This is a genomic window from Oceaniglobus sp. K40-3, from assembly GCF_055808395.1.
Map to the genome: position 1 here is coordinate 1 of NZ_JBVVRW010000003.1, position 192,651 is coordinate 192,651.

At 60.4% G+C, this 192,651-nt stretch carries 163 protein-coding genes, 1 tRNA gene and 22 pseudogenes; 88 read left to right on the forward strand and 98 right to left on the reverse strand.

Annotated features, from left to right (window positions below):
* The 3 genes from AC0L7P_RS18445 to AC0L7P_RS18455 form a co-directional block, all read right to left on the reverse strand.
* On the reverse strand, positions 1–1,994 hold a 1,994-nt coding region (locus tag AC0L7P_RS18445), incomplete at its 3' end, for an ABC transporter permease (RefSeq protein WP_473435629.1).
* Between the two features lie 63 nt (positions 1,995–2,057).
* Positions 2,058–3,080, reverse strand: coding sequence for an ABC transporter substrate-binding protein (locus AC0L7P_RS18450; protein WP_473435630.1), 1,023 nt, complete (start codon positions 3,078–3,080; stop codon positions 2,058–2,060).
* Positions 3,081–3,339: 259 nt separating this feature from the next.
* Positions 3,340–4,125, reverse strand: a complete 786-nt coding sequence (locus AC0L7P_RS18455) for a DeoR/GlpR family DNA-binding transcription regulator (protein WP_473435631.1) — start codon at positions 4,123–4,125, stop codon at positions 3,340–3,342.
* 139 nt (positions 4,126–4,264) lie between these two features.
* Here AC0L7P_RS18455 and phnD point away from each other — a divergent pair, with 139 nt between their 5' ends.
* The 6 genes and pseudogenes from phnD to AC0L7P_RS18485 form a co-directional block, all read left to right on the forward strand.
* Positions 4,265–5,248 (forward strand): phosphate/phosphite/phosphonate ABC transporter substrate-binding protein, encoded by a 984-nt coding sequence (phnD, locus tag AC0L7P_RS18460; RefSeq protein ID WP_473435632.1) that lies wholly within the window; start codon positions 4,265–4,267, stop codon positions 5,246–5,248.
* Between the two features lie 54 nt (positions 5,249–5,302).
* Positions 5,303–6,079 carry a phosphonate ABC transporter ATP-binding protein gene (gene phnC, locus AC0L7P_RS18465; RefSeq protein ID WP_473435633.1) on the forward strand — a complete coding sequence of 259 codons (777 nt, stop codon included), beginning with the start codon at positions 5,303–5,305 and terminating at the stop codon, positions 6,077–6,079.
* Positions 6,076–6,870 carry a phosphonate ABC transporter, permease protein PhnE gene (gene phnE / locus AC0L7P_RS18470; RefSeq protein WP_473435634.1) on the forward strand — a complete coding sequence of 265 codons (795 nt, stop codon included), beginning with the start codon at positions 6,076–6,078 and terminating at the stop codon, positions 6,868–6,870. Before phnC ends, phnE (AC0L7P_RS18470) begins: the two co-directional genes overlap by 4 nt.
* A complete protein-coding gene (gene phnE, locus AC0L7P_RS18475) occupies positions 6,867–7,676 on the forward strand; it encodes a phosphonate ABC transporter, permease protein PhnE (RefSeq protein ID WP_473435635.1) in 810 nt (269 codons plus the stop codon). The genes phnE (AC0L7P_RS18470) and phnE (AC0L7P_RS18475) overlap by 4 nt, the downstream gene beginning before the upstream one ends.
* A pseudogene (locus AC0L7P_RS18480) lies at positions 7,676–8,011 on the forward strand (TIGR01459 family HAD-type hydrolase); the annotation flags it as partial. The gene phnE (AC0L7P_RS18475) and the pseudogene AC0L7P_RS18480, both read left to right, overlap by 1 nt.
* A gap of 329 nt (positions 8,012–8,340) precedes the next feature.
* Positions 8,341–8,412 (forward strand): annotated as a pseudogene (locus tag AC0L7P_RS18485) (hypothetical protein); the annotation flags it as partial.
* A 183-nt stretch (positions 8,413–8,595) separates the two neighbouring features.
* Here AC0L7P_RS18485 and AC0L7P_RS18490 read toward each other — a convergent pair.
* Positions 8,596–9,493, reverse strand: a pseudogene (locus AC0L7P_RS18490) (polysaccharide deacetylase family protein).
* 70 nt (positions 9,494–9,563) lie between these two features.
* Positions 9,564–10,571, reverse strand: a complete 1,008-nt coding sequence (locus tag AC0L7P_RS18495) for a GntR family transcriptional regulator (protein ID WP_473435636.1) — start codon at positions 10,569–10,571, stop codon at positions 9,564–9,566.
* Positions 10,572–10,760: 189 nt separating this feature from the next.
* Here AC0L7P_RS18495 and AC0L7P_RS18500 point away from each other — a divergent pair, with 189 nt between their 5' ends.
* The 7 genes and pseudogenes from AC0L7P_RS18500 (at position 10,761) to AC0L7P_RS18530 (ending at position 21,151) form a co-directional block, all read left to right on the forward strand.
* A complete protein-coding gene (locus AC0L7P_RS18500) occupies positions 10,761–12,332 on the forward strand; it encodes an ABC transporter substrate-binding protein (RefSeq protein ID WP_473435637.1) in 1,572 nt (523 codons plus the stop codon).
* A gap of 99 nt (positions 12,333–12,431) precedes the next feature.
* On the forward strand, positions 12,432–13,406 hold the full coding sequence (locus AC0L7P_RS18505; protein WP_473435782.1) for an ABC transporter permease: 975 nt from the start codon (positions 12,432–12,434) through the stop codon (positions 13,404–13,406).
* A pseudogene (locus AC0L7P_RS18510) lies at positions 13,406–14,340 on the forward strand (ABC transporter permease). Before AC0L7P_RS18505 ends, AC0L7P_RS18510 begins: the two are co-directional and overlap by 1 nt.
* A pseudogene (locus AC0L7P_RS18515) lies at positions 14,337–15,301 on the forward strand (ABC transporter ATP-binding protein). Before AC0L7P_RS18510 ends, AC0L7P_RS18515 begins: the two co-directional pseudogenes overlap by 4 nt.
* Positions 15,298–16,320, forward strand: coding sequence for an ABC transporter ATP-binding protein (locus AC0L7P_RS18520; protein ID WP_473435638.1), 1,023 nt, complete (start codon positions 15,298–15,300; stop codon positions 16,318–16,320). The pseudogene AC0L7P_RS18515 and the gene AC0L7P_RS18520 overlap by 4 nt, the downstream one beginning before the upstream one ends.
* A gap of 458 nt (positions 16,321–16,778) precedes the next feature.
* A complete protein-coding gene (locus AC0L7P_RS18525) occupies positions 16,779–18,029 on the forward strand; it encodes an efflux RND transporter periplasmic adaptor subunit (protein ID WP_473435639.1) in 1,251 nt (416 codons plus the stop codon).
* The gene (locus AC0L7P_RS18530) at positions 18,026–21,151 is read left to right on the forward strand and encodes an efflux RND transporter permease subunit (protein WP_473435640.1); all 3,126 of its coding nucleotides are present in this window, start codon (positions 18,026–18,028) and stop codon (positions 21,149–21,151) included. The genes AC0L7P_RS18525 and AC0L7P_RS18530 overlap by 4 nt, the downstream gene beginning before the upstream one ends.
* A gap of 60 nt (positions 21,152–21,211) precedes the next feature.
* Here the strand turns inward: AC0L7P_RS18530 and AC0L7P_RS18535 are convergent.
* The 3 genes and pseudogenes from AC0L7P_RS18535 to AC0L7P_RS18545 form a co-directional block, all read right to left on the reverse strand.
* Positions 21,212–22,752 (reverse strand): annotated as a pseudogene (locus tag AC0L7P_RS18535) (tripartite tricarboxylate transporter permease).
* Positions 22,753–22,764: 12 nt separating this feature from the next.
* Positions 22,765–23,197, reverse strand: a pseudogene (locus tag AC0L7P_RS18540) (tripartite tricarboxylate transporter TctB family protein).
* Between the two features lie 86 nt (positions 23,198–23,283).
* Positions 23,284–24,273 carry a Bug family tripartite tricarboxylate transporter substrate binding protein gene (locus AC0L7P_RS18545; RefSeq protein ID WP_473435641.1) on the reverse strand — a complete coding sequence of 330 codons (990 nt, stop codon included), beginning with the start codon at positions 24,271–24,273 and terminating at the stop codon, positions 23,284–23,286.
* A gap of 165 nt (positions 24,274–24,438) precedes the next feature.
* Here AC0L7P_RS18545 and AC0L7P_RS18550 point away from each other — a divergent pair, with 165 nt between their 5' ends.
* Genes AC0L7P_RS18550 through AC0L7P_RS18560 form a run of 3 tightly spaced genes read left to right on the forward strand, consistent with a single transcriptional unit; the run spans position 24,439 to position 27,549 of the window.
* Positions 24,439–25,110 (forward strand): response regulator, encoded by a 672-nt coding sequence (locus tag AC0L7P_RS18550; protein WP_473435642.1) that lies wholly within the window; start codon positions 24,439–24,441, stop codon positions 25,108–25,110.
* On the forward strand, positions 25,103–26,500 hold the full coding sequence (locus AC0L7P_RS18555) for a sensor histidine kinase (protein ID WP_473435643.1): 1,398 nt from the start codon (positions 25,103–25,105) through the stop codon (positions 26,498–26,500). Before AC0L7P_RS18550 ends, AC0L7P_RS18555 begins: the two co-directional genes overlap by 8 nt.
* Positions 26,497–27,549: an ABC transporter substrate-binding protein gene (locus AC0L7P_RS18560; protein ID WP_473435644.1), complete on the forward strand. Its 1,053-nt coding sequence runs from the start codon at positions 26,497–26,499 to the stop codon at positions 27,547–27,549. The genes AC0L7P_RS18555 and AC0L7P_RS18560 overlap by 4 nt, the downstream gene beginning before the upstream one ends.
* A gap of 24 nt (positions 27,550–27,573) precedes the next feature.
* Here the strand turns inward: AC0L7P_RS18560 and AC0L7P_RS18565 are convergent.
* The 10 genes and pseudogenes from AC0L7P_RS18565 to AC0L7P_RS18610 all read right to left on the reverse strand — a co-directional run bounded on the left by AC0L7P_RS18565 (position 27,574) and on the right by AC0L7P_RS18610 (position 38,407).
* Positions 27,574–28,358 (reverse strand): annotated as a pseudogene (locus AC0L7P_RS18565) (FAD binding domain-containing protein).
* Positions 28,359–28,370: 12 nt separating this feature from the next.
* The gene (locus tag AC0L7P_RS18570; RefSeq protein ID WP_473435645.1) at positions 28,371–30,740 is read right to left on the reverse strand and encodes a xanthine dehydrogenase family protein molybdopterin-binding subunit; all 2,370 of its coding nucleotides are present in this window, start codon (positions 30,738–30,740) and stop codon (positions 28,371–28,373) included.
* Positions 30,741–30,760: 20 nt separating this feature from the next.
* The gene (locus tag AC0L7P_RS18575; protein ID WP_473435646.1) at positions 30,761–31,246 is read right to left on the reverse strand and encodes a (2Fe-2S)-binding protein; all 486 of its coding nucleotides are present in this window, start codon (positions 31,244–31,246) and stop codon (positions 30,761–30,763) included.
* A gap of 39 nt (positions 31,247–31,285) precedes the next feature.
* The gene (locus tag AC0L7P_RS18580; RefSeq protein ID WP_473435647.1) at positions 31,286–31,825 is read right to left on the reverse strand and encodes a CoxG family protein; all 540 of its coding nucleotides are present in this window, start codon (positions 31,823–31,825) and stop codon (positions 31,286–31,288) included.
* Positions 31,826–32,011: 186 nt separating this feature from the next.
* Complete coding sequence (locus AC0L7P_RS18585; protein ID WP_473435648.1) at positions 32,012–32,698, reverse strand: GntR family transcriptional regulator; 687 nt, start codon at positions 32,696–32,698, stop codon at positions 32,012–32,014.
* Between the two features lie 71 nt (positions 32,699–32,769).
* The gene (locus AC0L7P_RS18590) at positions 32,770–34,050 is read right to left on the reverse strand and encodes a TRAP transporter large permease (protein WP_473435649.1); all 1,281 of its coding nucleotides are present in this window, start codon (positions 34,048–34,050) and stop codon (positions 32,770–32,772) included.
* Between the two features lie 2 nt (positions 34,051–34,052).
* Positions 34,053–34,613 (reverse strand): TRAP transporter small permease, encoded by a 561-nt coding sequence (locus AC0L7P_RS18595; RefSeq protein ID WP_473435650.1) that lies wholly within the window; start codon positions 34,611–34,613, stop codon positions 34,053–34,055.
* 91 nt (positions 34,614–34,704) lie between these two features.
* A complete protein-coding gene (locus tag AC0L7P_RS18600) occupies positions 34,705–35,682 on the reverse strand; it encodes a TRAP transporter substrate-binding protein (protein ID WP_473435783.1) in 978 nt (325 codons plus the stop codon).
* Between the two features lie 273 nt (positions 35,683–35,955).
* Positions 35,956–37,053, reverse strand: a complete 1,098-nt coding sequence (locus tag AC0L7P_RS18605; protein ID WP_473435651.1) for a ParB/RepB/Spo0J family partition protein — start codon at positions 37,051–37,053, stop codon at positions 35,956–35,958.
* Positions 37,054–37,063: 10 nt separating this feature from the next.
* The gene (locus AC0L7P_RS18610) at positions 37,064–38,407 is read right to left on the reverse strand and encodes an AAA family ATPase (protein WP_473435652.1); all 1,344 of its coding nucleotides are present in this window, start codon (positions 38,405–38,407) and stop codon (positions 37,064–37,066) included.
* 464 nt (positions 38,408–38,871) lie between these two features.
* Between AC0L7P_RS18610 and AC0L7P_RS18615 the strand changes: the two genes are divergently transcribed.
* The 3 genes from AC0L7P_RS18615 to repB all read left to right on the forward strand — a co-directional run bounded on the left by AC0L7P_RS18615 (position 38,872) and on the right by repB (position 41,777).
* Complete coding sequence (locus tag AC0L7P_RS18615) at positions 38,872–39,561, forward strand: hypothetical protein (RefSeq protein WP_473435653.1); 690 nt, start codon at positions 38,872–38,874, stop codon at positions 39,559–39,561.
* Between the two features lie 70 nt (positions 39,562–39,631).
* Positions 39,632–40,828, forward strand: a complete 1,197-nt coding sequence (gene repA / locus AC0L7P_RS18620; protein ID WP_473435654.1) for a plasmid partitioning protein RepA — start codon at positions 39,632–39,634, stop codon at positions 40,826–40,828.
* Between the two features lie 202 nt (positions 40,829–41,030).
* The gene (gene repB, locus AC0L7P_RS18625; RefSeq protein WP_473435655.1) at positions 41,031–41,777 is read left to right on the forward strand and encodes a plasmid partitioning protein RepB; all 747 of its coding nucleotides are present in this window, start codon (positions 41,031–41,033) and stop codon (positions 41,775–41,777) included.
* Positions 41,778–41,843: 66 nt separating this feature from the next.
* Here repB and AC0L7P_RS18630 read toward each other — a convergent pair whose 3' ends face one another.
* From AC0L7P_RS18630 to AC0L7P_RS18650, 5 genes and pseudogenes are all read right to left on the reverse strand, one after another.
* Positions 41,844–43,187, reverse strand: a complete 1,344-nt coding sequence (locus tag AC0L7P_RS18630; RefSeq protein WP_473435656.1) for a sulfatase family protein — start codon at positions 43,185–43,187, stop codon at positions 41,844–41,846.
* Positions 43,184–44,244: pseudogene (locus tag AC0L7P_RS18635) on the reverse strand (ABC transporter ATP-binding protein). Before AC0L7P_RS18635 ends, AC0L7P_RS18630 begins: the two are co-directional and overlap by 4 nt.
* 9 nt (positions 44,245–44,253) lie before the next feature.
* Positions 44,254–45,123, reverse strand: coding sequence for a carbohydrate ABC transporter permease (locus tag AC0L7P_RS18640; RefSeq protein ID WP_473435657.1), 870 nt, complete (start codon positions 45,121–45,123; stop codon positions 44,254–44,256).
* A complete protein-coding gene (locus tag AC0L7P_RS18645) occupies positions 45,123–46,037 on the reverse strand; it encodes a carbohydrate ABC transporter permease (RefSeq protein WP_473435658.1) in 915 nt (304 codons plus the stop codon). The genes AC0L7P_RS18640 and AC0L7P_RS18645 overlap by 1 nt, the downstream gene beginning before the upstream one ends.
* A 74-nt stretch (positions 46,038–46,111) precedes the next feature.
* Entirely contained in the window at positions 46,112–47,383 is a 1,272-nt protein-coding gene (locus AC0L7P_RS18650) for an ABC transporter substrate-binding protein (protein WP_473435659.1), read from the reverse strand.
* Positions 47,384–47,525: 142 nt separating this feature from the next.
* Here AC0L7P_RS18650 and AC0L7P_RS18655 point away from each other — a divergent pair, with 142 nt between their 5' ends.
* The 28 genes and pseudogenes from AC0L7P_RS18655 (at position 47,526) to AC0L7P_RS18790 (ending at position 79,211) form a co-directional block, all read left to right on the forward strand.
* Positions 47,526–48,557 carry a LacI family DNA-binding transcriptional regulator gene (locus AC0L7P_RS18655; protein ID WP_473435660.1) on the forward strand — a complete coding sequence of 344 codons (1,032 nt, stop codon included), beginning with the start codon at positions 47,526–47,528 and terminating at the stop codon, positions 48,555–48,557.
* A 265-nt stretch (positions 48,558–48,822) separates the two neighbouring features.
* Positions 48,823–49,794 carry an ABC transporter substrate-binding protein gene (locus tag AC0L7P_RS18660; protein ID WP_473435661.1) on the forward strand — a complete coding sequence of 324 codons (972 nt, stop codon included), beginning with the start codon at positions 48,823–48,825 and terminating at the stop codon, positions 49,792–49,794.
* Positions 49,795–49,880: 86 nt separating this feature from the next.
* Positions 49,881–50,852 (forward strand): ABC transporter substrate-binding protein, encoded by a 972-nt coding sequence (locus tag AC0L7P_RS18665; protein WP_473435662.1) that lies wholly within the window; start codon positions 49,881–49,883, stop codon positions 50,850–50,852.
* A 121-nt stretch (positions 50,853–50,973) separates the two neighbouring features.
* Positions 50,974–52,008: an ABC transporter permease gene (locus tag AC0L7P_RS18670; RefSeq protein ID WP_473435663.1), complete on the forward strand. Its 1,035-nt coding sequence runs from the start codon at positions 50,974–50,976 to the stop codon at positions 52,006–52,008.
* 15 nt (positions 52,009–52,023) lie between these two features.
* Positions 52,024–53,091 (forward strand): quaternary amine ABC transporter ATP-binding protein, encoded by a 1,068-nt coding sequence (locus AC0L7P_RS18675; RefSeq protein ID WP_473435664.1) that lies wholly within the window; start codon positions 52,024–52,026, stop codon positions 53,089–53,091.
* A 92-nt stretch (positions 53,092–53,183) separates the two neighbouring features.
* A pseudogene (locus AC0L7P_RS18680) lies at positions 53,184–54,631 on the forward strand (MDR family MFS transporter).
* 269 nt (positions 54,632–54,900) lie between these two features.
* Positions 54,901–56,160: an ABC transporter substrate-binding protein gene (locus AC0L7P_RS18685; RefSeq protein WP_473435665.1), complete on the forward strand. Its 1,260-nt coding sequence runs from the start codon at positions 54,901–54,903 to the stop codon at positions 56,158–56,160.
* A gap of 510 nt (positions 56,161–56,670) precedes the next feature.
* Positions 56,671–57,135 (forward strand): annotated as a pseudogene (locus AC0L7P_RS18690) (dehydroquinate synthase/iron-containing alcohol dehydrogenase family protein); the annotation flags it as partial.
* A 94-nt stretch (positions 57,136–57,229) separates the two neighbouring features.
* Positions 57,230–58,686: pseudogene (locus AC0L7P_RS18695) on the forward strand (aldehyde dehydrogenase family protein).
* A gap of 140 nt (positions 58,687–58,826) precedes the next feature.
* Entirely contained in the window at positions 58,827–59,459 is a 633-nt protein-coding gene (locus AC0L7P_RS18700; protein WP_473435666.1) for a hypothetical protein, read from the forward strand.
* Positions 59,456–59,716, forward strand: a complete 261-nt coding sequence (locus tag AC0L7P_RS18705; protein ID WP_473435667.1) for a helix-turn-helix transcriptional regulator — start codon at positions 59,456–59,458, stop codon at positions 59,714–59,716. The genes AC0L7P_RS18700 and AC0L7P_RS18705 overlap by 4 nt, the downstream gene beginning before the upstream one ends.
* A gap of 93 nt (positions 59,717–59,809) precedes the next feature.
* Positions 59,810–60,820, forward strand: a complete 1,011-nt coding sequence (locus AC0L7P_RS18710; RefSeq protein ID WP_473435668.1) for a branched-chain amino acid ABC transporter permease — start codon at positions 59,810–59,812, stop codon at positions 60,818–60,820.
* A gap of 3 nt (positions 60,821–60,823) precedes the next feature.
* Positions 60,824–61,873 carry a branched-chain amino acid ABC transporter permease gene (locus tag AC0L7P_RS18715; RefSeq protein WP_473435669.1) on the forward strand — a complete coding sequence of 350 codons (1,050 nt, stop codon included), beginning with the start codon at positions 60,824–60,826 and terminating at the stop codon, positions 61,871–61,873.
* Positions 61,873–62,661: an ABC transporter ATP-binding protein gene (locus AC0L7P_RS18720; protein ID WP_473435784.1), complete on the forward strand. Its 789-nt coding sequence runs from the start codon at positions 61,873–61,875 to the stop codon at positions 62,659–62,661. Before AC0L7P_RS18715 ends, AC0L7P_RS18720 begins: the two co-directional genes overlap by 1 nt.
* Complete coding sequence (locus tag AC0L7P_RS18725; RefSeq protein WP_473435670.1) at positions 62,654–64,804, forward strand: Tm-1-like ATP-binding domain-containing protein; 2,151 nt, start codon at positions 62,654–62,656, stop codon at positions 64,802–64,804. Before AC0L7P_RS18720 ends, AC0L7P_RS18725 begins: the two co-directional genes overlap by 8 nt.
* A 1-nt stretch (position 64,805) precedes the next feature.
* Positions 64,806–65,630, forward strand: coding sequence for a phosphoenolpyruvate hydrolase family protein (locus tag AC0L7P_RS18730; protein ID WP_473435671.1), 825 nt, complete (start codon positions 64,806–64,808; stop codon positions 65,628–65,630).
* Between the two features lie 33 nt (positions 65,631–65,663).
* Positions 65,664–68,870, forward strand: a complete 3,207-nt coding sequence (locus AC0L7P_RS18735; RefSeq protein WP_473435672.1) for a flotillin family protein — start codon at positions 65,664–65,666, stop codon at positions 68,868–68,870.
* A complete protein-coding gene (locus tag AC0L7P_RS18740) occupies positions 68,871–69,308 on the forward strand; it encodes an SRPBCC family protein (RefSeq protein ID WP_473435673.1) in 438 nt (145 codons plus the stop codon).
* 3 nt (positions 69,309–69,311) lie between these two features.
* The gene (locus tag AC0L7P_RS18745; protein ID WP_473435674.1) at positions 69,312–69,758 is read left to right on the forward strand and encodes an SRPBCC family protein; all 447 of its coding nucleotides are present in this window, start codon (positions 69,312–69,314) and stop codon (positions 69,756–69,758) included.
* A pseudogene (locus AC0L7P_RS18750) lies at positions 69,755–70,543 on the forward strand (FAD binding domain-containing protein); the annotation flags it as partial. The gene AC0L7P_RS18745 and the pseudogene AC0L7P_RS18750, both read left to right, overlap by 4 nt.
* 10 nt (positions 70,544–70,553) lie before the next feature.
* Positions 70,554–71,036: a (2Fe-2S)-binding protein gene (locus AC0L7P_RS18755; RefSeq protein ID WP_473435675.1), complete on the forward strand. Its 483-nt coding sequence runs from the start codon at positions 70,554–70,556 to the stop codon at positions 71,034–71,036.
* A complete protein-coding gene (locus AC0L7P_RS18760; RefSeq protein WP_473435676.1) occupies positions 71,033–72,874 on the forward strand; it encodes a xanthine dehydrogenase family protein molybdopterin-binding subunit in 1,842 nt (613 codons plus the stop codon). The genes AC0L7P_RS18755 and AC0L7P_RS18760 overlap by 4 nt, the downstream gene beginning before the upstream one ends.
* 2 nt (positions 72,875–72,876) lie before the next feature.
* The gene (locus AC0L7P_RS18765) at positions 72,877–73,899 is read left to right on the forward strand and encodes a xanthine dehydrogenase family protein molybdopterin-binding subunit (protein WP_473435677.1); all 1,023 of its coding nucleotides are present in this window, start codon (positions 72,877–72,879) and stop codon (positions 73,897–73,899) included.
* Positions 73,900–74,781 (forward strand): AAA family ATPase, encoded by an 882-nt coding sequence (locus tag AC0L7P_RS18770; protein WP_473435678.1) that lies wholly within the window; start codon positions 73,900–73,902, stop codon positions 74,779–74,781.
* On the forward strand, positions 74,778–75,875 hold the full coding sequence (locus AC0L7P_RS18775; RefSeq protein WP_473435679.1) for a vWA domain-containing protein: 1,098 nt from the start codon (positions 74,778–74,780) through the stop codon (positions 75,873–75,875). The genes AC0L7P_RS18770 and AC0L7P_RS18775 overlap by 4 nt, the downstream gene beginning before the upstream one ends.
* Complete coding sequence (locus AC0L7P_RS18780; RefSeq protein WP_473435680.1) at positions 75,872–76,747, forward strand: amidohydrolase family protein; 876 nt, start codon at positions 75,872–75,874, stop codon at positions 76,745–76,747. Before AC0L7P_RS18775 ends, AC0L7P_RS18780 begins: the two co-directional genes overlap by 4 nt.
* 12 nt (positions 76,748–76,759) lie before the next feature.
* Positions 76,760–77,608 carry an N-acyl homoserine lactonase family protein gene (locus tag AC0L7P_RS18785; RefSeq protein ID WP_473435681.1) on the forward strand — a complete coding sequence of 283 codons (849 nt, stop codon included), beginning with the start codon at positions 76,760–76,762 and terminating at the stop codon, positions 77,606–77,608.
* Between the two features lie 3 nt (positions 77,609–77,611).
* Positions 77,612–79,211, forward strand: a pseudogene (locus AC0L7P_RS18790) (isochorismatase family protein).
* A gap of 80 nt (positions 79,212–79,291) precedes the next feature.
* On the opposite strand, the gene AC0L7P_RS18795 reads toward AC0L7P_RS18790, so the two are convergent.
* Genes AC0L7P_RS18795 through AC0L7P_RS18820 form a run of 6 tightly spaced genes read right to left on the reverse strand, consistent with a single transcriptional unit; the run spans position 79,292 to position 87,119 of the window.
* On the reverse strand, positions 79,292–80,740 hold the full coding sequence (locus AC0L7P_RS18795; protein WP_473435682.1) for a hypothetical protein: 1,449 nt from the start codon (positions 80,738–80,740) through the stop codon (positions 79,292–79,294).
* An 8-nt stretch (positions 80,741–80,748) separates the two neighbouring features.
* Entirely contained in the window at positions 80,749–81,822 is a 1,074-nt protein-coding gene (locus AC0L7P_RS18800; protein ID WP_473435683.1) for a family 8 glycosyl hydrolase, read from the reverse strand.
* Positions 81,822–84,005 carry a cellulose biosynthesis cyclic di-GMP-binding regulatory protein BcsB gene (locus AC0L7P_RS18805; protein ID WP_473435684.1) on the reverse strand — a complete coding sequence of 728 codons (2,184 nt, stop codon included), beginning with the start codon at positions 84,003–84,005 and terminating at the stop codon, positions 81,822–81,824. Before AC0L7P_RS18805 ends, AC0L7P_RS18800 begins: the two co-directional genes overlap by 1 nt.
* 45 nt (positions 84,006–84,050) lie before the next feature.
* Positions 84,051–85,490 carry a glycosyltransferase family 2 protein gene (locus AC0L7P_RS18810; protein WP_473435685.1) on the reverse strand — a complete coding sequence of 480 codons (1,440 nt, stop codon included), beginning with the start codon at positions 85,488–85,490 and terminating at the stop codon, positions 84,051–84,053.
* On the reverse strand, positions 85,426–86,409 hold the full coding sequence (locus AC0L7P_RS18815; RefSeq protein ID WP_473435686.1) for a glycosyltransferase: 984 nt from the start codon (positions 86,407–86,409) through the stop codon (positions 85,426–85,428). The genes AC0L7P_RS18810 and AC0L7P_RS18815 overlap by 65 nt, the downstream gene beginning before the upstream one ends.
* Positions 86,406–87,119, reverse strand: coding sequence for a hypothetical protein (locus tag AC0L7P_RS18820; RefSeq protein WP_473435687.1), 714 nt, complete (start codon positions 87,117–87,119; stop codon positions 86,406–86,408). Before AC0L7P_RS18820 ends, AC0L7P_RS18815 begins: the two co-directional genes overlap by 4 nt.
* Positions 87,120–87,612: 493 nt before the next feature.
* Between AC0L7P_RS18820 and AC0L7P_RS18825 the strand changes: the two genes are divergently transcribed.
* Together AC0L7P_RS18825 and AC0L7P_RS18830 are read left to right on the forward strand one after the other, a co-directional pair.
* Positions 87,613–88,437, forward strand: coding sequence for a viral aspartic protease (locus tag AC0L7P_RS18825; RefSeq protein WP_473435688.1), 825 nt, complete (start codon positions 87,613–87,615; stop codon positions 88,435–88,437).
* The gene (locus tag AC0L7P_RS18830; protein ID WP_473435689.1) at positions 88,424–89,503 is read left to right on the forward strand and encodes a hypothetical protein; all 1,080 of its coding nucleotides are present in this window, start codon (positions 88,424–88,426) and stop codon (positions 89,501–89,503) included. The genes AC0L7P_RS18825 and AC0L7P_RS18830 overlap by 14 nt, the downstream gene beginning before the upstream one ends.
* A gap of 63 nt (positions 89,504–89,566) precedes the next feature.
* Here the strand turns inward: AC0L7P_RS18830 and AC0L7P_RS18835 are convergent, their stop codons facing one another.
* The 7 genes from AC0L7P_RS18835 to ectA form a co-directional block, all read right to left on the reverse strand.
* A complete protein-coding gene (locus AC0L7P_RS18835; RefSeq protein ID WP_473435690.1) occupies positions 89,567–89,815 on the reverse strand; it encodes a hypothetical protein in 249 nt (82 codons plus the stop codon).
* Between the two features lie 83 nt (positions 89,816–89,898).
* Entirely contained in the window at positions 89,899–90,141 is a 243-nt protein-coding gene (locus tag AC0L7P_RS18840; RefSeq protein ID WP_473435691.1) for a Hint domain-containing protein, read from the reverse strand.
* Positions 90,142–90,221: 80 nt separating this feature from the next.
* Complete coding sequence (locus AC0L7P_RS18845; RefSeq protein ID WP_473435692.1) at positions 90,222–91,190, reverse strand: Hint domain-containing protein; 969 nt, start codon at positions 91,188–91,190, stop codon at positions 90,222–90,224.
* 395 nt (positions 91,191–91,585) lie between these two features.
* Complete coding sequence (locus AC0L7P_RS18850) at positions 91,586–93,019, reverse strand: aspartate kinase (protein ID WP_473435693.1); 1,434 nt, start codon at positions 93,017–93,019, stop codon at positions 91,586–91,588.
* Positions 93,016–93,417, reverse strand: coding sequence for an ectoine synthase (locus AC0L7P_RS18855; RefSeq protein ID WP_473435694.1), 402 nt, complete (start codon positions 93,415–93,417; stop codon positions 93,016–93,018). Before AC0L7P_RS18855 ends, AC0L7P_RS18850 begins: the two co-directional genes overlap by 4 nt.
* A gap of 7 nt (positions 93,418–93,424) precedes the next feature.
* Positions 93,425–94,717: a diaminobutyrate--2-oxoglutarate transaminase gene (ectB, locus tag AC0L7P_RS18860; protein ID WP_473435695.1), complete on the reverse strand. Its 1,293-nt coding sequence runs from the start codon at positions 94,715–94,717 to the stop codon at positions 93,425–93,427.
* Positions 94,718–94,767: 50 nt separating this feature from the next.
* Positions 94,768–95,301 (reverse strand): diaminobutyrate acetyltransferase, encoded by a 534-nt coding sequence (ectA, locus tag AC0L7P_RS18865; protein ID WP_473435696.1) that lies wholly within the window; start codon positions 95,299–95,301, stop codon positions 94,768–94,770.
* Between the two features lie 230 nt (positions 95,302–95,531).
* Here ectA and AC0L7P_RS18870 point away from each other — a divergent pair, with 230 nt between their 5' ends.
* Entirely contained in the window at positions 95,532–96,023 is a 492-nt protein-coding gene (locus AC0L7P_RS18870) for a MarR family winged helix-turn-helix transcriptional regulator (RefSeq protein ID WP_473435697.1), read from the forward strand.
* Between the two features lie 92 nt (positions 96,024–96,115).
* Here AC0L7P_RS18870 and AC0L7P_RS18875 read toward each other — a convergent pair whose 3' ends face one another.
* Both AC0L7P_RS18875 and AC0L7P_RS18880 read right to left on the reverse strand, forming a co-directional pair.
* On the reverse strand, positions 96,116–97,864 hold the full coding sequence (locus AC0L7P_RS18875) for a VWA domain-containing protein (RefSeq protein WP_473435698.1): 1,749 nt from the start codon (positions 97,862–97,864) through the stop codon (positions 96,116–96,118).
* 48 nt (positions 97,865–97,912) lie between these two features.
* On the reverse strand, positions 97,913–98,896 hold the full coding sequence (locus AC0L7P_RS18880) for a hypothetical protein (RefSeq protein ID WP_473435699.1): 984 nt from the start codon (positions 98,894–98,896) through the stop codon (positions 97,913–97,915).
* Between the two features lie 340 nt (positions 98,897–99,236).
* Here AC0L7P_RS18880 and AC0L7P_RS18885 point away from each other — a divergent pair, with 340 nt between their 5' ends.
* Genes AC0L7P_RS18885 through AC0L7P_RS18895 form a run of 3 tightly spaced genes read left to right on the forward strand, consistent with a single transcriptional unit; the run spans position 99,237 to position 102,497 of the window.
* A complete protein-coding gene (locus AC0L7P_RS18885) occupies positions 99,237–99,677 on the forward strand; it encodes a putative pterin-binding protein (RefSeq protein WP_473435785.1) in 441 nt (146 codons plus the stop codon).
* Positions 99,674–102,247: a response regulator gene (locus tag AC0L7P_RS18890; protein ID WP_473435700.1), complete on the forward strand. Its 2,574-nt coding sequence runs from the start codon at positions 99,674–99,676 to the stop codon at positions 102,245–102,247. Before AC0L7P_RS18885 ends, AC0L7P_RS18890 begins: the two co-directional genes overlap by 4 nt.
* Before the next feature lie 37 nt (positions 102,248–102,284).
* The gene (locus AC0L7P_RS18895; protein ID WP_473435786.1) at positions 102,285–102,497 is read left to right on the forward strand and encodes a helix-turn-helix transcriptional regulator; all 213 of its coding nucleotides are present in this window, start codon (positions 102,285–102,287) and stop codon (positions 102,495–102,497) included.
* A gap of 44 nt (positions 102,498–102,541) precedes the next feature.
* Here the strand turns inward: AC0L7P_RS18895 and AC0L7P_RS18900 are convergent, their stop codons facing one another.
* From AC0L7P_RS18900 to AC0L7P_RS18955, 12 genes are all read right to left on the reverse strand, one after another.
* Positions 102,542–104,038 carry an MATE family efflux transporter gene (locus AC0L7P_RS18900; RefSeq protein ID WP_473435701.1) on the reverse strand — a complete coding sequence of 499 codons (1,497 nt, stop codon included), beginning with the start codon at positions 104,036–104,038 and terminating at the stop codon, positions 102,542–102,544.
* Between the two features lie 267 nt (positions 104,039–104,305).
* Positions 104,306–105,229 carry an NAD-binding protein gene (locus AC0L7P_RS18905; protein ID WP_473435702.1) on the reverse strand — a complete coding sequence of 308 codons (924 nt, stop codon included), beginning with the start codon at positions 105,227–105,229 and terminating at the stop codon, positions 104,306–104,308.
* A complete protein-coding gene (locus AC0L7P_RS18910; protein WP_473435703.1) occupies positions 105,211–105,537 on the reverse strand; it encodes a hypothetical protein in 327 nt (108 codons plus the stop codon). The genes AC0L7P_RS18905 and AC0L7P_RS18910 overlap by 19 nt, the downstream gene beginning before the upstream one ends.
* Positions 105,538–105,602: 65 nt before the next feature.
* Complete coding sequence (gene cyoD, locus AC0L7P_RS18915) at positions 105,603–105,908, reverse strand: cytochrome o ubiquinol oxidase subunit IV (RefSeq protein WP_473435704.1); 306 nt, start codon at positions 105,906–105,908, stop codon at positions 105,603–105,605.
* Complete coding sequence (locus tag AC0L7P_RS18920) at positions 105,905–106,534, reverse strand: cytochrome c oxidase subunit 3 (protein WP_473435705.1); 630 nt, start codon at positions 106,532–106,534, stop codon at positions 105,905–105,907. Before AC0L7P_RS18920 ends, cyoD begins: the two co-directional genes overlap by 4 nt.
* Complete coding sequence (locus AC0L7P_RS18925) at positions 106,531–108,639, reverse strand: cbb3-type cytochrome c oxidase subunit I (protein WP_473435706.1); 2,109 nt, start codon at positions 108,637–108,639, stop codon at positions 106,531–106,533. The genes AC0L7P_RS18920 and AC0L7P_RS18925 overlap by 4 nt, the downstream gene beginning before the upstream one ends.
* Positions 108,636–109,619, reverse strand: a complete 984-nt coding sequence (locus AC0L7P_RS18930; protein ID WP_473435707.1) for a cytochrome ubiquinol oxidase subunit II — start codon at positions 109,617–109,619, stop codon at positions 108,636–108,638. The genes AC0L7P_RS18925 and AC0L7P_RS18930 overlap by 4 nt, the downstream gene beginning before the upstream one ends.
* Positions 109,619–110,371 (reverse strand): mechanosensitive ion channel family protein, encoded by a 753-nt coding sequence (locus tag AC0L7P_RS18935; protein ID WP_473435708.1) that lies wholly within the window; start codon positions 110,369–110,371, stop codon positions 109,619–109,621. Before AC0L7P_RS18935 ends, AC0L7P_RS18930 begins: the two co-directional genes overlap by 1 nt.
* Positions 110,340–111,719, reverse strand: a complete 1,380-nt coding sequence (locus tag AC0L7P_RS18940; protein WP_473435709.1) for a patatin-like phospholipase family protein — start codon at positions 111,717–111,719, stop codon at positions 110,340–110,342. The genes AC0L7P_RS18935 and AC0L7P_RS18940 overlap by 32 nt, the downstream gene beginning before the upstream one ends.
* Positions 111,720–111,722: 3 nt before the next feature.
* The gene (locus tag AC0L7P_RS18945) at positions 111,723–111,857 is read right to left on the reverse strand and encodes a hypothetical protein (RefSeq protein ID WP_473435710.1); all 135 of its coding nucleotides are present in this window, start codon (positions 111,855–111,857) and stop codon (positions 111,723–111,725) included.
* A gap of 41 nt (positions 111,858–111,898) precedes the next feature.
* Positions 111,899–113,467 (reverse strand): phosphatidylglycerol lysyltransferase domain-containing protein, encoded by a 1,569-nt coding sequence (locus AC0L7P_RS18950; protein ID WP_473435711.1) that lies wholly within the window; start codon positions 113,465–113,467, stop codon positions 111,899–111,901.
* 41 nt (positions 113,468–113,508) lie between these two features.
* Complete coding sequence (locus AC0L7P_RS18955) at positions 113,509–115,041, reverse strand: HdeD family acid-resistance protein (protein WP_473435712.1); 1,533 nt, start codon at positions 115,039–115,041, stop codon at positions 113,509–113,511.
* A gap of 169 nt (positions 115,042–115,210) precedes the next feature.
* Between AC0L7P_RS18955 and AC0L7P_RS18960 the strand changes: the two are divergent.
* The 4 genes and pseudogenes from AC0L7P_RS18960 to corA all read left to right on the forward strand — a co-directional run bounded on the left by AC0L7P_RS18960 (position 115,211) and on the right by corA (position 120,004).
* Positions 115,211–115,887: pseudogene (locus AC0L7P_RS18960) on the forward strand (response regulator).
* Positions 115,874–117,262, forward strand: a complete 1,389-nt coding sequence (locus AC0L7P_RS18965; protein ID WP_473435713.1) for a sensor histidine kinase — start codon at positions 115,874–115,876, stop codon at positions 117,260–117,262. The pseudogene AC0L7P_RS18960 and the gene AC0L7P_RS18965 overlap by 14 nt, the downstream one beginning before the upstream one ends.
* Positions 117,263–117,330: 68 nt before the next feature.
* Positions 117,331–118,761, forward strand: coding sequence for a cardiolipin synthase (gene cls / locus AC0L7P_RS18970; RefSeq protein WP_473435714.1), 1,431 nt, complete (start codon positions 117,331–117,333; stop codon positions 118,759–118,761).
* Positions 118,762–118,870: 109 nt separating this feature from the next.
* Complete coding sequence (corA, locus tag AC0L7P_RS18975) at positions 118,871–120,004, forward strand: magnesium/cobalt transporter CorA (RefSeq protein WP_473435715.1); 1,134 nt, start codon at positions 118,871–118,873, stop codon at positions 120,002–120,004.
* Between the two features lie 52 nt (positions 120,005–120,056).
* On the opposite strand, the gene AC0L7P_RS18980 is transcribed toward corA, so the two are convergent.
* Both AC0L7P_RS18980 and AC0L7P_RS18985 read right to left on the reverse strand, forming a co-directional pair.
* Positions 120,057–120,284 (reverse strand): hypothetical protein, encoded by a 228-nt coding sequence (locus AC0L7P_RS18980; RefSeq protein WP_473435716.1) that lies wholly within the window; start codon positions 120,282–120,284, stop codon positions 120,057–120,059.
* 207 nt (positions 120,285–120,491) lie between these two features.
* A complete protein-coding gene (locus AC0L7P_RS18985; protein ID WP_473435403.1) occupies positions 120,492–121,193 on the reverse strand; it encodes a FadR/GntR family transcriptional regulator in 702 nt (233 codons plus the stop codon).
* A 204-nt stretch (positions 121,194–121,397) separates the two neighbouring features.
* On the opposite strand from AC0L7P_RS18985, the pseudogene AC0L7P_RS18990 reads away from it, so the two are divergent.
* Positions 121,398–121,867, forward strand: a pseudogene (locus AC0L7P_RS18990) (uroporphyrinogen decarboxylase); the annotation flags it as partial.
* A 70-nt stretch (positions 121,868–121,937) separates the two neighbouring features.
* Here the strand turns inward: AC0L7P_RS18990 and AC0L7P_RS18995 are convergent.
* The 4 genes from AC0L7P_RS18995 to AC0L7P_RS19010 all read right to left on the reverse strand — a co-directional run bounded on the left by AC0L7P_RS18995 (position 121,938) and on the right by AC0L7P_RS19010 (position 124,779).
* Positions 121,938–122,363, reverse strand: coding sequence for a hypothetical protein (locus AC0L7P_RS18995; RefSeq protein ID WP_473435717.1), 426 nt, complete (start codon positions 122,361–122,363; stop codon positions 121,938–121,940).
* On the reverse strand, positions 122,363–122,743 hold the full coding sequence (locus tag AC0L7P_RS19000) for a helix-turn-helix domain-containing protein (RefSeq protein WP_473435718.1): 381 nt from the start codon (positions 122,741–122,743) through the stop codon (positions 122,363–122,365). Before AC0L7P_RS19000 ends, AC0L7P_RS18995 begins: the two co-directional genes overlap by 1 nt.
* Positions 122,744–122,881: 138 nt before the next feature.
* Positions 122,882–123,877, reverse strand: coding sequence for a phage protease (locus AC0L7P_RS19005; protein ID WP_473435719.1), 996 nt, complete (start codon positions 123,875–123,877; stop codon positions 122,882–122,884).
* A gap of 5 nt (positions 123,878–123,882) precedes the next feature.
* Entirely contained in the window at positions 123,883–124,779 is an 897-nt protein-coding gene (locus AC0L7P_RS19010) for a Mu-like prophage major head subunit gpT family protein (protein ID WP_473435720.1), read from the reverse strand.
* 470 nt (positions 124,780–125,249) lie between these two features.
* On the opposite strand from AC0L7P_RS19010, the gene AC0L7P_RS19015 reads away from it, so the two are divergent.
* Positions 125,250–125,328: transfer RNA gene (locus AC0L7P_RS19015), tRNA-Arg, on the forward strand.
* Here AC0L7P_RS19015 and AC0L7P_RS19020 read toward each other — a convergent pair.
* The 5 genes from AC0L7P_RS19020 to AC0L7P_RS19040 form a co-directional block, all read right to left on the reverse strand.
* On the reverse strand, positions 125,326–125,745 hold the full coding sequence (locus tag AC0L7P_RS19020; protein WP_473435721.1) for a regulatory protein GemA: 420 nt from the start codon (positions 125,743–125,745) through the stop codon (positions 125,326–125,328). The genes AC0L7P_RS19015 and AC0L7P_RS19020 overlap by 3 nt on opposite strands.
* Complete coding sequence (locus tag AC0L7P_RS19025) at positions 125,742–126,152, reverse strand: hypothetical protein (RefSeq protein WP_473435073.1); 411 nt, start codon at positions 126,150–126,152, stop codon at positions 125,742–125,744. Before AC0L7P_RS19025 ends, AC0L7P_RS19020 begins: the two co-directional genes overlap by 4 nt.
* A complete protein-coding gene (locus tag AC0L7P_RS19030; protein WP_473435722.1) occupies positions 126,149–127,267 on the reverse strand; it encodes a TniB family NTP-binding protein in 1,119 nt (372 codons plus the stop codon). Before AC0L7P_RS19030 ends, AC0L7P_RS19025 begins: the two co-directional genes overlap by 4 nt.
* 75 nt (positions 127,268–127,342) lie before the next feature.
* Positions 127,343–129,307 carry a transposase domain-containing protein gene (locus tag AC0L7P_RS19035; protein WP_473435723.1) on the reverse strand — a complete coding sequence of 655 codons (1,965 nt, stop codon included), beginning with the start codon at positions 129,305–129,307 and terminating at the stop codon, positions 127,343–127,345.
* A complete protein-coding gene (locus AC0L7P_RS19040) occupies positions 129,307–129,522 on the reverse strand; it encodes a hypothetical protein (RefSeq protein WP_473435724.1) in 216 nt (71 codons plus the stop codon). The genes AC0L7P_RS19035 and AC0L7P_RS19040 overlap by 1 nt, the downstream gene beginning before the upstream one ends.
* A 71-nt stretch (positions 129,523–129,593) precedes the next feature.
* Between AC0L7P_RS19040 and AC0L7P_RS19045 the strand changes: the two genes are divergently transcribed.
* Both AC0L7P_RS19045 and AC0L7P_RS19050 read left to right on the forward strand, forming a co-directional pair.
* Positions 129,594–130,142: a helix-turn-helix domain-containing protein gene (locus AC0L7P_RS19045; protein WP_473435725.1), complete on the forward strand. Its 549-nt coding sequence runs from the start codon at positions 129,594–129,596 to the stop codon at positions 130,140–130,142.
* A gap of 228 nt (positions 130,143–130,370) precedes the next feature.
* Positions 130,371–130,847, forward strand: a pseudogene (locus AC0L7P_RS19050) (enolase C-terminal domain-like protein); the annotation flags it as partial.
* Between the two features lie 49 nt (positions 130,848–130,896).
* Here the strand turns inward: AC0L7P_RS19050 and AC0L7P_RS19055 are convergent.
* Both AC0L7P_RS19055 and AC0L7P_RS19060 read right to left on the reverse strand, forming a co-directional pair.
* Positions 130,897–132,729: a sensor histidine kinase gene (locus tag AC0L7P_RS19055; protein ID WP_473435726.1), complete on the reverse strand. Its 1,833-nt coding sequence runs from the start codon at positions 132,727–132,729 to the stop codon at positions 130,897–130,899.
* A gap of 70 nt (positions 132,730–132,799) precedes the next feature.
* Positions 132,800–133,216 (reverse strand): response regulator, encoded by a 417-nt coding sequence (locus AC0L7P_RS19060; protein ID WP_473435727.1) that lies wholly within the window; start codon positions 133,214–133,216, stop codon positions 132,800–132,802.
* Positions 133,217–133,656: 440 nt separating this feature from the next.
* On the opposite strand from AC0L7P_RS19060, the gene AC0L7P_RS19065 reads away from it, so the two are divergent.
* The 7 genes and pseudogenes from AC0L7P_RS19065 to AC0L7P_RS19095 all read left to right on the forward strand — a co-directional run bounded on the left by AC0L7P_RS19065 (position 133,657) and on the right by AC0L7P_RS19095 (position 141,764).
* Positions 133,657–134,829 (forward strand): response regulator, encoded by a 1,173-nt coding sequence (locus tag AC0L7P_RS19065; RefSeq protein WP_473435728.1) that lies wholly within the window; start codon positions 133,657–133,659, stop codon positions 134,827–134,829.
* 330 nt (positions 134,830–135,159) lie between these two features.
* Positions 135,160–135,777: a helix-turn-helix transcriptional regulator gene (locus AC0L7P_RS19070; RefSeq protein WP_473435729.1), complete on the forward strand. Its 618-nt coding sequence runs from the start codon at positions 135,160–135,162 to the stop codon at positions 135,775–135,777.
* 102 nt (positions 135,778–135,879) lie between these two features.
* Entirely contained in the window at positions 135,880–136,524 is a 645-nt protein-coding gene (locus AC0L7P_RS19075; RefSeq protein ID WP_473435730.1) for an acyl-homoserine-lactone synthase, read from the forward strand.
* A gap of 89 nt (positions 136,525–136,613) precedes the next feature.
* Positions 136,614–136,736, forward strand: coding sequence for a hypothetical protein (locus AC0L7P_RS19080; protein ID WP_473435731.1), 123 nt, complete (start codon positions 136,614–136,616; stop codon positions 136,734–136,736).
* A gap of 106 nt (positions 136,737–136,842) precedes the next feature.
* Positions 136,843–137,304: an autoinducer binding domain-containing protein gene (locus AC0L7P_RS19085; RefSeq protein ID WP_473435732.1), complete on the forward strand. Its 462-nt coding sequence runs from the start codon at positions 136,843–136,845 to the stop codon at positions 137,302–137,304.
* Positions 137,305–137,552: 248 nt separating this feature from the next.
* A complete protein-coding gene (locus AC0L7P_RS19090) occupies positions 137,553–138,647 on the forward strand; it encodes an efflux RND transporter periplasmic adaptor subunit (RefSeq protein ID WP_473435733.1) in 1,095 nt (364 codons plus the stop codon).
* Between the two features lie 10 nt (positions 138,648–138,657).
* Positions 138,658–141,764 (forward strand): annotated as a pseudogene (locus AC0L7P_RS19095) (efflux RND transporter permease subunit).
* Between the two features lie 77 nt (positions 141,765–141,841).
* Here the strand turns inward: AC0L7P_RS19095 and AC0L7P_RS19100 are convergent.
* From AC0L7P_RS19100 to AC0L7P_RS19110, 3 genes are all read right to left on the reverse strand, one after another.
* The gene (locus AC0L7P_RS19100) at positions 141,842–143,203 is read right to left on the reverse strand and encodes a HAMP domain-containing sensor histidine kinase (protein ID WP_473435734.1); all 1,362 of its coding nucleotides are present in this window, start codon (positions 143,201–143,203) and stop codon (positions 141,842–141,844) included.
* Positions 143,200–143,874, reverse strand: a complete 675-nt coding sequence (locus AC0L7P_RS19105) for a winged helix-turn-helix domain-containing protein (RefSeq protein ID WP_473435735.1) — start codon at positions 143,872–143,874, stop codon at positions 143,200–143,202. The genes AC0L7P_RS19100 and AC0L7P_RS19105 overlap by 4 nt, the downstream gene beginning before the upstream one ends.
* Positions 143,875–143,950: 76 nt before the next feature.
* Positions 143,951–144,364 carry a PepSY domain-containing protein gene (locus AC0L7P_RS19110; protein WP_473435736.1) on the reverse strand — a complete coding sequence of 138 codons (414 nt, stop codon included), beginning with the start codon at positions 144,362–144,364 and terminating at the stop codon, positions 143,951–143,953.
* A 172-nt stretch (positions 144,365–144,536) separates the two neighbouring features.
* Between AC0L7P_RS19110 and AC0L7P_RS19115 the strand changes: the two genes are divergently transcribed.
* The 5 genes from AC0L7P_RS19115 to AC0L7P_RS19135 all read left to right on the forward strand — a co-directional run bounded on the left by AC0L7P_RS19115 (position 144,537) and on the right by AC0L7P_RS19135 (position 148,424).
* Positions 144,537–144,692 carry a hypothetical protein gene (locus tag AC0L7P_RS19115; RefSeq protein WP_473435737.1) on the forward strand — a complete coding sequence of 52 codons (156 nt, stop codon included), beginning with the start codon at positions 144,537–144,539 and terminating at the stop codon, positions 144,690–144,692.
* Complete coding sequence (locus tag AC0L7P_RS19120; protein ID WP_473435738.1) at positions 144,689–145,225, forward strand: ArnT family glycosyltransferase; 537 nt, start codon at positions 144,689–144,691, stop codon at positions 145,223–145,225. The genes AC0L7P_RS19115 and AC0L7P_RS19120 overlap by 4 nt, the downstream gene beginning before the upstream one ends.
* Positions 145,171–145,779 carry a hypothetical protein gene (locus AC0L7P_RS19125; protein ID WP_473435739.1) on the forward strand — a complete coding sequence of 203 codons (609 nt, stop codon included), beginning with the start codon at positions 145,171–145,173 and terminating at the stop codon, positions 145,777–145,779. Before AC0L7P_RS19120 ends, AC0L7P_RS19125 begins: the two co-directional genes overlap by 55 nt.
* Before the next feature lie 72 nt (positions 145,780–145,851).
* Positions 145,852–146,259, forward strand: a complete 408-nt coding sequence (locus AC0L7P_RS19130) for a hypothetical protein (RefSeq protein WP_473435740.1) — start codon at positions 145,852–145,854, stop codon at positions 146,257–146,259.
* Positions 146,260–146,408: 149 nt separating this feature from the next.
* Positions 146,409–148,424 carry a bifunctional DedA family/phosphatase PAP2 family protein gene (locus AC0L7P_RS19135; RefSeq protein ID WP_473435741.1) on the forward strand — a complete coding sequence of 672 codons (2,016 nt, stop codon included), beginning with the start codon at positions 146,409–146,411 and terminating at the stop codon, positions 148,422–148,424.
* Positions 148,425–148,515: 91 nt separating this feature from the next.
* On the opposite strand, the pseudogene AC0L7P_RS19140 reads toward AC0L7P_RS19135, so the two are convergent.
* Positions 148,516–149,216: pseudogene (locus AC0L7P_RS19140) on the reverse strand (RES family NAD+ phosphorylase).
* Positions 149,213–149,600 (reverse strand): annotated as a pseudogene (locus AC0L7P_RS19145) (antitoxin Xre-like helix-turn-helix domain-containing protein). The pseudogenes AC0L7P_RS19140 and AC0L7P_RS19145 overlap by 4 nt, the downstream one beginning before the upstream one ends.
* 185 nt (positions 149,601–149,785) lie before the next feature.
* Here AC0L7P_RS19145 and AC0L7P_RS19150 point away from each other — a divergent pair.
* Positions 149,786–150,478, forward strand: a complete 693-nt coding sequence (locus tag AC0L7P_RS19150) for a GntR family transcriptional regulator (RefSeq protein WP_473435742.1) — start codon at positions 149,786–149,788, stop codon at positions 150,476–150,478.
* A 1-nt stretch (position 150,479) separates the two neighbouring features.
* Here the strand turns inward: AC0L7P_RS19150 and AC0L7P_RS19155 are convergent, their stop codons facing one another.
* The 7 genes from AC0L7P_RS19155 to AC0L7P_RS19185 are packed head-to-tail and all read right to left on the reverse strand — an operon-like array spanning position 150,480 to position 156,307.
* A complete protein-coding gene (locus tag AC0L7P_RS19155; RefSeq protein WP_473435743.1) occupies positions 150,480–151,346 on the reverse strand; it encodes a dioxygenase family protein in 867 nt (288 codons plus the stop codon).
* Positions 151,347–151,355: 9 nt separating this feature from the next.
* Positions 151,356–152,663 (reverse strand): TRAP transporter large permease, encoded by a 1,308-nt coding sequence (locus AC0L7P_RS19160; RefSeq protein ID WP_473435744.1) that lies wholly within the window; start codon positions 152,661–152,663, stop codon positions 151,356–151,358.
* Entirely contained in the window at positions 152,660–153,190 is a 531-nt protein-coding gene (locus AC0L7P_RS19165) for a TRAP transporter small permease subunit (RefSeq protein WP_473435745.1), read from the reverse strand. The genes AC0L7P_RS19160 and AC0L7P_RS19165 overlap by 4 nt, the downstream gene beginning before the upstream one ends.
* The gene (locus tag AC0L7P_RS19170) at positions 153,190–154,272 is read right to left on the reverse strand and encodes a C4-dicarboxylate TRAP transporter substrate-binding protein (RefSeq protein ID WP_473435746.1); all 1,083 of its coding nucleotides are present in this window, start codon (positions 154,270–154,272) and stop codon (positions 153,190–153,192) included. The genes AC0L7P_RS19165 and AC0L7P_RS19170 overlap by 1 nt, the downstream gene beginning before the upstream one ends.
* A gap of 32 nt (positions 154,273–154,304) precedes the next feature.
* On the reverse strand, positions 154,305–154,760 hold the full coding sequence (locus tag AC0L7P_RS19175) for an OsmC family protein (protein ID WP_473435747.1): 456 nt from the start codon (positions 154,758–154,760) through the stop codon (positions 154,305–154,307).
* 6 nt (positions 154,761–154,766) lie between these two features.
* Positions 154,767–155,426 carry a malonic semialdehyde reductase gene (locus AC0L7P_RS19180; protein WP_473435748.1) on the reverse strand — a complete coding sequence of 220 codons (660 nt, stop codon included), beginning with the start codon at positions 155,424–155,426 and terminating at the stop codon, positions 154,767–154,769.
* Positions 155,423–156,307 (reverse strand): fumarylacetoacetate hydrolase family protein, encoded by an 885-nt coding sequence (locus tag AC0L7P_RS19185; RefSeq protein ID WP_473435749.1) that lies wholly within the window; start codon positions 156,305–156,307, stop codon positions 155,423–155,425. The genes AC0L7P_RS19180 and AC0L7P_RS19185 overlap by 4 nt, the downstream gene beginning before the upstream one ends.
* Before the next feature lie 92 nt (positions 156,308–156,399).
* Between AC0L7P_RS19185 and AC0L7P_RS19190 the strand changes: the two genes are divergently transcribed.
* On the forward strand, positions 156,400–156,786 hold the full coding sequence (locus AC0L7P_RS19190) for a YciI family protein (RefSeq protein ID WP_473435750.1): 387 nt from the start codon (positions 156,400–156,402) through the stop codon (positions 156,784–156,786).
* A 19-nt stretch (positions 156,787–156,805) separates the two neighbouring features.
* Positions 156,806–158,083, forward strand: coding sequence for a malonyl-CoA decarboxylase (locus AC0L7P_RS19195; RefSeq protein WP_473435751.1), 1,278 nt, complete (start codon positions 156,806–156,808; stop codon positions 158,081–158,083).
* Positions 158,084–158,148: 65 nt separating this feature from the next.
* Here AC0L7P_RS19195 and AC0L7P_RS19200 read toward each other — a convergent pair whose 3' ends face one another.
* The 6 genes from AC0L7P_RS19200 to AC0L7P_RS19225 all read right to left on the reverse strand — a co-directional run bounded on the left by AC0L7P_RS19200 (position 158,149) and on the right by AC0L7P_RS19225 (position 164,932).
* Positions 158,149–158,850, reverse strand: coding sequence for a FadR/GntR family transcriptional regulator (locus AC0L7P_RS19200; RefSeq protein ID WP_473435752.1), 702 nt, complete (start codon positions 158,848–158,850; stop codon positions 158,149–158,151).
* Between the two features lie 137 nt (positions 158,851–158,987).
* Entirely contained in the window at positions 158,988–160,514 is a 1,527-nt protein-coding gene (locus AC0L7P_RS19205) for a tripartite tricarboxylate transporter permease (protein ID WP_473435753.1), read from the reverse strand.
* A gap of 3 nt (positions 160,515–160,517) precedes the next feature.
* Positions 160,518–160,967 carry a tripartite tricarboxylate transporter TctB family protein gene (locus AC0L7P_RS19210; protein WP_473435754.1) on the reverse strand — a complete coding sequence of 150 codons (450 nt, stop codon included), beginning with the start codon at positions 160,965–160,967 and terminating at the stop codon, positions 160,518–160,520.
* A gap of 126 nt (positions 160,968–161,093) precedes the next feature.
* A complete protein-coding gene (locus AC0L7P_RS19215) occupies positions 161,094–162,059 on the reverse strand; it encodes a Bug family tripartite tricarboxylate transporter substrate binding protein (protein ID WP_473435755.1) in 966 nt (321 codons plus the stop codon).
* A gap of 625 nt (positions 162,060–162,684) precedes the next feature.
* On the reverse strand, positions 162,685–164,205 hold the full coding sequence (locus AC0L7P_RS19220; protein WP_473435756.1) for an aldehyde dehydrogenase (NADP(+)): 1,521 nt from the start codon (positions 164,203–164,205) through the stop codon (positions 162,685–162,687).
* Between the two features lies 1 nt (position 164,206).
* Complete coding sequence (locus AC0L7P_RS19225; protein WP_473435757.1) at positions 164,207–164,932, reverse strand: ribonuclease activity regulator RraA; 726 nt, start codon at positions 164,930–164,932, stop codon at positions 164,207–164,209.
* Between the two features lie 592 nt (positions 164,933–165,524).
* Here AC0L7P_RS19225 and AC0L7P_RS19230 point away from each other — a divergent pair.
* From AC0L7P_RS19230 to AC0L7P_RS19250, 5 genes are all read left to right on the forward strand, one after another.
* Entirely contained in the window at positions 165,525–166,271 is a 747-nt protein-coding gene (locus AC0L7P_RS19230; protein WP_473435758.1) for an ABC transporter ATP-binding protein, read from the forward strand.
* Positions 166,268–166,987, forward strand: a complete 720-nt coding sequence (locus AC0L7P_RS19235) for an ABC transporter ATP-binding protein (RefSeq protein WP_473435759.1) — start codon at positions 166,268–166,270, stop codon at positions 166,985–166,987. Before AC0L7P_RS19230 ends, AC0L7P_RS19235 begins: the two co-directional genes overlap by 4 nt.
* 48 nt (positions 166,988–167,035) lie before the next feature.
* Complete coding sequence (locus tag AC0L7P_RS19240) at positions 167,036–168,232, forward strand: ABC transporter substrate-binding protein (protein ID WP_473435760.1); 1,197 nt, start codon at positions 167,036–167,038, stop codon at positions 168,230–168,232.
* A gap of 76 nt (positions 168,233–168,308) precedes the next feature.
* The gene (locus AC0L7P_RS19245; RefSeq protein WP_473435787.1) at positions 168,309–169,196 is read left to right on the forward strand and encodes a branched-chain amino acid ABC transporter permease; all 888 of its coding nucleotides are present in this window, start codon (positions 168,309–168,311) and stop codon (positions 169,194–169,196) included.
* A gap of 1 nt (position 169,197) precedes the next feature.
* Positions 169,198–170,193, forward strand: coding sequence for a branched-chain amino acid ABC transporter permease (locus AC0L7P_RS19250; protein WP_473435761.1), 996 nt, complete (start codon positions 169,198–169,200; stop codon positions 170,191–170,193).
* A gap of 128 nt (positions 170,194–170,321) precedes the next feature.
* Here AC0L7P_RS19250 and AC0L7P_RS19255 read toward each other — a convergent pair whose 3' ends face one another.
* The 4 genes from AC0L7P_RS19255 to AC0L7P_RS19270 all read right to left on the reverse strand — a co-directional run bounded on the left by AC0L7P_RS19255 (position 170,322) and on the right by AC0L7P_RS19270 (position 173,915).
* Entirely contained in the window at positions 170,322–171,254 is a 933-nt protein-coding gene (locus AC0L7P_RS19255; RefSeq protein ID WP_473435762.1) for a mechanosensitive ion channel family protein, read from the reverse strand.
* Positions 171,255–171,550: 296 nt separating this feature from the next.
* On the reverse strand, positions 171,551–171,994 hold the full coding sequence (rnk, locus tag AC0L7P_RS19260) for a nucleoside diphosphate kinase regulator (protein ID WP_473435763.1): 444 nt from the start codon (positions 171,992–171,994) through the stop codon (positions 171,551–171,553).
* A gap of 53 nt (positions 171,995–172,047) precedes the next feature.
* Positions 172,048–172,500, reverse strand: coding sequence for a GreA/GreB family elongation factor (locus tag AC0L7P_RS19265; RefSeq protein ID WP_473435764.1), 453 nt, complete (start codon positions 172,498–172,500; stop codon positions 172,048–172,050).
* A gap of 194 nt (positions 172,501–172,694) precedes the next feature.
* Positions 172,695–173,915 carry a M20/M25/M40 family metallo-hydrolase gene (locus AC0L7P_RS19270; RefSeq protein WP_473435765.1) on the reverse strand — a complete coding sequence of 407 codons (1,221 nt, stop codon included), beginning with the start codon at positions 173,913–173,915 and terminating at the stop codon, positions 172,695–172,697.
* 176 nt (positions 173,916–174,091) lie between these two features.
* Here AC0L7P_RS19270 and AC0L7P_RS19275 point away from each other — a divergent pair.
* A pseudogene (locus AC0L7P_RS19275) lies at positions 174,092–175,290 on the forward strand (MFS transporter).
* A gap of 43 nt (positions 175,291–175,333) precedes the next feature.
* On the opposite strand, the gene AC0L7P_RS19280 reads toward AC0L7P_RS19275, so the two are convergent.
* The 10 genes and pseudogenes from AC0L7P_RS19280 to AC0L7P_RS19325 form a co-directional block, all read right to left on the reverse strand.
* The gene (locus tag AC0L7P_RS19280) at positions 175,334–176,239 is read right to left on the reverse strand and encodes a LysR family transcriptional regulator (RefSeq protein WP_473435766.1); all 906 of its coding nucleotides are present in this window, start codon (positions 176,237–176,239) and stop codon (positions 175,334–175,336) included.
* Positions 176,236–177,278 (reverse strand): annotated as a pseudogene (locus tag AC0L7P_RS19285) (YeiH family protein). Before AC0L7P_RS19285 ends, AC0L7P_RS19280 begins: the two are co-directional and overlap by 4 nt.
* A 123-nt stretch (positions 177,279–177,401) precedes the next feature.
* Positions 177,402–178,274: a DUF1684 domain-containing protein gene (locus AC0L7P_RS19290; RefSeq protein ID WP_473435767.1), complete on the reverse strand. Its 873-nt coding sequence runs from the start codon at positions 178,272–178,274 to the stop codon at positions 177,402–177,404.
* 60 nt (positions 178,275–178,334) lie between these two features.
* The gene (locus tag AC0L7P_RS19295) at positions 178,335–179,474 is read right to left on the reverse strand and encodes an acyl-CoA thioester hydrolase/BAAT C-terminal domain-containing protein (protein ID WP_473435768.1); all 1,140 of its coding nucleotides are present in this window, start codon (positions 179,472–179,474) and stop codon (positions 178,335–178,337) included.
* Entirely contained in the window at positions 179,444–179,644 is a 201-nt protein-coding gene (locus AC0L7P_RS19300; RefSeq protein WP_473435769.1) for a hypothetical protein, read from the reverse strand. The genes AC0L7P_RS19295 and AC0L7P_RS19300 overlap by 31 nt, the downstream gene beginning before the upstream one ends.
* 40 nt (positions 179,645–179,684) lie before the next feature.
* Positions 179,685–180,596, reverse strand: a complete 912-nt coding sequence (locus AC0L7P_RS19305; protein WP_473435770.1) for an Ldh family oxidoreductase — start codon at positions 180,594–180,596, stop codon at positions 179,685–179,687.
* A complete protein-coding gene (locus tag AC0L7P_RS19310; RefSeq protein ID WP_473435771.1) occupies positions 180,593–181,312 on the reverse strand; it encodes a GntR family transcriptional regulator in 720 nt (239 codons plus the stop codon). The genes AC0L7P_RS19305 and AC0L7P_RS19310 overlap by 4 nt, the downstream gene beginning before the upstream one ends.
* A gap of 24 nt (positions 181,313–181,336) precedes the next feature.
* The gene (locus AC0L7P_RS19315; RefSeq protein ID WP_473435772.1) at positions 181,337–182,152 is read right to left on the reverse strand and encodes an ABC transporter permease; all 816 of its coding nucleotides are present in this window, start codon (positions 182,150–182,152) and stop codon (positions 181,337–181,339) included.
* Position 182,153: 1 nt separating this feature from the next.
* Positions 182,154–182,957 carry an ABC transporter ATP-binding protein gene (locus AC0L7P_RS19320; RefSeq protein WP_473435773.1) on the reverse strand — a complete coding sequence of 268 codons (804 nt, stop codon included), beginning with the start codon at positions 182,955–182,957 and terminating at the stop codon, positions 182,154–182,156.
* Positions 182,958–183,035: 78 nt separating this feature from the next.
* Positions 183,036–183,977, reverse strand: coding sequence for an ABC transporter substrate-binding protein (locus AC0L7P_RS19325; protein WP_473435774.1), 942 nt, complete (start codon positions 183,975–183,977; stop codon positions 183,036–183,038).
* 274 nt (positions 183,978–184,251) lie between these two features.
* Between AC0L7P_RS19325 and AC0L7P_RS19330 the strand changes: the two genes are divergently transcribed.
* The 6 genes from AC0L7P_RS19330 (at position 184,252) to AC0L7P_RS19355 (ending at position 190,551) form a co-directional block, all read left to right on the forward strand.
* Complete coding sequence (locus tag AC0L7P_RS19330; RefSeq protein ID WP_473435775.1) at positions 184,252–185,289, forward strand: DmpA family aminopeptidase; 1,038 nt, start codon at positions 184,252–184,254, stop codon at positions 185,287–185,289.
* Between the two features lie 36 nt (positions 185,290–185,325).
* Positions 185,326–186,258, forward strand: coding sequence for an isoaspartyl peptidase/L-asparaginase family protein (locus AC0L7P_RS19335; protein ID WP_473435776.1), 933 nt, complete (start codon positions 185,326–185,328; stop codon positions 186,256–186,258).
* Between the two features lie 125 nt (positions 186,259–186,383).
* Complete coding sequence (gene ugpB, locus AC0L7P_RS19340; protein WP_473435777.1) at positions 186,384–187,697, forward strand: sn-glycerol-3-phosphate ABC transporter substrate-binding protein UgpB; 1,314 nt, start codon at positions 186,384–186,386, stop codon at positions 187,695–187,697.
* Positions 187,698–187,763: 66 nt separating this feature from the next.
* On the forward strand, positions 187,764–188,645 hold the full coding sequence (gene ugpA, locus AC0L7P_RS19345; protein ID WP_473435778.1) for a sn-glycerol-3-phosphate ABC transporter permease UgpA: 882 nt from the start codon (positions 187,764–187,766) through the stop codon (positions 188,643–188,645).
* 17 nt (positions 188,646–188,662) lie between these two features.
* On the forward strand, positions 188,663–189,499 hold the full coding sequence (ugpE, locus tag AC0L7P_RS19350) for a sn-glycerol-3-phosphate ABC transporter permease UgpE (protein ID WP_473435788.1): 837 nt from the start codon (positions 188,663–188,665) through the stop codon (positions 189,497–189,499).
* A complete protein-coding gene (locus AC0L7P_RS19355) occupies positions 189,499–190,551 on the forward strand; it encodes an ABC transporter ATP-binding protein (RefSeq protein WP_473435779.1) in 1,053 nt (350 codons plus the stop codon). The genes ugpE and AC0L7P_RS19355 overlap by 1 nt, the downstream gene beginning before the upstream one ends.
* A gap of 22 nt (positions 190,552–190,573) precedes the next feature.
* Here AC0L7P_RS19355 and AC0L7P_RS19360 read toward each other — a convergent pair whose 3' ends face one another.
* The 3 genes from AC0L7P_RS19360 to AC0L7P_RS19370 form a co-directional block, all read right to left on the reverse strand.
* A complete protein-coding gene (locus tag AC0L7P_RS19360; RefSeq protein ID WP_473435789.1) occupies positions 190,574–191,362 on the reverse strand; it encodes an inositol monophosphatase family protein in 789 nt (262 codons plus the stop codon).
* Between the two features lie 14 nt (positions 191,363–191,376).
* Positions 191,377–192,438, reverse strand: a complete 1,062-nt coding sequence (locus AC0L7P_RS19365; RefSeq protein ID WP_473435780.1) for an ABC transporter ATP-binding protein — start codon at positions 192,436–192,438, stop codon at positions 191,377–191,379.
* Positions 192,435–192,651 (reverse strand): hypothetical protein (locus AC0L7P_RS19370; RefSeq protein ID WP_473435781.1); only part of this gene is annotated, 217 nt, incomplete at its 5' end. The genes AC0L7P_RS19365 and AC0L7P_RS19370, both read right to left, overlap by 4 nt.

Sequence of the window (192,651 nt, forward strand, 5' to 3'; positions counted from 1 at the left end):
ATCACCGCCGAAATGGACGTGATGGCCCGCACAAAGCTGTAAACCAGCGCGGCAAGGATCGCGGGGCGCATCAGGGGCAGGATCACCTTGCGCATGGTCCGCCCCGATCCGGCCCCCAGCGTCAGGGATGCCTCGTCCAGCGACCCGTCAAGCTGCGCCATCGCGGCCACACCGCCGCGCACGCCCACGGGCATGTTGCGAAACACGAAACAGGCAATCAAAATCACGGCGGTGCCGGTCATTTGCAGGGGCGGCAAGTTGAACGCCATGATGTAACTGATCCCGATCACGGTGCCGGGGATGGCAAAGCTCATCATCAGGGCAAATTCAAAGACGGGCCGCCCGGGGAATTGTTGTCTGACGATCAGCCAGGCCGTCAACAGGCCCACAGCAGCGGTCAGCGGTGCCGCGATCAGGGCAATTTCCATGGTGGTCCAGAAACTGTTCCAGGCCACGCCGGTCCAGCGAATGCCGTCTTCCCAGCTGACGCCGAACGCGCGCGTATAGTGTTCGAAGGTCAGCGAATGATCCAGACCCCAGACTTTCACGAAGCCGCCAAAGACGATCATCCCGTAAACGGTGATGGTAAACGCGGCCCATGCGATGGCCACAGTCGTCACCGGCCATGCTACGCGACGGGGCAGGCTGATGTGGCGCCCGCCGTCGCCCTTGCCCGTCACGGTGGCAAAGTTTTTGCCCGACAACCAAAGGCGCTGTGCCAGAAACGCCGACAGGGTGAACACCAACAACACGCTGGCCAGCACGGCGGCGCGGGCCGGGTCTGTCTGGGCGCCGACCACGGCAAAGAAAATCTCGGTCGACAGCACACCACCCGATCCGCCCAGAACCAGAGGGTTGCCGAAATCGGCCATGGATTCGATGAAGCCGATCAAAAACGCATTGGCCAGCCCCGGCGCCATCAGCGGCAGCGACACCTTGCGAAACGTCCGCCAGCGATCAGAACGCAAGGTCTGGCTGGCCTCTTCCATGCTGGGGGAAATGCCTTCGACCACACCGATCAGAACAAGGAAGGAAATCGGCGTAAAGCTGAGCATCTGGGCAATCCAGATGCCCGTCAGCCCATACAGCCAGCGGCCCAGTTCCCACCCGGTTGCGGCCTCGATCACATGGGTCAGGCTGCCCGAACGGCCCAAAAGCATGGTCAGTGCCAGCCCGACAACAAAAGGCGGCGTGATGATCGGCAAAACCGTCAGCAGCCGCAGCGATTTCTTGAACCGAAACCCGGTGCGCGTGGCCACCAGGGCAAAGACAAGGCCCAGAAAGGTTGTGCCCGTCGCCGTGCAGACCGCCAGAAAAAACGTCCGCCACGCAACGCCGCAATTGCCCCCGACAAGACAACTGAGCGACCAGATCTTAGGGTCAAGAATGTTGTTGCGCACGCCCTCGGTGGTGAACGACCCGTCATAGGTCTGAAACGCGCCGGTGAACATCGACACCAGCGGGTAAAACACAAAGACCGCAACAAGAACCACCAACAGCGTGATTGACCCAAGAACGAAAGCATCGCCTTTCAACGCGCCCCGTTCAGCGGCACCAAAGGCGACAAACAGCGCAAACATGACCCCGAGGATGATGGCGCCTGCGCCAAAGGCGGGCTGCCCCGCGACCTTGCCAAAGGTATGTTCCAAAAGGCCCCAGTTCCAGCCGCGCATCCCGACTGAAAGCCCCTCAACCAGCATCCAGGCGATGCCGATGGTGCCGATCCACACCAACATTCTGCCCCGCCGGTCACCCGCGGGCCGGGTCAGGCGCACCCCCGTTGCCAGCGCCAACAGCACCAGCACCGGCCAAAGCTGCCAGCGCCCGTCAAGGGCCTGCAACACCCCGGGCCGCACCTTTGACGACGAAAACAAATCCCCAAGCCACTCAAGGCCGAAGAAACCATGGTTATAGCGATACCAGGGCAGCACCAACAGCGCGATCAGCCCGGCCGCCAGGATCAGGTCAAGCCTGCGGTTGTCTCTGGATGTCATGGGGTATCCGGTGGTTCGCGCAAAAGGAGGGGCGCGCAGACAGTCCGCGCGCCCCGGTCAGGATCACTGCAACGGAAGGCTGCCGATCTCGTCATCCCAGCGCGACAGAAGTTCCTTGCGCCGCTCGGCACTGCCGTATTCGCCGAAATCATAGTCGATCAGCTTGATCGTCGAAAGATCGGGCGCTTCCTTGGGCGCCACGGCCGACGCGTTCGAGGGAATCTGGAACGATCCGGCCTCGGGCATCAGGCCCTGCACTTCGGGGGTCAGCACCCAATCGTAAAAGGTTTTGGCCTCGTCAGGGTTTTGCGCCCCTTCGATCATCGACATCGACCCGATTTCATACCCCGTGCCTTCGCAGGGCGCCACGACGGCAACCGGGAAACCGGCCACGGCCTGGGAAACGGCATCATGTTGGAAAACGATGCCAAGCCCGGTTTCGCCCCGCGCCGCTGCCTTGACAGGGGCCGAGCCGGATTTCGTGTATTGCGACACGTTGGCGTGCATTTTCTTGAGGAAATCAAACGCCTCGTCTTCGCCCATCAACTGTACCAGCGTGGCCAGCGCGGTATAGGCCGTGCCCGATGAATTGGGATCGGCGATCTGGATTTCACCTTTCAGGTCAGGGTTCAGAAGATCGGCCCAGCACAGGGGCGGCTCGATGCCCTTTTCCTTGAAGATTTCGGTGTTGTATCCCCAGCCAAGCGCCCCGGAATACACGCCAACGGTGCGATACCCCGATGTCTTTGCCTGGCCCTGCGCCCAATCGCGCAGTTCTTTCAGCATGGGGGATTTATATTCCGCGGTCAGCCCGTCCTGGGCGGCCTGAAGATGCGGATCGCCCGTGCCGCCCCACCACAGATCGGTCTGGGGGTTGCGCCCTTCGGCGCGGATCTTGGCATAGGCTTCGCCCGACGACAGGCGCACCATGTTCACGTCGATGTCGGTGTGGCTTTCCTCGAACGCGCTGACCAGCTTTTCACAGATCACCACATCCGCCGAACAAATCAGATTCAATTCCGCCGCCATTGCGCCGGTCGGCAACAGCATCACCCCGCCCAGAAGGGCGACTTTCAATGTCTTCATTCTATCCTCCCTGATGCCCGTCTCGTCGGGCTGACTGCTTTGCACAGCTTGTATGAGGCTGCACATTGCACCCCCCTTGTCAACAAATGTTCCTGCACAAACGATTAAATAAACAGCGTGGGAACCGCTTTGCACAGGATTGCGGTTTTTGTCCAAAACAGCGGCGGGATCAAAGCGCCGACAAGGATGCCGGGCCTGCGGAAACGTCGGATATCCCGGCTGCGCGGGGGTGAAAAATTCGCCCCGTGACCCGCAGCCTTCAATGGCACAGGATTCCCACCCCTTCGCGTGCAAGCGCCCGCGCCAGCCGCCCCTCGGGGATGGCATCGGTCACAAGCGTTCCGATTTCGCCGATGCAGGCAACCTTGGACAGGTTGGTTTTGCCGAACTTGCTGGCATCAATCAGAAAGTGACGCGCCACACTTTGATCCAGCATCGTACGTTTGACCGGCGCAAACCCTTCGACCACTTCTGTGACACCGTCCTCGCTCAGGGCCGAGGCGCCCAGAAAGCAGGCATCGACATGAAACCGGCGCAGAAATTCGCAGGTTTCGATGCCGGTCACGGCCGCCTCTTCGTTCAGATAGACCCCCGGCGCCATAATCACCCGGGCCGCCGGGGATGTTCCCAGGATCATCGCAACCTGCAAGCTGTTGGTGATCACTTTCACCCGCGTGCCATCCAGCGACAGGGCGCGCGCAAATTCCATGGTGGTGGCCCCCGCATCAACCATAAGCGTCTGCCCCGGCTTGACCAAAGACACGGCACGGCGCGCCAATTGCCCGCGTTCGCCCCGCCGTTCGCGGCGCCGTTCATCCAGCACCCGATGGGCGCCCGGCACCGGGGGCGACGCCCCGCCGTGGGATTTTTCCAACAATCCCTCGCGGTTCAGCGCCTCGATGTCGCGGCGGATCGTTTCCGTCGTCACGCCAAAGCGCACCGCCAGATCAGACACCCGCACATGGGCGGCAAGCCGCGTCTCAAGCAGGATTTGCGCGTGCCGCTCTTTCTTGCGCAGCCTGCGAAGTGAGCTGTCGTCGTGCATCTCGTCCCTCCAATGGGGGCAGGATATTTAATTTCACAGATTTATGTAACGGAAATGTTGCAAAACACAGATTTTAGTGGTGGTGTCTGTTGGAAGAGTTCCGCGACCCAACAGCGGATCATGCAAGGGAGGAGAAAATATGTTCAAGGATAAGATTTTCGGCGCGGGCGTACTGACGGCACTGGCCCTCAGCGCCACCACGGCCATGGCGCAAGAGGAATGCGCAAATCGCGGCGCGCTTGACGTGATGTATTGCGATGCCGACGGTGATCTGGTGGCAGACGCCCCGACCGACCCGGCCAAGCTGCAAGACCCCGACACGCTGGTCTTTGCCTATACCCCGGTCGAAGACCCGGCGATCTATGAAGACATCTGGAACCCGTTCATCGCCCATCTGGAAAAGGTGACAGGCAAGGATGTTCAGTTCTTCGCCGTTCAGTCGAACTCGGCCGAGGTTGAGGCCATGCGCTCGGGGCGTCTGCATATTGCGGGCTTTTCCACCGGCCCCACACCTTTTGCCGTGAACCTTGCCGGTGATGTGCCTTTTGCCATCATGGGCGCCGATGACGGGCAGTTCGGGTACAAGTTGCAGGTTTACACCCAGGCCGACAGCGACATCAAAACCATGGCCGATCTGGCGGGCAAGCGCGTGGCGCACACATCGCCCACGTCGAATTCGGGCAATCTGGCGCCGCGCGCCCTGTTCCCCGATCTGGGCGTTGTCCCTGACGTGGATTACGAAGTGACCTATTCCGGCAGCCACGACCAATCCATGCTGGGCGTTGTCGCGGGCGATTACGACGCCGCCCCCGTTGCATCCGAGGTGGTCGACCGCATGGCGGAACGCGGCCTTTACGATCCCGAAGATGTGCGCATCGTATGGGAAAGCGATTCGTTTCCAACCACATCCTATGGCTATGCCCATGATCTGACGCCCGAACTGAAGGCCAAGATCAAAGAAGCGTTCATGACCTTCGATTTTGCCGGCACCGCCTTGGGTGAGGAATTCACCGGGGTCAGCAAATTCATCCCCATCACCTATAAGGATCAGTGGGCCGTCATCCGCCAGATCCAAAAGGCCAATGGTGTTGAATACACGCCACAGGGTCTTGCCGCCGAGTGATGTCATACAGACGGGGCCGACGGCAATCGCCGGCCCCGCAATGAAAGTGTTTCCATGCTGAAGATCACTGATCTCGTCAAACGCTATGGTGCGGGCGATCCGGTTCTGAAAAATCTCAACCTTGCCATCGAAGGTGAAAGCGTCGTGTCGATCATCGGATCGTCGGGCGCGGGCAAAAGCACGCTTTTGCGCTGTATCAACCGGTTGGTGGAACCGACCTCGGGGTCGGTTGAACTGAACGGAACCGAACTGACCACCCTGCGCGGCAAGAATTTACGTGCTGCACGGCGCAAGATCGGCATGGTGTTTCAGGGGTTCAATCTGGTTGACCGCCTGACAGTCATGGAAAATGTGCAATCGGGGCGCTTGGGGTATATTTCGACATGGGCGGCGGTCATGCGCCGCTATCCCAAGGCCGACATCCGCCGCGCCTATGAATTGATGGAACGTGTCGGCATTGCCCAATATGCCAACACCCGGGCCGATCAGCTTTCGGGTGGGGAACGTCAGCGCGTCGGGGTTGTGCGGGCACTGATGCAAGACCCTGAAATCCTGCTGGCCGATGAACCGACTGCCTCGCTCGATCCGAAAACCTCGGAGCAGATCATGGGCCTGTTGCGCGATCTGGCCGGAGAGTTGAAGCTTCCGGTGCTTATCAACATTCACAACGTGAACGAGGCCAAGGAATATACCGACCGCATTGTCGGAATGCGCTATGGCCGGATCATTTTTGACGACGCCCCGGCAAAGCTCGATCAGGCCGCGATGGATGAAATCTATGCGGGCAGCCCCCATGCCGACCGCAGCCAGGACATGGCCGAAGCATCATGAGCACCCCGCGCGACACATGGTCCAAACCGCCCTTTATCGCCAACCCGGTGCTGCGATGGGCCGTTTATCTTGGGGCAATCGCCTATTTCGCATGGGTCGGGCTGACCATGCCCATCGACTGGAACCGGGTTGCCGCCGGGCTGGAACGCGCCGGGCGCATCTTTGGCGGGGCCTTCCCGCCCAGCTTTGCGCGCAGCGGGCTGTTGATCGACGGGTTTCTTGAAAGCCTGAAAATTGCGGTGCTGGCCACGGCGGGCGGGGTTATCCTGTCGATTCCCATCGCGTTCATGGCCGCGCGCAATATCGCGCCGCGGCCGATCTTTTACCTTGGCCGCGCCATCATCATCGTCGCGCGCAGCTTTCACCCGGTGATCGTCGCTATCCTGTTCGTCAAGGCGGTCGGGTTCGGGCCATTCGCCGGGGTGCTGACGCTTATCATCTATTCCATCGGGTTTGTTGCCAAAATGCTGGCCGAACGGATCGAGGAAATTGATTTTGGCCAGGTCGAAGCCATGCGCGCGGCGGGGGCGCCGTTCTTTTCCACCCTGATCTATGCGATCTTTCCACAGATCATGCCGCGCCAGATTGGCCTGACGATCTACCAGCTCGATTCAAATCTGCGCGCCTCTGCCGTGGTGGGCATTGTTGGCGCGGGCGGGATCGGCGCCACCCTTGCCAATGCCTTTGGGCGGTATGATTATGATTTCGCCCTCGCCATTACCATTGTCATCGTCGCCGTGATCCTCGTGTCCGAGGCGATCAGCGGCATTATCCGAAAGCGTATTCAATGACCTCGATTTCGGAACAGTTCGGGCGCGATGACTGGGCCCGGTTTACCCCGAAACAGAAACTGGCGCGGTGGGGCCTGCTGGCCCTTTGCGCCCTCGCGATCGCCTGGTCCCTGTCGTCAATCGAGGTGGTCTGGGCCTGGGTCTGGGGCGCGCCGGAACAAATCGGCGATCTGTTCGGGCGGATGTACCCGCCCGACGCGACCAACCTTGCAACCATCCTCAAGGTGTTGTGGGACACGGTGAACATCGCGACCTTTGCCACGGCCTTTGCCGTGATCCTGTCGCTGCCGGTGGCCTATATCGCGGCACAGAACACCACGCCGAACCGCGCCACCCTGTGGCTTGGGCGGCTGATCCTTGTGACATCGCGGTCGGTGAACACGATCATCTGGGCGCTGCTGTTCGTCGCCATCTTTGGCCCCGGCGCGGTGGCCGGGATCGTCGCGATCATGTTCCGCTCGATCGGGTTCATCGGCAAACTGCTGGGCGAAGCGATCGAGGAAATCGACAAGCGCCCGGTCGAGGCATTGGAGGCCACCGGCGCGTCGCGTTTCAAGGTGATCGTCTATGCCATCGTGCCACAGGTTTTGCCCACATTCTGGGCCGTCGCGATTTTGCGCTGGGATATTAACCTGCGCGAATCCACCGTTCTGGGTCTGGTGGGCGCCGGGGGGATCGGCATCATCCTGCAAGGCGCCATCGACACCTTCAACTGGCCCGAGGTTGCAACGATCCTGCTGGCCATTATCGCGCTGGTGATTCTGGGCGAAATCATCTCGGCGTTTCTGCGGCGCCGCATCCTGTGATGGATTTCGCAAAGGTCGATCCGGCGAAAGCCTTCGAGGCCTATCTGCGCCTGCGTCACCGCCTGCCTGCCGCGGCCTGTGACGGGCGCGGCATCAGCGCCGATTTCGCCGATATCACTGGGCCTTACGATCTGATCCTGTTCGATGCTTACGGCGTTCTGAACGTCGGTGAAACCGCCATTCCCGGCGCCGCCGAATCCATCCGCACCCTGCGTAAGGCCGGCAAGGATGTCGCCGTCGTGTCGAATTCCGCCGGGTATCCGAAACAGCAGATGATGCGCCGCTATGCCAGGCTCGGGTTTGATTTCACCCCGTCAGAGGTGGTGACAAGCCGCGAGGCGCTGTTGCGCCATCTTGAGGGCCTGCCAAAACGGCGTTGGGGGGTCATGTTGAACCCCGCCATTGACCCGGGCGAAATCGCGGATCTGAACACCATCACTCTGGGCGATGATCCAGAGGATTATGACCGCGCCGAAGGGTTCCTGCTGATCGGCGCCGACGATTGGAACGAAGCCCGTCAGGCGTTGCTGGAAAAGAGCCTGGCCCGCCACCCAAGGCCGGTTCTGGTCGGCAACCCCGATCTGGTCGCCCCGCGCGAAGGGGGTTATCGCAGGAACCGGGGTGGTTCGCGCACGGGCTGGCCGATGCAACGGGGGTTCAGCCGGTGTTTCTGGGCAAACCCTTTCCGGCGATCTTTGATCTGGCATTGGCGCGTTTCGAACACCCGCCCGAACCGGACCGGGTGCTGATGGTGGGTGATACCCTGCACACCGATATTCTGGGGGGCGGCAGGCCGGTTTCGCCACCGCCCTTGTCACCGCCCACGGATCATTGGCGGGGCTGGATATCGGTGATGCAATCCGGCGCGCGGCAATCACGCCGGATTACATCATCCCCCATATCTGACCCTGCGGCGATCTTACGAGGCGCCCAATCCTCCGGCCTGATCGGCGCAGTATCTTGCGATTTCCGCATGGGTGGCAACCCAGCAGTCGCCGGTTTCCCTGATCCGCTCAAGCAGTTGTTCAAGAATGAAAATCCGGCTGCGATATCCGGTGACATGGGGGTGCATGGTCAACAGAAACAGACCACCTTCGTCGCGCGCACCCTCAAATTCACGCAGAAAGATGTCAAGAACATCCGTGGGCGCCGTATAGGGCCGCTGCGCGCCGAACCGGTTCATCATGAAATAAACCGCATCGTCCCTGATCCATTCCACCGGCAGTTCGACAATGCCCGTCGCTTCGCCATCTTGCAGGATTTCATAGGGGTCATCATCGGCAAACAGCGAACTGTCATAAAGCAGGCCCATTTCCCGGGCGATGGACAGGGTGTTGGGGCTGTAATCCCACGACGGCGTGCGCATTCCCACGGGGCGGGTGCCGCTGATCGTTTCCAGCGTATCGGCGGCGCGCATCATCAGATCCCGTTCCGTGGCCGCGTCCAGCCCGGTGTTCAGCTCGTGAATCCAGCCGTGAATGCCGATTTCGTGGCCGTTTTCGGCAATGCCGCGCTGTTCGTCCGGGTGCAACAGGGCCGCGACGCCCGGCACGAAAAAGCTGGCCTTGGCGTCAAATTTGTCCAGGGTTTTCAGGATGCGGGAAATGCCACGGCGCGCCCCGTATTCCCCCAGCTCAGCCGCGCGACGGATTTGGCACCATCGCGCAATTCGTTGGTTTCATGATCGCTGTCAAAGGACAGCGCAACCGCACAGCGCGCGCCCCCGGCCACTTGGCCGGCAAAAGAGACCGCCCCGCGCGCACGGCGTTTACCTTGCCGCGCCATGTTGCTTCGTCCCATGTGTGTGGATCATTCATGCGTGTCCTCCATCAGGCTGTAAGGTTTGTCCGGTAATCACGTCGGCCTTCGACCCCGGACCAGTTGCTTTCACTTACTTTCATCCCGGGGTTCCTCTGCACGGCGGTGGGCACGTGCGGTTTCAATGGCCGGCAACAGTTCTGAGCGGATCGCCCGGCTGTCGGGGGTGTGACGGTATTCGATCGCCGTCTGATCCGACCGCAGCGCCTTGCGCAGATATTCGGCGCCGGTCGAAAAGATCAGCACGTCAACACGCGGCAGAACATCCGTCAGACCCTCATAATCGCGGGGCACGGCGGTGACCTGACTGACGTGCGCTGCATAGCGACCAATCCCGCTTTTGAGGGCGGACAGGAAATCATCATAATATGACACCGCCCAGACCCGTGCTTCGGGGGGGATGCTGGCCAGTGCAATGCGCGTTGCCTCGTTCGGAATCAGGGTCATTCCGATCACGGGCAGCCCCGGAAACAACCGGCTGGCCTCAGAGGTCAGGGTATAGGGGCAAAACACCAGATCAACATCAGGGCGGGCGCCCTGATCAATTTCGGCAACGCTGGCCGCGATCACGCTGTCGACCTCTTTGAGATGGGGGCGCAGATCGTTGGCATAGGCCTGGGTGGCATCGGGGAAATTCCCGAGAACCAGAACCCGCACCGGCGTCAAAGCGGCGGGCATGGCCATGGACAGGCGGAATGCAACATCCTGACGGGACAGACCCAACCGCCGTCCCGCCTCAAGCACCTCTGCAATCTGCACCTCGAACGCGGCAAGGCGCTGTGCCTGCGATGCCGGCAGGGGCATCCGGTCGGCCACGAACGTGCCGGACCCAAGGCGCCCTTCGATATGGCCGCGCTCTTGCAGGGCGGCATAGACGTTGCTGACCGTCACCGGAGACAGATTCAGGTGGGCCGCCAGCCGCCGGATGGAGGGCAGCCGGGTGTTCGCCGCAATGTCGCCAGTGCCGATCCCGTATTCCAACGCACCACGCAACTGAACCGACACCGCGACCGACGATTCCGGGTCGATCGCGGCAACAAGCCGGGCCAAACCGGCGTCGATATGATCTTTTCCCACACGCTCCATAGTGTACCATTGCAGCATAACGATTTCAGATACAAGATTATTTCATAACCAATACAGGTCTGATTACGCAAGAAATACAAGCAGTCCGGCAAGTATAATTGATAGATATACCATAAATACTTGACCAGTTTACACTTTGCCGGATAGCGTTACAGTAGACCATAGCAACTGGAGGGAAAGATGCTAAAAACAACAATAAGGTCGGGTCTCGCGGTTTTGGCCCTGCTGTCAGCGACATCGACCGTCGCGGCACAGGATCTGATCATCGGCGTGCGCGCCGGGCCAGATTCCATGGACCCACACTGGTCCACGCTGGGTGGCCAGGCCGAGGCGCTGCGCCATGTTTTCGATACCGTCGTGGATGTGGACGAAAACCTGCAACTCAAGCCGGGCCTTGCGCTCAGCTGGGAAGCGATCGATGACACCACCTGGGATTTCAAGCTGCGGGAAGGTGTGAAATTTCACGACGGCACCACCTTTGACGCCGAAGATGTGAAATTTTCGATCGAACGCATCCCCGAAGTCACCGGCCCGATGTCGATGACCCTTTACACCAAATACGTCGATACCGTCGAAGTGATGGACGACCATACCGTGCGGATTCACACCAAGGGCATGGCGCCATCCCTGCCCAACGATTTTACCCGCCTGTTCATCGTGCCCTCCGAAACCGGCATGGAAGCGGGCAACGAAGAATTCAACTCGGGCGAGAAAACCATCGGCACCGGCCCATATACCTTTGTGAGCTGGGAACCAAAAGGCGACATGGTACTCAAGCGCAATGATGATTACTGGGGCGACGCACCGGCCTGGGAAAATGTCACACGCCGCGAAATTCCCGATGATGCCGCACGTGTGGCCGCGTTGAAATCCGGTCAGGTCGATCTGATCAACTATGTTCCCGCCACCGATTATCTGTCCATGAAGAACGACTCCAGCGTCGATACCTTCATCTCGGATTCGGTTTACATCATGAACATCGCCCCCTCGGTAAAGGACGAAGAACCGCAGCCGATCAAGGTGAACGGTGTCGAGGTTGACGGTAACCCCCTTCAGGATCTTCGGGTGCGCAAGGCGCTGGATCTGGCGATCAACCGTGATGTTCTGGTCCGGGTGGTTCTGGAAGGTCTGGGAACACCGGCAAACCAGCTGATGCCAGAAGGATTCTTTGGGTATTCCGACAAGATTCCGGCACCGAAGTATGACATCGAACAGGCCAAGGCCCTGTTGGCCGAGGCCGGCTATCCCGATGGCTTCGAGATCGACTTTACCTGCACCAACAACCGCGTTCCCGGCGATGCCGTGGTCTGCGAGGCGCTGGCGCAAATGTGGTCGCGTCTGGGCCTGAAGGTCAACGCGTCGGCCCTGAACGGCACTGTCTATTTCCCCGCCGCCGCGCGCGAGGAATACACCATGACCATGTCCGCATGGGGCACCCTGACGGGTGAGGCCGCCTATACCTATGGCGCCCTTGTCCACACCAAAGACCCCGAAAAAGGGTTCGGAAACTTCAACCGTTCCGGCTATTCCAACCCCGAATTCGACAAGGTGTTCGGCGAGGGCGCACAGACGCTTGAACCCGAAGCCCGCAAGAAGCTGTACGAAGAAGCCTCGGAAATCGCCATGGAAGACCGTGCGTTGATCCCCACCGTGATCTTGCAAACGGTCTGGGTGGCCAAGGCCGGTACGCTTGATATGACCCCGCGTGTCGATCAGGAAACCCGCGCCTATGAAATCACGCCGCACCAATAAGCGGCGCTGACCGGCGCGCGCCAGTCCTTGGCGCGCGCCATTTATCATTTTCAAACAGCCAGGCCGCACGCAGATGTGGCCGCCCAAAGCGAGGCCGGGATGTTCGGATACCTTATCGGCAGATTGATGCAGGCGGCGGTTGTCGTCTTTGTCATGTCTGTCATTGTCTTTGTCGGCGTCTATGCCATCGGCAACCCGATCGACGTCATGATCGACCCCGGCGCAACCCAGGAAATCCGCGAAAAACTGATCCGTCAGTATGGGTTGGACCAACCCCTGTGGCAGCAATATTTCACCTTTGTCGCCAATGTGGCGCAGGGGGATCTGGGGCGCTCGATGGTCTATAACACCTCGGTGACGGGGCTGGTGTTTTCGCGCCTTCCGGCCACTTTGGAACTGGTGTCGGTTTCGGTGCTTATCGCCACCGTTATCGGCATTCCCGCCGGGCTTTATGCCGGGTATCGCCCCAAAAGCATCGGGGCCAAGCTGATCATGGCGCTGTCGGTTCTGGGGTTTTCGGTTCCCACCTTCTGGATCGGCATGTTGCTGATCATGGCTTTCGCGGTTGAGCTGGGCTGGCTCCCGTCGGGCGGACGCGGCGAGGTGGCGCAATTTCTGTGGTTCAAGACATCCCTTGCCACATCTGACGGCTGGGCCCATGTCATCATGCCCGCGCTGAACCTGTCACTGTTCAAGATGGGCCTGCTGATCCGTCTGACCCGCGCTGGCATGGTCGAGGCGATGGGCGCCGAATATGTCCGCTTTGCCCGCGCGCAGGGGTTGCCGGACCGTCAGATCGTGTTCAGCCACATCATGCGCAATATCTCCATTCCCGTGGTCACGGTTTTCGGGCTTGAGCTTGGCTCGACCCTTGCCTTTGCCGTTGTGACCGAAACGGTTTTCAACTGGCCCGGGGTTGGCAAGCTGATCATCGACAGCATCCTGCAACTCGACCGGCCGGTGATGGTTTCCTATCTGGTGATGGTGGTGATCCTGTTTGTGTTCATCAACCTCACCGTCGATCTGATCTATGCCCGGCTTGATCCCCGTGTGCGTCTGAAAGGTGGTTCCTGATGGCACCGACCCCCCGCAAACGTCGATCCGGTGGCAATGTCATCCACCCCCCGGCGGAAACCCGCATCACCCGGCTGCGCAATTTCTGGTCGGATTACACCCAGTCCTGGGGCGCGATATTCGCGCTGATCGTGATTGTCGCGCTGGTGATCGGGGCCTTTGGGGCGCCATGGTTCGTGCCCCAGGATCCCTATGATCTGTCGAAACTGGATTGGGCCGATGCCTTTCTGACCCCCGGCACGGTGGGAACAGGCGGTTACACCCATCTGTTGGGCACCGATAACGCCGGGCGGGACATGGTATCGGCCATCCTGTACGGGCTGCGCACCAGTTTCGTCATTGGCCTGTCTGCCGGGGTTCTGGCGCTGGCCATCGGCATCACTGTCGGGCTGACGGCGGCCTATTTCGGCGGGCGGATCGAAGCGCTGCTTATGCGGATCGTTGATTTGCAACTGTCGATGCCCGCGATCCTGCTGGCGCTGGTGCTGGTGGCCATGCTGGGCCAGGGGGTGATGCAGATCATTCTGGCGCTGGTTGTGGCGCAATACGCCTATTTTGCCCGCACCACCCATGGGGCCGCATCGGTGGAACGGCGCAAGGATTATATCGAGGCCGCCCGCTCCACCCCCTGCCCACCCGCCGGGTGATGTTCAGACATCTGTTGCCCAACGTCATGCCGCCGCTGATCGTTGTGGCCACCGTGCAGGTTGCCAGCGCGATTTCCCTTGAGGCAACGCTTTCGTTTCTGGGGGTCGGCCTGCCGCTGACCGAACCGTCGCTGGGGTCGCTGATTTCGAACGGATTCAAATATATCCATGCCGGGCGTTACTGGCTGTCGATCTATCCCGGCATTTTTCTGATGATTACGGTCGTCGCGATCAACCTTGTGGGTGATCAGGTGCGCACCGTTCTGGACCCGAGGAACAGCCGATGACAGCCGCACTTGATGTTAAGGGGCTGACCACACAGTTCGAAACCCGCGCCGGCACCGTCACCGCCGTGAACAACGTCAACTTTTCCGTCGAACCGGGGCGCATTCTGGGCCTTGTCGGGGAAAGCGGATCAGGCAAAAGCGTGACAGGGTTTTCCATTCTGGGCCTGATTGACGAGCCGGGCAAGGTAACGGCAGGCACGGTCGAGGTGGCGGGCACCGATCTGCGCGCCCTCGCCCCCGACGACATGCGCCGCATGCGTGGCAACAAGGTCTCGATGGTGTTTCAAGACCCGATGATGACCCTGAATCCGGTGCTGCGCATTGGCGATCAGATGGCGATGGCCGTGCGGGTGCATCGGCCGATGAGCAAGCCGAAGGCGCTCGAAGAGGCCCGCCGCGCGCTTGAGATCGTCGGCATTCCGTCACCCGCCGAGCGGCTGAAGGCCTATCCCCACCAGCTTTCGGGCGGGATGCGCCAGAGGGTCGCCATTGCCATCGCCCTGCTGCACAGCCCGGCCGTGATTATTGCCGATGAACCGACAACCGCGCTGGACGTATCGATTCAGGGTCAGATTCTGGCCGAAGTGCGCCGTTTGGCGGATCAGACAAAGGCGGCGATCATCTGGATCACCCATGATCTGGCCGTGGTGTCCAGCCTCGCCGATGATATCTGTGTCATGTATGCTGGCCGGATCGTCGAACGTGGCACCGCCGAACAGGTCATCAACCGCCCGCGCCATCATTACACCCGGGGGCTGCTGGATTCCATTCCCGCCCTGCATGAACCCGGCACCGCCCTGCCCCAGGTACGCGGATCGACACCGCAGCTTTCACGATTGCCATCGGGGTGCCCCTTTCGCCCAAGATGCCCGGCGGCAACCGAAATCTGCGCAACCGCCCCCCCGAGGACAACAGGAACGGGCAGATTGTTATGTGCCATCACCCGTTGGAGCAGCCATGACCGAGCCCCTTTTGAAAATCAACGGTGTGTCCAAACGCTTTACCCGGATGCCAGGCCTGGCCGAACGCCTTGTCGGGCGCATCACCGGCGGGGGAAAACCCGTGGTTGTCCAGGCCGTCTGCGATGTAACGCTTGAGGTGGCGCGCGGCGAAGTCTTGGGCATTGTCGGGGAATCCGGCTGCGGAAAATCCACCCTTGGCCGGGTGGTGGCGGGCATTCACGCCCCCAGCGACGGCAATGTCACGCTGGATGGCAAACCCGTTGCACGATCCCATGGCGCGAATGTGGACAAGCTGACCACCCAGGTGCAGATGATCCACCAAGACCCTTTCGCCAGCCTCAATCCGCGCATGAAGGTTGGCGAAACCATCGCCGAAGGCCCGCGGTATCACAAGATCATCCCCGCCCGTGATGTGCAGCACAGCGTGCGCGAGCTGCTTGAAAAGGTAGGGCTTGAGGGCGCCTATGCCGACCGCCTGCCCCATCAGTTTTCCGGCGGGCAGCGTCAGCGCATCGCCATTGCCCGCGCCTTGGCCATGTCACCCGAATTGCTGGTGCTGGACGAAGCGGTCGCCTCTCTTGACGTGTCGATTCAGGCGCAGGTGTTGAACCTGTTCATGGAATTGCGCCGCACCATGGGGCTGACCGCGCTGTTCATCAGCCATGATCTGTCGGTTGTGCGCCATGTCTGTGACCGGGTGGCGATCATGTATCTGGGGCGGCTGGTCGAACTGGCCCCGGCCGATGTTCTGTATAAAGACCCCAAACACCCCTATACCAGCGCGCTGTTTGCCTCGGTGCCCACTGTCGGTGCGGGCAAACAGGTGTTTGAGGCGATCAAGGGCGAAATTCCCTCGCCCATTGATCCGCCGTCGGGCTGTGCCTTTCATCCGCGCTGTCCGCTGGCCGGGCCGCGCTGCAAGGTCGAGGTGCCGCGCCTGACGGGGGCGGGCGCCGGGCGCACCGTCGCCTGCCACCTCAACGATGGCGGCGTCGGCAAAGAGGCAACCGCAGCATAACCCGAACCCTGGCCCCCCGCATCACACGATACCTGTGGGCCCGGGCAAGCTGCGCCACTGATCGGCGCATCCTGCCGGGATGCGGGCGAAACAGCGTGCCCCCGCCACCCGGCGGAATGTTGCGGAATGCGCGGATCATTGTCAAAAGTGCCGATCGCTGTCACAGGGCGCTCGACAAACAATCCCTTGATGGGGCATTCTTGCCAGCGGAACAAAAACCAAAGGGGCCATGGAATCTGGCCCGGTTCCGCCGTATCTGAACCGCAAAACCATCTGAATGGTGTCGTGCCCTGTCAGGCAGAGACCATCACAAAGCCAAAAGGCGCCGCGCAGGAGGTTGAGAATGTGGCAGCCCTTCCAACCTCTGTCTGCTTTATTTTGATTTCGGCCCACTTTTTTCCGACGGAAACAACAACCACCAACGTTCAAGAGCCGGTCGATAAAAGGCGAACCCATCTATGCGTACCATTCTGACGGTCATTCTCTCTGCCGCGATCCTTGCTGGCGCCTATGTTTTCACATTCGGCGTTCCCGCACAGGTCGCGTCTTTCATCGACCCGGCCCCCGAAAGCGGGGCCGAAACCGGCACGGCACAACCGGCCTCGGCCCGCGCCGGGGCGCCGGGGGGCAGACGCGGCGGATCACGGATGACCACCGTGGTAACGACACCGCTGGAAATGCAGCCCTATGTCAGCACCCTGAATGCGGTTGGCACGGCAACCGCCCTGCGCAGCGTCAACGTGGTGTCCCGGGCCGCGGGCGAAGCGATCGAGGTAAACCTGTCGGCCAACCGCCATGTCGAGGCGGGCGACGTGTTGCTGCGGTTTGATGCGCGCACCCAGAACCTCAACCTTCAGATCGCCGAGGCCAAGCTGGCACAGGCCAGCGATACGGTGTCGCGCTATGAACGGCTGCATACCACCGGAAATTCGACGGTGACCGACGTGACCATGGCCGATGCCCGCGTTGCCCAGCAATTGGCCGAGGCCGCCCTTGGCCTTGCGCAGGTCGCGCTTGACGACCGCACCATCCGCGCGCCCATTGCCGGGCGGTTGGGCCTGAGCGACATTTCGATCGGTGACACCATTACATCGGGCAGCATGATCGTGACCATAGACGATTCCGACGCCCTGCTGGTAGACTTCGAATTGCCCGAACGCGCGATCGGCCTGCTGTCCGAGGTGCGCGGCGTGCTGGCCAGCACCCCCACCTTTACGGGCCGTGTCTTTGACGGTGAAATCGTGTCCTTTGACAGCCGCATCGACAGCGTAACGCGCAGCGTTACCGTCAAGGCCCGCATCGAGAATTCCGACGCGCTTTTGTGGCCCGGCATGACCTTTGCGGTGCGCCTTGAACATGAAGGCGATCCGCTGCCTGCGGTGCCGTCAACGGCGATCACCTGGTCGCGCACCGGGTCGGCCATCTGGATCGACCACGACGGAAGCGCCGAACAGGTTCCGGTCACAATTCTTTACCGACGCAACAACACGGCCTGGATCAAGGGCGACGTTGCCGAAGGCACGCTTGTTGTGACCGAAGGCGCCCAGAAACTTCGGCCCGGATCACAGATCACAACCCCCGATGCACCGGGCCGGCGGCGACCGGGCGGCAGCCCCGAACGCGGATCAGGCGAACGGCCCCAACACCCCACCTCGGAGAACGTGTCACACGACAAACCGGCACGCGCCCCCGAGGAGGAACCCGCATGAGCACAAATGCATCGCGCGCCGGTAAATCCGGTCTGGCCAATCTGTTCGTCGCCCGCCCGATTTTCGGCATTGTCATCAACCTTTTGGTCCTGATTGCGGGTCTGGCGGCCCTGACCGCCGTGGATGTGCGCGAAATGCCCGACGTTGATCGCCCGGTTCTGTCGGTGCGCACCAGTTATGACGGGGCGGTGCCATCGACCGTCGATCAAGAGGTGACGCAGCCCCTCGAAGATGCCCTGAGCGCGCTGGAGGGCCTGGCCTATATCGAATCGACGTCCAGCACCGGCAGCAGCCGCATTACCATCGACCTGTCAGAGGGCACAGATGTTGATGTGGCCGCCAATGAGGCGCGCGAGATCGTATCCGGCACCCTGCGCCAGCTTCCCGATGACATCGACGGTGATCCGACCGTATCAAAAAGCGACAGCAACGCCGACGCGATCATCCGGCTGGCCCTTTTGGGCAGTGCCACCTTTGACGAACTGACCGATCTGGCCGAAGGCGACATCTATGATCGCCTGTCGCTGATCGACGGCATCGCCGAGGTGAACGTGCGGGGCAACCGCGCCAACGAATTCCGCGTCACCCTGAACATCCCGTCCCTGCTCAGCCGTGGGTTGACCGTGTTCGATGTATCAAACGCCCTGACCTCTCTGCGCGACGACACGCCGCTGGGATCGCTGGAAACTTCGGTTCAGACCATTGCATTGCGCGTCGGCAACCCGAATGTGACCGTCGAACGCGTCAGCAACGTGTTGATCAACCCCAACACCCGGGTTGGCGACGTGGCGTTTGTCCAGCTTGTGCCGGAAGAAAGCAACGTCACATCCCGCCTGAATGGCCAGCCCTCTGTCGGGCTTGACATCACCCGGCAATCGGTGGGCAACACGCTGGAAATATCCAAGGCGGTCCGCCTTGCGGTTGAGGAATTGCGCCCAACCCTGCCCGAGGGCGTCCAACTTGTCATTGCGTCTGATGACGGGGTGTTCATCGAGGGCTCGATTGACGAGGTGATCAAATCCATCGGTCTGGCCACGCTGATCGTCGTCGCGGTGATCTTTGCCTTTCTGCGCTCGCCCCGGGCAACGATCATTCCTGCCGTCACGATCCCCGTGGCGCTGGTCGGAACGATCGCGGCGATCTGGCTGACCGGTTTTTCCGTCAACACGATCAGCCTGCTGGCGCTGGTTCTGGCCACGGGCATGGTGGTGGATGACGCCATTGTCGTGATCGAAAACATCGTGCGCAAACGAAAAGACGGCATGGGCGCCTTTGCCGCCGCCGCCGCAGGCACGAACGAAGTGTTCTTTGCCGTCATCTCAACCACCGCCACCCTTGCGGCGGTGTTCATTCCCATCTCGTTCCTGCCCGGACAGGCCGGCGGTGTGTTCAGCGAATTCGGCTTTGTGCTGGCCTTTTCCGTCACCCTGTCGTCGATCACCGCACTGACCCTGACGCCGGTTATGGCCGCGTTTCTGGACCCCGGCAAACCAGGCCCCGGGGCCGAGGGTGTGGCGCAAAAGCCCGGCCTGATTGCCCGCACGTTTGACGCGGTGATGGATCGCGCCATCCGCGCGCCGCTGATCGTGCTGGCGATTGCCGGGGGGTTTGTCATCATCGCGGTGGGGGCGGCGGGAACCCTGTCATCCAGCATCACCCCCGACGAAGACCGGGGGTTTTTCCTGATTCAGGCGCGCGGCCCGGCGGATACGACGGTTGAATACCTTGAAACCCAGGTCACCCAGATCGAGGCGATCCTGACCCCCTACCGCGAAAGCGGCGAAATCGCCGCCGTGCAGAGCATCATCGGCATTGGCGGCGGCACCAGCGCCTTTATCGTCGTGCGCCTGTCCGACTGGGCCGCACGCGCCCGGTCGCAATCCGACATCATCGCCAGCCTCAGCGGCCAACTGGCCCGCGTGCCCGGGGTGCAGGTCAACGCCCGTTCCGGCAACAGCCTGAACATCCGGGGGGCCGGGCGCGGTCTGACGTTTGCCGTCACCGGGTCGGATGTCGATGCAATAACCGATGCCACCGCCGATCTGGTCGCGGCAATGGCGGGCGACAGCACCTTTGTGAACCCGCAACTGTCGGGCGACAGCGTGCAGGCGCAATACGAGGTGCGGGTTGACCCGGAAATGGCCGGTGTCTTTGGTTTGACCGAGGCCGAAATCAGCAAGACCCTCAGCGCGATGGTGCAGGGGCGTGTCGCCATTACCGTGTTCGAAAACGATACCGAAACCGACGTGAACGTGGTGCCCGGCGGGCCGCCCATCGACGACCCTTCAGATCTGGAATCGGTCTATCTGCGTCTGCCCGGCGGGTCTTATGTGCCGCTGTCTTCGGCGGCCACATTGGTGCCTGTCGTCAGTCAGGCGTCGATCAGCCGGCAGGGCGGTTCCCTGGCGGTGTCGGCCCAGACCAATCTGGGCGAAGGCGTGGATCTGGGAACCGCGATGACCCGGCTTGGCGATATCGCCGCCAACACCCTGCCCAAGGGCATGGGCATCATCTTTACCGGCGAGGCGGCGTCGCTGAGCGACAGTCAGACGGGCATGTATATGGTGTTTGGCGCGGCCTTCGTTATTGTCTTTCTGGTGCTTGCCGCCCAGTTCGAAAGCATCGCCAGCGCGGTTGTCATCATGCTGACCGTGCCCTTTGGGTTGGCCGCCGCCCTGTTCGCGATCTCGCTGACCGGCGGGTCGCTGAATTATTACAGCCAGATCGGGTTGGTCATGCTGATCGGGGTGATGGCCAAGAACGGCATCCTGATTGTCGAGTTCGCCAATCAGTTGCGCGAAGCGGGCCAGGACATCGACAGCGCCATCCGCGACGCCCTGCGCCTGCGCATCCGGCCTGTCATGATGACGATGGTGTCAACCGTGTTCGGCGGGCTGCCCCTGATCATCACCTCGGGCGCCGGGGCCGAGGCGCGCATCGCCGTGGGCTGGGTGATTGTCGGCGGGCTTGGCTTTGCCACCGTGTTCACCCTGTTTCTGACGCCCGTTTTCTATCGCTGGATCGCGGTCTGGGGCGCCGAACCGGGCATGGCATCAAAACGGTTGCGCGATGAAACCGCGGCCGCTGGACCATTGCCACCGGCGCAAACCAGCGCCGGCTGACGTTTCGCAGGGCGCGGGCGGGGCTGAAACCGGGATCAGCCAACCGCCCGCGCCTGTGGTTCAATCCGAAATCGCGCCTTCGTCGTCGCGCCGTTCGTGCATCCGGGCCTTGACCTTGCGCCCGACAATCAGCGGCAGGATGAACCCGACGATGGCGACCGTCCACAGGCCAATGGCCAGCGGGCTGTCGATCAGGGTGAACCAGTTGCCGTTGTCGATGGTGATCGCGCGACGCAGGTTGTTTTCCATCGAATTGCCCAGAAGCGTGCCAAGGATGATCGGCACCAAAGGCACGTCCAGCTTGCGCAGCACCCAGCCCAATATGCCAAAGCCCACCATCACCAGCAGATCAAACGACGACCCCGAAATGCCATAGATGCCAACAAACGACACCATGGCAACAACCGGCATCAGGATGCGCGGCGGCACCATCAGCACCCGGGTGAACAGACCGACCATGGGAATATTCATCGCCAGCAACATGAAGTTCGCGATGAACAGCGCCGCGATCAACCCCCAGACCACATCGGGGTTTTGCGAAAACAGCAGCGGCCCGGGCGTGATGTTCAGGGACAAAAGCACCGCCAGAAGAACCGCCGTCGTGCCCGACCCGGGCACCCCCAGCGCCAGCATCGGCACCAGCGCCCCCCTGCGGCGGCGTTGTTGCCCGCCTCGGGCGCGGCCAGACCGCGCGGATCGCCCTTGCCAAAGGTTTTGCTGTCCTTGTCCACCAGACGCTTTTCAAACGAATAGGAAATGAACGACCCAAGCGAGGCCCCTGCCCCGGGCAGCACCCCCGCGATAAACCCGAGAAGGGTGGATCGGATCATCGTCGGCGTTGTTTCCTTGATCATCGACATGGGCGGCGTCAGGCGGCCCACCTTGATCTTGGCCGCTGTACCATCGGCCTCGCCATGGCGGTTTTCAAGAAAGATGAACACCTCGGACAGGGCGAACAACCCGACAATCGCCACAAGGAAATCAAGACCGTCGTAAAGATGAACCTCGCCAAAGGTAAAGCGCGGCACGCCGGTCTGGGTATCGACACCGATCATGGCCAGCCCAAGCCCAAGCGCCGCCGCAAACGCGGATTTGGCCTGATTGGTCGACGACACGCCGCCCAGCGTCATGAAGGCCAGCGCAAACAGCGCGAAATATTCCGCCGGGCCGAACAGCAGCGCAATCTTGACCAGCTGCGGCGCCAGAAAGATCAGCCCCCAGGTGGCAAAGAACGCCCCGACGAAAGAGGCGATGCCGGACAGGGCCAGCGCCTCGCCTGCGCGGCCCTGTTGCGCCATGGGATAGCCGTCAAGGCAGGTCATCATCGCCGGTTCATCACCGGGAATATTCAGCAGGATCGACGAAATCCGCCCACCATACATCGCCCCGTAATACACCGAGGTCAGAAGGATCAGCGAGGCCGTCGGCCCAAGCCCCAGCGTGAACGCCAGCGGAATCAGGATCGCAACACCGTTCGAGGGGCCAAGACCGGGCAAGGCGCCCATGATCGTGCCCAGAAAACAGCCCAGAAGGGCCAAAAGAATATTTTGCCACGTCAACGCAATGGCAAAGCCGTCAGCAAGGGATGAAAGGGTATCCATGGGGAAGCGTCCTTAAAATCCGAGGGGTCCGCGCGCGAGCCGACAGGCCCAGCACGAGGTGAAAAACGACATAGATGCCCAGCGACGTGCCAACACCCGTCACGACCGACGCCAACAGCCCCGACCCCAACCGCCATGTCAGATAGCCGGCGGCAAAAAAGGTGGCGATGACGAATCCGACAACCGGCAACAATTCGGCATAAAGAACCATGACCACGACCGCGGCCAGAATTTCGGCCAACCGGCCAAGACTGGGCCATGTCGGGGCGGCGTCGGGTTTCAGCGCGATCACGATGGAACTGATGCCCAGAATACCGGCGATGATAAGCGGAAAGGCCTTTGGCCCTACGGCGTCTGACAGAAAGCTTTCTTCGATCGTCAATGCAGCCATGGCAAAGCCGATCGCAAGAAGAAGCCCGACGACACCAAAGATGCGATCAGACATTGGAAATTCCTTTGATGGGGGGCGCTGGAACGATGGGGGCGCCGCAATGTCATGCGACGCCCCTGTCATTGGCGGTAATCAAGGGCTTACTTGATGATGCCGATGTCTTTCGAGATGGCCTGAATGTCGGCCACGTTCTTGGCAACAAAGGCCTCGAACTCGGCGCCTTGCAGGTTCAGCGGGGCCAGACCGTTGTTGGCCATGACCTTTTTCCATTCGTCGCTGGCGTAAAGATCGGCGATCTTGCTGACCCATGCCTCATAGGCTTCGTCGCTCATGCCGCCGGGGGCGTAAAAGCCGCGCCAGTTGGCACCGATGGCATCCACGCCCTGTTCCATGGCGGTGGGGAACTTGGCGAAATCGCCCTCCAGACGCTCGGGTGCCAGAACGGCCAGCACGCGGATATCGCCGCTGTCCACAAAACCCTTGGCCTCGGATGCGTCACCGGTGAACGCCTGCACGGAACCGGCCAACAGTTGGGTTACCGCCTCGCCGCCACCGTCAAAGGCGATGTATTTCACCGAACGCACGTCCTTGATGCCATAGGCATTGGCCGCGATCAGCACCTTCAGGTGATCCCAGCCGCCAACGGCAGAACCGCCCGCGATGGAAACACTTTTCGGGTCGTTCTTGATCTGATCCAGCAGCGCGGGCAGATCGGCGATGTCGCTGTCAGCCGCCACGGCGATAACGCCGTAATCGGCCCCCACGGATGCCAGCCAGCGCACCTGATCCATGGTGTTGCCCGGAAAGGCGCCCTGTGCCAGACGGGTGGCCGTTGCCGACGACGCCGCGACGATCAGGTCGTTGTCGTCGTTGCGCTTGTTCACCACTTCGGCATAGGCCACGCCGCCGCCGCCGCCTGCAAGGTTCACAACCTGCATGGTCTTGTCCAGCAGGCCTTCGTCCTGAAGCATCTTGCCAACCTGACGGCAGGTGAAATCCCAGCCGCCGCCGGGGTTCGCGGGGGCGATGCATTCGGGGTTTTCGGGGGTGAACCCCTGGGCCGATGCGGCCAGGGCCGATGCGCCCAACAGGGCGGCGGCAATGGTCAGGCGGGTTGCCTTCATAATCATGTAATGTCCTCCACATTCTATTTCTGCCGGGCCGTAGGGCCGCCCGGGGTCCGTGCCAACGCACCGCTGGAATTGCGGTCTCCTCGCGAATGGCTGATACTGGGATATGCGACAAAGCTGTCGCGAACCTGTCATGCCACAGGAATTGGCCGCAAAGGGGGGATGATGCGGGTATTGATCGTGGAAGATGCCGCCGATGTGGCCGATGCCGTGGTCGCACGGTTGCGCAAATCCGGCATGGCCTGCGATGTGGCCGATTGCGCCGAAATGGCCGAGGATTTTCTGGCGGTGCAGAAATATCAGGCCATCGTCCTTGATATCAACCTGCCCGACCGCAACGGAACCGACCTGTTGCGCGACATGCGCCTGCGCGGGGATCGCACGCCGGTTTTGATGCTGACGGCCCTGTTTTCGGTGGATGACCGGGTGTCGGCCCTGAATCTGGGCGCCGATGATTATCTGGTGAAACCCTTTGACCACCGCGAACTTGACGCGCGCCTGCGCGCCCTGATGCGGCGCGAGGCCGATCAGAAATCCGACGCGGTGTCCCTTGGCCCTCTGACGTTTTCAGAGGCGACCCTGACCGCCAGCCTTGATCTGAAACCCCTCGAACTTACCCGGCGCGAGGCAACGCTTCTGGGGCTTTTGTTGCGGGGGCAAGGGCAGGTCATCAGCAAACAGCGCCTTTATGACGGGCTGTTTGCCTTTGACGATGCCGATGTGGGCGTCAATGCGATCGAGCTGTACATCGCCCGCCTGCGCAAGAAAATCGCCCCCTCGACGGTGCGGATCGAAACCCAGCGCGGGCTGGGCTACAGGATTTTCAACGATGATTAACCCGATCCGCCGCGCCCCGCGCACCTTGCTTGCGCGGGTGATGACCGGCGTGCTGTCCCTGCTTGTGCTGGGCGGGGTTGTCGTGGCCGTCGCCGCCTTTGGATACGGGCGCAGCGCGGCGCGGCAATCCTTTGACCGGCTGTTGGTTGGCGCCGCACAGGACATCGCGGAATCGGTCAGCATTTCCGACGGCGCCCCTGTGGTCGATCTGCCGGTTTCGGCGTTCGGGCTGTTGTCTCTGGCGGCGGATGACCGGATTTTTTACGCGGTTCACGGGCCGGATGGCGTGCTGCTGACCGGCTATGACTGGCTGGACCGGCGCGAGGTGGCACAGCAGGATCTGCCCGGTCCCAGCTTTTTCGATGGGCAGATGCAGGGCGAACCGGCCCGCTTTGTCACCGTGGCGCGGCGGTTTGCCGAACGGGCCTATTCGGGGCGCATTCATGTGACCGTGGGCCAAACCCTGCGCGCGCGCGGCGCGATGGCGCTGGATCTGACGACCCACGCCCTGATCCTGACCGGGATTGCCGGAATCGCGCTGATGATCGGTGCCTTTCTGGTGATCCGTTCGGCGATGCGCCCGTTGAAAGGCATGACCGCCGAACTGTCATCGCGCGACCCTTATGATCTGACACCGATGCCCGCCGACGGACCCGCCGAAATTGCGGTGATGATGCAGGCGATGAACCGGTTCATGCAGCGGCTTGACCGGCAGGTGGGGGCGATGAAAAACCTGATATCCGACACGGCGCACCAGTTGCGCACCCCGGTGGCCGCGATCCGGGCGCAGGCGGAACTGGCACTGGAGGACGATTCTGCGCAACGGGATCAGCGGCTGGAACGTCTGGTGCGGCGCACCCGGTCCCTTGGCGCGCTTCTGGATCAGATGTTGTCGCGCGCCCTTGTCATTCACCGCACCGAAAATGCCGCCCCGACCCCGGTTGATCTGCGCTACATCGCCCTGAGCGTGCTGGAAAGTCTGGATCAAGAAACAGCAACCCCCGAGGCCGCCGTGCAACTGCACATCGACGAGGCGGCGGTGATGGTTCTGGCCGATGAAATTTCATTGGGCGAGGCGGTCAAGAACATGCTGGCCAATGCCCTGCGCCATGGCACGGCGCCGGTGATTGTCGGGGTTTCCATGCCCGAAAGTGGCCCGGAAATCTGGGTGCAGGACGGCGGCTCTGGCCCCCCTGCCGATGTCTTGGCCACGATCGGCCAGCGGTTTGAACGCTCGGCGGCCTCAAAGGGAAACAGCGCCGGCCTTGGCCTGTCCATCGTGCGCGCTGTCGCGCTGGCCTTTGACGGGGAAATGGAAATGGGCCGTGTCGCGGATGGATTCCGGCTTACCATGAAATTCCCGCCCTATCCCGCGGGGGCCAGCCTGTGATCCGCCGTCTGATGGCCCCTTTTCTCTGCCTTATGCTTGGCACCGCCCCCCTTGCCGCCCAAGAGGCCGTGGCGCAATTCGCGGCACCGGGGGCAAACCCCACGTCGAATTTGACCGTGCGCTCCACCACCGACATCGCGATTCTGCGGCCCGCCTTGCAGGCCTTTGTTGCCCTCAACCCGGACATCCGGCTGATGTATGAACAATGGGGATCGAACGCGCTGTATGATGCCAGCCTTGCGGCCTGCGAAAACGCCAATCGGGAGGTGGACGTGATCATTTCGTCGGGCGTGCATCAACTGGTCGATCTGGTGAACCGGTCCTGCGCCAGCCCCTACAGCTCGGCCCAGACGGCCACCTTGCCGGTCGCGCGGCGCTGGCGCAACGAACTCTGGGGCATCACCCAGGAGGCGGCAGTTATCATCTATAACAAAGACGCCGTAACGCCCGAGGATGCCCCCCGCACCCGGTTCGATCTGTTGGATCTGATGCGGCGCAAACCCTTGGTCTATATGGGCAAGATCGCCACCTATGACATCGAGGAATCGGGCCTTGGCTATCTGTTTGCGTTCATGGACAGCCAACAGGCGACAACCTTTGGGGGCCTTCTGGAAGGGTTCGCAAGGGTCGATGCCGTGGCAACCTGTTGTTCTGCCGAAATCATCGCCGGGGTCGAAAACGGCGACTATCTGCTGGCCTATAATGTTCTGGGGTCATATCTGGATTTTGCATCCTACGAACATGTGGGCGTTATTTACCCCGAGGATTACACGCTTCTGCTATCGCGCGCGTTCATGATCCCGAAATCGGCAGGCGATCCGGGCAGTGCCGCCCTGTTGCTTGATTTTCTGTTGTCCAATGCCGGGCAGATCATATTGTCCGAAAGCAGCCTCGTGCAGAAACAGAGTTTCGATGAGGACGGGCTTCAGGAAAGCATTCACCGCTATATCGCCATCGACCCGACGCTTCTTGTGGCGATGGACCGGCAACGCCGCGCGATTTTCGTGGGAAACTGGCGCGCGACGTTTGATGACATCGCCCCAAGATAGGCCCCCTTGCGGGGGCCTTTTGGGTCACATTGCGGCTTTTACGGCGCGTCCGGTTATCACCTTGACAAGATGCGCACGATATTCGGGCGATCCGTGCAAATCCGCGATCAGGTCGTCAGACGGTACGCTCAGCCCGTCCAGGGCGGCGGCGTCGAAATTGGCCGAAAGGGCCTCTTCCGCCGCTGTCCAGCGATGCACCCCTTCGTTTGACGCGCCCGTGACGGCGACGCGCACACCGTCGGGGAACTGCGCCACAAACACCGCCACCAGCGCAAAGCGTGACGCAGGCTGGATGAACTTTTCATAGGCCGCCTTCACCGGCACCGGAAAGCGCAGGGCGGTGACGATTTCGCCCTCGTCCAGCGCCGTGTCGAACATGCCCTGAAAGAAATCATCCGCCGCTATTTCGCGCCGATCGGTCACGATGGTCGCCCCCGACGCCAGCGCCCCGGCGGGATAACAGGCCGAGGGGTCGTTGTTGGCGATGCTGCCGCCGATGGTGCCCCGGTTGCGCACCGCCGGATCACCGATCCGCGCGGCAAGCGAGGCAAGGGCGGGATAGGCGCCCTTTGCCTCTTTCGCCACGGTGGCGTGGGTGGTGGCGCCACCGATGGTGACAATGCCCCCCTCGGATGTGACACCTTTCATTTCCGCGATGCCCCTGAGCGACACCAGCGTGCCGGGGTCGGCCAGCCGCGCCTTGAGGGTCGGGATCAGGGTTTGCCCGCCGCTCAGGGGTTGCGCGCCCCCTTGAGGGCCGCAACCGCATCGGCCAATGTGCCGGGCCGTTCGATATCAAATGCATACATTGTCGTCCCTCCTCAGGCGTTGTTCATGGCCGACCAGACCCGGTGCGGCGTCAGGGGCATGTCGATATGGGCGATGTTGTGGCCGCCCGATTGCATCGCGTCGATCACCGCATTGACCACGGTTGGCGGCGATCCGATCGCCCCCGCCTCGCCACAGCCTTTCACGCCCAACGGGTTGTGGGTGCAGGGCGTGACGCAGGAATGATCGACCGTGTAAAACGGCAGATCATTGGCGCGCGGCATGGCATAATCCATATAGCTTGCCGACAGAAGCTGACCGTTTTCATCGTAACGGGTATTTTCCATCAGCGCCTGACCGATCCCCTGCCCAAGCCCGCCATGCACCTGCCCGGTGACGATCATCGGGTTCATCACATTGCCGAAATCATCAACGGCGGTGAACCGTTCCACCGTAACCTTGCCGGTTTCGGGGTCGATTTCCACCTCGCAGGCATAGGCGCCCGAGGGATAGGTAAAGTTGGCCGGATCATAGAACGCCGTTTCCTCCAACCCCGGTTCGATCTCGGTCAGCGGAAAGTTGTGGGGGATATAGGCCTTGAGAGCGACCTCGGCGAAGGTGACCGATTTGTTGGTGCCAACCGCGCTGAACACGCCGTCGTTCAGCTCAATATCGTCGGCATCGGAATCGAGCATATGCGCCGCGATCTTCTTGGCCTTGACGATGATCTTTTCCGTCGCCCGCACCATGGCCGACCCGCAAACCGCCAAAGAACGCGATCCATAGGTGCCCATGCCAAAGGGAATCTTCGAGGTGTCGCCATGGACGATTTCAACTGCGCTTGCGTCGATGCCCAGCATTTCGGACACGATCTGCGGAAACACCGTTTCGTGCCCCTGCCCGTGGCTGTGTGCCCCGACCATCACGCTCAGGTTGCCGGTGGCGTTCACCCGCACCGTGGCGGCATCGTAAAGCCCAACGCGCGACCCCAGAACCCCCACAAGGTTGGAAGGCGCGATCCCGCAGGCCTCGATATAGGCGTTGACGCCGAAACCGCGCAGCAGGCCCTTTGCCTCGGATTCGGCGCGCCGGGCGGCGAATCCGGCCATATCGGCCACCTGTTCCATCCGGTCCATCAGGGCGTCGTAATTGCCGCTGTCATATTCCAGACCGGCGGCGCTGGTGAAGGGATATTGATCGGGTTTGATGAAATTCATCCGCCGCAGGGCGATCGGGTCCATCCCGATTTCGCGGGCGCATTTGTCGATCACCCGCTCCAGCGAATAGCTCGCCTCGGGGCGGCCGGCGCCGCGATAGGCATCGACCGGCGCAGTGTTGGTGAACACCGCCTTTACGTTCACATAGACATTGGGAACGCTGTAATTGCCCGCCATCAGGGTGCCATGCAGAAAGGTCGGCGTCGCGGTGGCGAAATTCGACAGGTACGCGCCGACATTGGCCATGGTTTCGGTGCGGAAGGCCAGGAATTTGCCGTCCTTGTCGGTGGCCAGTTCGATCTTGGTCACATGGTCGCGGCCATGGGCATCGGTGAGAAAGGATTCCGACCTGTCGGCGGTCCATTTCACCGGACGCTTGAGCTTTTTCGCCGCCGCCAGCACCAGCGCCTCTTCGCCGTAGTGATAGATTTTCGAGCCGAACCCGCCACCCACATCGGGGGCGATAACGGTCAATTTGTTTTCGGGAATCCCCATGACAAAGGCCGAAATCAGCAGCCGCGTCAGATGTGGATTCTGCGAGGTGGTATAAAGCGTGTATTCGTCATCGGCCCGGTTATAGGTCGCCAGCGAACAGCGCGGCTCCATCGCGTTGGGCACCAGGCGGTTGTTGATCAGCTCCAGCGTGGTGACATGGTGCGCGCCCTTGATCGCCGCATCGGTGGCGGCGCGGTTGTCCTCGATCCAGCCCCAGTCGAAACACTGGTTGGTGCCGATTTCGTCATGGACGAAATTATCACCCGACAGGGCTGTGGCCATGTCGACCACGGCAGGCAGTTCCTCAATCTCGATCTCGATCGCCTCGGCGGCACTGCGGGCCTGTTGCAGGGTTTCGGCAATGACAGCGGCATAGGCATCGCCCACATGGCGCACCTTGCCATGGGCCAGAACCGGGCGTTTGGGTTCCTTCATCGGTTCGCCATCGCGGCTGTTGATCAGCCAGCCGGCGGGGTTGCCGCCGACCTCGGCGAAATCGGCGCCGGTGAACACGGCCAGAACGCCGGGCATCGCCTCGGCTGCGGTGGTGTCGATGGATTTGATGATTCCGTTGGCCACGGTCGAGCGGGCAAAGGCCGCCGCCGCCTGATTGAACAATCTGATGTCGTCGCTGTACCGACCTTCGCCAGTCAGAAAACGCACGTCTTCGCGGCGGAGTGTCGAGGCGCCGATTCCGGTATCCTTAGGCATGGAAATCTCCCTGAAAACTGTTATTCGGCAGCGATTGCGCTGACATCCTGACCCGAGGCGGCCATGATCGCCTTGACGATATTATGATACCCCGTGCAGCGGCAGATATTGCCATCAAGGTAGTCGCGGATCTCTTGCGCCGAGGGTTTCGGATTGTCCCGCAGCAAGGCCGTTGCCGACATCACCATCCCCGGCGTGCAAAATCCACATTGCAACCCGTGATGATCCTGAAACGCCTGTTGCACGACGCCGAGTGTGCCATCGGGGTTGGCCATGCCTTCAATCGTGGTCACGTCGGCGCCATCGGCCTCGACCGCGAACATGGTGCAGGCCTTTACCGCGTCACCATCAACATGCACGACGCAGGCGCCGCATTGTGATGTGTCACAGCCCACATGGGTGCCGGTCATTTGCAGATCTTCGCGCAGGAACGACACCAAAAGCGTCTCTCCTGCCACATCGCCGGAAACGGACCTGCCGTTTACCTTCATCGATACCTTTGTCATTGCATTCCTCCCGTTGATCTTTTGGTCTTGCCCGTCCGCTCAGTTCCCGACCATCCGTTTGAACCAGCCCTTGGGTTTTGCGTCACCGTCAGTTTCGGGCGCATCGACGCCATCCGTTTCCGCGTCGGGCGTGTCGCCGCCCCCCTCGACCGTGGCTTGAAAAGTCTCGAAAAACTGATCGGCCATCTTTTTGGCGAATCCGTCAATGATGCGGCTGCCCAGTTGCGCCAGCTTGCCGCCCACTTTCGCCTCGACATCATAATGCAGGATCGTGCCGTCGCCGTCCGGTTCAAGGCGCACATCGGCGCCGCCCTTGGCAAACCCCGCAGGCCCGCCCTTGCCCTCGCCCGTCATGGTCAGGCTTTCAGGTTCCACCATGTCGGACATCTGAACCGCGCCCTTGAACGTCGCCTTGACCGGCCCGACCTTTTGCACGACGACAGCCTCAAACCCCGCCTGCGCGTCGCCGGTCATTTCCTGACAGCCCGGAACACAGGCCTTCAACACCTCGGGGTCAAGCAAAGCCGCCCAAACCGTCCCGACATCCGCCGCGATCCTGCGACTGTCACTCAACTTCATAGCGAACCCCCCAATTCCAATTCCTGCAAGACTAGCACAGGCCGACGGTAGCGGCTAATGAATGGAGGATGCAAGTGTCACGGATTACACGTTTTTGAACGGGCCATGGGCCGCCTGCCCCGGCGCCCGGATGAAAACCACGGCACGCCCGGCGCCCTGCCCCGCCCGACCGGTTCGCGTGGGCGATCAGAGCGGCTCAAAATACTCGGAATGATCCTGCTGCACCTTTGTGACCGTAGCGGCAAGCCGGTTCAGATGCAGCCGGATCACCGTTTCCAATGAGGCCGGATCGTTCTGGTCAAGGGCGGCGATGATCGCCTTATGGTCGTCAACCAGAACCCTCATTTCGGTCGGTTCCTCCAGGGACAGCAGGCACAGACGATCCAGCTTCGATTTCATCTCGACGATGGTTTCAAACGCCAGTTCAACCCCCGAGGCGATGCAAAGACGCCGGTGGAAATCGTAATCCAGCTCGTGAAACCTGTCGGCATCCCTGGCGGCCACCGCAGCGCTTTGCTGGTCAATGTTGTCGCGCAGGTCCGATGTATCAAGATCGGGCCAGCGGGCGATCGTCTTGCGCAGGGCCTCCACCTCGACCGCGGTGCGGACAAACCGGGCATGGGCGATCTCGGGCACCGAAAACCCCCGCACCACCGTGGCCTTTTGCGGGCGGATCAGCAAAAGGCCCAGATTTCCCAGACGCGCAAAGGCATCGCGCACCGGCTGACGCGACACCGAGAATTGCGTGGCAATCTCGATCTCGGACATCTTCGTTCCCGGCATCAGCCGCAGGGTGATGATGTCATGGTGCAGCTTTTCGAACACCTCATCGACACTGGTGCGGCGCTCTGCTGTGGTCATAATCCGGGCCATCGGCCTGCCCCGTTTCCTGAAGGGGGCAGCGTTTTCCAGTGCCCCGGTAAAGTATCCGGCGTTGTCCCGCCTCAGTCGTACAGCGACGGCAACCAGAGCGAGAATGCAGGCACAAACGTCACCAGCATCAGCGCGCCAAAAATCGCCAGATAGAACGGCCAGATAGATTTCAGCGCCTGTTCGATCTTGATCTTGCCCACCGCACAACCAACGAACAGACAGGTGCCCACCGGCGGCGTACACAGGCCCAGCCCCAGATTGACCAACAGCATGATCCCGAATTGCATCGGGTCCATACCCAGCCCCTTGGCGATCGGCAGAAAGATCGGCGTGCAGATCAGGATCAGCGCCGCCATATCCATGATCATGCCCAAAATCAGCAGGATCAGGTTGATCATCAGCAGAATGATGATCGGATTGTCGGAAATCGACACCAACAGCATGCTCAGCTTTCCGGGCACCTGATACAGCGCCAGAAGATAGGCGAACGAACTGGCAAAGGCGATCAGGATCATCACCATCGCCGTGGTGCGCACAGCGCCGGTGACAGCCAGAATAAAGGATTTGAAACTGAGACTGCGGTAATAGAACGTGGTCAGCAACACCGCATAGATGGCCCCGAAAGCGCCGGATTCCGTGACCGTGAACACGCCCGACAGGGTGCCACCAACGATGATCACGGCGGTCATGAACCCCGGAATCGCATCTGCGGCGCTGCGGCCCACCTCACCCCAGCCGGGGAACGGCTCGGCCGGGTATTTGTGGCGCACCGACAGGATATAGGCGGCAATGGCCAGGCAGATGCACATCAGAATGCCCGGAATGACACCGGCCAGAAACAGCTTTGACACCGAAATCCCGCCCCCTGCCGCCACGGCAAAGATGATCATGTTGTGGCTGGGCGGAATCACGATGCCCGCAATCGACGATGTCACCGTCACGTTGACCGCGAAATCCGGGCGATACCCACGCTGTTTCATCACCGGGATCAACAGCGACCCAAGGGCCGAAATATCGGCAACCGCCGACCCGGAAATGCCACCGAACAACATGCTGGAAAAGATGTTGACCATGGCCAGCCCGCCCTTGATGTGGCCCACCACCGCCGAGGCGAGTTTGACCAGGCGTATGGCGATGCCACCGTGCAGCATGATTTCGCCGGCGAAGACAAAGAACGGGATCGCCAGAAGTGAAAACACCGACACCCCCGCGGTTGCCCGCTGAAAGGTGATCAGCATCGGAAAGCCTTCGTACCAAAAGGCCGAAGCCGCCGCGATACCCATCGCAAAGGCGACCGGGGCACCAATGACGACACCGGTGCCAAAGACGCAAAGCAAAATTGCCAGTCCCACGCTTAAATGTCCTTTTGTTCGGTCAGGGGAAGTTCGGCGATGGGGTGTTCTTCCACCGGCACCCAATCCCGGAAGGAAAGAATACGGAACAGCCCCCGCGCCCCGGCAAACAACAGGATAAGCCCGCCGCAAGAGGTGATGGCAAGTGTCCGGAAACTTTCGGGAATGTTCAGCATCGGCAACAGGGTGGCCCAGCCGAACTGCATCAGGGTGATCCCCGCGATCAGCATCACCGCACCGAAGGCCGCAAGGATCAGGTCAATGGCGATCATCACGACCTTCTGGCCGGTTTCCGGCAAAAGATCGCGAAACAGGGTAACGCCGATATGGGTGTCTTCCTTGATGCCGGCGGCGGCCCCCAGAAAGGTAATATAACAGATCAGCAACAACGCGAGCTGTTCAACCCAGGTTGGTGTCGTGTTCAGCACATACCGCCCGAACACCAGCCAGCCAAAGGTGACGATCAACAGCACCAGCGCGCCAGAGGCCGCGACGATGCACAGGCCACGCACCCGGTCCAGAAATGTTTCGACGGTTCGGACGATGGACGATTGTTCCGGCATCAATGCCTCCGCAGATGGGTTGACAGAACTGTGTGTGACGAAAGGCCCGCTGTCCAAGAAAAACGGCGGGCCTTTCGCCTGTCGTGTCAGATCAGTCTGCGTTGCGGATCATGTTCACAAGATCCGTCAGGTCAGGGTTGGCGGCAAGGAACTTGTCATAGACAGGCGCCATGGCTTCCTGGAACGGTGCCTTGTCGGCGATGGTGTTCACGATCGTGCCGCCCGCTTTCACGGTTTCCATGCTGGCCGCTTCACGCTTTTTCCACAGCTCGCGTTGCAGAACCGCGCTTTTGTGGCCCGCATCCTTGACGATGTCCTGCTGTTCCGGGGTCAGTTTTTCCCAGGTTTTCAGGCTCATGCACAGGCACTCGGGGATGATCAGATGCTCGGTCAGGGAATAATACTTGGCCACCTCATAGTGGTTGGTGGATTCATAGGATGGCGGGTTGTTTTCCGCACCGTCCACAACGCCGGTCTTGATCGACTGATACACTTCGGCAAAGGCCATGGGTGTGGCGTTACCGTCCATCGCTTCGACCATGCTGACGAACAGATCATTGCTCATCACGCGCATTTTCAGGCCTTCGATATCGGCGGGGGTGTTGATCGGGCGAACCGAGTTATAGAACGACCGCGCACCGGCATCGTACCAGCCAAGCGGCACCAGACCCTTGGCCATCATGCCCTTGCCAATCTCCGCGCCCACTTCACCGTCCATCAGACGGTACATCTGCGGGATGCTTTTAAAGATGAACGGCAGCGACACGACATTGGTTTCCGGCACCGACTGACCCATCGGCCCAAGGCTGAATTCACCGAAATCAATGATGCCAAGGCGGATCTGTTCGATGGCATCGGGCTGACTGCCCAAAACGCCATTGTGATAGATTTTGCCGGTGACGGCGCCGTCGGTTCTTTTTGTCACCTCGTCAATGAACGATTCCATCGCGATCGAGACGGGGTAATCCTCGACGTGGATGTTCCATCCGCGCATATCAAGGGCGTTTGCCGTGGTTGCCGACATGGCAAGGCAACCGCCCAGCACACCGGTGGCCACGACGGTTTTCATCTTGGAAACAAAAGTCATTCGATCCTCCCTGATCGTTCGTTTGTTGCGCGACTGGCCCTGCCCCACGGCCTTCCTCCCGGCCTGGAACGCGGACTTGGTTCAATCTGACCAGCCTCACTGTATTCTAGTATGCCAGTCTGCAAGATCATGTCAAACACAGTTTTCATTGCGCCTGCAAAAAATTTCACCCAAGTCCGCGCGCCGACAAGATGACTTGTTCAAGGTATTGACGGCCATGGAAAACTCCACGCATCCGACGTGCCGCATCCCGCCTCAGTCCAGCGCGGCCAAAAGGCGGGCGATGCCGGTTTCCAGCTTTTTGCGTTCTACCGCTGTCATGTCACGATCCAGCTTCAGAATCAGTTGCCCGACACCGGCGACACAGCGCACCCGGTTGCGCCCCTCGCCCAGCTCGAACGTGGTGCGCGGGCGGCGGCCTGCGCCCCCTGCCCCGCCACCGGCCTGTAGCGCGGCCCGCACCGGCGGCGCGGCGTCCGGGGCGTCGGCTGTGGACACCGCCCGCAACACGCCCAATTCATCGGCCACCGACCGGTTGTCCCAGCCCTCCAGCCGGGTCTTGAGATCGGCCAGGGCGCCCGGGTCTTCCTCGATCCGCTTGATCAGCGCCAGCCCGAGGTTGCGGGATATATCCTCGGGGAAATTCACAACCCCACCGATCAGATCCAGCAGCCGGGCAAAGGCCCGGATATAGCTGCGCTTTTGATACCCGGCGGATTTGAACACCTCGGCCACCGCATCATCGACATTCATCGGCGCCGTATCCGGGTCGGCGGCATAGGCCTGGGCGGTCAGGGCCATTTCCGCAAATGACAGATCCTTGCGAATCAGATTTTCATCGACCATCCGCCGATAAAGCCCGGTCTGACCTTCCCCGCGGGGAAGAAGCCCGGCGGGAATTTCGGCCCATGCCGCGCCGGATTCCGCCAGCAGAACGCGATAGGCCGCCAGCCGCCGGAACCCCTGCACCAGTTCATATTTGCCGTCGGCGCGTTCCTCGACCCGGATCGGATTGGACAGGCCGACATCGCGGATCGACGCGACCAGTTCGCCCAATTCTGTGTCTGGCCCCGGTTTGCGGTCGCGCACCAACGCCTCGGACACGACTGCATCCAGAGGGATCATCCTGACCACCAGCCCGGCCCGTTTGAGCGCGACAAATTCATGGGCCAGCGCATCGTTTTCCTGGCGGATCTGCGCCTCGGCGCTGGCGCGATCCGCCAGGGCGCCGGCGTTTTCGGAAATCGCGCTGGCCATGGGGCCGCGCCGTTTCGTGGGCCCGTCGAGGCTGCGAATCTGCGGCTCGTCACTGTCGGGCATGTCGATATCGAATATCCGTTTCTTGCGGCTCATTCTGGCCCCCTTACGCGCTCAGATCTTCCCCGCGGGGAAGGTTTTGGGTTTCATTCTCGGCGGCCATCGTTTCCCAGGCGGGCAACAGGGCGCCGCGAAATTCGCTCCACGCCTGATCAAAGGTCGTCCGGGCGCGGCGCCAGGTTTCGCGGGTCATGTTGCGGTAATCAATCTCATAGACCGAACTCAGAAACCTGTTGGATTGCTCGACCGCGCGGGTCGATTCAATCGGGTGTGTCGCCAGTCTTTCGCCAAAAACCTTGCCAAAAGCCTGAAACATCGCGCGGTGCAGATCGTTGCCGTGTTCATACCGGGTCAGCAGAAAACGAACGTCGCGAAACGCCTTGGGCAATTCGACCTTCCCCGCGGGGAAGGCGCCGCCAAACCCGTGGGCCAGATCCTCCAGCGCCTCGGCCAACTGGCCGATAAAGGACGTGGTGCTGTCATATTCCCAATACCCCGGCCCCGACGGGATGCACAGCATATCCGCCGCAAAGACCGCATTCATCGACTGATAGCCGATGGCGGGCGGGCAGTCGAAAAAGATCAGATCCCATTCATCATCGGGCAGGGCATCAAGATACCGCGACACGGCGGCAAAGAACGACCATTCAGGGTTCAGGTGCCGGTACTGGGCGCTCGCGAATTCGACAAAGGCCGCGTTGGCACATGAGGGAATGATGTCGATAGTGGGCCAGTTGGTGGGCCGGATGAAATCGCCGATCCGCAAATCCTGCAACCCCAGATCGCGGATCGAGGCCGGGATCGACCGGTGGGGCAGGGCGGTGCCACTTTCGGCGGCCACGGGGGCCGTGTTCATCCGGTCGGTTTCGTTCACCAGATCCCGGGCCATGATGCCCCAGACGGTTTGCTCCTCGCTTACATCGGTCAGCCCCATGGAGTGCGACAGCGTCGCCTGGGGGTCGAAATCCACCACAAGCACCCGGTAGCCATCGAGCGCGGCGGCGTGGGCGAAATGCAGCGCCACGGTGGATTTGCCCGCCCCGCCCTTGAAATTGGCGATGGCGGTCCGAAAGGCCCGGCCCTTGGGGCGCGGCGGCAACAGGGATTTGCCTTTGACCTTGAGCTTGCGGCGCAGGGTGTTCACCTCTTGCAGGCTGAACCACCGCTGCCGGCCATCGGGTTCGACCTTCCCCGCGGGGAAGGTGGGATCGGCGGCCAACCGGCCCCGGAAGGTTGACTGATTCATCCCCAGGATCAGCTCGGACACCTCCCACGACGAGAACCGGCGCAGCACCTTCTCATTCTCGGGAGAGTAGGTCTGTTCGCGAATCCAGCCCTGCATCTTGAGTGAACGGGCCTGGAGATCCCGGAGGTCTTCGTGGGTGAACATGCTTTTCCTCGGACGCTAATTCTTTTGCTTTCCGTAAATACGCCTAATTTGCCACTTCTGTCTATAACCTCTATTCTGATTTCATCAGGTTTTGCCGCGTCATATCCCCTTGGATCACTGGCATTTCCCCCGGGCATCACCGCGCGGATGATTCGGAGCGGCGCCAGTGCAAAACAGGCACTGTTGCGGCCTTTTTGGGGGGACATGCGAACGGCGGCCCCGGCCCTTGGGGGGACATTGGGCCTGAATGGGGGGACGTCAGGAATGTCCCCCAATACCAGACATATACCATTTTCTTTTTCCTGAAGCCGGGACAGGCGAACGGCGGGGACACGAATCCTTGACAATTTCCGGTTACTCAACGCTAATCAGGACGAGGTTAGGAAAAGCGTTGAGATTGCGGAATAAGGGCGGTCAGCCCAGCAGCAATCGCAACAGTCGACAGGCGGCCCGGGAGAGCAGGGATGCAAGCAAGCAAGGCGACCGGCCCCCGTGCGGCTGCGTTGAAGTATGACATTCTGACAGCCATTCTGTCACTAAGTCTGCATGATAGCGGTGCCGACGGCCGTTTGGCACAGCGGCTGGCGCTGTTGCTGACCGCACGATTCAACTGGCGCAGTGAAACATTCTGTGTCGGCACCCGTGAAATTGCCCGCATGTGGAACGTGACCGAGCGGACCGCAAAACGCGATCTGGCGCTTATGCGGGCGCGGGCGTGGATCAGCGTTCACCGGGCGCCGGCCCGGGGCAGGGTGACAGAACACCGGATCGAGCTGGAAACCCTGATTGAGGCCACGCGCCCCTTTTGGCCAGCGGTCGGCCCTGATTTCGTGGCGCGGATGGGACAAGGGGCGGATGAGACACTGTCCGATAACACGGTTGTGCCCTTTCGCGGCGTGGTGCAGGCACCGCCTGCCCAGGATGGCACGCTTTGGGCGGCGGCGTCGCGGGCCATTCATCAGGGCGATCCGGCGCTGCATGCGGCGTGGTTTGCGACGGTTACCGAAATTGCACGGGATGGCGGGCGCCTGACACTGGCGGCGCCGTCGCGGTTTGCCATGGGGTATATTCAGACCCATCTGGCGGGGCGGTTGCTGGCCGCTGTCACCCGGTGCGACCCGAGCGTAACCGAAGTGATCGTGACCGCAGGATAGGATCACGCAGATGTCGCCCAATCTTCGGAATGGCAAAGCGCCCGGACAAGGGCAGGGGAGGCCGCGGAACATGGATCAACGCAAGGGTGAAACACCCCGGGGTATCGGCGCGGCGGACATCGGGGCCTTTGCCGACAGCCTGGCGGGGTCGCTTGACCGGCAGATGAAAATCGCGTTTGAGCCGGACGCGCGCAAATCCTTGCGCCGCTTCAGTTCGGCCGAGGTGGCCAACGTATTGCGCATTCCCATGTCGGACCTGCGCGAAGGGCACAACGACGGGTCTTTTCCCGAGGTTCACACCGACAGCCGCGGCCACAGGTTTTACAGCGCCGAGGAGGTCGATACGCTGCGTGACATCCTCGGACGCGGGGGACTGCACCCCCACTGTCGTCCGGGGCGTGGCGCGGGGGATCGGCTTCAGGTGATGTCGGTTGTCAACTTCAAGGGCGGTAGTTCCAAGACGACGGCCGCGATTCATCTGGCGCAACGCTATGCCTTGCGCGGGTATCGGGTGCTTGTGCTTGATCTTGACCCGCAAGCCAGCCTGACCACCTTTTTTGGCTTTCGCCCGGAATTGGAATTCGCCGAGGGTGGCACCATCCATGATGCCTTGCGGTATGAAAACCAGGTGCCGCTTTCAGCGGTCATACAAAAGACCTATTTTCACAAGCTCGATATGGTTCCGGCCGGATTGATGCTGTCTGAATATGAAACCGAGACCGCAAATGCCCTTGCGCGTCGGGCACAGCCGATCTTTGCCGAACGGCTGGCGTTGGCACTGGAAGACGTTGACGATGACTATGATATCGTTCTGATCGATTGTCCCCCGCAATTGGGTTTTTTGACGCTGACGGCGCTGTCGGCATCGACCGGCCTTCTGGTGACTGTCGTTCCCGGCATGCTTGATATTGCTTCGATGAGTCAGTTTCTCAAGCTGGCATCAGAGACGATCAAGGCGGTTGAAGACGCGATAGGGCGGCGTGTTTCATGGGACTTTGTCAAGTTTCTGGTCACACGATTTGAACCATCCGATGGCCCCCAGACGCAGATGGCCGACTATCTTCGCGCAATTCTGGCAGGGCAGGTCATGACGGAACCGATGTTGAAATCGACGGCCATTTCCGACGCGGGCATGACACAACAGACGATTTACGAGGTTGATCCGACCCTGCTTATCCGAAAGACGCTTGATCGTGCGCTGACGAGCATCAACAGTGTCGCGGACGAACTGGAGCAAACGATTCAGATGGCATGGGGGCGTCGCTGATGGCACGTAAAATATTCAACCAGCCCGCGAAAGGCGGCGCCGATGCCCCCGTGCCCCCGGCGACATATTCCAGGCTGCCCGGTTCTGTCGGGGGCCTGCGAGAATCCTTGCGAGAGATCACCGCCAATTCGATCCGCGACATTGACCCGGAACAGATTGACATGGACGGGTTGCGCGACCGGCTTGGGGGGATGATGCCAGTTTGGACACGCTTGCAGCAAGCATTCGCAAACATGGCCAGCACGTGCCGATCATGGTGCGCCCCTCGGATCAGCCGGACCGGTATCGTGTTGTCTATGGTCGTCGTCGGCTTGCGGCGATCCGCAAGATAGGCGGACCGGTCAAGGCGATCGTGCGAACGCTGGACGACGACGCCTCGTTGATTGCACAGGGGCAGGAGAACAACCTGCGCCTTGATCCCTCGTTCATTGAAAAGGCTCTTTTTATCAAGGAAATGCAAGAGGCGGGGTATAAGCCGGGGGTCATTCAGGATGCTTTGGGTCTTACCCGGCAGGGGGTGTCAAATCATCGGGTGGTGATTGCGCAACTGCCCGAAACCCTCGTGCGGCTGGTCGGGCCTGCACATGGGGTGGGGCGGCGCCATTGGTCCGCGCTGGCGGCGCTGTCTGACAAGGTGTCATTGCTGGATTGTGCGAAAGAGGTTCTTTCGCAAACGAATGACGCCCTGCCAAGTCAGGACAGGTTTCAGGCGGTCCTTGATGCGGCCACCAGCAAGGCGCGGGGCATCGCCAAGAGAAATGCCGCCAGCCAACCCACGGTGATCACCGGTGAAAATGGCGCCCCGCTTGGCGCCGTTGCCACGGATAGCAGATCTGTCGCGCTCAGGATATCGCGCAGGGACCACCCGGAATTCGGGCAATGGATCGAAGACAATGCCGAGGCCGCGCTGCGCGGGATGTTCGCCCAATGGCAGCGCGAAAAAGACTAGGGTTTCGGCAGGCTTTGGCATGATGTCCACCGCGGTGGACATCGACCAACGCGACAAGAGAGCCGTCTAATCGCGAACGAGATCCTGCCAGTCGGCAAGGGCGGATCGCAACCGGTTCAAGGTTGCGGCGTGTTCGGGAACGAACGAAAGATTCACCAGCTCGTCGGGGTCGTTCCACAGATCGAAAAGCTGTTCGGTGGCGGTGCCGGGCGACGGGCTTTGGATGGGCTGGCCGGTGTTGGGCTGAACCGCATAGCGGATAAGTTTGTACCGCTCATCGCGGATCGCCCGCTGGGACGCACGATAGAGCGTGGCAAAATACCGTCGCCCCCCGGCGTCGCCCAGCAGATCAGCGCCCTGACACCCCGGATCGGCGGCGAGCCCGGCCAAGGCCGCGACCGTGGCGTGGGTATCCCCGTGCCAGACCAGGGCGTCAGATTTTCTGCCTGCCTCAACCCCAGGCCCCGCAAGAACCAGCGGAATATGGGTGCTTTCCTCGTAGAGGTTTTGTTTGCCCATCAGGCCGTGATTGCCCAGCGACAGACCGTGATCGGCGGTATAGACAAAAATCGTATCCTCGATCAGGCCGCGCGCGGCCACGGCATCGACGATCTTGCCGATCGCCGCATCCATATGGGCGATCATGCCGTAATAATCGGCGATATGCCCGCGCACCGCCGCTGGGCTGCGCGGAAAATCCTCAAGCAGTTCGTCGCGGATCGTCGCCTCGCCGGTGTCGAACGGGTGGGTCGGCATAAAGGCGGCGGGCAGGCTGACGTTGTTGGGATCGACGCGGAACGCATCGGGGGGCGTGCGCGGATCGTGGGGCGCCGTGAACGCGAGATAAAGGAAAAACGGATCAGCCGTCGGCACGTCGGCCAGAAATGCGGTGGCGGCATCGGCGAAAATGTCGGTCGAATGCCCCGGCACATGGGTGTTGCGGGTATCGTCATATGTGCCTGCGGGGTCGGTATCCTGCAACTGCATGGCAAGGTGATCGGACATGCCGTCAAACATCACCCGGTTGGCCGTTTCAAAGCCCCGGGCAAAGGATGCCTTGTCGTTGTGCCATTTGCCGACGGCATGGGTGCGATACCCGGCGGCGCGCAATTTCTGTGGCAGAATGGAAAGGTCCGGCGGAATCACGAAACCCGCGCCGAAATCCGGCACGTCGCGCCCCGATGGTGGCGTCAGGGCCACGGGGCTGCGTCCGGTCATCAGGCTGGCCCGCGAGGGCACGCAAACGGCGGGATTGTACCCGCCCTGACAATGGGCCTGACAGAAATCCGTGCCGCGTGCGATCAGGGCGTCGATGTTCGGCGTCGTGACTTCGGCGCAGCCATGGGCGCCGATGGACCGGGACCGGTGGTCGTCGGCGATGATGAAAACGATGTTTGGGCGCCGGGTCATGCAAGCTCCAGTCGTTCGCCCGAAGGGCGTGAGAAAAGGTGAACCTCGTCCGTGTTCAGCATGATCGGCACCTGGGTGCCGGGGGCCAGAGTCAGGTTTCGGCTTTCGATCATCATTACGGGTAGGTCGCCGGGCAGATGCCCGTGGACGACGCATTGATCGCCCAGATATTCCACCAGCGAAACGGTGCATTGTGCCACGCCCTGCCCATCGGGTGCGATGTGCAACGCTTCGGGGCGGACGCCCAATGTGGCATCACCCGACGCCGCCCCGCACGCCAGCGGCAGTTCGAACGCCTGACCGGTGAACCGACCATCGCGCAGGGTGCCATCAAAGAAATTCATCCGGGGCGAGCCGATAAAGCCCGCAACAAAGCGGTTGGCGGGGCGTTCGTACAGATCCTTGGGGGCGCCGATCTGTCGGATATGCCCGCCTTCGAGAATCACGATCTTGTCGGCCAGGGTCATCGCCTCGACCTGATCGTGGGTGACATAGATCATCGTGGCCGCAAGACGGGCATGCAGTTGTGCGATTTCGACCCGGGTTTCGGCCCGCAGGGCAGCATCAAGGTTGGACAGCGGTTCGTCGAAAAGGAAAATCTTGGGCTGGCGCACGATCGCACGCCCGATGGCCACCCGTTGCCGTTGCCCCCCGAAAGGTTCCGGGGCAGCCGGTCAAGGTAGGGTTCCAGTTGCAAGGCGCGCGCCGCTTCGGCCACGCGGGTTTCTATCTCGGATTTTGGGCGTTTGGCGATTTTCAGGGCGAATCCCATGTTTTCGCGTACCGTCTTGTGCGGATAAAGCGCATAGGACTGGAACACCATGGCCAATCCCCGTTCGCCGGCCGATGCCTCGGTCATGTCTTCGCCGTCAATCAGGATCGTGCCGCCGGTCGATGCCTCAAGCCCCGCGATGACGCGCAGCAATGTGGATTTGCCGCAGCCCGACGGCCCGACGATGGCAACGAACGACCCCGGTTCAACCGCAAGGTCGATCCCGTTCAGCGCGTTGAGACTGCCAAAGCTCTTTTCGACGCCAGAGAGCGTGAGGATGGACATGATCGGCTCCTAACCTTTGACCGAGCCAGACGACAGCCCGGCCACCAGCCGGGACTGAACCGGCAGAAACAGAATAAGTGCGGGCAGGGTGGTCAGGGCCGACGCGGCCATCACCGCGCCCCAATCCACCGTGTCTTCGCCAAAGAACAACGTCAGGCCCAACGGCAGCGTTTTGGCCGATGTCTTGGTCAAAAGCGCCAGTGCCAAAAGAAATTCTGTCCACATCAACAGAAAGGAATAGGTCGCCGTGGCGACGATGCCCGGCACCATCAGCGGCAAAATGATATGGCGCAGCACCTCAAGCCGTGACGACCCGTCCATCAGCGCCGCTTCGTCCAGATCGCGGGGCAGCGCCTCAAGATAACCGACCATGAGATAGATCGAAAAGGGCAGGGTGATGGCGACGTAACAGAACATGATCACCAGATGATTGTTGGTCAGCCCGGCCCGCGCGAACATGATGAACAGCGGCGTCATCATCACCACCCAGGGGAACAATTGGGTCAGGATAAGGATGCCGAACAGCCACTTTTTCGCGCGGATACGATAGCGCGACAGGACATAGGCCGCGCAGGCCGCGATGGCTGTGGAAATCAGGACGGCGGTGATGCAGATATAAAGGCTGTTGAACAGGAACCTGCCAAAATCGCTGGCCCAGACCGTGCGGTAATTATCGAGCGTAAAGCCAAGAGCCGACCCGCCCGTGCCCATCAGGGCCGCGGCAGGTTTGAACGAGGCCCAGAAAATCCACACGACCGGCGCGGCCAGAAAGAAAATGACCAACGTGGCCAGCGCAAGCGCGGCGGCCATCGCGACCGGGCCGTGTTTTTTGGTCAGGCCGCGTTTCTTGCGGCGAGAGGGAACTGCGATATCGCTCATTACATCAACCCCGCAAACCGTCTGGATACGACATAGTGGAAATAAAGCGCCCCGAAGATCATGGCGATGGCTGCCATGAACGTGCCGATGGCCGATGAAAGCCCCAGTTTGAAGTTCACGAAGGCCTGCAAATAAACCTCGGTCGCCAGAACATTGGTGAAATTGCCGGGGCCTGCCGCGGTGGAAATCCAGACATAAACGAAATTGTTGAACGTCCAGATTGTCGTCAACAGGCCCAGAACCGCCAGCGCCGGAAGGGTGTGGGGAAAGGTGACGTGCCAGAATTTGGTCCATGCCCCGGCGCCGTCCATCTCAGCGGCCTCGTAAAGATCGCTGGGCACGCTTTGCAGCGCGGCTGCCATGGTCAGCGTGATGATGGGCAGGCCGTTCCAGACGATAATCGTGATCACCGACGGCCAGACAAAATTGGGATCACCCAGAAAGACGATGGGCTGGTCGATCAGGCCAAGATCGCTTAGCCAACTGTTCAACACGCCGCTGCGCCCGTCAAAGATTTGTTTCCAAACGGTGACCGCCACAATATCGGGCGTCGCCCAGGGCAAAAGCGCGGCCATGCGAAGCGGCGTCGTCAGCCGCAGCTTGCGCACGATGTGGGATTCGATGAACACCGCCAATGCAAACCCAAGCACAAGCCGCAACCCGACCGACACCAGCGTCAGCCAGAATACCGTGTTATACAGCACCTTGCGAAAGTCCGAATCCCGGAACATTGCCCGGTAATTGTCCAGACCCACCCAATTGCCGCCCTTGCGCAGGCCCAGAAGGCTGAGGTCGGTAAAGCTGTTGGCGATGTTGTAAACCGTTGGCCACAGGAAAAACCCCGCCATGACCGCAAACGCGGGCAGCAGCATGAACAGGACGAACCTGCGCTGGTCCTTGGAATAACTGAGCATGGCGTTCCTGCGTGGGACAAGGTGGCGGGCAAAGGCAGCCCGGCGCGAAAATTGTGCGCGCCGGGCTGTGCAGCTTAGCTGTCGATCATGTCCTGGATCGTGGCCAAAAGGCCCTCGGCGGCCTGAAGCGCGGTTTTCTCACCGATCAGAAGCGCGCCGAACTCGCGGCCTGTTTCGCTCCACATTGTGCCGATGGGGGTCTTGCCACCGGCATAGGCACCCCAGGTGCGCGCGGCGGGCAGTTGTTCGCCATACCCCTCAAGCCCGGGTGCGAATTCAAGCGCGGCCAACGCGCTTTTGCTCGCCGGGAACTGCGCCGTGAGATAGTCGGAAAAGAACTTTTCCGTAATCAGGAACTGCATGAACTTGTACGCTTCTTCCGGGTGTTCGGAATTGGCGTTGATGCCCAGCATCCGACCGCCCAGGTGGCTGATTCCGCCCGCCGATCCCTTGGGGATGGTGGTAGAGGCAAAGAACACCTCGTCCGATCCGGTTTGCGCCGCGCGGGTGGCAATCATTTCCTTGGTGACGTTGGGCGGCATGATCGTGAACGCCTGATCGCCGGCGACCATGGGGGCCATGGTCGAAATATCGGCAAGGCCACCATAGGCGATATTCGTTTCCGGGTTTCCGCCATCGCCCATGAAATCGGCGAAGTATTGGAAACTTTTTGCCAAAGTCTCGGCGTCGACACCGGTTTTGAACCCGCCGTTGCCGTCTTCGACAACCAGAGCGTGACCGTTCGACCAAAGGTGATAGTTGATCAGGAACCAGGGCGTGCTTGTGGCGCCGCCGCCCGCCGGAAAGCCGAACCCGACCTTGCCGGTCTTTTCATGGACCGTGCGGCTGGCCGTCAACAGATCATCCCAGGTTTCGGGCACCGCGACGCCTGCTTCCTTCAGCACCGAAGGCGTGTAAACCAGCGTCCAGGTGTCTGCCGTCCAGGGCAGGGCGAAAATTTCGCCCTCTGGCCCCTGTGCCAGATCCGTCGCGATGAAATCGTCAAATCCCGCGCCGGCGCCGTTTTCCTCGATCAGATCGTTCAGCGGCAAAAGCGCCCCCGCGCTGCCCATTTCAAGGGGCCACACAAAGGCGATATGCACCACATCCGGGCCGGTACCCACGGCGGCCTCACGCAGGAACTGCGTACGTGAATCGCCCCAGGAAATCCGCTCAAGCTCAACCTCGATGTCGGGGTTGGCGGTCTCGAATGCCTCGATGGCGGCCTCGATGACCTCTGGGTCAGGATCGTTGTAGCGAAAGCTGATGGTGGTCTGGGCGATCGCGGTCGTTGCAAGCAGCGACGCTGCAACGCCGATGATGCCGGTCTTCAACAAGGTCTTCATCGAAATTCCTCCCTGGAATGCGGCGAAATGGTTCGATACTCCCTTATCGAACCGGTTCGATGGCAGGTTAAGTTGACAAAACGGCGTTTGTCAACAATGTAGTTGAGGCGCCGCATGGGCCGATCCAACGACGAGGTATGCGATGCCGACACCTTCCCCGAAACGCGCAACGGTCGCAGATGTCGCCCGGGCGGTGTCGGTGTCAAAGTCCACTGTTTCGCTGGCGTTCAGCGACCCCGACAGGGTGTCCGCCGACACCCGCGCGCGCATTCTGGCGACGGCATCGAAGGTGGGATACGCACCGAACCCCCTGGCCCAGAGCCTCAAGACCGGGCGCAACAATATGGTGGGGCTGATTCTTGCGGACCTGACGAATCCGCATAACGGCACCGTTCTGGAACACGTACAGGCCGCCGCGACGCAACGGGGCTATACCGTGATTACCGCCACGGCCCTGCACGACCCCGCCCGCGATCTGGCATTCGTTGCCAAGCTGGAACAGCTCAACGTCCGGTCGGCCATCATCATGCCGTCGGGGTCCGATACCGGGTATGTCAGCCGTCTTGCCCAAAGCCCGATCGAATTCGTCTATTACGGTCACCGGCTTGATGGTATTGAGGCCGTGCATGTGGGGCTGGACAACCGGATGGCCAGTACCCTGTTGGTCGACCACCTGATTGCACTGGGCCACCGCCGCATCGGCCACGTCGCGGGCAACCTTTCGCAATGGAGCGCGCAAGAGCGACTGACCGGTGTTCAGAACGCCCTGTCAAAAGCGGGGCTTTCGATTGCACCGGGTCATCTGGCGATCGGCCAGTACGACGAAACAATCGCGTTTCATGCGGCGCTGCAACTGCTTCGGCGGCCGGATCGTCCGTCGGCGGTGGTGACGGCAAACAACACAACCGGCATTGCAACCCTGCGTGCCGTTCGCGCCCTTGGCCTGCGCTGTCCACAGGACGTATCCATTGCCAACATAGATCAGATTCCCTGGGGCGATCTCATGAGTCCGACCCTGACCTGTGCCTGCCAACCCATTGTTGACATGGCAACTTACGCCGCGAACCGCCTGATCGAAGGCATTGAAGAAACGATCGAAGACCCCTTCGGAGGGTCGCGCCTGTTCGCGCCTGTCCTGGAAATCGGCGGTTCGACTGCCGCAGTGTCAGACTAAAAGCGCGGGCGAGTCTTCGTCTGTCCCTAACCATATAAATGCGACATTATCAATGTCGCAAACGGACATTTATTTGGTTGATCTTCAGCCCTGACAGGTTAGGTCAGTGCCCTGAAGGCGCCATACGCCTTGGAGCAGCGCTCGGGTATCTTGTGCCGATCAGGCAGAAAGATCGTGCAAGCGCGTCCAAAACGTTCCGGCGCTTTGGGGGGTGCGATGATCCAGAGCCGTTGGCCGCCCGATAGAATTAAAGGAGAAATACACGATGAAACGAGTTATTTATGGCGCTGCCTTCGCTGCGCTCGCAGCCCCAACTGCCGCTTTCGCACAAGAGCAATGTGGCGAAGTCACCATTGCCGAGATGAACTGGGCCTCGGCCGGGGTCGTTGTTGCGGTGTCGAACTTCCTGCTGGAACAGGGGTATGGCTGCGATGTCACGATTGTTCCGTCCGACACCACGCCTGCGGTCACCTCGCTGTCGGAAAACAATGAACCCGACATCGTGCCGGAACTTTGGCCCAATTCGGCCGGCGATGCCTATAAAAAGATCAAGGCCGACGGCAAGATCGTCGAACTGACCAGCGTTCTTGATCCCGGTGGCGTTGAAGGGTGGTGGATCCCGACCTATCTGGCCGAGGAACACCCCGAACTGAAAACCATCGAAGGCGTGATGGCCAACCCCGAACTCGTGGGCGGCACATTCAACAACTGCCCCGATGGTTGGGGCTGCCGGATCGTGAATGACAACCTGATCCGCGCGATGGATCTGGAAAGCTCGGGTATCGAGGTGTTCAACCACGGGTCCGGCGAAACACTCGCCACGTCGATGGCCTCGGCTGTCGAAAGCGGCGAACCCTGGTTCGGCTATTACTGGGGGCCGACCACGCCTCTGGGTAAATTCGACATGACCAAGGTGAGCCTGGGCGAAGAGAACGAAGCGGCGCAGTTGGCGAACCAGAATGCCGATTCCCCCGACGCGGCCGTGACCGAATTCGCAACGGCACCGATCCTGACCGTCGTGACCAAGGATTTCCAGGAATCGCATCCCGACGTTTCCGAAATGATGTCAAAGGTCCAGTTCAAGACCGACCAGATGAGCCAGCTTCTGGCCTGGATGGACGAGAACAATGCCAACAGCGAAGAGGCAGCTGTGTATTTCCTGCAAAACAATCCCGACGTTTGGAGCAGCTGGATCAACGATTCCGCCAAGGAAAAGCTGGCGGCGCTGATAAAGTAAGACACCTGTGAATTTGACCGGGGGCCTGGAGACCAAGGCCCCCGGTCCTTGTCTTAGCAAACAACAAGAAATAGGGAATATATGCTATGATCAAACAAATTATGACTGCCGCTGTCGGTGCCATCATGGCCCCGGGCATTGCCGCCGCAGATTGTGGCGACGTAAGCATTACCGAGATGACGTTTTCCTCGGCCATCATCACCACCGAGATCGCATCGTTTCTGATGGAACAGGGTTACGGCTGCACCGTCACCCGCGTGCCCTCCGACACGATCCCGGCCCTGACATCGCTTGCCGAAAACAACGAGCCGGACATCGTGACCGAACTTTGGGTCAATTCCGCTGGCAAGGCCTATGACAAACTCAAGGCGGACGGCGTTATCGAGGATCTGACCAAGGTTCTGAACCCCGGCGGTGTCGAGGCGTGGTGGATTCCCACCTATCTGGCCGAAGAACACCCCGAGTTGAAAACCATTCAGGGCATCATCGACAATCCCGAACTGGTCGGGAACCGGTTCAACAACTGCCCCGATGGCGGTTGGGTGTGCAACATCATCAACCACAACATCGCGCGGGCCTATGGGCTTGAGGATGCGGGGATCGAAGTGTTCGATCACGGTTCGGGCGAAACACTCGCGGCCTCGCTTGCCGCGGCCTATGAGAAACACGAACCCTGGTTCGGCTATTACTGGGAGCCGACCGCGCTCATGGGGCGTCTTGATATGACCATGGTTGATATCGGCCCCGCAGACCCCGAAAAGCACGAGAAGAACCTGGATGCGGACGTCAAGGATCCGCAAAAGAGCGCCTATCCGCCAAGCCCGGTGTTCACCGTTGCCACCACCGCCTTTGCCGAGCGCGAGCCGGAAATCGCCGAGCTGATGCGCAACCTGAGCTTTTCGACCGACGAGATGAGCGCGCTTTTGGCCTGGAAAGGCGCGAACAGCGCGACGACCGAAGAAGCGGCCGTTTATTTCCTGACCAACAACAAGGACAAATGGTCCACCTGGCTCAGCGATGACGCGCGCGCCAAACTCTCGGCCCTGCTCAAAAACTGATAGCCGCAGCGCGGACAGATACGATTTGACCGGTGCGCGGCGCGGCCCCTTTGACGGGCCGGTCGCGCATTTTCAGGTGATGACAGAAAGGGCCACAAGAACCGGCCCGGATGAGGGATGAATGGCGATTTACGATTTCGTTTTCGACGGGCTTGGCTTGCGTGGCTGGTGTGGGGCAAGCGGGGATGATGCTGGTGGCATGACCTCCATGGCGCAACTGCTGGCTGAAACATCGGGTAAGGAACTGAAGGTGTCGCCATGGGAAACGCCGTTTCCCTCCATGGATGCGCTGCACGAGGCCTGTTCGTCGTTTCCGCAATCCCGTGAACTGACCTCTGGGTTAGAGCAAGGATTCCTGTCGATCAAGGACACGCTCAAGGTTGTTGTCGATCCGGTGACGCAACCGCTCAGCTGGGCGCTCAACAATGCGCTTTGGGTGATGCAGGCGGTGCCGTGGTTCATCATGATCCCGCTTCTTATGCTGGTCGCCTATGTCGTTGCCCGGTCCCTGAAACTGGTCGGGCTGGTTGCGCTGTGTTTCGGGTTTCTGGCCTTTGTTGATTACTATGACTACACCATGCAAACGCTGGCGATTATTTTTGTCTGTGCGTTTATCTGTGTGTTGTTCGGGGTGCCCATCGGCATTGCCATGTCACGCAGCGACCGTGTGCAGCGGTCGATGATACCGGTTCTGGACATGCTCCAGACATTGCCGCCCTTCGTTTACCTGATCCCGCTGATCTTTCTGTTTTCGGTGACCGAGCCAAAACTTTACGGCATCGCCATCATTCTTTACGCCATCGTGCCGGTGGTGCGGCTGACCGATCTTGGCATTCGCCTGGTCGACAAGGACGTGATCGAAGCGGCAGATGCCTTTGGCATGACCAGGCGCCAAAAGCTGTTCAATGTTCAAATTCCGCTGGCCCTGCCCAACATCATGGCGGGCGTGAACCAGACCATCATGATGAGCCTTGCAATGGTGGTTATCGCATCGCTGGTATCGGCCCCGGGTCTGGGTGTGCTGGTGCTGCGCGGTATCCGTTCGCTTGAACTTGGTGTCGGGCTGTTGTCGGGGCTGGGTATTGTTCTGCTCGCGATTATTCTGGATCGCGTGACCAAGGCGGCACTGGCCCGCATCAACGCAAGCCAATCGTAAAAGGAGGTGACGGACATGAACGACGAAGGCATCAAAATTTCGATCCGCAATCTCTATAAGGTTTTTGGCGACGATCCCCTGCCGGCCCTGGAGCGGGTCAGGGAGGGCATGGGCAAGACCGAGCTGCTTGAGGCGCATGGTCATGTTCTGGGCCTGAATGATATCAACGTGGATATGCCCACCGGCAAAACCACGGTCATCATGGGGTTGTCCGGGTCCGGTAAATCGACCCTGATCCGCCACCTGAACCGCCTGATCGAACCCACGGCAGGCGAGGTCTGGGTGGATGGTGAAAATATCATGGAGTATAGCGACAAGCAGTTGCGCCAGTTGCGGCAACATAAAATGTCGATGGTGTTTCAGAAATTTGCGCTGTTTCCCCATCGGACCGTATTGCAAAATGCCGGGCTTGCCCCTTCGGTTGAGGGCAAGAGGGAACGCGCCTATCAGGACGAGGCGCGCAAGTGGCTTGATCGCGTTGGCCTGCAAGGTCAGGGCGATCAGTATCCGCATCAACTCTCTGGTGGAATGCAGCAGCGCGTCGGCATCGCCCGCGCCCTGACCAGCAATTCCGACATAATGCTGATGGACGAAGCATTTTCCGCGCTTGATCCGCTGATCCGCACCGATATGCAGGATCTGCTGATCGAATTGCAGAACGAGTTGCAGAAAACGGTGGTGTTCATCACCCATGATCTGGATGAGGCGCTTAAACTGGCGGACCATCTGGTGATCCTCAAGGACGGATTTGTCGTCCAGCAGGGCGAACCGCAACACATCCTGCTGAACCCGGCCGATCCCTACATCGAAGATTTCGTCAGCGATATCAACCGCGCCCGCGTTTTGCGGGTGCGTTCGGTCATGGAGCAGCCCAGGAACGACACGGCTGAACACACCGCAGAAATCGACCACGACGCCACGCTGGAATCGGTGATCGCGCTGTCCGAGGGTGACACGGACCGCAGCTATCGCGTGATGAAAGAGGGTGATCCTGTTGGGGTTCTGCAAATGAGCGACCTTGTGCGCGCATTGGTGCCATCGGAAAAATCCGACGACCCGGAAAGCACCCGGCGCAGCGGATAAACCCGCCGGGCCGCTTCATTTCAGGAATTGCCAGCATTGCCCGGGCGTGAAATAGCGCAGGCTAAAGACCAACAGAACATGGCGAGGCCGGAATGAGCAGTGACCCCCAAGTCGGCAACGCGAATGCCACAGCCGCCGACACCGCTGGCCGTGACCGTCTGGTCATTGCCCTGTTGCTGGTCTCGGCGTTTACCGTGATCCTGAACGAAACACTGATGAGCGTCGCCCTGCCACGGTTCATGGACGCCCTTGGCGTTTCGGCCAACGCCGTGCAATGGCTGACGACGGCCTTCTTGCTGACCATGGCCGTGGTGATTCCGATCACCGGCTTTCTGATTCAGAGATTTCACACCCGAACGGTGTTTCTGATGGCGATGAGTTTTTTCAGCCTGGGAACGGCGATCTGCGCCGTTGCGCCGGGCATCGGGGCGCTGATTCTGGGCCGCGTCGTTCAGGCCATCGGCACGGCGATGATGATGCCCTTGCTGATGACAACCGTGATGACACTGGTCGCCCCGGAAAACCGCGGCAAGACCATGGGCAACATTTCAATCGTCATTTCGGTCGCACCCGCCCTTGGCCCGACCATATCGGGGATCATCCTGCATTATCTCAGCTGGCACTGGTTGTTCATTCTGGTTCTGCCCATCGGGTTGGGCGCGCTGGGGCTGGGGTATCTGCGGCTGGTCAATGTCACCACGCCGCGCAAGGTGCCGCTTGATCTGATCTCGGTGCCACTGTCGGCGGTGGGGTTTGGCGGATTGGTCTATGGTCTTTCGGCCCTTGGCGAGGGGCGGGGCGAAGGTGGCGCGATATCACCCTGGGTGCCGGTGGCCATTGGCGGTGCGGTGCTGGCGGTGTTTATCTGGCGCCAGATTGTTCTTGGCCCCCAGGATCGGGCGCTTCTGGATCTGCGGACGTTCCGCATCCGGGTTTTTGCCGTGTCGGTGGCGATGCTGGCGCTGGCGATGATGTCGTTGTTCGGCATGATCATCCTGCTGCCGATCTATATGCAGAACGTGCTGGGGATGACGCCACTGGAATCGGGGCTTTTGCTGTTGCCGGGGGGTTGCTGATGGGGCTGCTGGCGCCGTTTGTCGGGCGCCTGTTCGACAGGGTCGGTGCGCGAAAGCTGGTGATCCCGGGGGCGGTTCTGGTCAGTGGTTCGTTGTGGTTCGCCACGACCTTTGGGGTGCACAGCCCGGTGGCGATGGTGCTGGCCGGGCATCTGGCGCTGAGCGCGGGCCTTGCGCTGTTGTTCACGCCGCTTTTCACCTCGGGCCTCGGGTCGCTGCCCAAGGAGCTGTATTCGCATGGAAGTGCTGTGATCGGCAGCGCCCAGCAGGTTGCGGGGGCTGCGGGTATCGCGCTTTTCGTGTCGCTTATGACCATCCGCATCGGCGCGCAAATGGCCGAGGGCGCCGCCCTTGTCGATGCAACGGCTGCCGGGTTGCACGATGCGTTCCTGTGGGGGGCGGCGCTTTCGCTTTTCCTGATCGTTGCCGGGTTTTTCGTGCGCCGGCCACCGGACCAGCAATAGGCGCGCCACAGCCCGCGTTTGTGCCAGAGCTTTGTCGGCGCCATCACTGCCCTTTCAAGAGGGGTCAACAGTGGTCGCGGTGGCAAAGACCGTATTCCTGATGCATGTGGCACGTGCGGCGTGACGGATTATCGCCCGCTGCGCATTAAAAAAAGACGCTTGGTTACGCAGTCGCACTGAAAGGGATCCGCCCCGGCGTCCCTTTCCTCCACGATAGAGCAGAGATGCGCGCAGGAAGACGTGGCATCGACCACATGGGAGGATTTGCGATGACGAAGAATTTCCTTGGCACCATTTCGGCCTTGGCAGTGATGACGGCAGGCGGCGCTGCGCTGGCTGACGCACATTCCGGGCCGCTCAAGGTTGGCGTGCTGGTTACGCTGGAAGGCACCTATGCCGTCCCGGGCGAAGATGGCGTGCGCGGTATCGACCTTGCGCTCAAGCAACACAAGAACATGGCCGGCGGTCGCGAGATCGAACTGACCACCGTATCGACCGACACCACCCCCGACAGCGCCGTGCGCGGCGCGCGCAAGCTGGTGGAACAGGACGGCGTGGATATTGTGATCGGGCCGCTTTCCGGGTCCGAAGGTATCGCGATCCGCGACTATTCGAAAACCCAGCCGGGCGTGACCTTTATCAACGGTATTTCTGGGGCGCAGGAAGCCACCTATGTTGATCCGTCGGAAAACTTCTTCCGGTTCAACATGGAGGGCGCCCAGTGGTCGGCCGGTCTTGGCGATTATGTCGTCAATGAAAAAGGTTATAAAACTGTCGCCACCATCGGCGAGGATTATTCGTTCATCTATACGCAGGTTCTGGGCTTTGCTCTTGGGTTCTGCGAGGCAGGCGGCGAAATCACCGAGCGTTTCTGGGTGCCGCTGGGCACCAAAGATTTCGGTTCGATCATCGCGTCGCTGCCGGATGAGGTCGATGCGATCTATCTTGGTCTTGGCGGTGGGGATGCCGTCAACTTCCTGAACCAGTACCAGCAGGCCGGCGGCGAAGCCAACCTGATCGGCGGCACCATCATGGTTGACGGTACGGTCCTGAACTCCAAGGGGTCTGCCAAGGATGCGCTGATCGGCGTGCCGTCGTCCGGCCCCCAGGCCGACACCTATGACGGCGAAAAGTGGCAAGCCTTCGTAAACGATTACAAGGCCGAATTCCCCGACGGCTTTCCCTCGCCATCGCTGTTTGCGACCGGGTATTACAACGCCACCGAAGCGATGCTTCAGTGTGTCGATCAGGTTGACGGCGCCCTGGGCGAAGGTCAGGCCGATTTCCGCGATTGCCTGAGCAATCTGGAACTGGACGCGCCGAACGGCAAGATCACCCTGGATGAAAACCGCCAGGCCATCGGCACCAACTATATCACCGAGGTGACCGAACAGGCAGACGGAACCCTGGCCAACAACGTGGTCAAGGTGGTGGACGGCGTGGATCAGCGCATGGGCCTGAGCAAAGAGGCATTCGATGCCATCGGCCTGCCGGGCCGTGATGTGCCAGAGTGCAAAACCTCTTACTGATCGGGGCCTGACGCGCACCGATGATCTCTGGGCGGCATTCATAGGGATGTCGCCCGGTCTTTCCTGAAATTTTGAATTCGGTGTGGCGCCATGACGCTGATCACCTATCCGACGCGCGTGCATTTTGCCGACGGCGTGCTGGAAGAAGCTTTGCGCTCGGAGCTGGAGCGGCAGGGCCATCGCCGCCCGCTGTTGCTGTGTGATTCCACCCTTGAAGGGAGCGTGTTTCAGGACCGGCTGTTGTCGGGGCTGCCGCGCCAATCGGAGCAGGTGACGATGCAGATGGGGCCACTGGCCGACCCGCACGGGGTGACGGCGGCGGTTCTGGAACAGAACGCCGAAACCCCGATCGACGTGATCGTTGCCTATGGATCGTCCCGCGCGATCGAAGTGGCGCGCAAATGCCGCCGCGCGCTTTCCGAGGGGCAGGACAACCGGCTTGATCTTTACGCCATACCCGGCGTTGACGGAATGCCCGACCCCTGCACCCGCAATCTGGAAAGTTGGCGCATGGGCCTGCCGTCGATCCTGATCTGCGATCCGACGCTGACTCTGGGGGCGGATCGTTCGATCAGTCAGGCGACCTCGGTGTTGTCGTTGGTGCGCTGCCTTGAAAGCTATCTTGCCGTTGCCTTCAACCCGCCGGCTGACGGCATGGCGCTGGACGGTTTTCTGCGCTGCATCCGCAATATTCACCGGCTGAACGATGCCGATGATGGTTTGCCGGTGCGCCGCGATCTGATGGCGGCCTGTCTGAATGCCATGCTGGCCCAGGAAAAGGGGCTGGGGCCGGTACAGGTTCTGGCCCGTGCCCTGGGCGTCGGGCATGACATCGGGGCGATTGTCCGGCTGATCCTGCCGGGCATTCTGGCCATTGTGGCGCCCGACGGCGAAAAGCCCGCGGCGCTGTGTTCGATCATGGGGGGCGCGGCGCGGCTGGATGACGGGTTGCGCGATTTCCTGTCCGATCTGCCGATGCAGGGGCGGTTGTCGGACATGGGCGTGGCGCACAGCGATATCGACCGTGCGGCCGGGGCCATGCAGGGGCGCAACGATCTGCCGCCCGCCGATGCCCGCAACATTCTGGAGGCTGTTTTTGAAACCACTGTTGATCGGCGGCGAATGGCTGCGCACCTCGCACGGGGTTGCGAACGTGAACCCATCGGACACCACCGATGTGATCGACACCTTCGCCCAGGGGGGCGTGGCCGAAACCCAGGCCGCCATCGCCGCCGCACGCGCCGCTGCGCCCGGCTGGGCCATGGCGCCCCCCAGACACGGCACGACATTTTGCGCCGGGTAGGCGATGAAATGCTGGCGCGCCGCAAAGAACTGGGCCGGTTGCTGGCCCGGGAAGAAGGCAAGATCGCGCGCGAAGGTATCGCCGAGGCGACCCGCGCCGCGCATATTTTTCACTTCTTCGCGGGCGAGGCGCTGCGCCTTTCCGGCGAAACCGGCGCGTCGCTGCGCCCCGGGGTCAGCGTTGAAATCACCCGCGAACCGGTCGGGGTGGTGGGTATCATCGCGCCCTGGAACTTTCCGCTGGCGATTCCGGCGTGGAAAATCGCGCCGGCCCTGTGTTTTGGCAATACGGTGGTGTTCAAACCTGCCGAATTGGTCCCGGCCTCGGCCTGGGCGCTGGCTGACATCCTGCACCGGGCCGGGGTGCCGCCGGGCGTGTTCAACATGGTGATCGGCCCCGGCGCGGTGGTGGGGCAGGCGATGATCGACGATCCGGCCATCGACGCGATCAGTTTTACCGGATCGCAGGCCACCGGCGCGCGGGTGGCGGCGGCCAGTCTGGCGATGCTGCGCAAGATCCAGCTTGAGATGGGGGGCAAGAACCCGCTTGTGGTGCTGGACGATGCCGATCTTGATCTGGCGGTGCAATGTGCGCTGGATGGCGCGTTCTTTTCCACCGGTCAGCGCTGTACCGCGTCGTCGCGCCTGATCGTGACCGAAGGGGTGCATGACCGGTTCGTCAGCCGCCTTGCCGATGCGGTTTCGGCCCTGCGCGTTGGCCACGCTTGGGACGATGCGTCCGATATCGGGCCGGTGGTGGATGACACCCAGTTGCAGCAGAATCTGGCCTTCATTTCCGGGGCGCGGGCGCAGGGCGGGCATCTGCGCACCGGGGGCGAGGTGCTGCGCCGTGAGACTCGGGGGTTTTTCCTGTCACCGGCGCTGATCACTGAAACCGACCCGAAGATGACGATCAACACCCACGAGGTGTTCGGCCCTGTCGCCAGCGTCATCCGCGTGCGCGACTATGATCACGCCCTTGCCGTGGCCAATGACACGCCCTTTGGGCTGTGCGCGGGGATCTGCACCAGCAGCCTTAAATATGCCAGCGATTTCAGAAGGAAAGCCCAGGCAGGCATGGTGATGGTCAACCTGCCCACGGCCGGAGTCGATTATCATGTGCCCTTTGGCGGTACAAAATCCAGCAGCCACGGCGCGCGCGAACAGGGTGGCCATGCGCGCGAATTTTTCACCACACTCAAGACGTCATATGTGCAACCCTGACGCGGAAAGTGGCCGACCCGACGTAACCCGGAGTATGATTCTTGGCGTTGTGGGCTTGCCGCGAGGGGGCCGCCTGTGCGGCACTGTACGTTCGGTGCAACCGCCGTCAGAGCGGTGCGCCGGGTAACGGGAGGAAACAGATGAGTCATGCGGTATCAGTATCGCACGGAGAGTTCGGCCGTGCGACGATCTATCGGCTGGACCGGCCGATCATCAACCACGCCCATCGCGAAGGGCATATCGTGTATAATATCAGCGGCCCCGCGGCGACAATGACGGTGTCGGACACGGACGTTCCCTGTACCGCCACCATGGCCACCGCGATCAGCCCGTGGGAACCGCACAGTTGGAACGGTTCGCCCGAGGGCGACGTGGTGTCGCTGACGCTGTATATCAAACCCATGTGGTTTCTGGAAAACTCGGCCTCGGCGGAATATGCCCTGAAATTCGGGCGCAGCGCGATCACGATGACACCGGTGATCGACGATCTGGTCAAACGGCTGACGGCGCATCTTCTTGAGGATGAGGAACACAACGGGTTTGACGATCTGTTGTTCGCCCTGACCAAGGAAAGCTTTGAACAGACCTGGAACGCCGCGCCCCTGGACAGCCTGAACGTGGCCTGCCAGCGGTTCAACGATTTCCGGGTGCGCCGGTCCCTGCGCCTGATGGAGGACCGGATGACCGAGGATGTCGATATGGAGAGTATCGCCCGATCCGTCGGGTTGTCGCGGCCGCATTTTTCAAGCTGTTCAAGCAACAGATGGGGGTGACGCCGAATATCTATCTCAACACCCTGCGGTCAGAACAGGCGATCGAGGATCTGCTGACCACCGACAAATCCGTCACCGACATTGCCCATGGTCTGGGGTTTTCATCACAGGCCAGCTTTACCCGGTTCTTTTCGTCCAACGTCGGCATAGCGCCCAGCGAATATCGCCGGGTCGCCCAATGTACCAGCGCCGCTTTTCCGATGATCGGACAGGCGGGCAGACTTTCGGGTATGCCGGTTTCCGGCGCCCGCAATTAACGTGATCGCAAGGCCCGGCAAACGGGCAGGGGAGGAATGGGTGATCTTCACGGCTGACCGCATCTGCGCCACCCCGACGGGATGGCCGGCAACATGAGACACTTTGCCACCCGTCATCCGGTCTGGACGGCAATCATCGCGGTGGTGGCCGCTGTTCTGCTGTGGATGATCTTTGCAGTCTGGCCTGACGGGTTCGAAGATGTGTTCGGGCGCAAGAAGGTGTTTTTGAACGCGCTGTTCAACGGCATCACCCTTGGCGGCCTTTATTTCCTGGTGGCCAGCGGGTTTACCCTGATCTTTGGGCTGATGCGCAACGTCAACCTTGCCCATGGGTCGCTGTATCTGCTGGGCGGATACGTCGGATATTTCGCTGCCGATATAACCGGTTTCTGGCTTCTGGCCTTTCCCATCGCCTTTGTCGTGGTCGGGTTCTTTGGCATTATGCTGCAAATTCTGGTGTTCCGCCGGATGGAGGGCGAAGATCTGCGCCAGACCTTGGTGGCGATCGGCATTTCCATCGTGGTTGCCGATCTCATGCTTTGGGGCTTTGGCGGTGATTTCTATAATATTTCGCCGCCTGAATGGCTGTCTGGCCCGATGACCACCTTTTTCGTTTCCGCCGTCAAATCCAGCGGCGAACCGGTGTATATCAAATACCCGATGGTGCGGATCGTGATCTTTGCCGCTTCGGTCGTGGTTGGCGTGGCCATGTGGCTGGCGCTGAACAAGACGCGGATCGGGATGATGATCCGTGCCGGTGTCGATGATCGTGACATGCTCAGCGCGACGGGCGCGCGTATCCAGATCGTGTTTGTCGGTGTCTTTGCCTTTGGCGCGGGCCTTGCGGGCATCGCGGGCGTGGTCGGGGGCACCTTTCAATCCATCGCTCCGGGCGAAGACATCCGGTTTCTGCTGGCCAGCCTTGTGGTGGTGATCGTGGGTGGCATGGGGTCGATTCCCGGCGCGGCCCTCGGCGCGCTTTTGATCGGCCTGGCCGAACAGTTCGGATCGGTCTATTTTCCGACCTATGCCGTTGTGCTGACCTTTCTGATCATGGTGATCGTGCTGGCGTTCCGCCCGCAGGGTCTGTTGGGAAAGGCATAGGGCATGGTCGCACTTCCCGAAACCGACGCCACCCGGGAACAGCCCAAGTGGCTCGAGACTGTTCCGCCCGCCTATTGGGTTGTTGGTATTTTGCTGTTGATCGTGCCGGCATTCGCCAGCGATTTTGTGATGTTCCAGATCATGGGCTGGACCTTTATCCTTGGCCTGATTGCCCTGTCGCTGATGTTTCTGGGCGGTTATGGCGGCATGGTTTCGCTGGCGCAAATGGCGTTTGCGGGGTTCTGCGGCTATATGGTTGCGATCTTTGGCAGCAGCGCGGTTGATACCATCTCGCAGGGGTGGCCATGGTGGCTGGTGATTCCGCTGGCGTTGTTGTTGACCATGGCGTTTGCCACGCTGGTCGGCTGGCTGGCGGTGCGCACCGAGGGGATCTATACGATCATGATCACCCTCGCGATTGCCGCCGCGTTCTTTTATTTCGCGCGCCAGAATTACGATGTGTTCAACGGGTTTCAGGGCTTTAACTCGGTCCTGCCGCCGGACTTGTTCGGGGTCGATTGGCGCGGCCCCGAGGCGTTCTATTATCTGACCCTGTTCTGGGCTGTTGCCGGATATTCCGCCGTTCTTTATGTCAGCCGCGCGCCCTTTGGCCTTGCCCTGCAAGGGGTGCGCGACAACCCGCGCCGCATGGCTGCGCTGGGGTATAACGTCACCGCGCACCGGGTGGCGGCCTATGCGTTTGCCGCCCTCATTGCCGGGATCGGTGGTATTCTTCTGACCTGGCAATCGGCGCAGATTTCGCCCGGCACGATCAGCATTCAGGCCGCCATCGACGTTCTGGTTGTCGCGGTGATTGGCGGGCTGCGTCACCCCATCGGCGCCTTTATCGGCGCGTTCATCTTTGTGCTGCTGAAAACCTTTGCTGTCGATGTTCTTATCGCGCTGGGGCTGGGCGGCGAGCGGTTCAACCTGCTGATCGGTGTCGGGTTCCTGATCATCGTTTTCTGGTCGCCCGACGGGTTGCTGGGCCTGTGGGAAAAATTGCGCGAAAGCCGCAAGCGCGATCCGCTGACCGGCAAGGGGGTCGAATGATGGCGCGCACCTCCATCACCGACCGTCTGGCCGCAACCGGCACCGACAACGCGCTGGAACTGCGCGGCGTGTCAAAGAAATTCGGCGCGCTTGAGGCGTTGGGCGGGATCGAAATGACCGTGAAACCGGGCGAACGCCGCGCGGTTCTGGGCAGCAACGGCGCGGGCAAGACCACGCTGTTCAACTGCATCACCGGCGATTTTCCCCCGACCACCGGCGCGATCCGGTTCTTTGGTGAAGATGTCACCTCTTTTCCCGCACAGGAACGCATTCGCCGGGGGCTGCGCCGCACCTATCAGATTTCGCTGTTGTTTTCCGGGCTGTCGGTGATCGACAACATCTATCTGGCCTGTCGCGGTGTGTCGCGCGGGCGGTTTTCCTTCATCCGTCCCGGGCGGTCCGAAGCCTTGATGCAATCGGCCGAGGATCTGTTGGGTGTCGTCCACCTTGAACCGGTGCGCGACACCATGGTCAGCGATCTGTCTTATGGGCAACAGCGCCAGTTGGAAATCGCCATGGCGCTGTCGGGCGCGCCACGGTTCATTCTGTTCGATGAACCCGCCGCAGGATTGTCGCCCACTGAACGTTCCGAGCTGGTGGAAATCCTGACCGGGCTGCCGTCACATGTTGGATATATCATCATCGAACACGATATGGATGTCGCCCTGCGCGTGTCGGACATGGTGACGATGATGCACAACGGGCGCATCTTCAAGGAAGGCAAACCCGCCGAGATCGAGGACGACGAAGAGGTGCAGGCGCTGTATCTGGGAGGCGGCCATGAGTGATCGCGGCGGCGCACCCATCCTTGAGGTGAAAGATCTCAACGTCTATTATGGCCAGTCCCACGCGCTTCAGGGGGTGAACCTGAGCCTTGGGGGCGGCGTGTTGTCGGTTGTCGGGCGCAATGGCATGGGCAAGACGACCCTGTGCAAGGCGATCATGGGGCTGGTGCCCACTGCATCGGGCGCGATTTCCCTTGGTGGTCAATCTCTTGCCGGGCGATCTTCGGCGGAAATCGCCCGTCTTGGCATCGGCTATGTGCCGCAGGGGCGGCGGTTGTGGAAATCGCTGACCGTGGATGAACACCTGAAACTGGTCGCCACCAAAGGCGGCGCCTGGACGCCCGAGCGGATCTATTCCACCTTCCCCCGTCTGGCCGAACGCAAAAGCAACGGCGGCGCGCAGCTTTCGGGTGGCGAACAGCAAATGCTGGCCATCGGGCGGGCGCTGTTGCTGAATCCGCGCCTGTTGGTGATGGATGAACCCACCGAGGGCCTGGCCCCCGTCATCGTCAATCAGGTGGCGCAGATGCTGATCCGGCTGGGGCAGGAGGGTGACATCGATGTTCTGGTGATTGAACAGAACATCGGCGTCGCCTGTTCCGTGGCCGACCGCGTGGCGATCATGGTGAACGGCAAGATCAACCGGGTGATGGATGCCGGGTTGCTGGCCTCGGACCGGGATCTGCAACAGGCGCTGTTGGGGGTTGGCCGCCATGCCCATGATGAAAACCCCGTTGAAACCGAGGCACGCCCCGACCGCAATGCACCACCGCGCGGCCCGGCGAAAATCTATTTGTCCAACCCCAGGACGCCCACCCGCTGGAGCGCCCCGGTGCCTGTTCATCTGTTGGAACAATCGGCACGCACGACCAGCGATGTATCGTCAGGCCCGGCCCAGGCGGCGCGCAGGATCGAACCGCGTGCCGGGGTGGTTTACGTTTGCGGAACCCTTGATACCAAGGGCGAAGAACTCCGCTTCATGCGCGATATAGTCAAGGCAGCGGGCCTGCGGGTGGCCATGGTTGACCTTTCGACCAGCGGCAAACCCTCGGGCGCCGAGGTGCCGCCAGCGGTGATTGCCGGGTTCCATCCGCGCGGATCGGCGGGGGTGTTCACCGGCGACCGGGGCAGCGCGGTGGCGGGCATGACCCTGGCGTTCGAACGCTGGATGAAAACCCGCAACGATGTTGCCGGTTTGCTGGCGGCGGGCGGATCGGGCGGCACGGCCCTTGTGGCGCCTGCCTTTCGCGTGCCGCCCGTGGGGGTGCCCAAGGTGATCGTGTCTACCGTGGCCAGCGGCAATACCGAACATTATGTCGGCCCGGCAGACATCACGATGATGCATTCGGTGGCCGATGTGCAGGGGCTGAATTCGATCACCCGGGCGGTGTTGGGAAATGCCGCCCATGGGGTGGCGGGCATGGCAAAGGCGCGCCAGAACAGTCAGCCAGAGGCGGGCAAACCGGCTATTGGCCTGACCATGTTCGGCGTCACCACGCCCTGTGTGCAACAGGTGGTGGCCGAACTTGACGACGATTACGATTGTCTGGTGTTCCATGCCACGGGAACCGGCGGGCGCAGCATGGAAAAACTGTTGTCGTCCGGCATGTTGCAGGGCGTTCTTGATCTGACGGCCACCGAAGTATGCGATATGGTCGCCGGGGGGGTCTTTGCCGCTGACGACACGCGGTTTGACGCTGCGATCAATTCGCGCCTGCCGTTTATCGGTGCCTGTGGCGCGCTGGACATGGTGAATTTCAATGCGCCTGAAACAGTGCCGGAAAAATACCGCGGCAGGCTGTTTTATGAACATAATCCGCAGATTACGCTGATGCGTACATCGGTTGATGAAAACATCGCGATGGCGCGTTTTATTGGCGGGAAACTGAACCGGATGAATGGTGTCGTGCGGTTCTTCCTCCCCGAGGGTGGGGTTTCGGCGCTGGATGCCAAGGGCAAACCGTTCTGGAACCCCGAGGCCGACAAGGCGCTGTTCGACACGCTGGAACAGGTGGTGACGCAAACCGCAAACCGCCAGTTGGTGCGCGTGCCCCATAACATCAACGACCCCGAATTTGCCGCGCTGGTGGTCAAGACCTTCCGGTCGTTCCACGCGCAGCCCGCAAGATCCGCCAAAGGAGCCTGAGATGATTGACCGCGATACCCTGATGCAGAAGTTTCGCGCCATGCGCGACGCGGGCGAACCCATCGTCGGCGGCGGTGCCGGAACCGGCCTTTCGGCCAAATGTGAAGAGGCCGGCGGGATCGATCTGATCGTGATCTATAATTCCGGGCGTTACCGCATGGCCGGGCGCGGATCGCTGGCCGGGCTGATGCCTTACGGCGATGCCAACGGTGTGGTGATGGAGATGGCGGGCGAGGTTCTGCCGGTGGTCAAACATACGCCCGTGCTGGCGGGCGTCTGCGCATCCGATCCGTTTCGGATGATGGACAGGTTTCTGGATCAGGTAAAGGCCGAGGGGTTTTCCGGGGTTCAGAACTTCCCCACCGTTGGCCTGATCGACGGCACCTTCCGTGCCAATCTGGAAGAAACCGGCATGTCCTATGCGCTTGAGGTCGACATGATCCGCATGGCCCATGAAAAGGGCCTGCTGACCACGCCCTATGTGTTCTGCGAAGACGACGCGCGGGCGATGGCCGGGGCGGGGGCCGATATTATCGTTGTGCATCTGGGCCTTACCACCGGCGGTTCCATCGGCGCCGAAACCGGCGTGACGCTGGAACAGGCACCCGCGCTGACCGATGCCTGGGCCAGGGCAGCGTTGGAGGTGAACCCCGATATCATCGTGTTGGTCCACGGTGGCCCTGTGGCGATGCCGGAAGATGCCGAATACGTCCTGAAGAACACCAAACATTGCCACGGGTTTTACGGCGCCTCGTCGATGGAGCGTCTGCCAACCGAGATCGCACTGACCGAACAGACCCGTAAATTCAAGAAAATCAGCCGCTAAGGCACCGAAGTTCACCCAAAGGGAGGGTATATCATGACCGGACAAGTGATAGGACAATTGATCCTGTGGCTGATCATGGCGGTGATCGTCATTTTCATCCTCTATTGGGTGATGAACTGGCTTTATCGCCGTTCCACCAAGGAAATCGCCTTTGTGCGCACGGGGTTCATGGGCGAAAAGGTGGTGATCGACGGCGGCGCCTTCGTGTGGCCGATCATCCACGACATCACGCCGGTCAACATGAATTCGCTTGATCTGAACGTGACGCGCGAGCGTGACAAGGCGCTGATCACGAAAGACAGGATGCGCGTCGATATTGAGGCATCGTTCTATATCCGGGTGAAACAGACGAAAGAGGCGGTGACGCTGGCCGCCTCGACCCTGGGCCGCCGCACGTTGGAACCTGAACGGATTCATCAGCTTTTGTCGGGCAAGTTCGTTTCGGCCATGCGTTCGGTTGCGTCGGAAATGACGATCGAGGAACTGCACGAACAGCGCGGCGAATATGTGCGCCGGGTGCTGGATTATGCGCAGGAGGGGCTGGACAAGAACGGTCTGGAACTGGAAAGCGTCGCCATTCTCGACATCGACCAGACGGACATCGAATATTTCAACCCGTCCAACCGGTTTGATGCCGAAGGCCTGACAAGCGTGATCGAAGCGATCGAGGGGCGGCGCAAGCTGCGCAATGACATCGAACAGGACACGATGATTCAGATCCGCGCCCGCAACCTTGAGGCCGAGCGTCAGAGCCTTGAGATTGAACGCGATTCCGAGTCGGCCCGTCTGGATCAGGAACGCGAGATCGAATTCCGCCGCGCCCGCCAGCGCGCCGAACTGGCCCGTGAACGGGGCGAACGTGACCGCGAAGGCGAAGAGGCGACCTTTCTGTCACGCGAGGCGATCGAGCGCGCCCGCATCGCCAACGAAGAACAGATCGCCGCCGCGCGGATGGCGAGCGAACGCACCATCCGCCAGCAGGAAATCGAGCGCCAGCGGGTGATCGACGAGGCCGAAATTTCAACCCGGGAGGTGGTTGAAAAGGCGCGGATCATGCAGGAACGCAGCCTGACCGAGGCGCGCATTTCGAACACCCGCGATACGGACGCCGCCGAGATTTCAGCGCATGAAGCCATTGAAAAGGCCCGCATCGCCCAGGAAAAATCGCTCACCGAAGCGCGGATCGACAAGGATCTGTCAACCCAGAGCCGCGAGATTGACCGCAAGCGCACGATCGACGAGGCCGACATTTCCGCCAAGGAAGTGATTGAAAAGGCCCGCATCGCGCAGGAACGTGAAATCACCGAGGCGCGGATTGCCTTTGAACGCAACACCCGCGAAAAGGAAATCGCCCGCAATCTGGCCATCGAAGAGGCCGAGATTGCCAGCCGCGAGGCCAGCGAAAAGCTGCGCATCGCCCAGGAACGCACGGTCAGCGCCGAGCGGATTTCCAGCGATCAGGAAACCCGGACGCTGGAAATTGCCCGCAAGAAGGCGCTGGAAGAAGCTGAAATCGCCAGCGAACAGGCCATCGAGGCCGCCCGTATCGCGCGCGAAAAGATGCTGGCCGCCGAGAGGATCGAGAGCCAACAGGCCACCCGCGCCAAGGAAATCGAACAGCGCAAGGTGCTGGATCAGGCCGAAATTGCCGCCAACGAATCCACCAGCAAAGAACGGATCGCCCAGGAGGAGCGCATCCGCAGCCTTGAGATTGCCCGCAACCGCGCCATCGACGAGGCCGAAATCGCCAGCCGCGAGGCAGTGGACAAGGCCCGCATCGCCACCGACGCCAGAACCCAGGTCGAGCGGATCGAAAACGAGGAACGCACCAAGGAACGCGATCTGGCCCGCGAACAGGCCATTGCCTTTGCCGACACGGCGAAACAAGAGGCCGTAGAGGCCAAGCGGATCGCCAAGGAAAAGAAACTGGCCGCCGAGCGTATTGCCTATGAGCAGGACATGCGCGAACGCGAAATCGCCCGCAACCGCGCCGTGGACGTGGCCGCAAGCAGCGCCGCCGAGGCGGTGAACGCCGCCAAGATCACCGAAGCCGCGCGCACCCGCGCCGCCGAGATTGCGCGGGATGCCGAAATTCGCAGCCGCGAGATCGAAAAGCAGGAGGCCATCGAAGCCGCCGAGATTTCATCCCGCCGTCTGATCGAAGGTCAGCGGATCGAGAAAGAAGCCGAAACCACGGTCGAAAAGATCGCCCGCGACCGTCGCATCCGCGATCTGGAAATCGAACGCAACAAGGCGCTGGACGCGGCACAAATTGCTGCCGATCAGGCCATCGAAGCCGCCCATGTGGCCAAGGCCAAGACGGTGGACGCCGAAAAGATCGTGGCCGAGCAAGAGCTGGATTCCAAACGGCTTGAACGCCGCCGTGTGCTGGAACAGCTTGAAATCGCCCGCGTTCAGGCCTTGAACGAGGCGGAAATCGCCAGCCAGGAAGAGATCGAGCGCGCAAGAATTGCGTCCGAGCGTGGGCTGGACGATGCCCGCATCGGCCATCAGACCGAACGCCGCCGTCTGGAAATCGGCCGCGAGCGGGCGGTGGAAGAGGCCGGCATGGAAAAGGCGATTGCGCTGTACCAGAAATCGCTGGATCAATCCGCCGCTGCCATCGAGGCCGAAAACGCCCGCGCCCGCGCAGTCGAGGCCGCCGAGAAGGTGAAAACCGTGGGCGAAACCGAAGAGGCATCGCGCCGCAAGGTCGTGGGCGTGTCCGCTGCCGAGCTTGAGGCCGAAAAGACCCGCATCAAGGCCGAAGCCGACAAGATCAGAACCGCCGTCGAGGCCGAGGCGCAAAAGCTGATCAACGAGGCCGAGAACGTGCTGACCGACGGCGCGCGCACCTCCCTGTTCAAACGCAAGATGCTGGAACACGTCGAGGGTATCGTTTCCGCGAGCGTCAAGCCGCTGGAGAAAATCAACGACATCCGCATCATGCAACTGGGCGGCAGCGGCACCCAGGGGCTGAACTGGGCCGATGGTGCGCCGAATGGCGGTGGCGGCGGCGGCGGTGGAAGTCCCACGGACGAGGTGATGAACAGCGCCCTGCGCTATCGCGTGCAGGCGCCCATGGTCGACAGCCTGCTGTCCGATATCGGGCTGGACGGGTCCAACATCGCCAAGTCCGATATCTTTCGCAACGCCAGCGACATGACCCGTGCCGCCGGAGAGGTCGCCCGCAGCAAGGCGGCCCAGAAACCCAGCGACAAACCGACGGAGAAATCGTAAATGGCCCGTGTGTTCATCAGCTCGGTCATTCCTGCCGAACCTGCGAAAGTCTGGGAAAGGGTGCGCGATTTCAACGCCATGCCCAAATGGCACCCGCGCATCCGCGACAGCCGGATCGAAGATGCGCTGCCGTCCGACAAGATCGGCTGTATCCGCAATTTTCACCTGCAAAACGGTGACATGATCCGCGAACAACTTGTCGGGCTAAGCGATTACGATCTGTTTTTCACCTACACCATGCTGGAAGGGCCGATGCCCCTGTGGGATTACATGGCCACCATGCGCCTGACCCCGATCACCGACGGGGGGCGCACCTTTGCCGAGTGGACCGCCGAGTTCGAGTGCGAGCCGAAGGATTCCACCGATCTGGTGAACGGCATTGGCACTGGCGTGTTTCAGGGCGGTTTCGACGCGCTGAAACGGCATTTCGGGGGCTAGGCCATGGTCAGCGTGATCCGCAGCACGGTGATTTCCGCGCCGATCGAGGCGGTCTGGGAGGTGTTGCGTGATTTCAACGGACACGATCAATGGCACCCCGCCGTCGCCACCAGCGCCATCGAACGGGGCCGCGACAGTGACAGGGTGGGCTGTGTCCGGCGGTTCAAGCTGGAGGATGGTTCAGAGCTGCGCGAACAGCTTCTCACCCTCAGCGATGCGGAAACGGCGTTCAGCTATTGCCTGTTGGATACGCCGATTCCGCTTTTGAATTATGTCGCCCATGTGCGGCTGATCCCGGTGACGGACGTGGATCACACGTTCTGGGATTGGCGCTGCCGGTTCGATACCCCGAAGGGGCGCGAAGACGAACTGGCCGCCGTTGTGGGCGATAACATCTATCAGGCCGGGATCAATGCGATCCGGGCGCATATGGGATTGGAGGGCGCATGACGCTGGCGGTTGAAACCTATCCGACCCTGCGCGAGGCGGCGCAGGCCCTGGGCGACCGGGCGCGGTATCTGGGCGGCGGCACCTTGGTGATGCGGGCCGTGAACTATGGCGATCAAAGCTTTGACCGGATTGTGCGAAGCCGCGAAATTGATCGTTCGGTCAGGTCCGAAGGGCAGGGCATTCGTATCGGCGCCGGGGCCACCATGGCCGATGTTCTTGCGGCGCGCGATCTTGCGGCGCTGCATCCCGTGGCGCGCATCGTTGGCGGCCCGGCGGTGCGCAACATGGCGACGGTGGGGGGCAATCTGTTTGCCGCGTCGCCCTATGGCGATTTCACCACGGCGCTTTTGGCGTTGGAGGCCAGTGTGCAGATGGCCGACGGACAGAACCAGCCGATCGAGAGCTTTCTGTCAGGGCGGGCGCGCATGCGCGGCATTGTTGCCTCGGTCACGGTGCCACGGATAAACGAGGCCGAGTTCCGCTTTGCCAAGGTCAGCCGGGTCAAACCCAAGGGCGTTTCGATGATGTCGCTGGCGGCGTTTCTGCCGGGGGCCGGGTCGGGGCGGCTGGGCGATGTGCGCATCGCCTTCGGCACCATGGGGCCGACACCGCTGCGCGCCAAGGCGGCGGAACAGGCACTGCGTGGGCGGGGATTGACCGAAACCGACATCGAACCGGCGCTGAAGGTGTGTTGCGATGGTCTGCAACCCGCCGACGATGAACTGGCCACCGAATGGTATCGCCGCGAGGTGGCGCCAGTGCATTTGAAACGATTGCTGCTGGGGGGCGCCGCTGATGGCCAGAACACCGCTGACATTCACCCTGAACGATGCCGAAACCGGGGTTTTCGTGGTTCCGGGGGCGAACCTTCTGGATGTGCTGCGCCGGGGGGCCGGGGATCTGACGCCGAAACAGGGCTGTGCCCAGGGCACCTGTGGCAGTTGCACGGTTCTGATTGACGGGGTGCCGCATCTGTCCTGCCTGACCTTGGCCGAAACCGTCGAGGGCAAGCGGATCGACACCACCGGCGGGCTGGTTGGCGGGCCGGACCTGCACCCGCTGCAAACCGCCTTTATGGAAGGGTTCGCGGCGCAATGCGGGTTTTGCACCGCAGGCATGATGATGGCGGCCAAGGCATTGCTGGACCGCACCCCGAACCCGACCCGCGACGAAGTGATCGAGGCGATCAGCGGCAATCTGTGCCGCTGCACCGGATACGAACCCATCGTGGATTCGATCCTGGTGGCCGCCGCCCGGATGCAAGGACGCACAGCATGACCACCACCGAATTCCGCAAGGATCTTTTCGCCAACGAGCGTGACGATACGTTGAAAGAGATCGGCAAACCCACGATCCGGCAAGATATTCTGGGCCATGTCACCGGGCGCACCGCCTATTACGACGATCACCTGTTCGACGGGTTGTTGCACATGCGCGCCGTGCGTTCGCCCCATCACCACGCCCGGATACGGCGCATCGACACCGACGCCGCCGCGCGAATGCCGGGGGTGCGCCGGGTGGTCACCGCGGCGGATGTGCCGGTGAACCTCAACACGCTGCTCAGCCTCATCAACTTCGGGCGCGACGACGAACCGCTTTGCGCCCATGACAAGGTGCGCTTTCTTGGTGAAACCGTCGCCTGGATCATTGCCGACACCGAACGCGAAGCGCGCGATGCGGTGGCGCAGGTGCGGGTGGATTATGACCCGCTTCCTCATGTTCTTGACCCGGAAGAGGCGCTGAAACCGAACGCCCCGGTGGTGAACGAGGTTTATCCCAACAACACCTTTGATTATCACGGCAAGTACGACCATCAAAAGCTGCGCTTTGGCGATGTGAACGCGGCGTTTGCCCGTGCCGATCACATCGTCGAGGCAGAATATCAGATGTCGCCGATCGAACAGGCGCCGATTGAAACCTGCGGCGCCATTGCCGCGCCCGAACAGAACGGGCGCTTTGTCTGTCACACCAACACGCAGGCGTTGTTCTTTTCGCTGGGCACCACCGCCAAGCTGCTGGATACGCCGTCATCAAAGCTGCACTTTATCGGTGGGACGGCGGGTGGCGGTTTTGGTGGCAAGGTCGATTCCATCGTCGAACCCACCGCCGTTCTGGGCGCCATGCTGACCGGGCGGCCGGTGAAATTCGCCTGGGACCGGTACGAGGAAATGCAGGTGGGCGCACCGCGCGGCGCCGAACGCTGGCGCATCAAGGACGGGGTCATGAACGACGGGCGGATCATCGCGCGTGAATTGACCGGGTTCTTTGATTCAGGCGCCTATATGCGGCTGTCGCCCTATGCGATCATCAAGGGCGTGGGTCATTTGCCGGGGCCGTATTTCATTCCGAACGTCGCCAGCAACGTCTATTGCGTGATCACCAACCGCACGCCCGCCACTGCCATGCGCGGGTTTGGCATCACCGCCGTTGATTTTTCCATCGAATGCCACATGGACCGGATCGCTGAACTGGTGGGCATGAACCCGATCGAGTTGCGCATCCTCAACGCCTATCGTGATGGCGACATGAAGGCGCACCGGCGAAAGGCCAAGAATACCGCCCTGATCGAATGTTGTCAGGTGGCGGCGGGCAAGGCCGGCTGGGCGATCTCTGCCGATGCAATGGCGCAGAATTCGCTGACCGGCGGCGGTATCGGTCAGCGTGGCGAAATCCCCGAAACGGCCACCGACGAGGAAGGCCGCATCGGTGAACGCCGCGCCGGGCGGACCACCGATACCGCCCCGGCACGTCAGACCACCGGGCGGGTTGCGGCGGGCCATGCGGGCGTGCCGGTTGTTGCCGCCCCGGTGCAGAACGCCGATATGGAAATCGAGGTCGAGCGGATCGGCCACCGCATTGCGGCCCAGCACGGCGCGGCCCCTGCGCCTGCCGCACCGCGCCCGGCAGCGGGGCAACCCACGCCACCCGTCGCCGCGCCGCAACCATCCTATGCGCCGCCACCGGCACCGTCATCCTATACACAACCACAACCGGCCCCAACGCCGCCCGTCGCATCGCCGCCGGCCAGCGAACCCTATAAACCCGAGCAACCGTTCAGCCGCGGCGTCAACCGCCCCGGCACGTCACGGTTCCTTTCCGGCACCCGGAGGCGCTGAGCATGGCGATTCACAAGGGGCGTGGTTTCGCCTGTATCAATTACCCCATCGGCATGAATCTGGGCGGCGATCCGGCACAGGCGCTGGTGCATTCCACGCCGGATGGTAAATTCATGGTCGCGCTGTCGGCCATCGACCTGGGGCAGGGGATGAAATCGGTCACGCGGCAAATTGCCAGCGAAACCCTGGGCGTGCCGGTCGAGGATGTCTATGTCGATACCGCCGACAGCGACACCGGCCCCCATGATATGGGGTCTTTCGCGTCGCGTGGCACGCACCGGGTGGGCAACGCGGTGATCCGCGCCAGCGCCGAAGCGCGCAAACAGATGATGGAGGCCGCCGCCGAGGAACTGGAGGTGAACGCCGCCGATCTGGACACCGACGGCAAGGGCAACATCCACGTCAAGGGCGCGCCGTCGCGTTCCATCACCGTGGCGGATACCGCCATGGCGGCGCAGTTCAAACAGGGCCGCACCCTGGCCGGGCGGGGGATTTTCCTGATCCCGCCCTCCGATGCCGACCCCGAAACCGGGGAAATGACGCCGGTGACATGTTTTGCCCATGCCGCCCTGGTGATCGACCTTGAGGTGGACGACGAAACCGGCGATGTCGAGGTGACGCAGATCAATTCCGCGTACGAGGTGGGTCGGGCGCTGAACCCGAAACTGGTGGAACAGCAGTTGATCGGGGGTGCGTGGATGGGGGTGTCCCACGCGCTTTATGAAACCACCGAACCGCAATACCCCAAGCGCGACCACGGGCCGCAGGATTTCAACACCTATCTGATGCCGGGGCCGGGGCAGATCGTGCCGCATCACATCGCGGTGCTGGAACGCCCGGCCGAGGATGCGCCATTCGGCGGCAAAGGCCCGGGCGAAATGTGCGCCAACCCGGTGCTGCCCGGCATTGCCAATGCGATTTACAACGCGGTGGGTGTGCGGTGCGACCGTCTGCCGATCACGCCGGAAAAGATTTTGCGCGGGTTGCGTGAAAACGGCGGTGCCCGCCCGCAACAGGTGCGCTAGGTGGCGGTACGCCCCAATATTGCCGGGCTGAACAGCCCCGATGCGTTGCAGCGCGCGCTGGTCGATGCCCAGTATCTGGCCGACGATGCGCTGGCCACCTCCAGTTATCTTGCGCTGGCTTTGGGCAAGCCGATGCTGCTGGAAGGCGCGCCCGGCGTGGGCAAGACCGAGGCGGCCAAGGCGCTTGGCGGGGTGTTGGGGCGGCAGGTGATCCGGTTGCAGTGCTTTGAAGGTATCGACGCCGCTGCGGCACTGTACGAATGGAACTATCCCCGGCAAATGCTGGCGATCCGGCAGGCCGGCGAAGGCGCTGTAAACCTTTACGGCGAAGAGTTCCTGTTGGAGCGCCCCCTGCTGACAGCCTTGAGAAACCCGGCCACGTCTTTGCTTTTGATCGACGAAATCGACCGCGCAGATCATGAATTCGAAGCGTTCCTGCTGGAATTCCTCAGCGATTTCACCATTTCGATCCCCGAAACCGGCACCGTGCGCGCGACGCAGCCGCCGGTGGTGGTTCTGACCTCCAACCGCACCCGCGACCTGCACGAGGCGCTGCGGCGCCGTTGTGTTTATCACTGGATCGACTATCCGCACCCGGCCCTTGAGGCCCAGATCGTCATGGCGCGCGCATCCCGTGTGGCGCAGGCCACGGCGGATGCGGTGGTGGCCAGCGTGAATGCCCTGCGCGGCGAACCATTGGCCAAACCGCCCGGGGTGGCCGAAACCATCGAATGGGCCGAGGCGGCGACGCTGTTGAACGGGCAGGGCGCCCATTGGCCCGATGCCTTTCGCCGGGCCATCGGCGTGGCGATCAAGGATCACGACGACATGGCCTATCTTGCCCCGCGCCTTGACGGATTGCTGCCCGGAGAGGCGGCATGACCCTGCCGCGCGCCCTGACGCCCTTCGTCGGCTTTGCCCAGGCCCTGCGCCGCGCCGGTTTTGCCGTGTCGCCCGACCAGACGGCCAGTTTCATCGAAGCGGTGGGCATTCTTGGCCCGCGCGATCTGACCGATATCTGGCGGGCCGGGCGGGCGCTGTTTTCGGTTCCGCCGGAACGGCTGGCCGAATACGATGCGCTGTTCCGCGCGATTTTTCTGGGTCAGACGGTGGCGGCCCCCGCCGAGGGCGAGGATGACAGCGTTGAGGCGTTCGAGCCCACCGGCGAGACGCAGGAAATCGAGATCGGTCAGGACGACAGCGAAGTCGGCGGCGAGGCAGTCACAGCTGAGCGGCTGGGCCGCCGTGAACTGGCGGTGCGCGACGATGACAGCGCGCTGTTGCACCTGCACCGCGATGGCCCCGGCGCGCTGCCCCGGCGCCTGTCCTATCGGCGGCAACGCGCCAACCGGGGCAACCGCATGGACATGCGCCGCATCCTGCGCGAGGCGGCGCGGCGCGAAGGCGACGTTCTGAAACTGTTTGAAACCCGGCGCAAGACCCGGCAGCGGCGGGTGCTGTTGCTGATCGACGTGTCCGGGTCGATGAAGGACCGCTCTGATGCCTCGATGCGGCTGGCCCATGCGGTGGTGCAGGTGGCCGACCGGGCCGAGGTGTTTACCCTTGGCACCCGCCTGACCCGGATCACCGCCGCGTTGCGCCCCAGTGACCGCGTGCAGGCGCTGGAGCGGGCAGGCGCGCTGATTGCCGATTTTGACGGCGGCACAAGGATTGGCGAGGCGCTGGCCGCCTATCTGGCGGTGCCGCGCTTTGCCGGATTTGCGCGTGGTGCGGCGGTGATCGTGCTGTCCGACGGGCTGGAACGGGGCGATCCCGGCGCGATGGTCGATGCCGTGACCCGGCTCAGCCGCAGCGCATGGCGGCTTGACTGGCTGACGCCGCTGGCGCGTGACCCGGACTATGCCCCTGAAACCGCAGGGTTAAAGGCCATTCTTCCCCTGATCGACACCCTTGGCGACGGCGCCGATACCGCCGCCATCACCGACCACATCCTGAACCTGAGGCGCGCCGCATGATAGATGCCCATCACCACATCTGGCTGCAAAAGGATCTGCCCTGGCTGCTTGGCCCGGAACAGCCGCGCATCTTTGGCCCCTACCGGGCGATCATGCGCGATTATACAACGCGGGAATACATGGCCGATATTGCTGGCACGGGCGTTGAAAAATCGGTCTATGTGCAGGCGAACTGGGCGCCGAACTGGTTCATGGACGAAGCGGCCTGGGTGCAGGAACAGGGTGACGAACACGGGATGCCCGACGCCATTGTCGCCTATGCCGATTTTACCAGCGGCGATGTGCGTGATCAGTTGGACAAGTTGAAGAAATACAGCCGGATGCGCGGTATCCGTCAACAGTTGCATTGGCACGAAAATCCGACCTATCGCTTTGCCGGAACGCCCGATCTTTGCGGTGATGAAACGGTGCAGAAAAACATCGCGCGGCTGGGCGATTACGGCTGGTCCTTTGATCTTCAGGTGTTCGCGCCGCAAATGCCGGGGGCGGTGGACCTGGCCAAGGCCTGTCCGCATGTCACCTTTATTTTGCAACACGCCGGAATGCTTGAGGATTTATCCGAAGACGGCCGCAAGCAATGGCGCGAGGGCATGGCCGCTCTGGCCGATTGCCCCAACGTTGTGACCAAACTGTCGGCCTTTGGCACCTTCATCCACCGCAACGATCCCGAATTCATCGCGGACATGATCGTGACGGTGGAAAAGATGTTCGGCGCTGACCGCTGCATGTTCGGGAGCAACTTTCCGGTTGAAAAGCTCTGGACCAGTTACACCGAGCTGTTCAACGCCTTCAAGACCGGCGCCAGCGCGCTGAGCAAAAAGAAACAATCCGCAATATTCAACGACACGGCCGCCCGTGTTTACAACATCTAGGGAGGAGCTGACATGGCCTTGCAAATTCACGTTCTCGACTATGGCGATATTGAACTGGAAACCTCGTTTCTTGTGCTGGGCCATGAATGTGGCCGAGTGCGCCGGGTGCCGGTTTATGGCTTTCTGATCACGGGGGGCGAATATCCGGTGGTGGTTGATACCGGGTATCGCGACAATGCGATCATGGAAAGCCTGGGCATGCGCGGGCTGCAATTTCACGACAACATGATCGAGAACCAGCTTGCGAAACACGGGCTGAAACTGGGCGATATCCGCTATGTTCTGCACACCCATCTGCATATCGACCACGCCGGGCAGGACGACAAGTTTCCGATGAACACCACCGTCGTCATCAACCGCCGCGAGATGGAGTTTTCCGTTTCCGGCATCATGTATCCGCAATACCCCAAGCCGGATATCAAGCATCTGGTCGACCGGATCTATGAACCCGAGGCGATGCGGTTTCTCGATCTCGACATCACCACCGCCGAAGAAATCATTCCCGGTGTCTGGTGTGAATATGCCGGTGGCCATACCGAGGGCAGCATGAACGTGGTGGTCGAAACCGCCGAAGGGCTGGCCTGTATCTGCGGTGATGTGATCTATGATTTCAACGACCAGATCGTGAACCACGTGCAGACGAACAACTGGATGGAGCCGCGGGTGACCGGCAACCATTCCCAGAGCAAGCGCGAGGAAAAAGGCGCGATCAAGAAGCTTTTGAACAACTATACCTTCCTGCTGCCGATCCATGACAAACCCGCCAAGATCGAACGGCAAAAGGTTGTCGGGCGCCTAGGGATGTCGGTTCCCGGCCCGCTGACCCAGACATTGCCCGACCGGCCCTGGTTCCCGGCATAAACCATGGGACATATCGCCATCGCAGACAGCTTTCACGCCATCCTCGACGAACATGAACCGGTGCGCCAACTGGCCACCGGGTTCATCTTTACCGAAGGGCCGCTGTGGCATCCGGTGGATCAATCGCTGATCTTTTCGGATATGCCGGGCGATGTGCGCCGCCAGTATGTGCCGGGGCAGGGCGTGCGCGAAATTGCACGGCCCAGCAACAAGGGCAACGGCATGACTTATGATGCCGATCTGAACCTGCTGATCTGTGAACATTCCACGTCGTCCGTGGTGCGGCTGCGCCCCGATGGCACGCGCGAGGTGTTGTGTTCGCATTTTCAGGGCCGCGAGCCTGAACAGCCCGAACGACATTGTTGTCGGCAACGACGGTGCAATCTGGTTCACCGATCCGACCTATGGCCGGTTGGAGCATTTCGGCATCCCGCGCCCGGTGCAACTGGGATTTCAGGGTGTGTACCGTCTGCCGCCGGGGCACCAACCCGGTGCAGAACCTGAACTTGTGGTGGACAAGTATCTGTTTTCACAACCGAATGGTTTGTGCTTTTCGCCCTGTGGGCGCTGGATGTGGGTGAATGATACGGATCAGGCCAATATCCGCATGTTTGACGTGATCGACGGGCGGCTTGAAAATGGCCGGGTCTTTGCCGGGGGCATCAAGGACGCGCTGAAACCGGGGCTGCCTGACGGCATGAAGGCCGACAGCCAGGGAAATATCTATGTCACCGCGCCGGGCGGGGTTTGGGTTTACGCTTTTCATGGTGAGTTGATCGGCAAGATTTCCTGCCCGGAAATGGTGGCGAACCTCCATTGGGGCGGTGCGGATTGGAGCACGCTGTACCTGTGTGCCACGACCTCGCTTTATTCGGTGCAGACCCGGGCGAAGGGCATGGATGAACCGTTCATGTACCCCGCGCCGCCACCCAAAACGGCGCATGCCGCACCCGTGGCCGCACCCCCGGCAACGCCCGCGTTGATCACGATGCCGATCGAGGATCGTATCGACGGGTCGCGTACCGCATTGATAATACAGGATTTACAGAATGACGTGATGATGGATGGCGGGGCTTTCGCCGACACTGGATCACCTGACCACGCGCGCCAGCAAAATGTTCTGGCCAATGTTGCGCGCCTGGCTGCCGCCGCACGGGCCAGGGGCGTGATGGTTTTGCATGTCTGGATGGTGTGTGAACCCAACCATCCGTTTCTGGCGCAGCATGCATCGCTGTTGCGGGGGTTGCGTGACGAAAACGCATTGGTGCGCGGCACCTGGGGCGTGAAACCGGCACCGGGTGTTGAACCGCAGGGGGGCGATCTGATCGTCGAGAAAATGTCGATGAGCGCTTGGGAAACCACACGCCTGGAAAGTTACCTGCACCATGGCCGGCGCGACACGATCATCTGTTGTGGGTCATGGACCAACATGAGCGTCGAACACACCGCCCGAACCGGCGCCGACAAGGGGTTTCGCGTTATCGTGCCCGAAGATGCCTGTTCAAGCATGAACGCCGAATGGCACGCCGCGTCGATCAATTTCGGTATGCAGAACGTGGCGACCGTCAGCATGACAGATGCCGTAATGGCCAAAATCTCCTGAGGGACCACACCCGAAGATCAATGGACCAGGCGCCAGCGGACCGTCAAATGATCTGGCTGCCCGGTGCCCATATCTCTCTGCTAGTTGAGCGCCTCGGACAATGCCCGCCGTGATGCGGGCGTTGCCATCTGTTCATGAATGCGACGAAACTCTGCCACCGCCGCCGCGCGCTTGCCGGAATTCAGATAGGCATAGCCGCGCAACAGGGAAAGATCGCGCCGCATGCGCCCTGACAGACGTTCAAGTTCGTTGAAATACGCGATCGCAAGTGGGAAATCCCCACGGTTATAGGCGAACACGCCACGTTTATCGAGAATCTGGCTTTCGATATCCAAACGTTGCTTGCGGTTGAAATGGGTATTGGCCGCGACACTGGCCGCTTGATCGACCATTTCAAGGCGCAACATCGCCAGTGCCATCCCATAGGCCGAATCCCGCCGCGACTGGGCCGTGGGTCCGGTGGTTGCGGCCTTTTTGAAATCGTTCAGGGCCTCTAATGGCCGGTCGGCATTCAACGCACACCACCCGCGTTGAGACAGGACTGTGCCACTTTGGCCGTTTGTCGTTGCCGCGAGACAGCCTTGCCAATTGCCGCTGTTTGCGGCCTGCGCCACCTTGGACGATGCGACGCCCCCAGCCGGCGCGCTGCCCGACCTGCGGGGTTTGGCCGCTTTTGCCGGCAGTTCAGCGGGCGCCGGTCGGGTGTCGAGCCCTGCGGGCCGCGGGGCCGGTCGGGGGCTGGACTGCATGGCAAGCAGCGGATCGAACGCCGGATCGTCGTTGTCCGACGGGGCCAGCGGTTGATCGGACGGCGCAACGACAGGCGTGGCGTTCAGCCCGGCCCGCAGCCGGTTTTCCGTGGCGGTCAGTTGTTCTGCCGTGGCGGGCGAATTTTCCCGCGCAATATCCGCCAGTGCCGAAAGCATTGCCGCATCGGCAATAGCGGCTGATTTTTCAAGCGTGGCGGTCAGGATTTCCGCGGAACCGCAACTGCGCAGAACGCTGCGATAGACCGCAAGCGCTGAATCGTCCTGCCCCACAGATTGATATTGTTCGGCAAGCAGCCACGCATTGTTGACCCGTTCACAGCGCAACAGGGCGGGGTTGCTGCGCGCGATGCGGATTGCGGCGTTTGCGTCATCCGTGTTGACAGCCCGCGTAAAACGATCCTGCGCCTCGGCGATTGCCAGCGTCTGAAGCAGTTCCTCGGTCGGGGACCAATCGGGAAAGGTCTGGCGTGTTTTTTCGATCAGGGCCCGGACACCATCGTAATCGCCTGTTTCGATCAGGCGGTAAAGGCTGTCGATGGTTTGTGCAGGAACATCGCGCGACACCTCGGTCAGATCGTCGGGTGGCGTCCAATCGGGATATTCCAGTTGCAGGCGCCGGATTTCCGATTGCACCGCCTGGTCATTCCCCTGGCTGATGTAAAAGCGAAGCGCCATGAGATCACTGTCCGTCGGCGTTTGCGCCAGTGCGGAAACGGCGGTCAGCCCCAGAAACAGGACGAAGGCGGCGATGAGTTTCATGGTATGTATCATAGGGGAAAACACATTGGTGCACTTTGCGCCTGGGCAATCATGGCCATCACCTGCAGGGTTGCCGGGTAATAGGGATCATCCCGCACAAAGGGCGGCAAGGCAGATCCGACAGTGTTTTGTGCGGTACATGTGGCAAGGGCGGCGACGGCCTTGTATCCTGCCTGTTCGCTGGTTTCGAGGATCTCGCCGCTTTTGCGGTCGATGACGGTGGCCGCGCTGCCTTTTGGTGCCCGCGCCTGCGCTTCGGCATAGCGCAACACCGCAGGGTGTTCTGTCAGGCCTGACCAGATCAGGAACAGCGGTATGCGCATCGCCTCGTATCCTGCGTTGAACGAAAAATCCGGGGCGGGGCGAAGGGTATCGCCGTCAACCTCTACCCAGTCGGGCACCACGCCATCGCGTGCCAGCCTGCTTTCAAGGTCGACCGCCCCGCGTGCGGCGCGCGCAAGGTCGGGCAGGTTGAACGCTGTCGCCAGTTCGGTCATGGCCAGCGGCATCGAATAACACGGATTGACGATGACACCGGTTTTTGTGTGGAACCCGTGCGCGGCTGGCAACATCAACGGCAGGGCGTCCACCCCCGGGATGTCAACAACACATGTTTCAACCAGGTCGATGGCAATGCGTTGGGCCAGATCGCGATATTCCGGCACCGAAAATTTGCGCGACGCCTTGAGCAGAGCCCATGCCCTGAACAGATCGCCATCGCTTGCATTGTTGGTGTCGGGCACCCGTTCCGGTGCGTTGGGCAACCAGCGCCAGGCAAGCAGGTTGTCAGGCCGCACGGCAAGATTGACTTTGGTCCAGGTTTCGATCCGATCGAACGTGCGCCGGTCCCCGACCGTTGCGGCGATGAACATGCCATAGGCCTGACCCTCTGAATGGCTTGCATCCTGTTGGATCCGGTCGATAACGCGGCCCGAGGCGTCAAGATGGGCGCTTTGCCACGCGGCCCAGACATCGCGCAGATTGATTTCCAGGTCGGCGTCCTGTCCCTGGGCCGGCATACCAGAAAGCGTGCTCAACCCGGCACACGCCCCGAGACTGGTCATGAAATTCCGTCGCTTCATTATCTTCTCCGCCGCGTCAGGATAGCAATTCCGATAGCGACAATCGCAGAACAAAGGATTAATAAGAACAGCGGAACAATGTAGCGCGACGGTGTTATCGTGACGTAATTTCCAAAAACAGCGCGCATGTTGCTAAACGTCAACGCCTCGTTAAGTGACAATGGCTTGTTCGGTGAATCCCAGCTGACCCAGCCAATTTCGGGCGAATACAGTGACACCTGCCCATGTGGGCCCTCGAATTCCTGGTGCGTGGCCGCCAGAGAGGCAACAATGCCCGCCGGTTCGGCACTGGAGCGCATGATCAGCCAGATTTTTTCCGGCGATGCCATGTCGGGCTGAATCAGCATCGCTTCGGCCGCGTGGCCCGACAACCAGGTTTGCAGGTCGGTCTCGGGGCCGCGCCACATGGTCATCAGACCATCAAGCAAACGCGAGGGCAGGGCCGCGGCCCGGTCCAGTTCATAAAGCCCACGCCACCACGGGCCTTCGTTGACACTTTTCCAGGGGTTCGGATCCGGAGCCGTTTCCTGCGCTGTTGCCAGAAGAACGGATTGCAACGCGGCGTTGTTGCCATCAACCACGTCCCCTTCCAGCGTTGACAGATCGACAGGCACGCCCACGTGCAGTTCGAATTCCGACAGATCCGTTTCTGACAGATCAGGTGGCGGATCGTTGGCGTAAACAGCGGCGAGTTGCGGCAGCATGCCCAGGGGAATCGTGCCGCGCGCCGCCGTGCTCAGCCGGATCGAGCCGGGCCCGATGATGCCAAGAACGGAATCAATGCCGGGCAACGACATGCTGGGAGAATCCGGCACGAACAGCGTGCTTGTTCCGGAGATCTGAAAAATCGGAGCATCCCTGAGGGAACAGGCCTGATCCGGCGGATCGCCGGGCACAAGCGCCTCGAACGTCAGGCGGTTCACGCCGGGTTGAAGCAAGTTCGCGGCAAACGGAACGTGAAGGGTTTTCAGGGCATGCCCGGCCTTTTCCGCATCATCCAGCGGCAGCAGGCGTATTGTGGTGTTGTTGATCTTGACCAGCAACAGCGATCCTTTCGGAAGCTGTTCGTCAAATTGATAATCGAGATTCAATTCTGCCTGCTGGGACGCCAACAGCAACCAATCCCGGGGCAGACGGAACGACACGGGCGCGCGGAAATACCGGCCATGCCCTTCGATGTCGGCGATACCAAGATCGGCAAGCGGGGTTTCGCGGCCCGGCGCCAACAACGCAGTGACATCGCTTGTGCCCGAATCCTTCAGGGCTCCGAACAGCAACTGTCCGACTTCGGCATACCGCCCGCTGTTTGTAAGCAGAACAATCGCCCCGTCGCCGCCACGATGAAATTCGGGACCACCCGGCAAAAGCATGTCGGGCGGCAGGGCCGCTACCCGCGCCAGTTGCGGCGGGTCTGGTGAAACGGCATAGTAATCCTCAAACTTGATCTCGGGTGGGGTGCCGCCAAAGATATCCTCGACACGGGCGATAATGGCAGCCGCATCGCTAAGCGAAAAATCCGCCCCCGATATCCGGATTGAAAACGGTTCACCCCGCGCGAGTTGGGCGCCGGTTGCCGCGAGAAAGCCCAAAGGATCGGGCGTCAGCTCATCTGTGGCGATCTCGACGCCGCTGTCGGCCAGTGCGATATCTGTCCACAGGCTGAACGACGCTTCCGGCCCGCAAAAAATGCGGTGTACCTGCACCGCCACCAATGCGACGCGGTTTCGCCCGGCGCGGAACAATCCGGCGGGCACATCCAATGTGTCGATGCCGTCCTTGTCAAAATTGTCCGGTCTGATCTTGCCGATCGGGGTTCCGTTTACGAACACCTCGATCGGCGATCGTTCCGGCAGGATATTGATCGCGCTTTTGGATTTCAGTTGAAACGTCGCCGCACCGGTATCGCGGGGCATGAACAATATGAATTCGGCGCGGTCGAACTGACCTTGCAGACGAAAGTGATCGGTTGCGCCAATCTGTGCCCGCAGTGTCCTGAGCGGCATGATCGTGGTTGCGGGCTGGTGTGCTTTTGCCGCATCGGCGGCGCCCTGTCCGTGCATCGCACGGGGCGTTTCGGGAACCACGGGAACGGCTGACCGGTCGCGGTCCGGTTCCTGGGGATCTTCCAATCCTTCAAGAATGATCTGCTGGGCCGATGCCGGGTGCATGGGGGCCGAAGCCACCAGACACGCAGCGATCAACGGGAGAAGCCAACGCAACATCGCCATCTAACCCCCGACCTCAAGAAACCCGTCCGTGTCCTGGGATGTGTCCTCTGGTTTGTCTTTTGGCCGCTCGGAAACTGCAACGGCCTTTGGAAATTCGCTGTCGGGCAGGTCGGTATCCAACCTGAGCTCTGCCCGCCGCCGGGCGGGCTCGCTCAGGAAATCAATGACACTTTTTGGCAGCGACAGGATGCTTTTCCGGAACACAAAGACAAGCCCCACGAAAAGACCGCGCCGTTTGGCACGAACCTTGCGGAAATATATCCAGCGGGCGCTGTCGCCATAGGTGACAAAAGCGGCAAGGCGGCTTGCCGCGATCATGTCCTTTGCCGCGATGTCGACGCTCAGGGTCACACCGTCGACGCCGCTTTTCACGGATGAAACCGTTGCCGGCAGCGGGTTTTCAAGGTCCGGCGCACTGGCGAGCGACGGGCGTATCTCGATCGCACTGCCGATGCTTGCCTCGCTCAGCATGACCTTGCCGTCGGGATCACGGGTGTTGCCATCCACGTTCAGGATCACGGATTTTGACCCTGCCGAAATGATCGTGGCGGCAAATGGCGTGCTGCGGGTCTCATCCGTAATCAGTTGCAGGTTTGCGGGCACGGAAACGGCCGTTCGCGCCTTTACCAAACGCCAGGGACGTTCGAACACCGCACGCAGCGCGAATGAGGTCAGCAGGAAATTATAGAGATTCCACGCGCCCACGATCATCACCACGGTCCGATCGCCCGGAAACGCAAACCAGCGGTATCCACCGGCGATCAGGCCCACCAGCATCAGCACCGCCAGCCCAAGCAGCGGCAGGAAAATCGGTGACAGAAACGCGTGATCCAGTTCTTCCTCCTTCACTGTCACCTTGAAGGATGCGGCACGCGGACGAAGCACCGTGCCGATGATTGCGCGCAGCAGATAAGGCGTCTGCGCGATCTCGTAGACCTCGGAAATCTGTGGCCATCGGACGTTGGCAAAAAGGGCGTTCTGGATCAGAAAGCCAATCAACAGATAGGGCAGGATATAAACCAGAACCTCGGTCGAGGAGACGACGAATATCTCAAAGCCGAAGAACATATAAAACAGCGGACTGATCAGAAAGGTCATGCGGATCAGTGGAAACAGCCAGAAACTCATTGAATTGAGATAGCAAAGCCGCTGGGTAATCGACAGGCCCGAGCGGAAGATCGGATTCTTGAGGATCAGCATCTGAATCATGCCCGTGGCCCAGCGGCCCCGTTGCTGAATGAACGATGCAAAGGTTTCGGGCTGCAACCCACCGATCATCGCGTGATCGAGATACAGGCTTTCCCAGCCGCGCGAATGGATATCCAGCGCGGTTTCTGCATCTTCGGTAATCGTTTCGCCCGAAATTCCGCCGACTTCATCCACCGCCCGACGGCGCAACAGCGCGGCCGAGCCGCAAAAGAACGCCCCCCAGCCGGTCAAGCCCCCGGTGGATCGTGGTATAGAACATCTCGTTCTCGGACGGGCAGGTTTCGGGCAGGGCAAGGTTGCGTTCGATGGGGTCGCGGTTGATGAAAAAATGCGGCGTCTGCACCAGGAACAGACGTGGGTTGTCGACAAAATAGCCGACCGTGCGCGCCAGAAAATCCCGGCTGGGCACATGGTCTGCATCAAGAACCAGAAACAGCTCGCCGCTCAGGTTTTTCAGGGCGGCATTCAGGTTACCGGCCTTCGCGCTTTCGTTGCGCGCCCGGGTGGCATAGACAACGCCAAGTTCGGCACAGAGCTTTTGCAGCCGGGCGCGGCGTTCCTTTGATTCTTTGGCGATATCAGGGTTGGAATGGTTGCACCGCTGATCTGTCCCGCCGTCATCACACAGCACGACGGTCATCTTGTCATGGGGATAGTTGATCCGCTTTGCGGCGGCCAGGGTGACGGCCAGCAGTTCGTCGGGTTCATTGTAGGACGGAACCAGAATGTCGACCCTGGGCGCATCCTTGAGCCGGACCGGCGCTGGCGGTTTGGGTTCGGTTGGGTCAGCCGTGACAAGGGCGGTCAGGAAAAACAGCGCAACAGTAAAGGTTTCGGCCCCGAACAGAACAAGCGCGGCGGCAAAGGAAAATGGTTCATCCAGCGATGGCAAAGTCTCGGTCAGGCGCCACAACCAGTACCGCAGGGTGAAAAAGCTTGCCACGGCCAGTGTTGCGAACCGGATGGGCAGGCTGATCTGGACAAAGGGTTTGAAGACCAGCAGCACGCCAAGCGTCCCCAGCGCCAACACCCCCTGAACGGCGATCGACGTCGGGACGGATGCAAGGAACATGATTGGCACCAGCAACAGCAGCCAGAGCAGGATCATGACCGTCAGCCCCAGGCGCGATATGGCCTTCGCGACCTTCACGGCAGCGGCCCGGCAAGAGGAGAGAGCATTTCCGGCGGGCGCCCCGGCCGCTTTGCTTTGGCGGCAAACCCGGCCTGGGTCGGGCGGGCCGGGATCAGTGCCTGTTGGGCGGTTCCAACAATACAGTTGCGCAGGACCATGTCCAATGCTGATCGTCCGGCGGGCACGACCCGGCTTGCACTGTCAAGCCGACGCAGGGCAAGAACACAGGTCAGTCCGGCATTGTTTGTCCATTCGGCCCAGTTCAGCGTGCCGAGTTCGTCCGTTTCGCTGAGGAAGGTAAGATCATCGATCGCGCCAAACGGAAAAACATCAATGTTCAGCGAGGCGAGGAATTTTACGGGTTGGAACCGTCCGTTGGTGGACAGGTCGGCGCCTTGCGCCCGCAGCATGATAACATTGTCGCCGCGCATGGCCGTCTTGTTCACCAGCAGGATACGTTGTTCCGCGAATGGCCCGACCAATCGCTCTTGCACCATCTCTGTGCCGGGAACAGAAACCCAGGCACTGTCCAGCCGTTGCGGGATGAACGGCTCTTGCGCGAGGGCGGTTTCCAATTCGCCGGGCAGCAGGATGTTTGTTCCGCACCCGGCCAGCACGATACAGATACAGGACGCGGCACAGGTGCGGCCCATTTTAACGATGGCCGACCGGGCGTTGATGTATTCATCGAACAAATGGCGCGTCGTCGCAGAGCTGAAGCCGCGCAAGCGGAAGACTCGTGATCGCCTCATCCTGTCGTTGGACACGCGACAATACCCCATTGATCCGTTCCGGCGTTGCGCCACATTGCACCCTCTGACCCGGTGATATCGAGTTTCATTTTTAAGATCCTCACTGGATTCGGGACAAACAGGAATGAGGATAACATGCGCGATCTGAGGTACCATAAGGGATTTGCGCACAACTTAAAGGCGAAATTATGGAAGCCAAGCGCCTTTGGTTGATTTCAGGTCATCGGGCAAGCACTGACAGAACGGGCCGGCGGACCGATGCGAAAATGGAACACGTCAACCGGTCCCTAGCCGCCGCGCCCATGCCCCGACACCGGTTCGTGACCGATCACCGGCACCCGTAGGCAAACCATAAAGTATAGTATTCGCATTTCAAATCGTGCTTAGGTTGTATATCTGGCCATTGAATTTTGGCAGAATCAAAGCGTATCGTGCCATTCAGAACGGAACTGCACCTCTTGGGATGCCTATGACACATTTTCCAACATCCGGGTTTTTCGCCTGCTGTCTTTTCGCCGCCGCCTGTTCGGGTGGTTCCGCTCTGGATCCCGGGGTCGATGTGCCGGAGTCTGCCGCGTTCGAAACCTATGTGACAATGCACAATGGCGCCAATCGCGTCCGGTCCGATTTGTCCGTGCCGCAAGATGCCGGTATCCTGGCACAGTTCGAAGACGCAAACCCGGATTCACCGGCGGGATACCGCAGCCTGATCACGCTGAACGATGCGATCTATGCCGGGAAGGTCAGCATCGAAGTCATCGCCAAGGTCGACGGCGCCGGGGCCGCTGAAAACGTGACGCGTCTGTTGCGGTTGACGGCGGATCAGGCGCCGCTTGCACAGGTGCCGGGCACCGCCGGGCGCTATTTCCTCAGGGGTGAGAATTTCGCGTGGGTGACAATAGATGATGGTCCGGTGTTATCGGGAAGCGACAGTCGCGGGCTTGTCGATCTCGTGCTTGATTTCGATACCGGGGTTGCGGATATCCAGTTGCGCACGGGCGTTGCGGGCGCGTCCCAGGTCCGAACCGAGGTAACGGGCACCGGTCTTCCGTTCAACATCCGCAGCGGTGCCTTTGGCGGTGATGTGACCGTGGCGATCCACGATCCCGACAGCCCATTGATTTTTGACATCAACGGCAGCCTGCGGGGCAATGTCGGGGGCAATCCGGCCTATACCGACAACCTGCACGGGCTGACGGGGTCGGGGCTTTATACTGCGACGGGGATGGATCAGGGATCAGAGGTACGTATCGACGGCGCATTCGCCGGGGTCGATCCGAATGCGCTTCCCTGAACTTGTCCGGGCTGCTTTTATTGCAGGCGCATTTTTCGCCGCCGTGCCTGGAAACGCCGACGCAGACCCCGCGCCCGGCCAGATTGCGGCGCGCGGAAAAATCGCCGGGCTTGCGGGCTCAGAACGGTTGCGGACCTTTTCCTGGGGCAAGTGGCTTGAGACCAAACGCGCGCCGCGCAGCGTTAACGAGGCAATGCGCGGCGCGCTTACCCGGCAGGGGTTCTATCACGACGGCGGCCCTTTGCGCCTGGTCTGGAGCGATAGTCGCGCGGCCCCGTTTTTGGGGTATGAAAGCAACGTAAACGGTGGAATTGCGCAGGAAAGTTTCACCTTCGGTGGGTATGTGTTTACAGCCGACCCTGATTTGCTTGCCATTTCCAGCCCGGTTTTCGGGGTGGAGGGCAGCGGCACGGCCCGTCTTGCGTGGGGCACCGGACGTTTTTTCGAAATCAGCGGCGAAGGGAAACTGGGCTGGGCGCCAAAGGGCGATCTTGGTTTTCACCGGGGGACGTTGCAGTTTTGCACGCGCAACAATCTGGTGCGATGGGTGTTTCTTGACGGTTGCCTGCTAAGCGCCGTGAACAAGCGCGATCTGGCGGCGACCCGCCTGAACCGTGGCAGCGTGACCCTGTCGACACTGTTCGAAACACCTTCCGGCTATCACGAACTGCGCGGTGAACTGGCGCAAACCCAGACCAACGCCCATAGCCAGACCACGGGGACAATCGCGCTCAGCTCGGTGTGGGGCCATGCGGTGACCGAGATGTCCTTCACCTTGGGGGCGCCCGTTGCCGGAACGAACGTGCTTGATCGCCGCGCGAGCCTTGATGTCCGCTGGCTGACTGCGGGCCATCCGACAGGGATCGGGCTGTGGCATTCCACCTCGTCCGGCGGCAGCTTTCTTGGCGTCGCGCGGCGGGACACGTCGATGGGGCTGACGTTGTCCTGGCAGGCCCGGCCCGGCATGACCTTAGAAGTTGGATATGCGCGCATCGCCTCGACCGCCGATCTTTACAATGACGAAAGCGCCACGTTTCAGATCCGCCTGGATGACTTTGCCTTTTGACCGGCGCTCAGTGGTTTGCATTTCCCCTTTGCGCCGTGCCGTCACGGGCTGTTTCAGGTGCAATCACACAGAGGCGCCGGCCGCTTGCAGGGGACGACCATAAGCAACAAGCCGATCCCCGGCATGTATGGCCTCTGGCAGTTTGGCGCGCTTTTCGACAGGTGCGGTTTTTTCCCCGTCGGCCTTGACCCAGGCCGACCCATACGAGCGAACCAACGCTTCGTTGGCGCAAATCGCACAGCCGGATTTGGTAAAGATCGCATAATACCGGATCGAGTTGCACTCCTCAAATTCGGCCTTGCCGTTTGCCATCTGGTCAGAACAGGTTTCGAGTTCCAGTGTCGCGACACCCTTTGCAGAGGGGCGCGCGACAAAAATCTGCTGCGCCGCTGATGTTATGAGATCTTCCAGTGGGCGCGCCCCCTGAGAGAACCGCGCCGCAACCGAACCGGACGCAGGCTTTCATCAAGCGTCTGGGCCTGCCCCGTTTTGAAATGTGCAACCCGCGACATGATGTTGACAATCCGGTGCAGGCTGCCCGTCAGGGGGCAGTAAACCTCATCGCCGGGGCGCAGATCCTGAACGGGTATCGTTGTACCGTTCGAATGGGTGGTGATCCTCGTTCCTTTGGCAAGCATATTTTCAGTCTCCTGATTGCGGTTCCGGTGATTTGCAGAACCCGTAAGATTCAATTGCGACCATCCCGGCAGAATGTCGGCTAGGCTGCACCCTGAAGCATTGCGACAACTTCAAAAGATTTGACCCGGGCGCGGGCGCGATGTTGAAACCGCTTTTTCATTGCATTGATACTGGGAAAGACATCCATCAGTTCCTCGCGCTTGTGGGCAAGCAGGGTGTCTGCGGCCAGATCCCCGAGAAACAGGCTTTCAACCGGGAGACCATGGGCCCACATCACGTGATGTTCCTCGAACAGAATGTGGCAATATTCGATCTCATCGCATTCCTCGAGCGCGATAACCGTTTTGCCGTTAACCAGTGACCGGGCAACGGCCAGCACTTCATCCTCGCCGGTGAAATAGCTGGCTTCCCAGCCATCGAACATCACCGCATGCTGGGGCGATAACGTCAGATCGCGGAATGGGCGGCCCTCTCCGAAGGCATCCTTCCTGATCAGAATGGGCGCGTGTTTCTGCATGTCCGGACAATGCACGAAATCAACCCGCTGCCGCCCGACCCAACACACCGTCTGAAGCCCGCCATCAAGGGTGTAGACCTGTTCGCCGGGAAGGATGCTTCCGATCGGGCGAAGCCCGTCCGCCGTGCGCAAAAGGGTGTTGGAGGCAAGGCAAAGCGGCACAGCGACATCTGACGGGAACAGCAACGGCACCGAGAGGCCGACGGTGATCGTGGCACCATCCGGCAAGCCCGGAAAGTAAATGTAAGAATGGTCGATCAGGCCATCTTCAACCGTAACGCGCACTGGCGTCAGGTTCAGGTTCACGCTTATGCCACCAACGTTTGCCACCACCAATTGCGGGCCAACAGCCTGTTCGATGGCGTTGATCGTCACGGGAGATCCATCCAGCGTCGCCGTCTGGTTGTTTCCGGTCTGATCTGGAATTTCGAAAAAATTGTCATCAGCGTCGGTCAACTTGAGCGACGCATCGCCGGTGCCAGAGACAAGTCCAAGGAATGGGTCATAAAGGGTGATTGTCTTGTCAGGCATTTGATATTCCTACACTGGCACTCCCGGTAATGGGGAGATTCGCTAATCAATTACTACCCTAGGTTGTAATTATGGCGTAACCAAGGCAAAGGAATTCGCCTGAAAACTGTGTTTCTAATTCTGAAACAATGCTATTTCGCGATGATGAAAATTGTGTTGCTGAAAGGTGTGGCCGCGTTTCAAATAACGCCCAGCCACACCGCTCACGTCGACGCGGGCACTGGCTGCAAATGGCAGGGGCCGGTCGCGGGAACAATGCTGTCAGGGGTATGTGCTGGCCGTGCGCCGTTGCCCCTTATCCTGCGAAGGTAAAGGAACAACGGCGCACGGCGCCGCCAAACGATAGGCGCGGCCATAAACCGGCGCGCTCTCAGGTCTGGTGGCAGGTCACCGGATCATGCGGCACGTGTCAGCTGCGGCCGGGCGCGTTCGATGAATTCGGCGTGCAGGGCCTTGATAACCGGTTGCAGGGCTTCGCGGTCCAGGATGAACTGCACCTCGACCTTTCGCGATCCCTGACTGGCGCCGATGGTCGAAAGCCCTGCATCGGCGATGGTTTGCAGCCCGCGTTGCAGCACGGAAAGGCCGCTCAGGTCGCGCCCGATGACGGATGCCATTGCCAGCGTGCGGGTGGTGATCTTGGCGGCCGGAAACGCCTTTGCGATGTCCTTTTCGATCCGCCGCGTCGCCTTGAGCGAGGTGTCGAGGTAATGGGTGATCGTATTGGCGTTCGACACCTTCGACACGATCCGGGCGTCGTGGCGTTTGAGGTTGTCGAGAATCACCGCGTCATAGCCTTTGACGCCGACCATATCCTGTTCGAACACCTCCAGCACCATGATGTTAAGGCCGGTGATGATTTCGACAGCCGGGGTTTCGGCCTGCCGGTCGTCGATCAGCGTGCCGGGGTCGTGGGGTTCGAAGGCGTTGGTCACCCGCAGCGGCACATCGGCCTGGCGCAGGGTTTTGGCCGCCTTGGGGTGAATGGCCTCCATGCCCATGTTGGCCAGTTGGTCGGCAACGTCGTAATTGGTGCGCCCCAGCTTGGCAACGGCGGCGGCCCCGACAAGTTTGGGGTCGGCGGACGACAGGTGGAATTCCTTGTGGATGATCGCCTCGCGGGCGTCTGTCAGGGCGGCGAGCTTTGAAAAGGTCACCTCGGAATAGCCGCGGTCGAATTCGCGCATCAGCCCCTCGGCGCATTGCGCATAGCCGGTGACGATCGGCATCTCGGTGTGCGGGTCGATTTTCTCCATCGCGCTGGCGATCCGCTCATCCAGGGTCACGTTGCCCTCATCGCGCCATCCTGACAGGTCGACAAAACGGGCGCTTATGCCGGCGCTGCGCAGCATCAGGGTGGTCACAAAGGCGGAATGCGCCTCGCCCAGTCCCGAAAGCAGCTCGCGGATTTGCAGCATATGTTCGGACAGGCGGAAATGCCCATAGGCGCAGAGCCGTTGCAGATCGATCAGGCAGTTGTGCGCCCCGAGCATCCGATCAGCAACAAAAGCATCCGCCTGTTCGATGTCGGCCGGGTGATCAAGCGCCTCGCGGTTCAGCTTGCGCATCTCGTCGGCGACCTGGGTAATCGCCTCTTGCCAGTGGTGTTTGGTATCGGCGTTGATGAAATGCCCATAGACACCGGGCGCGCCGGTTTTCTTGTCCTCCAGCAGCAGGTTCGTGATCCCGCCAAAGGCGGACACCACGAAAACGCGGCCATAGAGATCGGCCCCCGTGCGGTCACCGAAAAACAGTGTGTCTTTCAGTTCGCGCACCCGGGACATCGACGTTCCGCCGATTTTCTCGACTGTATGGGTTGCCTCGGTCATGATTGGGACACGAGTTCTTCTGCCGGGGCATAGGAGCCGTCTTCACGATGCACTTCCTTGCCCGTTACCGGCGGGTTGAAACAGCAGGCCATGTGCAGTTCTTCCTCGGCCCGCAGGATATGTTTGTCATGCAGGTTGAGGGCATACATCACCCCGGGATGAATCTGATGGGTTTCGCCCGTGGCCAGATCGGTGATCGAGCCTTTGCCCTTCATGCAATAGACACTTTCAAAGTGGTGCTTGTAATGGAACGTATGTTCCGAACCCGCCTGCAAAACGGTGATGTGAAAGGAAAACCCCATCTTGTCATCGGCCAGCAACATGCGTGTCGAGGTCCACTCTGCATCCGCGATGTGGCGGTCGGTTTTCGTAAGTTCGTTGAAATCCCGTACAATCATTTTACTGTCACTCCGCCGCTATTTTCATTGTGTTGGTTGCATCCCGAGTCGCCTCCATGAGGATGGCAAACCCTTCTGCCATGACCTTAGGCGCGGTCGTGAGCGGGGCAAGGAATTTGACGACTTCGCCCTCGGCGCCGGATGTTTCGATCACAAGGCCCCGCTCATACGCCCGCGCACAGATCGCCGAGGCCAGATCGCCGGACCCGACATCAACACCCTGCATCATGCCGCGCCCCTTGAGGGTGGCATCGTCGATCAGGGCGGCCACATCTTTCAGAGATTTGGTCAGTAGGGCGGATTTTTCACCGATTTCCTTTTCGAACCGATCATCCGACCAGAATTTTTCAAGCGCGACACGCGCCGTCACAAAGGCATGGGTGTTGCCCCGGAAGGTGCCGTTATGCTCGGCCGGTTTCCAGATGTCGTGCTCTGGCTTGATCAGCAGCGCGGCAAAGGGCAGCCCGAAACCGGACAGGGATTTTGCCTGCGTGATCATGTCAGGTTTGATCCCGGCACTCTCAAACGAAAAGAAGCTGCCGGACCGGCCACACCCGGCCTGAATGTCATCAATGATCAGCAGCGCGCCATGTTTGCGGGCGAGTTTTTCAATGCCGCGCATCCAGTCGTCGGAGGCCGCGTTCAGCCCGCCTTCGCCCTGGATCGGTTCAAACACAAAGGCCGCCGGTGCGTCGATGCCCGATGAGGCGTTCGACAGCATCGCGTCGATCAGTTCCAGCGTGTCGACGGTTTCGCCCATGGCGCCCTCAAACGGCATATGGGTGACATCGGACAATGATCCGCTGCCCGCACCGCCCCGTTTGGCGGCATTGCCGGTCAGGGCCAGCGCGCCCATGGTCATCCCGTGAAACCCGTTGGTAAAGGCGATCACATTGCGCCGTCCCGTCACCTTGCGGGCCAGTTTGATCGCTGCTTCCACGGCGTTGGTGCCGGTCGGGCCGGTCATCATGATCTTGTAATCCATGGCGCGCGGGGCAAGGATGTTGTCCTCATAGGCCTTCAGGAACGCGCTTTTCGCATCCGTGTGGAAATCAAGACCATGGGCAATTCCGTCGCCCGCGATATGGTCGATCAGCGCGGTTTTCATGTCGGGGTCGTTGTGGCCATAGTTCAGCGAAGAACACCCGGCGAGGAAATCAATATAGCGGTTGCCTTCGGCGTCGAACATTTCCGAGCCACTGGCGCGCGTGAACACGGCGTTCATGTCGCGGCAGTAAGAGCGGGCCTCGCTTTCGCGGCGGGTGAAGATAGAGGTATTCTGTGCCATGTCTTTGGGCATGGTGAATCCTTTCCGTTTTTGGATATCAGGTGTTTGTCAGAAGGCCGCGGTCAGGCCGAACGCTTGATCGCGGGCGCGGCGGGCAATTCGATCGACAACATATGTTCGGTATCGTGGGCGCCGCCGAAATGCGCATCCTTCGTAAAGTGGGGTTCATCGGTCAAACGCCCGCCAACCTTGCGGGCGAAGCTGCGGAACATCCCCCAAGAGGCATCGTTGTCTCTGGTGATCGTGGTCTTGAGCACGTCGGCGCCTTCGGTTTCGTCACGATTGATAAGGTCGAACAGCATGTCGTGACCCAACCCCAGGCCGCGCGCCTTGGGGCTGACAGCGACCTGCCAGACAAAAAATGCGTCCTCTCCCGGAATCATATGCCCGGAAATCCAGCCGACGATTTCGTCGTCAAGTTCGGCAACCACACAGGTGTCGCGAAAATGATCCACCTGAATCAGGTTCGCATACATCGAATTTTCATCAAGCGGTTTGCAATCGCGGACAAGTTCCCAAATGGCGGCCCCGTCGGTCGCATCCGGTTTGCGCAGCCGGGGCGCAGGTGTTCTCAGGGCAACTGTGTCTTTTGGCATTCGCTTTGGTCTCTTCCTTGGTTCGTGCATGGAAATAGGGGATGAACGATTATAGTTCAACATCCAAAGTAAAATATCTCGGAATTTGGCGCATTCACGGTAAAATATAAGATTTTTGGCGTATTATGGTTAGATTGCCGAATTATTGTGCAGGGCCTCTGTGCGGTGCCCCCCGGCCCGGTTCGCCTGAAAGATTGAGCCGTTTGCAACATCGTGCAATGATCTGTGCCATGACGAATCTTCTGCACAACCGGACGGACGAAAGCCTGATCGCGCTGCATCGCATCCTGCGCGCGACCGAGCATTACGCCCGCAATCTTGCCCAGGCGGCAGGCATGACACCGGCGCAACTGCGGGTGATGCAGATCGTCGATGAAAAGGACAGCGTGATCCCCAAGACCCTGGCCAGGCAGATGGGGGTCAGCCAGGCCACGGTGACAACGCTGGTCGATAAACTGGTGGCGCGGGGGCTGGTTGCACGTGAATCGTCACAGGTGGATCGCCGGCAGGTCAATGTCGTCATGACAACTGTGGGCCGGAGCGTGCTGGAAGGCGCGCCCGACGCGCTTCAGCAACGCTATGTCCGGGCCTTTTCGGAACTTGCCGATTGGGAACAGTCGCAACTCGTTTCATCCCTGGAACGGGTCGCGGCCATGCTGGATGCAGATGAAATGGAGGCGTCCCCCGTGCTCCCCACCGGAGAGTTCTGGGAGAGCAAGTAAACCGGCTGATGAGCAGATCAATCAGACGACGACATGAAACACCTGGGGCGCCCCTCTGACCCGCGATGCGGCCATGTCGAGGGGCGCCGGTTTCACTTCACCGTCACGACCGAACGACCAAGAAGCGCGCGCCCGGCAACATCCAGAAAGCGCACCTCGTACACTCCTGCCTTGTCGGGCATTGTCAGATCCATCGTCTTTTCCGCGCCAATCTTGTGAACCGAGATCCAGCTGAAATCGGGTTGATCCTTTCGGGCAAGTGCGATCCGCTGATCTTTGCTGTCGCTTTGCCCGGTCCAGGTGACCGTGATCGTCGCGCCCGGCGCCGCCGTTTCCGGCACCGACAGCCCCGCACCATCATCAAGCGGCGCGTCGGCGCCAACCACTTCCAAAGATGCGCTCGCCAATGTGCGGCGGCCCTGATTGAGCACATAACGCAGCTCGTAAAGGCCGGGTGTGTCAGGCGCGGTCAGCCGCCCCTCGGTGGCGTCACCGGCGCGGATATATTCCCCCGCGCTGCCTTCCTCCGCCCCCAGCGGGACGATCGTGATAAAGTCCCGCCCATTGATCGAGGCCGACCAACTGACAGCCACATCCGACTTGGCACGGACGACGCCGGGGCCGGCGATTCCAATCTCGGCCTCGACCACCTCGATGGGAACGCTGGCCAGAGTGCGGCGGTCCTGATTGAGGGCATAGCGCAGCTCGTAAAGGCCGGGGGCGCCGGGGGCGGTCAGGTGGCCTTCGGTGGCATCATCGGCGCGGATATATTCCCCGGCGCTGCCTTCGTCCGCTCCCAGTGGAACGATGGTGATGAAATCGCGCCCGTTGATGGTGCCCGTCCAACTGAAACCGAACACGGCCCCGGTGGTGACCTGTGCGGGGCCGGTCAGGGTGACTTTGGCGTCGACCACCTCGATCGGAACGCTGGCCAGAGTGCGGCGGTCCTGATTGAGGGCATAGCGCAACTCGTAAAGGCCGGGGGCGCCGGGGGCAGTCAAGTGGCCTTCGGTGGCGTCATCGGCGCGGATATATTCCCCGGCGCTGCCTTCGTCGGCTCCCAGTGGAACGATGGTGATGAAATCGCGCCCGTTGATGGTGCCGGTCCAACTGAAACCGAACACGGCGCCGGTGGTGACCTGTGCGGGGCCGGTCAGGGTGACTTTGGGCAGCTCCGGTTCCGGGGCTGGCGTGGCCGTCGGCGCCTTTTCTATCGTCTTTGTAACCTGCGTCAGGGCATCGTTCAGTTCGTCTGCATTGCCCGCGGCAACGAACATGCCGCCGGTATTTTCGGCGATGCAGGCCAGATTGGCGTTTTCGTCTTTCTTCAGATCAAACCCCACCACATGGGCGGTGAATTTGACACCCTGTTTGGCCAGTTGCGCCGAGAGCGCGCAGGGATCGGCGTTGCAGGTTTCAACCCCGTCGGAAATCAGCACGACGGTTGCCGGATTATCGCGATAGGACATCAGATCGGCGGCCTGCTGAACGGCGGCGGAAATCGGTGTCTTGCCCACCGGCTTGATCCCGTTGACGGTGTCGATGAAACTGGCCTTGTCCAGCGGGCCGGGGGCGATCAGCGTTTCGATGTCGCTGCAATCGCCCTGGCTGCGGTGGCCATAGGCGACAAGGCCCAGATTGGTGCTGTCGTCCCAGCCGTTGATCAGGTCTGCCAGCACGTCACGGGCGATTTCAATCTTGCTGGTGCCGTCAATCTGGCCCCACATGGACCCCGAGGCGTCATAGACGATCACGACATCGTCGGCGGCCCGGACGGGGGCCGCGCAGACCATGCTGCCGACCATTGCCATCATGGCCAGTCTCAGGGCTGTCAGCTTCATCTTCCGCTCCTTCATGGTCTGTTGTGTCGCGATACGCCGCTTTCCACCCTAAGCCGGGTTCGCATCCGTCCGGGGTGTGTCCGCCGCGCCCCCGGCGCCGAAAGCGCGTTCTTTGAGCTTGCGGAACTTGCCCGACATCTGTTCCAGCTTGGCCTCCCATTCGGCGTCGGGCTGCTGGCCTTCGATGGTGCTGAAATAGACCTGCATCATGCAGGTGATGGCGAAGGGTTCAAGAAGGGCCGCCTTCACGCTCCAGGCGAACAACAGGGCAAAGACGACACCGCCCGCCGCCCAGGCACCCGGCATCAGGTAAACGACCAAAGCCGCCGGTGCCAGCATGACAATGAACACCAGAAAGCTGAGACCATAAACGATGATCGCCAGCCATGCGGCATTCTTCAGCATTGGTTTGTAATTCTGCGCATAAAGCACCAGCGCCGATTTGGCAGACCCCCAGGCATCGGTTGACCGGGTGCGGATGGCATAGGCGAGGATCACCTCATCCACAAAGCCGACGGCGACGCGCAGAAAGGCGGCCAGGATGCTGGCCAATTGCTGTGCGCCGGGGATCGGCAGGATCGTCAGCAGACCGCGCACCAGCCCGGTGATCGCCTTGATGACCCCCTTGACAAGCTGGTCGACAGCGAACAGCACGCTGGCCTGCGGAAACCGTTCCTTGACCACCGCTGTTGCGTGGGCGATCTGGCCGCGCCCTTCGGGCATCGGTTTGCCGGCGATCAGTTCGATCAGCACCGCGATATGCCCGGCCTTGACGATATAAAGGATGTATTCCCGCGCCCAGTACATGATCGCGCCAAAGATACCGAAACCCGCAATGCCGCCCCACATGGTGGTGCTGGCGCGGAACCCGTCGTCGCCAAAGCCGCCGATGCCCCAGCCGACACCGGCACCCGCACCGGTAACCAGAATGTACCCCAGCGTAATGCCAAAATAAACGGCGATGCGCAAAAGGATGAACGGAAGCGTTCGCCCCATCATCCCCAGCGCACCGCCGATGCTAAAATCCCACATGAAAATATCCTTTGTAAAATTTCGATGCCGGCCGGAACCGGCCTGTGTCGCGCAGGCGGCACAGGATCTGATCTGCGGATTGTCTCTCCTTGATGCCGGCAGTCTCAACCTTGGTGTGGGAACCGATGCGGCTTTCATGACCTGCTGGCGTGGATTTTGCGATTCAGCGGCATGTTTGCACAACCCGCCCTGCCGCCGCCCCGTTCGTTCAGAGGGGGCGGGCAGATTTTTCCTGACATAGAGTGTTTGCACAAATGCGCGGGTGCTGGTGAACTGGCCGTGGGCTAACAGCAGGAGGATAAACATGCTGATGCAGGCGCATCTTGTGGCGGGCGGTCTGATGCTGATCGGGGCGGTGGCCATGGCGGGGCCAACAGATGTCATGCTGGACGTGACAGGCCAGATCGCGGACGGGCCTGTTACGCTGGATCGCGCCGCGCTGGAATCGCTGCCCGCTGTCACGATCGAAACCACAACTGTCGTCACCGATGGCGTTCATGCCTTCACCGGTTTTCTGATGCGTGACCTGCTGGAACGTGTGGGCGCGCAGGGGGATCAGGTTACGGCGGCGGCCCTGAATGATTATATGGTCGATATTCCCGTCACCGATTTTTACGATTATGATGTGATTGTGGCGTATGCCATGGATGGCAATGCCCTGCCACGCGACGACAAGGGGCCACTGTGGATCGTCTATCCCCGTGACGACCACGAAGAATTGCAGGACATCCGCTTTGATTATCGCTGGGTCTGGCAGCTTTATCGCCTCGATGTGCGATGACGCGCCTGCACGCCCCCCGCCTGTGGCTGATCCTGCCGCTGGTCACCGTCCTTGTCTTTGCGGCGCTGCTGTTGTTTTCGTTCTACCGGATGTTCGAAGTTCAGAACGCGATGCGCGTCGATGCGGAACACAACATGCTCTGGGTGCTGCACCAGAGCGAGGTCGCCGCCCTGCGCCTGTCCGAGACAGCGGTGCGCGCCGACCGCGGCGAGGTGGGGTTGGACGAGCTTGCCCTGCGGCGCGATATCCTGAGCAGCCGGATTGCCCTGCTCAACGATGGGCCGCAGCGCCGCTTTGTTGAAAAGGCCGGCTATGGCGATGAATTGGTCCAGTTGACCGAAATCCTGGCCACGCAGATCGTGCCGATGATCGACAATTTCACACCGGGCAAGGGGGCGCAGTTGCGCACGGCCCTGGCGCCCTTCCCGGCGTTTTTGGGGCGGGCGGCAAACACCGCGATGATCGCAGAGTGGGACGAGTTGGGCGGGCGGTTGGAAGCGTACCGCGATCAGTTGCGCCAGAACATCCTGTCGCTGATCGGGATCATGGTCGCGGGCGGTATCCTGACGATCACCCTTGTCATGTCCCTGCGGGAATCGCGTGGGCGTAATCACATGTTGCGGCGCGAACGGGATTTTTCCGGTCTGCTGATTTCATCCAGCGAAGAAGGCATTCTTGCGGTGGACAACGACGCGCGGTGTTCCTTGTGGAACGAAGCGATGACCGCGATGATCGGCCCGGCGGCGGAACATGCTGTGGGCCGGCCCTTGGCCGAGGTGGCCGGGTTCTTTGACGTGGCACCTGTGCGGGACGGCATCGTGCGCGCCCTTGCCGGAGAAACCTCGCGGTTGACCTTTCAACCCCTGTTTTCCAACGGGTGCGACAGGCCGCTCTATGTTGATCTGCGGTTCTTTCCCATGCGCAATGATGGTGCCATCCTTGGGGCGATCCTGTTCATCCACGACGCATCCGACCGGCACGCGGCCCTGCAAAAAGACGCGCAGGACCGCGACCGCCTGGAAGATCTGGTGGCCGAACGCACCCGCGATCTGGACAGCGCGCTGCGGCGCGAAAAATCGGCGGCGGATCTTTATCGCAACTTTGCCGCCATGGTGTCGCATCAGTTCAGAACGCCGCTGGCTGTGGCGGATTCGGCCCTGCAACGGCTGGTCCGGCGTGGCCCACGGGCCGAGGTGGCCGAGGTGGCCGAGCGGGCCGGGCGCGCCCGCAGTGCCATCGCGGGCCTGACCCGGCTGGTCGACAGCACGCTTGACGCGGCGCGGCTGGATGCAGGCCAGATCGGCGCGCGCCGGGAAAAATGCGACCTGAACGAATTGGTCGGGACAATGTGCAGCCGCTGGCGCGATGCGGCACCGTCCCGCCGGATCGAGGCCCGGCAAGCGGGCCCCGGACAAGCCACCGTGTTTTGCGACCCGGCCCATGTGGAACAGGCGCTGGCGAACCTGCTGTCCAATGCCGATAAATACGCCCCCCGACAGCACCGTTTCCGTGACCCTGCACGGGGAAGGCAAAAGCGTTTTTTGCGATGTCCACAATACCGGCGCCGCCATTCCCCCGGAAGACGGGGAACGGATATTCGAACGCAATCATCGCGGCGCGAACAGCGTGGGAATTGCGGGCACCGGTATCGGGTTATTCATGACGCGCGCCCTTGCCAGGATGCAGGGGGGCGATGTCATTCTGGTGCCGGATTGCGAAGGGGTGACGTTTCGCATGACGCTGCCACGGTTCAGGGAAACACAGACATGACCCAGCCTGTCATCCCGCCACTGATTTTGGTTGTCGAGGACGAAAACGCCCTGCGATGTGATATTGTTGAGGAATTGCAGGAGGCCGGCTATCGCACCATTGCGGCTAAGGACGGTCAGGCGGCGCTGGAGTGTCTGGCCGACAGCGCGCCTGACCTGTTGCTGTGCGATATCACCATGCCCGGGCTGGACGGCTATGAGGTTCTGCGGAAACTACGCAGGGATCACCCCGAACTGGGCGCCACCCCTTTCGTTTTTCTGACCGCGCTGTCCGACCCCCGCGAGATCGTCGAGGGAAAGCTTCAGGGTGCCGACGATTATCTGGTCAAACCCGTGGATTATGATCTGATGCTGGCAACCGTCGCGGCGCGTTTGCGCCAGGTGGATCGCATCCGGGGCCGCCACAACGCCGAAATGACAACATTGCGCCACGCATTGGGTGGATTGTCGGGCGGTGGGGCCAAAGCGGCGCTTGACCTTATTTCGCTGGGGATTGTCTTGCTGGATGGACGGGGCAGGCCGGTTCATATCAACCGCGCAGCCCGCGAAATGGGCGCCGACCCGGATTTCATTCACACCGGGCCGGACATGATCAGATCGCCCGACCCACTGTCAGACCGCGAGCCTGCAACACGCCCTGTCGGCAACGCTGGACACCGCAAAAGCCGGGGGCGACAAGGTGATCGGCGTGATGCTGCACCGCCAGCAGGGCGCCGGGTCGATCCCGGCGCTGGTTTGCTCGCTTGCGCCGGGCCGGGATGCCGGGCCGGATCAGTCGCATGTTGCGATATTTCTGTCTGACCCGGATCATCGGAAATACGTTTCGGAAACGCTGTTGATGGATCTGTTCGGCCTGACCCCGACCGAGGCGCGGGTGGCGGGCGCATTGGCGCGCAGCACCCGCGCGACCGATGTTGCGGCCGAGCTGGGCGTGTCGCAGACCACGATTGCATTCCACATGCGCAACCTGTTTCAGAAAACCGGCACAAACCGGCAGGCCGATCTGATTGCCCTGATCCTTGCAGGGCCGATGATGATACAGTCGGACTAGACCGAAAACCGGTGCATCATGTCAGGAATGCACCGGGGGTCAGATCACCGGCGGTTTGCCGGCGCCGCCCATGTGGCGGCAGGCGCAAGATCACTGCCCGACACACAGGTGCCCGCCTGGGCGCGATAGATTTCGGTTTTCTGTGCTGCCTCGCTCTCGGCCATCATCTTGCCCTTGCGCCAGGTTCCGCGCAGATAGAGCGCCAGCGCCATCAACGCCGTCGCGACCATCCCCGCCGGAAACGAAAGCCAGAGCGCGTCGGACCCCAGCACGGGATATAGCCCGAACGCAAAGCCAAGCCGGATCGGGTACATGGAAATAACCATCACGATCAGCGGCCCGATCACATAACCATTCGCGCGCATCGTGCCGAAAAGCACCTGAGCGATACCGAAAAAGACATAGCCCCAGGTTGCCAGCAATTGTATCTGGCGTCCGATCGGGATGGCGTCGCTGCCCGCCCCCAGAAACAGCCCAAGGGCCGCCTTGTCAAAGATCGTCAGCACGACAACAAGGGTGCCGGTCAACAGGATGTTAAAGATCAGCCCCCATTTGGTGATCCCTGACACCCGGTCCCATTGACCGGCGCCGATGTTCTGGGCGGCCATCGCGCTTGCCGCTGCGCTGAGCGCCATCGCCGGCATCTGAACATAGGTCCATAATTGCTGGGTCGCGCCATAGGCTGCGGTGGTCTGAACGCCTTCGCGGTTGATAAGCGACAGCATGGTCAGCGCCGCCGAAGATATGACGATCATCTGCAGCCCCATGGGCAGGCCCTTGGCGATCATCGCGCCAAGGATTGTCCGGTCCGCCACCAGATAACGCAGTTCCGGCCCGCGCAGCGCCAGAACCGAACGGCGCAGATACAGGGTGACGCCCATCCCGATCAGCGCCACGGAGTTGGCGATTGCCGTCGAAAGGGCCGATCCGAATATGCCCAACTGGGGCAGGGGGCCAATGCCAAGGATCAGCGCGGGGTTGAGGCACAGATCAATCAACGCCGACAGCCCCATGAACCACAGGGGCGTCAGGGAATCGCCTGTGCCGCGCAGGGCCATCATGGACAGGGTAAACGTCAACGTGGCGGGCATCGCGACGAAAATCACCCGCAGATAGGTCAGCGCGAGCGTTTCCGCAGCCGATGGTGTTCCCAGCAATGACAGCAATTCAGGCGCGAAAATCCAGCCCCCCGCCGCGATCAGAACGCTGAATGGTATGATGCTGCCCAATGCGGTGCCCATGACCCGCTTTGCCATGATCGTGTCGTGCCGCCCGGTTGCCTGGCCGATCAGGATCGTCGCCGCCATGCCGAACCCGAAGACAAACGAGATCAGCATGAACATCACGATGTTGCCGTTGGTCGTCGCCGCCAGGGCATCCTCGCCCAGAAAGCGCCCGACCCAAACGGCGTTGATCGACCCGTTCAGCGATTGCAGCACCGAAGAGCCAAGCGTCGGCAAGGCGAACAGCGCCATCGTCGCCGGAATGGCACCCACTGTCAGATCGCGCTGGCCGCCTTTTGCACTGTTGGGTTTACTCATTCATTTACCTTTCCGGCGCTGTCTGGCCGATGGTCGTCTATACCTCATTGGGCCCGGATTGCCCGATCAATCCTTGTTGCGGGGGTAACAGCCGCCTGGCGTCGAGCGGAACGGCACCGCAAACCTGTTCCAGCCGTTGATTGACGAAAGGCGGCGAACCCCCTTGGGTCTGCCTTGAAATGAACAAACCGTTGTTCCATTGCCTGCCGTCCTGGTTGATGCAGGTGGTAAAATCGGGGGCCACAGTGCAGCAATATCGCAAATGTTTTAGGCCCCTTCTTGCCCGCCGCTGTCGGGTTTGGGGCGGGGATTTTCACGTAAAACCCGTTTCATTATGAAATCCGACGTCACCGTTTCACCGGAAAGCACCATGGCAAGAAGTTCGCCCCCGATAACCTCGGGTGAAATGGTCATGTCGGGCTGCACAAGTTTTATCCGTTGTTCATGCGCGGAATCATTGATGGCGGCGACGCTTCGCGCCGTGCCGCCCAATTCCCGGAGCGCCAGGATGACAAAGGCGTTTTCCCCATCGGCATCGAGCAAGGCAAGGACGGCCTCTGCGCGTTCGGCGCCTGCCTCCTTGAGCACATCGACATTGCTTGGCTCTCCGATGACAACATCAACCGGGGGCGTTTCTGTGTCGGGCAGGGGTTGCCGGACGATTCTCGTAACCGGCTGGCCGCGCTCTGCCAGCTTGCGCCAGACACTGATTGCAAGAGGCGTGTCCCCAATCACGATGAAATGGTTTTCGCGCTTCATTTTTGCGGGTCTCCTGTAAAGAATGCGATGAACACTGCTGGCAAACAGCGGGCCGACAACCGCCGTAAGGGAGGTTGCGAACGTGACGATTCCCACGATGATCAGCGATGCAACAAAGAGTTTCGTTTCAGGCGTCTGAGGGGTGATATCGCCATATCCGACCGTGCTCATCGTGACGACCGAAAAATAGAACGCGGTGATCAGGTCTGCTATTGGCGGCTTGAAGTCGGATCCAAGGTAAAAACTGCCGAACGTGGCATAGGTCAGCGCCATCAATACCGATGCAAGGGCGAACAATGTTGCCGCGGCAAGGCTGGTGTGATTGAATCTCCGCCTGAAAATGATCAAAAACACGACCGGGAACAGCAGAAACCCTATCGAGATGTGATTCACGCTGCGGGCGAACGCGATATTCACCAGCCCCAACAGCAACAGCGCAACGGCGCCCCCCACGCGATCCGCGACCGAAACAAAAGGCCCGGGGAAATGATCATCAGGCCGCCCCCGATCAGCAAAGGCGGCAACAGCAACGGGTGGGCGGTTATATTGTCGAGCAGCTTTCCTGGCAGATAATTCTGCAACAGCGCGCCAAAATGCGTGTTCAGAACAAGGGCCCCGACGATAAAGATCGCGACGGCCATCGGCAGATGCGGAAACCATTTATCCAGAGCAACCGCATGGGCGATCCTGTTGGCTCTGGTTCTGATTTTCCTGACACGCTCAGGGTTGGATATTGTCATTTTCCCCAATCGCTTTGGTCGGGTTTGTCAGGTCATTGTGGGTCGCCGACAAACGCCGACAGCGCTTACATCCGTGTTGCAAGATTGCCCAGAATCCAGACCGTGCCGATTGCCATCATGACCAGCAACAGAGTCGAGAACAGGATCAGTTGCAAGTCTTCGCGTTTCTGCTTTGACAGGTCGATGTGCAGGAAAAACCGCAGGTGAACGAGGATCTGAACCAAGGCAAAGATGCCGATGATGATGAGGGTCGTTGAATACCCAAAGCCCCCCCAGACAATCATCGCAAAAGGGATAAGCGTCAGCACCAGCGCAAGGCAGAACCCCGTGAGATAGCCGCGCACCTCGTGGCGATAGTCGAGATCTTTCATGTGATCAGCCCCCCGAGATAGACAATGGTGAATATCCCGACCCAGATCAGATCAAGAAAGTGCCAGAACAGCCCCAGCCGCACCAGTCGGGTTTTCACGACGCCGACCATGCCGAAAATCTGCATCTGGATCAGCATGATAATGATCCAGATGCACCCTGCCGCCACATGGACGCCGTGCAGCGGCACAAGGCCGAAGAACGCCGACAGAAACCCGCTGCGCGACGGGACGGCGCCGATGTCGATCATGTGCAGGAAATCACGCATCTCCAGCGTCAGGAACCCCAAGCCCAGCACCAGCGTGACGCAAAGCCACCCCACGACGTGACGACGCGCCTGTTCATGGCGCATGGCAAGCGAGGCCATGCCAAAGGTCAGGCTGCTGACCAGCAGGATCATCGTCTGGGCAAAGACACTGCCCAGATCATATGCCTCTTTTGGTCCCGGCCCGCCTGCCATGCCCACCGGATTGGCCATTGTCGCATAGGTGGCGAACATCAGGCCAAAGATGATGAGATCGCTCATCAGGAATATCCAGAACCCAAAGGCAACGGCTTCGGCCTGATCGTGGGCCACACCGTGATGCGGCCCGAGGTTCAGACCGGGGTGGAGGATCGGATGGTTCATTGCGCGACCTCCACAAGATCGGGGCGTTCAAGCCGGGCGCGGCCCCGGTTTGTATCCTGCGTTTCCGCATCGCGTGTGATCGGCGCTGCGGCACGCACCTTTGCCAGCCATGCCTTGTGGTCCGCGGCCACCTTGGCGGCGGGGATGATATGGGTGGTGTTCATGTTGAATGTCCTTGCGATGAAGGCGACCAAAAGACCGGCGGCAGACAGGATGGCGAGCCACCAGATATAGAAAACCAACGCCATGCCAAGGAAGGTGGCGAGAACGCAGATCACCATTCCGATTGCGGTATTGTTCGGCATCTCGATGTCATCGTATTTTTCCGGCTCGGTATAGGCACGGCCTCTGGCCTTGGCATCGGCAAAATCGTCGCGTTCCTGCACCTGGGGGATCACTGCAAAGTTGTATTCCGGGGGCGGCGACGGGATCGACCATTCCAGTGTGCGCCCGTTCCACGGATCGCCAACCGGCACGGCCAGCGCCGCGCGGTTGCGGATGCTGACCCGAAGCTGGATCAGGATGGAAAACACCGCGCTTACCAGCAACGCCGCCCCGAACAGGGCCAGCCACATCATCGGTTGATAGGATGGATCGGTATAATTGGCGGTGCGGCGCGCCATCCCCATGAACCCGACGACATAAAGCGGCAGGAAGGCAAAGGAGAACCCGAATATCCAAAGCAGGGCAACAACGCGCCCCCAACCTTCGTGCAATCGGAACCCGAACGCCTTGGGAAACCAATAGTGATAGCCGGAAAGCAGCCCGAAAACGACGCCCGGGATGATGACATTGTGAAAATGCGCCACCAGAAACAGGGTGTTGTGAACCTGATAGGTGATCGTCGGATTGGCCAGGATCACCCCGGTCAACCCGCCGATGACGAACAGATAAAAGAACCCCAGCGCATATATCATCGGCACTGTCATGCGAATGCGCCCGCGAAACAATGTCGCCATCCAGTCATAAACCTTTACGCCGGTGGGCACCGCGATGCACATCGACGCGATGCCAAAGGCAATGTTCACATTCGCGCTTTGCCCCATGGTAAAGAAATGGTGCAGCCAGACGCAAAAACTGAGGATCGCGATCGCCATCGTCGCATAGACAAGCGACGTATAACCATACAGTCGCTTGCCTGAAAAAGTGGCGATGGTTTCGGAAAAGACGCCATAGGCCGGGATCACCAGCAGATAAACTTCGGGGTGGCCAAACAGCCAGAACAGGTTGACGAAATTCATCATGTTGCCACCAAGATCATTGGTGAAAAAGTGAAAATCCATATACCGGTCAGCGGCCAGCATCAGCGCCGCGACCGTCAAAGGCGGCAGCGCGAAAATCATGATGATCGACGTGCAGATCACCGTCCAGCAGAACAGCGGCATCTTGAACAGGGTCATCCCCGGCGCCCGTTCCTTATAGATGGTGACGGCAAAGTTGATGCCCGACAGGGTGGTGCCGATCCCGGAAAACACGATGGTCCAGATCCAGTAATCCGGCCCCGGCCCGGGCTGAAAATCAATTCCGGTATAGGGTGGATAGGCGGCCCATGTTCCGGTTGAAAACTGCCCGAACAGCAGGCTGAGCATCAACAAGACGGCGCCCGTCGTCGTCAGTCCCAGCGATATCTGGTTCATCACCGGAAAGGACATGTCGCGCGCGCCGATCTGCAACGGCATGACATAATTGATGATCCCCGCCACCAGCGGCATCGCCACGAAAAAGATCATGATCGTGCCGTGGGTGGTGAACAATTCGGCGAAATGTTCGGGTGTCAGAAAACCGCCACCCAGACCAAAGGCCTGTTGCGTGCGCATGACGCCCGCCTCAAGCACGCCGCGCGTCAGCATCACCAGGGCCAGCACGATATACATGATTCCGATGCGTTTGTGATCCGTGCTGGTCAGCCAGTTTTGCCACAGCGCCCGCCAGGCCCCCAGCCATGTGATGAACGCGACCGCGCCGATCGCCCCGAGAATAACGATGATGGCGGCACCGGCGGCGATGAATTCGCTGGTCGAGGGGTTCTGAAACGCTGGCAGGATCGCCAGAGATGATATGTCCAGACGGCCAAAAAGCCAGCCGGTTGTTTGATCGCCGGTCATTGGCTTGCTCCTGTCTGGGGGGATGGCGGGACATATCCCACGGCGCCGGGTTGTTGATCGGGTGTCACGGGGGTGCCTTGCATATAGCGGTGCATGACGCTCTCAAAGAGATCGGGCGCAGCTTGATTGAAATAGATCACGTCCTCTGGCATCCGGTCGGAACCGAACGTCTCATGCGCCTGTTGCCCGGTGGAGGCCGCCGCAAGGCGCCCATAGGTTTCGCTGTCCAATGCGATGCCGTCTGATTTCACTTTGGTTACCCAGGCCGCGAAATCCTCGGGTGACATCGCCAGGGTGTCGAATTTCTGCTCGGTAAACCCTGTGCCGGTGAACTGCACGTTCTCGCCTTCGAAACGGCCTGTCTCATCTGCCAGAACATGCAGTTTCGTCTGCATGCCGGCCATGACGTAAATCTGCCCCGCCAGCGCCGGAATGAGGAACGATTGCATCACCGTGTCGGACGTCAGATCAAGCGCCACCGACGTGTCCGTCGGGATCGCCAGCTCATTCATCGTGGCGATGCCAAGGTCGGGATAGATGAACAGCCATTTCCAATCCAGCCCGATCACCTGCACATTCAGGGGCGGCTGATCCGAGGCAATCGGTTTGTAGGGGTCCAGCGCGTGGGTGCTTTTGAAAAGCTGCACTGACAGCACGGCGATGATAATGAACGGCACACCCCACATCACCACGTCCAGAATGCCCGAGAATTCCCAGTCGGGGGTATAGCGCGCCTTGCGGTTCTTATAGCGGTATCGCCACAGCAGCACCGGCACCAACAGAAACACCGGCAGAATCGCGATCATGGTCCAGGCCACGACCTCGATCAGATGCGCGCGCTGCGCCGCCGCCACCGGCCCGCCGGGCACGAGAAAGCTGCTGCGTTCGTCGCTGCATGCGGACAGCAGGACAAGGGACAGGCCCCAAGCCGCCGCTTGCCAGTGACGGATCGCTGATGGTCTGATTTCGCAAAATGGCATTATTGGTCTTCCCCGTTTCGCAACTCGGTGGCGGCTGTTGTCGATTGATCTTTCAGAACGACATTCTGATAGGCATAGGGAATTTCGATCCCATGTGCATCGAAGGATTTCTTGATCGATTCAAGCAGATCGTATTTCGCCCCGACCGCCGTGCCTGCATCCTTGCACCAGCCGGTCAGCGAAAAATCAATGCTTGAACTGTTCAGATGGACCAAGGGACAGGCCACGACCTCTTCGATGTCGGGATGGTGCTGTGCCAGATCCATGACAATGCGACGGGCCGCGTCGATATCGGCCCCATAGCCGATCGAAAAGGGAACAACCGTCATGACCCGGGGGCTTGTTTTCGTATGATTGATCGTGATGGCGGTTGCGATCGTGGAATTCGACATCACGACCCGCCGGTTGTCGTAGGTGCGCAACACCGTATAGCCAAGGGAAACCGCTTCGACGGTTCCGGTTTCAACCCCGGCGGGAACGGCAACTTCGAGCCGGTCGCCAAGCCGGAAAGGTTTGTAAAGCACCAGGCTCAGCCCTGCGATAAGATTGGCCAATGTCGATTGTGCGGCAAGCCCGATTACGACCGATGCGATGGATACACTGGCCAGCAGCGCGGTACCAAGCCGGTCAAGGGCCGGAACAATGTGCGCATAAAGCATCGCAACAAACACCCAGATAAAGACCTGCCCGACCTGCGAAATGAACGTGGCGGCCAGACGATCAAGGCGGCCATCCTTGTCGTGCGCAATCATCAGCCGGATCGCGCGCCGCAGGATCGTGGACAGGATAAGGCCGACAATAACAAAGACAGCCGCAAGGAGCAGGGCGCCCGTCATGCTGTTGGCGTTGAACAGCGCCCAGTAATGCCCAAAGGTCTGTTTCAGGTCTGCCATCATTCGCCCTCAAGCAAATCGATGCCGACAGGCGGGCCCGCCTCCCATTGTCCGGCACGTCCCTTTGCCTGCCCAAGCGCAAACGCAGAGTGCATATAGGCCGGATCAAAGGAATCCGTCGATCCGCGGGAATTGTGCGGTCGATGAATGCCACGCGAAAGCTTGCGCGGTTCTGGCGGGCGAAGTCGGCCAATTGTGCAACACTGCGCGCGGCGCTGGATTTTTCCAGAGATTCCAGCGCCCGTTCGGCAATTCGGATGGATTGCTGGGGCACCACGTCAAAGCTGGGGGCGAGTTCGGCGTTGACGATGGCAAAGATGTCTGGCTTCAGGCCTTCGATGTCCGCACGGTCGTAAAACGCGTCGGGAAACAGATACATCTGCCGGATTGCGCCACCATCGGCATGCAATTCGTCGAACCTGATCCCGTTGCCGGTGACCGGAATACGGACCGGCGGAAATATTGCCGGGATGCTTGCCGACGCTTCCAGCACATCACCGATCACGCGGACCTTGTCAGGCTGGTCTGACGCGGCGATTTTGCCGATATCCCAGACCACGCTGCGCTGTGCATCAAGGTTGGTGGTGACGATCAACAGCCGCGCGCCCGAGCGGTGCCGCGCTGCGATCCGGTCGATCAAACCGGTGGTGATATGTGCGTCGATCAGCGCGCGCAGCGGTTTTGCCGAAATGGCCCCCTGACCCAGAACACCCGCCAAAAGCGACCGGCTCTGGTTAAGTTTGACGACTGACGCACCGGTGAACAAACCGGCAAGCTCTTTATCGGCCTGCGCCCCCACAAAGGCAAAGGGCGCAACCAATGCCCCGGCGCTGACGCCGGTGACAAGATCGAACTGCGGGCGGTCTCCGCGGATCGTCCAGCCGGTCAGAACACCCGCCCCGAAGGCGCCGCCCGCACCGCCCGAAGACAGGGCCAGCCAGCTTGACCGCCCGTCAGGCCCTTTGCCGGCTGGCATGAAATGTTCACGCTCTTTGTCAAGCTGTGCAGCGGGCATGTCAGCGTAAAACCTGATGGCGTGATATCCGGGGACCATCGCCGCCATTTGATCGGCAAGGGTGTAGGGCGTGCGCGAAGGGGTGGCGCAACTGGCCAAAAACGCCAGAAGAAACGGGAGCATCCCGTTGCGACCCGCCGCCGCGGCTGCGGTTGGAATGGCCTTTTCCGGTGGGGTGCCGTTATTGCGCATCGCTTAGTTCCTGTGGCCTGCCCGGGTCAGGGCGCGGGCGGGATATGCCAAAGTGAACCCGACGCCGGCCACGCCCGGGCGCATCCCGGAAAGGCCGGGCCGCGTGTGGAACGTGTGGGGTTTGAAACGGGCGCTCATTGCGGTCTCCTACTTCATTATTCCGCGCAATCCGCCAGAGATCAGAATATTGATCTCATAGAGGATTTGCGGGGCCGCCAGACCCCGGGGCAGGCCAGATAGTTCGGCGACCATTCAGACCCGAATTTTTCCTTGAAGGCGCGCAGACCTTCGAAATTGTAGAAATGTTCGCCATGCTCATAGACGAATCCGCCGATGCGGTTCCAGATCGGGGCAAGCTGCCTGTTCTCGATCCCCGAGAACGGCGCCGCCCCCAGCGAAAACCACTGGTATCCCTCGGCTGCGCCCCACATCATGAGATTTGCCAAAAGGGCATCCATGGCAAAGCCGGGCCCTCCGGGGCGATAACGCATGAGATCCAGGGCCAGTTCGTGCAGATTCGCGCCCTTGAAAAGATTGGCGAAGGCTGTGATCTGCCCCTCGGCGTTCCGCAAGACGGCAACGTCAAAATTTGCGACATAACTTTCACTGAAGGCCCCAAGCGCAAAGCCTTTCTCCTCTCCCTGTTTGCCGTCCAGCCAGGCATCCGAAATGGCGCGCAGGTCGGGCATTATCGGGGCCAGTGCTGCTGCCGGGATCACCTCGAAGGTGAATCCATCGCGTATTGCACGGTTGCGGGCCTGCCGCAGATCTTTTCGGGCCGACCCGTCCAGAGTGAAACCGCGCAGATCGACGCGCGCCACTTCGCCAATCTTGAGGATCGACAGGCCAAGATCCAGAAAGGTGGGCAGATACGCAGGCGACACCGCGTAAAAGGCACAGCGTTTGCCCTGTCTGTCGGCCATCTCGCGCAATTGCCAGATGAGGTTCTGGCCCGCGATGGGGTTGCCCACCGGGCCGCCCTTGGCGATCAGGGACCGGCCGGTATCGGCATAGGCGATAAAGGCGCTTTCGTCCTCTGAGATCAGAAACGCCTTGTCGCCCATCAGGGCGATGCCCGCCTCGGTATTCTCGCTGGCGGCGACCAACCTGCGCACCGTGTCCGGTACAGGCTCTGGTCGAATGCGGACTTTTCTGCCAGTCATCAGCGAATTGAACGCGATCACCGCCAGCACGATCGCGCCGGCAAGGCTTGCCCGCAGAAAACGTGATGCGTCGCCGTGCCAGGTGAAATCCCACCACAGCGCGTTGCGATAGGGCACGTGGGAATGGGCGAAAAGCCCGATCCAGAATATTGCGGCCACCAGGGTAAGAATGCTGACCAGCCACGCCGCGTTAAGGCGGAATACTGAAATATTTTCCGCACGATAGAACGCCGGACGGAACAGGCCGAGTATGGCCAGAGTTGCCAGCATCGACAGGGATTCGGCCCAGTCCAGCCCCTTGAGCAGCGAGGCAATCAACCCGATTGCGATCAGCGCCATCGCGATCAGCCATGCGCGATAAAGCTTGCGATAAAGCCCCCGCGCCACAACGACAAGCAGCAACCCGGCGAGGCTGCCTGCAAGATGCGAGGCTTCGATGAAGGGCAGGGGCAGTATTTCGCGCAGCACACCAAGGCGCGTTCCATCGGCGGGCAGGTTGCCCGATACCAGCAGGACCACCCCGGCCAGCAGCGCAACCCCCGCCGCAACAGGGGGCACCAGCGGCCCAAGCGCACGCAAAACCACGCGCGCGCCACCCGTCAATTCACGCCGCCGCGCCAGCCCGATTATGGCGCCCAGCCCCCCGCCGCGACAAGGAACGGCAAAATCGTATAGACCAGCCGATACAGCAACAGCGCCGCCAATACGTCAGGCCGCCCGGATGCGCCGAGCCCCGCAATGATCGTTGCCTCGAACACGCCGAGGCCGCCGGGCGCGTGGCTCAGGATTCCCAGACCGATCGCAGCGAAATACACCGTAAAGAAAAAGGGCAGGCTTGTGACCACATCGCCGGGCATCAGGACATAAAGCGTCAGGGCCGCGCCGGTAAGATCCAACAGGCCGGCACCTGCCAAAGCAGCGCCCGTTTTGGCATCCGGCAAGAAAATGCCAAACCCGCCGGCCTTCAAACGACGCTGACCTGTCGCCAACCAGATGAGATAGGCCGCCAATGCAATCAGCAGTGCAATACCGATTGCTGTCTCGGCGGTTGGCGAAATAGGCAAAACCGCGCTTAATCCATCGGGGTGCAGCGCCAGCAAACCACCAAACACCAGCACCAGACCAGCCAGAAAGCCGCTCCAGGAAACCGCGATAACCCCGGCGACCAGCGCCAGATCAAGGCCGAATGACGAATAGACGCGGTAACGAACCGCGGTGCCCGTCAGATAGGACACACCCAGCAGACCGGACACCGCATAGCCCGCTGCCCCGGCGAGGGCTGCAATGCGTAGTGGCACCTTGTTCGGCGCGACCGATCGGACCGCCAACGCATCATAGAGCGAAATCCCGACGAAACTCAGCGCAGTGAAACCAACCGCCTTCAGCAATGAAACCGGCGACGCGGACGCAAGATCGGATTTCACATCGCGCCATTTCACATGGCTTGCCAGCTTGTGCAGAACGATGATCGCGATCACTGCGATAACCAGTGGCACCGCGATCTTGATTGCCGGATGTTCGATAATCCGCAGCAGTCTGCTTTGGATGGGAGAGGTGTTGGTATTGTTCCCGGCGGCAGGGATTGCGGCGTTGACCATATCAGGCGGTTTCTTTCGCTTTTTTCCAAACATAAGCAGCGAAATCCCGGTCGAGAGGAAATTCACACCCAACAGCAGGCCCAGCGTCCAGATCGCCGTTTCAGGCCAGCCAAACAGGATGATAACACCGACGATCAGCGAACACATGCCACTGAATATCATCCAACCCCAGGTGCGATAGTGCCGGCTTATCCGCAAGCCGAGCAGGATCGACACGATACCTTCCAAAAGGAACACCACCATCATGACGATTGTCAAGGTTGCGATCCCGACGCCCGGAAACAACAGAAACACCACGCCCAACAGCAAGGCAGCGCCGAATGCAGCCGCCCCATAGCGCCATTCCTTGGCGGCGCGCATTTCCCAGGCGAACCAAAGGCCCACCGCGCCCCAAAGCGCAAGCATCCAGGCCATCAACAGTTCACCCGCCAGCGTGGCCCAGGCGGGCAGGACAATGGCAAGAACGCCGATTGCGATAAATACGATGCCGATGAGGGCAAGCCGATTGGAGAATTCAGGCTTGCGCTCCGCGCTTTTGGGCGCGTGTTCCTGCGTGTTCATCTAAGGTTCTCCGATAAGGGCCGGTTCGCACACCCGGCGTGTGACTTTGTTCTAGCCCGCGGATCAGCCGTGAAATTCACCGCAACCTTACATCCGTGCAAGGTTCGCGGTTATACTGGCTGAAACCTGCGTCATTGCGTATCCTCTGTGCGAACATACGGAGACGCCGATGAAAATCCTGCTGGCTGAAGATGATGAAAAGATGGCCGAATATCTGACCGCCGGGCTTACCGAAATTGGCCATAGTGTCGATCACGTAACCGACGGGCGCGATGCTCTGAGCTATTGCCTGTACAATACGTGCGACATGGCCATTCTGGATCGCATGATGCCGGGGATGGATGGCCTTTCGGTGGTCAAGGCGCTGCGCGCCGCGAAACAGGATCTGCCGGTGCTGTTTCTCACGGCGATGGGGCAGGTTGATGACCGGGTCGAAGGGCTGTCGGCGGGGGGGATGACTATCTGACCAAACCGTTTCATTTTTCCGAGCTGCTTGCCCGGATCGTGTCGATCACCCGGCGAAACCACGACACCCCCGAGTCCCACGCCCTTGATGTCCACGACCTGCATCTTGACCTGTTGTCCCGTAATGCAACCCGGCAGGGCAAGCTGATCGAGCTGCACGCCAAGGAGTTCGCGTTGCTGGAGGTGTTGATGCGCAATGCCGGGCGGGTGGTGACGCGCACGATGTTGCTGGAACGGGTCTGGAATTTCAACTTTGAACCCAACACCACCGTTGTCGAAACCCACATGAGCCGCCTGCGCGCCAAAATCGACAAGCCGTTCGATACCGCCCTGATCCACACGATCCGCAACACCGGGTATTCGATGCATGGACCGCGGTAACGTCCTTTCGGGCGCAGCATTTTCGGCGGTTCTGCTGTCGGCGATTGCATTCGTCATGGTTCTGATATCCGTCGGCATGGTGACCCACAGCTATGTGGAGCGCGGCATCCGGGCGGAATTGCGCGAGGGCATCCAGGCGCGATGGGGCCTGATCGCAAACGAGTACCGGGGCGAGGGCGGCGAACCCGTGATCGCGTTGATACGCAGTGCCACGATTTTTACGAAACTGGGAGAGCGCGCAATCGGGTTCTTTGGGGCGGACGGCGCTCCGATTGCCGGGAATATCGGTTCGCGGCCGGCCGCGAACAATTGGCACGAGGGGCCGCTGGACATCGCCAGTTCCGCAGCACACATTCAGACTGGGCGGCAGGCCGTCGATTATCTTTATTTCAGCGCCGCCCTGGGCGATTTTACGCTGGTCGTCGGACAGCGAATGGACCGTCTGATTGTGGTTGACCGGGCCATGTTTCGCACGTTGGCCCTGTCCGGTTTCGTCGTTGTTCTGCTGATGCTGGGAAGCGGCTATTTCCTCAGCCGCAAAAGCCTGCACAAACTGGAGCAAATGGATGCGACGTTGGTGCGGGTGGCCGAAGGTGACATGACGGCACGAATGGCGGTGTCGCCGGGCAACGATCAGATCGACCGGATCGCGCGGCGGATGAATACCCAGCTTGACACGTTGTCCCGGCTGATGGTTTCGACCCGCGCCACCGCCGCCGCCGTGGCCCATGATCTGAAATCGCCGCTTGGCCGTGCCTATCTTGGGCTTGGGCGCGCGCTTGACCGGATTGATGCCGGACAGAGCCCCCGTGCCGAGGTCGAAGACACGCAGGCCGAACTGGAAAGGATGACGGGGATTTTTGGTGGGTATCTGCGGCTCTCGCAGATCGAAAGCGGCGCGGCTGGCGCAGCCTTTGCAGAGGTCGACCTTGCCTCATTGCTGGACGATCTGGTCGACACCTATCAGATGGTGGCCGAAGACGCCGGACAGACCCTTGTTTGGGAATGGTCGCAGGAAAGCCGTTTCAACATCATCGGTGACGCCGAGATGTTGCAACAACTGATCGTCAATCTGCTTCAGAATGCCGTGTCCCATGGCGCCGCGGGCAACCGGATATGGGTATCGCTGGATCATCACAATGGCAGTGTCCGCCTGATTGTCGCGGATACCGGGCCCGGCATTCCCGAGTCGGCGCGCGACGCGGTGTTCGAACCGTTCCACCGGCTCGATGCCAGTCGAACCACCGCAGGCACCGGGCTGGGCCTTGCTCTTGTCCGGGCCATCGCTGAACGGCACGACGCGCGCATCACCCTGTCAGACAACGCCCCGGGCCTGCGCGTCGAGGTCGCATTCGGATCGCCCGGTGACGTGTGACATCAAAAATGGCATCTGCCAGGGTTGCATGGCGCGCGCCACGCCTGAATTTTCAATGAGGAGAACAGATGACCATCCTGTTAGCTGTCCATGTCCTTCTGGTGCTGGGGTTCACACTGCGAATTCTGGTGCGGGACGATCTCACGCCGCCGGCAAGGCTCGCGTGGTTCGTGGTGCTGACCGTGCTGCCATATGTCGGGATGGGAATTTACTATCTGTTTGGTGAAAACGATCTCGGCAAGGCGGCGGACAGACGACACGACCAGATATTTGATGAAATAGCTACAACAGCGCGGGGTTTCATGGGCGATCCATCCGCGACCCCGCACCTGATCGACGCAACCTATCGCCCCGCGTTCCGCTATGCCGCGTCAATCAACGGGTTTCACCCGGTGGACGGAAATGCAGCCGAACTGATGGCAGACAGCGACACGACACGCGCGCGGATGATCGCGGACATCGATGCGGCGAAAAACCATGTTCATGTGCTTTATTACATCTGGCTTGACGATACGATGGGCAGGGCCCTGGCCGAAGCGTTGATCCGCGCGGCGGGCAGGGGGGTGACGTGCCGGGCAATGGCGGACGGGCTGGGATCGCGCCCGCTGATCCATTCCGACCTGTGGAAGCGCATGAACGAGGCGGGTGTTCATCTTGCCGTTGCCCTGCCGTTTCGCCACATCCTGCGCACGATCCTGACCAGCCGTCTTGATTTGCGCAACCACCGCAAAATCACGGTGATCGATGCGCGCATCACCTATTGCGGCAGCCGCAATTCGGCCGACCCGGAATTCCTGCCCAAGAAAAAATATGGGCCCTGGGTCGATATCATGCTGCGCATCCGTGGGCCGGTCGTCGCGCAGAACCAGTTGCTGTTTGCCAGTGACTGGATGCAGGCAACCGGCGAACCCCTGGCGGGAATCGCGCTTGGGGCCGACCCTGTCGAGGGCGGCTTTCCGGCACAGGTCATGGGGGTTGGCCCCACCGAACGGCGCGGCGCAACGCCCCAATTGTTTGCGGCGCTGATCGGCAGTGCGCGCGATGATCTGACCATTTCCACACCCTATTTCGTGCCCGATGCGTCTGTCCTGGATGCGCTCTGTGCTGCCGCCTGGCGCGGGGTTACCGTGACGCTGATCCTGCCTGCGGTGAATGATAGCTGGATCGTCGCCGCCGCCAGCCGCAGTTACTATCGCCGTCTGCTTGATGCGGGGTGTATCATCCATGAATTCAACGGCGGCCTTTTACATGCCAAAACCCTGACAATCGACGAAACGGTCAGCCTGATCGGGTCGTCAAACCTGGACCTGCGCAGTTTTGATCTGAACTATGAAAACAATCTTCTGGTGCATGACGCGGCCACCACCAAGGCGATATATGCGCGTCAGCAAGACTATATCAGCCGGTCTGGCGCGGTTGTTCTGAAAGAGGTTCTGGCCTGGCCCTGGTACAGGCGGATCTGGAACAACGTTTTCGCCACGATCGGTCCCGTCCTGTAACCGTGGCGTTGCGCCGTGCGGGTTTGGCCCCTTGATGATTGGATGGTGTCCCAAGGCGCAAAATGCTAGCGTTTGGCACATACGGTGACATTTCTGAAAACGGTGGCTTGTGTCAAATCCTGCAAAGAACCGACAAGTAATCGCCCATCTGCGGGCATTGGGGCGAAAGCGGAAATTCGCGCGCCAACAGATCGGCGTGGCGCCCGGCACGATCCATGACACGCCTGGCGCCTGCGAAACGAAAATCCAGGGCTGGTCTCTTGGTGACGCGGGCGTGGGGCCGCGCGATATCGCGGATATCGGGCAGGTCGAATCCCTGAAAAATGGCGCCACTGACGGGGCCGGCATATGGATCGACATTCGCGGGCTTGCCGATACAGACTTGATCGCGGCGATAGGGCGTCTTTTCAACCTGCATCCGCTGGTGATCGAGGATGTCGTCAACGTCGCGCAGCGCCCCAAGGCCGAAATCCACGACGACGATTATATTGTCGTCGTGATGCGCGAACCCTGCGGCGGCCCGCCATTCGACTCGGAACAGATTGCCATCGTGATCGGCCCTCACTTTGTGCTGACCTTTCAGGAACGGCCCGGCGATATCTTCGCCCCGGTGCGCAAACGGATCGCCGAAGGGTCGAAACAACTGCGCGCCATGGGGCCTGTCTATCTTGGGTATGCGTTGATTGATGCGGTGGTTGACGGCTATTTTCCAATCCTCGAAGCTTATGGGGACTTGACCGAAACTCTGGAGGAAACAGTCATCGAACAGCCCGATCCGGGGCATATTACGGATATCCACCTGCTCAAGCGCGACCTGCTTGAGATGCGGCGCGCCGTCTGGTCACAGCGCGAGGCGATCGCGACATTGCAGCGCAGTGACACCGCACTGATCCCCGAGCCGCTGAAAATCTATCTGCGTGACTGCTCGGACCACAGTTTTCAGATTCTCGATATGGTCGAGGTTTACCGTGACATCGCGCAGGGGTTGGTTGATCTGCACCTCTCGTCGGTGTCGAACCGGATGAACGAGATCATGAAGCTTTTGACCATGATCGCCACCATCTTTATCCCGATGACGTTTATCGCGGGGCTGTACGGCATGAATTTTGTCACGACATCGCCCTACAACCTGCCCGAACTCAACTGGCGGTTCGGATATTTTTATGCGCTGGGTCTGATGCTTGTCTGTGCGGGGGTCATGCTGGTGTATTTCTGGCGCAAGGGCTGGATCGGCAAACGATAGCACGGGATTGAGGTGAAACGACAACGCCGCCTTCATGTGCCGTTCCCCGCAATTACCCCGTACGCTGTTCGTCGGCGATCCAGAACCACGCATCTTGCAGTTGCCCGACAGTGAACAGTTTCGACTTACCGGGGAAAAGCGGCATGAACATCCGCGCGGTGTTGCTGATCCAGACTTCGACGGCGGGGATCAGGACAGTGTTATAGTCGTCATCCGTGATCGTGCCGACGGCCTTTACCGCAAGGACATTGTCCGGTGTGCTTTGAATGCGCCCCAACATTTGATGGCGCCATTGTTTTGCCTGTGTGCGGGGCTGGCCGCTATGGTTGGGCCGGGCAATCGTCCATTTCTGAACTCTGGGATCGCGGGGAATGTTCAGGGGTATCACAATGGGCACAAGTTGAGCGGTGTGGGGGGTGAGGATGGGGTTTATGGTATTGAGGGGTATTTGCAGAAGCGCACCGTTTATCAGAGATACTGATGCGCCTCAGATGTCGCCGAAGGTTTCGCTGACGTGTTTCCACGCCTTGTCGAGATGGCGGCGCATGGCGGTTTCGGCGGCATCTGGATCGCGCATGAGGATGGCGTCGAAAATGTCCAGATGGGCCTGATAATTGTCGCGGTTGCGGTCCTGCAACCGCGGCATCTGCGACCATTGCGGCGCAAGCCAGGTGGTATAGGCCTTGTGGAGCGCCACAAGAACGGGGTTGCCGGTGATCTGATACAGCACCGAATGAAACGCCGTGTCGGTCTGATAAAACAGATCGCTGTCATCAATGGCCGCGCCGTTGATTTCCAGCGCCTGTTTCAGCGCGGCGATATCATCCTTTGTCCCATTGGCCGCCGCCTGCCGGGCCAGCGAGGTTTCCAGCAGAACGCGGGTGTCGAACAGGTTTTTCACCCCGCCCTGCTGGCCCAGAAGATGGGTGACGATGCTGCTTACCGCATCGACCGCCGTATCAAACCCCGGCGTGCGCACGACAGGGCGGTGGCGCGGCAGGGCCTCGACCAGCCCGCGCGACGACAAGAGGCGCACCGCCTCGCGCACCACGGTGCGGCTGATGCCGAATTCCTCCATCAGATCCCGTTCCGGCGGCAGGGGGGTGCCGTCTGCCAGAATGCCGGCGTGAATCCGGCTTTCGATGGTCGTGACCACGAGATCCGCCGCCCGGCCTTTGCGATCCTGCATGTCCACCTGCCCCTCCTTCATACCGCTGACGGGAATCATCCATCCTGCATACACTGAAACCCCCGGGGAATGCGATTTGAGAGCATCATCTTTACTTTGGTACGACTAAATACAGGAATATACGATTCAACTTTGGAATATACGCATATAAACCTTTCGGAGCGCCCATTATGGGCGTACAAAAGACGCAACAGGGGAACTTTCATGGCGCAAAACCACACCACAACCGACCGACACCGGATCGCGGATATCACGGTTCAACTGTTTCATGTCCCCCTGGCCGAAGTCCTGTCCGATGCCAAACACGGCGATCATACGCATTTCGAACTGATCACGGCAACCATCCGGCTTGCCGACGGAACCGAAGGCACCGGATACACCTATACCGGTGGCAAGGGCGGGCGGGCCATTGCCGCGATGATCGACCATGACCTTGCGCCGTTCCTGATCGGACAGGACGCAACCGCGGTCGAGGCCCTTTACGACGCAATGCAGTGGCATGTGCATTATGTGGCGCGCGGCGGGGTCGCATCCTTTGCGATTTCGGCGGTGGATATCGCCCTGTGGGATATTCGCGGCAAACAAACGGGAAAACCCTTGTGGGACATGGCGGGCGGCACGGCGGACCGCTGCCGCGCCTATGCGGGGGGATCGACCTGAACTTTCCGCTGCCTGTGTGTGTTCACATGCTCTGAACAGTAGTTTCACAAGGTTTGATACCGGACTAAGCCGGTAGTCCTGTGACTATCCGGGACCGCTCGGTGATCCTGATTTTTGCCACCACGCATGGATTGCGCTTTTGCCGACGCGGCGGTCGGGCGGGAAGTGGGCGCGCACGTCGTTGGCGATCTCGTGGAATGTCAGCCTGTCGAGCCGTGCGGTAACGAAGGCGCGCAATTCCGGGTCGGCGTCCAGCTTTGCCATTTTGCCGGGGCGATGATTGCGGCGGTGTTCGGTGGGCGGAACGGTGGGTTCGGGCAGGGTCTTTAAGCCTTCGTTAAACGCCCCTTCCATGGCCAGTTCAAGATCGGCAAGTGCACAGGCCTGTGCGGCGAGAACACCGGATGTCAATGCCTTCGCCTGCGCAAGCTCTGACCGCGCATCCCGAAGCGCCTTGTGCCAATCGCTGCGCGGCACGTTCCGGTCACATTCTCTGTCAATATCATCCATTATCTATTCTCGATCACATGGCGGGGCGGGCGTGGGGTGTTGGTGCCTTTGATCCACCGGCGGACGCTCACATCGCTGGTGCGCAGGCGGCGGGCAATACCGGCGGTGGTTTCGCCCTCGGCATAGAGGCAGAGCGCCAGCCAGCGCGATGCCAGCGGAACGCGATAGATTTTCAGGCCGCACCGGGCCTGCAACGCGGTTTCCCTTTCGGCCCCGATCACGCGGGATACCATGCCGTCACCGCGCGGCGTGGCGGACAGCGCCACTTCGGACCCGCCGAATTCCAGCAGGAACCGGATCGCAAGGGGATAGCCCAGAACGTCAACAAATGGGTCAACCTGGGCCGGGGGCAGGGGATAGTTCGGATCATCTTGCGGCATGTCGGGTTGGGCCTTGTCGGTCGGGGGGAACACCCCGGCTGGGCAGAGGAAACCGCCAGCCGGAGTGTTGTGCGTTCCGCAGAGGGGGATTGCGGAACGTGCAGCAAGCCGGGCCATGTCGCCCCCGGCCTGCCGATCTCAACTTGAAAGCGAACCGGGTTTCAGGCCCAGTTGTGCGCAGATCGCCGTTTCCTCAACGGACGATGCCCGCCCGTGATTTTGCGTGTGGGGCGGCTGTGCGCGCAAGCCTGATGGTTTTGTCAAATGGCCGAACATGGGAACAGACGTGGCAATGAAATTGTCAAAAGCGGCCTCATTGGACTGGCAAAGTGCGGTCGCCCATTCGCGCATGGGCGTGGTCAGATAGCCTTGCGCGAAGGCATCATTCACCTTTTGCGCAGCGCGCCCTTCGGACATGGTGGCGGCTTGCTGGCCCAAAAACACGGGGCTGGCCCGCATCAACTCGTGCATGACTTCCATGGGGACAAATTTGGCAGGATCGGGCGTGTCAGGGCTGGCCATCATCTTTTCAATGGCACCGATCAGGGTTTCGACATCGGTGTCCGCAGGCAGTTTCAGAGCGGCGATCAGCCGCTGCATGAATGCCGGGTCGCCCGGCGTGGCCGGGGCTTTGGGGTTGTCGCCCGAGGGCACGGGCGCTTTCAAAATGGTGTCGTTCAAGGTGTCCTCCTGCCGCGCCAAGGCGGTCAGCTCAAGGTTTGGATGGTGAACAAGGCCCGCGCCTTTCAGGCGGGTGATCACGTTGCCCGCTTTCAGATAGTTGAACGCGGGCGAGAGATAGCGGTAAGCCTTCGCGCCAATCAGTTCGCGGGCGGTTGCAGTCCATTCAACGCGCCCCCACAGGCCTCGTGCATCTACCCGCAGTTCCTTGATCCAGCCCGCCGCAGGAACCGGCCCCGATGCCGCAGACGGCGCGGTTTCACTCTGGTGTTCATAGTCCACCGGAAGGTCAACGCGGCGGGCCTCGAAATCGCCCTTGAGCGATTCGGCATCGGCCAGGTCAAAAACCCGCCCGTCACGCCCGGTCATCTTGCCCAGCGGAAACAGATGCACCCATTCCGGCGCACCCGTATCAAAGGCTTGTTCACACAGCGCTCTGGCGATCAGGCTCATGGGGATCAGGCCGACAGGAAAGGCGTGACGATCAGTTCGGCGGTGTCCTTCCATTCGTTCGTTTCACCACCAGCGCCCAGTTCGGAATTCAGCAGCTTGAGCGCAGCACTTTCCAGCGCGGGCGGAACAACCATCGTCATCGGGTTGATGCCCAGCAGACGCCCACCATCGCTGTGAAAACTCATCATCGCCGCCCGCGCGGCGGCATAATTCGTGGCGTTGAGCGTTGCCTTGCTGGCGAAGGCCAGTTGCCACAACCCGAACCCGGCATTCACCCGCGCGTCCACACCATAGAGATAGCGGTTGTCCATGAACACGTTGTCGTCGTTCTTGTTGGTTTTGGCGACGAAATTGTATTCCTCGCGCTCTTGCCAGATGATCGGGCGCACGCTGCGCGATGTGTCCAGCAGATACCAGGCCGGACCGGACCCGGCTTGCATGTTGCTGATACTGACCGACGCGCCGGTATAATCGGTCAGCGGGTGGTCGGTGTCGAAGAAGTTCTGCCCATCGAAACATTCCGTGTCGAACCCCGCCGCCAACAGGCCGAAAATCAATTCCTCGGGGTGTTGCCGTGCGACATGGCCCATTTCGGAAAAGGCCGGTTTGAACACGCCAAGGCGATCATCCATGAAATCGTTGCGATGCACCGCCACGGTGCTTTCAAACTGGCGGTTCTTGATGGTGAAGCCGTGCGCCAGCAAATTGTTGATATGGCGCGGGCCGATCCATTCCCGCAATTGCGGGAACTGGCCAAGCCAGCCATAGGTTTCGTCGCGGCTGACACTGGGAACGCGCATGGCGATCTTGTCCCAGTGGACCGGCGCTTTCAGATAAGCGTCGGTATAGACCGTCTGAAATCCGCGAAAGGCCAATTCAAGTGTCTGGTCGTTAACGATCATGGGGGCGTTGTCCTGTTTCCTCGCGCGCGATGCGTTCACGCGACATTTGAAACAGGCCTACCAACCCGCAATGGTGTGCGGCACCCGCAACGGTGTGCGGGGAACTCAAGGTCAAAATGTCCGGTGCAGAGTATGGGTGGTGGGGCCTCGCAACCCGGTTACCCGGAAACCCCACATAGCGCGCCGATCTACAGATCGTGCTACGGCCGCGAGAATTTCACCGTGTCACACCCACGGCAATTTATAGCGTTCTGGCTGGAATGTGACAAGTCTCGCGACTTTTCGACGGTGCGCGACATACCATGTCGTTCGTTAAACGGTAGTTAAACGGGTCAGGAGCGCCGCTAGGCCTTTGTAGGTGCAAGGGTGGCCGAATGATTTTTTACGACACTCACGGGGCAAAAATGTCGGGTATGAAAAAGGGCGCCGCACATTGAGATGCCCTTGTTCTCTGCTATCATCTGGGTGGTGGCGCGGTGTACCCCGATTGGGAAGGGGGTTTGGCCTTCGCGGTCGAATGTATGCCGGTTCGATTCCGGCCCCGCGTCACGCCGCTTTCGCCAGCTTTCGGGCCTTCATGGTTTTCAGCGCAGTGATTGCCTTGCCCGCCTGTGCCGATTTCAGAAAGCGCAGGCTGTCCACCTTGAACGTGTTCTTCAACCATCGGTTCAACCCGTCGTCGACCTTTGATCCGCTCCATTCGACGAACAACGCCCGGATCAGTTCAAGCTGGGCAAAGCTGGCCATGCCGGGGCGCGCGCCATAGTCTTTGCCGGTGCTGGTCAGCGGCGCGAAGCCCAGCCATTCAAAGAATCCCATGAGCGCCTCAAACCCGGCTTTGTCCAATTCGGTTGAACTGGTAACGCCCGCAATATGGACCAAGGCCGACCGGTATTCGGAATCGGTGAGGTTCAGCTTGCCTTTGGCAATATGCAGGATCGCTTTTTGCTTGTTGGTCAGGCTCATGTCTTCGGTCCTTTCGATGAAGGTTTTTCAATCGGCGTGGCGGCGCTCTGCAACCGCATGGCATATGTGACGGATTTTTCAGCGTCGCCGTTCGCTGCCGTTTTCATCGCAACCGCGACAAACTCCGAGACCGCCCGCATGAAGTAGTCGGGCAGGTCCAAGCGCGTGAACTCTTCGAAGACGATCTGTGCGTTATAGAGATGGCTTTGCACCTCGTTCAGCCGGTCGATTTGATTTTGCATCTCTGACTGGCTGACTGACAGGGTATGCGTCTGTTTCGCCCGCTCCGCCGCCCGCGCTTCGGCATCGGCAAACAGCTTTCTCGCTTCCTTGCCGGGCAGATAAACAGCGCGCCCTTCACGCGCGTTCACTTCCCGGTAATCTTCCCCGGTTTGATCATCTGTCATTGCAGCGTCTCCCCTTCGCCGGGGCCGGTGCGACCGACGCGGGCAGACCGGCCAAGGATGATCCTGACCAACTCGATCTGTTCACCGGCCAAGTCATTCGGTTCGATCAACATATTGAGCGTCTTGGCAATATCAGCCTCGTTTGCGCCCTTCGTTTCCAGAAGTTGTTGCAGGGTGGCCAGCGCTTTGCGGTTGGTGCGGATCGCGTTGGCAATCCCTTCCAGCGCCACCGCAAACTGCCCAACCTCAAGCTCATTCATCGGCGTGACGATCATGTCGCGCGAAAGGAAATAGGCGGCTTGCCCATCAGAAACCGGGACGTGAATGGTGAGGATCGACATTACCGGCCCCCCTTCGGTGTAAGTTTCAGGTCTAGAACTGCCGCTTTCAGGTGCATCGGTTCTCGCGGATCGAACCCCGCGAACGCCGCAGCTTCGTGCAGAACGCTTTCGACATTGCGCAGTCCGCCCGGCAAAGCCGCAACAGCATAAAGGATGTTCATCCCGGCGGGGGTCAAACCCGGTGTCGGCAGTGACGGCGCGAATATCCGCATCGGGCACAGAACGGAAAATTACCGGATACCGCACCCGGCTTTGCAACTGGGGAATATCGGCGATTAGTCCGACAAGAGACAGATCACCGCAGAAAGCGATTGCACAGTCCGCCGTTTCCGCCAGATCGCGCGCCCATTCAAAGGACTCACCACGGGCGTTCGTCTTGCGGTTTCGCTGGTTAAGGTATTGCGATTCGTCCAGAACGATCAGGCCTTCAGGCCCGATCAGATCAGCAAGCTGAAGCCCGGAGTCACTCAGGCTCATTCCCAGCGGCGAACGATCAAAGCGCGCCAGCAGCGCCTTGGCCAGCGCCCACGGTGTGCCTTCACCCCGCGCGACCTTGTGATAAAAGGCCCTCTCGCCCATGTCGATGCAATAGCCTTGGGCGGCAAGCGTCTTGCCGATACCCGGCGCGCCTGCAATCATGGTCGCGCAGAACCCTTCGCGCGCTCTCGCCCGATCCAGTGCCGCGACCACTTCAGTATGTGTGCTGGTTTCAGCCCAATCCTGCGGATTGCGCCAACTCCGTTCGGCATTGGCAAGTTTCAGTATCTGTGCCATTCTGGTCTCCGTCAAAGTGCGGGCTTGCCCGCTGTGATCGGCGTTGGGGGGCGTTGTTGCCGCCTCCCGCGCCACTTACCGGCCTTTCGACCGCAGTTTTTCCGCCACCAGCGCGTTGCGTCGCGCCTTGAATTCGAGCGGAATTTCGTCGTCGGTTGCCGCCGTTTGTGGCGCGACCTGGTGAACCGGTGCCGCCGCCGAAAACGGCCCGCGTGTGTCGAGCTGGTGAACGGCAGGGGCCAGCGGCGAAGGCGCGGGCAACGCGGCTTCCGTCACAAGCCGTTGCAGCGCTGCCACCTTCTGATCGGACTCCTGCACCTGATATTGCCGGGCCAGCTTAGTGATGCGCCGCTTCTCGGCCAAAGCGCGGCGACGGCTTGCCTCATTCTGGTGTTCGGTCGCCTGATAGGCGGACAGATAGTGTATTAGCTCCCGGCCTTTCCACTTTTCCTCTCCCCAGCCACGCACAATACCTGGTGCGCTGTAGTCGCTGGGGTCGATGCCAACGAGAACCCGCTTTCCCTCATGCTCCAACATCGCGGATTGAGTGCTGGCATCCCCGAACAGCCCGAAAGGTAGCTTCACCCGTCCGTCAGTTCTGACAACTCGTTCGAACCACTTCATCCGCACACTGCGCCGTTGCAGCGGCGAAACGTGCCGCACCACGCGACCCTCGGAAAGCCGCTTGAAGGCGTCGTCCCGGCACTCGCCCGCCAGCAAACCTTGCGCGCGGCTGTCACGGCGGGCGTTGAACCGCTGGATTTCCTGCGCCACCATCGCCTTGAACAGATCGAAGCTGACCGGCACCGGGTTCGGGTTTGGTGTATCTGTCGGGCCGGATCGTTGCGCGCGATGAAAAACCGGATCGTTGTCCATGTGCCGCAACACCGAAAAGATGCTCTCCGACAGCTTGCCCTGTGGATTGCCCGGCGCGGTGTTTTGCAAATCGATGCCAAAGATTTTTAACACCCCGGGCACGTCCCAATCGGCAGCGCGTTGGGGCGTGGTGCGATATCTGGGCTTCAAGCCGCCCGCGATCCGGCGGCTGTTGAAAGCCGATCCGTTATCAGTCACGACAAGATCGGGAATGCCGTTTGTTTCGCACATGTTGATGGTGGCGTCGGCAGTCGCTTCCTCATTCTCGGAAGTGGATACTGACCAGCCGACAACCCGCGATGACGCCCGATCAGTATAGACGATTACCCATGGGTAACCCGTTGAACCATCAGGGAAAGAGACCTTGACCCTGAACTCGCGCCCGTCCAGTTCGACCTGCTGCATTGCTTTCATGCCTGCGACGGTGCGCGGCTGATACTGGATCAGAGACTTGATCGCGGCGTCTTCACCCATCTGCAACGTGCGACGTTCGGCTACAGGCAGGTTCTGCCACCGGCGATTGATCGTCGGATAAGACGGCCATGCCCATCCTTCGGCATTTGCGCACTCTGCGACACGATTATACAGCCGCTTGAGGTTCGGCCCGGTGCCGTTCTTGCCCGACAGGCCGACCATATCCTTGAACGCTTGCCACGCCTCGGGCGAAACTTCGGCAAAAGCTGTCTTGCCTTGGAAATCCGGCGCAAGGGCCGGTGCCCAGTTCGCCGGATCGACGCCCTGCACCATCTCTTTCCACCGGGCGATTGTATGCCGCGACGGGCAGTCGGGCAGTCCTCTTTCGGCCTTCACCAGCTTCGCGATCTTGCTGTGGCTCAGGCCCGCCGCCTCATGCCGCAGGAAGAACACCAGCAGCGCAAACCGCTCCTGCGCCCTGTCCTGGACGCCCTTCGGCTTGCGCGCCAGGGCGGCATGGGCATCGTCATCCTGCTGACCGAACGACATGTGCAGATCGGCGGCAATCCTGACCCGGTATTCGTGCTGAACGTCCTCGGGAAGATCGGAAAGGCTTACCGCCTGCGGCTTGCGGCCATCGTCGCTCAACTGGCGGATTGGCACCCCAGCGGCGAGCAACCATCGGGTTGCAGATGTTCGATGGTCGGGTACACCGGCCATGCCCAGAATATGCGTCACCGGCACAATCATCAGTCTTCGATGCCCGCCGCCGCCTTCAACCGGGCGACCAGCGCCTGTGCCGTCTTACCTCGCCACTGCCCGATCAGGGCCTTGCGCGCGTTCCCCACGTCGATGCCGTTTGCGCAGCAATATGCATTCAACGATGTGCCACGCAACGTGAAACCGGCGCGAACGCGTGCGTTGGTCTGTTCATCGGGTTCGATCTCGGATAGTTTAAGAAGCATCGGAGTGTTACCTGTGATCCCCTAATTAGGGTCACATTGCCCCAAATTTGGGTATTTGCAAGGGGCGACAGATGGCGATTGAAGGTTTTTCGGATCGGTTGCGCTATTTGCGTGATCGCAACGACTATACGGTCCAGCAGATGGCAGAGCGCACCGGCATTCCGAAACGGACTCTCGATAAGTATCTGCTAAAGGAAGGTGGCAGCTTACCCGGCTTAGACGCCATATCTATGATTGCGTCTGGCTTAGATGTATCGCTCGATTGGCTGGTGTTCGGTGCCGAAACTGCGGCTGACGACGCAGGGCGCATCGTTCGCCTCTGTGCCAGAGCCGGGGCTGTAAAGGTGCTTGAGACGATCCTTGAGGACATTGCCGAAAGTGATGGCAGCTATAAGGGCCTGACCGCCGAGGAGTGGGCGGCAGAGATTGCCCACCTCGCCGGGGAAGCTGCGCAGGGCCTGGGCGGTAAAGCCGTGAATCGGCACACCCTTCGAGTTGCCGAAAGGGTCTTTCAAAAGCGTCTTGAAGAGCGCATTCAACAGCGCGCCGGATCAACTGAACCCGGCGCGCCCGACGCCGAACCGATGCCGGATGGTGGCAACAAGGTCACGTCCGAATAACACGATACTGCGGTTCCAGAACATCGTGGGTCATGGGCATTTTTGCCCACGACTTCAGAAAGCTCCCACTGATTTCATTCGATTATTTCAAGCATCAGATAACATAATACCTGCCCCAACCCCGATAATCCGGCGGATTGGTGCAAACCATGTGAAAACGCCTCCCGCTAACCCATTGATTTCGCACAATCCTAAATTGCCAGATGTTCAAACCAAGTGAACCCGCTCATCACCGCCGCCCATGCCTTTGCGCCCTATGACATCACATGGCTCGAGGAACCGACGATCCCCGACAATTACAAGGGCTATGGCCAGATCGCCAGGGCCACGGGCATGCCCCTTGCCATGGGGGAAAACCTGCACACGATCCACGAATTTGAATATGCGTTCGACGATGCGCAGCTCGGCTTTGTTCAGCCCGACGCGTCAAACTGTGGGGGGATCACCGGATGGTTGCAGGTGGCCCGGCTTGCCCGCAGGCACGATATCCCCGTCTGTTCGCACGGGATGCAGGAACTGCACGTCAGCCTCGTTTCCGCCCAACCGAACCCCGGCTGGATCGAGGTCCATTCCTTCCCCATCGACGAATACACCACCCGGCCCCTTGTCGTCGAAAACCACCTGGCCATCGCACCAGACACCCCAGGCATCGGCGTCACATTCAATTGGCAAAAACTACAAAACGCTCACACAAAACAACGCTGAAAAATTACCACCGCCCACAACCAAAACGCGACGTCGCTTGGGCAAACGCTCAGGTTGCGTCGTGAACCGATGCCGCCGGGACCGTAAACCAGAACGTCGTCTGGCCGTCGTTCCTGCTGTCGAGACCGATCTCGCCGCCGGTCTGCTCGACAATCTGTTTGGTGATGCTGAGGCCCAGGCCTGTTCCGCCGGTTTTGCGCGCCGACGCGGCCCCGGCTTGCGAGAATGGCTTGAAAAGCTGATCCCGGAATGAGGTGGGAATGCCATCACCTTCGTTCGTCACCGATATTCGAACGGCCTGTTGTTGCTGTGTTATATCGATGACGATCTGGCTGCCATTGGTGGCGAATTTCGCGGCGTTCGAGATCAGGTTCGTCATGACCTGTTGAAAACGTGCAGAATCGGTGACGCCCGTTATCTCTCGATCCAGACAGGTGACGGTGAATTTGACGTTGTGTTTGTCAGCCGAAGCGAGATTGGCCAGAACCGCCTCTTCGACCAGCCGCACAATGCGGAATTTGCCAAGGGTGTACTGCATCTGTTTTGCCGAGAATTTTTCGAAATCCAGAACGTCATTGATCAATGCGTGCAGTCGGTTGCCGTTCTGTTCGGCAATGAACAAGAGGCGCTGCGCCTCGTCCGAGAGAGGCTCGGTATCCATCGACGACAAAAGCGACAGCGAGCCGAGAACCGAAGTCAGAGGCGTGCGCAGTTCGTGACTTACCGTCGAGACAAATTCGCTTTTCAACTCTGCCAACTGGTGCTGTTCGGTCACATCGACGATCTGTGAAACAAAGTGGTGGGGTTGGCCTTCGTCATCCCGCACAAGCCCGACATTCAATGCCCCCCACATGACCGAACCGCCGGCGCGGATATACCGTTTTTCAAACCGAAAATGCGGAATTTCACCGGCCTTCAGACGATTGACCAAGGCCACATCCTGGGCCAGATCATCGGGATGGGTCACCGCCTGGAAATCCAGTTTCAGCAACTCTTCCTCGGAATATTCCAGAAGATCGCAAAGCGCGGGATTGACCCGGAGAAAGCGGCCATTCGGCGCCACAAGGCACATTCCGACGACAGCAGTATCAAAGGAGGATCTGAATTGCGCAACGCTTTGGCGCAGGGCCTCATCGATGGATTTTCTCTCGGTGATGTCGGTCATCGCGCCATTCACCCGCCGCACACTGCCGGTTTTATCACGCTCGGTGACAGCAAAATCCGCCCTGATCCACCGCCATGATGTGCCATCCCGTGATCGCAGCCGGTAATCGCAACTGGCCTTGTCGCGAATACCATCACGGCAAGACTGAAATGTCCTCAACGCGATATCGTGATCGCCCGGATTCAGCCTTGATCGCCATTCCTTTTGGATGTCCACCGATTCAGAGGGGGCGAGTTCCAGAAAGTCGCGCCAGATATCACAGATGCTGACCGTATCCGTGACGCAATTATATTCAAAAATCGCAATCCCAGCGCCCTTGATCGCACTTTGCGCGCGCTTCAGTTCATCCCGCGCCCGTTCCGCGGCTTCGACTTCCTGGGTGGCATCACGCAGAACCAGCGCATGTTGAAGCCCGAATTCCCCGTCCGTCCAGGCCGTCATATGGATACCCAGCGGGATCTGCGCACCATTCCGGCACCGGCCGGTCATGCCCTTGACGACCGCATCGATGGCCGGTGGTTTGATTATCATGTTGAGGTCTTCGACGGAAGTTACAGGCAGAATATCGGAAACCGGACGCCCCATCAGACCACCAGGGTCATAGCCGAACAGCCGGTCGGCCACTTCGTTGCAATGCATGATCTGGCCCGTGGACCCGACAATCATCAATGGCACCTGCATATGCCTGAAGGCGCCTGTAATTTGCGAATCGCTCATGTTTCACTCGGCCATAAGATTAAATTGCATAGAATCATCTTTGGGTTGTGTATTCTATGCTAAAATCAGTTTACTTGATGGTGCCGCCAACAAGAGGGGGCGACCTTGTGTGCCGCTCGGACTCGGCTGCATCGGTCAGGCGCGACACCAACGCATTCACATCAAACGGCTTGGTGACATAATCGGTGGCACCCGCATCATATGCCTGCTGCATATATTTCTTGTCGTCCATCGCCGTGATCATGATGATCGGGCAATATTGATAATCCGGCAGCCGCCGCACCAGATCACAGAGTTCGATACCATCCATGACCGGCATCTGAACATCAAGAAGGATGCATTGAAACGGTTCCTTGGCGCGGATGATCTGCTCCAGTGCGGCGCCCCCGTTCGCGACGGTGACAATTTCGGAAAACCCCGCACGCACCGCGATGATGCTGAGAATTTCCAGCACGGATGGATCGTCGTCTACTGCAAGGATTTTCATGGCAAAACCGCCCTTTCCACTGTATCAGGCTCAACTATTCAGCTTGAAGTATGTTCCACGCTGGTCGCATTCTTGATCGTCATGGCCGCCGGTTTGTCGTCATGAATCCTTCACCCAATTCGTTCCGGCAATGTGGCGGCGGCGTCGTGAGAATTCAACCTTAGGTTGTTAATATTCCTGACTAAACAACTCCGTTTGGCAATTTTTTGCTTAGGAGCTCGAATCGTTCGGGCCGTACCGGCAGAGAAAACAGGCCTCTGTGCTGTTCCACAGCGCGTAAAATCACGGTTCGGCACGGATTTCAGTGTGCGAACCGCAACGCAAGACCGGCGTTGGAATAAAACCACCAAACGCGCAAATGAGAGGCAGCAGTTCGGAGTGTATTGCGCTGACGAAATTCTACTTTAAGGTGAGTGGCGTGTCTGCGTAAAGGAATCGCCATGATCGTCGCGTATATCATCATCGGCTTTGTCATGGGCGTTCTGTCGCTGATCCTTGCATTGTTGCTTGGGGCGTCACTGTGGGTCGGCTTTGCCTATTACCTTCTGGTCGGGGTGGTGACGGTTTTTGGTCTCGCCGGGATCCGATTCGCGCTCGGGGCGTCTGATGATGTGGATGATGATCTTGCCGAACCGGCCGATACCGCGTCGTCGTCCGAAAGAAACGATGTGACCGGCCAGCCGTCGATGCGCATTCTTGCTGTTGATGATGATCCGTTCATCCGCGAATTGTTGCCCATGATCGCGGCACGGTGCGGTTTCACTCAGGTGACCTGTGCCGATTCGGGGGAGGGCGCATTGGACATTCTTACCAATGATCCGGGTTTTGATTGCTTGTTGGTGGATATCAACATGGCAGAAATGGACGGCATCACACTTTGCAGGCATGTCAGGGCGCTTGATGGGTATGGTGCCATCCCGATTATCATGCTGACCGCCATGCGCGACCTCAAGAATATGGGCGAAGCATTCCGCGCCGGCGCCACGGATTACGCAACAAAACCCTTTGATATCGGAGAGTTGGGAACGCGGCTTCGCCTGGCCCAGGACGAGGTGGCAGAAATCCGGCGCAATGGGCCATCTGGCGGGCCTTTCGATCTGCCCGACAACGTTGATTTGTCGAACGTGGTCAACCTTGTCGAACGCACCATGCTTTCCAACTATGTCACCGGAATTCCCACGCGGGAAATACACGGCATCGAGGTTTTCGCGGTAAAGGTTGATCCGTTGCGCAGCATCGGCAATCTGATACCAGCCCATGAGTTTGCCGCATTTCTGGCCGAGGTGGCCAAGGTCACCGGCACCCAGTTTGCCGAGGGCCATTCGCTGATGGCCTTTGTCGGAAATGGCGATCTTGTGGTGGTGACGGAAACCGGTCATCGCGGCGACGTCCCAACCGTGGAACGGGCGATCGAAGAGCAAATTGCCCATTGGGCTCCGGCGTTTGAGGAACAGGGCCTGCCACCGGCGACCATATCGATCGGCGGGCCGGTGCGCCCCAACGCCGAGCGCGCACAGCGCGCCGTGACGGCCTTTGGCAATGCGATTGCCCTTGCCGAAAACAGGGCGTCTGGAAGACACTTTGGCGAACAGTTGCGCCACATTTCATCGTGAACCGTGATTTCACCGGGTGCAAACGCATTTTACCGCAGGTTTTCCATACCCGGTTGGTGTTAAGGGAAACCACACCAACGCTTTCGCTCTGGTATGAACTGCTGTATCCATATGGGGCGATCAGGCGTGTTGCGTCTGCGACTTGGGGTTGCGGGGCAACGGGCCAGTCCTTATTTTGACAAAAAGAGATGTGTTGACTTTGGCTCGGTGAGCGCAAGAGTTTTAGAGTATGTTTTCTTTCTTGATAGCGGGCCTGCCACAGGTTTTTTCAGTATCGCCTATCAGAACAGACGCAGTGTTTTGTAACGGCGGGGCGCAGGTCAGCCACACATGAAAACGATTGACAGTGTCCTTGCCGACTATGATTTTGATGGCCTTGCCACGGCGGGCCATCATCTGGCCTTGCGCGTCGGGTTCGCCTTTCCCGAATATCAGCGCAATTCACTGCCAGAGGAATGGGTCAAGGTATACACCCGGGACGGGTTCATGATTTTTGACCCGATCATCCGCTGGATCTATGACAATTCCGGCTGTACCCGCTGGAGCGCGATCTCTGACAACGATGAACGTGGCGTGTTGAAAACGGCGGCGTCGTTTGGTTTATGCTTTGGCGCAGCAGTCAGCGTGATGCATGAAGACACGCCTGGGTTACGCTCTTTCGGTACGTTTGCCCGGTCCGACCGCGAATTCGAGGACGACGAACTGACGCTTCTGAGCAACGCCGTGAACGAACTGCACGAGGCCCTTTCGCCATCCCGGGCCCTGACAAAAGCAGAAATCGAAACCCTCGAAATGCTGTCGTTGGGCCTGATGTTAAAGGAAATCGCCTACCGGCTTGAGATCAGCGAAAGCGCGGTAAAGCTGCGCCTGACAAACGCGCGCACAAAGCTGGGCGCACGCACCAATACCCAAGCGGTTGGCCAAGCCAAAGAATATGGCTGGATTTAAGGGTCATTTCGCCACACTAATGCCATATACTCGCCCATAGCGGGAAATCGTCCACGTCACTACCACGTGGGATCAAAACCTCAGACAACATGAGTATGGCAAATGAGAAACAAAATCACCGGCGTAACCTTCGATCTGTCCGATATGCATCTGCATGGCTCAGCGTTTTATGAGTTCCTAACACTGCGAAAGCGCTTTTTCGTGGATACCCTGGCCTGGGATATCCCGCACAATGACGATGTCGAGATGGATCAATACGACAACCCAACGGCATCATATTCCGTTGCAATCAAGGACGGTCGCCTTGTTGGCGGCGCGCGGGTCATGCGGTTTGCCGACAAATGGGGCAGCCATGGCTGTATGCTTCAAGATGCCATTGACGGACGTATCGATGGTATCCCCGCTGATCTTGTTCCCGAAAACCATATGTTTTCCAACGCAATGGAATGTACGCGTCTGGTCTTGTCAGATCAGCTTACGTCGCCAGAGGAAAGGCAGGAATCCCTTACCCTTGTGGTGCAGGGCCTGGTGGAACTGGCGATTCGCAGTGGAACGACCAACCTGGTCACACTCACCGTGCCAGGGTTCCGACGGTCGCTGCGAAAGCTGGGTTACGATGTCGAACAGGTGGGTGAAAAATACCGCAACAAACATGACGGGCGTTCTTATGCGATTCTCTCGATGCCCGCGGTTCATGCTGTTGGCGCTGACGCCGGGGCACAACTGCGCCGGTTCGCAAATGATTGACAGGGTCATGTCGGAAAGATATCGCTTTCTTGCCTCACTAAACGCACGATTAAGAGCTATGTTTCTGTCGGCAAGAGGATTCGCAGACGATGCAGAACATTATCAACAAGACAGACCAGCGTTTTCTAGCGGTGGATGTAATGATGTTCATGATTCCGGCTGCCAATATCAACCGCCCGGTAAAAACCGTGACGGCGCCGCGCAAGGCCTGAAGCGGCGCCGCAAAGATGGTAATTGTGTGAACGCCATCACCTGTGCTAATTTGCCTCACAGGACTTGGGGCTTGGTATGAAACTCACAGATCAGCTGAGAACGCTGTTGACGCGACTGAAAGGGCAAAGCCCCGGCGGCTTTGCCGTGGCCTTTCAGGTTGACTTTGCGACCTCCAGATATCTGTTCCAGACCTATGACGACGACTGGATGACCTATTATTCCAGGATGGGCCTGGTGATGAAGGATCCTGCCGTCATCTGGGGATTTGCAAATGACGGGATCGCATCCTGGGCCGAGCTCCAGGAGATGGACAAGCACGGCGTTTTCACCAAAGCGGCAGAGTTTGATCTGAACTATTGGGCCGTGATGGCGACCTCGGACAGCGGGTCGAAAAGCATTGGCGCCTTTTCCCGCCAGGAAACGGATTTCACCGAGGCCGACCGCGAACAGATTTTCGAGGATTTCAAAAGCCTGCATCGCCTGACCCTTCAGGGGCCGGAATCCGAACCGGAGTTCGGCGAGATGCTGCTGGATCTGTCGATTCAGCACACCCATCCGAAAACCTAGCCGCCTGACGCTGGCGGGATAGACGGGCACCCGGATGGCCGGCACCATTTTCCGGCGCGACGATCAGATGATGGCCAGCTTGGCGCGGCACCGTTCCGACGGCAACAGTACGGTCTTTTGTGCCTGCAAAGTATAGGGTTTAAATTGACATTCGCGCCGCAGTGTAGAAATCAGCACGGCGCGCAACCGTGGTTTCGGCCAGGACCGCCGCATTGTGTGTTTGACTTGACCTGAAGCCGGAGTTTCCCATGAAAAAGCGCCTTGCAATAGCTGTCGTTCTGCTGGGGTTGATCGTGGGCGGTATCGTCTTTTTCAATCAGTTCCGCGACAAGATGATCGCGCAGTATTTTGCGGGCCGCAAAGCGCCCCCTGTTGCCGTGTCTGTCGTTACGGTCGAACCGATCGCGTGGAACTCGGGCATTGATGCCATCGGAACCGCCCTTTCGGCACAGGGCGTCGACCTTGCGATCGAAGCTGGCGGGCTGGTGCGTGAAGTTCTGTTCGAGGCCAATGACAAAGTGACCAAGGATCAGCGGCTGGTGCAGATCGACGAACGTATCGAGCGTGCAGATCTGGGGGCGGCGCAGGCCTCGCTTGATCTGGCCGTCACCCAGTTGGAGCGTAACAAGACCCTTCAGGAACGCGGCATCAGCGCCACCAACACCGTCGATACCGCCGAAGTGCAGGAAAAAAGCGCCCGCGCCCAGGTGGCCAAGCTGACGGCGGTACTGGACCAGAAAGAAATGCGCGCCCCGTTCAGCGGCGTTATCGGCATTTCCAATGTTGAACAGGGTCAATATGTGACCCCCGGCATGGTGTATGCGACGTTGCAGAACCTTGATAAGATGCAGGTTGATTTCACAGTCTCGGAACAGGAAATCGACAAGCTTGCCATCGGCAATTCGGTCACGGTATTTGCCGAGGTCAATGATCAGAGCTTTGACGGCAGCATCATTGCAATCGAACCGCGTGTCGATCCGGTATCGCGTCTGGTCAGTGCCCGTGCCCTGATCGGTGAAACAAACGGCAAGCTGCTTCCGGGTCAGTTTTTGCGCGTGCGCGTCAACCTCCCGGTCGAGCAGGGCATTCTGGCCCTGCCGCAAACGGCCGTCAGTTCCAGCCTTTACGGGGATTCGGTGTTCGTCGTGCGCAAGGGCGACGATGACACGCTGAGCGTGGCACAGGTATTTGTCGATGTCGGGCGTCGCTCTGGCGGCATGGTCGAAATCACCAAGGGCCTTTCCGAGGGTGATGAGGTCGTGAATGCCGGTCAGAACCGTTTGACCGGCGGTGCAACCGTGGTGATCGACAACACCGTCGCGCCGCAAGCGACGCTGGAATAGGAACCGCATCATGGGCTTTTCCGAAATATTCATCCGTCGCCCGGTGCTGTCGTCGGTGCTTGCGGCGCTTATCATCCTGTTGGGGCTGCAATCTATCGTCAACCTTCCGGTACGTCAGTACCCCGAGGTTGAGGAAACCGTTGTTACCATCACCACCGTTTACCCCGGCGCCGCCCCCGAGTTGATTCAGGGGTTTGTGACGGCGCCGATCGCCTCGGCTGTGTCGACAACGGAAAACATTGATTACGTCACCAGCCAGTCGCGCCCGTCGGCCTCGGTTGTGTCGGTGCAGATGAAGCTTGGCTCCAACTCAGATGCGGCCCTGACAGAAGTGTTGTCGAAGGTTCAGCAGGTGCGCGGCGAATTGCCGGGCGAAGCCCAGGATCCCGTGATCACCAAAGGCACGGGCCAGACCTTTGCCCTGATGTATCTGGCCGCGCAAAACCCCAACATGACCCAAGAGCAGTTGACCGAATATCTGGAACGGGTCGTGCGCCCCCGGGTGTCGACCATCGAAGGTGTGGCCCAGATGCAGATTATCGGGGCGGCCAATTATGCGATGCGGGTCTGGATTGACCCGCTGCGGCTGGCCGCGCGCGGTGTGACCGCCAGCGACGTTCTGGGCGCGATTCGGGCGTCGAACTTTCTGTCGGCCCCCGGCAAGACGACAAACGAATATGTCACCTATTCGATCACGCTGGAATCGACCCTGCAATCGGCCGAGGCCTTTGGAAATCTGCCAATTCTCAATACCGCCAATGGGGTGGTTCGCCTGCACGACGTGGCAAAGGTTGAACTGGCGTCAAAGGATCAGGACGAAATCGTGACCTTCGACGGCAAGAGCGGCACGTTCATCGGGGTGTCTGCAACCCCGGCGGCGAACCCTCTGACCACGGCGCAGGCCGTCATCGCCGAGCTGCCGTCGCTGAACGAAAGCCTGCCCGAAGGGATGACCCTGAATCTGGTTTACGATTCGACGGAAACCATCAGCGCCTCGATTTCGGAAGTGTTCAAAACCATCGCAGAAGCGGTGGCAATCGTGGTTCTGGTGATCCTTCTTTTCCTCGGGTCGTTCCGGTCGGTGGTGATGCCGGTCGCGACAATCCCGCTATCGCTGATCGGGGTTTGTACTGTCATTCTGGCGTTGGGCTATTCGATCAACCTGCTGACACTGCTGGCCATGGTTCTTGCCATCGGGCTTGTGGTGGATGACGCGATTGTGGTGGTGGAAAACATTCACCGCCACATCGAGGAGGGCCTGACGCCCGCGCGCGCCGCGATTGTGGGCATGAAGGAAATCACCGGTCCCGTTATCGCGATGACCATCACCCTTGCCGCCGTTCTGACGCCGCTGGCGTTTTCCGGCGGTCTGACCGGCGCGTTGTTTGCCGAATTTGCCCTGACCCTTGCGGGCACGGTTATCATTTCGGGGATCGTGGCGCTGACAATCACGCCGATGATGGCAGCACGGCTGCTGCCCCCCATGGCAGCGCGGGGCGGTTTCAGCGGGTCGTGGACCGCACGTCTGACGCCGTGTCAAACTGGTATGAACGGCGGGTGGCGTCGTCACTGGATTACCGTCCTGTGACCATCCTGATGGTTCTGGCGTTGCTTGGGGCCACCGGGTTCATGTTCATGAACACCACAAGCGAACTCGCCCCCGAGGAAGATCAGGGCGCGCTGTTCGCGTTTCTCAACGGCCCACGCTATGCGACGACGGATTACACATCGCTGTATATCGACAAGGTAAGCAAGGACACGTCGGATATCCCCGAGGTCGATCTGGGGTTTTCCATTGCGGGTTTTGGCGGCGCCAAGAACACCGGGATTTATATCTGGGCGCTCAAGGATTGGGCCAACCGCGACCGTAGCCAGAAAGAAGTGCAGGCCGATATTCAGGCGCGGCTGGCCAAGAACACCGGCGTTCAGGGCTTTGTCTTTGCACCTCCGTCCCTGCCCGGTGCGGGTGGGGGGCTGCCTGTGTCGCTGGTGATTCAGTCGATCTATGCCCCCGAACGGGTGGTCGAGATTGCGGATGAGATCAAGGACAAGGCGATGGCCTCTGGCCGGTTTATCGTCGTGCAGAACTCGCTCAGCTTTGATGCACCGCAAGTCACGGTGACAATCGACCGCGACCGCGCCGCCAGCCTGAGCGTACCTGTGTCGGAAATCGGCAACACCCTGGCGCTGTTGGTCGGGGGCAACGCCGTTGCGCAGTTCGACCTGGACAGCAACAGTTACGACATCATTACCCAGGTTCCCCAGGAATGGCGCAACAACCCCGAACGCCTGCGGGATTTTTTCGTTCGCTCCTCGGCTGGGGAAATGGTGCCGCTTTCGTCGGTTGTGTCGGTCAAGACCGGCGCAAGTGCCGCGTCGATCGAACAGTTCAATCAGTTGAACTCGGCCACATTGACGGCGCTGCCCTCGATCGGAACATCCACCGGCGACGGTCTGGCCCAGCTTGAGGAAATCGCCCGCGAGGTGCTGCCGGACGGGTTCTTTCTGGATTACTCCGGCCAGTCGCGGCTGGAGGTGGCACAGGGCAACACCATCATGTTTGCCTTTGCCGCTGCGGTTGTGGTGATCTATCTGGTTCTTGCGGCGCAGTTCGAAAGTTTCCGTGATCCGTTTGTGATCATGATGGCGGTGCCGCTGTCGATCTTCGGGGCGATCCTGCCCCTCAACCTTGGGCTTGGGACGTTGAACATCTATTCGCAGGTCGGGCTGATCACGTTGATCGGGTTGATTACCAAACATGGTATCCTGATCGTCGAATTCGCCAACCAGCAACGGGAAGAACATGATCTGACCCGCCGCGCGGCTGTCGTGGCGGCCGCCAAAACCCGCCTGCGGCCGGTTCTGATGACCACGGCCGCGATGGGGTTGGCGGTTGTGCCACTGATCATTGCCGAAGGCGCAGGCGCGGCGGCACGTCAGGCGATGGGCCTGGTGATTTTCACCGGACTGGTGATCGGTACGATGTTCACGCTGTTCGTCGTGCCGATGTTCTATACGCTCATTTCCAAATCGGACGTGGCATATCGCGCGGCGAAAACGAAACAGGAAAAAATGTTCAGTACCCGCACCGGCAATCCCACAGATTCCACGGCCTGAACCCCGGCCAAAAAGGCCGGGACGCGCTGTTGCCGCCAAATAGCCAGCAGGGCCAGCCATCAATTTGGCAGTATCGCTTAAACCGCAGCCGGAAACTCGATCCTCAGGACAAGGCCGGGGGCGTTGCTGCCAAGGGTCAGTTTCGCGCCGTGCAGATCGCAGATTGCCTTGACAAGGCTGAGGCCAAGCCCGTTTCCCGCAGTCGTCCGGCTGTGTTCAAGACGGTAAAGGCGCCGCAGGACGTTTTCGCGCTCGGTTTCGGGAATGCCGGGGCCATCGTCGGCCACGTTCAGAACGATCTTGTTATTCGTCCGTGACACAGAGATTGCAATCGTGCCCCGTCGCGGAACGTGGCGCAGGCCGTTTTCGATCAGGTTGGCCATCACCTGACCCAAAAGCTGACGGTCGCCCGACACGTCAAAGGGGCCGTCACCCGGCGCCGTAAAGGTCAGGCGGTGATCGCTGTCTTCGGCAGCCGGATGATAAATCTCGACGAAATCCCTTGCGACTGTGCGCAGATCGACCGGCGCGAACCGGCTCTGAACCGTGCCGCCTTCGATCTGTGCAATCTGAAGCAAGGCGTGAAAGGTTTTGACGATGCGATCTGTTTCGTCCAGAGCGGCATCAATGATGGCGGTCTGGTCCGGCGTTGTCACGGTTTTGGTGGCCAACCTGTCCAGATGCTGTGCAACCCGTTGGATTGGCGTCTTGAGATCATGGGCGATGTCCGTCGACACCTGCCGCAGCGATGACACCGATGCCTCTTGCGCCTGTGCCATCCGGTTTACCGCCCGACCGATGCGCGCCAGATCGTCGTTGCCAAGTGCGCCGTCCACCCGGGTGGCAAGCCGGCCCGCCGTCAGGGATTGCAAGGCTCTCTCGATGCTGTTCAGCCGCAGGCCCGCGCGACGGGCAACCAGCACACCGACCAATGCAGCAATCAGCAAGGTCGGCAGCAGGCCGATCAGGAACACGGCAAAGATGATTTCGCCCATCTCGATCACGGCGCCACGGGTTTGCGCCACGACCAACTGACCGGCCCCGACCCGCCCACCCAGCGCAAGATAGCTGTCTGACAGGTCGTCGCCTGAAATCGCGTTTTCGTGGATCACGCTGAACCCTGTAACCGGCGGAAACCTTTCGACATTCGACAGGCGGGTTCCGTCGTCCGATGTGTATTGAAGGATGGTGGTGTCTGAATCGATCGTTGCCGTATCTGACAGGATCCGCGCGCGCAGATCAGAGGGGTCGGCGATGGCGCGATAGCTTGCCATCGTTTGCTCTACCTGGTCACGCAGGGCCGAGTCATAGCTGGCCCGGATAACCCAATAGGCCGCCCCAAAGGTGACAAGGGACGAGGCGACAAAGACCAGAACCAACATGGCCGTCAGGCGCAGCGGCGTTGATCGCCAGGGAAGCGCGGCGGCGAGCCGTTTCATTCCGCCTCGATCCGGTATCCCGATCCGCGGATCGTTTCGATCAAATCATGGTCGAACGGCTTGTCAACCTTGGCACGCAGCCGGCTCATGTGGGTTTCGACAACATTGGTCTGGGGGTCAAAATGGATGTCCCAGACAGCTTCGAGAAGCATTGTGCGGGTCTGGATGCGGCCTTTGTGCTGTAAAAGCTGTTCCAGCAGGGCAAATTCGCGGGGCAGAAGATTGATAACCTGCCCCGCCCGCGTCACCTTGCGCGACAGCAGGTTCATTTCCAGATCCCGGGCGCGCAGGGCGGTGGGTTCGCCCGACAATTGCGGGCGGCGGCACAGGGCCTCGATCCGGGCGCTCAACTCTCCGAACGAGAAGGGTTTCACGAGATAATCGTCACCCCCCGCTTTCAGCCCGTCAATCCGGTCGTTGACCCCGCCCATGGATGTCAGAAACAACACCGGCGTGCGGTTCTTTGCACCCCTCAGGGTTTTGACCACGCTCATGCCGTCAAGGCCGGGCAGCATCCGGTCGATGATCAAGACGTCATAGCGCCCGACGCTGGCCTGAATAAGGCCGTCCGCCCCATCGGTGATCAGATCGATTGAATGCCCTTCTTCGCGCAATCCTTCGACGATATAGGCCCCTGTCGATCTGTCATCCTCAATCAGCAGTATTTTCATCTTGCGTCCTACGGAAATTGCCGACGACGCTGACGCGCCGCCGGCTGATTATCAACGTCGCACCGTCGACCGGCGATCAGTTGTTGTCGTCGTTTTCCTCGCCATCTCCATCACCATCGTTATCGCCTTTGTCGGCCTTGTCGTGTTCCGCTTCTGTCATCGCCATGACAGACCCATCCGTGGGGTCGACCACCGCGATCATCACGCTGCCGTCCGGCTTTGCGATTTCCACATGGTACATGCCCGTGGCGACGTCGTCAGTTTCAAACTCGGCACTCATTGCTTTGCCACCCACCTGGGCTTCGGCGGCCTTGACGGCATCGCCCAGCGACCCGGGCGCGGCCAGGAACGTTTGCACCTCGGCGCTGTCGTCACCTTTGGAATGCTGATCGGCCAAAGCGCCGGTTGCGGCGCCACCGGCGACAGCCATGGACAGGGCGGCGCCCAGAGCAAGCGGGCGGGCGAGGCGCGAAAGGGTGTTCTGTGTCATCGTGGTCTCCTTGGGTTTGCGGGGCGATCCTGTGCCGCCCTCTGACCCCGAGATATATGGCCACGCCCGATGGCGCCTTTCGCCAAGGTTACAGTTCTGCAATGCTGTCACATCCCCACTCTGGGCCCCGCGGCCGAAATCCTTGCCTGCGGCGCGTCAGTGATCCGTAAGGTTGCAATGGGAAGACCGGCCCACCGGCACCGTCGCCGGCGCAATCGAATTGAACCGCATGTCGGAACGCGCAATCTGGATCCGGGCCGGATTCATGGGTCAGGTCTTTTTCACCTCTCGGTTTCTGGTGCAGGCGGCATGGGGGGCCGAAACGTGACATCGCAATCTGCCACACGCCTGACCCTGATCGCCTTTTTCCTTGTGGCAGCCGCAGGTGTATTGTTGCGGCCGCCGGCCCCGGTGGATGAAGCCCGATATCTTGCCGTAGCGTGGGAAATGTGGCTGAGCCACGATTACCTTGTTCCCACACAGAACTTTGAAACCTACACCCGGACGCCGCCACTGTTGTTCTGGACGATCAACCTTTTCTGGGCCTTTACCGGCGTGTCGGAAATCGTGGGCCGTCTGGTGGGGCCACTTTATGCGGTTGTCGCCATCTGGCTGACCGGGCGGCTGGCAAACAGGCTCTGGCCCGAGGATTGCGGCATCGGCGGGCGGGCCGTGATGGTTTTGTCAGGCCTGACGGCATTCGCCATCTATGGCGGACTGACGATGTTCGATGCACTGCTGGCGGTGGCCACCCTGGCGGGGCTTCTGGCGCTGCTCAATGCACTTGAAACGGGCACGACGCGCTGGTGGGGGCGCTTGGCGCGGCGCTGGCCATGGGCGTGCTGGCCAAGGGGCCGGTGATGTTGGCGCATCTCGGCCCGGCCATCATTCTGGCGCCACTCTGGGCCAGAGGCCGGTGGGAAGTGTCATGGGGGCAAGCGCTTTGCGGTGGTGGTATCGCGCTATGTTCGGCCCTTGGGATTGTCGCGCTGTGGCTGATCCCGGCGATCATCAGCGGCGGCCCCGACTACCGCGACGCGATTCTGTGGACCCAAAGCGCCGGGCAGATCACCGCATCCTTTGCCCATGCCCGACCCTGGTGGTTCTTTGCGGCGCTGTTGCCGGTATTGCTTTATCCTTGGGTCTTCGGTCCGGCCTTTTGGCGGGCGGCATTCAAGGCACGCTGGAACGAACCGGGCCTGCGTCTGGCCATATTGTGGGGCCTTTCTGCCTTGGTTTTGTTCAGCATCATCAGCGGCAAACAGCCCGATGATCTGATCCCCGAACTGCCTCGCCGCGGCGCTTGTTTTTGCACGTTTGTCCCGGGATCATACGGCGTTTCGCCCTGTTCTTGCGGTCATCCCGGTGATCGGCGCGATCGGTCTTGCCTTGCTCGCGGCCGGTGGTGCGATTGACCTGGGCGCAGCGACGCGGCTGTTTCACCCGACAAGTGTTCTTCTGGCCTGGGCGCTGTTTGCGCTGGCGGTGTGCTGGCTGGCCGTGCAGACGGGGGGCTGCGGGGTGGTTTGACGCTCAGCCTTGGTCTGATCTTGTCGCTGAACCTTCTGGTAGGTCTGAGCGATACGCGGGTGATCTATGACACGCACCTTGTGGCCGACCTGATCGCGCCCTATCAGGGCAGGGGCATCGCCTTTGTCGGGGCCACCTATAACGCCGAATTCAACTTTGCCGGGCGGATAACCCAGCCGGTTGCCCATCCCGCAGAGGGTGACGCGCTTGCCAAATGGCAGATGGCCCACCCGGACGGCGTGATCGTCGGTCAGCCTGACGACGTGACCCTGCCATGGGTGGCCCGAAGCGAAATCCTGTATCGAAATTCCACCTATGCCATCTGGCACATCGCCGATGCCCGCCGCCCGCCGCCGTCCTCATGACCCCCGAGATCAGCGTCGTCATTTCCGACCTGCCGGGTGCGGCGGGGTGGGTCCGCCACCTGCGGTGTTCGTGACGTTTCCATCATCCGCCATCAGCAAAACACCAAAGATGCCTTGCCAATCTGCGCCCGTGAACGAAAGATCACTTTGTGCCACATTCACTCGATCAACTTCTGCCCTCGCTGCAATCTCTTGGTATCTGGATTTATTGGATACTGGCGTTGTTCGCCCTGTTCGAGGCAGTCATATTCACCGGCGTGATCGTGCCCGGCGCTGTTGCGGTGATTGCGGGGGGCATTCTGGTGCAACGGGGCGCCATTGATTTCTTTGACCTGGCGTGGTTCGTCGCCATCGGTTCGGTGATCGGCAGCGAGATCAGCTTTCGCCTCGGCTCGGTGGCCGCCAAGGGGTTGCACCGCCGCCGGCACTTTTCGGCCTCAACCCACACGCAGCAGGCGCAGCACCTGCTTTTGCGCTATGGCGGGTTTGCCATGGTTGTCGGGCGGTTCTTTGGCCCCCTTGCAGCTTTTGTGCCGTTTTCGGCAGCCATGAGCGGGATGGAGCGCCGGCGCTTTACGATCTGGAACTGCGTCAGCGCGGCGCCTTATTCACTTGCCTTGCCCGCGATCGGGTATTTCTGCGGAAGCGCCATCGGAACGATGGGCGCCGCCGCACCCCGTATCATCGCCGTTGGGGCCGCTGCGATTGTGATGCTGGCAATCCTGTGGGTTCTGTTTGGCCGGCTCAGGCGCGCCTTGCCCTTGCTGACCGAGATTCTGCATTCGGTCCTGACAGGCCTTGCGGCCACGCCGTTCATCCGCCGCCAGCAGCGCAACCATCCCCGCCTGGCAGGGTTCATCGGCGCGCGGTTCGACACGACCCGGTTTATGGGTCTGACCGCGACGGCGCTTGGGGTGCTGTTCGTCTATGTGTTGGTGGCCTATCTGGATTCCGTCTTTGATTTCGTTGGCGACGCCAGTGTCGTCGGCGGTGACCAGCGGCTTGCCAGTCTGCTGTTTGCCATTCGCGATGACCGGCTGATCAGGGGGTTTGGCTGGATCACGGCCTTTGGCGGATGGAAAGTGGTTATTGTCATGTTGGCCGGCACCTCGCTTGCGCTGTTGGTCATGGGGCGTCGGTGGCTGTTGGCGGGGCTGTGGATCTCGGTGATCGGGAACCAGCTTTCGGTCGCTCTGTTAAAAAGCTTCTTTGACCGGCCACGCTCGGTGCTTGGGTATTTCGCTGAAAGCACGGGCAGTTTTCCCAGTGGCCATGCGGCCTCTTCGGTGGCGATCTGGGGGATGATGTTTTATGTTCTGTGGCGGGCGCGCCTGCTGCCTGCCGGGGTGGCGGGGCTGGCCGGGATAACCGTTGCATTCGTGATTGGCCTTAGCCGGATCTATCTGATCGAACATTATCTGTCGGACGTTCTGAACGGCTATCTTATTGGCGGGCTGTGGTTGATTGTTGGCGTCGCATTCTGTGAACGGCACCGCAACCGGATGGCGCCGGCGCCCATGCCCACGCTGCGCGGGGTGGTGTTTGCGGGGTGCAGTCTGGCGGGTGCCATCGCGGTTTCGGTCGTTCTGGCATCCACCCTTGCTTCTCCGCTCAATGACCGTGCCCCCCAAACGCGGGACATGGCAATCGCCGATCTTTCGGACTTGCCCTTTGTTGATCAATTCCCCCGTACGACGCAGACCCTGACCGGCGATCCGCGCCAGCCGATCGACCTTGCTGTGATCACCGCCGATCCGGCGCAACTGACTGATGTTATGCGGGCCGCAGGCTGGACAATCGCGCCAACGCCGACCCCGGGCGCCCTTTCGGGTGCCGTCTGGGCCGACTGGACAGGTGGCGCGCTGCCTGATCCGCTGATCCTTCCGACGTTCTGGCGTGACCGTCCCAACGATCTGGGGTTTGCGCAATCCGGTCCGACGCCGCCGGGCACGCCTCGCATTCACGTCCGGTTCTGGCAAAGCATGTTCCGCACATCCGACGGCAGGATTATATTCGCCGGAAACGTCAGCCTGGAAGATCCCCTTGATTGGCAGGACGATGATCTGACACAATCGGATCACGCGCGGCGCAACGCTGTTCTGGCCCGGTTGCAGGCCGACCTGTCTGTCGCCGGTCTGAAGACTGTCGGCTTGTCAAAGATCTGAACCGCTTGTGCGGGCCTGTTGCCGATACAACATACCAAGGCTGCCGCTGCCCATCCGCTGTGCCTGATTGAGGTGACATCGCAATGCGCGGTCAGGCCAATGCGGTGACGGAATACTCCGGCGTTCCCTCCCAGACCATTTCCCAGGATGCGCCCGGGCGGACATTCTGGATTGCGCGCGGCTCAAAGCAAACCAGACAATTTCCACCGGGGGCGGGGGCGCGCGTGGACGGATAGATAAGCCCGCGCGAGCCTTCGCGCCGCAAATGTTGGGCAAGGCTCTGGCCCTCTGGGTATCCGATGCCGGGATCGGGATGCAGCGCGGGATGGTCCGGTTCATCGGTGATGTCATCAAAGACGCCAATGAAATCGGCCAACAATTCGACATAGCGGGCGCTGTCCGTGAATGACCCGGTAAAGCCAAGCTCGCGGGTGCGGTGCCACGCGACTTCGCTGACCGAAACCAGGACGTTCCAGGCGCAATACCATGCGCCGCGTTCGTCGGCATTAAAGCGGTTTCCGCCCGCCCGCGTATAGGTAAAGGCCGCATTGACGTGGGTATCGCCATAAATGCGCAGATCGCGGCTTCGTCGTCGCCAGGCCAGTTCCCTTGGGTCCAGATGCGGGTTTTGCCCCGCTCGGCGGACAGGCGGGCGTTGGTCAGCCCCTCGATCTGAGCAAGGATTTCGAGTTCGTCGTCAGTGTCGACAAGGCCGCGCAGGGACGGGGGCTTGTGATAGGTGGCGGGCAAAAGGCGAACAAGACCGCGATCGGAAATCTCGGTTTGTTTCATGCGCCGCCCCGCAGGGCATCAAGATATGTGCGCACAGCGAGAATTTGCGGCAGCCCCCTCGATCGCGCTGTCCAGTGGCCGGGCGCCACTGAACAGGGGGCCGGTGTTTGGCCGCGTGAACCACTCCCGGGCAAGTGGTTCGGAAAAATAGAGTTCGAGGGACTTGTAGATACCGATAACCGCGCTGAGGCGCAAAAGCTGATCCTTGGTCAATTCGCCCGCAAAATCCGGCTTTTTGGCGCGTTTCCACGTGCTTTCGGACATATCGGCAAGGCCCGCCGCCTCTTTCAGGCCAAGGGCCCAGACATCTGCAATGCGCGCATAGGCCTTGAGCGCGACGGCATTGACCCGGGCGGGTTCGCGGGATTTGGCGGCAACATGCATGGCGATCTCCTTTGCATCCAATATAGTTCATATGACCCCAAGGTAAAGACCATATGAACCTTGCGCACGCTTGCAGGCAGGTGATGGTTGCGGCCGGTTGCAGGCCACCCAAAGGCGCAGGGGTAAATCAGCGATCAGCGGTTAAATTGCTTTGCCCGGTTGAAAAAAATCGATATTGTAGACCGATGCAGTCAATTCCTAACATTGAACTCTCTGATCGTCGGCCTTCCGAGGCATCCGCGACCCATAAGACCTATCTTGCCATTCAGCACCTGATCGTAACCGGCGCGCTTAAACCCGGCGAGAAGCTAAAGATCGAAGGGCTGCGCAACCGGCTTGATATCGGTGCCTCGCCCATTCGTGAGGCGCTAAGCCTGCTGACCTCGGATAATCTGGTGGAACGGATTGATCAGCGGGGCTTTCGCGTGGCGCCCACCAGCCAGAGCAATTTTGAAGAGATCCTTGAACTGCGCTGCGATCTGGAAGAGCGGGCGCTGCGCAAAAGCATCGCCAACCGCAACGAACAATGGGAAGAATACATTGTGTTGTGCCATCATCGCATGACACGTGCCAAACAGAACGACGATCCAGCGTTCGAAACACTGCACAAGGCGTTTCACATGGCGCTTGTCAGCCAGTGCAACGCGCCGATCCTGCTTAAATTCTGCTCGCAGCTTTACGATCTGAACATTCGCTATCGCTATCTGGCGGGCAGCGCGTTGAACTATACCAAACGCGACGTGTCGTCAGAACACGAAGCGATCATGCAGGCCGCGATTTCGGGCAAGGCGAACCTTGCCACCGAACAATTGTTGACCCACTATCGCCAGACAGGTGCGTTTCTGGCCGATGCCCTTGCCGCGGCGAAACTGGGATAATTCACGCCCGAACCAGCGTCAGATCGAAATCGACCTGAAGATATGCGTCGTCAACCTGTCCCGACAATGCGAAACCTTCGGGAAACGACCCTGCCGGTTTGTGCTGATAGGACATCACCAGATCGTCGCGCACCCCAAACACCGTATCCTGATCCAGATATGGATCGTCCTCGGGGAAAACCTCTGTCACAAGCGGGCGGAATCCGTCGGCCTTGATGATGAAATGCAAATGCGATGGCCGCCAGGGATGCCGTCCTGTTGCGTTCAGAATATCACCCACCGGCCCGTCGGTGGGCACCGTGTATTCGACCGGGCGAACCGACGTAAACGCATACCGCCCATCGGCGCCGGTTGTCTGAATCCCGTGAAACGAAAACGTATCCTGATCGTCATCCTGGCTGGAATAAAGCCCGTTGGGTGCGGTTTGCCAGATATCAACGGTGGCCCCTTCGACCGGCGCGCCATCGGTATCTTTGACAATGCCCTGCGCCACCAGAACCGGACCGTCAAAGCGATCCTTGAGATCACCGCCGATTTCCAGCGGCGGCGCGCCCGAAATGTGGAACGGCCCCAGCACGCTTGAGGATGTGCCCGCGGGGTTTGAGTTGATCATATCCACCAGAGAGGACAGGCCCAGAACGTCAGAAAGCAACACGAACTCGTGCCGTTCGGCATCCGAAATCTCGCCTGCGCGTTCCAGAAATTCGACACCCATCTGCCATTCGGCGTGCGTCAGATTCACTTCGCGGGCAAAGGCATGCAGATGCGTGACCAAACCGCCAAGCACCTCGCGCAGTCTCGGGTTAACATCCTCGCCCATGTATCCCATGAACACATCGGTAATGTTGTCTTTGGTTACGTTTCTCATGGCGGTCTCCTAGTTCAGCAAGGCAAGGCTCAGGATCGGGAATTCGATCAGCAGGATCAGAACAATCAACATCACACCCGCAAAGGGCAGCGCGCCCAGAAACACATCCTTGAGCTTGATACGGTCGTCGTTCAGCGTGGCCTTGATAACGAAACAGGATATGCCCAGAGGCGGCGTCAGCAGCCCGATTTCCGCACCGACCACGGTGATGATACCGAACCAGACCAGGCTCATTCCCATCGGCTCTACCAGCGGCAGAAACAACGGCACGACGATCAGAATGATCGACGACGTGTCCAGCAATGTTCCCAGAAACAACATCAGGATCACATAGAGAACCATGATCGTCCAGAAGTTCGGCTGATTGCCCGCCAGAATATCGCTCAGTTCATTCGGCAGCCCGGCAAGGCCGAGCATCCGGCTATAGATTGACGCGGCGGTCACAAGAAACAGGATGGTGGCGGTGATGTGGCCGGTTTCCAGCAAGGCTTCCCAAAAGCCACGCAAGGTCATCTTGCGGCGCAGCAACGCCAGAACCAGACCCGCCAGCGCACCTGCGGCGCCCGCCTCGACCGGGGTAAGCCAGCCGGTATAGATGCCGCCCAGCACGATCGCGATCAGCGCCAGTGTCGGCAATGTCTTTGCCGCAATTTCCGACCACGGCAAAAGTTCGTATTCATCCGCCGGACGCCCGCCGACAAACCCCGGTGTGAACCGCCCCATGAACCAGATCGCGGCGACATAGGCCACGGCCAGCATCAGGCCCGGAATGACCCCCGCCATGAACATTTCACCAACGGATTGTTCCGCGACAAATGAATAGATGATCAACATCGCAGAGGGCGGAATGATCATGCCCAGAACGGATGACCCCGCAACAACCCCGACCGCAAAGCGCGGATTATATCCATAATGCATCATCTGCGGCACCGACACCTTGGAGAACACAGAAGCCGACGCGATGGACGATCCCGTGACCGCCGCAAAGGCCGCGTTCGCGCCCACGGTGGCCATGCCGATACCGCCCTTGACCCGGCGGAATCCGGTGCTCATCACATCATAGATGTCCGATCCCAGCCCCGCCTTGGACACGATCAACCCCATGAAGGTAAACAGCGGCACCGTGGCAAAGGTATATTCCATCACGCTATCGCCGACGGCGATGCGCAGCAGGTTCATCGCCAGATCGAAATTGTCCCGCATCAACCAGATAGAGACAAAGGACACCCCGACAAGTGCAATGGGAATATAGACCCCCACATAGATCAGCGTGACAATTGCGACGACGGAAAGCGATCCTATTTCGATGGGCGTCATGTGGGTTTGTCCGATCCGTCCTTGCTCAGAACCTTTAGCGCAAACAGGACCGCGCAGAGCGACGCGCTACACAGGATTGTCAGTTTGATCGGCCACCAGGGCGCTGTGAAAACGCCCGGTATGCCAAAGAAATCCCGGGTGTCCCACATTTCGGTGAATTCGGGGAAAATCGCGATGGCGATCAGGGTCATGATGATGGCTGATCCGATGTTGATTGTCCGGCGCATGAGGGCGGCCACGCCCGGATGTTTATCGCCGATCAGGAACAGCAACCCGTCAGAGCGGGTCAGCCTGTCAACCCGCACCACATCGGGCAGTTGCAGGAACACGATCAGCACCATGGAAAACTGCACCACCTCGACCGCGCCGTGGAATGGTGCGTTGAAAACGCCCCGCGCCACAACATCGTAGTTCACGATCACCACCAACCCCAGAACGACAAGGGTTCCGGCGATATTGGCCGCGGTGGAAATCGTGCGGGCCGCAAGTGTGAAACCTGCGACCCCGTTCTGAAACACCGATCGCATCAGTTGGTCAGACCAGCCGACCAATCACGCACACCGGTATAGCCCGCATCCCCGAGCTTGCCGAGATAGGCGGTCAGCATGCCCGACCCGTCTTCGCCTGCGGCATCCAGCCCCTGCGCCCATTCCACCGCGATATCGGGCATCTCATCGGCCCATGCCTTGCGGTCGGCGTCCGACATGTCGACAACGGTTCCGCCCGCGGCCTCATATGCGGCAAGGCTTTCGGCGGCCTTGTCCATCGCCAACCCGGCAACGTGGTCGCGATACTCTACTGCCACGTCCCGAAGCGCGGTTTTCACCTCATCGGGCAGGCCATCCCAATAATCCTTGTTCACCGTGATGGTTTTGGAATTCACTGCCCCAAGATCAGCTTTCAGCATGTAGGGCGCAACTTCGGCGATTTTGAAGGTTGCAGCGGATTCCGGCCACAGCAGTGCCTGATCGACAAGACCGGTTTGCAGCATGTTGTAAAAATCGGTCAAACCACCGCGCACCCCTGCGGCCCCTTCGATGCCTTCCAGATAGCGCAGGTTCATCCCCGCACCCGCAACCTTGGCCCCCTTGAGATCATCAAGCCCGGAAATCGGGTTTTTGCTGAACACCTGATAGGTATCAAGAACCACACCGGTCGCCAGATAGACCTGATTCTGCTTGGCAAACTCGTTCTGCATTGCCGGGAATTCCTTGGCTATCTCGTCGACAGCCTTGGCCACGGCCCGCGCATCCGCAGACACAAACGGCGTAACAGCGGCAATCGCCTGCGACGGCAGCTTGGAGGAATGAAAGATCGTGGTGACGATGCCAATGTCGCCCAGGCCCAGTTTCACACCATCCAGCACGCCCTTTGGTTTTACGATTGACCCGCCATAGCTTTCCTGCCAGTCCATCACATAATTGCCATTCGCGGCGAGCCGTTTATCGACTTCCGGAATGAAAAAGTTGGTGAACTCCTGCACCCAAAGCGCCCGCGCCGGATAACCGTCAATCACCACGGCCCTGATGGTTTCGGCAGCAAACGTTGGGATGGCTGTCAGGGTGGCCAAGGCCACGCCAAGGGTCAGTCGTCTTGTCCAATATTTCATAGTATCCTCCCGTTGGTGTTCGTTATCGTCGATCAGGCTTTCTGCCAGTTGATCGTTAGCTTCGTCCCCGCGTTTTCAAACAGTTTCGCGATTGCGCAATATTTGGCGGTTTCCTCTCCGACCCGGATCAAATCTGCCGCGCTGGCATCACTGTCCGAGGTGACGGTCAGGGTAATCGCCTCGAACGGCACCTCGACCTCTTCGGCCAAAAGTACGCCACGACGGTCAAAATCGACCACCATGTCAAAGCTCAGGTTGCCGATGTCGATGTTCAGTTTGTCGGCACATTTATGACCGATCACATTGGTACAGCCGATCAATGCGGAAAATGCTGTCTCTGTCGGGGAAAACCCTTCATTTGTGCCACCGCGCTCTGCCGGTTCGTCGATAATCTGGGTCAGATCGCGGCATGTGGATTCCGACCGCGCATGGCTGGTGCCCTTGCCGGACATCCTGACCTTGATCGTGGTTTTCTGTCGAATTGCCATGGTACCTCACATTATTTCGCAGATGTCGTCGAAATCGAAACGAGGAAGCTTTTGAAAAAGCGCCGATTCATCCGCATATCCGATGTTGCACAGGAAATTGGATTTCCAGCCATTTTCCGCAAAGAATTCCTGATCCACCGCAGCGTTCGAAAAACCCGACATCGCGCCCACATCCAACCCCATCGCACGTGCCGCGATCATCAGATAGGCGCCCTGCAAGGTTGAATTGCGATAGGCGGTGTCGTGGGCATATTCGGGGTTGCCATCAAACAGCGGTTTGCGGTCATCGTGGGGAAACAGAAAATCCAGCCGGTGCCAATATTCCGGATCCCAGGCCACGATTGCCGTCACCGGGGCGCCCATCATCTTGGGCACGTTTCGCGGCTTCATGGATTTGGCAAGCCGCGCCTTGGCACCATCACTGCGCACGAAAACAAACCGCGCCGGGCTGGTGTTCATGCTGGTTGGCCCGTTGATGGTGATTTCGTAAAGTTCATGCAGCATCGCATCCGTGACAGGGCGATCCGTCCAGGCGTAATGCGACCGTGCGTTGCGCAGGATCAGATCGATCGCGCCGTCGTCCAGTTGCCCCACGCGCGCACGCATGTGGCGCACGCTTTCCTGTGCGGCATCGCGGCGGGTGTTCTGATTTCCGTCTGCCATCATTCTGCCGCGTGCCGTCCGGCCAGATCGGCCTCGTCCACGATCGGGTTCGAACAAACGCCGATTTTCTCGATCGTGATATCCACCACCTCGCCAGGAACGAGCCAGCGGGGATTTGGCTTTTTGGCGTGGCCAACGCCGGGCGGTGTTCCCATCGCGATCATGTCGCCAGAGGCCAGAGTGGTGTATTCTGAAATGATCGCGATGGCCTTGGCAACCGACCAGATCATGTTGTCAGTGTTGGAGCTTTGCAGAATTTCGCTGCCGACACTGCTTTGGATCTTCAGCCCCCTTGCCCCTTCGGGCAAGTCTTCCGGTGTGACGACAACCGGGCCGATCGCACCTGTATTGTCAAAGTTCTTGCCCGGGGTCCATTGGTGTGTCTTGCGCTGATAGTCGCGCACCGATCCGTCATTGAAGATGGTATAACCAAACACATGGTTCAGCGCGCTATCTTCGGAAATATGCCGCCCGCCCTTGCCGATGATGACCATCAACTCGGCCTCGTAATCCAGTTTGTCGGAACAGGCAGGACGCACCAGCGGCGCCCCTGCCGCCATGACAGAATTGCGGCCACGCATGAACAACGCCGGATAATCGGGGATGTCATACCCACCTTCCTTGATATGATCGACATAGTTGAGACCAAGACAGATAATGCTGCCGGGATGCGCCAAAGGCAGTGCAGGCGTAAGGCCGGCCAAGGGAACGCCGGCCCCCAGATCCTTGGTGGCGGCAACCTGTTGCAACAGGCCGGAATCAGCGGCAAGCGCAGCCAGATCGGCGCCCACCTCGGGAAATTTTGCCGTAAGATCAAAAGCATCCTTGCCCCTGATCAGATAGACAGCCGATGCCGTTTCAGTCTTGCCTACAAGGAACCGCATGAGAATCTCCTGATTGATTTACGCAATATTTGACGATATTACTAAATCAGGTCAAATAAAATCGATATTAATTTGCAGCGGGGTGAAATCAGATGCCATCATGGAACAGCTACAAAGCCGAAGCGCAGGCCCGGGGGTCGCTTGCCTTTGAACTCTATGTCGTGATCACCACCCCCGCAGCGACACCTGATCTGATCAAGAAACACCTGCCCGGGCATCTTGACTATCAACGCGCCCTGGAACGGCAGGGGGCGCTTGCCTTTGCGGGGCCGATGTCTGACGAAACCGGCGAACAGATGCAGGGCATGGGCCTTATTATCTATCGCGCCGCCTCCTTTGCGGCCGCCCGCGCATTGGCCGAGGCCGATCCGATGCATGTTTCTGGCGCGCGGAGCTTTACCCTGCGCAAATGGATGATCAACGAGGGCAGCCTGTCCATTTCGGTTGGCCTGTCGACGCAAACCGTCGCACTTGAATAACCACATGAGGGAGCGAACCATGGTCCAGACAAGTTTTCTTGGGGACATGCTCACGTCGCTTTTCGAGCGCCGCAGTGCCGGCCCCGCCAGTGACCCGCGCCCCATTGAAAAGATGTGCCATGCCCTTTTGGCGGCCGAGGGCGAGGTGTCGGGAATACATCTGGCCAAGGCGATCCTGAACCGCTACGCACAGTTCGATCAGGTCGAAAAGCTCGCCTTTTTCCGGTTTCTCAACGACACGCTGGAACTTGACGCAGACAGGCTGCGCGATTTGGCGCAGATCTATCTCGATCAAGGGTCCGTGGCCGATTATCAGGCTCTCACACTCGCCGCCGAACCGCGCCGCCAGGAATTGTTCCGGCGGCTGAACCAGTCAACCGGCGCCACGGCCCGGCTTGTGGCGATGCGTGCCGATCTTCTTGGCCTGCTCAAAGATCACCCCGAACTGAGGCGCACCGACCTTGATTTCATCCATTTGCTGCGCAGTTGGTTCAACCGCGGCTTTCTGGTGCTGCGCCAGATATCATGGGAAACCCCGGCCAGCATCCTTGAAAAGATTGTCGAATACGAAGCGGTTCATGCGATAAACGACTGGGATGACCTGCGCCGCAGGCTTTATCCATCTGACCGGCGGTGCTTTGCATATTTCCACCCCACGATGCCGGATGAGCCGCTGATCTTTGTCCAGATCGCGCTGACAAAGTCCGTGCCGTCGTCGATCCAGCATGTTCTGGCAGAAAACCGGACACCGCATCAAGCGACAGATACGAATGTCGCGGTGTTCTACTCCATTTCGAACTGCCAGGGTGGGTTGCATGGCGTGTCGTTCGGCAACCTTTTGATCAAACAGGTCGTGGATGAACTGACCCAGCAATTGCCGCAACTTGATACCTTTGTCACGCTTTCGCCCGTGCCCGGCTTTAACCGCTGGCTTGAAACCCAGAATGAAACCCCCGTCGCCCGGCGCATTCTTGACGGACAGGGCACCCCAACCGAGGTGGAAGCGACAGCAGCCCATTATCTGCTGAATGAAAAACGCAGTGGCACGATGCCGCGCGACCCGGTGGCGCGCTTTCATCTCGGGAACGGGGCCGTCCTGCACGATGTCCATGCCGATGCCGATCTCACCGCGAACGGGCGCGGGCAATCAAGCGGCGTGATGGTGAATTATCTGTATGATCTGCAAAACATCGACAAGAACCACGAACAATTCGTGCTGGGAGAAACGATCCCGGCGTCAAAATCCGTAGCGTCCAAGGCAAATACCTTTGCCCAGTTGCAAAAGGCCGGCACCTGATTCCGTTCGCGCGACGGCTGGCAAGATGATCAATCACAGGACCGGCCGCGCCCTTGCCGGGTTTTCTAGGTTTCCTGCGTCCCAACAAACATCCGGTCCTTTGCCGCCGTGATATGATAGCGCATGGCGGCCTTTGCGACATTCGGTTGCCTGAGGCGGATCGCGTCCAGCACGGCGCGATGCTCTGCCAGCACCAGGTCCTGGCGCACTGTCGTATCCAAAAGCGTCAGCGACCGCGACAGTTTCACGCCAAAGGCAATCTGGTCGCCGAGGGATTCAAGAACCGACGCAAACAAAGGGTTTTTCGAAGCCCGCGCGACCGAAAGGTGAAGCATCTGATCTGCTTCGACGCCAAGCGCGTTTTGTTCATAGGTTTGCACCATCACCTGATAGGCGTGATCCATGGCGGCCAGATCTTCGTCATCCCGTCGCTGTGCCGCCCATGCCGCTGCCGCCCCTTCCACATCAATGCGGAATTCGTAACACCGCTGAACACCAGAGACCGATTCCAGCGGGACAAAGCTGATCAGTTGCCGGTCAGGACGGCGCAGGACGTAACTGCCCGACCCGCGGCGGGATTGGACGATACCGTCATCCCGCAGCCGCGAAAGGGCGGCCCGCACGATCGGGCGCGAAACGCCAAACGTCTGTGCCAGAACGTCTTCGGCGGGCAAACGACTGTGGACCGGATATTCCTCTTCGAGGATCTGTTCCAGCAGTTGATCGTAAACCTGATCCGCCAACGAGGGGCGATGCGTCTCTGACACCCTGGTCTCCTTTGTTTTCCGTCGGGTCGGAGTATACACCCGCCACGCCTGGGATGTCCCATACAAGCCGCAAACGCGGATTGAAAACGATCTGGCCGTGGCGGGATTCAACCGTGCGATCAAGGAAACGGCGTTCGCTACTTGGATTGAACCGTTTTCGGAATCTCTGCCGGTTTCCTGATAACGAGGAAGTAGATAAAAACCAACGTCAGCACGACAAAGAACAAACTGTCCGGGTTGGTAAAGAATGTCGTCGGGTCGCCATTTGACAGGGCCAGTGACCGGCGCAGGAATTCCTCCAGGTTCGGCCCCAGAATATAACCAAGCAGCATCGTGATCACCGGAAACCCGTTGCGCCGCAGATAAAAGGCCAGAACACCCATTCCCAGGGCCATGAACATCTGAAAGGTCGAATAGGTTGCAACATAGCTTCCCACGACGGCCAGCAGCGTGATGACCGCATAAAGAACATCTTTGCGGATCGACACGATCTTGATGAAATAGGGGCCAAGCAGGTACAGCGTCAGGGGTATAAGCACCACCGCGCTGAACAAGAGCGCCGCCAGCATCGGTGCGATCAATCCGGCCTGATCCGCCATCAGCTGCGGGCCGGGCTGAATTCCGTTGATAACCAGAACGCCAAGCATGATGGCCGTGATCGGATCGCCCGGAATACCGAAGGTCAGCATCGGAACCATGGCGCCACCGCAAACAGCATTGTTGGCGCTCTCGGACGCGGCAATGCCTTTCGGGTTTCCCTTGCCAAAGCTTTCCGGCTCTGACGAGGTGCGAACCGCCTCGGTATAGGCCAGCAGTGACCCCATGGAGCCACCGGCCCCCGGCAATGTGCCGACGAAATACCCGATCAGGCAGGATTTGAAATAACAGCCAAAGCCGATCTTGCGGATGTCGGAAAGCGGCGGCAGGAAATCCTTGCGCCGGATCCTGACCTTTTGGGCCGCGGCGGTTGCCGCGCTGATATCATTGGACGCGATGGCCTGCATCAGAACTTCGGCGATGGCAAAGGTTCCGATTATGACGGGCATCAGGTCAATTCCCGCCGTGAGGTTGCTATAGCCATAGGTGAACCGGGTGATCGGCTCCATCGCGTCCAGGCCAACAGTGGCCAGCATAAGCCCGATACAGGCGGCCAGCCCGGCCTGCGGGATGCGTCCGCGCTGTGCAATCACGACAACGATGATCGCAAAGGCAAGCAACGAAAACTTACCTGTCGTTTTGACCAGAAGGGAAACTTCGGCCACGAACGGGGCAACCGCAATCAAAAGCAAGGCCCCGACCGCACCGCCGAACATGGAACCGAACGCCGCATGCCCCAAGGCCAGGGCGCCTTTGCCCTGTTGCTGCATGGGATAGCCATCCAGCGCGGTCATCATCGACGATGGCGCCCCCGGAATGTTGATCGTGATTGCCGTGATGCTGCCGCCACACATGCCGGCCATGTATATGCTGGCACAGGCCATAAGCGCGGTTTCAACATTCAGCGTATAGGTCAGAGGCAGCAACAACGCCATTGCCAGCGTGGCAGTCAGCCCGGGAATGGCGGCAAAGATGGTGCCGATCACGAACCCCAGAATCACATAGGTCAGATTGAACGGATCCAGCAACAGGGTAAAGCTGTTGAGAACAAGTAAAATGAAATCCATGACTTAACCCCACAGCATCGGGAGACGGACCCCGAACAATTGCTGGAACATCACATAGGCGATCACCACAATCACCGCCGAGATGGCCGCCTTTTGCAGCAGCTTTTCAAACGACGAAAAAAGCACGATGAGCGCGAAAACGAAAAGACCCGAAGAGATGAAATATCCCACAGGCTTGAAGGCCAGGATGTAGCCGAAGATCGCGACGACAACCCAGACATAGGTGAAATTCCGCGGCTCGGTCGGCGCCGGTTCGGCGGGTTCAGCGCGCAGTTTCTGAACGATGAGAATGCAGGCAAAGACGATTGCAGCGCCGCCCACCAGAATGGGAAAGAACGAGGGGGTCAATCCGCTGTCGGATATTGGCGCACCCAAACTCAGTGCCGAAATGAAATATCCGACAGACACTGCAAGAGTGACATATAGAAACAACAATCGCCTGTTGAACAGCATCGTCTTCTCCCGGGGTGGGTGTGATGGGATCGTCAGTGCAAGACCGCTTGCGTCACCAACGGCAAGGCCGCGTATGGTGGGCATGCCCCCGATACGTGATCGGGGGCATGGGTTTGGTGTGATGGATTACAGCTTAAGCTCGTCCATCAGCGTGAACGTGTTCTTCTGAAGTTCGTCCATCCAGCCCTTGACCTTGTCAGAGCCGAGCCAATCGGGGGTCACGCCAACCTGGGTCAGCCAATCCTGGAATTCGGCACTGTCATAAGCCGCCTTGAACGCGGTTTCGAGCGTCGCGATATCCTCGGCGGGCGTGCCTTTCGGGGCCGCAAGAACGATGAAGCTGCCGGTTTGCAGATCGTAGCCCTTGGAGCTGATGGTGGGCACGTCTGGATAAGTCTTGTTCTGCACAGAGGTCAGTTCAACCACGCCTTTGGCGTCGCCCGACGAAATGATGCCGCTGAAATCACCCAGGCTGGAAATCGCTGCATCCAGTTCGCCCGACAACAGGGCTTCTGCCTCGGCGCTCGATGAACCGGCATAGGTGATCACGTTGAAATCGACATCCAGCAGCTTTTCAAGCTGGCTGACCGACAGATACGGGCCCGACCCTTTCGGAGCAACGCCGATGCGCACCTTGCCGGGATTCGCCTTGGCCGCTTCAACCAGTTCCTCAAAGCTGTTGATGCCGGAATGCTTGGAAACGACGATCGCATCGGCTTCGCTGGTGATGCGGGCGATCGGGGTCATGTTGTCCAGCGAATATCCCGGCACCATCTGGCCACGGGGCAGGGTGATGACACTGTCATATGTCAGCACGCCAAGGGTATAGCCATCCGGGCGCGCGCTGGTCATCTGGATCAATCCCGTCGCCGTTACGGCGCCCGCGATATTTTCCACATAGATCGACTTGGGCAGATCCTGCTCGGCGATATTGCTGATCTTGCGCGAAATGGCATCCGCACCGCCACCAGCAGGCCACGGAACGATCAGGCGAATGTCCCGGGTCGGGAAATCCGCTGCGGCAACCGAGGTGCCAACGATACAGGCACCAAGTGCCAGCACGATTTTACTTTTCAGGCTTTTGGAAAACATAGACCTGTTCCTCCTTCGTGGGTGTCGTCATCCAGACAAGTCTGGAAAGATGAATGAACCAGTTAACCCGGCGCAACGGGACGCTCCGCCAGAGCGGTTTCAAGTTTGTCTTCTAGAGGGAACGCAAAGCCTGGATGTGTTTCCGGGCCTTACCTGGGCGCTTTGGAAAAGACAGGGTGAACAGGCGACCAAGAGGGCGCCATCGCCGCGTCAAAACATTGCACCCCTCAAAACGCGGCAAACCTGCGCCTTGAGTGCGACTGATAACATCCTCCCATATATTACCGAGCCGTCGCCCCCGAAACCGTCAACGCAGCAGGCGGGACGTTCAGGAGACATGAATCACACTACAGCGTTAATTTTTACAAATCAACGAAAAAATGTTACTAATATTGGCAACAATGCCAAATTATCACCCGCAACCTGTCATTTCACACCAAAATCATCGGGCAAGGCTCTCATATTTGCACTAATCAGGGTCGACTTGGTATAATCTGTAATATTTTCAACAATGTCAGCCGTCAGAGTCGTTCCCAACGGGTTTTGCGACAGGTTGTACCCACAAAAAACCCGCCACCGCGACAAGGCACGGTGGCGGGTCATCAGGTGCCGACCTGGCGACAGGTCAGACGTTCACAAGATCGGCCGGAAGAAGCCCTTCGGGAAGGTTCTGGTAACACACGGGCCGCAGGAAGCGGCGGATGGAAAGTGTGCCGACAGAGGTGGCGCCAAAGTTGGTGCTGGCCGGGTAGGGGCCGCCATGAACCATGGAATCGCAAACCTCGACGCCTGTTGGAAACCCATTGGCCAGGACGCGACCGGCCATACGTTCCAGCACCGGCAGCAACTCCCGTGCGAGGCCGAGATCGCCGTCATCCATCTGTAACGTGGCGGTCAACTGCCCGGCAAAGCTTTCGGCGATTTCCTTCATCTGCGCGGCGTCCTTTACACGGATCACCAACCCGAGCGGGCCGAACACTTCTTCGGCCAATTCGCCGTTGGCCAACCAGTCGCTGGCCGGGACTTCGAACAGATAGGGTGTGGCATTGCGACCCTCACACGATGTGGTCAAAAGAGATTTGACGCCCGCGCCTTCGGCAACCCGGCGGGCGCCATCGCGATAGGCGTCGGCCATGCCATCGGTCAGCATGGTTTGCCCGGCAACGGCGCCAAGGCCCTTTGTCGCCGAGGCTACGAACGCATCCGCATCCGGCCCGTCAATCACGATTGCAATGCCCGGGTTGGTGCAAAACTGCCCCGCGCCCATTGTCAGGCTTGCGGCCCAACCCGCCCCGAGATCTGCGCCACGGGCGGCGGTGGCCTGGGGCAGAACGAACATGGGATTGACGCTGCCAAGCTCCCCGAAGAACGGGATCGGTTCAGGGCGCGATGCGCAAAGATCATAAAGCGCACGCCCGCCGCCCAGGCTCCCGGTGAAACCGACGGCCTTGATCCGTGGATCTGTCACAAGCGCCTCGCCCACGGCACGGTTGCCGCCTTGCACAAGGCTGAAGATTCCCGCGTCCATGCCAAGCTTTGCAAGGGCCGCAACGATCGCGTCACCGACAATTTCGCCCGTACCCGGATGCGCACTGTGCCCTTTGACAACAACCGGACACCCCGCCGCCAGCGCCGCGGCGGTATCGCCACCGGCCACCGAAAAGGCCAGCGGAAAATTGGAGGCGCCGAACACGGCCACCGGGCCGACCGGGCGCTGCATCATCCGCAGATCGGGGCGGGGCAGGGGGTGACGATCGGGCAGTGCCGCGTCATGGCGACAATCAAGGTAGTCCCCGGCGCGAATATGAGATGCGAAAAGACGCAACTGCCCCGTGGTCCGGCCCCGTTCGCCTTGCAGGCGGGCATTGGGCAGACCGGTTTCCGCAGTTCCGATTTCCGTGATCGCGTCGCCACGGGCGTCGATTTCTTCGGCAATGGTATCCAGAAGCTGTGCCCGCTGTTCGCGGGTCGTGGCGGCAAACCCCGCAAAGGCTGCATGGGCCGCCGCACAGGCCTGATCCACCAGCTCAGGAGAGCCGAGCGAGAATTCAAAGGCCTCGCCCGTCGCCGGGGCAGAGGCGAACCGCCCGTCAGAGCCAACCTTTTTGCCAGCAATCAAGTGTTTTCCGTGGGGGGTAAAAGTCATGCTATCGTCCTGTCCGTTCGCGCCACGCGCTGTATTTCACCAGGTTTTCATCGTCCGTTGCCGGATAGAGACCGATAATCCCGGCCCCCTCGTTCACTTGCTCCAGCACGAAATCCTCATAGGATTCCATATCCGTGCATTCCTCGGCGATTTCGTCCGCCAGGTGCGCGGGGATCACCATCACGCCATCGCCGTCGCCCAGCATGACATCGCCCGGAAAGACCGGCGCATCACCACAGGAAATCGGCACGTTGATATCGATCGCCTCGTGCAGCGTAAGGTTGGTTGGCGCCGAAGGGCAGCCAAAATAGGCGGGCATATCAAGGGCGCCAATCCCCACCGCGTCGCGCACACCGCCATCGGAAACGACGCCCGCAGCACCGCGTTGCGCAAGACGGGTGATCAGAATCGACCCGGCTGTGGCGGCGCGGCTGTCTTTGCGGGCATCCATAACCAGCACATGGCCCTCGGGACAGGTTTCGATCGCCACCCGTTGTTTGTGGTCGCGGTCGCGGAAAACGGTGATCGGGTTCCGATCCTCGCGCGCGGGAATATAGCGCAGGGTAAAGGCCTGACCGACCATCGTTACCGGCTTGCGCTCCATCGGGGCGACGCCTTGCACGAACTGGTTGCGCAGGCCGCGCTTGAACAGGGCGGTCGCGACCGAAGCCGTGGAAACCTTTTTTAATTTTTCACGCGTTTCGTTGGACAAGATGTAATCGCTCATGGTTTTTTCCTATCGTCCGGCTTGTGCAGCCATGGTTGTTGTAAATCCGGCGCGCGCCCTGACGCGACAGAACCGTCAGGGCGGGTCATCCTAACAGCGTATCTTGTTGCCTTCAGCGGCGAGGGCCAATTCAATCTCCAGAAGGCTCAACACGGTCACCCCGTCCAATTTTCTGCTTTCTGCCAACGCTTTGGGGTTCAATAGACTGGATAGCGAAAGATGTCAATATTTGTAATATACAATGTCAAAACAGGCCGAGATTTCGTGTAATATATCGAAATGAAGTATGAACACTTTACAGATTTCGCCATTCTCACCCCAGCTGCATGGCAGCATGGCCAACAAATGTCGCCGCCCCTGCAAAATGTGTCGCGGTGACCCAAGGGAAGCGTTGCCTGAATTGCCCTGCCTTGTCACTCTGGTCTGCGGACCGGGACTTTTGTGGGGGGCGAAACATTCGGAATGAACGCATTGACCGTTGCGCAAACTTATTACAGTCTCTCGATTGAGAACCTCAAAGACTCGGGATGCATGATTAAGGATTACCAGTGTTGCACGATAGCGGCCGTTCCGGCCCGGTGGCAGGTCTGACATGACGCTTGCCCTGGAAGCCCGTGGATTGACGAAGGAATTCAAAGGTTTTGTTGCCGTCAACAATGTCGACCTGAAGGTCCGCAAAGGGGCCATCCATGCCCTGATCGGCCCGAACGGCGCGGGCAAGACCACCTGTTTCAACCTTCTGACGAAATTCCTTCAACCCACCCGTGGCACCATCCTTTACGAGGGGCGCGATATCACCTCTCTGGCCCCGGCCGAGATTGCGCGCCTGGGCCTTGTGCGGTCGTTCCAGATCTCGGCGGTGTTTCCTGATCTCAGCGTGTTACAGAACGTGCGCGTCGCGTTACAGCGCAAGCGTGGCGAAAGCTATGATTTCTGGCGTTCGGAAAAAACCCTCACCCGCTTTGACGACGCCGCCCGCGCCCATATCGAGGAAGTGGGACTGAGCGAATTCGTCAATCACCGGGCGGGGGATCTGTCTTATGGGCGCAAACGGGCGCTGGAAATTGCCACCACGCTGGCGCTGGAACCTGACATGCTGTTGCTCGATGAACCGATGGCGGGCATGGCGCAGGCCGATGTGGAACGGATTTCGGCCCTGATCCGGCGCGTGGCCAAGGGGCGGACGATCCTGATGGTGGAACATAACCTGTCGGTCGTGGCCGATCTGTCGGACTGGATCACCGTTCTGGCCCGTGGCGAAATTCTGGCCGAAGGCGATTACGAAACGGTCAGCAAATCGCCCGCCGTGATCGAGGCCTATATCGGGGCAGAAGCATGAGCGACACTTCGGGCAAGGATGCGCTGCTGCGCGTCGAGGGATTGCAGGGCTGGTATGGCGAAAGCCACGTTTTGCACGGTGTCGATTTCCATGTGAACCCCGGCGAGGTCGTGACCCTGCTGGGGCGCAACGGCGCGGGCAAGACATCGACTCTGCTGGGCATCATGGGCATCCTGCCCCGGCGCGAAGGGTCGGTGCGTTTTGCCGGCACCGAAACAATTCACATGCAGCCGCGCCAGATTGCCCATCTGGGCATTGCCATCTGCCCCGAAGAACGGGGCATTTTTTCGTCGCTGAACGTCGAGGAAAACCTGATGCTGCCGCCGCGCATCGCCGATGGCGGGCTAAGCGTCGAGCGGATCTATGATCTGTTCCCCAATCTGCTGGAACGGCGCCGCAGTCAGGGCACCAAACTGTCGGGCGGCGAACAACAGATGCTGGCCATTGCGCGCATCCTGCGCACGGGCGCCAAGCTGCTGTTGCTGGATGAACCGACCGAAGGACTGGCCCCGGTTATCGTTCAGCATATTGGCCGCACCATCGCCGCGCTGAAAAAAGAAGGCTTTACCATCGTGCTCGTGGAACAGAATTTCCGTTTTGCCGCCTCGGTGGCCGACCGCCATTATGTCGTCGATCAGGGCAGGGTGATCGACATGATCCCCAACGCCGACCTGGACGCGAACATGGACAAGCTGCACGCCTATCTGGGCGTCTGATCCACAAGAACCGGCGTGACATCACGCCAAAACAAGGGAGAGAACGACATGATCAAATCACTGGCCTATGGAACGGCGCTTGGCGCGCTGTTTGCCGGCGCGGCGATGGCGGACATCGACGTTAAACTGGGCGTGCTGAACGACCGTTCGGGCGTTTATGCCGACCTGTCGGGCGAAGGATCCGTCGTCGCCGCACGCATGGCGGTTGAAGATTTCAAAGCCGCCGACAAAGGCATGAACGTCGAAATCATCTCGGCCGATCACCAGAACAAGCCCGACATCGGGTCGAACATCGCGCGTCAGTGGTACGATCAGGACGGTGTGAACGCCATTCTTGACGTGCCAACATCCTCGGTCGCGCTGGCGGTGTCCGACATCACCGCCGAAAAGAACGGCGTGATGATCAACTCGGGCGCCGGGTCCACCGCGCTGACCCGCGAACAATGCCACCCGACAACGGTTCACTGGACCTATGACACCGCGGCTCTTGCCAATGGCACGGGCGGGGCGATGACCAATGCGGGCGGCAAAAAATGGTTCTTCCTGACCGCCGACTATGCCTTTGGCCACTCGCTTGAGGAAAACACCTCGGCCGTGGTCGAGGCCAACGGCGGCGAAGTGGTCGGCGCGGTCAACGTACCGTTCCCGGCGCAGGATTTCTCGTCGTTCCTGCTGCAGGCGCAAGGGTCGGGCGCCGATGTTATCGGTCTGGCCAACGCCGGCGGCGATACGGTGAACGCGATCAAGCAGGCGGCGGAATTCGGCATCACCCAGGCCGGGCAGAAACTGGCCGCGCTGCTGTTCTTTGTGACCGATGTTCATGCGCTGGGGGCACAGACGGCACAGGGCCTGTCCCTGACCGAAGCCTTTTATTGGGATCAGAACGATGCGACCCGCGCATGGTCAAAGCGGTTCTTTGACACCCACGGCGCCCAGCCGACGATGGTACAGGCCGGGGTTTATTCCGGCACGATGGCCTATCTTGCTGCGGTCGAGGCTCTGGGCAGCGCCGATGACGGCAAGGCTGTGGTCGCCAAGATGAAGTCGATGGATATCGACGATCCGCTCTTTGGCAAGGTCACGGTGCGCGGCGACGGGCGGGCGATCCACGATATGTATCTGTTCCAGGTCAAAACACCGGACGAATCCAGTGGCGAATGGGATCTTTACAATCAGATTTCGGCGATCAACGGCGATGACGCCTTCCTGCCCATGCTGGACGAATGCGACTTTACAAAAATGTAAGCCGCTAACAACGGCCACGCTGCCCCCCGGCAATGTTCCGGGGGTGGCGCAACAAATGACGACGGGGCGCTTTCGTATGTTCGAGCTTTTGGGAATACCGCCGCAGGTTCTTTTGGGACAACTGCTGCTGGGCCTGATCAACGGGTCGTTTTATGCTGTCCTGTCTCTGGGGCTGGCGGTGATATTCGGCCTGCTCAACATCATCAATTTTGCCCATGGCGCGCTTTACATGATGGGGGCCTTTGTGGCCTGGATGCTGCTGCATTACCTTGGCGTCGGCTATTGGCCCGCGCTGATCCTTGCGCCGCTGATCACCGGCGCTTTCGGAATTCTGATGGAGCGCACGATGCTGTCGCGGCTTTATCATCTTGATCACCTTTACGGGCTGCTGCTGACCTTTGGTCTGGCGCTGATCATTCAGGGCCTGTTCCGCAATTATTACGGTATTTCGGGCCTGCCTTATCAAATTCCGGCGGCGCTTTCGGGGGGCAACAACCTTGGGTTCATGTTCCTGCCGAACTATCGCGCCTGGGTCGTTGTTGCCTCGGCGGTTGTGTGTTTTGCCACTTGGTTCATCATCGAAAAAACCCGGCTGGGCGCCTATCTGCGCGCGGCGACGGAAAATCCGGTGCTGGTGGGGGCCTTTGGGATCAACGTGCCGCTGCTGATCATGCTGACCTATGGTTTTGGCGTGGCGCTGTCCGGGTTTGCCGGTGTGCTGGCGGCGCCGATCTATTCGGTCAACCCGAACATGGGCGCCGATCTGATCATCGTGGTGTTTGCCGTTGTGGTCATTGGCGGCATGGGGTCGATCCTGGGAGCGATCCTGACGGGATACATGCTGGGGCTGGTCGAGGGGCTGACGCGGGTGTTCTATCCCGAAGGCTCGGCGGTGGTGATCTTTGTCATCATGGCGATCGTACTTTTGATAAAGCCCGAAGGGCTGTTCGGGAAGGCAGCGTGAGATGCAACAGACAGACAGTGTGACACCCGCCGCCGAAACCACCCCCGTTGAATTTGTCGACTCGGCCACCGGCATGCCGCTGTTGCACAAGGCGATTTTCCTTGTCCTGCTGGCATTCCTGATCGTGCTGCCGTTCATGGTTTATCCGGTCTTTGCCATGAAGGTGATGTGTTTCGCGTTGTTCGCCGCCGCGTTCAACCTGCTGCTTGGGTTTGGCGGGCTTTTGTCCTTTGGCCATGCGGCGTATTTCGGCGGGGCCAGCTATGTGGCGGCCCATGCGGCCAAGGTCTGGGGCCTGACGCCTGAGTTGGCGGTGCTGGCGGGCACAGCGGCGGCGGCATTTCTCGGGCTGGTGATCGGGTCTTTGTCGATCCGCAGGCAGGGCATCTATTTTGCCATGGTCACGCTGGCCTTTGCCCAGATGGTGTATTTCCTGTCCCTGCAACTGCCCTTTACCGGCGGCGAGGACGGGATTCAGTCGGTGCCACGTGGCGATCTGTTCGGGCTGATCTCGCTTGAGGATAACGTACCGCTGTATTTCTTTGTACTGGCGGTAACCTTTGGTGGCATCCTGATGCTGTATCGTATCGTGAATTCGCCGTTTGGTCAGGTGCTGAAAGCGATCCGCGAAAACGAACCCCGGGCGATTTCACTTGGCTATAACGTCAATCGGTACAAGCTGATGGTCTTTGTGTTGTCGGCCACCTTTGCCGGGCTGGCGGGCGCGATGAAAAGCCAGGTGTTTCAGCTTGCCTCGCTGACCGATGTGCATTGGTCGATGTCGGGCGAAGTGGTGCTGATGACGCTGCTGGGGGGCATGGGCACGATATTCGGGCCATTGGCAGGCGCGGCGATGATCGTGACCATGCAGAACTATCTTGCGACTTTCGGCGCATGGGTCACGGTCATTCAGGGCGCCATTTTCGTGATCGGTGTGCTGTTGTTCCGCGAAGGGGTGATCGGCGTGCTGGCACGCTGGTTCAAACGCCCCCTCTGATCTCGCGGGCAGCCCGGAAACGCCATGGCGGTTTTATAATCCGTCTTATGTTAATACACCCACCCCCGGACACACCGCGAAAACCGCGGGTCCGGGGCGGCTAGCGGTTCGTTTCGATGGTGTCACAGTCACGCAACGGGCGCTGGCAGCGTTTGGGTATCTCCGCCGTCACCCGCACTCTGATGGCGCGGCCTGACAAGTTCGATACGGCGCCGGGGGGCAACACACCCCGCCTGACGCAATGCGCCGTCAACGCGGCTAAACACCTCGTCGCGGCAATCAACATCGCGGTCAAAACGTGACAACCAATACCGAAGCGCATAGGTGATACCGCCTTCTTCATAGGCCAGAACGCGCACGTCAGGCGCCGGATCCTGTTGAATCACCTTCGCATCTTTCATGGCATCCAGCATCACCCGACGCGCCTGCGCGATAGGCATGACATGATCCAACGTGATGGTGATCTGCGCGCGATACTGCGGCTTTGGCGCAGAATAATTGGTGATCCGCTGAAGCGCGATCTGACTGTTGGGCAGGATCATATAGGTTGCGTTGCGGGTCAGGATACGGGTCGTGCGCCATCCGATTTCGATGACCTTGCCCCGCGCCAAACCGTCAATATCAACCCAGTCGCCGATGCGAAACGGCCCCTCAACGCCAAGGGCTATTCCTGAAAGGGTATCCGCCACCACATTTCGAATGGCAAACCCCAACATGGCAAGGATCAGCCCCGATCCGGCCAGCGCCCCGATCGCGCCCTGCCCCATGAACAGCGAAACCGTTGCCGTGAACGCGACCAAAAACAGCGCCGCCGCAATCAGATCCCGCAGCAGACGGGGGTATGGGCGCCGTCGTGCGGCAGCCTGATCAAGGGCCATGGACAAAACCCGGCTGACCAGCCACGCCGAGCCGAAATAAGCCAGCCCCCGGATGCCAAGGGACAAGGGTTCGTGATGTCCGATCATGTCCGTCAAATCGGACGAGAACAGGATCAACCCGACGGTCAACACCACAAGGGCGGTTGGCCAGATCAAGCGCCGGGCGTGCTGTTTGGTGGTCATTGCCAAAGCCCCCGCTGCCAATTCAGATCGGGCGCGCCAATCGCTGCGACACGGGCGCAGCCCATCATGACATGAGTATCAGAGCAGTTTTCGCGACACAGATCACGGGGGTCGCAGGCCTTGCGGGCCTTTGGGGGAACAGACAAGAACATTTGATGGTTTCCGATAAGGGCGCAGGGCCGGGAAAGGTGGTATGGATGACCCGGAGAAAGCGCCCAGACAGACCTTACATCATGTCGGCGCCCCCTCCGGGAATGCATGTGCGGTTGGATCAACCTGTTTCAACGTATCCATGATCAAGCGTCGCCTGCCCCGTCACCAGAGCGTTGTTCGACCTTGATGATCGTCAGGGTGCGGCGCTGGTTGTCGCGGGTGTCCCAATAAAAACTGGCCCCCTCGGACAACCCCAAAAGGGCAACGCCGATCGGCGTCATCACGGACACCTGCAACCGCTCTATATCGGCGTGTTCGGGATAGACCAGCGTCACGGTTTTGTCGTTGCCGGTCGCTTCGTCGCGATAGGTTACGGTGCTGCCGATGGTCACGACATTGCCGGGCATCTTGGCGGGCGCGACGATCCGTGCCCGGCTGATTTCGTCAAACAGACGGTCCGCCAGGGTGGGATTGCGTCTCAACATGCCTTCCGCCAGGCTTTCCAGATGGCTGACGTCATCGGCGTTGATCACGATTTTCGGGTTCCGTTTGGTACGTTTCGCAGGTGCCGTCATTGGGGCAGACATGTTCTTGCCTCCTTGCAAGGATAAAAATTCAGTTAGATATTTTAACAGCCGGGTCAGGCAGAATGGGCGACGCCAAGAACGACAAGCCTGCCGATTGTGCCGTCATCCCGCAGCAGCGGCGCGCGTTGCCCCACCTTCATGCCGATCAACGCAGCGCCCAACAGCGAGGCAACGGGAATGACACCCCCGGCCAAACCCTCTCGGGCGCGGTGGACCAGCAAACCGGTCTGGGCCGCGCCCCCGTCAACCGTATAGGTGACACAGCACCCCCCGATCACCAGATCGCAACATTGCATGTCCGGTACGGGTGTCGCAGATCGCAGCTTGTGCGCCAAAACATAGGGAAGCAGCGTCGACGACGGCCTTACAGCGCTTTCGCATTGGTCCAGATGTTCCTGCAATTTCTGATAATCGGCCGTTGGTATGAACGCCGGATCATTCTGCAAAGCCTTGAGGCCAGCGAAATTTTTGGGGTCGGTCTGTTGGGGCTGAGTGGTGTTGATCATGATATCTCCTCGGGCGACAGGGCCACGTACACGTTCAGGATGTGAGGAGGCCCCGGGAAGTGTCGCAGGCGCAGACGCGCCTAAACCGCCCGGGGAAGGGAGCGGTTCAGCAGGAGAAATCGAAAATGATCAACATGCGTCTTCATACCATCAAAGGTAGGTATCCGCCCCCCCAAGTCAATGCCGTTGGTCGTTCATCCTTCGCGCGCACCCACGACGCCCGCTGTGCCCAGTATGGTGGCCAGGCCTGCGAACAATCCGCGCAGGGAATTTTCCGGCTCTACGTCGATCCATTCATCAAGGGTGTGCGCCCGCCCGCCGGTGCCACCCGAGCCAAGACGGATCGCGGGAATACCCAGCCCCATCGGGATGTTGGCATCGGTCGAGCTTGACCCGGTTGTCTTTTCAAACCCGAACAACGGAAGGGCGGCGAATGCGGCCTGCACGATCCGGCTGTTATGGGGTGTCGCCCCCGCCGGGCGGTTGCCGATTCTGGTCAGTTCCGCCGAAATCACGCCGTCCGACGTATCGGCGCGGGCGTTCTCTTTCCCGGTGGCGGCTGTGATCGCGGCGCGCAGTTTTGCATCCAGCCTGTCCAGCTCTGCCTGATCTTCCGACCGCAAATCAATCTCGGCCCAGACCGTTTCAGGAATTGCATTTACCGACGTTCCGCCGCCAAATGTCGAGGCGCAAAAGGTTGTCAGGGGTGTTTTTGGCACCTCGAATTCGGCCATCGCAGACAGCAGTGACCCCATGGCATAGGCCGGGTTTACCGTTCCGAATGCCATCAACGAATGCCCGCCCGGCCCGTTGAACGCCACGCGGTATCTATAGGATCCAACGGCGGTTGTCGTGATGTCCTCAAGGTTCAGGCCATCGACGGTAAAGAACCCGGCAATCTGATTGCGGTATTTCCCTTGGGTAAAAAGATGGCGCACGCCGCGCAGATCGCCTTTGCCTTCCTCGCCCACATCACCGACGAACAGAATATCCTGCTCCGTTTCGATTTTCGCAGCATCAAGGGCGCGAATGAACGCCAGCAGGGCGGCAAGCCCGCGTGTGTCATCCCCGATGCCCGGCGCAAACAATCTGGTGCCGTCACGACGCACGGTACAATCGGTGCCTTCGGGGAAAACCGTATCAAGATGCGCAGCAACCACGATCATCTGCCCATTCCCGCGCCCCCGGCGAACCCCCAGAACATTGCCGATGTCATCGCGGTGAACATCATCCAGCCCAAGATCGCGGAATTTCTGTTCAAAGGCCCCGGCGCGCCGTTCTTCCTTGAACGGAGGGGCCGGAATTTCCGTCAGCTCGATAATCTGTTCCACAAACAGATCATGCTGGGCGCGCAGGGTGTCTTGCGCCAGCTTGAAGGCATCCAGTGCGATGATATCCGCCACATCATAGGTCATCGGGTTTCCCTGTCCGGTGTGGGCCGCAAAAGCGGCGCGCACATGCGCCGGCCTTCGTTGCCGCCAATCGGCCCCTTGCTCTGAGACGGCATCTTTCTGTATCCGATGAAAATCATGGCGTTGACAAGTGGGCCGGGCGGGTGTGTCTGGACCAGGTGCCGCAAACGGAGATTGCCATGACGTTGGCCTCGTCCAATCCAACACGCCGTTTTGGGAAAACCACCCTTTCGATCCTGATCGCGGTCAGCCTCGGGCATATGCTCAATGATATCATGCAGTCGCTGCTGTCGTCGCTTTATCCGATCCTCAAGCAGAACTATGCGCTGGATTTCATGCAGATCGGCCTTTTGACCCTGACGTTTCAGGTCACGGCGTCGTTTTTGCAGCCTGTGGTCGGGCTGGTCACTGATCGCTGGCCGATGCCCTTTTCCCTGCCTGTGGGCATGGCCAGCACGTTTTGCGGGCTGATCCTGTTGGGCAACGCCGCCAATTTCGGGCTGCTTTTGCTGGCCGCCTCGCTGATCGGGGTCGGGTCGTCGGTGTTTCACCCCGAGGCATCGCGCGTGGCGCGGCTGGCGTCGGGGGGCGGCACGGGCTGGCGCAATCGCTGTTTCAGGTCGGGGGCAATTTCGGGTCGGCCATCGGGCCGCTGATCGCCGCCTTTATCGTGTTGCCCAACGGACAGCACAGCGTGGCGTGGCTGTCGGTGTTGGCGATGGCGGGCATCATCCTGCTGGCGCAGGTCGGGCGGTGGTATTCGGCCCAGCACCGCCAAAGCCGCGGCGGTGAGGCGCCAAGCCGCGCCCTGCCCCTGCCCCGGGGCAGGATATTGCAGGCCTTGCTGGTGCTGGTGCTGCTGACCGCCACCAAGAATGTCTATATGGCCAGCATATCCAGTTACTTCACCTTTTATGTGATCGAACGCTTTGGCATGACGATGCAGCAATCACAGTTGATGCTGTTCCTGTTTCTTGGGTCGGCGGCAGTTGGCACCTTTATGGGCGGCCCGATCGGTGACAGGACAAGCCCGCGTTTCGTGATCTGGTTTTCGGTGCTTGGGGTGATCCCCTTTGCCATGTTGCTGCCCTATGCCAACTTTGAATGGACCTGCGTTCTCAGCGTGATGATCGGCCTTGTCTTTGCCTCGGCCTTTCCGGCGATCATGGTCTTTGCCCAACAGTTGGTGCCAGGGCGCATCGGGTTGATCGGCGGGTTGTTCTTTGGCTTTGCCTTCGGCGCCGGGGGTCTTGGCGCCGCCCTTTTGGGAACGCTTGCCGATACCTATGGGATCGAAACCGTCTATTGGCTGTGTTCCTATCTGCCGTTGCTGGGGCTGTGTACCATCCTGTTGCCACGCATTCCCGAAACCCGCTAGGGGCGCCGCGCGCATCATGAATTACAGCGCAAAGGCCACCCGGTCAGGCCCGGGCAGGGCCCGACCCGCTGTCTGCCTGCGCCAAGTCAAGAAATCGCCGTTCCGCCAGTGACAGATGCCGTTCCTTGTGGCGCAACACGTGAAAGCGGCGCTTGGGCAAGTTCAGCGCGACCTTGACCAGCCGCCCTGCGTCAAGCGATGCCTGCACGACCAGCGTGGAAAGAATGGTGGCGCCGCCGCCGCATTCCACAGCCGCGCGCACCGCTTCGTTCGATGGCAATTCCAGCGCAATATCAATGTCCGTGATCAACAGGCCATGTTGCGCAAAAGCCGCCTCACAAACAGCGCGGGTGCCTGATCCGGCCTCTCGCAAAATCCAGGCGGTGGATTTGAAATCGCGCTTTGTGACGGGTGGCTGTGTTGCCCACGGGTGGCCCGGCGCAACCACAAGCGCCGGTTCGTCACCGGGAAGCGGATGACGTGACAGTGAAAAATCATCGGTTTCCCCCTCGACAAACCCAAGGTCGACAATGGCATCATGAACCATCCGCGCCACTTCGGTGGTATTGCCGGTGACAAGCTCCAGCGCGAAACCGGGGTGGGCCATGCGGAATTTCTGCATCAATGGCGGCAACCAGTAATTCGCGACCGTCTGACTGGCGGCAAGGCGCAGGGTGCCACGCTTCAACCCGGCCAGATCGGCCAAAAGGCGCTCTGCCTGTCCGGCGCGGGCCAGAACCGCCCGGGCCTCATCCAGAAAAATCCGCCCCGCGTCGGTCAGGATGATGCGCCGCCCGATCCTGTCAAACAGGCGCACGGCGTGGCGGTCTTCCAGCGTGGCAATCGCACCACTGACGGCGCTTTGTGTCAGGTTCAGAAACGCAGCCGCGCGGGTGACGTGTTCACGCTCTGCGACCGCGATAAAGATTCTGAGCTGCTCAAGCGTCATGCCAGCAACAGAACCAGACCGAGGCTGAAAAGGAAAATGAAAACCCACGCCCCGGCCCCCAGCAACGCCGGACGGATGCCCTCGGCCACCAGTTTGCGCAGATCGGTTTCCAGTCCCATTGCGGCCAGGGCGGTGGCCAACAGGAATTGCGTGGCGCCGGTGGTGAACGGTGCTGTCCCCTCGGGCACCCAGCCGCTGCTGGCAAGGCCGACCATGGCCATGAACCCCAGCACGAACCACGGGATGGGCGCGCTGGCGTGGCGGGCGGCGCCCCCTCGCGGCGCAGACGGCGGGCGGCGGCGGCGCCCAGCAACAGCACCATGGGCGCCAGCATGATCACACGGGTCAGTTTGGCGATCGCACCGAATTCACCCGCCTCTTGTCCGCGGGAATAGGCGGCGGCAACCACTTGGGCAACCTCGTGAATAGAGGCCCCCGTCCACAGCCCAAAGGCATGGGGCCCCATATCCAGCATCCCGCCAAGCAGCGGCATCAACACCATGGAAAGCGATCCGAAAATGGTCACACAGGCCACCGCATAGGCCACCTCTTCGTCGCGCGCCCGGGTCACGGTGTTGGTGGCAATCACCGCCGACGCTCCGCAAATCGACGTGCCCGCCGCAATCAGTTGCGTCAGCCCGGGGTCAACCTTCAGCGCCCGCCCCAACAGGGTGGTAAACGCAAAGGTGGCAAGCAGCGTCACAACAATCAGCGCCACACCAATGCCCCCCACCCCAACAACCTGTTGCGCCGTCAGTTGCAGCCCCAACAGCACGATGCCAGCCCGCAGAAGCCGTTTCAGGCTGAATTTCACACCCGCTTTGGCAAGATCCGGCGTGCCGATCAGGTTGTGAAACGCCATGCCAAGCAGGATCGCAACAATCAGCGGGCCAAGCATCTGAAACCCGGGCAACAGCCGCACCGCGAACGCGGCTGCCGCGATCAACCCCGCCAACCCCAAACCCGGCAGAACCCGCAGCACTGCCGGGCCGGAAAATGCTGATGCGCCCCAGCGCGCCCCTTTGACAATATCCGACATTCAAACGTCCCTCCTTTGGCTTCGGGGGACAGATAGGGGGTCTTTCCAGATCGCTCCAACGGATTAAATCTATGGTTTCAATCTGTAAAACCGAACGGTTTCACGTCCTGCCGGATCGCGTCTTCAGGATTGATAGGTCGTGGTGCGCTCGACGGTCCGGGCGGGCCGCTTTTCCCCCGCGAGAACCTCAAAATCGAGATGGTTTTCGGCGGGCACCAACGGGCAGGTGACAAAGTTGGTAAAGGCGCAAGGCAGCGCAAACGCATAGTTGAAATCAATCCAGTCAATCCGGCGGCAATCCTTGTCGGCGAATTGCAGTTCAACGATGCGCCCCGCGCCATAGGTGACCGGGCCACTGGTTTGATCGCGGATATGGGCCACCGCCTGCACCCCCGTATCGGTGTCCTTGCCGATCAGCGCGAGGGTATAGGCCTTGCCGTTCCGCTCGAACGTAAAGGTGCCCATGCGTGGCGTCGCTTCGCGCACGCCCGGCTCAACGGTTTCGGCGTCGAATGCCACACGTTCGGTTGGGGTATAGACGCCCGGAATGCGCCAGGCGGGGTCATAATCAAACGCGTCGGGGGCTGCATCCGCGAGGCGGGTCGCCTCGCGCGGGTCACGCACCCGCACCCCAAAAAGCGGCTTGCCGTCGTGTGTCGTGCGCAGGATCGCTTCAACCTCTTTGATGCCGAAATACACCGGCACGCTGTTGCCGTTGCCATAGGTCTGGTTGCGCCCGGGGATGATTTCAACGGGACCGGTCGGATAGGCGCCATTCACCGACAGCGTCGGCCCAGAGGCGGGCGGCGTAAACATGACCCTGCCCTCATCAACCGACCAGGTGCCGGGAAGCATTTCGAACTGCACGTCGCGGTCGTCCTGTTCCAGCCAGTATTGCGCCACCAGCGAGGTCCAGCCATAGGGGCGGAACATGGTTGCAACGTGGGCATAGCGCCATTCACGCCACTGGCCTTCCAGGTGTTCATTTGTGGACATGTTCATTTCCTTTCACAGGATGCATCGGTTTGCTTGCGCAAGGCTTTTATGGGGGGCCGGTCAGGCGCCGGTAATCTCGTTCAGAAATGCCAGAACCCCACGCCATGATCCGTCATCGGCCCGGGCATTGCCCGACGGTGTGCCGCCGGTGGTGAACGGCACTTTTGACACCGGGTGATCGCGGCTTATCTGGGTTGCCGGAACAAAGGACAGGTTGATGGAATGGCCCGCATCGTCAAAATCCAGGTGGCGCACCGGATAGGGGTGTTTGTGCTGGCCCAGGGTCGAAACCACCATGCGCGAATACAGGCTGGAGGGCCAGGCCCGGTCATCGCGCCCGGAAATCAACAGCACGGGGCCAGCTATTTTTTCAACCGGAATGCGCGACTGCGCCGCCAGATCACGATCTTTCAGCGCCTCGAAGAAAACCGAATGGTGCCGATTGGGCGGCACATCACCCGCCCAGGGGTGCCAATGCACCGCTTTGTTGTCGTCAAAAAGATGCGGCAGAGGCGCGCCACCCATGGTCCAGGCGACACCATGCCAACCGCCACGCGCCGGATCACCCGCGCCCTGCGCCCCATGCACCATGGCCCCCGGCACATAGGCAATCACAGCCGAGACAAGATCAGGGAAGGTTGCGCCCAACAACAGCGACAGTTCGCCACCGCGCGACTGACCGCTGACCGCAACAAAACCATCGCGCGGGGCCAGTTCCCGGTGCGCCCATTTCAACCCCGTTTCGAAATACTCAAGGGGGGTTTCGGTGATAAAGGGCGACAGGCCAGGTGCCTTGAAATACCCAAGCGCAAACGCCTGATAACCGTGGGACGCGTAAAGCGCACCGCGCGGTTCGTTGATGCCGCCGCCAGACCCGTTCAGAACCACCACAACCGGATGCGGGCCGGGGCCATCGGGGGTGAACACCGTGCCCACCAACCCGTCCTGACGCACCTCGCGCCGCGTGACGCCGGATGCCGCAAACCGTTGCGAAAGCTCGGCCTCGGCGCGCTGACCGTCGGGTGTTTCGGCGCTCAGCTCGGTCAGCAGGGGCTGCATGACGTCGTCGGGAAACACCTCGCGGCTGGTGCCGTTGGTCGGGTGCTGGCCCCATAACAGACCCATGGGCGCAACCTCGGCATAATCGCCACCAACGGGGGCATCGCGGGTCAGATCAACCACCCCATGGGCATCCGCCATAAAGGTGGCCTGACTGTCCCAGACATCGCCGCCCCCCGCCGGGTGCGGGCCGAGATCGCAACCAGTTCATCAGGGGCAAGCCCCGACACGACAATCTGGCGCGGCACATCAATCAGGCCATCAACCGGCGTGACCGAAAGAACAGGCGCGGATTTGGAATGTGTTGTCATCTAAAGCACCATCTTTTCATATGAGGGGTCGCGTGTTGCATCATTGCCCCCCGGTGGCGGTCATCCGGGCAAGACAGGCGGTAAGACGGCGACCAAATTCAGCGTCCAGCACCGTGTCAGGTGACAGGCCGCCACCCCGTGGCCAATGCCCGCCCCCCATGGCCCAGTCACCCTGCAAGGCGGCAAGTTTTTCCTGCCAGTCAAAGCCGTCACCGGCCACGGCAGGGTCAAGGGCCAGAATGAACACGCCGCGCCCTTTCGGATCGCCGCGCCCCCCGGCCACACCGGCCATGAGTTCGACCATCAGGCCCAGCAGTGATCCGATCTGTCCGCCGCGCGGCAGCAGTGCCGCAACATCCGCTGCGATGCTGGTCGGGCGTCCCGCCGCGTTTAAGGCGATTCCATCGGGCAACGGCGTGCCCGCTGCGCGCGCCTTGGCGACATCGGCCATGGTGGTTGTGCTGCTGGCAATGTCGATCACCACACGCGCATCCCCCTGCCCCATGCCAAGGGCCAAAGGGTTGGTGCCGATCACCGCAGCCGTACCCCCATGGGGCGCCACGAACGGCGGGCCTTCGGCCCCGACAACGCCAACCAGCCCCGCATCGGCAAGATGGCGCACAAAAGGCGCAAGACGGCCAAAGCCTCGTATGCCCCGCAGAAACACGGCGGAAATCCCGAACTTCTGCGCCGCATTCGCCATTTCCAGCGTCGCGGCGGCCACGGCAAGGGGCGCAAAGCACCCCGAACAATCGCGCGATCCCAGCGCCCGCAGGGGGGCATCCACCTGCACCGGCACCGCCTCGGGGGACCATTCGTCAAGCATGGCAATCCCGAACCGCGACAGGCCCAGACCATCCGCCTCGATCAGGGCCGACGCCGCAAGCGTTGCCGCCGGATCGCCGCCCATCGCTGTTGCCAATTGCGCTATTGCATCGCGGGCGGTTTTCATCGGGCCACACCTTGGGCCGACGCGCCAATGTGGATTTCACTTTGCGAAAGATAGCCCAACGTCATCAGACGTTCGATCAGGAATTCCCGGCTGCTTGCGATATGCGCGGCCTCTATCCCTGCGGCGCGGTCCCCATCCCGGGCCTCGATCGCATCGACAAGGGCGGTGTGTTCGTCCGAATGTTCGCGGGCCTTGCCGGAAAAATCAATCGCGAACCGCAAAAGCCGTTCAAGCTCATCAAACAGGTTCTCGGAAATGGCAACAAGGCGCGCGTTGCGGCTGCACCCTGCAATGGCAAGATGAAAGCGGCGCGCCACCTGCTGCATGGCGCCCACATCAAGGGGGGCGACGTATTCTCCGACAATCCGGCGCAGGTCGGCAATATCACCCGGCGTGGCATAGCGTGCCGCCTGTCGCGCGATATGCGGGCCGATCGCCGCCCGCAGGTCAAGGATTTCATGCACCGCCTGAAACGTGATCGGCGCCACCCGATAGCCGCTGCGCGGCAGAATCGAAACCAACCCGTCCGCCGCCAGCTTTTGCATGGCGTCGCGCACCGGCGTTTTCGACACCTCATAGTCACGGGCAATCGCCGTCGCGTCGAGCGTGGTTCCCGGCGCGATCTCGCAGCGGATGATGTTTTGCCGGACGGCGCGATAAATGCGTTCTGACGCTGGCACGAGAACGCCCGAGGCGGGGAGGGTGGTGTCGGTCATGATTATACTGATCCCCAGCCCCGTTCAGTGCTTTGCCCAGGGCACGAAATGCCGTTCCAATGCCTCGATCAGCATGATGGTCAGATAGCCCATGACCGAAATAACGACGATGCCGACAAACATGCGCGAGACGGCAAAGGTCTGCCACGAGGCCCAGATGAAAAAGCCGACACCGCTGCGCGCGCCCAGAAATTCAGCCGCCGCGATGATGATATATGCCGATCCCGCCGACAGCTTCAGCCCGGTAAAGATATTGGGCAATGCGGCGGGCAAGGCAATGCGCCGGAAGGTCTGGAAACGGGACGCGCCGACATTCTTGGCAACGTCCATGTAAATCTGTGGCGCCTGCATCACCCCGCCCATGGTGTTGTAAAACATCAAAAAGAACACACCGATGGCGATAAGAACAAATTTCGATGCATCCCCGACCCCGAATATCAGCAGGATCAGCGGCAGGATGGCGATTTTCGGCACGGGATAAAGCGCCGCAAAGATCGGCCCCAGCACCCGGCGCACGGGGTGCGACAGACCAAGGATCAGCCCCAGAATAACCCCCGGAATGGCCCCCATGGCATAGCCGACAAGAACCCGGCGCAGCGTCGCCCCCATATGTTCGAACAACTCAAGGCTCAGCACCATGCGCCAGGCGGTTTCGGCAATCGCGCTGGGGGCAGGGAAAAAGCGTGCGTCGATCAGGTTGAACTGGCTGGCCAGTTCCCAGAGCAAAAGCAGGAAAAGCGGGCTGAAATACGAGGCGCGCCGAAAGATCTGTTCGCGCTGCGCCGGGGTTTTCAGCCGGTTCAGTTCGTCGTCTGTAAGGGGTCTGGCGGTGGTGGTCATTTCAGGTCTCCGTCGGTGTGGCCAGCAGATTCCAGACCTCATAGGTCAGATCCCAGAACCGTTTGTCGCGCCGCATTTCAACAACATCGCGCGGGCGTTCGAACGGCACGTTCAGATCGGCCACCAGGGTGCCGGGGCGGGGCGACATGACCAACACACGGTCAGCCAGCGTCAGGGCCTCATCAACGCTGTGGGTGATGAAAAGAACCGTCTTGCGGGTTCTTTCCCAGATCCGCAGCAGCTCTTGTTGCAAGACCAGCCGGGTCTGTTCGTCAAGCGCGCCAAAGGGTTCATCCATCAACAGGATTTCACGGTCATCCGCCAGGGCGCGGGCCACCGAAACCCGCTGTTTCATACCCCCCGAAAGCTGATGAGGGCGGGCATTTGCAAATTCCGTCAGGCCGGTCAGCGCCACAAGCTCGCGCACCCGGGCATCCTGTTCGGCGCGCGGCGCGCCTTTCAGGCTGAGCGGCAGCGCGATATTTTCCGACACCGTCAGCCACGGCAGCACCGACGCCTCTTGAAACACCATGGCCGGGGGCGTTTCGCTGTGCAGCGTCACAGTGCCGCTCAGCTTTTGTTCAAGATCGGCGAGGATGCGCAAAACCGTGGTCTTGCCACAGCCGCTTGGCCCGACGATGCAGACAAACTCACCCCGCGCCACCGAAAAGCTGAAATCGGAAACGGCCACAGTCACGCGGTCGCTTTCGCTGTCGTAAAACGCCTTGGTCAGTTGATCCACTTCGATTGCGGGCTGCGCCCCGCCCACAGGGGCCGGGCGCGCCATTTCAACCACTGCCGGCATTACGGCTTGCTCGCGACAAGATCGTTGGCCCGTTGCAGCAGATCGACGCGGTAAACATCGGCAATGTTCGCCTCGCCTTCATAGGCAAGCGCGCCGCGCGCCCGAAAGAACGCCTCTTGCTCGCGCACCGAGATCCATGTCGATGGCGCCATCCTTGGGGCGGATGGTATAGGGAATGCCGCGCAGGGTTTCGGGTTCCGTCCCGGTATAGGCCGCGACAATTTCGACGATCTTGTCATCCTTCCAGCCGCCATTATCCAATTCGCGGGCACCTTTCAGATAGCCGGCCATGAAGGCCACCACTGCATCTTCGTTTTCAGTGACAAAATCCTGATTGAACGCGATAAAGCCAAGCTCGGTTCCAAAGGTGTGGTCATCAACCAGCCGCCGGCCCAACCCCTGTTTCACAAGCTGATGGGCAAAGGGTTCGATGCTCCAGCCCGCCTCAAGGGCGCCGTTGGCAAAGGCGGCGGCGGTGGCGGGGGGCGGCAGGAAAACCGCCTCGACATCATCAACGGTCAACCCGCCGGTTTCCAGCGCCTTGGCGACGGAATACATGCCAAACCCACCGGGGCCGGGAATGCCCACGCGTTTCCCCTTGAGATCGGCAACGGTTTTGATGCCGGTATCCCAGGCATCCTGCGACACCATGAATGGCGAAGGCGACGGCACCGTGTCGGGCATCCGGGCCAGGGTTGCGATGATGGCAACCGTGGCCCCGCGATCAAGGGCGTTGAACAGGCTGGCGCCCCATGTTGCGGCCCCTGCCTCGACGTTACCAGAGGCAAGCAACTGGATGGTTTCGGCGGTGCCACCCTTGGGTGAAAGCGTCACATCGACCCCGAATTCATCGAAATAGCCCAGATCCTTGGCCACAAAGAACGGCGCATAATCGGCAAAGGGCGAATAGAGGAATTCGATTTCAGGCATGTCTTGCGCCCAGCCCGGCAGGGCCAGCGAAGATGCCAGTGTAACAGCGGCCGCTGCGGCCATAATATCACGACGGTTGATTGAAGACATGCGCGAAACTCCCCCTACGCCAGTTTGGCTTTTCAGGCTGACGTCCGGCGATCACGGCGCGGCCCTGAAACAGGCGACGCGGCCGATCACATGGGTCAGCACCCAAAGCCTAGGGTTGATGTATCAGTTTCGCAAGTTGATATTTCCGGTATTTGCATTCGCCCCCATTCTGCGCGACCTATTGCCCACGCCTTGTACCGGCGTCATTACCGGGCCACCCGCCCCTGCAACCGCTTTACCGTCGGGCCGCCGGCCTGTGAGATGGGATGATCGAATGACACACCACACCCCCCGCTTTCGTGATCTTGCAACGGCACCGGGCATCATGCCCAGGGGCGCACGCAATTCCCTGAGCGATGTGCCGGGCGTTACCGTTGGCCATCGCACCATCCGCGATGGCAGTGTCAACACGGGTGTCACCGCGATCATCCCCCAGCCGGGCAACCTGTTTCAGTCCAAACTAACGGCGGCGGTCGAGGTCGTGAATGGCTTTGGCAAAAGCGCGGGCCTGATGCAGGTGGCAGAACTGGGCACGCTGGAAACGCCGATCCTGCTGACCAACACCTTTGGCGTCGGGCGCTGTGTTGATGCGCTGATCCGGCGGGCGGTGGCGGAAAACCCCGACATCGGGCGCCAGACCTCAACCGTGAACGCGGTGGTTGGCGAATGCAACGACGGGCCCTTGTCCGACATTCAGGCCATGGCGGTGACCGAGGCCGACGCCGACGCCGCGCTGGATTGCGCCAGCATGGAGGTTGGCGAAGGGTCGGTCGGGGCCGGCACGGGGATGACCTGTTTTGGCTTCAAGGGCGGCATCGGCAGCGCATCGCGCATGGTGACGATCAGCGGCAAAACCTGCCATCTTGGCGCATTGGTTCTGGCAAATTTCGGCCGTGCCGGTGATCTGATCCTGCCCGATGGCCGCCGCCCCGATCCGCGCGTGGCGCGGGCGCCTGAACAGGGGTCGATCATCGTGGTGCTGGCCACGGATATGCCGGTGGACCAGCGCCAGTTGCACCGCATCTGTCGGCGCGCCGGGGCCGGAATCGCCCGGTTGGGCGCCTTTTGGGGCAATGGCAGCGGCGACGTGGTTGTGGGCTTTACCACCGCCAACCGCATTCCCCATGCACCCAAAGCCGAGGTGTTGCCCCAGCACCGCCTGCATGACAGCCGCATCGACGATATGTTTCGCGCCGCCTGCGAAGCCACACAAGAAGCAATCCTGAACGCCCTGTGCGCCGCAACAGCGGTGGAGGGGCGCGACGCAACACCCCGCCCACTGCTAAGCGACTGGTTGCAAGCCCGTCAATAACCTAAGCTGCATCAAACGATCCCCAAAGGAGCCCCCATGACCGACCATACCCCTGTCATCGCGCTGCACGGTGGTGCCGGCACGATTCTGAAATCCACCATGACCCCCGAACAGGAAGACGCCTATCGCGCCGGATTGCGGGCCTGTCTGACGGCGGGGCTGGGTGTGCTGCATGATGGCGGCACCGCATTGGATGCGGTCACCCGATCGGTGATGGCGCTGGAAGAAAACCCGCTGTTCAACGCGGGGCGCGGCGCGGTTTACACCACCGACGCCACCCACGAAATGGACGCCGCCATCATGGATGGTGCAACCCGTGCCTGTGGCGCCATTTCGGGCATTTGCGGCCCCCGGCACCCCATTCTGGCGGCCCGTGCCGTGATGGAACAGACGGAACACGTCTTTCTGGCGGGGGATGGCGCGCGGCGGTTCTGCGAGGGGGCCGGCCTTGAATCGATGCCACCTGAATGGTTTGGCACCGAAAAGCGGCTGAATGCCCTGAATGCCGAAATGCAGCGCCGCAACCTTGGCCTGCCCGACGACAACGACCCCGAGCGCAAGCACGGAACCGTGGGCGCCGTGGCGCTGGATCGCGCGGGCCATCTGGCGGCGGCAACGTCAACCGGTGGCATGACCGCCAAAATGCCGGGGCGCGTGGGCGACAGCCCGGTGATAGGCGCCGGAACCTGGGCCGATGATGCGACCGCCGCGATTTCGGCCACGGGGCACGGCGAACATTTCATCCGCTATGCCGTTGGCCACGAAATTGATGCCCGCATGCGGTGGGCCGGGCAGGATCTTGCCAAGGCATCGGGCGATGTGGTGGCCGAACTTGGCCGGGTTGGCGGATCAGGCGGGCTGATTGCCATTGATCGCAAGGCCAATATCTGCCTGCCGTTCAACAGCTCTGGCATGTATCGCGCCTGGGCCGACCGCAATGGCGACATTCATGTGGGAATATATGCCTGACGCGGCAACCGGATGAAACTGTTACAAAAACTTCGCTTGCAGAACACGCATATCCTCGTAACCTGTGGGCATCGTATCGGCGAACGGGGCCTGACTCGCAGCGCCGGACAAACTGGGAGAATAATATGAGACATTTTGAATTGGGCGCGCTGGCCGCCGCGACAATCGCGCTGACGCCAATGACGGCGATGGCGCAGACCGAGATCGAATTCTGGCACGCCTTCAGCGGTCGTCTGGCCGAACTGGTCGATGTGCAGGTTGCCGATTTCAACGCCGCACAGTCGGAGTTCAAGGTCACCGCGACCAGCAAGGGCAATTATTCCGAAACCCTGAACGCCGGCATCGCCGCCTTCCGCGCAGGCGAACAGCCCGACATCCTGATGGTATTCGAAGTGGGTACCGCCACGATGATGGCCGCCAAGGGCGCGACGAAACCGGTTTACCAACTGATGGAAGACGCGGGCGTTGATTTCGACCCCGACGCCTATATCGGCGCGGTAAAAGGATATTACACCACCACCGATGGCAAGATGCTGTCACTGCCGTTCAATTCCTCCACGCCGGTGCTGTATGTCAACCGCGATGCCCTGGAAAAGGCGGGCGTCGATCCCGACACCGATCTTTCCACATGGGAAAAGGTCGATGCAGTGCTGACCCAGCTCAAGGATGGCGGGCAGGATTGTGGCATCACGACCGCATGGCAAAGCTGGGTACATCTGGAAAACCTGTCGGCCTATCACAACGTCCCCTTTGCCAGTCAGGAAAACGGTTTTGCCGGGCTGGATGCTGAGCTGGAGTTCAACGCCCCGCTTCAGGTGAAACACATCGGCATGATGGGGCAATGGGCCAAGGACGGCAAATTCCTCTATGCCGGGCGGCGCAATGAAGGCGGGGCCAATTTCCGCGCCGGGGATTGCGCGCTGTTCACCGAATCCTCTGCCGGATATGCCGGTGTAAAGGCCGAGGCGCAGTTCGATTTCGACATCCGCCCCCTGCCCTATTACGCCGATGTTGAAGGGGCACCGCAGAACACCATCATCGGTGGCGCGTCGCTCTGGGTTATGGCGGGGCAATCGGATGAGGAATACAAAGGCGTTGCCGAATTCCTGAACTATCTGTCCTCACCCGAGGTTCAGGCCCAGTGGCATCAGGATACCGGTTACCTGCCGATCACCACCGCCGCTGCCGATCTGACCCGCGAACAGGGGTTCTATGAGGAAAACCCCGGCACCGATGTGGCCGTTAAACAGATGACCCTGAATCAGCCGACGGCAAATTCCAAAGGCATCCGTCTGGGATCGTTCGATCAGATCCGCACCGTGATCGACGAAGAACTGGAGGGCGTCTGGGCCGGGGACAAGACCGCCCAAGAGGCACTGGATTCCGCCGTCAAGCGGGGCAATGAACTGCTCCGCCGGTTCGAGCGCACCGCAGGCTAGGCGTAAATCCGGCCCGGGGCGCGTTCTGCTCTGGGCCGGTATTTTCCGAATTCTCCGGGGGAACGGGTGGAAAAACGGGTTATCTTCAAAGGCTGGGCCTTGCCGCTGCTGCTGATCGCGCCTCAGGTGCTGATCTCGGCGGTGTTCTTTTTCTATCCGGCGGGGCAGGCGATCTGGCAATCGCTGTTCATTCCCGATCCGTTCGGGTTGTCGATGCAATGGGTTGGCCTTGGCAACTTTGAATACCTGTTCACCAATTCCTATTACCTGTCGTCCTTCATCACGACGGCGATATTTTCCACCCTCGTCACACTGGCATCGATGATACCGGCGCTGTTTCTGGCCGTGGTTGCCGACCGTCTGGTCAAGGGCGCGGGCACCTATCGCACCTTGTTGATCTGGCCCTATGCCGTCGCCCCTGCCGTGGCCGGGGTGTTGTGGCTGTTCATGTTCAACACCCGCGTCGGGATCGTGTCATGGTATCTGGGCAAACTGGGCTATGACTGGAACCATGTGCTGAACGGAACCGAGGCCATGGGCCTTGTCGTTGTTGCCTCGGCCTGGGGGCGGATCAGCTATAATTTCCTGTTCTTTTATGCCGCGCTTCAGGCCGTGCCGAAATCGGTGATCGAGGCGGCGGCGATTGACGGGGCGCATTTCTGGCGGCGGTTCTTTACCATCGTGCTGCCGCTGCTGTCGCCCACCACGTTCTTTCTGTTGATCGTCAACGTGATTTACGCCTTTTTCGAAACCTTTGGCGTAATCCACACCATCACCGGTGGCGGGCCGCAACAATCGACGACCATCCTTGTTTACAAGGTTTATGCCGACGGATTCGTCGGTCAGGATCTGGGGTCGTCGGCGGCGCAATCCGTGGTGCTGCTGGTTGTCGTCGGGCTGTTGACCGTGGTGCAGTTCAAATTCATCGAAAAGCGGGTGCATTACTGATGGCCGAACGCACGGGCATGGTCGAAAAACGCGGCGCGGGCCTCTGGGTCAGCCATGTGGTGATGGTGCTGGGCGTGCTGGTCGTGTTCTTTCCGATCTGGCTGGCCTTTGTTGCCTCCACCGTCACGCAGGTCGACATCGCCCGCCCCCCAATGCCGGTCTGGCCGGGTGGCGAGTTTTTGAACAATTACACCAAGGCGTTGTTTTCCGGGGTGAACGTGCCGGTTTTGACGATGATCGGCAATTCCCTGATCATGGCCATCGGAATCGCCGTGGGCAAGATCATCATCTCGCTGCTGTCGGCCTTTGCCTTTGTCTATTTCCGGTTTCCGGGGCGTAGCGTGTTCTTCTGGCTGATCTTTCTCACGCTGATGCTGCCGGTCGAGGTGCGGATCGTCCCGACCTACGAGGTGGTTGCCGGGTTCGGGATGCTCAACTCCTATTCCGGGCTGATCCTGCCCCTGATCGCCTCGGCCACGGCGACATTCCTGTTCCGGCAGTTTTTCCTGACTGTGCCCGATGAACTGGCCGAGGCGGCGCGGGTGGATGGCGCGCGCCCGATGCGGTTTTTCATCGACATCCTGCTGCCCATGAGCCGCACCAACATTGCCGCGCTGTTCGTGATCCTGTTCATCTATGGCTGGAACCAATATCTTTGGCCGCTGCTGATCACCACTGACCCGGAAATGAACACCGTGGTCATGGGTATTCGACAGATGTTCCCGTCGGGCGATGACCTTGCCGATTGGCCGGTCATCATGGCAACGTCGATTCTGGCGATGATCCCCCCGATCATCGTGGTGCTGTCGATGCAGAAACTTTTCATCCGTGGACTTGTGGATAGCGAGAAATAATGGCGACCGTCGAACTTGAGAATATCCGCAAACGCTTTGGCAAGGTCGAGGTGATCAAAGGCGTCAGCGTCGATGTGGCTGATGGCGAATTCATCGTCATTGTCGGCCCGTCGGGCTGTGGCAAATCCACCCTGCTGCGTATGGTGGCGGGTCTTGAAACCGTCAGCGACGGCGAGGTGCGCATCGGCGGGCAGCGGATGAACGACCGCGAACCGATGGAGCGTGACATTTCCATGGTGTTCCAGAACTATGCTCTTTATCCGCATATGAGCGTGCGCCAGAATATCGGCTATGGCCTGAAAATCGCCAAGATGCCGAAAGAGAAAATCGCCGAAAAGGTGGCCGAAGCCGCCGAACTGTTGCAGCTTACCGATTATCTGGATCGCAAGCCGCGCGCCCTGTCGGGGGGCCAGCGACAGCGGGTCGCCATGGGCCGCGCCATTGTGCGTGAACCTGCCGTATTCCTGTTCGATGAACCCCTGTCCAACCTTGACGCAAAACTGCGGGTGCAAATGCGCCTTGAAATCAAGGAATTGCAGGCGCGTCTGGGGGTTACCGCCCTTTACGTCACCCATGATCAGGTCGAAGCGATGACCATGGCCGACCGCATGATCGTGATGCACGACGGGGTGGCAGAACAAATCGGCACGCCGCTTGAGGTTTACGAAACCCCGGCGACGGTGTTCGTGGCGCAATTCATCGGCAGCCCGTCAATGAACGTGGTGGACGCAACCCTTGGCGGGGGGCGCGTGGATCTGGGCGGTGGCGTGTCATTGCCGACACCCCACACCGGAGAAGGCGCCTGCAAGCTGGGGCTGCGGCCCGAACATCTGCACAAGGATGCTGACGGCGCACTGACCATGCGCGTCAATCTGGCCGAACCGCTGGGCGCCAACACCTTGCTGCACGGGCGGCTTGAGGGCGCAGATGCCCCCTTCACGGCCAGCATACCGGGCGTGCATCGGCTCGACTCGGCGGGGCAAATCCTGCGCCTGTCAGTGCCCGAAAAGCATCTGCATTTCTTTGATGCCACGTCCGGCAAACGCATCTGACAGCGCCCTGCGCGTCAGGCTGTTACCAATCCGGCGCGCTGCCAAAGGCACAGATTTCGCTAAGTTCGCCAAAGGCCCCCGGGCAGGCCGCCAAAACCGGCGCCGGTCGCACAAGGCCCGCGCCATCGGGAAAGGGCAGCACCTGACCGCCCGCCTCAAGGATCAGGCAATAAGCGGCCATGCAATCCCAGGCCGACATGCGCGGTTCGGCGTATCCCACCAACCGCCCCGCCGCGACCCAGGCCAGCATCAGCGCACCTGAACCATACCGGACCCAGGCTGAATCCGCCGCCAACAGATCGGTCAGCATCTGACCCACCCGCGCCGCCGGCACCCGGTCGTTCGCGCCGACACCCAACAGGCCCGCACGCAAATCGCCCGCCGCCACCTTGATTGGCGCGCCGTTCAACGTGGCGCCCTGCCCTTTTGCGGCGGAAAATATCTCGTCCAGAACCGGGACAAAGATCACGCCAAGGGCTGGCCCCTGGTCATCGCACCCGCCAATCGACACGCACCACCCGGGCAAGCCGTTCAGATAAGGCGCGGTGCCATCAATCGGATCAATCACCCAGGTGAATCCGCTTGTTCCCGCGCTTAGCCCGTGTTCTTCGCCCAATTGCGCATCATCGGGAAACGCCTCGCTCAGCGCGTCGCGGATCAGGGTTTCAACCGCACGATCCGCCTCGGAGACAAGATCGGTCACATGGCGTTTGGTTTCGATCACCAGGGCATCGCGACGGCGGAAATAATCCAGCGCCAGCGCGCCCGCCTCAACCGCGATCTTTTCGGCGAAACGCTGGCGGGCGATCATCAATTCAGTGTCGGTCACGGGGCCTCCGGGATAAGTGCCAAACCACGGGGACGCAGATCGAGAACCACCGCAGAGCCTGCGGGCAACGGCACATCGCTTTCAGCGTCCACCACGAAAATCCGCCCCAGGGGGCCGTCAATTTCATATTCCACATGATCGCCCAGATAGGCAGAAGAGGCGACCGTGCCGCTGACCCCGGCCCCATCGCTCAGCACCCGCGCCGCATTGGAGCGAAACGACACCCGCGCCGGGCCGGGCCGTGACCCGCGCGACGGAAGGGGCACCGTGACACCGCCCAGTTCGACCTGTGCCGTATCGCCATCAACGGCAATCACCCGCCCCTCGACCACATTCGCCTCACCGATGAAATCGGCGATGAATTCCGACGCCGGCGCCTCGTACAACTCGCGCGGGCTGCCCATTTGCGCCACGCGGCCCTCTTTCATCACCACGATCCGGTCCGACACCGCCAGCGCCTCTTCCTGATCATGGGTGACATAGACGGCGGTAAAACCAAGCCGCTGCTGCAACTCGCGAATTTCCGTGCGCACCTTGCGCCGCAGGCGGGCGTCAAGGTTGGACAGGGGTTCATCCAGCAACAACACCTGCGGTTCAAGCACCAGCGCGCGCGCAACCGCGACCCGCTGTTGCTGGCCCCCCGACAGCTCGGCCGGGAGCCGCTGGCCCAGCCCGGAAAGCCCCACAAGCTCCAGCCCATCGGCGGCGCGTTCCTTGGCCTCGGCCGCTTTCGCGCCGCCCGCCTCAAGCCCATAGGCGACATTCTGCACCACGGACATATGCGGAAACAGCGCGTAACTCTGGAACACCATGGAAACGTCACGCCGGTTCGCAGGCAGGCGGGTCACATCCTGCCCGCCGATCAGGATTTGCCCCTTGGTCGGGCTTTCCAGCCCGGCCAGCATACGCAGGGTTGTCGTTTTACCACAGCCTGACGGCCCAAGAAGGGTAACCAATTCGCCCGGCTCGATGGACAGCGACAATTCGGGAATCGCGGTGAACATGCCAAAGTTCTTGCGCACGGCACGGAATTCGACCGCACCTCGTTTTTCGGTCATGTGGGCGTTTCCTCTGCAAGGGTGGGGGCGGGGGAATCATCTTCGCGGCGGCGCATGCGGCGGTCACCCACCAGCAATTGAAACCCGCCGATCACGGTGATCATCACAAGGATCAGAACCGAGGAATAGGCGATCGCAACGCCATATTCCCCGTTTTCGACCAACCCCACGATATAGGCCGTGGCCATGTTATATTTTGCGCTGATCAGGAAA

Excerpts from the sequence above, each read along its gene's own strand:
- AC0L7P_RS18450 (WP_473435630.1), bottom strand. The coding sequence starts at position 3,080 with ATGAAGACATTGAAAGTCGCCCTTCTGGGCGGGGTGATGCTGTTGCCG.
- AC0L7P_RS18455 (WP_473435631.1), bottom strand. The coding sequence starts at position 4,125 with ATGCACGACGACAGCTCACTTCGCAGGCTGCGCAAGAAAGAGCGGCAC.
- phnD (WP_473435632.1), top strand. The coding sequence starts at position 4,265 with ATGTTCAAGGATAAGATTTTCGGCGCGGGCGTACTGACGGCACTGGCC.
- phnC (WP_473435633.1), top strand. The coding sequence starts at position 5,303 with ATGCTGAAGATCACTGATCTCGTCAAACGCTATGGTGCGGGCGATCCG.
- phnE (WP_473435634.1), top strand. The coding sequence starts at position 6,076 with ATGAGCACCCCGCGCGACACATGGTCCAAACCGCCCTTTATCGCCAAC.
- phnE (WP_473435635.1), top strand. The coding sequence starts at position 6,867 with ATGACCTCGATTTCGGAACAGTTCGGGCGCGATGACTGGGCCCGGTTT.
- AC0L7P_RS18500 (WP_473435637.1), top strand. The coding sequence starts at position 10,761 with ATGCTAAAAACAACAATAAGGTCGGGTCTCGCGGTTTTGGCCCTGCTG.
- AC0L7P_RS18505 (WP_473435782.1), top strand. The coding sequence starts at position 12,432 with ATGTTCGGATACCTTATCGGCAGATTGATGCAGGCGGCGGTTGTCGTC.
- AC0L7P_RS18520 (WP_473435638.1), top strand. The coding sequence starts at position 15,298 with ATGACCGAGCCCCTTTTGAAAATCAACGGTGTGTCCAAACGCTTTACC.
- AC0L7P_RS18525 (WP_473435639.1), top strand. The coding sequence starts at position 16,779 with ATGCGTACCATTCTGACGGTCATTCTCTCTGCCGCGATCCTTGCTGGC.
- AC0L7P_RS18530 (WP_473435640.1), top strand. The coding sequence starts at position 18,026 with ATGAGCACAAATGCATCGCGCGCCGGTAAATCCGGTCTGGCCAATCTG.
- AC0L7P_RS18545 (WP_473435641.1), bottom strand. The coding sequence starts at position 24,273 with ATGATTATGAAGGCAACCCGCCTGACCATTGCCGCCGCCCTGTTGGGC.
- AC0L7P_RS18550 (WP_473435642.1), top strand. The coding sequence starts at position 24,439 with ATGCGGGTATTGATCGTGGAAGATGCCGCCGATGTGGCCGATGCCGTG.
- AC0L7P_RS18555 (WP_473435643.1), top strand. The coding sequence starts at position 25,103 with ATGATTAACCCGATCCGCCGCGCCCCGCGCACCTTGCTTGCGCGGGTG.
- AC0L7P_RS18570 (WP_473435645.1), bottom strand. The coding sequence starts at position 30,740 with ATGCCTAAGGATACCGGAATCGGCGCCTCGACACTCCGCCGCGAAGAC.
- AC0L7P_RS18575 (WP_473435646.1), bottom strand. The coding sequence starts at position 31,246 with ATGACAAAGGTATCGATGAAGGTAAACGGCAGGTCCGTTTCCGGCGAT.
- AC0L7P_RS18580 (WP_473435647.1), bottom strand. The coding sequence starts at position 31,825 with ATGAAGTTGAGTGACAGTCGCAGGATCGCGGCGGATGTCGGGACGGTT.
- AC0L7P_RS18585 (WP_473435648.1), bottom strand. The coding sequence starts at position 32,698 with ATGGCCCGGATTATGACCACAGCAGAGCGCCGCACCAGTGTCGATGAG.
- AC0L7P_RS18595 (WP_473435650.1), bottom strand. The coding sequence starts at position 34,613 with ATGCCGGAACAATCGTCCATCGTCCGAACCGTCGAAACATTTCTGGAC.
- AC0L7P_RS18600 (WP_473435783.1), bottom strand. The coding sequence starts at position 35,682 with ATGAAAACCGTCGTGGCCACCGGTGTGCTGGGCGGTTGCCTTGCCATG.
- AC0L7P_RS18605 (WP_473435651.1), bottom strand. The coding sequence starts at position 37,053 with ATGAGCCGCAAGAAACGGATATTCGATATCGACATGCCCGACAGTGAC.
- AC0L7P_RS18610 (WP_473435652.1), bottom strand. The coding sequence starts at position 38,407 with ATGTTCACCCACGAAGACCTCCGGGATCTCCAGGCCCGTTCACTCAAG.
- AC0L7P_RS18615 (WP_473435653.1), top strand. The coding sequence starts at position 38,872 with ATGCAAGCAAGCAAGGCGACCGGCCCCCGTGCGGCTGCGTTGAAGTAT.
- repA (WP_473435654.1), top strand. The coding sequence starts at position 39,632 with ATGGATCAACGCAAGGGTGAAACACCCCGGGGTATCGGCGCGGCGGAC.
- AC0L7P_RS18630 (WP_473435656.1), bottom strand. The coding sequence starts at position 43,187 with ATGACCCGGCGCCCAAACATCGTTTTCATCATCGCCGACGACCACCGG.
- AC0L7P_RS18640 (WP_473435657.1), bottom strand. The coding sequence starts at position 45,123 with ATGAGCGATATCGCAGTTCCCTCTCGCCGCAAGAAACGCGGCCTGACC.
- AC0L7P_RS18645 (WP_473435658.1), bottom strand. The coding sequence starts at position 46,037 with ATGCTCAGTTATTCCAAGGACCAGCGCAGGTTCGTCCTGTTCATGCTG.
- AC0L7P_RS18650 (WP_473435659.1), bottom strand. The coding sequence starts at position 47,383 with ATGAAGACCTTGTTGAAGACCGGCATCATCGGCGTTGCAGCGTCGCTG.
- AC0L7P_RS18655 (WP_473435660.1), top strand. The coding sequence starts at position 47,526 with ATGCCGACACCTTCCCCGAAACGCGCAACGGTCGCAGATGTCGCCCGG.
- AC0L7P_RS18660 (WP_473435661.1), top strand. The coding sequence starts at position 48,823 with ATGAAACGAGTTATTTATGGCGCTGCCTTCGCTGCGCTCGCAGCCCCA.
- AC0L7P_RS18665 (WP_473435662.1), top strand. The coding sequence starts at position 49,881 with ATGATCAAACAAATTATGACTGCCGCTGTCGGTGCCATCATGGCCCCG.
- AC0L7P_RS18670 (WP_473435663.1), top strand. The coding sequence starts at position 50,974 with ATGGCGATTTACGATTTCGTTTTCGACGGGCTTGGCTTGCGTGGCTGG.
- AC0L7P_RS18675 (WP_473435664.1), top strand. The coding sequence starts at position 52,024 with ATGAACGACGAAGGCATCAAAATTTCGATCCGCAATCTCTATAAGGTT.
- AC0L7P_RS18685 (WP_473435665.1), top strand. The coding sequence starts at position 54,901 with ATGACGAAGAATTTCCTTGGCACCATTTCGGCCTTGGCAGTGATGACG.
- AC0L7P_RS18700 (WP_473435666.1), top strand. The coding sequence starts at position 58,827 with ATGAGTCATGCGGTATCAGTATCGCACGGAGAGTTCGGCCGTGCGACG.
- AC0L7P_RS18710 (WP_473435668.1), top strand. The coding sequence starts at position 59,810 with ATGAGACACTTTGCCACCCGTCATCCGGTCTGGACGGCAATCATCGCG.
- AC0L7P_RS18715 (WP_473435669.1), top strand. The coding sequence starts at position 60,824 with ATGGTCGCACTTCCCGAAACCGACGCCACCCGGGAACAGCCCAAGTGG.
- AC0L7P_RS18720 (WP_473435784.1), top strand. The coding sequence starts at position 61,873 with ATGGCGCGCACCTCCATCACCGACCGTCTGGCCGCAACCGGCACCGAC.
- AC0L7P_RS18725 (WP_473435670.1), top strand. The coding sequence starts at position 62,654 with ATGAGTGATCGCGGCGGCGCACCCATCCTTGAGGTGAAAGATCTCAAC.
- AC0L7P_RS18730 (WP_473435671.1), top strand. The coding sequence starts at position 64,806 with ATGATTGACCGCGATACCCTGATGCAGAAGTTTCGCGCCATGCGCGAC.
- AC0L7P_RS18735 (WP_473435672.1), top strand. The coding sequence starts at position 65,664 with ATGACCGGACAAGTGATAGGACAATTGATCCTGTGGCTGATCATGGCG.
- AC0L7P_RS18740 (WP_473435673.1), top strand. The coding sequence starts at position 68,871 with ATGGCCCGTGTGTTCATCAGCTCGGTCATTCCTGCCGAACCTGCGAAA.
- AC0L7P_RS18745 (WP_473435674.1), top strand. The coding sequence starts at position 69,312 with ATGGTCAGCGTGATCCGCAGCACGGTGATTTCCGCGCCGATCGAGGCG.
- AC0L7P_RS18755 (WP_473435675.1), top strand. The coding sequence starts at position 70,554 with ATGGCCAGAACACCGCTGACATTCACCCTGAACGATGCCGAAACCGGG.
- AC0L7P_RS18760 (WP_473435676.1), top strand. The coding sequence starts at position 71,033 with ATGACCACCACCGAATTCCGCAAGGATCTTTTCGCCAACGAGCGTGAC.
- AC0L7P_RS18765 (WP_473435677.1), top strand. The coding sequence starts at position 72,877 with ATGGCGATTCACAAGGGGCGTGGTTTCGCCTGTATCAATTACCCCATC.
- AC0L7P_RS18775 (WP_473435679.1), top strand. The coding sequence starts at position 74,778 with ATGACCCTGCCGCGCGCCCTGACGCCCTTCGTCGGCTTTGCCCAGGCC.
- AC0L7P_RS18780 (WP_473435680.1), top strand. The coding sequence starts at position 75,872 with ATGATAGATGCCCATCACCACATCTGGCTGCAAAAGGATCTGCCCTGG.
- AC0L7P_RS18785 (WP_473435681.1), top strand. The coding sequence starts at position 76,760 with ATGGCCTTGCAAATTCACGTTCTCGACTATGGCGATATTGAACTGGAA.
- AC0L7P_RS18795 (WP_473435682.1), bottom strand. The coding sequence starts at position 80,740 with ATGAAACTCATCGCCGCCTTCGTCCTGTTTCTGGGGCTGACCGCCGTT.
- AC0L7P_RS18800 (WP_473435683.1), bottom strand. The coding sequence starts at position 81,822 with ATGAAGCGACGGAATTTCATGACCAGTCTCGGGGCGTGTGCCGGGTTG.
- AC0L7P_RS18825 (WP_473435688.1), top strand. The coding sequence starts at position 87,613 with ATGACACATTTTCCAACATCCGGGTTTTTCGCCTGCTGTCTTTTCGCC.
- AC0L7P_RS18830 (WP_473435689.1), top strand. The coding sequence starts at position 88,424 with ATGCGCTTCCCTGAACTTGTCCGGGCTGCTTTTATTGCAGGCGCATTT.
- AC0L7P_RS18835 (WP_473435690.1), bottom strand. The coding sequence starts at position 89,815 with ATGGCAAACGGCAAGGCCGAATTTGAGGAGTGCAACTCGATCCGGTAT.
- AC0L7P_RS18840 (WP_473435691.1), bottom strand. The coding sequence starts at position 90,141 with ATGCTTGCCAAAGGAACGAGGATCACCACCCATTCGAACGGTACAACG.
- AC0L7P_RS18845 (WP_473435692.1), bottom strand. The coding sequence starts at position 91,190 with ATGCCTGACAAGACAATCACCCTTTATGACCCATTCCTTGGACTTGTC.
- AC0L7P_RS18850 (WP_473435693.1), bottom strand. The coding sequence starts at position 93,019 with ATGACCGAGGCAACCCATACAGTCGAGAAAATCGGCGGAACGTCGATG.
- AC0L7P_RS18855 (WP_473435694.1), bottom strand. The coding sequence starts at position 93,417 with ATGATTGTACGGGATTTCAACGAACTTACGAAAACCGACCGCCACATC.
- ectB (WP_473435695.1), bottom strand. The coding sequence starts at position 94,717 with ATGCCCAAAGACATGGCACAGAATACCTCTATCTTCACCCGCCGCGAA.
- ectA (WP_473435696.1), bottom strand. The coding sequence starts at position 95,301 with ATGCCAAAAGACACAGTTGCCCTGAGAACACCTGCGCCCCGGCTGCGC.
- AC0L7P_RS18870 (WP_473435697.1), top strand. The coding sequence starts at position 95,532 with ATGACGAATCTTCTGCACAACCGGACGGACGAAAGCCTGATCGCGCTG.
- AC0L7P_RS18875 (WP_473435698.1), bottom strand. The coding sequence starts at position 97,864 with ATGAAGCTGACAGCCCTGAGACTGGCCATGATGGCAATGGTCGGCAGC.
- AC0L7P_RS18880 (WP_473435699.1), bottom strand. The coding sequence starts at position 98,896 with ATGTGGGATTTTAGCATCGGCGGTGCGCTGGGGATGATGGGGCGAACG.
- AC0L7P_RS18885 (WP_473435785.1), top strand. The coding sequence starts at position 99,237 with ATGCTGATCGGGGCGGTGGCCATGGCGGGGCCAACAGATGTCATGCTG.
- AC0L7P_RS18890 (WP_473435700.1), top strand. The coding sequence starts at position 99,674 with ATGACGCGCCTGCACGCCCCCCGCCTGTGGCTGATCCTGCCGCTGGTC.
- AC0L7P_RS18895 (WP_473435786.1), top strand. The coding sequence starts at position 102,285 with ATGGATCTGTTCGGCCTGACCCCGACCGAGGCGCGGGTGGCGGGCGCA.
- AC0L7P_RS18900 (WP_473435701.1), bottom strand. The coding sequence starts at position 104,038 with ATGAGTAAACCCAACAGTGCAAAAGGCGGCCAGCGCGATCTGACAGTG.
- AC0L7P_RS18910 (WP_473435703.1), bottom strand. The coding sequence starts at position 105,537 with ATGACAATATCCAACCCTGAGCGTGTCAGGAAAATCAGAACCAGAGCC.
- cyoD (WP_473435704.1), bottom strand. The coding sequence starts at position 105,908 with ATGAAAGATCTCGACTATCGCCACGAGGTGCGCGGCTATCTCACGGGG.
- AC0L7P_RS18920 (WP_473435705.1), bottom strand. The coding sequence starts at position 106,534 with ATGAACCATCCGATCCTCCACCCCGGTCTGAACCTCGGGCCGCATCAC.
- AC0L7P_RS18925 (WP_473435706.1), bottom strand. The coding sequence starts at position 108,639 with ATGACCGGCGATCAAACAACCGGCTGGCTTTTTGGCCGTCTGGACATA.
- AC0L7P_RS18930 (WP_473435707.1), bottom strand. The coding sequence starts at position 109,619 with ATGCCATTTTGCGAAATCAGACCATCAGCGATCCGTCACTGGCAAGCG.
- AC0L7P_RS18935 (WP_473435708.1), bottom strand. The coding sequence starts at position 110,371 with ATGATTGCGCACGACAAGGATGGCCGCCTTGATCGTCTGGCCGCCACG.
- AC0L7P_RS18940 (WP_473435709.1), bottom strand. The coding sequence starts at position 111,719 with ATGCGCAATAACGGCACCCCACCGGAAAAGGCCATTCCAACCGCAGCC.
- AC0L7P_RS18945 (WP_473435710.1), bottom strand. The coding sequence starts at position 111,857 with ATGAGCGCCCGTTTCAAACCCCACACGTTCCACACGCGGCCCGGCCTT.
- AC0L7P_RS18955 (WP_473435712.1), bottom strand. The coding sequence starts at position 115,041 with ATGAACACGCAGGAACACGCGCCCAAAAGCGCGGAGCGCAAGCCTGAA.
- AC0L7P_RS18965 (WP_473435713.1), top strand. The coding sequence starts at position 115,874 with ATGGACCGCGGTAACGTCCTTTCGGGCGCAGCATTTTCGGCGGTTCTG.
- cls (WP_473435714.1), top strand. The coding sequence starts at position 117,331 with ATGACCATCCTGTTAGCTGTCCATGTCCTTCTGGTGCTGGGGTTCACA.
- AC0L7P_RS18980 (WP_473435716.1), bottom strand. The coding sequence starts at position 120,284 with ATGTTGGGGCGCATTCAAAGCACACCGGACAATGTCCTTGCGGTAAAG.
- AC0L7P_RS18985 (WP_473435403.1), bottom strand. The coding sequence starts at position 121,193 with ATGCAGGATCGCAAAGGCCGGGCGGCGGATCTCGTGGTCACGACCATC.
- AC0L7P_RS18995 (WP_473435717.1), bottom strand. The coding sequence starts at position 122,363 with ATGGATGATATTGACAGAGAATGTGACCGGAACGTGCCGCGCAGCGAT.
- AC0L7P_RS19000 (WP_473435718.1), bottom strand. The coding sequence starts at position 122,743 with ATGCCGCAAGATGATCCGAACTATCCCCTGCCCCCGGCCCAGGTTGAC.
- AC0L7P_RS19005 (WP_473435719.1), bottom strand. The coding sequence starts at position 123,877 with ATGAGCCTGATCGCCAGAGCGCTGTGTGAACAAGCCTTTGATACGGGT.
- AC0L7P_RS19010 (WP_473435720.1), bottom strand. The coding sequence starts at position 124,779 with ATGATCGTTAACGACCAGACACTTGAATTGGCCTTTCGCGGATTTCAG.
- AC0L7P_RS19020 (WP_473435721.1), bottom strand. The coding sequence starts at position 125,745 with ATGAGCCTGACCAACAAGCAAAAAGCGATCCTGCATATTGCCAAAGGC.
- AC0L7P_RS19025 (WP_473435073.1), bottom strand. The coding sequence starts at position 126,152 with ATGACAGATGATCAAACCGGGGAAGATTACCGGGAAGTGAACGCGCGT.
- AC0L7P_RS19030 (WP_473435722.1), bottom strand. The coding sequence starts at position 127,267 with ATGGCACAGATACTGAAACTTGCCAATGCCGAACGGAGTTGGCGCAAT.
- AC0L7P_RS19035 (WP_473435723.1), bottom strand. The coding sequence starts at position 129,307 with ATGATTGTGCCGGTGACGCATATTCTGGGCATGGCCGGTGTACCCGAC.
- AC0L7P_RS19040 (WP_473435724.1), bottom strand. The coding sequence starts at position 129,522 with ATGCTTCTTAAACTATCCGAGATCGAACCCGATGAACAGACCAACGCA.
- AC0L7P_RS19045 (WP_473435725.1), top strand. The coding sequence starts at position 129,594 with ATGGCGATTGAAGGTTTTTCGGATCGGTTGCGCTATTTGCGTGATCGC.
- AC0L7P_RS19055 (WP_473435726.1), bottom strand. The coding sequence starts at position 132,729 with ATGAGCGATTCGCAAATTACAGGCGCCTTCAGGCATATGCAGGTGCCA.
- AC0L7P_RS19060 (WP_473435727.1), bottom strand. The coding sequence starts at position 133,216 with ATGAAAATCCTTGCAGTAGACGACGATCCATCCGTGCTGGAAATTCTC.
- AC0L7P_RS19065 (WP_473435728.1), top strand. The coding sequence starts at position 133,657 with ATGATCGTCGCGTATATCATCATCGGCTTTGTCATGGGCGTTCTGTCG.
- AC0L7P_RS19070 (WP_473435729.1), top strand. The coding sequence starts at position 135,160 with ATGAAAACGATTGACAGTGTCCTTGCCGACTATGATTTTGATGGCCTT.
- AC0L7P_RS19075 (WP_473435730.1), top strand. The coding sequence starts at position 135,880 with ATGAGAAACAAAATCACCGGCGTAACCTTCGATCTGTCCGATATGCAT.
- AC0L7P_RS19080 (WP_473435731.1), top strand. The coding sequence starts at position 136,614 with ATGCAGAACATTATCAACAAGACAGACCAGCGTTTTCTAGCGGTGGAT.
- AC0L7P_RS19090 (WP_473435733.1), top strand. The coding sequence starts at position 137,553 with ATGAAAAAGCGCCTTGCAATAGCTGTCGTTCTGCTGGGGTTGATCGTG.
- AC0L7P_RS19100 (WP_473435734.1), bottom strand. The coding sequence starts at position 143,203 with ATGAAACGGCTCGCCGCCGCGCTTCCCTGGCGATCAACGCCGCTGCGC.
- AC0L7P_RS19105 (WP_473435735.1), bottom strand. The coding sequence starts at position 143,874 with ATGAAAATACTGCTGATTGAGGATGACAGATCGACAGGGGCCTATATC.
- AC0L7P_RS19110 (WP_473435736.1), bottom strand. The coding sequence starts at position 144,364 with ATGACACAGAACACCCTTTCGCGCCTCGCCCGCCCGCTTGCTCTGGGC.
- AC0L7P_RS19150 (WP_473435742.1), top strand. The coding sequence starts at position 149,786 with ATGCAGTCAATTCCTAACATTGAACTCTCTGATCGTCGGCCTTCCGAG.
- AC0L7P_RS19155 (WP_473435743.1), bottom strand. The coding sequence starts at position 151,346 with ATGAGAAACGTAACCAAAGACAACATTACCGATGTGTTCATGGGATAC.
- AC0L7P_RS19160 (WP_473435744.1), bottom strand. The coding sequence starts at position 152,663 with ATGACGCCCATCGAAATAGGATCGCTTTCCGTCGTCGCAATTGTCACG.
- AC0L7P_RS19165 (WP_473435745.1), bottom strand. The coding sequence starts at position 153,190 with ATGCGATCGGTGTTTCAGAACGGGGTCGCAGGTTTCACACTTGCGGCC.
- AC0L7P_RS19170 (WP_473435746.1), bottom strand. The coding sequence starts at position 154,272 with ATGAAATATTGGACAAGACGACTGACCCTTGGCGTGGCCTTGGCCACC.
- AC0L7P_RS19175 (WP_473435747.1), bottom strand. The coding sequence starts at position 154,760 with ATGGCAATTCGACAGAAAACCACGATCAAGGTCAGGATGTCCGGCAAG.
- AC0L7P_RS19180 (WP_473435748.1), bottom strand. The coding sequence starts at position 155,426 with ATGATGGCAGACGGAAATCAGAACACCCGCCGCGATGCCGCACAGGAA.
- AC0L7P_RS19185 (WP_473435749.1), bottom strand. The coding sequence starts at position 156,307 with ATGCGGTTCCTTGTAGGCAAGACTGAAACGGCATCGGCTGTCTATCTG.
- AC0L7P_RS19190 (WP_473435750.1), top strand. The coding sequence starts at position 156,400 with ATGCCATCATGGAACAGCTACAAAGCCGAAGCGCAGGCCCGGGGGTCG.
- AC0L7P_RS19195 (WP_473435751.1), top strand. The coding sequence starts at position 156,806 with ATGGTCCAGACAAGTTTTCTTGGGGACATGCTCACGTCGCTTTTCGAG.
- AC0L7P_RS19205 (WP_473435753.1), bottom strand. The coding sequence starts at position 160,514 with ATGGATTTCATTTTACTTGTTCTCAACAGCTTTACCCTGTTGCTGGAT.
- AC0L7P_RS19210 (WP_473435754.1), bottom strand. The coding sequence starts at position 160,967 with ATGCTGTTCAACAGGCGATTGTTGTTTCTATATGTCACTCTTGCAGTG.
- AC0L7P_RS19215 (WP_473435755.1), bottom strand. The coding sequence starts at position 162,059 with ATGTTTTCCAAAAGCCTGAAAAGTAAAATCGTGCTGGCACTTGGTGCC.
- AC0L7P_RS19220 (WP_473435756.1), bottom strand. The coding sequence starts at position 164,205 with ATGACTTTTACCCCCCACGGAAAACACTTGATTGCTGGCAAAAAGGTT.
- AC0L7P_RS19225 (WP_473435757.1), bottom strand. The coding sequence starts at position 164,932 with ATGAGCGATTACATCTTGTCCAACGAAACGCGTGAAAAATTAAAAAAG.
- AC0L7P_RS19230 (WP_473435758.1), top strand. The coding sequence starts at position 165,525 with ATGACGCTTGCCCTGGAAGCCCGTGGATTGACGAAGGAATTCAAAGGT.
- AC0L7P_RS19235 (WP_473435759.1), top strand. The coding sequence starts at position 166,268 with ATGAGCGACACTTCGGGCAAGGATGCGCTGCTGCGCGTCGAGGGATTG.
- AC0L7P_RS19240 (WP_473435760.1), top strand. The coding sequence starts at position 167,036 with ATGATCAAATCACTGGCCTATGGAACGGCGCTTGGCGCGCTGTTTGCC.
- AC0L7P_RS19245 (WP_473435787.1), top strand. The coding sequence starts at position 168,309 with ATGTTCGAGCTTTTGGGAATACCGCCGCAGGTTCTTTTGGGACAACTG.
- AC0L7P_RS19250 (WP_473435761.1), top strand. The coding sequence starts at position 169,198 with ATGCAACAGACAGACAGTGTGACACCCGCCGCCGAAACCACCCCCGTT.
- AC0L7P_RS19255 (WP_473435762.1), bottom strand. The coding sequence starts at position 171,254 with ATGACCACCAAACAGCACGCCCGGCGCTTGATCTGGCCAACCGCCCTT.
- rnk (WP_473435763.1), bottom strand. The coding sequence starts at position 171,994 with ATGTCTGCCCCAATGACGGCACCTGCGAAACGTACCAAACGGAACCCG.
- AC0L7P_RS19265 (WP_473435764.1), bottom strand. The coding sequence starts at position 172,500 with ATGATCAACACCACTCAGCCCCAACAGACCGACCCCAAAAATTTCGCT.
- AC0L7P_RS19270 (WP_473435765.1), bottom strand. The coding sequence starts at position 173,915 with ATGACCTATGATGTGGCGGATATCATCGCACTGGATGCCTTCAAGCTG.
- AC0L7P_RS19280 (WP_473435766.1), bottom strand. The coding sequence starts at position 176,239 with ATGACGCTTGAGCAGCTCAGAATCTTTATCGCGGTCGCAGAGCGTGAA.
- AC0L7P_RS19290 (WP_473435767.1), bottom strand. The coding sequence starts at position 178,274 with ATGTCCACAAATGAACACCTGGAAGGCCAGTGGCGTGAATGGCGCTAT.
- AC0L7P_RS19295 (WP_473435768.1), bottom strand. The coding sequence starts at position 179,474 with ATGGCGGATGCCCATGGGGTGGTTGATCTGACCCGCGATGCCCCCGTT.
- AC0L7P_RS19300 (WP_473435769.1), bottom strand. The coding sequence starts at position 179,644 with ATGACAACACATTCCAAATCCGCGCCTGTTCTTTCGGTCACGCCGGTT.
- AC0L7P_RS19305 (WP_473435770.1), bottom strand. The coding sequence starts at position 180,596 with ATGAAAACCGCCCGCGATGCAATAGCGCAATTGGCAACAGCGATGGGC.
- AC0L7P_RS19310 (WP_473435771.1), bottom strand. The coding sequence starts at position 181,312 with ATGACCGACACCACCCTCCCCGCCTCGGGCGTTCTCGTGCCAGCGTCA.
- AC0L7P_RS19315 (WP_473435772.1), bottom strand. The coding sequence starts at position 182,152 with ATGACCACCACCGCCAGACCCCTTACAGACGACGAACTGAACCGGCTG.
- AC0L7P_RS19320 (WP_473435773.1), bottom strand. The coding sequence starts at position 182,957 with ATGCCGGCAGTGGTTGAAATGGCGCGCCCGGCCCCTGTGGGCGGGGCG.
- AC0L7P_RS19325 (WP_473435774.1), bottom strand. The coding sequence starts at position 183,977 with ATGTCTTCAATCAACCGTCGTGATATTATGGCCGCAGCGGCCGCTGTT.
- AC0L7P_RS19330 (WP_473435775.1), top strand. The coding sequence starts at position 184,252 with ATGACACACCACACCCCCCGCTTTCGTGATCTTGCAACGGCACCGGGC.
- AC0L7P_RS19335 (WP_473435776.1), top strand. The coding sequence starts at position 185,326 with ATGACCGACCATACCCCTGTCATCGCGCTGCACGGTGGTGCCGGCACG.
- ugpB (WP_473435777.1), top strand. The coding sequence starts at position 186,384 with ATGAGACATTTTGAATTGGGCGCGCTGGCCGCCGCGACAATCGCGCTG.
- ugpE (WP_473435788.1), top strand. The coding sequence starts at position 188,663 with ATGGTCGAAAAACGCGGCGCGGGCCTCTGGGTCAGCCATGTGGTGATG.
- AC0L7P_RS19355 (WP_473435779.1), top strand. The coding sequence starts at position 189,499 with ATGGCGACCGTCGAACTTGAGAATATCCGCAAACGCTTTGGCAAGGTC.
- AC0L7P_RS19360 (WP_473435789.1), bottom strand. The coding sequence starts at position 191,362 with ATGATCGCCCGCCAGCGTTTCGCCGAAAAGATCGCGGTTGAGGCGGGC.
- AC0L7P_RS19365 (WP_473435780.1), bottom strand. The coding sequence starts at position 192,438 with ATGACCGAAAAACGAGGTGCGGTCGAATTCCGTGCCGTGCGCAAGAAC.